Origin of the sequence: Ensifer sp. M14 (assembly GCF_003355565.1) — a bacterium.
In the GTDB taxonomy this organism is placed as follows: domain Bacteria; phylum Pseudomonadota; class Alphaproteobacteria; order Rhizobiales; family Rhizobiaceae; genus Ensifer.
In genome coordinates this window covers 335,100-565,785 of sequence record NZ_QJNR01000014.1, presented here as the reverse complement: position 1 = coordinate 565,785, position 230,686 = coordinate 335,100, and the positions used below count along the sequence as shown (strand labels likewise).

The 230,686-nt window shown below is 60.5% G+C and carries 185 protein-coding genes and 3 pseudogenes (1 of these 188 running past the window's edge); 78 read left to right on the top strand and 110 right to left on the bottom strand.

Translation table 11 applies throughout. The features are described 5' to 3' along the window. The 5 genes from BLJAPNOD_RS31090 to BLJAPNOD_RS31070 all read right to left on the bottom strand — a co-directional run. Positions 1 to 647, bottom strand: partial view of an ABC transporter ATP-binding protein gene (locus tag BLJAPNOD_RS31090; RefSeq protein ID WP_115422617.1) — the 5' portion only. It extends 70 nt beyond the left edge of the window; 647 of the gene's 717 nt are visible here — the first part of the coding sequence; the start codon lies at positions 645 to 647; the stop codon falls past the left edge of the window. Beyond that, positions 628 to 1,392: an ABC transporter ATP-binding protein gene (locus tag BLJAPNOD_RS31085; protein ID WP_077499205.1), complete on the bottom strand. Its 765-nt coding sequence runs from the start codon at positions 1,390 to 1,392 to the stop codon at positions 628 to 630. The genes BLJAPNOD_RS31090 and BLJAPNOD_RS31085 overlap by 20 nt, the downstream gene beginning before the upstream one ends. Continuing rightward, positions 1,392 to 2,390 (bottom strand): branched-chain amino acid ABC transporter permease, encoded by a 999-nt coding sequence (locus tag BLJAPNOD_RS31080; RefSeq protein WP_244611177.1) that lies wholly within the window; start codon positions 2,388 to 2,390, stop codon positions 1,392 to 1,394. The genes BLJAPNOD_RS31085 and BLJAPNOD_RS31080 overlap by 1 nt, the downstream gene beginning before the upstream one ends. A 2-nt stretch (positions 2,391 to 2,392) precedes the next feature. Continuing rightward, positions 2,393 to 3,259 (bottom strand): branched-chain amino acid ABC transporter permease, encoded by an 867-nt coding sequence (locus BLJAPNOD_RS31075; protein WP_077499208.1) that lies wholly within the window; start codon positions 3,257 to 3,259, stop codon positions 2,393 to 2,395. Positions 3,260 to 3,608: 349 nt separating this feature from the next. Then, positions 3,609 to 4,781 (bottom strand): ABC transporter substrate-binding protein, encoded by a 1,173-nt coding sequence (locus BLJAPNOD_RS31070; RefSeq protein WP_115422615.1) that lies wholly within the window; start codon positions 4,779 to 4,781, stop codon positions 3,609 to 3,611. Between the two features lie 660 nt (positions 4,782 to 5,441). Here BLJAPNOD_RS31070 and BLJAPNOD_RS31065 point away from each other — a divergent pair. Continuing rightward, positions 5,442 to 7,244 (top strand): P-loop NTPase fold protein, encoded by a 1,803-nt coding sequence (locus BLJAPNOD_RS31065; RefSeq protein ID WP_115422614.1) that lies wholly within the window; start codon positions 5,442 to 5,444, stop codon positions 7,242 to 7,244. 469 nt (positions 7,245 to 7,713) lie between these two features. Here BLJAPNOD_RS31065 and katG read toward each other — a convergent pair whose 3' ends face one another. Next, the gene (gene katG / locus BLJAPNOD_RS31060; RefSeq protein ID WP_115422613.1) at positions 7,714 to 9,888 is read right to left on the bottom strand and encodes a catalase/peroxidase HPI; all 2,175 of its coding nucleotides are present in this window, start codon (positions 9,886 to 9,888) and stop codon (positions 7,714 to 7,716) included. Between the two features lie 167 nt (positions 9,889 to 10,055). Between katG and BLJAPNOD_RS31055 the strand changes: the two genes are divergently transcribed. Further along, positions 10,056 to 10,973, top strand: coding sequence for a hydrogen peroxide-inducible genes activator (locus BLJAPNOD_RS31055; protein WP_115422612.1), 918 nt, complete (start codon positions 10,056 to 10,058; stop codon positions 10,971 to 10,973). Between the two features lie 179 nt (positions 10,974 to 11,152). Here BLJAPNOD_RS31055 and BLJAPNOD_RS36265 read toward each other — a convergent pair. Beyond that, positions 11,153 to 11,354: pseudogene (locus tag BLJAPNOD_RS36265) on the bottom strand (LysR family transcriptional regulator); the annotation flags it as partial. Positions 11,355 to 11,600: 246 nt separating this feature from the next. On the opposite strand from BLJAPNOD_RS36265, the gene BLJAPNOD_RS31045 reads away from it, so the two are divergent. Further along, positions 11,601 to 13,517, top strand: coding sequence for an adenylate/guanylate cyclase domain-containing protein (locus tag BLJAPNOD_RS31045; protein ID WP_115422611.1), 1,917 nt, complete (start codon positions 11,601 to 11,603; stop codon positions 13,515 to 13,517). A 186-nt stretch (positions 13,518 to 13,703) separates the two neighbouring features. Here the strand turns inward: BLJAPNOD_RS31045 and queE are convergent, their stop codons facing one another. From queE to queC, 3 genes are read right to left on the bottom strand one after another with little or no spacing between them, the layout of a single operon-like run. Further along, positions 13,704 to 14,432 (bottom strand): 7-carboxy-7-deazaguanine synthase QueE, encoded by a 729-nt coding sequence (queE, locus tag BLJAPNOD_RS31040; protein WP_115422610.1) that lies wholly within the window; start codon positions 14,430 to 14,432, stop codon positions 13,704 to 13,706. After that, positions 14,429 to 14,785 (bottom strand): 6-carboxytetrahydropterin synthase QueD, encoded by a 357-nt coding sequence (gene queD / locus BLJAPNOD_RS31035; protein ID WP_115422609.1) that lies wholly within the window; start codon positions 14,783 to 14,785, stop codon positions 14,429 to 14,431. Before queD ends, queE begins: the two co-directional genes overlap by 4 nt. Then, positions 14,785 to 15,495: a 7-cyano-7-deazaguanine synthase QueC gene (queC, locus tag BLJAPNOD_RS31030; RefSeq protein WP_115422608.1), complete on the bottom strand. Its 711-nt coding sequence runs from the start codon at positions 15,493 to 15,495 to the stop codon at positions 14,785 to 14,787. Before queC ends, queD begins: the two co-directional genes overlap by 1 nt. 319 nt (positions 15,496 to 15,814) lie before the next feature. Here queC and BLJAPNOD_RS31025 point away from each other — a divergent pair, with 319 nt between their 5' ends. Together BLJAPNOD_RS31025 and BLJAPNOD_RS31020 are read left to right on the top strand one after the other, a co-directional pair. Beyond that, the gene (locus BLJAPNOD_RS31025; protein WP_115422607.1) at positions 15,815 to 16,582 is read left to right on the top strand and encodes an SDR family NAD(P)-dependent oxidoreductase; all 768 of its coding nucleotides are present in this window, start codon (positions 15,815 to 15,817) and stop codon (positions 16,580 to 16,582) included. A gap of 453 nt (positions 16,583 to 17,035) precedes the next feature. Further along, positions 17,036 to 17,827 (top strand): DUF1194 domain-containing protein, encoded by a 792-nt coding sequence (locus BLJAPNOD_RS31020; protein WP_115422755.1) that lies wholly within the window; start codon positions 17,036 to 17,038, stop codon positions 17,825 to 17,827. 594 nt (positions 17,828 to 18,421) lie between these two features. On the opposite strand, the gene BLJAPNOD_RS31015 is transcribed toward BLJAPNOD_RS31020, so the two are convergent. Continuing rightward, on the bottom strand, positions 18,422 to 18,850 hold the full coding sequence (locus tag BLJAPNOD_RS31015) for a MarR family transcriptional regulator (protein ID WP_115422606.1): 429 nt from the start codon (positions 18,848 to 18,850) through the stop codon (positions 18,422 to 18,424). A 249-nt stretch (positions 18,851 to 19,099) separates the two neighbouring features. Here BLJAPNOD_RS31015 and BLJAPNOD_RS31010 point away from each other — a divergent pair, with 249 nt between their 5' ends. The 3 genes from BLJAPNOD_RS31010 to BLJAPNOD_RS31000 all read left to right on the top strand — a co-directional run bounded on the left by BLJAPNOD_RS31010 (position 19,100) and on the right by BLJAPNOD_RS31000 (position 23,326). Then, positions 19,100 to 19,381 carry a hypothetical protein gene (locus BLJAPNOD_RS31010; protein ID WP_115422605.1) on the top strand — a complete coding sequence of 94 codons (282 nt, stop codon included), beginning with the start codon at positions 19,100 to 19,102 and terminating at the stop codon, positions 19,379 to 19,381. 88 nt (positions 19,382 to 19,469) lie between these two features. After that, complete coding sequence (locus BLJAPNOD_RS31005) at positions 19,470 to 20,735, top strand: DUF2254 domain-containing protein (protein WP_115422604.1); 1,266 nt, start codon at positions 19,470 to 19,472, stop codon at positions 20,733 to 20,735. A 311-nt stretch (positions 20,736 to 21,046) separates the two neighbouring features. Further along, positions 21,047 to 23,326, top strand: coding sequence for a mechanosensitive ion channel domain-containing protein (locus BLJAPNOD_RS31000; protein WP_115422603.1), 2,280 nt, complete (start codon positions 21,047 to 21,049; stop codon positions 23,324 to 23,326). Between the two features lie 7 nt (positions 23,327 to 23,333). On the opposite strand, the gene BLJAPNOD_RS30995 is transcribed toward BLJAPNOD_RS31000, so the two are convergent. After that, a complete protein-coding gene (locus BLJAPNOD_RS30995; protein WP_115422602.1) occupies positions 23,334 to 24,776 on the bottom strand; it encodes a TrkH family potassium uptake protein in 1,443 nt (480 codons plus the stop codon). A 1,255-nt stretch (positions 24,777 to 26,031) separates the two neighbouring features. Between BLJAPNOD_RS30995 and BLJAPNOD_RS30990 the strand changes: the two genes are divergently transcribed. After that, entirely contained in the window at positions 26,032 to 26,538 is a 507-nt protein-coding gene (locus BLJAPNOD_RS30990; RefSeq protein ID WP_115422601.1) for a PTS sugar transporter subunit IIA, read from the top strand. A gap of 501 nt (positions 26,539 to 27,039) precedes the next feature. Here BLJAPNOD_RS30990 and BLJAPNOD_RS30985 read toward each other — a convergent pair. From BLJAPNOD_RS30985 to BLJAPNOD_RS30970, 4 genes are all read right to left on the bottom strand, one after another. Next, positions 27,040 to 27,366 (bottom strand): DUF1850 domain-containing protein, encoded by a 327-nt coding sequence (locus BLJAPNOD_RS30985; RefSeq protein WP_343215834.1) that lies wholly within the window; start codon positions 27,364 to 27,366, stop codon positions 27,040 to 27,042. Between the two features lie 29 nt (positions 27,367 to 27,395). Further along, a complete protein-coding gene (locus BLJAPNOD_RS30980) occupies positions 27,396 to 29,408 on the bottom strand; it encodes a TRAP transporter permease (RefSeq protein ID WP_199566076.1) in 2,013 nt (670 codons plus the stop codon). A gap of 166 nt (positions 29,409 to 29,574) precedes the next feature. Further along, the gene (locus BLJAPNOD_RS30975; RefSeq protein ID WP_244611176.1) at positions 29,575 to 30,519 is read right to left on the bottom strand and encodes a TAXI family TRAP transporter solute-binding subunit; all 945 of its coding nucleotides are present in this window, start codon (positions 30,517 to 30,519) and stop codon (positions 29,575 to 29,577) included. A 260-nt stretch (positions 30,520 to 30,779) separates the two neighbouring features. Then, entirely contained in the window at positions 30,780 to 32,150 is a 1,371-nt protein-coding gene (locus BLJAPNOD_RS30970; protein WP_115422598.1) for a chloride channel protein, read from the bottom strand. 925 nt (positions 32,151 to 33,075) lie between these two features. On the opposite strand from BLJAPNOD_RS30970, the gene BLJAPNOD_RS35495 reads away from it, so the two are divergent. The 4 genes from BLJAPNOD_RS35495 (at position 33,076) to BLJAPNOD_RS30935 (ending at position 43,584) form a co-directional block, all read left to right on the top strand. Continuing rightward, a complete protein-coding gene (locus BLJAPNOD_RS35495; protein ID WP_158556198.1) occupies positions 33,076 to 34,287 on the top strand; it encodes a hypothetical protein in 1,212 nt (403 codons plus the stop codon). Continuing rightward, entirely contained in the window at positions 34,277 to 35,617 is a 1,341-nt protein-coding gene (locus tag BLJAPNOD_RS36425) for a hypothetical protein (RefSeq protein ID WP_158556197.1), read from the top strand. Before BLJAPNOD_RS35495 ends, BLJAPNOD_RS36425 begins: the two co-directional genes overlap by 11 nt. 26 nt (positions 35,618 to 35,643) lie before the next feature. After that, positions 35,644 to 42,024, top strand: a complete 6,381-nt coding sequence (locus BLJAPNOD_RS30940; RefSeq protein WP_115422594.1) for an FG-GAP-like repeat-containing protein — start codon at positions 35,644 to 35,646, stop codon at positions 42,022 to 42,024. Positions 42,025 to 42,300: 276 nt separating this feature from the next. Continuing rightward, positions 42,301 to 43,584, top strand: a complete 1,284-nt coding sequence (locus tag BLJAPNOD_RS30935) for a glycosyltransferase (protein WP_115422593.1) — start codon at positions 42,301 to 42,303, stop codon at positions 43,582 to 43,584. A 588-nt stretch (positions 43,585 to 44,172) separates the two neighbouring features. Here the strand turns inward: BLJAPNOD_RS30935 and BLJAPNOD_RS30930 are convergent. Beyond that, positions 44,173 to 45,186 carry a transporter substrate-binding domain-containing protein gene (locus tag BLJAPNOD_RS30930; protein ID WP_244611159.1) on the bottom strand — a complete coding sequence of 338 codons (1,014 nt, stop codon included), beginning with the start codon at positions 45,184 to 45,186 and terminating at the stop codon, positions 44,173 to 44,175. After that, positions 45,143 to 46,072, bottom strand: a complete 930-nt coding sequence (locus BLJAPNOD_RS30925) for a LysR family transcriptional regulator (RefSeq protein WP_115422591.1) — start codon at positions 46,070 to 46,072, stop codon at positions 45,143 to 45,145. The genes BLJAPNOD_RS30930 and BLJAPNOD_RS30925 overlap by 44 nt, the downstream gene beginning before the upstream one ends. A 151-nt stretch (positions 46,073 to 46,223) precedes the next feature. On the opposite strand from BLJAPNOD_RS30925, the gene BLJAPNOD_RS30920 reads away from it, so the two are divergent. The 11 genes and pseudogenes from BLJAPNOD_RS30920 (at position 46,224) to BLJAPNOD_RS30870 (ending at position 56,828) form a co-directional block, all read left to right on the top strand. Next, a complete protein-coding gene (locus BLJAPNOD_RS30920; protein ID WP_115422590.1) occupies positions 46,224 to 47,399 on the top strand; it encodes an FAD-dependent oxidoreductase in 1,176 nt (391 codons plus the stop codon). After that, positions 47,396 to 47,668 carry a 2Fe-2S iron-sulfur cluster-binding protein gene (locus BLJAPNOD_RS30915; RefSeq protein ID WP_244611158.1) on the top strand — a complete coding sequence of 91 codons (273 nt, stop codon included), beginning with the start codon at positions 47,396 to 47,398 and terminating at the stop codon, positions 47,666 to 47,668. The genes BLJAPNOD_RS30920 and BLJAPNOD_RS30915 overlap by 4 nt, the downstream gene beginning before the upstream one ends. Next, the gene (locus tag BLJAPNOD_RS30910) at positions 47,661 to 49,016 is read left to right on the top strand and encodes an FAD-dependent oxidoreductase (RefSeq protein WP_244611157.1); all 1,356 of its coding nucleotides are present in this window, start codon (positions 47,661 to 47,663) and stop codon (positions 49,014 to 49,016) included. Before BLJAPNOD_RS30915 ends, BLJAPNOD_RS30910 begins: the two co-directional genes overlap by 8 nt. Beyond that, positions 49,013 to 50,410 carry an aldehyde dehydrogenase family protein gene (locus BLJAPNOD_RS30905; protein ID WP_115422588.1) on the top strand — a complete coding sequence of 466 codons (1,398 nt, stop codon included), beginning with the start codon at positions 49,013 to 49,015 and terminating at the stop codon, positions 50,408 to 50,410. Before BLJAPNOD_RS30910 ends, BLJAPNOD_RS30905 begins: the two co-directional genes overlap by 4 nt. 12 nt (positions 50,411 to 50,422) lie before the next feature. After that, positions 50,423 to 51,166, top strand: a complete 744-nt coding sequence (locus BLJAPNOD_RS30900; protein WP_115422587.1) for a dihydrodipicolinate reductase C-terminal domain-containing protein — start codon at positions 50,423 to 50,425, stop codon at positions 51,164 to 51,166. Positions 51,167 to 51,187: 21 nt separating this feature from the next. Then, positions 51,188 to 52,105 carry a 4-hydroxy-tetrahydrodipicolinate synthase gene (gene dapA, locus BLJAPNOD_RS30895; RefSeq protein ID WP_115422586.1) on the top strand — a complete coding sequence of 306 codons (918 nt, stop codon included), beginning with the start codon at positions 51,188 to 51,190 and terminating at the stop codon, positions 52,103 to 52,105. Between the two features lie 189 nt (positions 52,106 to 52,294). Further along, the gene (locus BLJAPNOD_RS30890) at positions 52,295 to 52,960 is read left to right on the top strand and encodes an amino acid ABC transporter permease (protein WP_115422585.1); all 666 of its coding nucleotides are present in this window, start codon (positions 52,295 to 52,297) and stop codon (positions 52,958 to 52,960) included. Positions 52,961 to 52,977: 17 nt separating this feature from the next. Further along, positions 52,978 to 53,751: an amino acid ABC transporter ATP-binding protein gene (locus BLJAPNOD_RS30885; protein WP_115422584.1), complete on the top strand. Its 774-nt coding sequence runs from the start codon at positions 52,978 to 52,980 to the stop codon at positions 53,749 to 53,751. Between the two features lie 15 nt (positions 53,752 to 53,766). Continuing rightward, positions 53,767 to 54,879 (top strand): saccharopine dehydrogenase NADP-binding domain-containing protein, encoded by a 1,113-nt coding sequence (locus BLJAPNOD_RS30880; RefSeq protein ID WP_244611156.1) that lies wholly within the window; start codon positions 53,767 to 53,769, stop codon positions 54,877 to 54,879. 638 nt (positions 54,880 to 55,517) lie between these two features. After that, positions 55,518 to 55,679, top strand: a pseudogene (locus BLJAPNOD_RS30875) (Na+/H+ antiporter NhaA); the annotation flags it as partial. Positions 55,680 to 55,796: 117 nt separating this feature from the next. Further along, positions 55,797 to 56,828 (top strand): IS110 family transposase, encoded by a 1,032-nt coding sequence (locus BLJAPNOD_RS30870; RefSeq protein ID WP_115422752.1) that lies wholly within the window; start codon positions 55,797 to 55,799, stop codon positions 56,826 to 56,828. 689 nt (positions 56,829 to 57,517) lie between these two features. Here the strand turns inward: BLJAPNOD_RS30870 and BLJAPNOD_RS30865 are convergent. The 8 genes from BLJAPNOD_RS30865 to BLJAPNOD_RS30825 all read right to left on the bottom strand — a co-directional run bounded on the left by BLJAPNOD_RS30865 (position 57,518) and on the right by BLJAPNOD_RS30825 (position 66,184). After that, the gene (locus BLJAPNOD_RS30865; protein WP_115422582.1) at positions 57,518 to 57,766 is read right to left on the bottom strand and encodes a BON domain-containing protein; all 249 of its coding nucleotides are present in this window, start codon (positions 57,764 to 57,766) and stop codon (positions 57,518 to 57,520) included. A gap of 213 nt (positions 57,767 to 57,979) precedes the next feature. After that, positions 57,980 to 58,321, bottom strand: coding sequence for a hypothetical protein (locus BLJAPNOD_RS30860; protein ID WP_115422581.1), 342 nt, complete (start codon positions 58,319 to 58,321; stop codon positions 57,980 to 57,982). Positions 58,322 to 59,017: 696 nt separating this feature from the next. Next, positions 59,018 to 60,451 carry an FGGY family carbohydrate kinase gene (locus BLJAPNOD_RS30850; RefSeq protein ID WP_115422579.1) on the bottom strand — a complete coding sequence of 478 codons (1,434 nt, stop codon included), beginning with the start codon at positions 60,449 to 60,451 and terminating at the stop codon, positions 59,018 to 59,020. 3 nt (positions 60,452 to 60,454) lie between these two features. Continuing rightward, on the bottom strand, positions 60,455 to 61,681 hold the full coding sequence (locus tag BLJAPNOD_RS30845; RefSeq protein WP_115422578.1) for an FAD-dependent oxidoreductase: 1,227 nt from the start codon (positions 61,679 to 61,681) through the stop codon (positions 60,455 to 60,457). Continuing rightward, entirely contained in the window at positions 61,678 to 63,087 is a 1,410-nt protein-coding gene (locus BLJAPNOD_RS30840; RefSeq protein ID WP_115422577.1) for an NAD(P)/FAD-dependent oxidoreductase, read from the bottom strand. Before BLJAPNOD_RS30840 ends, BLJAPNOD_RS30845 begins: the two co-directional genes overlap by 4 nt. 117 nt (positions 63,088 to 63,204) lie before the next feature. Beyond that, complete coding sequence (locus tag BLJAPNOD_RS30835; RefSeq protein WP_115422576.1) at positions 63,205 to 64,299, bottom strand: C4-dicarboxylate ABC transporter; 1,095 nt, start codon at positions 64,297 to 64,299, stop codon at positions 63,205 to 63,207. Between the two features lie 38 nt (positions 64,300 to 64,337). Beyond that, complete coding sequence (locus tag BLJAPNOD_RS30830) at positions 64,338 to 65,675, bottom strand: TRAP transporter large permease subunit (protein WP_115422575.1); 1,338 nt, start codon at positions 65,673 to 65,675, stop codon at positions 64,338 to 64,340. Next, complete coding sequence (locus tag BLJAPNOD_RS30825; protein WP_115422574.1) at positions 65,672 to 66,184, bottom strand: TRAP transporter small permease subunit; 513 nt, start codon at positions 66,182 to 66,184, stop codon at positions 65,672 to 65,674. The genes BLJAPNOD_RS30830 and BLJAPNOD_RS30825 overlap by 4 nt, the downstream gene beginning before the upstream one ends. Positions 66,185 to 66,495: 311 nt before the next feature. Here BLJAPNOD_RS30825 and BLJAPNOD_RS30820 point away from each other — a divergent pair, with 311 nt between their 5' ends. From BLJAPNOD_RS30820 to BLJAPNOD_RS35260, 3 genes are all read left to right on the top strand, one after another. Next, on the top strand, positions 66,496 to 67,503 hold the full coding sequence (locus BLJAPNOD_RS30820; RefSeq protein ID WP_244611155.1) for a DeoR/GlpR family DNA-binding transcription regulator: 1,008 nt from the start codon (positions 66,496 to 66,498) through the stop codon (positions 67,501 to 67,503). 298 nt (positions 67,504 to 67,801) lie between these two features. Further along, on the top strand, positions 67,802 to 68,242 hold the full coding sequence (locus tag BLJAPNOD_RS30815) for a hypothetical protein (protein WP_244611154.1): 441 nt from the start codon (positions 67,802 to 67,804) through the stop codon (positions 68,240 to 68,242). Positions 68,243 to 68,722: 480 nt separating this feature from the next. After that, entirely contained in the window at positions 68,723 to 68,980 is a 258-nt protein-coding gene (locus BLJAPNOD_RS35260; protein ID WP_147294614.1) for a hypothetical protein, read from the top strand. 572 nt (positions 68,981 to 69,552) lie between these two features. Here the strand turns inward: BLJAPNOD_RS35260 and BLJAPNOD_RS30805 are convergent. Further along, positions 69,553 to 71,631: a TRAP transporter permease gene (locus tag BLJAPNOD_RS30805; RefSeq protein WP_115422751.1), complete on the bottom strand. Its 2,079-nt coding sequence runs from the start codon at positions 71,629 to 71,631 to the stop codon at positions 69,553 to 69,555. Between the two features lie 103 nt (positions 71,632 to 71,734). Then, positions 71,735 to 72,736 carry a TAXI family TRAP transporter solute-binding subunit gene (locus BLJAPNOD_RS30800; RefSeq protein ID WP_115422571.1) on the bottom strand — a complete coding sequence of 334 codons (1,002 nt, stop codon included), beginning with the start codon at positions 72,734 to 72,736 and terminating at the stop codon, positions 71,735 to 71,737. A gap of 1,289 nt (positions 72,737 to 74,025) precedes the next feature. Between BLJAPNOD_RS30800 and BLJAPNOD_RS30795 the strand changes: the two genes are divergently transcribed. The 5 genes from BLJAPNOD_RS30795 to BLJAPNOD_RS30775 all read left to right on the top strand — a co-directional run bounded on the left by BLJAPNOD_RS30795 (position 74,026) and on the right by BLJAPNOD_RS30775 (position 80,599). Next, positions 74,026 to 74,286, top strand: a complete 261-nt coding sequence (locus BLJAPNOD_RS30795) for a DUF4212 domain-containing protein (RefSeq protein WP_115422570.1) — start codon at positions 74,026 to 74,028, stop codon at positions 74,284 to 74,286. 9 nt (positions 74,287 to 74,295) lie between these two features. Next, positions 74,296 to 76,062, top strand: a complete 1,767-nt coding sequence (locus tag BLJAPNOD_RS30790; RefSeq protein WP_115422569.1) for a sodium:solute symporter family protein — start codon at positions 74,296 to 74,298, stop codon at positions 76,060 to 76,062. A 93-nt stretch (positions 76,063 to 76,155) separates the two neighbouring features. Next, a complete protein-coding gene (locus tag BLJAPNOD_RS30785; RefSeq protein WP_115422568.1) occupies positions 76,156 to 77,982 on the top strand; it encodes a DUF294 nucleotidyltransferase-like domain-containing protein in 1,827 nt (608 codons plus the stop codon). Between the two features lie 11 nt (positions 77,983 to 77,993). Further along, positions 77,994 to 78,518 (top strand): hypothetical protein, encoded by a 525-nt coding sequence (locus BLJAPNOD_RS30780; RefSeq protein WP_115422567.1) that lies wholly within the window; start codon positions 77,994 to 77,996, stop codon positions 78,516 to 78,518. A 155-nt stretch (positions 78,519 to 78,673) separates the two neighbouring features. Continuing rightward, a complete protein-coding gene (locus BLJAPNOD_RS30775) occupies positions 78,674 to 80,599 on the top strand; it encodes a 3'-5' exonuclease (protein WP_158556196.1) in 1,926 nt (641 codons plus the stop codon). A 54-nt stretch (positions 80,600 to 80,653) separates the two neighbouring features. On the opposite strand, the gene ngg is transcribed toward BLJAPNOD_RS30775, so the two are convergent. From ngg to BLJAPNOD_RS30715, 12 genes are all read right to left on the bottom strand, one after another. Then, entirely contained in the window at positions 80,654 to 82,441 is a 1,788-nt protein-coding gene (gene ngg, locus BLJAPNOD_RS30770; protein ID WP_115422565.1) for an N-acetylglutaminylglutamine synthetase, read from the bottom strand. 1 nt (position 82,442) lies between these two features. Continuing rightward, positions 82,443 to 84,218 carry an N-acetylglutaminylglutamine amidotransferase gene (locus BLJAPNOD_RS30765; RefSeq protein WP_115422564.1) on the bottom strand — a complete coding sequence of 592 codons (1,776 nt, stop codon included), beginning with the start codon at positions 84,216 to 84,218 and terminating at the stop codon, positions 82,443 to 82,445. Positions 84,219 to 84,333: 115 nt separating this feature from the next. Beyond that, entirely contained in the window at positions 84,334 to 85,134 is an 801-nt protein-coding gene (locus BLJAPNOD_RS30760) for a FadR/GntR family transcriptional regulator (protein WP_115422563.1), read from the bottom strand. A 6-nt stretch (positions 85,135 to 85,140) separates the two neighbouring features. After that, positions 85,141 to 85,935 (bottom strand): ATP-binding cassette domain-containing protein, encoded by a 795-nt coding sequence (locus BLJAPNOD_RS30755; RefSeq protein ID WP_115422562.1) that lies wholly within the window; start codon positions 85,933 to 85,935, stop codon positions 85,141 to 85,143. Next, positions 85,932 to 87,731 carry a dipeptide/oligopeptide/nickel ABC transporter permease/ATP-binding protein gene (locus tag BLJAPNOD_RS30750; protein ID WP_115422561.1) on the bottom strand — a complete coding sequence of 600 codons (1,800 nt, stop codon included), beginning with the start codon at positions 87,729 to 87,731 and terminating at the stop codon, positions 85,932 to 85,934. The genes BLJAPNOD_RS30755 and BLJAPNOD_RS30750 overlap by 4 nt, the downstream gene beginning before the upstream one ends. Further along, positions 87,728 to 88,675, bottom strand: a complete 948-nt coding sequence (locus BLJAPNOD_RS30745; RefSeq protein ID WP_115422560.1) for an ABC transporter permease — start codon at positions 88,673 to 88,675, stop codon at positions 87,728 to 87,730. Before BLJAPNOD_RS30745 ends, BLJAPNOD_RS30750 begins: the two co-directional genes overlap by 4 nt. Positions 88,676 to 88,745: 70 nt before the next feature. Continuing rightward, positions 88,746 to 90,311, bottom strand: a complete 1,566-nt coding sequence (locus BLJAPNOD_RS30740; RefSeq protein WP_115422559.1) for an ABC transporter substrate-binding protein — start codon at positions 90,309 to 90,311, stop codon at positions 88,746 to 88,748. A gap of 175 nt (positions 90,312 to 90,486) precedes the next feature. Continuing rightward, a complete protein-coding gene (locus BLJAPNOD_RS30735; protein ID WP_115422558.1) occupies positions 90,487 to 91,644 on the bottom strand; it encodes an osmoprotectant NAGGN system M42 family peptidase in 1,158 nt (385 codons plus the stop codon). Positions 91,645 to 92,128: 484 nt separating this feature from the next. After that, positions 92,129 to 93,457: a TRAP transporter large permease subunit gene (locus BLJAPNOD_RS30730; RefSeq protein WP_199566067.1), complete on the bottom strand. Its 1,329-nt coding sequence runs from the start codon at positions 93,455 to 93,457 to the stop codon at positions 92,129 to 92,131. After that, positions 93,454 to 94,035: a TRAP transporter small permease gene (locus tag BLJAPNOD_RS30725; protein WP_115422557.1), complete on the bottom strand. Its 582-nt coding sequence runs from the start codon at positions 94,033 to 94,035 to the stop codon at positions 93,454 to 93,456. The genes BLJAPNOD_RS30730 and BLJAPNOD_RS30725 overlap by 4 nt, the downstream gene beginning before the upstream one ends. Positions 94,036 to 94,095: 60 nt before the next feature. Beyond that, complete coding sequence (locus BLJAPNOD_RS30720; RefSeq protein ID WP_115422556.1) at positions 94,096 to 95,115, bottom strand: TRAP transporter substrate-binding protein; 1,020 nt, start codon at positions 95,113 to 95,115, stop codon at positions 94,096 to 94,098. Between the two features lie 49 nt (positions 95,116 to 95,164). Continuing rightward, the gene (locus BLJAPNOD_RS30715; protein ID WP_244611175.1) at positions 95,165 to 95,953 is read right to left on the bottom strand and encodes a GntR family transcriptional regulator; all 789 of its coding nucleotides are present in this window, start codon (positions 95,951 to 95,953) and stop codon (positions 95,165 to 95,167) included. Between the two features lie 162 nt (positions 95,954 to 96,115). Between BLJAPNOD_RS30715 and BLJAPNOD_RS30710 the strand changes: the two genes are divergently transcribed. The 4 genes from BLJAPNOD_RS30710 to BLJAPNOD_RS30695 are packed head-to-tail and all read left to right on the top strand — an operon-like array spanning position 96,116 to position 100,123. Continuing rightward, entirely contained in the window at positions 96,116 to 97,315 is a 1,200-nt protein-coding gene (locus tag BLJAPNOD_RS30710) for a mandelate racemase/muconate lactonizing enzyme family protein (RefSeq protein WP_199566065.1), read from the top strand. Between the two features lie 10 nt (positions 97,316 to 97,325). Further along, positions 97,326 to 98,093, top strand: coding sequence for an SDR family oxidoreductase (locus tag BLJAPNOD_RS30705; protein ID WP_115422554.1), 768 nt, complete (start codon positions 97,326 to 97,328; stop codon positions 98,091 to 98,093). A gap of 11 nt (positions 98,094 to 98,104) precedes the next feature. Further along, positions 98,105 to 99,142 (top strand): L-idonate 5-dehydrogenase, encoded by a 1,038-nt coding sequence (locus BLJAPNOD_RS30700; protein ID WP_115422553.1) that lies wholly within the window; start codon positions 98,105 to 98,107, stop codon positions 99,140 to 99,142. Between the two features lie 60 nt (positions 99,143 to 99,202). Beyond that, entirely contained in the window at positions 99,203 to 100,123 is a 921-nt protein-coding gene (locus BLJAPNOD_RS30695) for a LysR family transcriptional regulator (RefSeq protein WP_115422552.1), read from the top strand. Between the two features lie 29 nt (positions 100,124 to 100,152). Here the strand turns inward: BLJAPNOD_RS30695 and BLJAPNOD_RS30690 are convergent, their stop codons facing one another. The 10 genes from BLJAPNOD_RS30690 to BLJAPNOD_RS30645 form a co-directional block, all read right to left on the bottom strand. Continuing rightward, positions 100,153 to 101,397, bottom strand: coding sequence for a Zn-dependent hydrolase (locus BLJAPNOD_RS30690; RefSeq protein ID WP_115422551.1), 1,245 nt, complete (start codon positions 101,395 to 101,397; stop codon positions 100,153 to 100,155). 32 nt (positions 101,398 to 101,429) lie between these two features. Further along, positions 101,430 to 102,710, bottom strand: a complete 1,281-nt coding sequence (locus BLJAPNOD_RS30685; protein WP_115422550.1) for a TRAP transporter large permease — start codon at positions 102,708 to 102,710, stop codon at positions 101,430 to 101,432. Then, complete coding sequence (locus BLJAPNOD_RS30680) at positions 102,707 to 103,183, bottom strand: TRAP transporter small permease (RefSeq protein WP_115422549.1); 477 nt, start codon at positions 103,181 to 103,183, stop codon at positions 102,707 to 102,709. Before BLJAPNOD_RS30680 ends, BLJAPNOD_RS30685 begins: the two co-directional genes overlap by 4 nt. An 88-nt stretch (positions 103,184 to 103,271) precedes the next feature. Continuing rightward, a complete protein-coding gene (locus BLJAPNOD_RS30675; protein ID WP_115422548.1) occupies positions 103,272 to 104,270 on the bottom strand; it encodes a DctP family TRAP transporter solute-binding subunit in 999 nt (332 codons plus the stop codon). 134 nt (positions 104,271 to 104,404) lie between these two features. Continuing rightward, positions 104,405 to 104,797, bottom strand: coding sequence for a Rid family hydrolase (locus tag BLJAPNOD_RS30670; RefSeq protein ID WP_115422547.1), 393 nt, complete (start codon positions 104,795 to 104,797; stop codon positions 104,405 to 104,407). 70 nt (positions 104,798 to 104,867) lie between these two features. After that, on the bottom strand, positions 104,868 to 105,158 hold the full coding sequence (locus BLJAPNOD_RS30665) for a hypothetical protein (protein ID WP_147294612.1): 291 nt from the start codon (positions 105,156 to 105,158) through the stop codon (positions 104,868 to 104,870). Between the two features lie 263 nt (positions 105,159 to 105,421). Further along, on the bottom strand, positions 105,422 to 106,501 hold the full coding sequence (locus BLJAPNOD_RS30660; RefSeq protein WP_077499233.1) for an alcohol dehydrogenase family protein: 1,080 nt from the start codon (positions 106,499 to 106,501) through the stop codon (positions 105,422 to 105,424). Continuing rightward, positions 106,498 to 107,874, bottom strand: coding sequence for an aspartate aminotransferase family protein (locus BLJAPNOD_RS30655; RefSeq protein ID WP_115422545.1), 1,377 nt, complete (start codon positions 107,872 to 107,874; stop codon positions 106,498 to 106,500). The genes BLJAPNOD_RS30660 and BLJAPNOD_RS30655 overlap by 4 nt, the downstream gene beginning before the upstream one ends. Positions 107,875 to 107,924: 50 nt before the next feature. After that, positions 107,925 to 109,421 carry an NAD-dependent succinate-semialdehyde dehydrogenase gene (locus tag BLJAPNOD_RS30650; RefSeq protein ID WP_115422544.1) on the bottom strand — a complete coding sequence of 499 codons (1,497 nt, stop codon included), beginning with the start codon at positions 109,419 to 109,421 and terminating at the stop codon, positions 107,925 to 107,927. Positions 109,422 to 109,540: 119 nt separating this feature from the next. Then, entirely contained in the window at positions 109,541 to 110,023 is a 483-nt protein-coding gene (locus tag BLJAPNOD_RS30645; RefSeq protein WP_077499239.1) for an Lrp/AsnC family transcriptional regulator, read from the bottom strand. Positions 110,024 to 110,127: 104 nt separating this feature from the next. Between BLJAPNOD_RS30645 and BLJAPNOD_RS30640 the strand changes: the two genes are divergently transcribed. The 10 genes from BLJAPNOD_RS30640 (at position 110,128) to doeB (ending at position 119,747) form a co-directional block, all read left to right on the top strand. Further along, a complete protein-coding gene (locus BLJAPNOD_RS30640; protein ID WP_077499241.1) occupies positions 110,128 to 111,513 on the top strand; it encodes a PLP-dependent aminotransferase family protein in 1,386 nt (461 codons plus the stop codon). Between the two features lie 124 nt (positions 111,514 to 111,637). After that, positions 111,638 to 112,423 carry an ectoine/hydroxyectoine ABC transporter ATP-binding protein EhuA gene (gene ehuA / locus BLJAPNOD_RS30635; RefSeq protein ID WP_115422543.1) on the top strand — a complete coding sequence of 262 codons (786 nt, stop codon included), beginning with the start codon at positions 111,638 to 111,640 and terminating at the stop codon, positions 112,421 to 112,423. Between the two features lie 62 nt (positions 112,424 to 112,485). Further along, a complete protein-coding gene (gene ehuB, locus BLJAPNOD_RS30630) occupies positions 112,486 to 113,337 on the top strand; it encodes an ectoine/hydroxyectoine ABC transporter substrate-binding protein EhuB (protein ID WP_077499245.1) in 852 nt (283 codons plus the stop codon). An 80-nt stretch (positions 113,338 to 113,417) separates the two neighbouring features. Next, positions 113,418 to 114,077 carry an ectoine/hydroxyectoine ABC transporter permease subunit EhuC gene (gene ehuC, locus BLJAPNOD_RS30625; protein ID WP_077499247.1) on the top strand — a complete coding sequence of 220 codons (660 nt, stop codon included), beginning with the start codon at positions 113,418 to 113,420 and terminating at the stop codon, positions 114,075 to 114,077. Positions 114,078 to 114,080: 3 nt separating this feature from the next. Continuing rightward, entirely contained in the window at positions 114,081 to 114,743 is a 663-nt protein-coding gene (gene ehuD / locus BLJAPNOD_RS30620) for an ectoine/hydroxyectoine ABC transporter permease subunit EhuD (protein WP_077499249.1), read from the top strand. Then, positions 114,743 to 115,522: an ectoine utilization protein EutA gene (eutA, locus tag BLJAPNOD_RS30615; RefSeq protein WP_077499251.1), complete on the top strand. Its 780-nt coding sequence runs from the start codon at positions 114,743 to 114,745 to the stop codon at positions 115,520 to 115,522. Before ehuD ends, eutA begins: the two co-directional genes overlap by 1 nt. 2 nt (positions 115,523 to 115,524) lie before the next feature. After that, entirely contained in the window at positions 115,525 to 116,532 is a 1,008-nt protein-coding gene (gene eutB / locus BLJAPNOD_RS30610; protein WP_115422542.1) for a hydroxyectoine utilization dehydratase EutB, read from the top strand. After that, complete coding sequence (gene eutC / locus BLJAPNOD_RS30605) at positions 116,529 to 117,521, top strand: ectoine utilization protein EutC (RefSeq protein ID WP_077499255.1); 993 nt, start codon at positions 116,529 to 116,531, stop codon at positions 117,519 to 117,521. Before eutB ends, eutC begins: the two co-directional genes overlap by 4 nt. 31 nt (positions 117,522 to 117,552) lie before the next feature. Continuing rightward, positions 117,553 to 118,734 (top strand): ectoine hydrolase DoeA, encoded by a 1,182-nt coding sequence (gene doeA, locus BLJAPNOD_RS30600; RefSeq protein WP_115422541.1) that lies wholly within the window; start codon positions 117,553 to 117,555, stop codon positions 118,732 to 118,734. Positions 118,735 to 118,736: 2 nt separating this feature from the next. After that, positions 118,737 to 119,747 carry a N(2)-acetyl-L-2,4-diaminobutanoate deacetylase DoeB gene (doeB, locus tag BLJAPNOD_RS30595; RefSeq protein WP_115422540.1) on the top strand — a complete coding sequence of 337 codons (1,011 nt, stop codon included), beginning with the start codon at positions 118,737 to 118,739 and terminating at the stop codon, positions 119,745 to 119,747. Between the two features lie 235 nt (positions 119,748 to 119,982). On the opposite strand, the gene gfa is transcribed toward doeB, so the two are convergent. Continuing rightward, entirely contained in the window at positions 119,983 to 120,552 is a 570-nt protein-coding gene (gene gfa / locus BLJAPNOD_RS30590) for an S-(hydroxymethyl)glutathione synthase (protein ID WP_115422539.1), read from the bottom strand. Between the two features lie 439 nt (positions 120,553 to 120,991). Here gfa and BLJAPNOD_RS30585 point away from each other — a divergent pair, with 439 nt between their 5' ends. The 3 genes from BLJAPNOD_RS30585 to BLJAPNOD_RS30575 are packed head-to-tail and all read left to right on the top strand — an operon-like array spanning position 120,992 to position 124,261. Beyond that, a complete protein-coding gene (locus tag BLJAPNOD_RS30585) occupies positions 120,992 to 121,450 on the top strand; it encodes a (2Fe-2S)-binding protein (RefSeq protein ID WP_077499309.1) in 459 nt (152 codons plus the stop codon). Between the two features lie 3 nt (positions 121,451 to 121,453). Beyond that, positions 121,454 to 123,607 (top strand): xanthine dehydrogenase family protein molybdopterin-binding subunit, encoded by a 2,154-nt coding sequence (locus BLJAPNOD_RS30580; protein ID WP_115422538.1) that lies wholly within the window; start codon positions 121,454 to 121,456, stop codon positions 123,605 to 123,607. Between the two features lie 12 nt (positions 123,608 to 123,619). Continuing rightward, on the top strand, positions 123,620 to 124,261 hold the full coding sequence (locus tag BLJAPNOD_RS30575; protein ID WP_077499265.1) for an Isoquinoline 1-oxidoreductase subunit: 642 nt from the start codon (positions 123,620 to 123,622) through the stop codon (positions 124,259 to 124,261). 492 nt (positions 124,262 to 124,753) lie between these two features. Here BLJAPNOD_RS30575 and BLJAPNOD_RS30570 read toward each other — a convergent pair whose 3' ends face one another. Next, positions 124,754 to 125,434 carry a metalloregulator ArsR/SmtB family transcription factor gene (locus BLJAPNOD_RS30570; protein ID WP_115422537.1) on the bottom strand — a complete coding sequence of 227 codons (681 nt, stop codon included), beginning with the start codon at positions 125,432 to 125,434 and terminating at the stop codon, positions 124,754 to 124,756. A gap of 105 nt (positions 125,435 to 125,539) precedes the next feature. Here BLJAPNOD_RS30570 and BLJAPNOD_RS30565 point away from each other — a divergent pair, with 105 nt between their 5' ends. From BLJAPNOD_RS30565 to BLJAPNOD_RS30555, 3 genes are all read left to right on the top strand, one after another. Then, positions 125,540 to 126,148, top strand: a complete 609-nt coding sequence (locus tag BLJAPNOD_RS30565; RefSeq protein ID WP_115422536.1) for a superoxide dismutase — start codon at positions 125,540 to 125,542, stop codon at positions 126,146 to 126,148. Between the two features lie 61 nt (positions 126,149 to 126,209). Further along, positions 126,210 to 126,800 (top strand): flavin reductase family protein, encoded by a 591-nt coding sequence (locus tag BLJAPNOD_RS30560; RefSeq protein ID WP_077499272.1) that lies wholly within the window; start codon positions 126,210 to 126,212, stop codon positions 126,798 to 126,800. Positions 126,801 to 126,833: 33 nt separating this feature from the next. Beyond that, positions 126,834 to 127,163, top strand: coding sequence for a tetratricopeptide repeat protein (locus BLJAPNOD_RS30555; protein ID WP_115422535.1), 330 nt, complete (start codon positions 126,834 to 126,836; stop codon positions 127,161 to 127,163). A gap of 2 nt (positions 127,164 to 127,165) precedes the next feature. On the opposite strand, the gene BLJAPNOD_RS30550 is transcribed toward BLJAPNOD_RS30555, so the two are convergent. The 5 genes from BLJAPNOD_RS30550 to pcaD form a co-directional block, all read right to left on the bottom strand. Beyond that, positions 127,166 to 128,221: a 3-carboxy-cis,cis-muconate cycloisomerase gene (locus BLJAPNOD_RS30550; protein ID WP_115422534.1), complete on the bottom strand. Its 1,056-nt coding sequence runs from the start codon at positions 128,219 to 128,221 to the stop codon at positions 127,166 to 127,168. Between the two features lie 117 nt (positions 128,222 to 128,338). Beyond that, complete coding sequence (gene pcaG, locus BLJAPNOD_RS30545) at positions 128,339 to 128,953, bottom strand: protocatechuate 3,4-dioxygenase subunit alpha (protein WP_115422533.1); 615 nt, start codon at positions 128,951 to 128,953, stop codon at positions 128,339 to 128,341. After that, complete coding sequence (gene pcaH, locus BLJAPNOD_RS30540) at positions 128,953 to 129,702, bottom strand: protocatechuate 3,4-dioxygenase subunit beta (protein WP_115422532.1); 750 nt, start codon at positions 129,700 to 129,702, stop codon at positions 128,953 to 128,955. Before pcaH ends, pcaG begins: the two co-directional genes overlap by 1 nt. A gap of 12 nt (positions 129,703 to 129,714) precedes the next feature. Beyond that, positions 129,715 to 130,119, bottom strand: coding sequence for a 4-carboxymuconolactone decarboxylase (gene pcaC / locus BLJAPNOD_RS30535; RefSeq protein ID WP_115422531.1), 405 nt, complete (start codon positions 130,117 to 130,119; stop codon positions 129,715 to 129,717). Then, the gene (pcaD, locus tag BLJAPNOD_RS30530) at positions 130,112 to 130,924 is read right to left on the bottom strand and encodes a 3-oxoadipate enol-lactonase (protein WP_077499284.1); all 813 of its coding nucleotides are present in this window, start codon (positions 130,922 to 130,924) and stop codon (positions 130,112 to 130,114) included. The genes pcaC and pcaD overlap by 8 nt, the downstream gene beginning before the upstream one ends. A gap of 93 nt (positions 130,925 to 131,017) precedes the next feature. On the opposite strand from pcaD, the gene pcaQ reads away from it, so the two are divergent. Beyond that, entirely contained in the window at positions 131,018 to 131,944 is a 927-nt protein-coding gene (pcaQ, locus tag BLJAPNOD_RS30525) for a pca operon transcription factor PcaQ (RefSeq protein WP_115422748.1), read from the top strand. A 29-nt stretch (positions 131,945 to 131,973) separates the two neighbouring features. On the opposite strand, the gene BLJAPNOD_RS30520 is transcribed toward pcaQ, so the two are convergent. Both BLJAPNOD_RS30520 and BLJAPNOD_RS30515 read right to left on the bottom strand, forming a co-directional pair. Continuing rightward, positions 131,974 to 133,011, bottom strand: a complete 1,038-nt coding sequence (locus tag BLJAPNOD_RS30520; RefSeq protein ID WP_077499286.1) for an OmpA family protein — start codon at positions 133,009 to 133,011, stop codon at positions 131,974 to 131,976. Between the two features lie 9 nt (positions 133,012 to 133,020). Then, positions 133,021 to 133,902 carry a hypothetical protein gene (locus tag BLJAPNOD_RS30515; RefSeq protein ID WP_115422530.1) on the bottom strand — a complete coding sequence of 294 codons (882 nt, stop codon included), beginning with the start codon at positions 133,900 to 133,902 and terminating at the stop codon, positions 133,021 to 133,023. A gap of 192 nt (positions 133,903 to 134,094) precedes the next feature. Between BLJAPNOD_RS30515 and BLJAPNOD_RS30510 the strand changes: the two genes are divergently transcribed. Next, complete coding sequence (locus BLJAPNOD_RS30510) at positions 134,095 to 134,640, top strand: GNAT family protein (RefSeq protein WP_199566064.1); 546 nt, start codon at positions 134,095 to 134,097, stop codon at positions 134,638 to 134,640. Here BLJAPNOD_RS30510 and pobA read toward each other — a convergent pair. Next, positions 134,619 to 135,791 (bottom strand): 4-hydroxybenzoate 3-monooxygenase, encoded by a 1,173-nt coding sequence (pobA, locus tag BLJAPNOD_RS30505; protein WP_115422529.1) that lies wholly within the window; start codon positions 135,789 to 135,791, stop codon positions 134,619 to 134,621. The two genes, BLJAPNOD_RS30510 and pobA, sit on opposite strands and share 22 nt — an antisense overlap. A gap of 113 nt (positions 135,792 to 135,904) precedes the next feature. Between pobA and BLJAPNOD_RS30500 the strand changes: the two genes are divergently transcribed. Beyond that, positions 135,905 to 136,792 (top strand): helix-turn-helix domain-containing protein, encoded by an 888-nt coding sequence (locus BLJAPNOD_RS30500; RefSeq protein ID WP_115422528.1) that lies wholly within the window; start codon positions 135,905 to 135,907, stop codon positions 136,790 to 136,792. A gap of 191 nt (positions 136,793 to 136,983) precedes the next feature. On the opposite strand, the gene BLJAPNOD_RS30495 is transcribed toward BLJAPNOD_RS30500, so the two are convergent. From BLJAPNOD_RS30495 to BLJAPNOD_RS30485, 3 genes are read right to left on the bottom strand one after another with little or no spacing between them, the layout of a single operon-like run. Next, complete coding sequence (locus BLJAPNOD_RS30495; RefSeq protein ID WP_077499294.1) at positions 136,984 to 138,525, bottom strand: SpoVR family protein; 1,542 nt, start codon at positions 138,523 to 138,525, stop codon at positions 136,984 to 136,986. 12 nt (positions 138,526 to 138,537) lie between these two features. Further along, entirely contained in the window at positions 138,538 to 139,857 is a 1,320-nt protein-coding gene (locus tag BLJAPNOD_RS30490; RefSeq protein ID WP_115422527.1) for a YeaH/YhbH family protein, read from the bottom strand. A gap of 25 nt (positions 139,858 to 139,882) precedes the next feature. Then, positions 139,883 to 141,832 (bottom strand): PrkA family serine protein kinase, encoded by a 1,950-nt coding sequence (locus tag BLJAPNOD_RS30485; RefSeq protein WP_115422526.1) that lies wholly within the window; start codon positions 141,830 to 141,832, stop codon positions 139,883 to 139,885. A gap of 544 nt (positions 141,833 to 142,376) precedes the next feature. Between BLJAPNOD_RS30485 and BLJAPNOD_RS30480 the strand changes: the two are divergent. After that, positions 142,377 to 142,706, top strand: a pseudogene (locus tag BLJAPNOD_RS30480) (acyl-CoA thioesterase); the annotation flags it as partial. 203 nt (positions 142,707 to 142,909) lie between these two features. On the opposite strand, the gene BLJAPNOD_RS30475 reads toward BLJAPNOD_RS30480, so the two are convergent. Together BLJAPNOD_RS30475 and BLJAPNOD_RS30470 are read right to left on the bottom strand one after the other, a co-directional pair. Beyond that, the gene (locus tag BLJAPNOD_RS30475) at positions 142,910 to 149,743 is read right to left on the bottom strand and encodes an autotransporter domain-containing protein (RefSeq protein ID WP_158556195.1); all 6,834 of its coding nucleotides are present in this window, start codon (positions 149,741 to 149,743) and stop codon (positions 142,910 to 142,912) included. 259 nt (positions 149,744 to 150,002) lie between these two features. Then, positions 150,003 to 150,986 carry a GAF domain-containing DNA-binding protein gene (locus BLJAPNOD_RS30470; protein WP_158556194.1) on the bottom strand — a complete coding sequence of 328 codons (984 nt, stop codon included), beginning with the start codon at positions 150,984 to 150,986 and terminating at the stop codon, positions 150,003 to 150,005. A 621-nt stretch (positions 150,987 to 151,607) separates the two neighbouring features. On the opposite strand from BLJAPNOD_RS30470, the gene BLJAPNOD_RS30465 reads away from it, so the two are divergent. Together BLJAPNOD_RS30465 and BLJAPNOD_RS30460 are read left to right on the top strand one after the other, a co-directional pair. After that, positions 151,608 to 152,069 carry an acyl-CoA thioesterase gene (locus BLJAPNOD_RS30465; RefSeq protein WP_077505343.1) on the top strand — a complete coding sequence of 154 codons (462 nt, stop codon included), beginning with the start codon at positions 151,608 to 151,610 and terminating at the stop codon, positions 152,067 to 152,069. A 383-nt stretch (positions 152,070 to 152,452) separates the two neighbouring features. Beyond that, complete coding sequence (locus tag BLJAPNOD_RS30460) at positions 152,453 to 152,656, top strand: hypothetical protein (RefSeq protein ID WP_077505250.1); 204 nt, start codon at positions 152,453 to 152,455, stop codon at positions 152,654 to 152,656. An 80-nt stretch (positions 152,657 to 152,736) separates the two neighbouring features. Here the strand turns inward: BLJAPNOD_RS30460 and BLJAPNOD_RS30455 are convergent, their stop codons facing one another. Both BLJAPNOD_RS30455 and BLJAPNOD_RS30450 read right to left on the bottom strand, forming a co-directional pair. After that, positions 152,737 to 153,399: a sulfite oxidase-like oxidoreductase gene (locus BLJAPNOD_RS30455; protein ID WP_115422522.1), complete on the bottom strand. Its 663-nt coding sequence runs from the start codon at positions 153,397 to 153,399 to the stop codon at positions 152,737 to 152,739. 74 nt (positions 153,400 to 153,473) lie between these two features. Then, the gene (locus tag BLJAPNOD_RS30450; RefSeq protein WP_115422521.1) at positions 153,474 to 154,229 is read right to left on the bottom strand and encodes an IclR family transcriptional regulator; all 756 of its coding nucleotides are present in this window, start codon (positions 154,227 to 154,229) and stop codon (positions 153,474 to 153,476) included. A 246-nt stretch (positions 154,230 to 154,475) separates the two neighbouring features. On the opposite strand from BLJAPNOD_RS30450, the gene BLJAPNOD_RS30445 reads away from it, so the two are divergent. Genes BLJAPNOD_RS30445 through pcaF form a run of 3 tightly spaced genes read left to right on the top strand, consistent with a single transcriptional unit; the run spans position 154,476 to position 157,334 of the window. After that, positions 154,476 to 155,336: a CoA transferase subunit A gene (locus BLJAPNOD_RS30445; RefSeq protein ID WP_077505256.1), complete on the top strand. Its 861-nt coding sequence runs from the start codon at positions 154,476 to 154,478 to the stop codon at positions 155,334 to 155,336. A 10-nt stretch (positions 155,337 to 155,346) separates the two neighbouring features. Further along, complete coding sequence (locus BLJAPNOD_RS30440) at positions 155,347 to 156,129, top strand: CoA-transferase subunit beta (protein WP_199566063.1); 783 nt, start codon at positions 155,347 to 155,349, stop codon at positions 156,127 to 156,129. After that, positions 156,129 to 157,334, top strand: a complete 1,206-nt coding sequence (gene pcaF, locus BLJAPNOD_RS30435; protein ID WP_077505258.1) for a 3-oxoadipyl-CoA thiolase — start codon at positions 156,129 to 156,131, stop codon at positions 157,332 to 157,334. The genes BLJAPNOD_RS30440 and pcaF overlap by 1 nt, the downstream gene beginning before the upstream one ends. A 100-nt stretch (positions 157,335 to 157,434) precedes the next feature. Here the strand turns inward: pcaF and BLJAPNOD_RS30430 are convergent, their stop codons facing one another. After that, positions 157,435 to 157,932, bottom strand: coding sequence for a DUF2165 domain-containing protein (locus BLJAPNOD_RS30430; RefSeq protein ID WP_077505260.1), 498 nt, complete (start codon positions 157,930 to 157,932; stop codon positions 157,435 to 157,437). 253 nt (positions 157,933 to 158,185) lie between these two features. Here BLJAPNOD_RS30430 and BLJAPNOD_RS30425 point away from each other — a divergent pair, with 253 nt between their 5' ends. Then, complete coding sequence (locus BLJAPNOD_RS30425; protein WP_077505347.1) at positions 158,186 to 158,560, top strand: metalloregulator ArsR/SmtB family transcription factor; 375 nt, start codon at positions 158,186 to 158,188, stop codon at positions 158,558 to 158,560. A gap of 1 nt (position 158,561) precedes the next feature. Then, a complete protein-coding gene (locus BLJAPNOD_RS30420; RefSeq protein WP_077505262.1) occupies positions 158,562 to 159,056 on the top strand; it encodes an SRPBCC family protein in 495 nt (164 codons plus the stop codon). Between the two features lie 45 nt (positions 159,057 to 159,101). On the opposite strand, the gene BLJAPNOD_RS30415 is transcribed toward BLJAPNOD_RS30420, so the two are convergent. From BLJAPNOD_RS30415 to BLJAPNOD_RS30315, 21 genes are all read right to left on the bottom strand, one after another. Beyond that, positions 159,102 to 161,114 (bottom strand): beta-galactosidase, encoded by a 2,013-nt coding sequence (locus BLJAPNOD_RS30415; protein ID WP_199566062.1) that lies wholly within the window; start codon positions 161,112 to 161,114, stop codon positions 159,102 to 159,104. A gap of 129 nt (positions 161,115 to 161,243) precedes the next feature. Beyond that, a complete protein-coding gene (locus tag BLJAPNOD_RS30410; RefSeq protein WP_115422519.1) occupies positions 161,244 to 162,278 on the bottom strand; it encodes a LacI family DNA-binding transcriptional regulator in 1,035 nt (344 codons plus the stop codon). A gap of 124 nt (positions 162,279 to 162,402) precedes the next feature. Then, positions 162,403 to 164,106 (bottom strand): glycoside hydrolase family 37, encoded by a 1,704-nt coding sequence (locus tag BLJAPNOD_RS30405; RefSeq protein ID WP_115422518.1) that lies wholly within the window; start codon positions 164,104 to 164,106, stop codon positions 162,403 to 162,405. 3 nt (positions 164,107 to 164,109) lie between these two features. Then, a complete protein-coding gene (locus BLJAPNOD_RS30400) occupies positions 164,110 to 164,922 on the bottom strand; it encodes a carbohydrate ABC transporter permease (protein ID WP_077505268.1) in 813 nt (270 codons plus the stop codon). After that, on the bottom strand, positions 164,915 to 165,871 hold the full coding sequence (locus tag BLJAPNOD_RS30395; protein WP_115422517.1) for a sugar ABC transporter permease: 957 nt from the start codon (positions 165,869 to 165,871) through the stop codon (positions 164,915 to 164,917). Before BLJAPNOD_RS30395 ends, BLJAPNOD_RS30400 begins: the two co-directional genes overlap by 8 nt. A gap of 18 nt (positions 165,872 to 165,889) precedes the next feature. Further along, on the bottom strand, positions 165,890 to 167,122 hold the full coding sequence (locus BLJAPNOD_RS30390; protein WP_115422516.1) for a sugar ABC transporter substrate-binding protein: 1,233 nt from the start codon (positions 167,120 to 167,122) through the stop codon (positions 165,890 to 165,892). A gap of 20 nt (positions 167,123 to 167,142) precedes the next feature. Continuing rightward, positions 167,143 to 168,291, bottom strand: coding sequence for a sn-glycerol-3-phosphate ABC transporter ATP-binding protein UgpC (ugpC, locus tag BLJAPNOD_RS30385; RefSeq protein ID WP_115422515.1), 1,149 nt, complete (start codon positions 168,289 to 168,291; stop codon positions 167,143 to 167,145). A gap of 202 nt (positions 168,292 to 168,493) precedes the next feature. Next, positions 168,494 to 171,526 (bottom strand): aminotransferase class III-fold pyridoxal phosphate-dependent enzyme, encoded by a 3,033-nt coding sequence (locus BLJAPNOD_RS30380; protein ID WP_115422514.1) that lies wholly within the window; start codon positions 171,524 to 171,526, stop codon positions 168,494 to 168,496. Positions 171,527 to 171,543: 17 nt separating this feature from the next. Beyond that, on the bottom strand, positions 171,544 to 172,206 hold the full coding sequence (locus BLJAPNOD_RS30375) for an SDR family oxidoreductase (protein ID WP_199566075.1): 663 nt from the start codon (positions 172,204 to 172,206) through the stop codon (positions 171,544 to 171,546). Between the two features lie 25 nt (positions 172,207 to 172,231). Further along, positions 172,232 to 173,887 (bottom strand): amino acid ABC transporter permease, encoded by a 1,656-nt coding sequence (locus BLJAPNOD_RS30370; protein ID WP_077505276.1) that lies wholly within the window; start codon positions 173,885 to 173,887, stop codon positions 172,232 to 172,234. Positions 173,888 to 173,966: 79 nt separating this feature from the next. Continuing rightward, positions 173,967 to 174,713: a transporter substrate-binding domain-containing protein gene (locus BLJAPNOD_RS30365; protein ID WP_115422512.1), complete on the bottom strand. Its 747-nt coding sequence runs from the start codon at positions 174,711 to 174,713 to the stop codon at positions 173,967 to 173,969. Positions 174,714 to 174,739: 26 nt separating this feature from the next. Next, positions 174,740 to 175,807 carry a LacI family transcriptional regulator gene (locus BLJAPNOD_RS30360; protein ID WP_244611153.1) on the bottom strand — a complete coding sequence of 356 codons (1,068 nt, stop codon included), beginning with the start codon at positions 175,805 to 175,807 and terminating at the stop codon, positions 174,740 to 174,742. A gap of 348 nt (positions 175,808 to 176,155) precedes the next feature. Beyond that, on the bottom strand, positions 176,156 to 179,056 hold the full coding sequence (locus BLJAPNOD_RS30355) for a DNA translocase FtsK (protein WP_115422511.1): 2,901 nt from the start codon (positions 179,054 to 179,056) through the stop codon (positions 176,156 to 176,158). Positions 179,057 to 179,405: 349 nt separating this feature from the next. Then, the gene (repB, locus tag BLJAPNOD_RS30350; RefSeq protein WP_115422510.1) at positions 179,406 to 180,464 is read right to left on the bottom strand and encodes a plasmid partitioning protein RepB; all 1,059 of its coding nucleotides are present in this window, start codon (positions 180,462 to 180,464) and stop codon (positions 179,406 to 179,408) included. A gap of 4 nt (positions 180,465 to 180,468) precedes the next feature. Further along, on the bottom strand, positions 180,469 to 181,722 hold the full coding sequence (repA, locus tag BLJAPNOD_RS30345; protein ID WP_115422745.1) for a plasmid partitioning protein RepA: 1,254 nt from the start codon (positions 181,720 to 181,722) through the stop codon (positions 180,469 to 180,471). Between the two features lie 277 nt (positions 181,723 to 181,999). Then, positions 182,000 to 183,439: a M20 family metallopeptidase gene (locus BLJAPNOD_RS30340; protein WP_115422509.1), complete on the bottom strand. Its 1,440-nt coding sequence runs from the start codon at positions 183,437 to 183,439 to the stop codon at positions 182,000 to 182,002. A gap of 114 nt (positions 183,440 to 183,553) precedes the next feature. Beyond that, on the bottom strand, positions 183,554 to 185,098 hold the full coding sequence (locus BLJAPNOD_RS30335; RefSeq protein ID WP_115422508.1) for an ABC transporter substrate-binding protein: 1,545 nt from the start codon (positions 185,096 to 185,098) through the stop codon (positions 183,554 to 183,556). A gap of 53 nt (positions 185,099 to 185,151) precedes the next feature. After that, on the bottom strand, positions 185,152 to 186,009 hold the full coding sequence (locus tag BLJAPNOD_RS30330; RefSeq protein ID WP_115422507.1) for a serine hydrolase: 858 nt from the start codon (positions 186,007 to 186,009) through the stop codon (positions 185,152 to 185,154). 1 nt (position 186,010) lies between these two features. Continuing rightward, positions 186,011 to 187,639: an ABC transporter ATP-binding protein gene (locus BLJAPNOD_RS30325; RefSeq protein WP_115422506.1), complete on the bottom strand. Its 1,629-nt coding sequence runs from the start codon at positions 187,637 to 187,639 to the stop codon at positions 186,011 to 186,013. Next, on the bottom strand, positions 187,636 to 188,454 hold the full coding sequence (locus tag BLJAPNOD_RS30320; RefSeq protein ID WP_115422505.1) for an ABC transporter permease: 819 nt from the start codon (positions 188,452 to 188,454) through the stop codon (positions 187,636 to 187,638). Before BLJAPNOD_RS30320 ends, BLJAPNOD_RS30325 begins: the two co-directional genes overlap by 4 nt. Beyond that, entirely contained in the window at positions 188,451 to 189,395 is a 945-nt protein-coding gene (locus tag BLJAPNOD_RS30315) for an ABC transporter permease (protein ID WP_115422504.1), read from the bottom strand. The genes BLJAPNOD_RS30320 and BLJAPNOD_RS30315 overlap by 4 nt, the downstream gene beginning before the upstream one ends. 415 nt (positions 189,396 to 189,810) lie before the next feature. Between BLJAPNOD_RS30315 and BLJAPNOD_RS35255 the strand changes: the two genes are divergently transcribed. Then, on the top strand, positions 189,811 to 190,227 hold the full coding sequence (locus BLJAPNOD_RS35255; RefSeq protein WP_147294611.1) for a hypothetical protein: 417 nt from the start codon (positions 189,811 to 189,813) through the stop codon (positions 190,225 to 190,227). On the opposite strand, the gene BLJAPNOD_RS30305 is transcribed toward BLJAPNOD_RS35255, so the two are convergent. The 4 genes from BLJAPNOD_RS30305 to BLJAPNOD_RS30290 form a co-directional block, all read right to left on the bottom strand. Further along, a complete protein-coding gene (locus BLJAPNOD_RS30305) occupies positions 190,228 to 191,358 on the bottom strand; it encodes an FAD-dependent oxidoreductase (RefSeq protein WP_115422502.1) in 1,131 nt (376 codons plus the stop codon). Positions 191,359 to 191,409: 51 nt separating this feature from the next. After that, positions 191,410 to 191,898, bottom strand: coding sequence for a GAF domain-containing protein (locus BLJAPNOD_RS30300; protein WP_115422501.1), 489 nt, complete (start codon positions 191,896 to 191,898; stop codon positions 191,410 to 191,412). Positions 191,899 to 191,992: 94 nt separating this feature from the next. Beyond that, positions 191,993 to 192,895, bottom strand: coding sequence for a LysR family transcriptional regulator (locus tag BLJAPNOD_RS30295; protein WP_077505303.1), 903 nt, complete (start codon positions 192,893 to 192,895; stop codon positions 191,993 to 191,995). A 207-nt stretch (positions 192,896 to 193,102) separates the two neighbouring features. Then, on the bottom strand, positions 193,103 to 193,489 hold the full coding sequence (locus tag BLJAPNOD_RS30290; RefSeq protein WP_077505305.1) for a hypothetical protein: 387 nt from the start codon (positions 193,487 to 193,489) through the stop codon (positions 193,103 to 193,105). A 391-nt stretch (positions 193,490 to 193,880) separates the two neighbouring features. On the opposite strand from BLJAPNOD_RS30290, the gene BLJAPNOD_RS30285 reads away from it, so the two are divergent. Continuing rightward, on the top strand, positions 193,881 to 195,098 hold the full coding sequence (locus tag BLJAPNOD_RS30285; protein ID WP_115422500.1) for an SfnB family sulfur acquisition oxidoreductase: 1,218 nt from the start codon (positions 193,881 to 193,883) through the stop codon (positions 195,096 to 195,098). A gap of 136 nt (positions 195,099 to 195,234) precedes the next feature. Here BLJAPNOD_RS30285 and BLJAPNOD_RS30280 read toward each other — a convergent pair whose 3' ends face one another. From BLJAPNOD_RS30280 to BLJAPNOD_RS30270, 3 genes are all read right to left on the bottom strand, one after another. Continuing rightward, positions 195,235 to 196,461, bottom strand: coding sequence for an acyl-CoA dehydrogenase family protein (locus tag BLJAPNOD_RS30280; RefSeq protein WP_115422499.1), 1,227 nt, complete (start codon positions 196,459 to 196,461; stop codon positions 195,235 to 195,237). A gap of 137 nt (positions 196,462 to 196,598) precedes the next feature. Then, a complete protein-coding gene (locus BLJAPNOD_RS30275; RefSeq protein ID WP_077505311.1) occupies positions 196,599 to 197,057 on the bottom strand; it encodes an Rrf2 family transcriptional regulator in 459 nt (152 codons plus the stop codon). 251 nt (positions 197,058 to 197,308) lie between these two features. Continuing rightward, positions 197,309 to 198,352 (bottom strand): substrate-binding domain-containing protein, encoded by a 1,044-nt coding sequence (locus BLJAPNOD_RS30270; protein ID WP_115422498.1) that lies wholly within the window; start codon positions 198,350 to 198,352, stop codon positions 197,309 to 197,311. 351 nt (positions 198,353 to 198,703) lie between these two features. Here BLJAPNOD_RS30270 and BLJAPNOD_RS30265 point away from each other — a divergent pair, with 351 nt between their 5' ends. The 4 genes from BLJAPNOD_RS30265 (at position 198,704) to BLJAPNOD_RS30250 (ending at position 203,604) form a co-directional block, all read left to right on the top strand. After that, entirely contained in the window at positions 198,704 to 200,179 is a 1,476-nt protein-coding gene (locus tag BLJAPNOD_RS30265; protein ID WP_115422497.1) for a sugar ABC transporter ATP-binding protein, read from the top strand. A 3-nt stretch (positions 200,180 to 200,182) separates the two neighbouring features. Continuing rightward, on the top strand, positions 200,183 to 201,205 hold the full coding sequence (locus tag BLJAPNOD_RS30260) for an ABC transporter permease (protein WP_115422496.1): 1,023 nt from the start codon (positions 200,183 to 200,185) through the stop codon (positions 201,203 to 201,205). 32 nt (positions 201,206 to 201,237) lie between these two features. After that, positions 201,238 to 202,281 (top strand): substrate-binding domain-containing protein, encoded by a 1,044-nt coding sequence (locus BLJAPNOD_RS30255; protein ID WP_115422495.1) that lies wholly within the window; start codon positions 201,238 to 201,240, stop codon positions 202,279 to 202,281. Positions 202,282 to 202,350: 69 nt separating this feature from the next. Beyond that, positions 202,351 to 203,604: a hypothetical protein gene (locus BLJAPNOD_RS30250; RefSeq protein WP_115422744.1), complete on the top strand. Its 1,254-nt coding sequence runs from the start codon at positions 202,351 to 202,353 to the stop codon at positions 203,602 to 203,604. A gap of 6 nt (positions 203,605 to 203,610) precedes the next feature. Here BLJAPNOD_RS30250 and urtE read toward each other — a convergent pair whose 3' ends face one another. From urtE to urtA, 5 genes are all read right to left on the bottom strand, one after another. After that, complete coding sequence (gene urtE / locus BLJAPNOD_RS30245) at positions 203,611 to 204,306, bottom strand: urea ABC transporter ATP-binding subunit UrtE (RefSeq protein WP_115422494.1); 696 nt, start codon at positions 204,304 to 204,306, stop codon at positions 203,611 to 203,613. 41 nt (positions 204,307 to 204,347) lie between these two features. Next, positions 204,348 to 205,112 carry an urea ABC transporter ATP-binding protein UrtD gene (gene urtD, locus BLJAPNOD_RS30240; RefSeq protein WP_199566061.1) on the bottom strand — a complete coding sequence of 255 codons (765 nt, stop codon included), beginning with the start codon at positions 205,110 to 205,112 and terminating at the stop codon, positions 204,348 to 204,350. Between the two features lie 5 nt (positions 205,113 to 205,117). Continuing rightward, positions 205,118 to 206,281 (bottom strand): urea ABC transporter permease subunit UrtC, encoded by a 1,164-nt coding sequence (urtC, locus tag BLJAPNOD_RS30235; protein WP_115422493.1) that lies wholly within the window; start codon positions 206,279 to 206,281, stop codon positions 205,118 to 205,120. Continuing rightward, positions 206,278 to 207,894, bottom strand: a complete 1,617-nt coding sequence (gene urtB, locus BLJAPNOD_RS30230) for an urea ABC transporter permease subunit UrtB (RefSeq protein WP_115422492.1) — start codon at positions 207,892 to 207,894, stop codon at positions 206,278 to 206,280. Before urtB ends, urtC begins: the two co-directional genes overlap by 4 nt. Before the next feature lie 186 nt (positions 207,895 to 208,080). Continuing rightward, a complete protein-coding gene (gene urtA, locus BLJAPNOD_RS30225) occupies positions 208,081 to 209,373 on the bottom strand; it encodes an urea ABC transporter substrate-binding protein (RefSeq protein ID WP_115422491.1) in 1,293 nt (430 codons plus the stop codon). 300 nt (positions 209,374 to 209,673) lie between these two features. On the opposite strand from urtA, the gene BLJAPNOD_RS30220 reads away from it, so the two are divergent. From BLJAPNOD_RS30220 to BLJAPNOD_RS30210, 3 genes are all read left to right on the top strand, one after another. Further along, positions 209,674 to 210,105 carry an OsmC family protein gene (locus BLJAPNOD_RS30220; protein WP_077505330.1) on the top strand — a complete coding sequence of 144 codons (432 nt, stop codon included), beginning with the start codon at positions 209,674 to 209,676 and terminating at the stop codon, positions 210,103 to 210,105. Positions 210,106 to 210,217: 112 nt separating this feature from the next. Beyond that, the gene (locus BLJAPNOD_RS30215; RefSeq protein WP_115422490.1) at positions 210,218 to 213,604 is read left to right on the top strand and encodes an ATP-binding protein; all 3,387 of its coding nucleotides are present in this window, start codon (positions 210,218 to 210,220) and stop codon (positions 213,602 to 213,604) included. Beyond that, a complete protein-coding gene (locus tag BLJAPNOD_RS30210) occupies positions 213,597 to 214,517 on the top strand; it encodes a response regulator (protein WP_115422489.1) in 921 nt (306 codons plus the stop codon). The genes BLJAPNOD_RS30215 and BLJAPNOD_RS30210 overlap by 8 nt, the downstream gene beginning before the upstream one ends. Before the next feature lie 75 nt (positions 214,518 to 214,592). On the opposite strand, the gene BLJAPNOD_RS30205 is transcribed toward BLJAPNOD_RS30210, so the two are convergent. Together BLJAPNOD_RS30205 and BLJAPNOD_RS35250 are read right to left on the bottom strand one after the other, a co-directional pair. Continuing rightward, positions 214,593 to 215,321, bottom strand: coding sequence for an invasion associated locus B family protein (locus BLJAPNOD_RS30205; protein ID WP_158556193.1), 729 nt, complete (start codon positions 215,319 to 215,321; stop codon positions 214,593 to 214,595). A 265-nt stretch (positions 215,322 to 215,586) separates the two neighbouring features. After that, positions 215,587 to 215,805 carry a hypothetical protein gene (locus BLJAPNOD_RS35250; RefSeq protein ID WP_147294610.1) on the bottom strand — a complete coding sequence of 73 codons (219 nt, stop codon included), beginning with the start codon at positions 215,803 to 215,805 and terminating at the stop codon, positions 215,587 to 215,589. A gap of 450 nt (positions 215,806 to 216,255) precedes the next feature. Between BLJAPNOD_RS35250 and BLJAPNOD_RS30195 the strand changes: the two genes are divergently transcribed. From BLJAPNOD_RS30195 to BLJAPNOD_RS30175, 5 genes are all read left to right on the top strand, one after another. Beyond that, complete coding sequence (locus tag BLJAPNOD_RS30195) at positions 216,256 to 217,032, top strand: CsgG/HfaB family protein (RefSeq protein WP_234902946.1); 777 nt, start codon at positions 216,256 to 216,258, stop codon at positions 217,030 to 217,032. A 297-nt stretch (positions 217,033 to 217,329) separates the two neighbouring features. Then, positions 217,330 to 220,857, top strand: coding sequence for a hypothetical protein (locus BLJAPNOD_RS30190; RefSeq protein ID WP_147294609.1), 3,528 nt, complete (start codon positions 217,330 to 217,332; stop codon positions 220,855 to 220,857). 148 nt (positions 220,858 to 221,005) lie between these two features. Then, positions 221,006 to 221,347, top strand: coding sequence for a curli-like amyloid fiber formation chaperone CsgH (gene csgH, locus BLJAPNOD_RS30185; protein ID WP_147294608.1), 342 nt, complete (start codon positions 221,006 to 221,008; stop codon positions 221,345 to 221,347). A 31-nt stretch (positions 221,348 to 221,378) separates the two neighbouring features. After that, positions 221,379 to 221,987, top strand: coding sequence for a hypothetical protein (locus tag BLJAPNOD_RS30180; protein ID WP_147294607.1), 609 nt, complete (start codon positions 221,379 to 221,381; stop codon positions 221,985 to 221,987). Between the two features lie 31 nt (positions 221,988 to 222,018). Then, positions 222,019 to 222,291: a curli assembly protein CsgF gene (locus BLJAPNOD_RS30175; RefSeq protein WP_115422482.1), complete on the top strand. Its 273-nt coding sequence runs from the start codon at positions 222,019 to 222,021 to the stop codon at positions 222,289 to 222,291. Between the two features lie 108 nt (positions 222,292 to 222,399). On the opposite strand, the gene BLJAPNOD_RS30170 is transcribed toward BLJAPNOD_RS30175, so the two are convergent. Together BLJAPNOD_RS30170 and BLJAPNOD_RS30165 are read right to left on the bottom strand one after the other, a co-directional pair. Next, the gene (locus BLJAPNOD_RS30170) at positions 222,400 to 222,804 is read right to left on the bottom strand and encodes a hypothetical protein (RefSeq protein WP_115422481.1); all 405 of its coding nucleotides are present in this window, start codon (positions 222,802 to 222,804) and stop codon (positions 222,400 to 222,402) included. 201 nt (positions 222,805 to 223,005) lie between these two features. Further along, positions 223,006 to 223,908, bottom strand: a complete 903-nt coding sequence (locus BLJAPNOD_RS30165) for a hypothetical protein (protein WP_115422480.1) — start codon at positions 223,906 to 223,908, stop codon at positions 223,006 to 223,008. Between the two features lie 485 nt (positions 223,909 to 224,393). Here BLJAPNOD_RS30165 and BLJAPNOD_RS30160 point away from each other — a divergent pair, with 485 nt between their 5' ends. Then, complete coding sequence (locus BLJAPNOD_RS30160) at positions 224,394 to 224,894, top strand: hypothetical protein (RefSeq protein WP_115422479.1); 501 nt, start codon at positions 224,394 to 224,396, stop codon at positions 224,892 to 224,894. Positions 224,895 to 224,911: 17 nt separating this feature from the next. Here the strand turns inward: BLJAPNOD_RS30160 and BLJAPNOD_RS30155 are convergent, their stop codons facing one another. From BLJAPNOD_RS30155 to dgoD, 5 genes are all read right to left on the bottom strand, one after another. Beyond that, on the bottom strand, positions 224,912 to 225,622 hold the full coding sequence (locus BLJAPNOD_RS30155; RefSeq protein ID WP_115422478.1) for a FadR/GntR family transcriptional regulator: 711 nt from the start codon (positions 225,620 to 225,622) through the stop codon (positions 224,912 to 224,914). Positions 225,623 to 225,738: 116 nt separating this feature from the next. After that, positions 225,739 to 226,647 (bottom strand): dihydrodipicolinate synthase family protein, encoded by a 909-nt coding sequence (locus tag BLJAPNOD_RS30150; protein ID WP_115422477.1) that lies wholly within the window; start codon positions 226,645 to 226,647, stop codon positions 225,739 to 225,741. A 12-nt stretch (positions 226,648 to 226,659) separates the two neighbouring features. Next, positions 226,660 to 228,381, bottom strand: a complete 1,722-nt coding sequence (locus BLJAPNOD_RS30145) for an IlvD/Edd family dehydratase (RefSeq protein ID WP_115422476.1) — start codon at positions 228,379 to 228,381, stop codon at positions 226,660 to 226,662. A 292-nt stretch (positions 228,382 to 228,673) separates the two neighbouring features. Beyond that, positions 228,674 to 229,450: an SDR family oxidoreductase gene (locus BLJAPNOD_RS30140; RefSeq protein WP_115422475.1), complete on the bottom strand. Its 777-nt coding sequence runs from the start codon at positions 229,448 to 229,450 to the stop codon at positions 228,674 to 228,676. A 38-nt stretch (positions 229,451 to 229,488) separates the two neighbouring features. After that, complete coding sequence (gene dgoD, locus BLJAPNOD_RS30135; protein ID WP_115422474.1) at positions 229,489 to 230,637, bottom strand: galactonate dehydratase; 1,149 nt, start codon at positions 230,635 to 230,637, stop codon at positions 229,489 to 229,491. Positions 230,638 to 230,686 lie beyond the last annotated feature (49 nt).

Here is a 230,686-nt window from a genome sequence, read left to right as displayed (position 1 = left end):
CCTGCCCAGGCAACACGTCCGCGTTCCAGCACGATGACCTGATCGGCAAAATCGAGCGCACTCTGGATGCGCTGCTCGACGAGTACGATCGTCATATCGCCGGTCTTGGCGAGCTCGGCAAAGGCCTTCATCAGTTCCTCGCAGATCACCGGTGCAAGCCCCTCGAGCGGCTCATCCAGCAGCAGGACGGAAGGACGACCGAGGATCGAGCGCGCCGTCGACAGCATCTGCTGTTCGCCGCCGGAAAGCTGGCTGCCGAGGTTGCGCCGCCTCTCGAACAGCCGGGGAAACATGTCATAGGCTTCCTGCAGCGCCGCCTTCGGCCGGTCCTTGAGACCGACGAACAGGTTCTCCTCGACCGTCAGCGTCGGAAAAACGCAGCGCGCCTGCGGCACGAACCCCAGGCCCTTGCGGGCGCGCGAGGCACTCGGCAGCGCCGTCACATCCGTATCGCCCATGCGAATGCGGCCGTCATAGCGTTTCGTCTGTCCAGCAAGTGTTGCAAGCAGCGTCGTCTTGCCCATGCCGTTGCGGCCGAGAACGGCAAGGCGCGCACCGGATGGAACCGAGAACGAGATGTCTTCGAGCACTCGCGTCGGCCCATACCCGGCCGACAGGTTTTCCACCTCAAGCGGCGTGGCTGGCATTGGCATAGCTCCCCAGATAGGCTTCTCGCACCCGTGGATCCTGGGTGACGTCAGACGGCGAGCCGTCGAAAATGATGGCGCCGGCGGCAAGCACGATCACGCGCTTGGCAAAGCGGAAGACCAGATCCATGTCATGCTCGATCATCAGGACCGCGAGATCGGCCGGCAGGTCGGCAAGCGCCTGCTCGATACGCCCAGTATCGCTCTGCGGCACGCCGGCGGCCGGCTCATCGAGCAGAAGGACCTTAGGCTTCAAGGCAAGCGCCACCGCGATTTCAAGCAGGCGCTGCTGGCCATAGGCGATCTCGCTGACCTTGCGATGCATCAGATCGCGAAGTCCGAGTTTTCCGAGCAGTTGCCCGACCTCGTCCATTACATCGGGCATGGCGAGGAAGTTCCCGAACAGGCGACCCGAGCGGCCGTCGCGTTGCAGCACGGCAAGCGCCACATGCTCGGCAGGCGTCATGTCGAGAAACAGGCGCGTAACCTGGAAGGAGCGCACGAGCCCCCTTCTCACCCGGCCGATGGCATCGATGCTGGTGACGGTCTCACCGTTAAGCCGAACCTCCCCGGAATCAGGCGCCAGATTGCCGGTGACCAGATTGACGAATGTCGTCTTGCCGGCACCGTTCGGGCCGATCAGCGCCACGCGGTCGCCCGGCGCCATGCTGAGGCTGACGTCGTTGGTGACGGCAAGCCCGCCAAAGGCGCGCTTAAGGTTGCGAACTTCGAAGATCGGCTGCATCACTTTGCCTCCCGGCGACGGGCGACGAAGGCGGCGGCCGTTCCATAAAGCCCCTTCGGCGCGAAGAGGACGACTGCAATCAAGAGCGCACCGACCATCGTCAACCAGTGGAACGGGTTGGCGGCGGAAACCACGTCCTCGAAGAACATGAAGACGATGGTGCCGGTGAGCGCGCCGAAGAGCGAGCCGGTTCCACCGAGCACGAGCATGACAAGGCTTTCGGCCGACATGGTGAAGGACAGACTGTCGAGGCCGACCACCTGCGTCGAAATCGCGTTGAGCGCCCCGCCGACACCGGCAACGGCACCGGAGATGACATACATCTTCATCAGCGCGGTCTTGGGCGATGCGCCCATCGAGCGAATGCGGATCGGATCCTCCTTGATCGCCCGGCACAGCATGCCGAACGGCGAGCGCACGATCAGCCGCAGGACGAAGAAAACGAGCACCAGAAGCACGACGCCGAAGACGTATGCCGTGCGGCCCCACAGGTCGAACTCGTAGAGACCGAAGAGCGCGCTCGGGGCGATACCGGACAGACCATCGCTGCCGCCGGTCCAGGACGAGGCCTTGTTGGCGAACTCATGAAACAGGTGGATGAGCGCGATCGACAACACCAGTTGCGGCAGGCCATGCGCTCGCAGGATCACTGCGCCGCAAATGAGGCCGGCAACGGCGCCGGCGGCGATACCGAAGGCGAGCATCGCGAAGGGATCGTTGATGCCGTAATGCGCCGAGACAATACCCGCAGCATAGGCGCCGGCGCCGAAAAGCGCCGCATGCCCCAACGTCGCGACCCCGCAATAGCCGGTGACGAGATCGAGGGAGAGCACCAGAAGTGCAATGGCAATGATGCGCGTCAGCAGCGCCAGATTGTTGGGAAACAGGAAGTAGCCGACAACGGCGAGCGCCAATATGACGCCAAGGCCGATCAGGTCGCTAGCGCCGAAGCGGCGCTTGCTCTGCGTTTCCGCGATAAGGTCGTTGGTGGTGGTCATGCTCATCCCTTGGCTCTCCCGGCAAGTCCGCGCGGAAAGACGCAGATGATCGCGATGACGGCCAGATAGAAGAAGAATTCGCCGAATTCGGGCATCAGGTAGCGGCCGGTCGTATCGATGCCGCCGAGCAGCAGGCAGGCAAGGAGCGCGCCGGGGATCGAGCCGGCACCGCCGACCGACACGACGACCAGGAACGTCACCATGTAGCGCAGCGCATAATAGGGCTCGACCGGCAGCAACTCGGCTCCGACCACCCCGCCGAAGGCGGCAAGGCCGACGGCGACCGCGAAACTCACGGCGTAGACGATCTCCGTGCGCACGCCGAGGGCTGCGGCCATCGCCGCATTGTCGACCGATGCGCGCAGCTTCACGCCGAAGGCGGTTCGCTCGATCGTGTACCAAAGCGCAACTGCCACGGCGAGGCCGCAAAGGATCGCAAACAGCCGATGTGTGGCAATCGCCCGGAAGCCGAGATCGACCGAGCCCTGCAGTTGTGCCGGCAGCGGCACGGTCTTCAGCGTCGGGCCGAAGACATAGTTGGCGATGCCGATGATGCAGAATGTGATGCCGATGGTCATCAGCACCTGGGTCAACTCCGGGGCGCCATAGATCCGGCGGTAAAGCAGGCGCTCGATTGGAATGGCGATCAGGATCGTGCCGAAGACGGCAAGCACGATGGCAAAACCATAGGCGAGCCCGAGATCACGCGCCGCATAGGAGGCTATGTAACCGCCAATCATGGCAAAGGCGCCATGGGCAAGGTTGACAACGCGCATCAGCCCCATGGTCACGGAAAGCCCGATGGAAATGACGAAGAGCACCATGCCGTAGGCAAGGGCATCGATCGCGATGCTGAGGACTGTTTGCATGGAACTACCCAATGCCTTTCGTTGTCACTGTCGGCAGACTGGCGGGACAAGAGGAGACGGCGCCAGCAAGCATCTGCCCGGTCCAGGTTCGCCTCCCCCCTTTAACGGAGGCACCGAAGCGCTCCCATTACTCTCCGGATGGCACCCGCGTCACGATGTGCCCGGATGACGGGTAACCGCTGCGCACTTCGTCTGGAAATGCACCTCAGTCTTAGCGCACTTTCTCGCCGAAAACCGCTCTGCACTTTTCCTGAAAATGCTCGGCGCGTGCGGTCCGCTCGGCTCGCCGGAGCCGTTGTTTTAGAGGCCCCGCGGACGAGTTGAGCTCTCGCCCGCGCAGCCAAAGCATCTACTTCAGCGCTGCGAGACCGGGGTCGCCCTGCTTCTCGAAGGTTTGAACCTCCTTGTTGTAGTAGGTGCCGTCATCGGCCTTGGCGACTTCGCGCAGGTAGATGTTCTGGGTGATGTGGCGCGATTCGGGATCGATGGTTACAGGCCCCCTCGGGCTGGTCCAGGAAAGTCCCTTGACCGCGTCGACCGCCTTCTGCGCGTCCTGCTCGCCGCCCGTCGCCTCGATCATCTTGTAGATGACATGCATGCCGTCATAGGCCCCGACCGACGGGAAAGAGAGTTCGGCAGGATTGCCGATAGCCTTCGACGCTGCCTCGACGAACGCCTTGTTCTCAGGACTGTCGTGCGACACCGCGTAGTGGAATGTCGTCTGGATGCCGAGAGCCGCTTCGCCGAGTGCCGGCAGATCGGACTCCTGCGTCAGATCGCCGGGCGCGAAGAACTTGATGCCGCCGCTCTTCAGGCCGTTTTCGTTGTAGGCCTTGACGAAACCGAGCGTGGTCGGGCCCGACGGCAGAAAGGCGAAGACGCCTTCAGCGCCTGAATCCTTGATCCGCTGCATGATCGGCGAGAAATCATTGGTCGCAAGCGGCATGCGGATCGCCTCGACGACCTGGCCCCCGGCCGCCTCGAAGCCGGCCTTGAAGGCATTTTCCGCGTCAACACCCGGGCCGTAATCGCTGACCACCGAGATGACCTTGGAGACGCCGGCGTCTTTCGCCACCTTGGCGATCGGGGTCGATGTCTGCCAGGTCGTAAACGAGGTCCGCACAACAAGCGGGCTCTTGGTCACGATCGCCGACGTCGCCGCATTCATGATCACCAGGGGAACGTTCGCCTGTTCCAAGAGGGGCGTGACGGCCATGGCGTCCGGCGTGAAATAGAAGCCGGCGAGATATTGTACGCCTTCCTTGACGACCAGTTCCTGTGCCAGCGCCTTCGATTGCGCCGGGTCGGCCTGCGGCACGTCGCGATAGATGATCTCGATATCATCGTCGCCGACCTTGCTGCCGTTCACCGCCATATAGGCATCGATGCCGGCCTTGAAGTTCTTGCCCTGCAGCGCGAAGGGACCGGAAAAAGGTCCGACGACACCGATCTTGATCGTGTCGGCATAGGCAGCACCACTCATCGCCAAAGTCGCAAGCGCAGCTAGTATCGTCCGTTTCATGTTTCCTCCCTGTGGCACCGTCCACTCCCGTTCCGGCACCGTCATCGCAAAGCTATCCGAATTTGATGCTTGTCAGTTTGCCATGCGAAACGGTGATGCAAAAATGAAATATGGGGCGTAAATCATAATTCAACAGTTATGTTTCCACTCTTTACCAGATGAAATCTGGAGCGCGCATTTGACTTTGGTACCACCATCGGTGCCCAGGGTCAGAAAGCGCGTCTAACAACGTCCAACGTCCCTCGTAAGAAGTTAGCAAAACCTGCGCTTGGCGACATAGCCAGGAAAGGGGTAGCGACACGCTATTGCAGAACTCTGGGGCTCCTTAATTCGATTAACGCAATCACCCAACGGCGTTTTGTTAGCGTGGCAGTCAATCCGTCCGGGATTGAAAATGAATTGCAGCCGGGCGCCGGCGCATAACCATTCCCTCTGAATTCCGATGGAGCAGCACTCAATGTGTTCTTCCAGAAAAATTCACTGGCAGATTCCCAAACGGGCGAAGACAGAGGCGAGTGCCGCTATTGCTGCGCTTAACACCGGCGGCGGCTCGTGCATTAGCTAGACATAAAACTGGTTGCAATCTAACTTTGCTGAAGCTTGGGTTGATATCAAACCCTCGAGTGAATCTCGTCGCCACGAACTCGGGAGTGAAGCATCATGATGTCTCCGCTGGCCAGTTATCTTTCTTACTATTCCACTCTCCAGAAGCCCTGCTACGCGGTGCTTGTGACCGGCCCGTGGGGGACAGGCAAGACCTACCAGGTCAACCGGGCTCTGGCGGATCATTATTATGTCAGCCTCTATGGCCTCAAATCGACAGACGAGATTATTTCAGCGGTCTACGCCGAGATGTTCCCCAATCGAGACAAGATCAAAAAAGCTGCGAGCGGAGCCAGCGAATTTGGCGGCGAGGCATTCGGCTTTAGTGTATCGCTTGGCGGAGTTTTCTCTGGGCTAGCTAATGCGATGCTCCGGAACAAGGTGGCGACCGACAAGGTCCTGGTATTCGATGACCTTGAACGTTGCCGCGTCGACATCGATGAGACACTCGGAACGATCAACATGTACGTCGAGCATCACGGCTGCCGAGTTGTCGTCATCGCTCACGAAGAAGAGCTACAGTCAGCGGATAAATTCAACAATTCCAAAGAGAAAATATTCGGGCAGACCATTAGGGTTGAGCCGCAAATCGAAGCGGCATTTCGCGCTTTTCTGGAGCCGGCGAGCGATCCGGCGAAAGGATTCATATCGCGACATGAGACAGAAATCCTACGGACATTCGTCTACTCTGAAGTCCTGTCGCTGCGGATTCTGCGGCACATCATTGAGGATTTGGCACGACTTTATGGGACGCTAGATTCCAAACACACCCTTCATCCTGAAGCGATGACAGCGCTCGTCCAGTTCTTCTGCGCGTACAACATTGAATGGCGTGCCGATCGCCTCGATCAGATCGATATTTCGAGTCCTCTCGCGGCCCACCTTGCTCACCAGACACGCAGAATGGAGGGCCAAAAGCAAGCTGAGAATCTGTCGGAGACGAAGAAGCGATATCCCTTCGTCGATCTTTCGAGCACCCTGATACCCGGGCCCATACTGGCACAGATTCTGATAGACGGGCATTTCGATCGAGGTGCGATAGGGGCGGCTTTGGATGCAAGCACCTACTTTATGGTCCCGGAACAGGACGCATCGTGGAAAATACTTCGGCGTTTCGAGGAGTTCCCGGATTCCATTGTCCAACCGGCGCTCGCCCAGTTCGAAGAAGATTTCAGAAGCCGAAAGAGCAGCGAGTCCGGCGCTATCCTCCATATCTTCGCACTCAGATTTAAGTTGAGCAAGATCGGCCTCATAGCGGCCGATTTCGATGAGATCGCATTGGAATGCAAGAAATACATCGAGGATCTGACAGAAACCAGACGACTTCCTGCTCGCGATGCCGGCGAGGAATGGTATGAACCCTTCAGAGGATCTTGGGACGGCTGGAACTACCTGGTCCACGAGGATTACGAAACCCACTTCCAGGACCTGTTCAATCAATTGATTCAAACGAGAGAGCTTATTTTCTTGAGAGAGTTCGCGGCGAAGTCGGGGGAATTTCTGTCGATAGTTGAGGCGGATGGGTCGGAGTTCTACGCGCTTTTGTGTGACGTAAGTTCTCATGCCGAAACACCGATCGCGACAAGTCCTGTCTTGCCCAGACTTCAGCCCGCGCAGTTCGTTGCCGCATGGATGCGCTCTTCACCGATGAACTGGCAAGCGATTGCCTTTGCACTGAACGTTCGCTGCAAGCGGGCCGTCGACAAGCGATGGGGACTGGAAGTGAAATGGTTGAAGGACGTAATCAGTTTGTTGGAGGAAAGGGCCGCTAGTGCCAGCGGTTTCGAGAAGGCTCGTATCGAGAGAGTGCTCGCCTTGCTTCCACATAGAAAGGGTCCGCAAGAAGGGTTGGATGGTTGACAGATGCGGACGAGTGCGCAGACGGCCGCATCTTGCCCTCGATGTGAAGCTCTCCTTCCATAAACGTTATCTTCGCGATTGGTGGCAATAGCTTCGCGCATCTTCATCAGAAACGCCCGGGCAGTAGTGTGTTGGTGACCTTGCCCCCGTCGAAATAAAGACGCCCTTGATTGACGCCGCTCATCAAGCCGGCTGGGGTTGGAGAGGCGTGGCTTTCGGAAAGCCGTGAGCCAGTGTGCCTAGGGCGTTCCCGGCTGAGTTGGAATCGCTGAAACGCTCTATCTCCTTGTTCTTACGCATTTCCTGACGGAAATCGGCTTCGCACTTCTCTTGGAAATGCTCTAAACGACACCATCCTGCCGTCCGCGCTTCCGGCGAGGTCAGCGACCCCGGCCTCGTCTTACAGCGAGGCGACAGAGAGCCTCCCCCCGGCTGACGGGGGAAGGCGTTGACTGGGAAGCCCCAGGGATCATGCAACCAGATCGAAACGATCGGCGTTCATGACCTTGGTCCAGGCCGCGACGAAGTCCCTGACGAACTTCTCTTTGTTGTCGTCCTGGGCATAGACCTCCGCATAGGCGCGAAGAACGGAGTTCGAGCCGAAAACGAGGTCGGCGCGGGTCGCCGTGTACTTGGTCGCGCCGGTCTTGCGGTCGCGGATTTCGTACATGTTGTTGCCGGTCGGAACCCAGGAATAACCCATGTCCGTCAGCGTAGCGAAGAAGTCCGTCGTCAACGCGCCGACATGGCTCGTGAAGACGCCGTGCGCCGTTCCGGCATGGTTCGTGCCGATAACGCGGAGGCCACCGACGAGTGCTGTCATCTCGGGCGCAGTCAGTCCCATGAGCTGGGCGCGGTCGAGCAGCAGCTCTTCCGAGCTCACCACATAGTCCTTCTTCTGCCAGTTGCGGAAGCCATCGGCGAGCGGCTCGAGCGGGGCGAAGCCGTCCGCATCCGTCTGCTCGGCGGTCGCATCGCCGCGCCCTGCGGCAAACGGCACCTCGATCTCGAAGCCTGCGGCCTTTGCCGCCTGCTCGACGCCGTAGTTGCCGGCAAGCACGATAACGTCGGCAAGGCTGGCGCCCGATGCCGTAGCGATCGGCTCCAGCACGGCAAGAACACGGGCCAGACGCGCCGGCTCATTGCCCTCCCAGTCCTTCTGCGGGGCAAGGCGGATACGGGCGCCGTTCGCGCCGCCGCGGTAATCCGAGCCGCGGAAGGTGCGGGCGCTATCCCATGCCGTGGCAACCAGATCCGAGACGGAAAGACCGGATGCCGCGATCTTCGCCTTGACGCCGCCGATGTCGTAGTCCTTGCGGCCGGCCGGGATCGGATCCTGCCAGACGAGATCTTCGGCGGGCACATCAGGGCCGAGGTAACGGGACTTCGGTCCCATGTCGCGGTGCGTCAGTTTGAACCAGGCGCGGGCGAAGGCATCGGAGAACGCCGCAAAGTCGTTGCTGAAGCGTAGCGAGATCTCGCGATAGATCGGGTCCACCTTCAACGCCATATCCGCATCGGTCATCATCGGAATGGTGCGGATCGAGGGATCCTCGACGTCGACAGGCTTGTCTTCCTCGGCGATGGTGATCGGTGCCCACTGAGAGGCGCCAGCCGGGCTGTGCGTCAGTGTCCACTCATGCTTGAACAGCATCTCGAAGAAGCCGTTGTCCCACTTGGTCGGCTCGGCGGTCCAGGCGCCCTCGATACCGGAGACGACGGTATTGCGGCCGATGCCGCGACCCTTGGTGTTCACCCAGCCGAGGCCTTGGAATTCGGGGCCTGCGGCTTCCGGATCGGCGCTGAGGTCAGCCGGGTTGCCATTGCCATGGGACTTGCCGATGGTGTGGCCGCCGGCGGTAAGGGCTACGGTTTCCTCATCGTCCATGCCCATGCGCGCGAAGGTCTCGCGCATCTGTGCCGCGGTCGCCAGCGGATCGGACCTGCCGTTCACGCCTTCCGGGTTGACGTAGATGAGACCCATCTGCACGGCGGCAAGCGGGTTTTCCAGCGTCTCGGGCTTGGCGACATCGCCGTAGCGGCCGTCGCTCGGGGCGAGCCACTGCTTCTCATTGCCCCAATAGACGTCCTTTTCCGGCGCCCAGATGTCCTCGCGGCCGAAGGCGAAGCCGAAGGTCTTCAGACCAGCGACGTCGTAGGCGATGGTGCCGGCAAGCGCGATCAGGTCGGCCCAGGAGATCTTGTTGCCGTATTTCTTCTTGATCGGCCAAAGCAGGCGGCGACCCTTGTCGGTGTTGACATTGTCCGGCCAGGAATTGAGCGGGGCGAAGCGCTGGTTGCCGGTGTTGGCACCGCCGCGGCCGTCAGCGGCGCGGTAGGAGCCGGCTGCGTGCCACGTGACGCGCGCCATCATGCCGACATAGCTGCCCCAGTCAGCCGGCCACCATTCCTGGCTGTCCGTCATCAGGGCGCGCAGGTCCGCCTTCAGCGCTTGCACATCAAGCTTCTTGAGTTCTTCGCGATAGTTGAACCCCTTGCCGAGCGGATTGGTCTTGCTGTCGTGCTGGTGCAGGATGTCGAGGTTGAGTGCGTTGGGCCACCATTCCATGACGGAGTTGCCGAGAGCCGTGGCACCGCCGTGCATGACCGGACACTTGCCGGTCGGGGTTGTCTTCGTATCCATTTTGGTCCTCCAACGGATTTTCTTCAATCTACGGCCACTGGAAGGACTTTGCGGGCGCACTTCTTTGGTCAGCGCCACCGGTCGGTGTCTTCCAAGTGGCCAATGAGTAACAAGCCTATTCGATAAACTCCAATTGTATATTCTAAAGGCTCCGATATGCTGAGGTTATGAACGGCCTAACCATGAAGCATCTCCGCTATTTCGAAGCCCTTGCCCGCATCGGCCATTTCGGCCGCGCTGCGGAAAGCTGCGCCATCTCGCAGCCTGCGCTCTCCGTGCAGATAAGGGAACTGGAGGAACTGCTCGGTGCGCCGCTCGTGGAGAGAGGTGGGCGCCGCATACGGCTGACAAGCCTCGGCGAGGAGTTCGTTGGCCGTGCCCGCGCTATCCTGCGCGCTGTCGACGAACTGGGAGACCTCGGAAGGGCGGCCCATGGGCCGCTTGCCGGCCGTCTTCGCCTCGGCATCATTCCAACGGTCGCGCCCTATCTGCTACCAAGCATCATCAAATCGCTCGCGCAGCTCTATCCGGGGCTCGATCCGCGGCCACGCGAGGCGATCACAGGCAGACTGATCGAGGACCTGGCGGAGGCGAAACTGGATATCGCCATCGTCGCGCTGCCGATTTCGGAACCTGCGCTGGAGGAAATCCCGCTGTTTGACGAGGAATTCGTGCTGGTGCGGCCGCTAGAGGATGCGGAAAAGCCGGTGCCGGCTTCGGAAAGGCTTCACGAGATGCGCCTGTTGCTGCTGGAAGAGGGGCATTGCTTCCGGGACCAGGCCCTGTCCGTCTGCAACATCACCGCGGCATCGACGCGCGACGTGATGGAAGGCAGCTCGCTTTCAACCCTCGTTCAGATGGTGGGTGCGGGCATCGGTGTGACGCTTATTCCGGAGATGGCCATCGAGACCGAAACGCGATCCTCTTCGGTTGGCGTGTCCCGGCTTGCCGGCCCCCGCCCCACCCGAACGATCGGGATGGTATGGCGAAAGACCAATCCATTGTCGGCGCAGTTCACTCGGATCGCCGACGTCGTGCGCGAAGCCGGGCTGCGCAGGCAGAGGCAAATGGATGGCGCCCTGTGAAAACAAGCCGTTGCGTCAATAGCAGACACCCAAAACGCGCGGCTAACCGGTTAAGTGGGGGTCTCCGCAGGAGGTTCTGAATAGCGCCGCCAAAAAGGCGGAACCGGGACGGCTTGCCCCAGGCAACCCGCTCCGCCTGATCGAGAGTTCGCACCCAAAAGCGAACAAGCCATCGACTGCCTCACAGGCGACCTCGCGAAATCGATGAAGTCGTCCCGGGCAGCCGTTGGACCGCCCCTGGACCAAGACGACCCCAAGCCCGATCCTGAAGTCGACATCCCTCACCTTCCCGAGTTCGAAATTGCGATTGGGTGGATCCAGCATCCATTTCGGCGCAAAGCCGATGCCAAGACCGACCGACACCCGTGACACCGGCGAAAACGGGGATCAGAGCAAACAGAGCACCCTCAATGCCGACCGGCGCCTGCATTGACGTCGGCGAAAGATCTGCAGGGTTGGCAGCCTCTCAGTCCCCAAACCGGGGCTCTACACCGCTGATCGGAAGGTTGGCACGCTCCTCCTATTGTGCTCCGCATGCTCCATCGTCCTATATCCACCTGCGAGAGTGGTCGCGGCGTTCCAGTAGCGGTACATTTCGCGTGCTCTTGGATCTCAGAGGGACATCACGTGCGCTGGTCGAAGCCTCTAAGATTGCATCTCAGCGTCCTGGTTGCGACGCTGCTGCTCTGTATCTCCATTCCGCTGATCTGGATGGCGTTCAGTCACGGACGCGAAGCGGCGATCGTTGCGGGCGAAAAGCAGATGCGGCAGATGAGCCTGCGTCTGGTCGAGGGGTACAAATATGCGTTGGCGGGAGGATACGAGGCCATCGCCGTCGCCTCCACCTTGCAACACATCGTCTCTCGTCCACCCCACGAGCTGGAAGAAAAGCAGGCATTCTTCCTCGAAGTTCTTCGAAACGTTCCAAATGCAACAAGCATGTTGGCCGGCTATCCCGACGGGGCCTACATACAGGCAATCAACGCGGCAAATCCGCATGTCCGAACGTCACTTTCAGCGCCTGACGGCACAGCGTTTGCGATCAGAATTGTGGCGCATGAAAATGCTGGAAACATCGAGATCATGAGGTTCCTCGATGCCGAAGGCAAACTCATCGGCGAACGCCGATCCGAGAGAACGACATTCGATCCGCGACAGCGGCCATGGTATCGCTCGGTTCTGGAGCATCAGAAACCTGTTTCGGTCGGCCCCTTCGTCAGCGGCACATTGAAGATGCCGACCCTCACGATCGCAGCACCGATGAAAGACAACGGACAGATCGCGGTCGGCGTGAATGTTCACCTCGAGACCGTCAGCCGACTGCTCGACGCGCGCGAGATATCGCCGCGTGCCCGCAGCTACATCCTCGATGAACAAGACGGGCTTGTGGCACATTCGGACCCGGCGATGATGAGCAGGATACTGGGTCTGTGGACGCAGCGCGGCGAGGCTGACGATGGAGCAGCCAAAGCCTTGGACAGAACTGTCGACACGGTGATCCGGCTCCGCCGGGACGTCAAGCTCACGAACGGGGATCTCGCTCGGTTCGATCTCGACGGTGAGCCCTATCTTGTCGAGATCGCTCCGGTCACCTTCTCGGACCTGTTCAAAGGCACCTCCGTCGCAGTCGTGGTGCCGTTCGACGATCTTGTGAGCCAGGCAAACAAAGAACTCGTGCGCAATGTGCTGATGGCCGCGATCTTTGTAGCCGCAGGCGTCGGTGGGTCGATTGTCCTCTCGCGCCTGATCAGTGCCTCTCTCTATCAGCTTGCGGACGAAGCGCGAAGAATTGGCGATCTGGACTTCGCCGGAAAGGGCACACCGCCTTCCTGGATCACTGAAATCAATACGCTCTCGGGAGCGCTAGCCGCCTCGCGGCGCGCCATCGCGCAATTTGCTCTTTACGTTCCCCGGGAGGTTGTCCGACGGATTGTCGACCCCTCTGATACGTCGACGAAGGCGGCACGGCAGGACGTGACAGTCCTGTTCACGGACATTCGCGACTTCACCACTATTTCCGAACAGCACCCGCCCGAAGACGTTGTCGAGATCTTGTCCGCCTACTTCGAACTGTTAAACCAGATTGCAGAGCGCCATCGCGGCACAGTCGTCCAATATCTCGGCGATTCCATTTTCGTCATGTGGAATGCCCCCATCACAGAGGCTGATCACGTCGCGTCCGGCTGTCGCTGCGCGCTCGCCATGAGCGTCGCCGTCGATGAATTGAATGAGGATAGCCGGAAAATCGGCCGGCCCGAATTGCGAACCCGGTTCGGTTTGCACACCGGGCAGGCTGTCGTCGGCAGTTTCGATGCAATCGCGCGTCAGCAATACACAGCCATGGGCGATACGATCAACGTCGCGTCGAGGTTGGAGGGTCTGAACAAGGAGTTCGGCACGACCATCCTTGCAAGCGCCGCAATCCAGCAGGTCGCTGCGGATCAATTCGCGTTCCGCTCGCTCGGGCTGATGAAAGTGAAGGGACGGATGGAAGCGGTGGAGGTTTACGAATTGGTAGAAGCCGCGACCCGCCAACCCGGATAGGCATCCGTTGATGCAACGACGGGAATGCGCCCGGCCGGTCTTGGCTTTGACACGGGCCGCGCCCCTTCGTCGACGCGCCGCGGATACCAATCTGTCCGATCGAGCAGAAAGCGTGAACAGTGCCTCCCCGCATGCTGTCGCAAGTGAGCAGAGGGCGCGGCGCGTAAACGACCACGCTCCCCATATTCAAACGCCGCGGCGATTACCCCACAACAGGACATGCAACTGCGGCAACACCCGCGCATCGAACCATTTGTCGCCGGTTACCTTGTCGACCAGCCAGAGCATTCGGTTCATGATGCCGTCGATGTCCACTGTCGCGCTGTCGTCTTCCGGCGGTGGTGGCGTGTGGTTTCCCGGCTGCAGGTAGACGGGCCACGCCGGGTACCTCCGGGCGATGTCCTTGGCATAGGCATAGTCCCGATCGTCGAAGACGACGATCTTCAGCACCGTCATCGGCCCGCCGGCGGCTATCGAAAGACAGTCGTCCAGTCTTGCGACGTCGGTTTCCATCCCGCTCGATGGCGGCTTCGGGCTGAGGACCAGCACATCGAGGCTGGCGAACCAGTCCCTGGCGACGCTGCCCTGCGTCTCCAATGCAAAACGATAGCCCTCGCTGTGGCCGCGATCGATCAGCGGACCGAGCGGCTGGATGGCAGGGTTTCCGCCGGAAAGCGAGACGGTGAGCGGCACGCCGCCGGAGAGCAGCTTGACCTCGCTCCAGATGTCGTCGACCGACATCGGCAGCCACTCTTCGCGGTATTCGCTGTCGACCGCGTGCAGTGTATCACACCAGGAACAGCGGTAGTCGCAGCCGCCGGTGCGCACGAACACCGTCGGCTGGCCGATCAGCACACCCTCTCCCTGTATCGTCGGCCCGAAGATCTCGCTGACGCGGATAGCGGCACCGGTCATGGCCGGTATTCCGCCCAGGTCTTCGGCGTCTCGCTGACGCGAACGGCCGACGTTTCCGGCAGCCGCTGCTTGCACCAGTCATAGAAATGCCGGGCAAGGCATTCGGACGTTACGCGGTCATGGCCAAGCACATCGTTCAAATGGCGATGGTCGAAACTGCCATCGATGTAGCGCTTGAGCGGTGCCAGATCATGATAGTCCCGCACGAAGCCATTTTCGTCGAGTTCGTTGGCAGCAAGCTCGACCTCGACGATGTAGTTGTGTCCGTGCAGCCGCGCGCATTGGTGATCGGCGGGCAGATGGCTCAGCTGGTGCGAGGCGGAGAAATGAAACTCCTTGGTGATGCGGTACATCAGCGGACCTCCTCTGCCGAGAAGCGGCTGATGGCGCCCTGCCAAAAGTCCGGATCGGCATATTCGGTCGGGTCGTCGACGCCAGCCAGATGAAAGGCCTCGCGTCGCTCGACACAGGTGCCGCAACGCCCGCAATGGTGATCACCGCCCTTGTAGCAGGACCAGGTCTCGCCGAAGGGCGTGCCGTGCCTGGCGCCATCCGTAACGATCGCTGCCTTGGGAACATCGACATAGGGGGCGTAAAGCCTGACGGCGCCATAGCCGTCGAGCGCTTCGTCCTGCATCTTCTGGAATGCATCGATGAAGCCCGGCCGACAATCGGGATAGATGAAGTGGTCGCCGCCATGGACGGCAACCGCAACGGCGTCGGCCTTCTGCGCAGAGGCAAGCCCGAAGGCGATCGCCAGCATGATGGCGTTGCGGTTCGGCACGACCGTCGCCTTCATCGTCTCCTCGGCATAGTGGCCGTCGGGCACGTCGATATCGTCGGTCAATGCCGATCCGGTCAGGTGCCGGCCGACACCGGTGATATCGATGATCTCATGTGGAACGCCAAGCCGGCGGGCGCAGGCAGCGGCGAAGTCAAGCTCCTTGCGATGGCGCTGGCCGTAGTCGAAGGAAAGCAGGCCGACGAGCTCCTGTTCTGCCGCTATTCTATGGGCGAGCGAAACGGAGTCCAATCCGCCGGAGCAGATGACGATAGTTCTCATGAATGTGGGTCCCTTGTTTTGACCGGGTGGGCTGCGACCGGATGCGCGGCTGCTTTAAGCCATTGCAGTGGTTTTGGCCAGTCCCCAACGCCGCACCCTACCCTGTGTGCGCGGCAACGCGGACTTCGCCTGACGACGGAAGACGGCCGGACCATTTTATCCGCAGCCGCAAGATCAAAAATCACTCCGGCCGATTTCCGCCGCGTTTCAAAGGCGCTAACGTCGCGCCGTCACGCCTGATGGGGCGTGAGTTCCGTACGTTGGTCTTTGGCGTCAAGTGCCAGCTTACGGTGGAGATCGATATGGGAGGAGTTCTGGAATGCTGATCGACGGAAAAGTCTTCATTGTGACCGGCGGCGGATCGGGCCTTGGCGCCGGTGTTGCCAGCCTCTTGCACGGCAAGGGCGCGCGCGTGGTGCTCGCCGATATCAACGAAGACGCCGGGCGAGCAATGGCCGATCGGCTCGGAAGCAACGCCCTTTTCGTCAGGACCGACGTCACCAGCGAGGCCGATGGCGCTGCCGCAGTTTCCGCGGCTGTCAATACGTTTGGACACCTTCACGGGCTGGTGAACTGCGCCGGCATCGCGCCGGGCGAAAAAGTACTCGGCCGCGAAGGCCCTCACCGCCTCGACAGTTTCGCGCGAGCGGTCGGCATCAATCTTATCGGCACATTCAACATGGTCCGTCTCGCGGCAGCAGCGATGGAAAAGGAAGCGCCTGGCGACGACGGCGAACGCGGCGTCATCATCAACACCGCCTCGGTCGCCGCCTTCGACGGACAGGTCGGCCAGGCCGCCTATTCCGCCTCAAAGGGCGGCGTGGTCGCCATGACGCTGCCGATTGCCCGCGAACTGGCGCGCCACGGCATCCGCGTCGTCGCGATCGCACCGGGCATTTTTGAAACGCCGATGATGGCCGGCATGCCGCAGGAGGTCCAGGATTCGCTCGGAAAAAGTGTCCCCTTCCCCCAGCGCCTCGGCAAACCGGAGGAGTTTGCAGCCCTTGTCCAACATATCTGCGAAAACCGGATGCTGAACGGCGAAGTCATCCGCCTCGACGGCGCGTTGCGCATGGGCGCGCGCTGAGAGCTGATACGGAAGCGGGCCGGATGCGGTTCGCATTCGGCCCGCTTCCGTATCATGCATTGGGTTAGACAGGCATCGGGCGCTGAGTATCAAGGTAGCCCGGGCATCGCATTTTGCGCCAGGCGCGGCGGTATCGCTTCCACGTTCAGCGGACTGCCGACGCCAGCCAACTCTTTGTTTTTACGGTTTGCTGACAGAAACCCGCTTCTGGCGTTTCCGGATATGCGCGATGCGCGGCGACAAACAAGGTGAGACTCGCCCGCGGAAAGTGCGGCGACAACCGCGCCATCTGAGCCGCGCTTAGCAACAATAACCGTGCAAAATTAATAGATCCTGGCTCCTGTCTCGGCCGCTATGCGGCGACGAGGGGAGCCGCTACAATAAATCTCGCTGCAGGGCGTAGTTCTCAAATCCCACCCAAGTATGAATCTCATCCAGATGCGAGGCCGAGCGATGTTCAAAGTCCTAGCAATAATCCTGGCGTTCAGTGGAATTTCGATGGGGACAGCTGGGGCCGAGGAGGTCGATGTCGAACTGCTTCTTGCAGTCGATATTTCGGGCTCGATGGACATAGAGGAGGCGCAAGTGCAGCGGACCGGCTATGTCGAGGCGCTGAAACATCCGGATTTTCTGAATGCGGTAGAAGGCGGGTATCTAGGGCGGATTGCCCTCGGTTATTTCGAATGGGCGGGGATGATAAACGAGGACTCCGTCATTGCCTGGCATGTGATCGATGATGCCGAAGACGCATTGGCTTTTGCTGCCAGGCTGCAGGCTCGGCCGATCGGAATACGGCGTGCGACCTCAATCTCCAATGCAATCATCTTCGGGACGACGCTTATCGAGTCGAACAAGTTCTCCGGTGCTCGTAGGATTATCGACATATCGGGTGATGGGCCGAACAACTTCGGTGGGCCGGTTACGACAGCCCGTGCCAATTCCGTGGCTCGCGGCATCGTCATCAATGGCCTTGCCATCATGATCCGGCCCTCTGTCGCATTAGGACCTCTGGACCAATACTACGGCGACTGTGTCATCGGCGGAGCAGGCTCGTTCGTGCTTGCCGTTCACGAACCGGAGGACTTCGGCTTCGCCATCCGCCAGAAGCTGATTCTGGAGGTGAGCGGGCGCACGCGCGCAGAGCATTTTCAGCTTGCAGCGGGTGAAGCCGTTTCGGATTGTCTGATAGGCGAAAAGCTTCGGCCCGGGTTCGTAGACCCATTCTATCCCGAATTGCGGCGCTAGGAGTGTTAGGTTCATCTAATGCGAGCCTGCACTGGAGCCACTGGGTTTTCTGACGCAAGAGGATGATTGTCTTAGCGATGATAGCGAACCATTTAATCGCCACAAGGTGCGCGCTTGTCGGCGCTCGCTTGCTTGCGGACGAACCCTTTTGCAGCTCTTCAGAATATGAAAACGTAGTCCATATTCGTGCTGAACTGCTTCCGCACGTCGTGACGGGTGCCGCCACAAAATTACAGGGCCGCATTCAAGCTTCAAGATCAATACGGTAAAAAGCACTCGGCCTGGGCGAAATCTTTCCGGGATGGAAAAATTCCGCGACGAGATTTTTTGAGTGGTCCGGTGTCGCCGAATATACCTACGGCAGCCACATGTATGTATGTGGCCTTGGCTGCCGAGAAGTGACCGATCGGGCGGACCGCCAAAGGAACCGTCTACCCGCATCTGGCTGACGGAATCGGTGGCGGCTCACACTGCGGCCGCCTGCCCGGACACGTCGACTGACTTGCATTGATTGACGCGAAGGCATTTGATCGGGAGCAGGTCAAATTGTAACGTTGACGACAAGAGCCGGCAATACCAGCGTTTCTCTAACACTTAGGCCAACTCGGCCAGTTTCCTAAGCTGTGTCAGGGAATCTATTAGCAACGGTTCGTTTTCAAGCATCGCGCCCAAGTGAGCCCTGGCCAACGTTTCAAGTAGAGTTTCTCCCTGGTCCGTCAAGGCAACGAGGACGCTACGTTTGTCGGTCGAAGACGGAATACGGATGGCGAGGTGTGCTGCCTCAAGGCGATCAATAAGCTGAACTGCGCCGTTGCGTTGTATCATCATTTGTTTCGACAGTTCCCGGACCATGATCTGGCTTTGCTCTGCGACCTTGATCACCAACATTGCCTGATACTGCTGGGACGTAATACCTGCTTGGGAAAGGGCAGCCTCGCTGAATGAAAGGAACCGGCGCATGGCCAACCTGACCCCCGCAAGTCCCTCGAATATACCTGGATCGAGCCGATCGCTTGCAGTCATTTAAGAGGCGCTCGCTGAAGTTCAAAGCCTGGCTCGAAAAGCATCCAAATATTGCCTTTATTTATATCATGTCATGATATACTCTTGTCGTCTCACCTGGGGAGGAGGCTCGCGAGCGCGACAACAATAAGCACTTACTGTCGCCAAGTGCAAACATGACAAAATCCGCGCTCGCGAATCCTGGGTCGGATGAGCGGCAATCCGCTGAAATATGTGTACTAGAGGGCGCGACAGCACGATTGAGGGGGCATGTTGACCAGCGAAAAAGACACTCCGAGCTCCCCACCTCTTAAGACGGCTTATGTCGCGGATCAGTTTGGGTTGTCGGTGGCTGACTTCCAGCGCTACTGCCAACTTGGTTTGATCATTGTATCGGTCGACAAAGGCGCGTGCGATTCACGCGACAGCCTCCACATCAAATGCTGCCTCGGCAACAGGGTGTGGCAGGCAACCATAGATCCGGAAGGTCGCATCACATTCGAAGCTATGACCTTCATCCGCGGAAAAATGGCGAAGACCCTAAGACGATAATTGCTGAGCAAGTCCTATCGTTTCCTTTCAGCCTTCGTTACCTTGGCTGTTGAAGAGGCCCTGTGAACAGGCGCGCTCGGGAGCGGCCATGGAATCGCGGTGGATCTGGAAATTATCGCGGATTGCGCGACGCATCTGGTTTCGTGCGGCGCTTTTTTCTGTCTTGGGCGTCTTCACCGCCTTGCTTGCAATCATCGCCAGTCCCTTCATTCCTGACGATTTATCCGCAACCATCGGTGCGGATGCAGTCGACAATATTCTGTCGATCATCGCGTCGAGCATGCTGGCTGTGACGACGTTTTCGCTCAGCACCATGGTGTCCGCCTATGCTGCGGCCACCAGCAATGTCACTCCGAGAGCCACAACCCTCGTTATGGAAGACAGTACGACGCAGAACGTGCTTTCAACTTTTATCGGCTCATTTATCTTCAGCTTGGTTGGGATTATCGCGCTTAGTACGGGCGCCTATGGCGATGAAGGGCGACTTGTCCTTTTCCTAGTGACCATCGGTGTCGTCGGCGTCATTGTCGTGACGCTCCTTCGCTGGATGGGTCACTTGTCCCGCCTCGGGAGGGTTACTGAAACCACCGAGCGTGTCGAAAGGGCCACACTAGCGGCAATGGAGGCCCGCAGGGAACGGCCCTACTTAGGTGGCCAGCCGCTGATTGATGTTACTGCCAATGTTCCTTCGACGGCGCGGCCGATACACTTTTCGTCGATTGGCTATACCCAACACCTCGACGTTTCCGCATTATCGAGCCTGGCACACGAGGGTGGAGGTAGGATCTACGTTCGCGCAGTACCTGGCAAGCTCGTCGATCCAACGACACCCATAGCATGGGCCGAGGGCCTAACCCAGGAAGACCAGGAGAGTGCCATTCGCGGATGTTTCACCATCGGTGAAACCAGGTCTTTTGATCAGGACCCCCGGTTCGGGGCTTCGGTTCTAGCGGAAATTGCATCCAGAGCGCTTTCTCCTGCCGTCAACGATCCGGGCACTGCAATAGACGTCCTCAGTCGCGCCATGCGCATACTCACTGTCTGGAGCACGCCCGCGGAGCAGTCCGATTCAGATGGAGTTGTTTATCCGAATGTCTACATTCCCCCAGTCGAACTAGCCGACTTGTTTGACGACCTCTTCACACCGATTGCCCGCGATGGTGCCGCAATTGTCGAAGTCGGTCTTCGGCTGCAAAAGACTTTGAAGTTGCTGTCGCAACTGCCTGACCGGCGCTACGTGACCAATGCCGAACGCCATTCATCCGAGGCGCTTGAGCGTGCAGAGATTGCGCTTTCACTGGAAGCAGACAGGTGTCGCCTGCGTCAGGTCGCGTTGGTTCAACGCAAGACCTGACAGACACGAATATGCTTGCCTACCGGAAAATCCGCCCGACGGTTGACCGGCAATGTGTTTGCTCTAGTTTAGCGCCCTCTTCCCGGGGAAGAACGGCGCGATAGCCGCGTCAAACATCGCTGGCCACAACCATTCTCGCTGCGGACACGAAACCAATCCTGTCCTCGCACGGCCAAAACTATGATCGCCCAACGCCTGTCTTGTGCCGGCACGGGCCGGTGAAACCGGTAGAGCCCGTCGGCTGTGCCGTCACCGACATCCAGCCGCCCCTGCCATGACATTGCAGGCGGTGTGGAGGGAGACCATCCACCGTGTTGACGACCATCCTCAAATCCGTGATCGGTGTTTTGATCGCATGGACCTTGCTCAGCGCGCCGACTGCGGCCCAGGTGCCAGGCATGACAGCCCCCGCTGCAGATGTGCAGGAGGCGCACAACCCGATAAAGCTTCAAGACCTGATCAATGTCCTGCGTGACGACAAATCCCGGGAAGCCCTGCTCTCGCAGCTCGAGGCCGCCGGAAAAGCAGGCTCCGGCACGGCAGTGCCGACAACGGCTGACGTCCCGCTCGGACAACGTATTGCCGAATTGACCCGCGATATCGCCGAGCAGGCGGTTTCTTCCCTCGTCGGCGTCTATGAGCAGCTGGCAAGGGTGCCGGCGCTATTCTCCAGCCTCACAGGGGCGGAAGCGGCGGTGCTGCTCGTCATGCTGCGCAACCTCGCGCTGGTGATCGTTGCAACGCACGGCACTTTCTATTTGCTTCGGCTCTTCAAAATGCCCGTCGACCGCAAGCTCGGACTGCGGGCGCACGCGGCACGGCCCGCGGCCAGGGTCGCGCTCGCGGTTGCGTCGCTGGTCATGGATGTCGCAACGGTTTTTGCAGCCTGGGCCGTCGGCTATCTAGCGGCGTTGACCGTCTTTGGTGAACTCGGCCGGATGGACCTAGAGCAGACCCTCTATCTCAATGCCTTTACGGTCGTTCAGGTTTTGAAGGTGATCTCGACCAAGATTCTGTCACCGTCCAATCCTGATTTCAGGCTTCTTCATATCAGCACGCCGGCGGCGCAGCGGATTTATGCGACGCTTGCCTGGATCATCGGTATTCTGGGCTATGGGCAACTCCTGTTCCAACCGGTTCTGGCGGAAAACGTATCGCCGATGTCCGGGCAGGCCGTATCCGTGCTTGCAGCTCTCATCGCACTTGGCATAGCGATTGCGACGACGCTGCGCAGCAGAAGCGCGGTTGCCGATTGGCTGCTGGGCCGATCGCAGACGGATCAGCGCGGGCGGTTGAGCACTCTTCTGGCTTCGCGGTGGCACTGGCCGGTTCTGGCCTATCTGGGCTTTCTGTTTTTCACGGTGCTGGTCGGAACCATTGAAAGGCTGTTCGGCGTGCTAGGCGCAAGCGTCCAGGCCTTCGCGGCAATTCTTGTCGGATGGATCGTCGCCGACCGGCTTGCGGCAGGCATATCGGGTGGCGTCCGCCTGCCGGAACGGCTCAATGAACGATTGCCTTTGTTGGAGAGGCGCGTAAACGGTGTCGCGCCGAAGTTCCTGACCATCGTCCGTGTCGCGATCCTGGCGCTTGTCGTCGCCATGGTGATGGCAGCGATCGGCCTGTTTCACCCCGCCCGCTTCCTGGCAACACCGCTTGGGCTGCGCCTGACGGGCACGGTCGTCTCGGTCTTTCTGGTGCTCCTTTGCGCTTATCTGGTTTGGCTCGTTCTGTCGTCCTGGGTGGACTACCGTCTCAATCCATCCTTCGGCACCGTCGCCACATCGCGCGAGACGACCCTGTTGAGCCTCTTTCGCAATGCCGCGACGATCGTCATTGTCGTCGTCACGCTGATGTTCACCCTTTCCGAGCTTGGCCTGGACATCGCGCCACTGTTGGCGTCTGCCGGCGTCCTCGGGCTTGCCATCGGCTTTGGTGCCCAGAAGCTGGTTCAGGATGTCATCAACGGCGTTTTCATCCAGCTTGAGAATGCCATCAACGTCGGTGACGTCATCACCGTCGGTGGCATAACGGGCACAGTTGAGCGCCTAACGATCCGTTCGGTCAGCCTCAGGGACGTCCACGGCTCCTACCACATCATATCGTTCTCATCGGTGGATATCGTCACCAACTTGATGCGCGATTTTTCCTTTCATGTGGCCGACATCGGGGTTGCCTATCGTGAGAATGTCGATGACGTGCGCGTCGCGCTGAAGGACGCCTTCAGCGCGCTGAGAAGCGATCCGGATCAAGCACCGGCCATCATCGGCGATCTCGAGTGGTTCGGCGTGCAGTCGCTCGCCGACAGTGCCGTCGTCGTCCGCGTGCGGATCAAGACGCTTCCGGGCAAGCAATGGGCGATCGGCCGGGCCTTCAATGCCGCGGTCAAGCAGGTCTTCGATGCCCGCGACATCGAGATGCCGTTTCCCCACCAGACAGTCTATTTCGGGGTGGGCAAGGATGGCGCAGCGCCCGCAGCAAACATAACGTTTCGCCGTGAGAAACCGGCTGTTCGCAGCCATGAAACGAAAGCAGATGCCTCTCAGGACAAGCGCTACCACTCAGTCAACACTGAAAGAACGGCTATCTCCTGAAGAGCTCCTAGGTTTTCCAGAAAACGGGCGCGAGAATGACGAGGACTGTTAGAATCTCAAGTCGGCCCATGATCATCACGATTGATAGCATTGCCAGCGCAGGATCGGAGATCGTGGAGAAGTTGCCGGCCGGGCCAACGACCGGCCCGGTGCCTGGCCCGACGTTCGAAAGGGCGGTGATGACGGCCGACATGGACGTTACAATGTCATAGCCAAGTGCCGCCATGAACAGACTGCCGAGGGCCCAGATCGCAAGGTAGGTGACAAAAAATATGAAGACAGCGCGCTGCGTGTCGGGTTCAACAATCACATTTCCGTACCGGACCGCCAGAACGCTTTTGGGATAGATGATGCGTGCAACGATTGGCAGGAACGAATTGATGATGATAACAAATCGATAGGCTTTCATGCCGCCGGCGGTCGAACCCGAACAGCCTCCCATAAATGTCGCGAAGAACGCGACGGCCATCGCAAAACTACCCCACGCCGTATAGTCACTACTTGCAAAGCCGGTGGTCGAAAGGATCGAGGCGACTGAAAAAAAGGCAAGCGACAACGCTTCGCTAAAAGGTGCTCCGCTCTCAATGCGGTGATAAACCGCAAGCGCCATCGCAAGCGTCGCAAGTGCGACGAGGAAGAACGCAACTTGCGGATCTCGCAAAGCCTCAGCACGCCGGCGAACGACAAATAGGATCAGAATAGAAAATGGCAGACTGCAAAGGGTCATGAAGAATGTCGCAGCCCATAGCAGGCCGACACGGTCGTAATATCCGAACGAAGCGTCATGGGTCGAAAATCCCCCTGTCGCCACGGTCGTGAATGCATGGTTGATTGCGTCGAATTGTGTCATCCCCAGCGTTCTGTAGGCAATGGCGCAGAACAGTGTCAGCGCGATGTAGATCATAACGAGAGCGCGCAGAAAGCTGACGATCCGGGCAAAAGGTTTCGCGTTGGTATCGGACGATTCCAGACGAAAGAATGATATTCCGCCGACACGCAGAAACGGCATGACGAAGAGGCCAAGCGCAACGATGCCGATGCCCCCAAACCACTGAAGCATCGAACGCCAGAGCAGCAATCCCGGCGCAACATGATCCAGACCGACAATGACAGTTGATCCCGTCGTGGTCACAGCGGAGACGGATTCGAAGATCGCCTGTGCCAAGCTCAAGTTCAACTGGGAAAGCCAGAGTGGCAAGGCCCCGATCAAACAGAATGTGATCCACAACAGATTGACAAGGAGGAAGCCCATTCTTTTGCTCAAAGGCGGCATGGGCTCGTGAGTTGCAATGGCGGTTGCCAGACATAAACCTCCACCGAAGAACCCCGCCCGCATAAAAACTTCCCAACTGGCGTAGCCGGCCTGGAAATCGATCACGGCCGGCACAATCATCGTCAGCGAAAGATAAAGCCCGCACACGGCGGCAATGTGGGCGGCTGATCGATACATTCGTCGGATACCGTCCTCGAAAGTTGTTTACCGGCGACCGGCGTGCTCTTTGGAATCGCAAGTTGCAACACGGTCCCGACAATTTCAACGAAAAGAAGCTCACCTGCCGCGCGACGCAATCGACGTGGCTATTGAACCTCTTCAGAGCATCGAAGAATGACGACCTTGCGCCTTGTACGCCCCGTTGTTGCGATGTATCGCTCACTGCCACTGAGGTCGTTGAATGGAACCCGTTCTGTGCGGTAAGGAACCTGTGATGGTCTTCATGTCCAAGAGAACCCTTGCAATCGGACTATTCTGTCTTTGCCTTCTTATTGGCGCCATTCAGGTTGTAACGGCGATCATCATTGTTCTACTAAGATAGCTTGGCACGAGATCCGGGGTGCAAATGCACGTAGATGGAGTTTTGTTGTTTTTTGTTTGTTAATGGCAACGGACGATGATTGCTTCATCGCAAAAAAGGCCGGACGGACATGAGCTACGATTGGGGCGGTGGAGAGCGACGCCGAAGGCGCACAGGTCAAGCGGCCATCGGGGGACTGCTAGCCCTTCTGGCTCTGATCGCCGTCCACTTGCTTTTCTGAAGGCCGCCATACGACATCGGGCCCCGAAAAAAAGCGGCCTGCATTGCGCAAGCCGCCTCGAATTCAAACTACAGTGCGTCCAAGCTAACCCGGAACATGTCCGAAATCAAACTGTTCGTGCCGGGTCCTGCAGTAATCTGGCGTCTCGATCGGGCTGATCTTCATCTTTATCGCAACTGCACCGCGAAAGGGCCCTCCCTAGGAGATGGGAGGGCCAATTTTCGTCTTTTTATCATCTCGATCGATAACACGGCAATCTCGCGCAGGCGCTGCAATACCGATCTGAGGAGACCGTCAAATAATGGTGACCTTCAGACTTTGCGTCTCGCCTGAGAGAGCTTGGCAGACGCCTCATGGAGTATCAATAAATTTTTAGGGGTAATCTAACAATTGACAAGAAGCCGCCATCAAAAAGCCGTGAGGTGAAATGCCTGCCTTTCGGGTGCGCCCCTCGAAAAGCCCCCTGTAACAACGAAGACGTGAGTGCAATTTGATCGGCACAGCGCGAAGTCGACCTTGAAACCAACGCCCCAATGCGCCAGTTCGATTTAGGGAGGCTTTGTAAGCAGAGCCTTTCCAAGGCAAACTTGGTCGAATGGGCGATTCGTTTGGAGCGCGAATGAGATGACCACCGGACTAGTGGGGGGTTAACAAGGCAGTAGGAGGGGAGAATGGACCAAGAAGTCTGTTTTGAGAAGGACCTGATTGTGGGCGTGCCGGCGCAGGACGCGCGAGCAGTCTTTCAGGCAATCGCATCTCATTTGGCACAGCGAACGGGGCTGGACCCGAGAATTATCTTCACTGAATTGATGAACCGCGAAGCCCTCGGGTCTACCGGCTTCGGATCGGGATTTGCCTTGCCGCATGCGCTGGTTCCGAGCCTTTTGGCACCAGCGAAGGTGCTTGTTACCTTGCGAGGCGCAATTGAATTCAACGCACCCGACGAAGAACGAGTGGACGTTTTCCTTGCAATCATTTGGCCGGAAGAGCAGCAGGAAGGTTTTCTGCCAGCCCTGGCCAAACATTGTCGCTTCTTCCGCTCAAAAAAGTTGCTGACGGCGTTGCGCCATGCGCAATCCGAAACTGAGGCCTTGATCGTACTTAAGGCCCTTGCGGGCAAGAGCGCGCCCCCGGTGGCAGTTGCTGCCAGAACGTGGGCCAGCCTGCTTCATTCGTAGGGCCACATGGAGTTCCACGTCACCACTTGATTGATCGCACGGTTGTCGCAGCCGATGAGATTGCGCGCGAGCTGACCCGGCGAGGCAGAGAGCAAATCAACGGCGGACAGAAACGCCGTCGATAACGACGCGTGGCTTCCAACGGCCGTTCTAGGTGAGCGCAGCCAGCAACTCTCTACAAGTAATTGTATATAAGCGGGCCGATTGCGAGTGCATATATACCAGCGGTTAGGGCCAGGCCAATGATGAAGCCTGCTCGTTCGATGGCACCGAAACTATCGTCCTTTTTCATGCCCTTCTCCCTACAGCGTCCTGCGGAGTTATGAATAATGAACAGTCGGTCTCGCTTGCAGGATGTTTGCGTAGCAAGCCCGCATTATGGTCGCTCGATTTGCGCTGCACGACAAGGCCGCCATGCGATGATGGTTTGGTGTTCGCTTGTAACGCCCACGTCCGCATAAGTGAGTTTCGCGTATGGGGAGCCGGCAACGCAGCACTCGGCTAGGGACATACGCTGATCGTGGAGGCAGGTCCCGATCTGCGCCCGAGCTCCAGACAATTGTTTTCAGCACAAAGCTTCCAACCGCTCGGCGTCGCTCCCGACGCCGCTAGGACCAGCTGCTGTTGGGGGGCAATGTTGGGTTTCCACGTCCACCAGCCGTTGTTGTAGACAGCGTCATCCCCCGGTTCCATGCCAGCGCCCGACCCTTTGACGCCCGCTTCAATCAGCCACAACCCTTCGGGCAAGACTTGCCAGGTCTCGCGCCATTCGATCTTCTCGACCGAATGCGTCCACTGCAGAGTGAAGCTGGATGTGGCGATCATCATCAGTTTTGCCCCTGTCAACACGCACAGGTTCATGAGAGTGTGGTCAGAGCAGCGGTCAGTCGGACTTTACGCCAAACCCAGATGACGAACACGGCAGAGAGCGCAAACCCCACTTCATCCGTCACGGGCAACGCAGCGACGAGGAAGAAGGCCGCAGCCACAGCCAGTAGGCGTTCCGCGATCGAGAGCTTCAGTATGCAGAACCCAATCACCGCAGCCCCCCACAGACCTATAGCAATCATTGCCTTGATGCAGATGTAGGCAACAGCTGGCCAATAGCCGATCGACGCTGCAAGAGGTCCGCCGTCCTGCAGCATGAGCGCCGGCGAATAGACAGCCATGAACGGAACAACAAAGCCCGCTGCAGCAACTTTGATTGCCTCGATTGAGATTTTCAGACCGCTTTCTCGAGCGATCGGGGCGGCAGCAAAGCAGGCAAGGGCAACCGGCGGGGTCAGATCCGCCAGAATCCCGAAATAGAAGACGAACATATGGCTGACGAGCAACGGAACTCCAAGCGATAGCAGAGCTGGCCCCGCTATGGATGACGTGATGATGTAGTTGGGAATGGTCGGGATACCCATGCCCAGGATCAGGCAGGTCACCATCGTCAGCAACAGTGAAAGAAACAGGCTCGTCTGGCCGACCGAAACGACAAACTGGCCGAAGGTCGTTGCAACACCGGTCAGCGTCATCGTACCGACAATAATGCCAACGATTGCACAGGCTATACCAACCGGCAACGCGGTTCTTGCACCTTCGCCAAGGCTTTCCACGCAGGCCCACAAGGTCTTGCGCCCGCCGGCATAAAATGAGTTCCAGACGATGAGGCCAGCGATTGCGGTGAATGCGACAGCAAAGCCGTAACGCACGAATGCTGCTCCGATGATCCCGAGCAGGATCCAGAAAATAACACGTAGCGCTCTGCCAGGTAGCCCCAGAACCGCGCTGGCGCCAAGGATGAGCATCGCAGTCAGCCCCAGGCCGACGGTGCCGGCAAAGAGTGGTGTGTAACCGGAAAACAGCAGCCAGATAAGTGCGGCAAGCGGCAGTGTCAGGTACCAACCCCGCCTAAGCGCAAGAGCAGCTGACGGCAATTCGGATCTAGGCAACCCGGCCAGACCACGCTTGCCTGCTTCGAGATGAACCATCCAGAACGCCGACATGAAATACAGAATTGCCGGTATCAGTGCCGCCTTGACGACCTCTGCGTAGTCGACGCCGAGTGTTTCGGCCATGATAAAAGCGACCGCCCCCATGACGGGAGGCATTATCTGGCCGCCCATCGATGCCGTCGCTTCGACACCTCCAGCAAACGCCGGACGATATCCGAACTTCTTCATCAGCGGTATCGTGAACTGGCCGGTGGTGACCACGTTGGCAACGCCAGAGCCTGATATTGTGCCCATGAGACCGGACGAGATGACCGCGACTTTCGCGGCTCCGCCCCGCTTATGTCCAACGAGCCCGAGTGCCGTATCGGTAAACAGCTTGATCATTCCCGCCTTCTCGAGAAACGAGCCGAACAGGATGAACAGGAAGATGTAGGAAGAAGAAACATAAATGGGTGTGCCATATATTCCTTCGGTGCCGTAGGCCATGTGGTCGACAATCTGGGAAAGGTCGTAGCCGCGATGGTCAAGAGGCGCCGGCAAATATTGGCCAAACAAGCAATAGGCCAGGAAGGCACCGCTGATGATCGGCAGGGCTGGGCCCATGGCGATCCAGCAAGCGGCAAACACCGTTACCAGGCAAACGATACCGACGACGATATCGCGCGGCAGCGGGTCGCCCGCGCGCACGATGAGGTCTGTATACTCAATCCATTGATAGCCGGCGACGAAGGCGCCGCAACCTGCCAGGAGCCACGCCAGCACACGAACCACAATGGGTCGCCTGGCTGACGCGGCGACCAGTGGAAAGGTCAAGACCAGCAGAAAGCCGACATGAACGGCGCGAACAACCTGGCTCGGCAGGTCGATGACGTGGGCTGCGGTAGCAATCTGAAAAACCGAAAACGCAACCGCGATCGCAAAGAGCAGCCTGCCCTCAATGGTTACGGGAAATCGCTCACCGAAACTGCTGGCGAAATCGTCTTGTTCACGCGATGACTTTTCGAACGCCGCATCTGAATGGAGCACGCCGTCTGCCTCCCCAAGAAAACGAGTACCGACCGCCGGCAGTCATGCCGGCGGCCGTGCGTGTGGGTTACAAAAGGCCCTTTTCCTTGTAATAGCGCTCCGCTCCCGGGTGCAGCGGAATAGGCATGCCTTTGACCGCGTCCTCGATCTTGATCGCAGTGGCGGCGTTGTGGGCAGCCGTCATCGCAGGAAGGTTCTCGAAAAGAAGCTTCGTCATCTGGTAGGCGGTTTCATCTGAAACGTCTGACCGCGTAACAAGGAAATTGACGACAGCGACCGTTTCGGTGTCGTCAGCCTGCCCATCATAGGTATTGGCAGGAATCGTTGCGGCGACGTAGGGCGCGCCAAGTTTTTCAGCGACAGCCTTTGGAACCGCCACCACATTGATCGCCACAGATGTGGCCAGATCCTTCAGCGACGCTACCCCGAGGCCTGCCGACTGCAGCGTCGCATCAAGCTGTCGATTCTTCATCAATTCCACGGATTCGGCAAACGGCAGATATTCGGTCTTTCCAAGATCCTCATAAGTCATGCCATCGGCCGCGAAAATCGCGCGTGCGTTAAGCTCTGTTCCAGACTTGGCAGCGCCCACCGAGAGACTTTTGCCCTTAAGATCGGCAAGGGTTTTTATGCCTGACTCTCTAGAGGCGACGATCTGAATGTAGTTGGGATAGATAGCGGCGATCCCTCTAAGCTTGTCGAGCGGTGCCTTAAAACCAGCTTCCGCATTACCTTCCGCAGCCATCTTGACGCTGTCACCGAGCGAGAAAGCGATTTCACCCTTTCCTTGCTGAAGCAAGTTGAGGTTTTCGACCGAAGCCTTCGTCGCCTGAACCTGGGTGCGTGCCCCCGGTATTCCGTCGCCATAAATCTTGGCGAGCGCGACACCAAGCGGATAGTAAACGCCCGAGGTACCTCCAGTCAGTACATTGATGAACTCATCCGCCCTGGCCGGCACCGCAGATAAGCCCGCCAGTGCAATTGCGCCCGCAGCGACGGTGCTTGCTATCAGTTTTCTCACGATTGTCCTCCCGATCAATCCCTTTACAACCGTCATCATGGGTGGATCGGTCGTACGCGTCAACGCCTTGAAGTGGAAAGCGAACTGTAAGTGCGGCACAGACGGCGCACGGCAAACGCGCACATTCGGCCCAGCTTCTCCTGCCGGCTTGATTTGCCCACGACCGAAACCTCTCCTGCAAAGGGGGGGAGCGAGACCGGATGGCTGTCGGCGCCGCGGACCCGGAAGCATCATTTGAACGGTCGGCGGGACTACTGACCGATCTGATCGCTGACGTGCGCGTTGGCTTGTTTGTCAACCGACCGCCGGGCTCGGATCGTTGCTGCGATGAAGACCCGCGAAAGTCCGTGGTAGAGTGGTTCGCGCGAAAGTAGACGCGATGTGACATAACCAATCATGGAGACTGCCATGATTGAGATGACGCCTTCGTGGTTGCCCGTCATTTCGAGGATAATGACAAAGGCCGTCATCGGCGCCTGAACCACGCCGGCAAAATAGCCGGCCATACCAAGGATCGCTGCCAGTGCGATACTGCTGCCCATGAAGTAGCCGATAGTACTGCCAAGGCCCGCTCCGATGGAGAGCGACGGTGCGAAGATCCCACCCGGAATGCCCGAGATCATCGATGCGAAGCTTGCGAGCAGCTTCTGAACAAAGAAGAGCAGAGGAAGTGCTTGTCCCTCGATCGCATTCCTGGCCTGATCATAACCTGTTCCAAACGTTGCACCGTTGGATGACACTCCAACCAGTGCGACAACAACACCGCATGCGCCTGCCAAAATCACCATCCGCTTTAACGGCGCGGTTTGGGCGAAGCGGCGAATGCGAACACCTGCGTAGAGCGCAAATCCGCTGAACGCTGCGCCAAGTGCACCGCCGCACACGCCGCAAGCGACCACCAGCGCCCAGTCGCCGAATTGCGAGGGACCGACCGACGCAGTTCCAAAATAGGTATAGCTTCCTGAGAGCCCGAGTGCTGCCAGCCCCGAAAGGATCACTGCGGTCAGCACGAGACCATTTGCTCGCGACTCGTACGTTCGGCTCATTTCCTCGATCGCGAATACAATCCCCGCGAGCGGCGTGTTGAAAGCAGCCGCAATCCCCGCCGCCGATCCGGCAAGAATGAGCCCGCGGGCATGGGCAACGCCGCCGAAGCGGGCAGCCGCAAGCATGAAGGAGGCGCCGACTTGAACTGTCGGCCCCTCGCGCCCGATGGACGCGCCCGAGAGCAGCCCAAGGACAGTCAAAGCGATCTTGCCAAATGCGATGCGTAGCGACAGCAGTCGTGCGCGATCACCTTCGTCGCGGAAGTGGCGCGCCGCTATTGCCTGCGGAATTCCACTGCCCTGCGTATTGGGGAAAAACCTTGCGGCGATGTACGCCGAAAGTGCGAACCCAACGGGCGTCACCAGGATCGGCAGAAGAAAACCCCACTCTCCCGAAGACCTGATGCCGTTGAAGACATGCTGCGCCAGATCCGCCAAGTACGCAAACAGCACGCTGACTACACCGATAGCAAGTGCCCCAGACCAAAATACCAGCCGTGGTTTCCAGACAGCAACGGAACCCCACAGAACGCGGGAGCGTCGCAGGAGCTTAGATTTTCGGTAAAGCGGTCGCATCGGCAGCCCAGGATGGAAACGGCAACGTGGGCCTCGGGTAGGCACAAAGCCGAGCCTTGGAGAAGCTTTGATCCACGCGTGTTTGCGCTCCTTTATCGTGGCTTCGCCTTGGCATTGCAAGCATCGATGGCCGAGAAGGCAGAATTCCGGCCATCCGAACTCGCACAAGGCCAAGCATTGGCAAGTCTTGAGGAACCATTCATCGGAATGACCGGGAAGCAACAGCCGGGGTGCAATGGCAAATGGCGCAGCGGCGTTCGTGACACCTCGACAACACGGACGTGTCGGTCCAAAAATCGGTCTGGCATCTCGATCGTAGCACTCCACCTGAGCCGATAAACGCAGAACCAAATTGCTATTGATTGGCGGATTGGTTGATGCTGCGAACGCGGCATAGCCAAGAACATGCATCTTATCCACATTCCTGTGCGGATGTTCAGTCTCACGCTGGCCGCCATCGAAGCAGCCAGTCCAGAACGACGTGTTCCGCCGGAGTGCTGAGACGGTATTAAAACGGGGCGGCCTTTCCGCCAAATACACCATATCCGCGAATAACCACGAGCACCCCTCGAAATTGAGGGTTCGCATCGGCACAACCCGGCGTATGGTCCAACCACAACGTGCATTCGGTTGGCGCCCGCAACACTACTTGCGGCGACGGCAGAACACCTCTTGTCTGCCCGAAGACGCCAATCAGCATTGACGAATTATACCGCTCGGCGTGCCGAGCCGAATGTCAAATCGCCTTCATCGCTGATCAATGAGCCCGCCGATATCGATTGCTGAACGCAAGAAAATTGCGTGCGCAAGTGCGTCTGCTCGCTAGAGGCGTTCGCTAGCATCGCCTGTGCCCGGCGTGGTCGTACTGACGCGTCACGGTAGAAATCATGAAATCCATCCAAGATCCAAAACAAGGGAGAACGGCATGCTTTCCTTCAATGAACGTGCGGCCAAATTTGGCCACAACCTTGATGCGCTTAAAGCCGGCGACGAGATTCAAACCGTTCGCACGGTTCATTCGATGGAGGAGCTTCGCGACCTGATGCACGACGGGGCGAGCGCCGAAGTTCGCCAGGCGCGGGCCCGTCAGTTCGAAAAGGATCACCCGAAACTGATGGATGAAGCAAACGGGAGCCTGGAGGCACTCTACCTGCGCGCAGAGGCGGCGGTACACGCCGATCGGCCGCTGTCGCACGACGACGCGCTGGCACTGAAGCACGTTTTTCCGACAACCGTTCGGCTTGTTTCAGCAAACGACAAGACGATCAGCTCCGAATGGACATTGGGCGACGAAAGCTCGCCCGTCTCGCTCAATATTGGCACCTTGACCATCAACCAGGGCGGCTACATCAACGCCTATGCGACCAGTGTAACCTTCGTCGCGCAGACCGTCGTCAACAATGCAAGTGGCGGCAGCAGTGGAGCCAACTACACAATCGGCATATTCGGTAAAGCCGGGGGAACAGGCACGCCGGGAACGAGTCAGCCGCAGGCGGCAAACGGTCAAAACGGCAGCAGTTCAGGGACCCCTTCGCCGGGCATCTGCACCGGCGCGAAGGATCCAACCGCCGGTACCGCAGGCGCCCCTGGCGCCGCCGGTAGCGACGGACAACGCGGTGCCGATGGGACGCCCAATCTGACCGCCAACTTCACATTCAACGCCCTCCAACAGAACCCGATCTACATCCAGACCCAATCGGGAGCGGGCGGCCAAGGGGGGGCAGGTGGTAGTGGCGGGGCTGGCGGCAACGGCGGAACCGGTGGCGATGGTTGCCAATCTGGCTGCGAAGGAACGCAGAGCGCCAATGGCGGCAATGGCGGCAATGGCGGTGGTGGCGGCAACGGTGGACCTGGCGGCAACGGCGTCGATGGGCACCAGATCAACGTCATGCTGGCAAGCGGCGTCAATCAAAATATGGTCCAGAACGGCGGGATCATAGCGCCGGCAGGAACCGGCGGCGCGGGCGGCAGCGGTGGCGGGGGTGGCCAGGGTGGCGCTGGCGGTTCGGGCAGCGGAAAGCATCGCTCCGCCGGCACCGCAGGTCTTGCCGGCTCGCCTGGAACAAACGGGACGGTGGGCACTCAGGGTACCTATACCGGCAATCCAGGAACGATATCCATAACGAATGCGGGCTGATCGCATGTGGACCGGCCGGCTGTCAGAGGCGCTTGCGGCTGCAAATCCCGCACCAGGGTTCGATGCGATCGCATCGGCCGCCGGCCACGATCCCGCAGCGCTTGCCGCGGGCCGGATCGAAATCTCGCGGCTGCGCGTGGAAAACATTGAAGGGCTCCGGTTCTGGTTGTCGTACGCGCCGGAGCAATCGCGGGAAGCGAGACGGACATGCTTCGATCATTTGCGTGGTCGTGAGCGTCTTTGGCAGGGCGTTCACGACCGCGGCGAAGCTTACATTTTCGCCGGCATGCCGATTGCATCGCGGGATCTGGCGAGAATGAGCGAACATTTTCCTGCCCGCCTGAAGGTAGTGTCGGCAGGTCATCTCGAACTTGCCCCCGGCACCATCTTCGACGTCAGCGCAACCGCGGATGAATGGGGCGTCGGTCAGCGCGAGGAGCTATATACCCTTTTGAATATCGGCAAGCTGACGCTGCACACGGGTGCCCGGATCGTGGTGCTGGGCAATGTGTTTTCTCTGCTCGTCCAGGAAATGAATGTCGTCGGTGGAAATCAACCGTGCAAGATCGACGTCAACAACCATCATATCGGCATTCTCCCAACGCCCCATCCTGTTGATACCGGCATTAGCGGGCCGCTGGATGGCCCAGAAGGTCTCGCCGGGTTCGATGGCCTGCCGGGTCTCGACGGACGCAGCGCGCAACAGCGTGCTTCGATCTTCGGAACGATTGTTGCCGAAAAGGTCGCCGGAGATGAGTGCAATGGTGGCAACGGTCAGAATGCAGCGCATGGTGGCAACGGACGCCGTGGCCGCACCGGCGGCATGTGCAAATCGGCTGAGATCACCATCCGAACCTTTTCGGCTGCAAGTGCACCCCTGAACCTTTTCTGCCAGGCGGGCCGGGGGGGAGACGGAGGTCGTGGCGGCAAGGGTGGCGACGGCGGGCGTGGCGGCAATGCCGGGCGCTCCGGACGCGTTGATGCAAACGGCCATGATGTTGCAACCGATACTGGTTCAGGCGGCAACGGAGGAAGTGGCGGTCGCGGTGGAAACGGTGGAAATGGCGGAATTGCCTCCAACATTTTCATTGATTGCCCACCCGACCGCTCCCACCTCGTGCAGGTTTGCGCTCTTTCGAGCGAAGGTGGACGAGGTGGCGACGGTGGCCCCGGAGGTCGCGAGGGTGCGGCTGGTTCGCCGCAGATGCGTTCTGGATCGCAAACGGTCATCGCGGAGGCAGGCCAGCCCGGTCGAATGGGACTGCCCGGCCTTGCCGGAAGGCGACGTCCGGGCGCGCGCATCCATGTCAATGGCGACATGAAATCCTAAAAACAACCAATGTTAAGGGGGACGGCATGACCCATTTCAAGAAACTCTGCAGCATGACCTTGGCGCTTGCCCTTGTGCTCACGGGGGCGCCCGGGGGCGGCCTGCGCGTCGCAGCAGCTGCGACCGGCGAGGAAGCTGGTTCCGACAAAGGGCGTTTCAGCGTGACCTCGTCGGGTAGCGCGACGTACAACATCAAAATAGAAATTCCGCCGGGCATCCAGGGTTACGAACCTTCTCTTTCATTCGGCTACAACAGCACGAGCCAGAACGGGCTGTTGGGCGTCGGTTGGAACCTCAACGGCTTCTCCAAAATTACCCGGGTTCGAAAGATCATCGCGATCGACGGTGTCGATGGCGACATCACCTATACGAGCGAGGATCGGTTCGCGCTCAATGGAAAGCGCCTTCTCGTCATGACCGGCGCTTATGGCGCGCCCGGCAGTGTCTACCGGACCGAGATCGACAACTGGGATCAGGTTGTGGCCTCCGATAGCGCGGGAAGCGGTCCCCAATCGTTTACGGTCCGCCAGCCCAACGGTGAGACCCTGGTCTTTGGAGGCACGCAAGACAGCCGCGTTCCGGTCTCGACCGGCAACGGAACGGTGCGCGAATGGCTTCTGTCGTCTCAAACGGACCGAAACGGCAATCTGGTCAGTTACTCCTACAGTCTGGATCCGATGAACAGCGGCCAGCCGGGCACGCAGGCCTATCCGGTCGAGATTAGCTATGGTGCCAACACGGCGACGTCGCCTGCGACAGCGGCTAACCGGTCCATCAGCATGGCCTACGAAGTCCGGCCGGATCCGATCCGCAACTTTGTCGGCGGCGGAAAGGCCGAGACGACTTTGCGCCTGGGCGCGGTGAGTGCGTTTCTCGCAAGTGACCTTGTCAGCAATTACCGCCTTGCTTACGAGAGCTCACCGTCGACTGGTCTATCGCGCCTGACATCGGTCCAGCGGTTTGCTTCAGACGATGTCAATGCCACCGGCCTGTCGCCGTCGCGCTTCACCTATCAAGACAGCAACAACGCCTTTGGTGGCAGTCAGTCGTGGCTACAGGGAACCTTCACTGCCGCAAACGGTTGGGACGCCACAGACAATCCCGTCTTGCTAGCGGACGTGAATGGCGACGGGCTCGTCGATATTGTCGGCTTCAAAAACGGCGTTCAAGTTTCACTCGCCAAACCGGGCGGCTACGCACCACCGACGACTTGGCTCCAAGACTTCAGCCCGGAGTACAATTGGTCGGGCGACGAGCCTCGCTACGTAACCGATATCAACGGTGACGGGCTTGCTGACATCGTCGGATTTTCCAACGATGGCGTCGAATTCGCATTGGCCGATGCTGCCACGTCCACTTTCGTGAAGTCGACGGGAACATTTTCCTTCTTCGCGCCAAATGCCGGCTGGACCGCGGGTGCTCCGCGCTATCTGGCCGACGTTAACGGAGACGGGGCTGCCGACATCGTCGGCTTCAACGATGGCATCGAGGTTGCCCTGGCTCTGGCTTCAGGCGGTTTCGAAACCCCGACGACCTGGTTCTCAGACTTCGGCGTCAAGCAGGGCTGGCAAGGCAGCAACGTGCTTCTTGCCGACGTCAACGGCGACGGCAAAAGCGACGCGATCGCAATGAACCAGCAAACGAGATCCGTCAATGTCGCTCTTTCCACCGGATCCGGCTTCAGCCAGACGGGCTGGGATCAGAATTATGCCTATTTCGCCGACAGCAGCGCCTGGGATGCCGATACACCGCGTATGATGTCCGACGTCAACGGCGACGGATTGTCGGACATCATCGGTTTCGGCACGCAGGTGACGGTCGGCCTGTCGAATGGCGCCGGCTTTGAGGCGCCAGAGACCTGGTCGACGGGTTTCAACGCGCCCGACTGGACAAAGGACACACCGCGCATGATGTCCGATGTCAACGGCGACGGGCGCGCCGACGTCATCGGGTTCAATGATGGTGGGGTCGCCATCGCGCTTTCCAACGGATCGGGCTTTATTGCGGGCAACTGGAATCAGGGTTCGCTCAATGGATTGGGGCTTGCCCAAGGTGGATCAGCGAGCCAGACCAACCGATTGGTCGCCGACATCAACGCCGACGGACTGCTCGACGTCCTCGCCGTTACTCCGAACGCGGTTCAGGTCGGCCTGTCGGACGGTGCCTTCCCCGACCTTTTGACCGGCATCGAGCGCTCCTCGATGGGCACAGTGGACATCACCTACAAGCCCATCTCGGATCCTGTCGTCTACTCGGAGACACTGGGTCAGGGGGCGCTTGCAAAGTTGCAGCGTTATCGGCCGATGACGCAAAACCCGGCCCTCCCACAATATCGGTCAAGCTCCAACCTGACGGGCCGTTTCTACGTGGTTTCGCAGGCCGTCAACTCCAACAATCCCGCCATTACCAGCGCGCCGTACAGCTATGCAGTCACCCACTTCTACAAAGACGGCCAGGTCAGCAACACCGGGCGAGGATGGCTCGGTTTTGCCAGCAGCAGCCATACCAACTCGTCGATTGGCCGCACCACCACCGTTGCCTACAATCAGGCATTCCCACTGATCGGCCGACCCTCAATGCGCAGCGTCGCCTGCTCGATATCTGTTGCGAACGTCTGCTCAGCCGGGGACGCGGTTTCAGTCGACCATCTCGACTACATCGCAGTTACAACGGAGGTCTCCGGCGTAGCCGGCTACCAAGCGACCATGGTGCGCCCGTCATCCGTGCGGACGGACAAATATCAGGCAGGCGGCTATCGTCACTCAATCGGCCAGACATACCAATACGACACCTACGGGAACCGCACCCAAAGCGCAAAGCTCAACTTGGTCACGCAGTCCGGTGCGGACATCAATCCCGCCGACAATGTCTACTCCAACACCGCATATCAAAACGACCACGCGAATTGGCGGTACGGGTTCCGACAATTTGTGAAGACCAGCGCCAACCCGTCGCTGACGAACCTGGGCGCATTTGCAGCCGGCCAGGATCTCGAACTGCATCAATGGACCTATGACGTGGCGATGAATGTCAAGTCGAGCGGCATTTGGGATGACACACTGCAGGCGTTCCTCACGACGCAATATGACTACGACGCGTTCGGTAACCAGGTCTCGCTCACCGCGCCCGGCGGCACGACAACCACGTCAACGATCGAGCAGGCATTCAACACCTATATTCAGACGCGATCGCAGCCACCGGGCAACGAGGTTACGCCACTCATCACGCAATTCGGCTACGATGCGCGTTTCGGCAAACAGTCCCTTCGGATCGATGCCAACGGAAACCAGTTCGCGACCTGCTATGACAGCTTCGGGCGACGCCAATCAATACAAGCACCCGCGCCCGATGGTACGGATCCCACGGCGCTTAGCGATACATGCCTTTCGCGTTACATAACGGCACCGCAAACGGCCCGACCGGCAAAACTTGCAACCGTCAGCCGGTTTTCCCACGCGTGGATAGGCGGCGTACCGGCGGTCACGCGAACGAACCTGACGCAATGGCCACAACAGGGCGAAGAGCCGTCGACGCAGTCGGTCGCTTTTCTGTATGATGGTCTCGAACGCCAGTTCCGTATGATGACTGAAGCCAGCCAAGGCGGACAGCTCAGCCGCGTGGCCAAGGATCTCACCTTCAACGCTGCGAACCAAACACTGACGAGCGCCCTGCCCTATGTCGAGGGTTCGGACAGCATATTGTACGAGACAACGACATATGATCCCCTGGATCGGGCAAACGCAACCACTACGCCATGGCTATCGGCAGGCAGCGTCGAAAACGTCTCGTCCCAGACCAGCTATTCCACCACACAGACCGGACAAAGCATCACCCGGGTCCTGGCAGCCGGGACCCCATACCAGGCCACGCGTTCACAGAGCCTTGCCTACTACGCAAACCGCAGGAAGGTCGAAACGCAGACCTTCCAGGACGAGCGCACCAGCGATGCCCCCTTTGTCGAAACGTCGTACGAACGCGACATTCTCGGACGGATCACGTCCGTCGCACCGCCGGCTGATGCCGGGTCGACAACCGTTATCTATGCCTACGATAGCGTTGGCAGAATTTCCAAGCAGACGCTGCCGGCACTCGGAGAAATGACATTCGACTATGGTGCCGACGGCCGGTTGGCGAAGAAGAATCAGGCCAACGGCGCGGTTTCCTTCACATATGACGGACTCGGTCGTCGCACTGCCGTCACCTATCCCGGCGGCCTCGCCCTTCAATTCGACTATGACAGCACTGCGACTGCAAATGGGCTCGGCCGATTGGGCTCTGCCAAAGTTGCTGGCCAGGAATTCGACGTCACCCGAACGTTTGCCTACGACCCCTACGGCTCGATCGTGAAAAACACGTTGGTGCTTGGCAGCCCTGTTCAGACGTTTTCGGAACGGTCGCAGTACGATCCATTGGCAAGACCGGTGCAGACAACACTTCCAGACGGCACGACGCTTGGTTTCACCTATGACCTGGAACGAGTGGCAAGTCACTCGGTCAATGGCGTAACGAAGGTCAGCTTCTCGGACTTCACAGCTATCGGCCAGCCGCAGACCATCAATTATGCAAACGGAGTGACGACCACACTCGAATACGCACCCGATTTCAACGTTTCGAAGCTGACCACGGCCGCAGGCAGCACCCTGCTTTTGAGTGAGACCTATCAGTTGGACCCGTATGGGTTTCCGCTGCAGGTCGCGGGCTCTTCGGCCAAATGGAGCAACTATACCAGGACTGCTACCTTCGACACGGCGCGTCTGGCAACGCTCAACGACACCAGGCTTAGCGGCCCGCAATCTTTTGAGTACGACAATGCCGGTAATTTAACGACTTCGCCGGATCTTGCCCTGGCGAGCAACGGCTACCTCTTGAGTCAGGCAAGTACGATCAACGGCCAAGCCCTCAACCCTTCCTATGACAAGATGGGCAACCTCCTGTCAGCGACGGCGCCCAATCTTACGTTCACCAGCACGTATGATGGTCGTAACAGACTAGCGAGCTTTGTGTCCGGAACCGGTGCCGCAACCGCAGAATTCGCCTATGACCACCGCGGTGTCAGGGTGTGGCGGCGCGATCTACAAGGGGCCGAGCACTTCTACCTCTCACCGCTCTTCCGCCAGACAGTAGATGCAGGCATATCGGTCGGAGAGACAGTGCTGCACGGTAGTCTCGGTCCGACTTACAGCCACTTTGCCAACGGCAAAACTGTGACGGAGACATATCTTCACCCCGACGCCCGCCAAAGCTTGACCTTTACATCCGACGGCAGCGGAACTGCGATGGACTGGTTCCTTTACAATGCCTACGGTACCCCCATTGAACGGGCGGCAAACGCACCGGATTACGGCTTCATGGGCCAGCCCTATGATGCCGACACCGGTCTTTATTATTTCAATCAGCGCTACTATCAACCATCGCTTGCCCGGTTCACTCGACCAGACACGCAGTATTCTGCAAGCATCTATCGCCATGACAGCGCAAATCGATACGCGTTCATGCTCAACAATCCTTCCTGGGGCTTTGATCCAAGCGGCCATGGCTTGCCTGCCTGCATCATCGGTCTTGGCGGTGGTTTTTTCGGCACCGTGGCAGGTGTTGCGCAGACGATCGACGGATCCTTGCAGAAGAACAAGCTCTCGGCGATCGGCGTGGGCGGCGCCACGACCATCGGCGGCCTGTTTGCAGCAGGTGCCGGCACATCCGCCTGCCTGAAGCTTTGGCGCGGCCGTGTGGCCAACCAGCAGGCTGGCAATGGCGACGGTGGGAACGACGGAGGTGGTAACGATGGCAATGATGGTTTCGACGACGTCGATGGAGGTAACGGCGACGGGATAGCGATGCAGCAGGTTCAACCGGTGCAACCAATACAGCCAATGCAAGGTGCCCAAGATGGGGGTGGAGACAATCAGGACAACGGTTTGGATGGCAGTGACGAGGAAACTCAAAGTTCAGATGCCAGCAGCTCTTCATCCGACGACAGCGGCAGCCAGGCTGATGACGGCGAGGGATCGAGCAGTGACGCCAGCGGCATCGACGGCGGCGGCTCTAGCCAAAGCCAGTCTGTTGCAACGAGCAGCGAGGGTAGCAGCAACGCCGTTGGGGATGCGGAATTCGGTGCGTCGCCCGGTAGCCGTCTCGAGTTGCCGAGCGTCGTAACCGGCTCTCAAAGCGGGTCATCGGATGGTGCCGTGTCCACCTCAACGTCCGTGGTTAACGGCACTGAGGGTGAATCCGGCGGATTGGAGGCCAGCCTATCGGCGTCGACAGGCTCGGAAGTCAGCGAGAGTGCCGCGACGACGACTGGTGTCGTAACTGAGGCGAGCACCGAGGCGGTCGTTACCGCCGGCAGTGAGACTGCAGTTCTCGGCGAGGTATTGCCCGACCTGTTGCTGCTCATCCTGGCGTTCTGATCGGCACCATGGACGATAGGAGGCCCGGCGATGGCAACATCGCCGGGCCTTATATCGGTATTGGCGCCAATTTCGAATGATGTCACCTCGTCAGTTTGCCAATTGGCTGGACAGAGTCTCTGAAAAGCAAGCGAAAGCTTCGAAGACCAGATAGGTGGCTTTTCTGCAGGCCTGCGGTATGCCATGGGAAATGTTGCGGAGGAGAGCATTCCAGATAAGGCGGCGCTGACTTCCATTACTGCGCTGGCCGATCCTCACAGTTCCAGGGATCATGCCATGCGTGTAGCAATCCACACTTTCGGTACAAGAGGCGATATTCAGCCTTACCTTGCGCTTGCAAAGGCACTTCACTCGTCAGGGCACACAGTTCAGCTTGCTGGTCCGCAGCAGTTTGAACGATTTGTACACGACCACGCCATTCCCTTCGCGCCACTGCCGGGGGATCTTTTGAGCCTTCTGGACGCGCCTAAGGCAAAGAATGCAATCGCCAGTGGCGCCGCAGCGCTGGCCGGTTTCAAACTATTGGGCGAAATCCGGCCGCACATTCGCAAACTGCTTGAAGCCGAATGGCTCGCCGCGCACGCATTCGCCCCGGATATCATGGTTTACCATCCTAAATCCCTGGCATCCCCGCATATCGCCGAGCGGCTACAATGTGCCTCGGTGCTTGCTTCGCCGCTCCCCATCTTGACGCCGACGTCGGAATTCCCGAGCCCGATGCTGCCGTTTCGCTCGCTTGGACCACTCAACCGGGCCAGCCACATTCTGACGGCGAAGCTCGCCGCGGGGCTATTTTCAAGGCAGATTGGCTCATGGCGAAAAAATTGGCTTGGGCTTTCTGTGCGTACCAAGCGAACGCCTTTGCCCGACCAGACGCTTTATGGCTACAGCCGGCATCTTGTCCCTGTTCCCGAGGACTGGGGGCCGGATGTGCACGTGACCGGTACCTGGGAACTTGATAGTTCAAACGGTGTGATCGGAACCGATCTGGACGAATTTCTTTCGGCAGGACCAGCGCCGGTCTATGTGGGCTTTGGCAGCATGCCGGCCATTGAGCCGGCGAAACTGACAGATGTGATCGTGAAGGCTTTGCGACGCAATGGCATGCGTGGGCTCCTTGCGACAGGCGGCGGCGCGATCGAAGCACCGCCGCCAAGCGATGATCTCTTTGTCGTAAAGGAGCTGCCGCACGATATCATCTTCGGCCGTGTGCACGCTGCGGTTCATCATGGTGGTGCGGGCACGACGGCTGCAGCGCTTCGCGCCGGCATACCCTGCACTATTTGCCCCTTCTTCGGCGATCAGATGTTCTGGGGGCACCGCGTCGCCTCACTCGGTGTTGGACCGACGCCGCTTGCGCGCGCAAAGCTCGACGTCGAGACGCTTGCCAGGGCGCTCAAGGCCATGAATGACCCCCTCATGCGTGCGAAGGCAGAGCAGATTGGATACAGGATGAGGGCCGAGGGCGGCGCGCACGAGGCCGTTCGTCTGCTGGACCTTCGCGTGTCAAGCTGCAAAACCCGAACACCGGACCTGATCGTCGCGGTAGCGTCGCACTGATTCTTGTCGGCCCTCGGCTTTCCTAAACAGATTTGTCGCGATGACCGGTTTCAGCTTTTTGCAACCTCGGTCGTCGTCAAGAATGCTACAAAACGCATAGTGTGCCACGGCCGCCACGATTTCGATTACCCGGCCGAACCAGATCCTCGGGACCATTAACTCGACATTCCGCGCAGGCCAACGGGAACCCATTCGGCGCCTTCCCTCGCGCGCGACGGTCTAACTAAAACCAAACGAATTATAGGCTCTGCATTCTTGGGCATCTCGTCTCCTCCGACGTCTTGAAAACGCGGATGGTTTGATCTCCGGCGCCCGGCGACTAAAGACGTCCTATCTAACATTCAGTGAAACTAGGATGCCGTGAAGATCGCCCCGCTATGCATGATCGGGATGCAAATGCACACAGCTGCGTGAATCCGCATGTGACGCAACCTAGCCTGACCTGACGGCCGGTCTGCCGGTCGCTTCTTGAAAAGGAGAGACGGAATACCGATCCGCCTCCAATCTGAAAAGCATGTTCACGACAAAGCCCTGCTAACTCAAGACCTGCTCAGGACGGCTGGTGTCAAACTGAACAGGTCACCGTCATCAGCCGCCGAAACCGAAACCGACCGGCATATCTTCAAGGGTGATGCCGAAAGGCTCGAGGCTTTTGACGATCCATGTCTGGTTGTTGCCGATGCGGCGATTGTACTCTGCCCAAGCCGACACGAAGGACTTGAAGGTCTCGTCGGAACCATAATTGAGCGCGATGACCGAAGGTGTGGCCAGTACAGGCGTTGGCACCTTGACGCTTCCAACTGCCGGTGCCTTCTTTGAAATCACCAGGCCATTGAGCATCGTGTTGACGAGGCCGTCCGCCTTACCCGTCGTCACCGCCACGATCGCCTCGTCACGTGTCTTGAAGCGCAGGATGTTTGCCTTCGGCAGATACTGCTGCGTGATCAAATCCTGAGCCGAACCGAGGTCAACGGCGAAGGTGTATTTCGGATCGTTCAGCTCGCTCCAGGTCTTGTTGTCGACCTCATCCTTGGACGACACGATCACAAAGCTGTTGTAGTAGGTCGGATCGGAGAACGACACGGACATCGCCCGGACAGGGGTTGCGGTAACCGCAAAAGCCACATCGACCTTGCCGCTTTGCACATCGAGGATCGCATTCGACCAGCTCGACTCGACCACCTCAAGCTTCACATCAAGCGTCTTGGCGATGTCATTGGCCATATCGATGACGAAACCCTGCCACTCCCCGGTGCGCGGGTCCTTGTTGAAATAGGGAACTTCGTTGAGGATCGCGGGGATGCGCAGCGCGCCACGCGCCCTTATGTCCTCAATCGTGCCGGCAGACACCGCGGTTCCCATCAATGACAAGGCGATGGCAGTGAAGCTGCAGATTTTCGCAATAAGATTCATTCTCGGTTCTCCATATTCCCCTGTTTGATTTTGCTGGTCACGCACCTTTGTAGTCGTTGTGACCGTCAACAGGGTATCCCCCGGTCGGCCGGGAACAATGCTAGAGAATTGAGCACGCTTATCTCGTTTTTTGTAGGTTGGCCGTTCACAACGCCGCAAGGGCAAGTTCGCCACTGCGAGGAGGATCAAGCACGGGACCGACAAGCTCCGACTGACATTCCTCAAAAAGTTGCTGTACCGCGGGATGCTTTTGCAGAAAGCCGGCCGTGCCGAAATACACCCGGACCTCCGGCAGATTTGCCAACTTCGTGCTGACGATGGTCTTGTCTTCCGGCAGGACGCACCAGGACGGGATGATCGAAAAGCCCAGCCCCTCCTCGACGCAACGCTTCACGCTGGAACTGCCCGATGTGGAAATCACCGGCTGAACGACGGCGCCGTCGCGGCCTAGGAAATCGACCGCAAAGTTGCGCAATGTCTGACCAGGTTCATAGGTGATGAATGGTCGATCCTTCGCCCAGAGCGGGATGTCCTTCTGCTCCGGCGGCGCACCCCAGTGGTGAGGATAGACAAGGCTGAGCTGATAGCTGCCTAACAGGCGCTGCGGCACTACCGGGTCGCCGAAGTATCGTTCCGAAATACACACATCCAGGCTACCGTTCTTGACAAGCTCGGCCAGGACTGTGTCGCGTTCATAGACAGCGAACTCCATGTCCGGAAAACTCTCCCGAAACTTCGAAAGCACCTTTGGAAAGAGGTAGAAGAAAATGGCTTGCGGCATTCCGACACGCAGCGACGACCTTTGGCTCTCGATCAGCTTGCTCAGCCGCTCCAGCATTATGTCCAGCTCGGGATGCAGCAGGTTGTAGAGCGCACGCCCTCTTGGGGTCAGAGCGATCCGCTTAGCCCCCTGCTCTGAATCGATCAGCTTTCCGTTGAGCAATTGCTCCAGCCGCCGAACATGGTTCGAAGCAGACTGATAGCTCAAGTTGAGTTCGCGAGCCGCACCCGAATACGACCCGTGTCTGGCCACCTGGTAGAACGTCTGGATAAGCGTGAGGCTGATTTTGGCCATAACTGTTCTCCCCTGCCCTGAGGATTAAGGGGCTTGTTGTTAGTAGCCGATACAAATTTCGTGAACAAGCAATGGCGTCTTCTTGTATCGACGCCAGCCGCCGGCAGCCCGCAACATAGGGCGAGACAGAAACAATGCCGGTTCAACAACGATGCCATTTGCGCAGCCATCTACCGTCGTCATAATCGGCTCCGGAATCGTCGGTGCCGCGACGGCCTATTTTCTTGCGTGCCGAGGCGTGAGCGTCGAACTCTTCGAGGCGGATGTTCCGGCATCGCAGGCGACGGGAGCTGCCGATGGCGCCGTTTCCGTCGCGAGCAAGCGTCCAGGGCCAATGATGGAGGCTGCGCTGTGCGGCATCGCGCTCTATCGTCAACTGGCGCGAGACGGTCTGTTTGCAGATTGCTTCAAAAGACGGTCAACCTTCATCGTCGCGAGTTCCAAGGCTGAGTGCGATGTCCTTGAAGCCCATTCCAATGCGCTTGCAACGGCTGGCGTGCCCACAGCCACACTTGCCCCGCGCGTCGCCCGCGACCGATTTCCGGCTCTGTCGCCAGACGCGTTGATGATCGTTGAAGTGTACGATGAAGGCCACGCGATCGGCTATCGGATCGTGCACCGCTTCCTGACCTCTGCCGGTGTCGTTGTTCATCGCGGCAATGCAGTCGAAAGCTTGCTTCTTGCCGCCGACGCCAGCCGTGTCAAAGGTGTCGTCACGGCAAAAGGGGCCGTCAGGGCAGACGCAGTCGTGGTTGCGGCCGGCTCCGGATCGGCCCAGCTGCTGGGAATTGAACACGCACTTATCCCACGCAAGGGGCAGCTTCTCATCACCGAACGTGCGCCGGCGTTGAACGCAGCCATGCCCGGCGCGATCATGTCAGGGCGGTATCTGCTCAGCAAAGGCAGCCAGAATACCCACCAGGCCAAACTCCCGAAGGGACTGGGCCTGGTCATCGACCCCCTGGAAACGGGGCAATTCCTGATTGGAGGAACGCGCGAGGATCATGGAGACCGCCGCGATAACGATATCGATGCCGTAACGCGGATCCTGCGAGATGCGGTGGCTCTTGTGCCTGGCCTTGCCAATGTGAGGTTGCTGCGCAGCTTTGCCGGGACACGCACGGCGGTCATCGATGGGATGCCGCTGGTCGGACGATTGCCGCACCTCGAAAATGCCTATGTCGCCACCGGCTTCGAGGGCGACGGCATTTGCCTCGGCCCGATCACCGGCAGGGCAATTTCGCAGATGGTCTGCGGCGAGACGCCGGAGATGTCGCTGGCGGCATTCGACCCTGCCCGGCTCGTGAAAAGTGGGGTCGTCGCATGAGCGCGAATTGCGTGAACCGTCCCGGAACATTGCGCTGGATGTCGCAGGACATCCCCTTTCGTCAGGGTGAAAGCGTCGCGGCAGCACTCGACGCAGCCGGCATCACGTGCTTTGGACGCGACACATTCGACCGCGAGACCCGATATTTTTGCGGCATCGGTGCCTGCCAGTGTTGTCTCGTCAGCATCAATGGCATCGCGATGGAAGCCTGCCTTACCCCGGCAAGGGATGGAATGGTGGTTGTCAGATTGGAGGCAGACCTTGACTGATCTGGATGTCATCGTCGTTGGAGGGGGTCCGGCCGGGCTTGCCGCCGCCCTGGCGATAATAGAAGCCGGCCTCTCCGTCGAGCTCATCGAGCAGCGGCTGACGGTAGGCGGCGCGATATTTCGCCAACCGATAGACAGCATCGAAGGTGTGCCCCAGCACCGCGCGGTCCGGGGTCGGTGGAAAGCACTTTTTGCCAGCTATTGCCAATCGGGTATTCGGCTGCGCCACTCCTGCGTCTTTCTCGGCGTCGACAGCGATGGGGTCGTCCTCATTGAGGATCGGCATCAAGGCGCGGTCGTCCGTCTCAGGGCGCGCGCGGTCGTGATTGCGACAGGGGCAATCGAAAAAATTCTGCCCCGCCCGGGCTGGGAACTATCGGGCATTTCCACCGCCGGTGGGTTGCAAGTCATGATGAAGGAAACAGGACGACCGCCGAACGGCAGGGTCCTTCTTGCCGGAAACGGCCCTCTTCTCATCGCGGTCGCGGCACAAATGGCCAAGCTGGGGAACCCACCCGTTGCCGTCGTTGAAGCGGGAGATCCCTTGCGCCACCCATTGGTCAGCTCTGGACTGTTCGCCTATCCCAGGCTTTTGAGCGAGGCATTTTCCTATCTGTACGGCATGACGACAAGCCGAACGACCTGGCTAAGAGGCTCTGTCCTCAAGCGCGTTCGGCGCTGCGACGGCGGCATGGAAGCAATACTGGCGGATCGCCACGGTCGAGTACAGACGATCATCGTCGACCGTGTCGGCCTCCATGACGGTGTAAAGCCAAATCACGTCGGCCTTCCCGATATCGCCGCGCAGACGGACGCACGACCAATCATCCTGAAAGCTGGGGACTGCCGGGAAGCTCTGGGTTCAATTGCAGCAGAAGCCGACGGCAGGCGGGTGGCCCGCCAGGTGGTGAACATTCTGTCCGGCAAGACGCAGGCATTAAAGGACGTGGAAACGACCATCGCGCAACAGCGCCGCGCACAGAGCTTGCTCTCGGCGCTGTTTGCGCCGGTCGATCCGGCTTCCCCGCTGGCGGCGCTTCCCGACGAGACGATCCTTTGCCGCTGCGAGGGCCGCACGGTTGGAGATCTGCGGCTGCTTGCGCAGCGGAGCGACGGCCTCTCGGGGCGTGAGGCGAAACACAATGGACGGTTTTCGATGGGGGTCTGCCAAGGGCGCTTCTGCGCCGCGAACGTCGCCGAAATGCTGAACCTCATCAGCACGTTGCAGACACCGGCAGTGGCCCACGATCTGACAGGCCAGCGCTGGCCCATACGCCCTGTATCCATCGGCGCTTTGACGTGCGCCACTTCCCAACACGATTCGAACGACGAACGAGGTTCCAAATGACGTCCCTGCAGAAAATCGTCCCTGCCCCAGCTCCCTCCATCATCGTGCGCAACCCCTTCAACGGGCAGATCGTCGGCGAGCTAGCGGAGCATTCCGGTGCTGATATCGCTGCTATCGTCCTGCGCGCCAAGACGGCACAGCGCGAATTCCGTTATTCCACGCCTGCGGTTCGGCGAGCGTTGTTGAACGCCCTGGCGACCGAGATCGCCAAGGACGCGGAGAACCTGGCCCAGATCATCTCAACGGAAATGGGCAAGACGATCCGCGAGGCACGCAACGAGGTGCGTCGCGCGCAAAACACGTTGAAACTCTCCGGAGACGCGGCAACGTTCCTGAACGGCGAAGCACTACATTGCGCGATCGTCGAAGGCGGTGCCGATCGTCTGGCAACAATCACATACGAACCGGTCGGCGTCATCGGCGCCATCACGCCTTTCAACTATCCGCTCAATCTCTTGTGCCACAAGCTGGGGCCGGCCATTGCGGCGGGCAACGCCGTCGTCGCCAAGCCCTCGCCCAAGGCACCGCTGGCCGCGGCCCGTCTCTTCGAACTCGCGCAAATGGCCAATTGGCCACGCGACCTCTTCCAGGTCATCCACGGTGGGGCGGACTGCGCGATGTCGCTTGCCCGCGCTCCAATCGATCTGCTTTCTTTCACGGGTGGGCCTCGCGCCGGTCTTGCGCTCAAGAATGCCAGTGGCCTCATTCGTTGCCTGATGGAACTCGGCGGCAACGACCCGCTCTTCGTGCTGCCCGACGCCGATTTGGACAAGGCCGTCGCAACTGCGGTCGGCCATCGCTTCGAAATCGCCGGCCAAAGTTGCGCTGCGGTAAAGAAGCTGTATCTCCATAAGGACATCGAGCAGGTGTTCACGCAACGCCTCCTCGCCGCCGTCGGGGCCGTCGAGTTCGGCGATCCCTCGAGCGACGATACGGACATGGGCACGGTCATCGATTTGGCGGCGGCGCAGGAGGTGGCACACCGCGTCCGGCAGAGTGTTGCAGGTGGCGCGAAGCTGCTGGCCGGCGGCAATCACGACAACACGCTCTTTTCTCCGACCGTCATCTGCGACATCGAGCCGAATTCCCCTGTTATCGCCGACGAGACATTCGGTCCAATTATCGCCATCCGCAGCTTCACAGACCCAAACGCAGCAATTGCTGAAGTCAATGCGGGGGTCTTCGGCCTGCAGGCCGGCGTTTTCACCAACGATCATGCGTTGATCAAGACGTTTTCCCGCGACCTCGTGGTGGGTGGCGTCATGGTCAATGAGGGCCCCGATTTCCGCGCGGAACATGTGCCCTTCGGCGGCGTCAAACGAAGCGGTCTCGGCCGTGAGGGCGTTCGTGTCGCCCTTCGGGAGATGTCCGAGCAAAAAGTGGTCATCGACTGAGGGGCAACCGCGATGCGCATCGGAATCGTTGGAGCCTCAGGACGGGTAGGAACGCGGCTTGTCGAGGCGGTTCTGGAAGGCCCCGGGCTGGAATTGGCCGCCGCCCTGGTGTCGCCGGGATCTCGCCTAGTCGGGTTCCCCGTCGCCGGCGGCAGCATCGAGTACCGCCCCGCCGAGGCAGCGATTAAAAGTCATTGCGACGTCATGATCGACTTCTCCACGCCTGCTGCGAGCGTGGCGCTACAGCGGGACATCGGAACCAAGCCAATTCCCATGGTTATCGGGACGACCGGCTTCTCAAGAGATGACGATGCCCTGCTGGACCGATGCTGCATGCACCGCCCGATGATGATCAGCGCCAACTTTGCGCGCGGCTTTGAAGCCTTCAAGCAATCCGCATTGGCGTTTGCCTCCCGGATGCCGGGCGCGGAGATCGCGGTCTCGGAAACCTATCATGCCCGCAAGAAGACCGATCCTTCGGGGACGTCCCGCCTCCTTTCGGCACAATTGCGTGCCGAGCGCAGCCGCGTCATGGGCTTCGATGCGCCCGAGCCGCCGATCGCGGTTCACCGTGAGGGAGACACCGTCGGCATCAACGAAATCCGCTTCGACATGGGCGCGGCCGAGGCGGTGTTCTCCTATCGCGTACATACGGTCGCCGCCTACGCAGAAGGCGCCATAGCGGCCGCCCAATGGCTGGTCTCAAGCGCCGCTTCGCGCGGTCGATACACCCTGGCAGACAGCTTGATCGACTAACAATTTGAGAGAGGATCCGAAATGACAGAACTTTCCACTCGCTTCAAAGGCGTATTCACCGCCCTGGTTACCCCCTTCCGCGACGGTGCCGTCGATTACGCGGCCTATGAGGCACTCGTTGAACGCCAGATTGCCGCGGGTGTGTCGGGCCTTGTTCCTGTCGGAACGACCGGAGAAGCAGCGACCCTTTCGGATGACGAGGCGGCCGAGATCATTGCGCGCACTGTTCGGATCGCGGCCGGCCGGGTCATGGTGATGGCCGGCGCCGGCGCCAACGACACGTCCAAGACTGTCGACAAGATCAAGCGCGCAGAAGCCGCAGGCGCAGATGCCGTGTTGATCGTGACGCCATACTACAACAAGCCGACCCAGGCTGGCCTGATCGCGCATTATGGTGCCGCCGCATCAGCAACCTCATTGCCGGTGATGCTCTATTCGGTGCCCGGCCGCTGCGGCGTGGAAATCGCGCCCGAAACCTGCGCAACGCTTGTCGAAGGGCATGAGAACATCATCGCCATCAAGGAGGCCGGCGGCACGGCGGCTCGGGTGACCCAGCTGCGCACAGCCTGCGGCGACCGGCTTGTCATTCATTCCGGCGACGACGGCATGACGTTGCCCTTCCTGTCGCTCGGCGCCGTGGGGGTAACAAGTGTCGTTGCCAACATCGCACCCCACGAGATGGTGGCGATGGTCGATGCCTGGCATGCGGGCGAAACAGTCAAGGCGCTGACGCATCATGAACTGATCGCGGAGCTGACGGATGGCATGTTCATCGAATCCAACCCCGGCCCTGTCAAAGCTGCTCTTGCGCTTGCCAATCTCGCGGGTCCGGAAATGCGACTGCCGATGGTCCCCATTTCGGATGCGAACCGGAGCAAGCTTTCCGGCATTCTCAATCGCTACGGGTCTGCGGCCACCGCCTTCCAAGAAATGCGATAAGCCTCACCAACTGCTTTGCATTGTCCCTACGAAATGGACAGACCAGAATTGCGTGTCGGTCCTGCCGATCTCGGGAACCGATGTCACAGACCAAGGGAACACTATGTTTGCGAGCCCAATTGATAGCCGCTGTCCTGACTTGGACCGCGGTGACGCACCGCAACTACGGCGGCCAGACGGGAGAACGAGATGAGCTACAACTGGGACTTTCATTCCGTCTGGCAGTATTACGATCTATTCCTCTGGGGCCTCTGGATCACCGTTGTCTACACCTTCAGTTCGATCTTCTTCGGCGTCATTATCGGCTTCATAACCTGCGCGGCACGGTTGTCTGGCTGGAAGATCCTGAACCTAACGGCACGCATCTACCAGGAGATTTTCCGGTGCACGCCGCTTTTGGTCCAGTTGCTTTGGTTCTACTATGCATTCCCGCTGTTGATTGGGGGCTCCGTGGACAACCGTGTCGCCGCCATGTTGACGCTCTCTCTCTATGTCGGTGCGTTCTATGCGGAAATTTTCCGCGGCGGCATCGTATCGATCGACAAGGGACAGCGAGAAGCGGCCGCAGCTATCGGCATGAGCCCTATGCAGTCGATGAGCCGGATCATCCTGCCACAGGCGCTGAAACGCGTTCTACCCTCTTTCATCAACCAGTCGGTCATTCAGTTCAAGAACACCTCTTTGGTCTCGGTCATCTCCGTTGCCGATCTCGCCTACATGGCCGCGGTCGTCAACGGCCAGACCTATCGTCCGCTCGAATCCTACACCGTGATGGCCGCACTCTACATCGCCATGCTCCTGCCTTTGACGCAGGCCGCGGACTGGATCGAAAAACGCCTCAGGGTCAGTGACTAATGGAAGGGAGACCGAACATGATAGCGAATTCGCAGACATCTGCCCCTATCCTCGAGGCCCTCAACCTCAGAAAGAACTACGGTGCCCTTGAGGTCCTCAAGGGGCTGGATCTCAGCCTCGCGCGTGGGGAAGTCGTCGCGTTGATCGGTCCTTCCGGGTCGGGAAAGTCAACTTTCATCCGATGCCTCAACATGATGGAGACGCCGACGGCCGGCGAGATCCGCTTTCGCCAGCAACAGGTCGGTGACCGCTTCAACGACCGGGGCGAAAAGATCGGAATCGGCAAGCTGCGCCGGCATGTCGGTATGGTTTTCCAGCACTTCAACCTGTTTCCCCACAAGACCGTCCTACAGAATGTCACCGAGGGGCCGATCGTCGTGTGCAAACGCGCACCGCGAGAGGCTCGAGAACTGGCGATGGATCTTCTCGCCCAGGTTGGTCTTGCCGACAAGCATGCCGCCTATCCGAACCATCTTTCGGGCGGACAGAAGCAGCGTGTCGCCATCGCCCGTGCGCTTGCCATGGAGCCGGAAGTGCTGCTGCTCGACGAAGTGACGAGCGCGCTCGACCCCGAACTCGTCGGCGAAGTTCTCGCGGTCATACGCAATCTTGCCGACAAGGGCATGACCATGGCGATCGTGACGCACGAAATGGCGTTCGCGGCGGATGTTTCCGACCGGGTTCTTTTTCTCGATCAGGGTGTTATCGCCGAGACCGGTACCTCTGATGACGTCATTCTCAATCCGCAGAATCCGCGCCTGCAGGCGTTTGTCTCGCGGTTCAAGGGATAGGATGCCATGGCGAGAATGAAAATGACCATCGTCGGCGCCGGCAATGTCGGCTCGGCCCTGGCGCTGGCCTTGGCTGGGCGTGAGGAGTTTTCGATACAGGTCGTCGACCGTTCCGAAGAGGCGCTGGACAGGTTGGAAGACCTGAACATCGCCGCGGAGCTGCGCACCTACAGGCATGAAGAGGAGTTGCAGAAAATCCTCTCGGACGGGGACCTGACTGTTGCGGCCGTACCGCAAGGCATTGTGCCTCAGATCGCAACGGCTGCGGCCCGTTCAAATACCCACTATCTCGATTTCGTTTGCGCGACGCCGGAGACACTGTCCATTCTGGCTCCTCTTGCCGAACAGCGTGCCGTTTTCACGGGATGCGGGGTTTCGCCGGGCATCATCGGAAATGTGGCCTATGGCCTTCTTGAGGCCTTTGCACCAGTCACCGATTTGACAATTCGCGTCGGAGCCATACCAAAGGTTTCCACAAACCGCATAGGCTACGGGCAAATATGGAACGTGGATGGCCTCATCGATGAATACACGCAACCAAGTGCGGCCGTTCGCGACGGCAAGGCGGTCATGCTATCGCCGCTCGAGAACTATGGGCATCTGAGCATTGATGGAGTGCGCTACGAAGAATTCGTGACATCAGGTGGTCTCGCCGATCTATCGATCTTCGGTGATCCGGGACCAAGGAACGTCACTTTCAAGACGATCCGATATCCGGGGCATCTCGACTACGTGCGCTTTCTCCTCGACGATCTGGGCCTGCGCAATCGTCGCGACGCGTTAAGATCACTCCTTTACAATGGTTTACCGGTCATCAGCGACGACGTGCTCTTGCTGGTAGTGACTGCCAGAGGGTATCAGCGGCAACGGCCGATCGAGCGCACTATTTGCCACCGGTTCTCACCAAATCCCGTTTCAGGCAGGTTGAACGCATTGACGTCGGTGGCCATCGGTTATGCTGCAACGTTGCTGGCAATGTTGAATAGACGAGACATCCCGCCCGTCGGCTTCGTCCCTCACCACGCGATCGATACCGAGACACTCCTGTCGAGTCCGTTTCTGAAGCCATTGACGTCGACTGCACGTCATGGATGCGATGGAAACGCTAGGCACACAATTTCGTCATAATGCACAGCCTGCGCGGCTGCCTTCATCCAGTTCTGCGACTTGCCCATACAAGTCCAAAGCGCGATACTTTTATTGCAATGTGTGAGAACGGAGGAGGCGACGATGAGACATCGTAGACGCGAAGAACTCCATACCGTTGCTGGCTTTCACGCCGATGCGCATCGCCGCCCATTGACACGGGACGAGCGCACTGCACCATGGGCAGAGCTCTTGGAGCAAGATCCTGATCGGGCTCTCGCAACGCTTCAGGAAACCGAATACGCGCCTGACATCATCCGCGATGAAATGCGAGGACACCGTGTTCCGTGGGAAGGCGTTGGCGGGTGACAGTTACGGCGATGCGAAACGGTTCTTTGAATTCACAGATTGCCAATTGCACTACATTGCCTGTAGCTGACATTCGGGTGCAACGCTGCGCGCAGATGCAGCCGATGGGCGCGTTCGAGACGTGGCGCAACCAGACCCAGGCCTGATTGCAATGCTATGGGATGCGCTTCTAATCATTCGCTGAAAACCCGTAACCGTCGCAAGGGGGCGCCTCGCGCAACCAGCATCACTATGTGGGTCGCCGCCCTCAGGGGCGCGGCGCACACGGCCTATACACGTGAGAAGTATTGCTCCGGTACCGACAAGAACTGATGCGCGGCTGGGCAATTCCCTCGGTAACGGACATAGCGCTTGCGCTGGGTGTGTTATCGCTATTGGGATCCAAAGTCCCCGCTTCGTTGAAAATCTTCCTGGCAGCGCTCGCCATCATCGACGATCTGGGACCGGAGATCGTGATCGCACTATTCTACACTAGATGCCGTAATGGGCCGGCACCCCTCGCATAGCCAAGGAGGTGGCTGTCCCTCAGAGTGATGATGTTGAAACGGGGTCCGATGATCTCGGCCCCAAGCATCAAGCGAGGGACAACCATGGACTATTATGCAGGAATTGATGTGTCGCTGGAACAGAGCAGCATCTGTGTCGTGGACGGGTCGGGCAAGATCGTGCGTGAGGCGAAAGTGGCGAGCGAGCCTGAAGCGCTGTTACAGCATTTTGCCGATCTGGAGCTGCCGATCGTCACGATCGGCCTGGAAGCAGGACCATTATCGCAGTGGCTGCGCGCTGCACTTGTCGAGGCGGGCCAGGATGTGGTGTTGCTAGAGACGCGGCATGTGAAGGCGGCGCTGTCAGCGATGACCGTGAAGACAGACCGCAAGGATGCTCGCGGGATTGCACAATTGCTGCGCATGGGCTGGTACCGCCCAGTGCATGCGAAGTCTGCGAATGCCCAAGACGTTCGGGCGCTTTTGGTCGGTCGCAAGCTTTTGCAGGCCAAACTGCTTGATGTCGAGCTCAGCATCCGTGGGATCCTGCGGGGTTACGGGCTCAAGGTTGGCGAGGTGAGCCGGGGCCGTTTTGAGGCGCGCATTCGCGAATTGATCGAAGGCCATGAGATGCTTGGGACGGTGATCGGGGCGATGTTGCAGGCACGGGGTGCATTGTGGAACGAGTTTACCCGGCTGCATCGCGCGATGCTGAAGATTACCCGCGCCGATCCTGTCTGCCAACGGCTGATGAGCACCCCTGGTGTTGGAGCCTTGGTAGCCATTACCTATCGCTCGGCAGTCGACGATCCGGGTCGGTTCGAAAAGTCCCGCACCGTCGGTGCGTATTTTGGGCTGACGCCCAAGAAATACCAGTCGGGAGAGACCGACATCGACGGCGGAGTAACCAAGGTCGGCGATGCCATGGTCCGCACTGCGCTTTATGAAGCGGCGCATATCATGCTGACGCGTGCCACGCGGTTCTCTGCCCTGAAGCGCTGGGCGATGGACGTGGCGAAGCGCCGCGGTATGAAGCGAGCCAAGGTGGCGCTCGCTCGCAAACTCGCGACCGTCCTTCACCGCATGTGGGTTGACGTCAGCGCGTTCCGTTGGGGAAAGGATACTGTCGCCCCGTAAAGGCGAGATGAGATTACCGAAGCAGGCCGCCGACGGCGCTGCTTCTCCGAGGTCCCGTCGCTGGGACGAGGGCTTGGCAAGGTCGGGAGTAGTGCTGTGAAGGCTTCGGCAAATCACGCGTCCTAGATTGACCTGCCAGCTTAAGGATCTGATGGCATGGTGTGGCAGTCTTGGTGCTGACCACGGACAGAAGCATGATCCTGGCGGCGTGATAATCACTCGAAGGGACTTGACGAGCAAAGGCCCATTACAGAAGTACTACAGTTGCATTTCATGTCTCATTTTGTAGTGGGCTCTCATTGCGGCGGCCTGATGTTTTCGTCTCCAGAGTGACCATGCGAGAACGAAAGTCGTCCTCATCGGCGGTCGCAGCAGGAGCCGTGTGATCAGTTAGCGGATCTCTGCGACGCTTGGCAGAAGCGCAAGTTTGTCGGTCAGGCGGCGACGCGCGGTCATAAACACCCTCCTATCAGCGTCAGCCCCAGAATGATGTCCGCACTGCAGAATCCGCTTCAGATCGCCAAAATACATTCTGCCAAAGTGTGCTAGGCATCGAGGCCAGCTTCGGCATGCCGAAAGGCGCGGTCGTCTGGCAATACGACCGCGTGGAGCCGATCGACAGAACGCAACGCTCCGATTTGATTGAACGGTCCCTTATCCATGGAGATCAGATTTACTCTTCTGTGATTTCAATCGCGCCAGAGCATACGGTCGAGGACGAGAGCGCCTCCCGCTACATTTCTGGCTATTTCCTTCGCTCTGATTGCCGCGAGAGACGGGACCGAGCCCTCGAGAATAATGCAGCCAGGCGTCGAACTGACTTCAATCATCTGACCTGCGCAAACGTCATCCATTGCAATGGCTGCCGAAATTGCTGCAATCAGGCTGGTGTCCGCACTGACGGATTTCAAGCCGAAACCCGTTCCAAAGAGGTCCATAGTTCACTTCCCAATGGCACCGTCGTGAAGTTGGATGAATACTCCAGTCGGTACGGTACCCCCGATGCGTCCGCGAGGCATCAGGCTACGTTTGCGCGTTGCCAATTTCGCTTGCTCCGATCCCGGGGAACGCTCCATCGACAGGTGCGGCAGCGCCTGTTGCGAAGAAACGCGTCATGCCAATAGCGGGCTCATCCCATTGTCGCGGCATCCCTATGAGAACGTGCGACTGCAATCCGCCGTTACCTGGCCGACGAGGTCGTCGGGCACCTGGATGTCGGCTAACGCGGCGGCGACGAGTTCATCGCGTTTTGCACGGTTATCAAAGCCCTTGATCGTTGCAAGGTCGGTATTGCTTGCCGTGGCGATGCGACCCGCCGTCGATGTACAGATGCCGGCCAGCGTTTGCACACGCGCAGCTTCCACTGCAAGCGCGCTTGCGCCCGTCGTGGTAATCCACCCCGCACTGAAAGCAATTACAGGCGCTGCTATGAGCCCGAGAGCAAAGCCCTGCGCAAACGGCTTTACCCATTGCCTTTCGTTTCCGTCTCCCATGATCGTCCTCCTCAAAGTCGTGAGTTGCCCCGTCCTCATCGGAGCCGCACGCGGGGCTCAGCATCGTCATCACGTCGGACATCAATGTAACGCGCCAAGCCTTGGGGGGTAAATTAATATTAGGCTCATCTGTATAAACTTTGCGTGTAACTGTCGCGATTGAGAACAAGCAAGAGATGCATGCAATCCGCCGCTTATTTGCTCAGACGGGCAACCGGCCAAGCAAAAGCTGCCAACTTGAAATCAAGGCAACTTTCTCTTCGCTGTTGGCCGGGTCGTCCAGACTCAGTCAGAGCGAACAATTCGATTTCGATCAGGACCAGCACTCCAATCCAGGCCTCGAATGCCTCTACGCCGCCTTATCCAAAGGCCACTGTGGGCCTTCGATAGCGGAGCTGACGTCAAGGCAATCGTCAGACGTGCGAGCGGAAACGGTTCGAATGGCACCACATCGCACCCGGCAAGCACGGTGCGGAATGTATCGTGGAAGGCTTCAACGACAGTTTCCGCAAAGCGTGCCTCAACAAGCCACTGTTCTCGTTACTGGCTCATGTACGGGCCGAGATCATCGCATGGAAGAAGGTTGCAACAGGCAACGGCCACTCTTATCACTGGATGATATCAGGCCCACCGAATATGCAATGAAACGGCGATGGATGCTCCGAAGCGTCGGAGGAGGCGTCCTTCAAAACGCCGCTAGCGCTCTGCCAAACCCTGATGAGCCGGTTTTCGGCCGGCACTTCTCCAGTTCCGCGCGCATTCGACAGCTCTGGCAAACCGCTCATGGTGCGAAGTCGTGACCGATCCGTCAGGAATGTAAGTCGAAGTGGCCGTGCGAGCGGCGGCTGTGTCGACGCCGCACAATTCTGCCAGACCGAGGGCAGTTAGTTCATGCATGGCTGGAACGATGATCCGTCGCTCGCTGGCGGATGCAAGGAACTGGGCAAAGTAGGTGCTTTGAGAAAGCCCCCCATCGATTGAAATGGCGCCTTCCGTATGGATGACGTCAGCCGCAGCGTTAATCAATCCGACAGTGAGCATGGCGATACCCTCAAGCACGGCACGCACCATGTCCCTGCGGTCTGTCGCGTGATCCATGCCAATGAAGACCGGTGCCGCGTGGCGATCCCAATGCGGTGCGGCCAGACCAGACAACGCTGGTACAAAGGCGATTCCCCGACCCAACGCCGAGCATCCGTCAAAAGCATGCAATTCTTCCACAGAAGAAAACAGGCCGATTGTGCGAGCCCATTCGACCGCGGCTCCAGCGTCGTAGACGCCACCCTCAAGAGCAAAGACGGGCCTTTCATCGTGTCGCTGCCAGGCAACGGTCGGAAGAAGATCCCCTGCCAGCGGACGTTCGCTACCAGCAACCGCCAAGAGGAAAGCACCGGTGCCGAACGTGATCTTGCAGTCGCCGGGCCGGCGGCACCCGTGCCCATAGAGGGCCGCCTGCTGATCGACGATGGAGACCTTCACCGGTGTTCCGTCGATGAAACCGAAACTCGCGTCGACGGGAGCGATCGGCGGCAGGCATTCGATGGGCACCCCGTGCAGGGCACACATTTCTGGGCTCCAAACCTGTCTGTCGAGGTCCAGTAGCCCCGTCCGGGAAGCGGTTGCGACATCGGTTGAAAAGCTACCGCACAAGCGATCGAGAAAGAACGCATCGGTTGTGCCAAGCCGAAGGCGGCCGGCAGACAATGCCGACTTCACCGCAGGTACGTTTCGCACCAGCCATGCGAGTTTGCTTGCCGAGAAGTAAGGATCAAGCGGAAGCCCTGATATTGCCTTCGAGCGCGCGCCTGCGCCAGCGTCGAGTTCGGCCAGTACGTCCGCCGTGCGGGCATCCTGCCAGACGATGACACGCGACAGCGCCTCGCCGGTCACAGCATCCCACGCAAGGCAGCTTTCGCCCTGGTTGGCGATGCCAATGGCGTCCACGGTACCGGCCTTCTTGAGCACGGCGCGGATGTTTGTCAGCAATTCCTCCGGATCGTGCTCGACCCATCCGGGGGCCGGATGGAATTGCGTGTGACGAATGGCAGCGACAGTCTGGGCGTCTCCGCCGTCCCCGACCACAAGGCATCGGGTCGATGTCGTGCCCTGGTCTATGGCCGCAACGCGCATTCGTTATTCCTCCCGAAAGCGAAAATGAACCGCCTGTGCTTGGCATGCCCCGTCCGGAATTGGTACGAGGACCCGTCGTTCCGGCATCCACTGCTGCGCCTTTCGCCACACCTCGCGCCCATCGAGTTCGAGCGATAGGACGCCGCGACAGCATCGATTGAAGCGCAGCTGGAATTGGCGGAAGGCGGACGCATTCAGCTCGATGCGACGCAGGATCTGCGGCACCACCAGTTTCACCGGCGGATCGAAGGTGAGAGCAACCGGTGGGCCGGCGTCCCCTCGCCTGTCCAGATCTGACGCAATCGCCGCACCCACGGCTGTACCTTCGCGGAACGCCCAGCCGCCGGTCTCAACGGCGCGCAGTACGTTGCCGCTGGCGAAGTAGAGGGGGTTTTCCGTACGACCGTCCTGATCAACAGCCGGCCCCGCACTGCCGGAAGCAATTCTGATCGAAGACTGCAAGAAAAGCGCGGCCTCCGGCGTGAAGCGCCCTGTGAACAGAATTCCGTCGCAGGAAATAGTTTGGGTGCCGCCGTTCTGCAGCCGGACTGTCGCAGCCTCAACACGCGACGTTCCGCGGATATCGACAACATCCGCACCGCAATGGAACGGGATGCCGACAAGAGTTGGAAACCAGTTGAAGGGGGAGCGTGCGATCGCATGCCGTTCAGGCTCAATCATGGCAACCGGTCGCGCCCGATGGGATAGACAGGTCAGGACGGCAGACAGTGACACCAATTCAGAGCCGACGATCAACGGGCGACTGAACGGCATGAGGCCATGGAGGGAGACATAGGACTGAAGTGTGCCGGTCGTGACGATACCCACTGGGCGATCTCCGGAAACCAGCCTCGCCGAGCGCGGCATCTCGCGCGCGCCGGTTGAAACCAGGATGCGGCGAGCCGAAAGTGTCGCGGTGCCCTTGTCGGATACAAAGGTTATGACACCATCATCCCCCAGCGAAACGACGGAATGCCCAGTGCGGACATCGACCTGCGCGATTCTAGCTTGCCTTTCGAGCCGCCTGCCGTAGGCGGCCCCGAAGTAAATCCGACCGAATTCCCTCATCCCGAAAGGCGAGTGGCTGCAATGACGGGTTGCCCCACCGAGGTACCCTTCCCGCTCAAGGATCACTACACGCTCAACGCCGCAGCGGCGCAGTTCGAGAGCTGCGGCAACGCCGGCAGGTCCGCCACCAACGATGATGACGTCCGCATTCAGGTCGTTCATGATTGTTCCAACTCAGCAACCGCAAGCGGTGTTTTGAACATGCCCTTCGTCATCTCGGCCAGACGCGCATTACAATAGAACCCCTGGCAACGTCCCATCCCCGCGCGCGTGCGGCGTCTGAGGCCGCCGAAGTCGCCCGGAGGTACAGAGCTTTCGAACGTAGCCTCGATCTCGCGCTTTGTGACAAGTTCGCAATGACAGACGATTTCCCCGTGATCCGGCTGCTGCCAGTCGCGATCCTGTGTTTCTCCCAGGCTTGGGACGCTGACCTGTGGCACCTTGGCTGGAGGAGACAAGACGACGCCGAATCTCTCGTGCAGCGCCAGTGCATGGCGCGCCAGGCCAAGCGCTGCGCTGAGCCCGGTTGAGCGGATGCCGCCGAGCGTTATCGCCCGCTGTTCCGGTCGGGAGTAGACGCGATACGCCTTCTTTTCGGTCGCCGGTCGCAACCCAGCATAGACCGCCGTTACGGGAATGTCGGCCAGTGCCGGCACGATCTGCGAGCCACGCTTCAACAGCGCCTGAAGCCCATCCTTCACAACTGTGGCGCGGACCCGATCATCCTGCTCTTCGGCGGTTGGTCCAACGAGAACGTTGCCGAATGCCGTCGGGCATACCACGATACCCTTGGTGACCTCAGTTGGAACCGGCAGCACGATGCGCGGCACGAACCGAAAGGCCGCTTTGTCGAGAACGACGAACTGTCCCTTGCGCGGCCTGATCTGAAACTCGGGCTCAAAACCGAGCCGTTGATCGACGACATCGCCGAACAGGCCCGCTGCATTAACGACGGAGCGGGCGACCACGGTGCCGGCGGTGGTCTCCAGCGTCCATTCGGCGTCGAACTTACCGCTCAGCAACTCGGCGTCGCGCAGGAGGACAGCCCCAAGCGCCAAGGCCTGCGCAAGGTAGGCAAGGGGCGCTGACCACGGATCGATGATGTGCTCGCCCTCCACCTCAAGTGCCGCGACCAGGCTCCCAGCGAGCGCCGGCATAGATTTGCGGGCCTCGGCGCGTGTCAGCAACCTCAATTCGAAGATGTTGTTTTCGCGCCCTTGCGCCTCGATCGCTTCCAGCTTTTCCGCCTCCAAGCGGGTCCAGGCACACACGAGCGCGCCAGTCCTGATAATCGGGAGATTGAGGCTTTCCCTGATCTCCAGGTATTCCTGCCTGCCTGCGCGAACGAGTTCGAGTTCGAGGCTTTCGGCCGGAGCATCAAAGCCAGTGTGCAGGATGGCACTGTTGGCCTTCGATGCGCCCGATAAAATGTCCGCTCCCTTCTCGATGACGACCACCCGGGCTCCGGCAAGTGCAAACCGGCGAGCAACGGCGCACCCGACCACGCCGGCGCCAATGACGGCAACGTCGAAAAGATCTTGGGTCGTGAACTTGGATCGTTGGAGCATCACGGGTCTCCTTCCACTCTGTAGACAGTCAGTCAGTATGGCTGTTGGAGCGCGATTGCGGGAGGCGGCGATGGTGATCCGCCCCATTGCAGGGCGGACCAGGTTTTTGACTGCGCCTCAACGGTAGGGGTAGCCGGCCTTCTGCATGGTCTCGGCATATTTCTTGAAGGCGCCGACGACCTTGCCTGCGCGAGGGCTCGAAGCGGCCACTTCGTCCCAGAAGCCCTCGGAATCCTTGATCACTTGCGCCCATTCTTCGGCCGGGAGAGCCGTCAACTCCATCTTTTCGCCCTCGACGCGAAGTTTCGCCTCCCCTCCCCAGTACCAAACGTCGCGATAGTAGTGCGACTGGTCGATCGTAATACGGAAGAGTTCCTGCAGGTGTGGTGGCACTTTTTGCCAGCTGGGTGTGTTTGCGAAATAGCTGCCGAACCAAGCGCCTGTAACAGAGTTCGTCAGCGCGTATTTGCAGACATCCGCCCAACCCACTTCATAGGCTTCGGTGAAGCCGCACCAGGCTACGCCGTCCAGTTCTCCCGTCTGCATCGCAACTTCAACGTTGTCCCAGGGAATGGTTACCGGGACCAGGCCGTAGCGCGACAGGAAGCGCCCTGCGGTCGGAACACCAAAAACGCGAAGGCCTTGCATATCCGCAAGGCTGCGGATCGGCTTGTTGACGGTGAAGATGTGCAGCGGATCCCAGGCGCCGGTAGAGAGCCAGGTGACGTTCTCGACTTCCCCGTAGGCTTCTTCCCAGATCTCCTTCAAGCCGTAGTACCTGAACAAGGCTGGGACATCGAGGCTGTAGCGCGTGGCGAAGGGGAAGTATCCGCCAAAAACCGCGATGTCGACCGGGGATGCCATTGTCGCCTCGTCGGATTGCACTGCATCGAGCGTGCCGCTTTGCAGGGCCCGGAACAGATCAGCTGTCGGTACGAGCTGATCTGCGTAGAAGAGTTCAATCTCCATCTGGCCATTGGCAGCGGCATTGAAGGCGTCGATCTGCGGTTTGATAACGTGCGCGCCGAGCGGGGCGCCGGAGTAGGTTTGCAGGCGCCACTTGATCGGGCCGCTCTGGGCGTTGACATAGGGGGCTGCCAGCGTCGAACCGGCAACCACTGCGCTGGCGCCCAGTCCAGTCTTTGTCAGGAAATGTCGACGAGTTGACAGGATCTGCTGCGATGCACTTGGTACCTTCGTGTCCTTTGTCATCCTATTCTCCTCTGGTTATCCGGGGCTTTTTCGTTCGGTCAGCCCTTCACATTCAAATGCTCAGGAAGCCACAGCGCCAGCTGCGGGAAGGTCATGACCAGCGCGATCGTCGCAGCCATGATAAGGGCGAACGGCCAGATCGACCGATAGATGTCGGCCAGCGTGATCTCCTTCGGCGCCAGCGAGCGCATCAGGAAAAGGTTGTAGCCAAATGGCGGAGTGATATAGGCGATCTGGCAGGTCATCGTATAAAGTACGCCGTACCATATAAGCTGGTTATCAATGCCGAGATCCAGGATTTTGACCAGCGGGATATAAAGCGGCGCCACAATCACCAGCATTGCCGTGTCATCCAGAAACATTCCCATCACGATGAAACTTATCTGCATCATTATGATGATGGACCAGGGTGAAAGATCCCACTGGCGGATGAAGAGATTTTCAATCGCTTTCACCGCGCCGAGGCCATCGAAGACGGCGCCAAAGGCCAAGGCGGCTAGGATCAGCCACAGGAACATGCACGAGACCGCGAGCGTCTTCATAGACGTTTCGCGCACCAGATTCCAAGTGAAGCGCCCTTTCAGCAACGCGGCCAGCGTCGCGCAAGTGGCGCCGACCGCCGAACTCTCAACGAGGCTCGTGTAGCCGAAGACAAAAAGGCCGGTCATGAAGAAAAAGATCGCGAAGGGGATGATCCCTGCCCTTGCCAGCGCCAGCTTCTCGCGCAGCGGCATGTCGAGTTCTTCGTCTGCGACGGTAGGAGCAAGCTTTGGATTGAGCCGCGAGCGGAACACGACATAAAGAACAAAAAGAGCGGCCATGATGAGGCCGGGAACAAGGCCGGCGAACCAGAGCTTTGAAACCGGCTGGCGGGCGATCATGCCGTAGAGCACCATGACGACAGAAGGTGGGATAAGGATACCAAGCGACGAACCACCCTGGACGACGCCAGAAATCAGGACTTTGTCGTAGCCGCGCCGCAGCATTTCCGGAAGCGCGATCGTCGCGCCGATGGCCATACCTGCGACCGAAAGGCCGTTCATGGCTGAGATGATGACCATCAGGAAGATCGTGCCTATGGCAAGCCCGCCGCGCACACGGCCGAACCAGACATGCAGCATCTTGTACAAGTCCTCGGCAATCCCTGACTCCGATAGGATGTAGCCCATGTAGATAAACATCGGCAGGGTCAGCATCGCATACCAGTTGAACAGCTTGAAAACCTGATTGAATGGCAACTCGATCGCACCTGGCCCATAAAGCAGGAGCGCTGCAGCGGATGCTACAAAGCCGATCGCCCCAAATACGCGCTGGCCGGTTACGAGCAGCAGCACCATCGATGCGAACATGAGGAGTGCGATCATATCGTAGCTCATCGCAGTTCCTCACCGCGTAGCGCAGCAACATGCTTGAACACCAGCGCGATTGCCTGCATCAGCATGAGGATGAGACAGGCCACCATCAGCGACTTGATCGGAATGACGGAAGGGTTCCAGATGGAAAACCGCCGCTCGTTCGTCTGGAGCGCGTAGATCAGGCTGGAGACCGAGCCGGCCAGCAGAACACCCAGATAAAAGATCAAGCAGCCGACGGTCGCAAGGTCCACCTTGGCGCGGCCGCGTATCGACAGCGTCGAGTACCAGAGGTCCATGCGGACATGATCGTTGTTCTTGAGCGTTATCGGCCCGCCCATAAAATAGTAGGCGGCCAGCGTGAACTGGGTGAGTTCCACTGCCCAGTGGACCGGCATCCGGACGAGATTTCGCGTCACGGCGTCGAAGAGAAGGGTAGCGCCCATGACGAATATTAGCGACGCCGCCAGATAACCTACATAGTCGGAGATTTTCTCGGTCGCCCTGACATAGGCAGCGATCAGACCACGCATGCACGCTCCCTCGCATTTCCATGTGTTGCCGTCGAGGTGACGTATTCGCTCCGTTGCCAATAGACAGTCTGGATTGAGATCAGCAACTCGATGGAGACGGAACCGCTCCGCACTCTTACGGACAAAATCCGACTTTTCAGTCAATCGGCAGCGTTCACTGAACGCATTCGCCGCTCAATCGAAGCCGGAGCTCAAATGGGGAAGATCGCTGCGACGCGGCGGCCACTGCGGCGGGCTGCGGCGAATATGCGATCTCCACCCTTGCTGACCCGCAATCGCGCGCCGGCAAGCGATGCACTTTGATCGTGAGGATGAATGCCTCATCAGCCACTGTAGCTTGTTTTTTGCCAAAGAAAAGACACATTCTGACGGTTTTCGCCCATACAGCAATTATTCGGTCAATCCCCTGCCCGTTCAGTGACGGATCACACACAGAGTTGACCGAACATACATACGATCCTACAATTCCCGATACTGAAGAAACGGAAGCGGGTGACCGCATCGCCGCAATTCGGCGCGGCACTCAGGCCCCCTGGAGAGGCATCTTGCAACCATCCAAGCGCTACGAGGAGATATCCCGCCTTCTCGATCATTCGGGCGAGATGACGGTTGAGGATTTTGCTGACCGGCTTGGCGTCTCGCGCGAGACAGTCCGGCGCGATCTGACCCGGCTCGATGCGATGGGGAAGCTGCGAAAGTTCCATGGCGGAGCGCGGACTGCATCCCGGGGCAACGCTGCTATCGAGGCAGAAGATCCCTTCACACAACGCATGGCGCAGAACACCGACGCGAAGAAGAGGATTGCCAGCGCTGCACGCCGCCTCGTTGCATCCGGAGACTCACTCTTTATCGACACGGGAAGTACGACCGTGGCGATGGCTGAGGCGCTCGTCGCACTTCATGGTCTTGTCGTCATTACGAACGCTCCACGGATCGCGGCAATCGTCGCCGGCAACCCGAGCCACAAGGTCTTCCTGATTGGCGGGGCTTACGGAGTGGACGCAGGAGAAAGCCTCGGGCCGCTCGCACTAGAACAGATCGCCAAGTTTCGTGCGCGCCACGTCATCCTGACAGTCGGCGCTATCGACGCCACCTCCATAATGGACTTCGATCTCCAGGAGGCGGAGGTCGCAAAGGCAATGATAGAGCGGTCTGACCGCATCACTGTCCTTGTCGATCACAGCAAATTCAATCGGCGCGGGGTCTTCGAGGTTGCTCCGCTGTCGGCAATCGATTCGCTCGTTACAGACAATCGACCCGATGCAGCACTTGTCGAAGCGCTCACTGCCGCAGGCATCGAACTGATCATTGCCGAATGACTGGCATGGGTAATCATCCGTCGTCGAATATCTCGAGGCGATTTACTTGGCGTCCCGTTCACGACCTTATCGTTGCACCCTCCTGCTGATGAAACAGCCCCCTGGACGTGGCTTGGGCCGGGATTGACTTGCGCTTCCCCATTCCCGGCCGATCCGTCCATCGAGCGTAACACGCGTGCGTGGCAGGCGCCGCGTCCCATCGCGGCAGACGACCACATTGATCCCGCTCGCTGACTTGCCCAAAAACGTCCAAAGCGCGATACTTTTCCCGCAATTTGTGGGAACGGAGGAATCGACGATGAGACATCACACACGCGAAGAACTCCATACTGTTGCTGGCATTCACTGCGATGCCGACCACCGCCCCCTGACACGTGACGAGCGTATTGCGCGATGGGCGGAACTCTTGGAGCAGGATCCGGATCGGGTCCTCGTAACGCTTCAGGAAACCGAATACGAGCCTGACATCATCCGGGATGAAATGCGAGAAGACGGCTCCCCGATCACCATCGCCTTTAAGGACCCGGTGTTGCGTGGTGAGGGGTTGACGAATGATAGCTACGGCGAAGCGAAACGGTTCTTTGAATTCACCGACTGCCAGTTGCACTATATTGTCTGCAGCTGTCATTCGGGAGTGACGGTGCGTGGGGACGCAGCCGCAGAGCGCGTTCGCGACGTGGCAAAACCACACCCAGGACTGATCGGAATGCTGTGGGATGCACTATTGATCTTTCGCTGAAGGGTCCGTTACCCAGGCAAGGGGCGCCGTTGCGCAACTAGGTATCAGGACGTGGGGCACTGACTGCGGGGGCGTGGCCTGCACGACGCACAGCTCGGCTACGCATCATCTGGCGTGTCCATGGCTGTTCCAACATAGCTCGAGGTGATCGGCGCCTTGGCGGTCTGATCGTTGGGAGGCCGTGAGAACCGAAGTGCGGCGGTTACGCCGGGTAGGTTTAGTCGTTGCTTTCGTCCGTTGGCGTCAGGTTGGCTCAAGCAGCGGCGCGACTTGGCTCTGCGTTCTCAGCGCGGTCACGTCGAGCAATGCAGCGCGTCTCAAGAAAAGTGAAATCAATGCAAAATCAGGCGACAAGCAGGAAAACACCTGCATACTAAATCCTTGACGAGCGGCAACCATTCCCAAGTATGGGTCGCTTCATGTTGCTACCATTTTGATGTTGGGCGACACTGTCCTCGAGGCATGACTGAGGAAGGAACAATGGATTTAGAACGGATCGGACGAGCGCATATGATGTTGCGGTTGCCGCGGCAGCGCATGGAACTCGCCCAATCCCAGTCTCCTGCATTCTGCGATCCTTTGGAACGTTATGGCGTTGCTGTCATCCGACGAGATGAACTGCGAGATTGCGAGAACACAGAGGCCGGCCTGTTGGCTGAATGTGAACACCATTGCCTGGCCATCGAAGAACAAGTGCTCGCTCTCATCGCAACGACCAGCCCTCGCCTGGTTCGTTGACGACAAAGCTATCGTTTGTATGGGGATAGTGCAGATTTGTCAGCTTCCGCCGAATAGAGGGCAAATTTTACCAACTACATTAGCAACTCTAAATTAATCCAGCAGTGGCAGGCTTGCTCCAGTTGCCACCGTCCCTGCAAAACGAGCGGCAACACGGAGCCGCAATCCAAGACCCCGGGTTGCGGCTTTTCCCGTTCGCCTTGAGGTCGCGGCACTTTTTGCGTCGGGAGACATACCGATGGGATGCTTTTGGAACGATATGCCCTCGCGCCCAAGAACCTCGTCCGCCTGGGAGCCGCCGGGGTAGGTCCGCTCGAATTCTTATTCTAGCACGCAGCTCGCGATCGAGACGCTCTCAAGCCTTTAGGGCGCGTGGCGCACCTTCCATCAATTGCCTATTGCCTGGAGAAGCGATCAGGAGCCCAACCGCGAGAATCTCCAGCATGATGAAAGGGACGGAGCCTTGAAGATGGCGCCGAGCGCGATGCCAGCCGGTGCGGCCCATTTCAGATAGAACGCTGCCTCGGGCGGGCGGGCACAAGATGCTGTGCCGGGGCGGGTCCAATCGATATTCAAGGCCCGGCTTGTCCTTTTGACATGAGCTGCCTTGCTGCGATCGGTAGGACGATGACAACGCCGACGATCGTAGCAATGAGGTCCGGTGCGACGAGCAGGATTGCCGACACGACGAGGGCGGCGCGTTCGATGCGGTAGAGCGGCGCAAACAGCCAGTTAGAAACGGCCGCGGACAGCGCGATGATGCCGAGGATCGTGCCGGTGAAGGCCAGAAAAAAATCGCTCCAGGTAAAGTTGTCGGTCACCAGCAGCAGGGCGGGTTGAAAGGCGAAGACGAAAGGTACCAGCGCTTTGCCCATGCTGAGCCGAAAGGCGGTATTTCCCGCCTTGAAGGCATTGGCGCCGGCTATGCCCGCCCCGGCGTAGGCAGCCATCGCTACCGGGGGGGTCACATCCGCCAGAACACCGTAGTAGAAGACGAAGAAGTGAGCAACCAGTGGCTGCACCCCGAGCAAGCCCAGGATTGGCGCAGCGACGGCGACCATGATGATGTAATTTGCCGTTGTCGGAATTCCGCACCCCATCAAAATGCAGACGATGGCGGTGAGCAGTAGGGTAAAGAGCAGGGTCAGCGTAGGGACGCCCATCATCTCGAAGGGGAGGAAAGCCAGAATGGAATGGACCGAGGTAGCCCAATCCTGCGCCACACTTGTAACCATGTACGCGACCTTGAAACCGACACCCGTCAGCGTAACCACGCCGATCACGACGCCGACAAGAGCGGCTGCGGCCGTTACCGACAAGGACTGTTTCGCACCTAAAATGAAACCCTCCCAGACGCCATGGGCAGTGCCGCGCAAGCCACGCATCAGGCCGTGAGCGTTCACCTGCTGAATGACCAGAACACCAACGCAGGCGGTGATGGACCAGAAGGCAGCAGCAAAGGGCGTGCGCCCCGACAACAGAACCGCGACCAGGATGATGAGCGGCGCGACCGTCAACCACCCCTCCTTCAACACTTTCCAGACGTTGGGAAGTTCTGCTGCCGAAAGGCCCCTCAAGCCCAGCCTGCGCGCCTCAAGATGAACCTGCACAAGAACGCCGAAGAAGTGCATGAAGGCCGGCACGAGAGCCGCAGTCAGGATGGTCGTCAATGGTAAGCCGAGATATTCGATCATCAAGAAAGCAACCGCCCCCATCACCGGCGGAGTGATTTGCCCGCCGGTGGACGCAGCCGCTTCGACTGCGGCGGCGAAGTGGCGTGGATAGCCGACGCGGATCATGGCAGGAATGGTCAGCGCGCCCGTGGTAACCGTGTTGGCAATCGACGACCCTGATATGGATCCAAGCAATGCAGAAGAAAGCACCGAAACCTTAGCCGGCCCACCGGCATAGCGCCCGGCAAGCGCTGACGCTATGTCAATGAAGAGTTGCCCTAGTCCGATGCGGGTGGCCATTACGCCAAACAGGACGAAGTGAAAGACATATGTTGCGATTACGCCCAACGCGGTGCCGTAAATGCCCTGCGACGTGAGGTACAAATGGTTGACAATATTCGACCAGCTTGCGCCCGGGTGGACCAGAATTCCTGGCATCGATTTGCCGAAATAGGCATAGCAAATAAACAGGATTGCAATGAAGGGTAGGGGCCACCCCATGGAACGGCGCACGGCTTCCAGCAGCACGACGATCAACACCGTTCCCATGACAATATCTATAGGCAGTGGATTGCCGACACGGAATGCCAACTCACTGTAGATCCAAGGCACATAGAGCGCCGTGATGAGGCCTGCGATCGCCAAGCCCCAGTCGGTAAGCGGTAGCCCGAAGGGGGCAAGCGCACCGGGTCGGATCTCCCTCTTTCCAAAGGCAGAAAAGCTGAGAAAAACGAGAAGTAGGGTTACTCCAAGATGCAGGCCGCGATGGACGGTTGCCTGCGGAATGCCGAAGCCTGCTGTATAGAAGTGATAGGAGGAAAGCAGGAACAGAATTGTACTGGCAATGAGCGTCATGGGCCATGCCAGGCTACGAAAGCGCAACTCCGGATCAAACGTTTCTTCAATGGTCTGTAGTTCGTCCGCCGTGAGATGCCGAGCCTTGGTGTCGGCTTGCGCCTTTTCTTCGCCTCGTTTCATCGATCCCCACCCGTCCATAGTGCTGAAGCATGATCGGGGCTGCACATATCCTGCGCAGCCCCGATCATTGTTTATCCAAGTCGCAGCAAAGGTGCTCGCTCGCTTATTTCAACAGCCCGGCTTCTTTGTAGAACCGTTCGGCTCCTGGATGAAGCGGGATGCCGACACCGTTGAGTGCGCTTTCCTTGGTAATCATTTTGCCCTTTGCGTGTCCGGCATCGAGCTGCTTGCGGGTGTTTTCGTTCCACAAGGCTTTCGTGATTCCATAGACCAGATCGTCCTTCTGATCGGCACTGGTGATCCACTGCGCACCTACAGAGAGAGTTTTAACCTCCTCTGGATTGCCTTCGTAGGTTCCACCCGGGACCGCATCGGCTGCGAAAAAGGTATACTTTTCGCAGATCGAAGGGGCCTCTTCACAAGAGATCGGCACCAGCTTCACCTTGTGCTGGCTGGCCAGTTCGGCAATTGCACCCGCCGGAAAACCGCCGACAAAGAAGAAGGCGTCCATTGCACCGTCGCGCATACGGTCCGCAGCCTGGTCCGGCTTAAGAAACTCCGCAGACACATCAGCTTCGGAGAGACCATAGCCTTCGAGAATGATGCGCGCATCAACGAGCGTTCCCGAACCCGGTTCGTCAAGCGAAACCTTCTTGCCCTTCAGGTCTGCAACGCTGTTGATGCCCGAACTGGCGCTAGCCACCAGGTGGATGCTTTCCGGATAAAGGTTTGCGATTGCCCTCAGCTTGTCGACTGCCGGCTTGCCCTCCCATATCCCGGTGCCGGTGTAGGCCCAGGTTGCGACGTCCGACTGCGCAAAACCCGATTCCAGCGAGCCGCCGGCGATCGCATTGATATTGGCGACAGAACCATTCGACGACACCGCCGATGCAACGAGCCCGGGCACACCGCAGGAACCGCCCTCCTCGCAGCTTCGCGAGCCCGGTGGACTTGAAATGGCGTTGGCCAGAAGCCCGCCTATCGGATAGTAAGTTCCCGCCGTGCCGCCTGTGCCGATGCGAAAGAAGGAAATATCCTGTGCGACCGCTGCGGTCCCCAAACACAATGCAAGCGCTGCACCTCCCAGAATCTTCATGTGCTTCATAATTCTTCTGATCTCCTCTTTTTGCCCGATTTTGCGACAGATTAGGCAGCTTCACGTGGCAGTGCAAGGCGCAAGGCGACCTGACATTGTAGTGCGGCTGAAGTTCAAAGGGTGTTGGATGCCTAGGTTACACCAATCTGGCTCATCGTTTACGAACGGTCCGGCTTGCTGTGCGAGTTCAATTCGCCCGCAAGGATGAACTCTGTCGCAGTACTTCCCGGCGGGGTTTTCTAGTCAGGTTAGCGGCTGTGTGCAGCCAATGGTGCCGTTCACGCGATTTGAGAGTAGCGTAGCTGTTCTTGGGTCACCACCATGGTCGACAAACGATGCTCTGCCCAGGCAGCTCATCCAAAGGCAACATCCTCGGAAGTCCGATCGGTATCTTGATCACGATGACAGCGGGGCCGGTTCCGAGCGGCCAGCAGCATATCGATGTCAGGCGCCGATGATCCAAAACGACTTATGAGACGTTGAGCATGCTGCTCACTAATTCCGTAGGCGTTTGCAAGTTCGCGCTTAGAATATCGCACATCAGTGCGAAAACCTTGCGGATTTGTATGTGCAGCATTGAACTTCGGTCGCATCGAGATTTTTCCTCTACTGAGAACAACTGTCGTGACGAGCAATAGTTCCGAATACATGTTGGATCCGCTCCGCTTTGGTCACGCTCGGCTCCTCAGACTTGTGGTCAACGCTCCTCGACAGATCATGCTCCTTGAATTTTTCAGCAAAGTAGCACTCGGCTTAGAATAGGTTCTGTCGCGAGAACGAGATGGTCTTGTCGCCCTTCAGATCCTCTATGCCGATCTCACCTCTAGCAAGCAACGCGCTGTCTTTCCAAGGCCGGCAGATAGCGTTCCTGCGTAATGAAGAACCGGAGCGAGCCGATGTTTTCACAACCATGCGGAGAAGGCGGATTTGATCTGACCGTTCTCCACGCCGTGGATGATGTCGCTGGTCGAACGTTTCCTATTCGCTGCACTCTGTGGGTGGGGCGGGGATGAAAGCCGGGCATTCGACGCACACCCATGTACAGGGATGGCTGAAAGACTGGATGGCAAGATCAGCATCAGCACCCTACGACGCAGTTCATTCAATATCACACAGTACGTGCTAGCTAATCTCAGCCGGGAGGCTTCTCCATACTCGACTAACGACGAATATACAGATGGTGCCGAAAACGATACTTATGAGCGATTGTCCATCTTGTTCTGGGGAAAAGGAGAGCAGGTTGGACAATAGGAAGGCGCGCTTGATGTACGCCTTGTGGAGGAAAGGGAGGAGTAATTATGGCGGAACAGTCTTCGTCAAACGCCTATTGGTCAGCAAATATTCGTGTCATTTGCATTTGTCTCGCGATTTGGGCACTCGTGTCGTACGGGTTTGGCATTCTGCTGCGGCCTGCTTTGTCCGCCATTCCTGTAGGCGGCACCGATCTTGGCTTCTGGTTTGCGCAACAGGGATCAATTGTGATCTTCATCGCGCTGATCTTTTACTACGCCATTTACATGAACCGCATCGACCGTGAACACGGCGTCGACGAAGAGTGAGATGGGGAAATGGATCAGTACACACTTAATCTCTTGATTGTCGGCGCGTCCTTTGCGCTCTACATTGGCATTGCGATTTGGAGCCGTGCAGGATCTACTGCCGAATTCTACACGGCTAACCGCGGCGTCAACCCGGTCATGAACGGAATGGCGACGGCCGCCGACTGGATGTCGGCTGCATCTTTTATCTCCATGGCGGGCATTATCGCCAGCGGCGGCTACATCAACTCCACTTATCTGATGGGTTGGACCGGCGGTTACGTGCTTCTCGCGCTGCTATTGGCGCCGTACTTGCGCAAGTTCGGCAAGTTCACCGTTCCACAGTTCATAGGCGACCGGTTTTACAGTCAATCGGCGCGCCTTGTGGCCGTTGTTTGCCTCATCGTTATCTCTGTCACCTATGTTATCGGTCAGATGACCGGTGCGGGCGTCGCGTTTTCGCGCTTTCTTGAGGTCGAAGCTTCGACCGGTCTTTGGATCGCTGCAGCGGTCGTCTTCATCTATGCTGTTCTCGGCGGCATGAAGGGCATCACCTATACCCAAGTTGCCCAGTATGTCGTTCTGATCATCGCCTACACCATTCCGGCGATCTTTATATCGCTTCAGCTCACCGGCAACCCGATCCCGTGGTTCGGCCTGTTCGGCACGCATATCGAATCGAGTTTGCCGTTGCTGCAAAAGCTCGATCAGGTCGTCACCGACCTCGGCTTTAGCGCCTATACCGGCCAGGGTTCAATGCTGAACATGACCCTGTTCACGCTCTCATTGATGATTGGTACAGCCGGCCTCCCGCACGTCATCATCCGCTTCTTCACAGTTCCGAAAGTGGCCGACGCCCGCTGGTCTGCGGGGTGGGCGCTTGTCTTCATCGCGCTTCTCTACCTAACAGCTCCAGCCGTGGGCGCGATGGCGCGGCTCAATATCATCAACACGATCTTCCCTGGGGGAACTGAGCAACAAGCAGTTCGCTACGATGAACGCCCAGACTGGATGAAGAACTGGGAAGTCACCGGCCTCTTGAAGTTCGAGGACAAGAACGGCGACGGCCGGATCCAGTACTATAACGACAAGTCCGAAGGCTTCGCCGCCAAGGCTGCCGAGCGGGGCTGGACCGGCAATGAGCTGACCATCAACAACGACATCCTCGTATTGGCCAACCCGGAAATAGCGCAACTACCGGCATGGGTCATCGGCCTTATCGCGGCCGGTGGTCTCGCCGCCGCCCTGTCTACGGCTGCGGGCCTTCTTCTTGCCATCTCTTCGGCGATCAGTCATGACCTGATCAAGGATTGGCTAAAGCCGGACATTTCTGAGAAGAGCGAACTGATGGCCGCCCGTATCGCCATGGCAGGCGCTATCCTCATCGCAACGTTGCTTGGCCTTCATCCTCCGGGATTTGCCGCCCAGACCGTGGCCCTCGCTTTCGGTCTAGCTGCAGCCACGATCTTCCCGGCACTGATGATGGGCATTTTCTCCAAGCGCATTAATTCCGCCGGCGCCACCATGGGCATGATCGTCGGCCTTGTCGTCACATGTATCTACCTGTTCACTTACCTCGGTTGGTTCTTCGTCGCAGGTACGAACATGCTGGAGAACGTTCCGGAGAATTATATATTCGGGATTCCTCCGACGGCCTTTGGTCCCATCGGCGCCCTTCTCAACTTCGCTGTGGCCTATGTCGTCTCCATGATGACGGCGGCTCCGCCGAAGCATGTTCAGGATCTTGTCGAATCCATTCGCGTGCCGCGCGGCGCGGGTGCTGCGACGGGTCACTGAAGGCCTTGAAACCGTGGAGGCGGGCGGCGCAGAAACCGCCCGCCTCCAACCGTATCTTCCACCAATTGCAATTGTGGTCTTGTCAGGACTGCCATGCCCCCCACTCAGGCGAACATCACGAAATTCCTCGAATCCGTGCATCCTTACGACAGTTTGCCAGCATCCGAGTTCAAGCGCGTCGTGGAGCATTTTGCCTGCCAATCCTTCCTTGAAGGCAACAGCATCTACAGACGCGGAGAGCTGCTCCAGGGCCTTTACTTGGTCATGGAAGGCTCTGTGGAAGTCACGGATCAATCCGGCACCGTCATCTCCCAGCTCTCACCACGCAATTCCTTCGGCGAGCGTGGTCTGATGGGCGATGGATACGCTGTCACCTCTGCTCGCGCAGTTGTCGATACAATCGTGCTCGTCCTGCCGCCGGACGAGTTCACCCGTCTGATGGCGCAACCGGGAGTCTTCCGGCGTTTTTTTGCGCGGGGGCATCATGCCGAACCGCGCCGTGTAGATATGGCGACGCAGAAGGTCGGTGATCTGATGTCCAGCCCGCCGCTTGCTTGTGCGCCACAGGACAGTGTGCGTGACGCCGCCCGGCTAATGCGCGATCGCAAGGTTTCCTCACTCGGTGTGGTCGAGGACGGTCGGCTGGTGGGCTTGTTGACCACGCGCGACCTGTCGACGAGGGTTCTCGCTGAGGGCCTTAGCGCCGTTGAAACGCTCGTCTCTGCCGTTATGACCCACAATCCGACCGGTCTGCCGGTCGGGGCTCTTGGCGCCGATGTGCTCAATATAATGCTGGAGCACCGTATCGGGCACTTGCCCGTGGTCGATGGCGACACGTTCATCGGCATAATCACACAGACCGACCTCACCCGCTTCCAGGCGATATCCTCGACACAGATGATCCGCGAGATTGTGGAGGCAGACGATATCCAGGGGTTGCGCGCTGCAACTGCCCGCATACCGAAACTGCTCGTCCAGTTTGTCGGCGGCAACATTGCGCACGAGGTCGTGACGCGGTTTATCACGGATATCGCCGATGCGGTCACGCGCCGGCTCGTGCTGCTTGCCGAAGAGACGTTTGGACCGCCGCCTGTGCCTTTTGTCTGGCTTGCCTGCGGAAGCCAGGGACGGCAGGAGCAGACCGGTGTAAGCGATCAGGACAATTGTATCTTTATCGACGACGGTTTCGTCGAAAGCCAGCGACCGTGGTTTGAAAACCTCGCGCGTTTCGTCAGCGATGGGCTTAACGCTTGCGGTTACGTCTACTGTCCCGGAAACATGATGGCGACCAACCCGCGTTGGTGCCAACCCGTTCACGTCTGGCGCAGCTATTTTCATGGATGGATCGCGACGCCCGACCCGATGGCGCAGATGCTCGCTAGCGTCATGTTCGACCTGCGCCCGATCGCTGGTAGCCATATGCTGTTTGCCGATTTGCAGGCCGAGACACTGGAACGTGCCAGCCGAAACTCGATCTTCGTTGCCCACATGATCAGCAACTCGCTCAAACACGCCCCGCCTCTTGGTCTGTTGCGCGGCTTTGCGACCGTACGAAGCGGCGAGCACCGCGACCATATCGACATGAAACACAACGGCGTAATCCCGGTCGTCGACCTTGGCCGGGTCTATGCGCTGATTGCGCGCCTCACGCCGGCCAATACGCGCGCACGCCTGGTTGCCGCCGAAGAGGCCGGCGTGATTTCCGGCGCCGGCGCCACCGACCTCGTGGCCGCATACGACCTCATCGCGGAACTTCGACTGCGCAATCAGGCGGCTCAGATCAGAGCCGGCCGAACACCCGACAACTATCTCGCACCCTACGAGTTCGGCGACTTCGAGCGCTCTCACCTGCGCGACGCCTTCGTCGTCGTCAGAACAATGCAATCAGCCCTATCCCATCGGGGAAGCGCAACTGTTTAAAGGGAGCCTAAATGCTATTCGAGTTGATTGCCGCCATCGTCGCCGGCATCGCCTTGGCGGGTATCGTCATGGCCCTGCGCCGAATAAGTCGGGGTCTCCTGCCGAAATGGCTCATTCCCGCGGCCGCAGGTATGGGCATTCTCGGCTACGGGGTTTGGAGCGAATACAGCTGGTTTTCCCGCTCGCTCGCCGCACAGCCCGAGGGCGTGATCGTTGCCTGGCACAATGCAGAAAGCGACGCTTGGCGACCATGGACCTATCTCGCGCCCGTCGTTACCCGCTTCACCGCGGTCGACAAGCGCACGGCCCAACGCAACCCGGAATTTGCAGACCAGGTCATTGTCGACCTCCTCTTCGCAGCTCGCTGGCAGTCGAGCGTGCTGATCAAGGTCATCTTCGACTGCGCCGGACACAAGCGCGCCGATCTTGCGGGCAAGAATGTTACGATAGCGCAGAATGGCCATGTCACCGGCGCGAATTGGATAGATCTAGCCGCCGACGATAGCGTTTTGAAGGCGGCGTGCAGCCGACGCTAGGAGGATATCAGGTGCAGATGGGTCTGCGGGGGCGAGTTCTAGTCTTCTTCGCAGCGACAGCCGCGGGATGCCTTTCTGTCCTCGCAGTCGGTCTCTGGATGGGCTATCACCGCAGCGTCGACCCGGCGGTCATCGATGCGCTGTTGCAGATGGGTGTGGCTGCCGGCTTCGGCCTCTTGTCGTTCATTGCGTTGATGTGGCTCATGTTCGACAGACATATCGTGCGACCGATCGAGGATGTCGCCTCAGCGCTACGGGCGCGCACCCACGCAGAGGTGATCGGGGACATAGACACACCGGGCGCCCATCATCTGGGCGACCTGCCCGCCGCCGCCTCGTCGGCCATCGCTTCCCTGACCCAGGCGCGCAGCAACCTCTTCGCAACAGTTACGCGTGAGACGTCGCGACTTCTTGCCGACAAGAGCAAGCTCGAGCAAATGTTGTCCGACGTTGCACCCGCGGTTCTTCTATGTACCGGCCGCCATCATCTCGCATTCTATAACAGCGTCGCTCAGCAATCGCTCTCTACTCCTAAGATACCTGTGTGCCTTGATCGCAGCCTGTTCGACTATCTTGACGACGGTGCGATCCGCCACGCGCACCAGCGTCTGCTCGAAGCCGACATGCCGGACACCATCGTTGAGTTTGTCTGCTCGAACCCATCGGGCAAGCGACGGTTGGCTGGACGCATGCGTCTTGCGGGCGACAATGACGGCGACGCCGGCGCCTATGTAATGACGCTCCGGGATGTAACTGAGGAGCTTGCTGCCTTTGGCAGACGCGATCTGCTGCTCAATGACGTGTTCGCTTGGGCTCGGCGCGCATTTGCTACACTGCAGACATTGTCCGACGCGACAGTGAGCGAGACGTCGAATGCGCCGGCAGGTTCCCGGCAAGAGCTCGATGCACTTGATGGTATGATGGCTGAGCTGGAGACACGGTTTGAGGCCTGCCGAGTCGACGGTTGGCCCATGTCCCTCGTCGACACGCGCGAACTCACTCGGCAGATGCAACGGGAGTTTGCAGCCGAGGGACTTGCACTTGACGTGGAGACCGATGCACTTGCGGCGCGCTGCAATGCCTTCGATATTGTTTCTCTGTTTACTCATCTTGGTCGCCGCGTTGCGGGCCTGCATGGCCCCCGCCAATTCAGGATCGGGATCGCCGAGCAGCACGAGGAAGCGGTTCTGACGCTCGGCTGGTATGGACAGGGCATTGAACGCCATGACCTTGAGGCCTGGCTTTCAGAAGTCTTGCATGACGATGGCCCAACTGCCGAGAAGATATTGCGCGCCCATCGAACCACCGTCTCGCTTGCTGACTCTGAAGGCGGGGCATCGCTCTCTACGCGGTTGCGACCGATCGAGCGGCTCCGGCCGATCGCGATCAACCTGCCGCGCACCGTCACCTATGACTTCGACCTATTGTCCCGCGTCAGCTACGACAGGATACACGATGCGCGGCTCGACGACCTGACATATGTTGTCTTCGACACGGAGACGACGGGCCTTTTGCCCGATCGCGGCGACGAACTGGTGCAGATAGCCGCGGTGCGGATCGTCAACGGCAGGCTGGTCGAGGGAGAATGCTTCGAAACGCTCGTCAACCCGGGGCGCCCGATTCCGCCAACTGCATCGGCAATTCACCGAGTAACAGATGCAATGGTCGTCGATGCGCCGGGTGTGCTGGATGTTGTCGAGCGATTCCACAAGTTCGCGGACAACGCCGTGCTGGTTGCGCACAACGCACCTTTCGACATGGCGTTTCTCTACCGCCGCGAAAAAGAACTCGGCATCCAGTTCGATCATCCAATTCTCGACACTGTGCATCTTTCCGCGATCGTTTTCGGCCAGCAGGAGACGCATACACTCGACGCACTTGCCGGCCGCCTTACGATTTCTTTGTCGCAAGCGGAACGTCACACCGCCATGGGCGACGCAGTCGCCACGGCGCACGCCTTCCTAAAGCTCAAGTCGATATTGATGGGGCGAGGCATTGAGCGGTTCGGTGACCTGCAGGAACAAACGCTGCGTCACCGCCGATTGGTTTCAAACCTCAATGACCGCGCTCTGAAGGAATGAGCCTGTCGGCATCCGCCTGGACCCCACAGAATACGTAGTGCGATACACATCCAATTACGCATTCGTTCGCGTTCCAGGAAACAACAGGTCGACAAAGCGAACGGCCGTGGGTTGCGGTTCGTGATTGGCCAAACCTGGACGCTCGTTGGCCTCGATGAACACATAGTCCGGCTTCGAGGGGTCGCGAACCATAAGATCAATGCCGACTACAGGAATGTCGATAGCGCGAGCAGCCCGGCAAGCAGCATCGATCAAAACGGGGTGCACAGTGTCTGTGACGTCGTGTATCGATCCTCCGGTGTGGAGATTGGCCGCTTTACGAACTGTGATCTCCATCCCTTCCCCCAATACGGTTTCGAGGGAAAGCCCTTGCTCGGCCAGACAGCGCCTTGTCTCTGCATCTATCGGGATCCGGCTCTCTCCCCCTGTGGCAGCCTCGCGACGCCGGGATTGCGTTTCGATCAGGGAGGCGACATCACTGCGCCCATCGCCAACAACGAATGGCGGCCGGCGTATCGCTGCAGCAACCAGCTCGTAATCAATAATCACCAGGCGAAGATCCTGCCCCTCGAAGCACGCTTCAAGCAACACACGGTCACAGACCTGCCGGGCAGTGGCAATTGCCTCATCTACTCCATTCATCGTGGTGACGCCGACCGCGATACCCCTCCCCTGTTCGCCCCTCGCTGGTTTGACCACGACCTTGCTGTGCCGTTGCAGAAAGGCTTCCAAGCGTTTCCTGTCTTCGCCCACCTCGATCTGATCGGGAACCGCCAAGCCCGCGGATGAGACGACACGACGTGCAATGACCTTGTCGTCGCTGATAGACATTGCAACGGCCGACGTAAGTTCCGAAAGACTCTCACGACAGTGTACCGACCGGCCACCATGCGATAGGCGAAAGAACCCACCCTGTGCGTCGGTGATATCGACGTGAATGCCACGCCGGGCCGCTTCGTCCACAATCAGGCGCGCGTATGGATTGAGCGCCTGATAGGACTGATGCGGCATCACGAAGAACTTCTCGTTGATGGCATTTTTCCGTTTGACGGCAAAGAGCTGCATACGCCGGAAGTTGAGCTTCTCGTAGAGCTTTATCGCAAGCGCGTTGTCGTGCATCACTGATAGATCGACATAGGAAAGACCGCGCGCCTGGAAATGTTCGGCCAACTTACAGACAAGTCTCTCGCCAATGCCCGGCTGCCGTGCATGGGGATGCACCGCAAGACACCACAGTGACGCCCCGCGATCCGGATCGTCGAATAATCTTTGATGGTCGATCCCCGTTACCGTGCCGACAATCTCGCCGGACACGTCGTCCTGGGCGACGAAGTAGGTCAAAGACCGGTTGTCCCGTTCGGAAGAAAAGAAGTCGGATCGGATCTGAACCATGCCGCAGGCCGCATAGACCCGATTGACGCCTTCAGCGTCCGCGTCCGTTGCCAGCCTGCGGATCGTGATTGCGCGCGTGCGGCGTGGGTTTGCCCGATAGGTGGTGAGATTCAGTCGGAACGTGTGCGAAGGATCAAGGAAGATTTCTTGCGGCGCTCTTGACAGGAGAACATGCGGATCGCCCACATAAAATGCGATGTCGCGGCTTGAAGGCGCCTCTTTGCGCAGTTCGCGAAGAAGGATCTCGTCATCTGAAAACGTCTGCGCAAAGATCAGCCGCCCCCAGCCGCAATCGAGCACCACGTCCTTTTTCGGCTCGCCCGACGCTCGCGGGCGCCCCACAGGTCGACCGGGGGTCGCATATGTGCTCAGCTGTTTCAGGCGATGCGTTACCGCATTGGTGCCCTTGTTTCGCGGACGATGTAAGACGACCTCCTCCGTTTTTTTCATCTCACACCCCCTGACCCTGAAGCCACATTTCCAGAAGGCCCACTTGCCAAAGCTCGGAGCCGCGCAGCGGCGTTATGTGGTCGGACGGATCATCAAGCAGGTTTTCAAGGTATTCGCCCTGGAAGAATCCACGTTCCCGGGCCTTCTGCGATCGCAGGGCGTCGCGGATCATTTCGAGATATGGCCCTGAGATATGTTTCAACTGCGGCACCGGGAAATAACCCTTCTCTCGATCGATCACCGCGCTTGGAACCACCTGGCGGGCTACGTCCTTCAAAATGCCCTTGCCGTCGTCACGCAGTTTGTGTTCGGGCGGGATGCATGCAGCGAGCTCTACAAGTTCGTGGTCGAGAAAGGGCACACGGGCTTCCAGTCCCCAGGCCATGGTCATGTTGTCGACGCGCTTGACGGGGTCATCGACAAGCATGACGTTGCTGTCGAGGCGAAGAGCTTGATCGACGGGTGTATCTGCACCTTCGCGCCTCAGATGAAGATCCAGAAGTGTACCGCTGGCGTCGTGGTCGGCAAGCCACGAGTTTGCAAGCTGTGTCCGTAGAACCTCATGTGAGCGATCACGAAACGCCTTTGCGTAGTCCGCGACCACATCGTTGGAGCTCGCCAGCGGCTGATACCAGTGATATCCACCGAAGACCTCGTCCGCACCTTGGCCGGACTGTACGACCTTGACGTGTTTCGACACTTCCTTGGCCAGAAGGTAAAAGCCGACATTATCGTAGGAGACCATTGGCTCGGACATGGCGGCAATGGTGCCTGGCAATGCGCTCATAAGGTCGGCAGAGGGCACAAAGATCTTGTGATGGTCCGTCTCGAAATGTCCGGCAATAATGTCCGAGTAGACGAATTCGTCACCCTTCTCGCCGTGGGCCTCTTCGAAACCAACTGAAAAGGTTTTGAGACCCTGCTGGCCGGCTTCGGCAAGCAAACCCACGATCAGGCTGGAATCGACGCCACCCGACAACAGAACGCCAACCGGTACGTCGGCGACCGTCCGGCGCTTTACGGCCAGCCGCAGTGCACCAAGGAGCTGTTCTTGCCATTCCTCGCGCGTCACAGCGGCATCACGCGGCCGACGCCGGTAGGGTGGATCCCAGTATCGTCGGTCTTTGAACGTGCCGTCACGCTCATATACCCGAATGGTTGCCGGCGCTAATTTGCGGACGCCGTTCAAGATGGTTCTTGGGGGTGGCACAACTGCGTGGAAGGTCATGTAATTATGCAGAGCCACAACGTCGATTGATGTATCGACGCCACCTGCTTTGACTATGGCCGGCAGGCTCGAGGCAAAGCGCAATGCGCCGGAAATTTCGGCGGTATAGAGGGGTTTGATCCCGAATCTATCGCGCGCCATAACGACGCGCCCAGTGTCGCGTTCATGGATGACGAAAGCAAACATGCCGTGAAACCGGGATACGCATTCCTCGCCCCAGGCATGCCACGCCTTCAAGATGACTTCCGTGTCGCCGTCTGAGAAAAAAGTGTACCCGCGTACCTCGAGTTCTGACTTGAGCTCACGAAAATTGTAGATGCATCCGTTGAAGACTAGCGATAGCCCGAGATCGGAATCGACCATGGGCTGTTGCGACTTGTCGGATAGGTCCAGAATCCGCAACCGCCGATGCCCGAGCCCGACATTTCCCCGCACCACGACACCTGTTGCATCCGGCCCGCGGGGAGCGAGGACATCTGCCATCGTTGAGACGGCTATGACCGACGGAACTGCGCCATCGAACCTGATTTCTCCGCAAATTCCACACATGAGCTTGGTTGGAACCTCCACTTCTGATTGAAAGACAAGCGTCAGACACTCCGGATTTTGTCGATGTCCTGAGGCGACTGAAACGCAACGCCTGTTGGCGCAAAGATGTTCCGCCTCATTCGATTGCCTCGGATCGCTCGATTACCTCTGCCCGCGCAAGCATGTAGGCCTCGGCGAAAGCCATGTGCTCTGCAGCAATCCGCCGCGAATCGTCAACTCTACCGTCCTTCAATGCGGCCATCAGCCGATATTGGAACGACAGCCCCTCCTCACGCGAGCTCGGTGCCGGGTCGGCATAAATTTGCCGCGCCAGCGGCAGCCCCCGCAACAGGTTGTGCATCAGCCCGCACAGGAAGCCGAGCAGCGGGTTGGGGCACATTTGCGCGAGCTGCGAATGGAAATCGAGTTCCGCCACCCGCTGCCGATACTGCTCTTCGGGATCTCCGGGCGGATGATCGTAGATCCGTATGGTTCCTTCCAGGAGGGCTAGTTGATCCGCGCTCACCCGACCGGCTAGCAGTGCTGCGACTTCCGGCTCGAGTGCTTTGCGGATGGCATAGATATCGGAAAGGCTGGGCTGATCGAAAAAGAAGTGGGTCGATAATAATTCCATGGCGTGCTGGGCGGACGGTGTGGCCACGAATGCTCCACCGCCCGGCCCACTGCGTGTGTAAACCAGACCTTGGGTTTCAAGGGCCTTCATCGCTTCGCGCACGGTTCCCTTCGCCGCCTTGAAGCGATCGATCAGGTCACGCTCTTGTGGCAGGCGGTCGCCGGGCCGAAGCTCTTCCGACCGGATGTAGTCCTTCATGAGTTCGGCGATCGCCTCGGGCCGACGTCTTGTCTTGCCAGCAGGCGTAAAGAGGCGTTTATCCACTTCACCATTGAGGCGCCGTTTTTCGCTGATGTCTGGCATGGTACGTCACTTTCTCCTGATGCGAGGCGCACTCGCGACAAGCCGCTGTGTATAGGCGTGTCCAGGTTCGGCAAACAGACGCGTCGGCGGCGCCGTCTCGACCACTTCGCCGAAGTGCATCACCGCAACGCGATCCGAGATCGCCTCGACCACGGCAAGATCGTGGCTGATAAACAGGTAGGATAGGCGGAACCGGGTCTTGAGGTCACGGAGAAGCAAAAGAACCTGTGCCTGTACGGAGACATCGAGCGCGCTTACCGGCTCGTCGAGCACGATGATTTCGGCTTCCGCGGCAAGTGCTCTGGCAATTGCGATCCGCTGCGCCTGGCCGCCGGAAAACTCGTGCGGAAACCGGGAGAGTGCATCCTTTGGCAATTGGACGGCATCGAGCAGTTCCTTCATCCGCTCGCGTCGCCTTGAAGGTTCATATCCGCACAAAAGCTTGAGTGGCACTTCGAGAATGTCGCGGGTCGACTTTCGCGGGTTGAGCGATGCTATCGGATCCTGAAAGACATACTGGATCACCTTGCCGAAGGCGCGCGGACCTTCCTGACGAAGGACGCGTGCATCCTTGCCGGCGATCAGCATGCTGCCCGAGGTCGGCGTTTCGAGGCCGACGAGCATACGGGCTAACGTACTCTTGCCCGAACCGCTTTCTCCAACGATGGCGAGCGTCTCGCCGCGCGCGACTTCAAGCGAAACGGATTTCACCGCCTTGACCTCGTGGTGCGATCGGCTGAACAGGCTCACTCCGCCTCCAAATGTTTTAGCAAGATCTCGAACCTGGATCGCATAAGTCATAGTGCCTCTTCCTTGTGACCGGGAAAGAGCTTTGCGACCCGATCCAGGAATTGCTTCCCCGTGCCGAGTTCGGGTACGCAGGCGATCAGTCGCTTCGTGTATGCGTGTTTGGGATTGGCGAGGACGTCGCTCGTTTTGCCGGACTCCAAGATTTCACCATCCTTCATCACGGCGACACGGTCGCAAATCTCCGAGACGACGCCGAAATCGTGGGTGATGAATAAGAGAGCCATGCCACGTTCGCGCTGTAACTTGCGCAGAAGCTCCAGGATGCGCGCTTGCACGGTAACGTCGAGGGCTGTTGTCGGTTCATCGGCAATTATGATGTCCGGATCGTTGGCGAGGGCCATTGCAATGCCGATGCGCTGTCGCTGGCCGCCAGACAGTTGGTGAGGATAATGTTTCGCCCGCTCGGACGCGTCCGGAATGCCGACCTTTTCCATAAGGGCGATCGCCATCGCCCGGCGCTTTGAGGGACGAACCGTATGGTGAGCGGCGATCGCTTCCTCCACTTGCCGTCCGACCGCATACATCGGATGCAACGTCGTTAGCGGATCCTGGAAGATATAGGCGACGCGGCTGCCGCGACTTGCGATCACGCGCGTCTCGGGCATGGCGAGCACGTCCTCCTTGTCGAGGTAGATTGCACCATTTCGGATGACGCCGGGCGGAGACGCGACCAGTCCCATGATCGACAGCGCCGTAACGCTCTTGCCTGAACCGCTTTCACCGACGAGGCCGAGACATTCACCGGGCCGTAGACTCAACGAGACACCGCGCACTGCAGGAACGATCTTCCTGCCACGCTGGAAGCCGGTTTCGAGCTCCTCTATCGCCAGGACGGCATCTTCTTGCGACTTGGACGGTGCCACCCGATCGCTGGCAACATCCGTCACGGGACCTGGGCGTGCGAGCGCGCCAGATCTGAGACGCGGATCGAGCACATCACGGATACCGTCGCCAAGCACATTCAGGCTGATGACGATGAGAAAAATCATGACGCCCGGCACAATGGAGACGTGCGGCGCCGTGAAAAGCTGCGCGCGCCCCTCCCCCAGCATGGATCCAAGGTCAGCCTGCGGAGGCTGTGCGCCAAGACCCAGAAAGCTCAGACCTGCAGTTTCAAGGATCATCCAGCCGGCCGTGGTTGACATGGTGATGACGATAACGGGAAGAATGTTCGGCAACACTTCCGTCAAGATCACGGAGAGATGCCCTTTGCCAGAAAGGCGCGCCGCATCGATAAATTCGCGATGGACTTGGCCTCGTGTCACGCCACGCACATTGCGCGCAAAGAATGGAATATTGACGACGGCGATGGCGTAGAGGGCATTCATCAGACCCGGCCCGAGAGCGGCGACGATCGCAAGCGCAAGCAATATATAGGGAAATGCCATCAGCATATCGATGCCGCGCATCATGGTATTGTCCGTGCGCCCTCCGGCATAGCCCGCCACGATGCCGATCGTTGAGCCGACGAACGCAGCGATCAGGGTGGCCGTCATACCGACCACCATTGAAACACGCGTGCCCCACAGCAAACGGCTAAGAATGTCGCGCCCGAGCTGATCGGTGCCAAGGAGATGGCCTGCGGTCAAGATGGGCTTCAATCGCTGAGCAGGCGCGGTTGCGTCGGGATCTGGGAGGGGCAGGACAGGCACTAGAAGGACCAGGACAACAGTGAGCACGAGCAGCGCAAGCCCCATTGTGGCGAGCCGATTGTTCGCGAGCAAATGCCACGAAGTCAGCCGCTGAGATGAGGGCTGCTGGAGCGGCCTTTGTGCAAGTGCGCTCATGTACCAATCCTTGGATCGAGCATCGATTGAAGTACGTCGGCAACCAGATTGAACAAGACATAACTGGCCGCGACGACCAGAACACCGCCCTGAACGAGCAGGATGTCCCTTGTAGAGATCGCTTTGACCAGCATGGCGCCGATGCCGGGCCATTGGAAAACAGTCTCGATGTAAACGGCACCGCCAAGCACGAAGCCTGCTTGAATGCCGATGACGGGAATGATGCCCACGAGCGCCGCGCGAAAGGCGTGACGGTAAACCACGGAGCGTTCGGGCAAGCCCTTTGCCCGGGCGGTTCTAACATAGTCCTGCCGCAGCACCTCCAGCATGGCACCACGTGTCAGTCGGGCAATTACACCTGCGGCAACCACGGAAAGGGTCGTGGCCGGCAGAATCAGATGGAGAAGAAGATCCTCAAGATCTCCGCCGCCGTATACGGCATACATGCCTGACGCCGGGAGGAGACGCCAGTGAACGGCAAAGAGATAAATGAGCAGGAGACCGAGCCAGAATGACGGCATTGAGATTCCGGCCAGGACCAAGAAGGTGATCGTCCGGTCGGCCCATCCGAACTGTCGCACGGCCGAAACCACACCCGCTAACAGACCGATCAGGGAGCAGATAACAAGCGATACACCGGAAAGGATAAGCGTTGCCTGGAACCGTTCCAGCACTTCATCAAGGACCGGGCGGTTGAGGGTGAACGATCGGCCGAAGTCGCCTTGAAGCAAGTTTGCGATCCAGATCAGGTATTGCTGGACCAGCGGCTTGTCGAGCCCGAGATCGCGATTGATACGCTCGACGTTTTCTGGCGTGGCATAAGCGCCGAGAATGGCCGTCGCCGTATCGCCCGGGATCAGCGTCATTATAAAAAAGACGATTATCGATAGACCAAACAAAACAGGTACGACGGCAAGCAACCTTTTTAAGATATAGGCTGTCATCTACAACCTCCGGAACATCTTTGCTTGGCCGCCGGCGTTGGCACGCAGGCGGCGGCTTCGCAGATGAGGACTACTGCTTTGTCACACCATGGAGATTAAGCAGAAAGGAAGGCTGCAGCTTAAAGCTCTGCACTCGCGCGGCGGTAACGGCATTTTGTTTCCAGTTGGCGACGAAAAGCCAGGGCGCATCGTCATGCACGATCGATTGCACTTCGCCATAGAGTTTTGCGCGTTCGGCCTGATCGGTAGATGTGCGGGCCTTTTCCAGAAGTTCGTCCACCTTCGGATTGGAATAGTAGCCCGAGTTGAAGCCGCCCTTGTCCGGCATCGCGTCGGTGCGCAGCGTCAGATAAGGCACCGTGTCCGGATCGTTCGTCATCCAAGCCATCTCCGCCATATCAGCCTTGCCCGCAAGACCTGGATTGACGCGCCCAAGGAAGGTGTTCCACTCGTAGGTTTCGATCTTTACGGTGAAGCCGACAGCCTGAAGATCCGCCTGGATCGCAGCCCCCATGGTGATCGGGTCTAGCATACCGGATCCACCCTCGGTGACGTAGAAAGTGAGCTGCGGACTTTCGACACCCGCCTCGGCAAGCAGAGCCTTGGCCTTCTCGGGATCGTAGGCATAGGGCTTAACCTCGCTTGCTATCCAGTTGAAGGCGGGTGGGATTGGGCCCGCCGCGACAGTTGCGGTTCCCTGCAAGACGTCGTCGACGAGCGTTTCCTTGTTCACCGCGTAATTGGCTGCCTGGCGAACGCGCTTGTCGGCGAAAGCGCCATCCCTTGTATTCAGTATGGCGAACCAGACATGTGGGCCGGCCTGTTCCGCAACGGTGAAATTGGCGTCCTGCCGGAACGTGGCGAGGTTGTCCGGCGGGACTTCCATCATCACGTCGATACCACCGGCCATCATCTCTGCAACACGGGTATTGGCATCGGTGATCGGGCGGAAAACAACAGCTTCCAAATTGGCAGCGCCGCCCCAATAGTCGGGATTGCGTTCGACGATGACACGCTGGTTTGACACCCATTCTACAAACTTGAATGGCCCGGTACCGGACGGGCTGCGGCCATAGGCCTTTTCATGCTCCTCAACCGCTGAGGGCGAGACGATAAGGCCGGTCGGATAGGCCAGATTGGAAAGGAACGGTGCGAAGGCCTCGTTCAACTTGAACTCGACAGTATGCTCGTCGATCGCATTGACGGCTTTGAGCGAGGCAAAATTGAAGGACAGCGGAAACGGGCCGGTGCTGTAGAACGGATGGTCCTTCTTCAGCATACGGTCGAAGTTGAACTTCACTGCCTCCGCATCGAACTGAGATCCATCATGAAACTTTACGCCTTTGCGAAGCTTGAACGTATAGGTCTTTCCGTCCTCGGAGATTATCCAGCTTTCAGCGAGCGCCGGCTCGACTTCCAGCGTGCCATCTTTGAAGCGCACGAGGCCGTCGTAAATGTTGACGAGAATTCGGAAATCGTTGGTTGCCGTGACCGTGTGAGGATCCAGAGACTGGGGTTCGGCGATTTGGCCAACAACGAGAACATTGGGCGGCGTCTGTGCGGCGGCTGGCAACGCGGCAATCGCAACGCATGCAAGGACGGCGGCCATAAAGGCGCTCCGAAACAGCCTCTTCATGGGGAAGATCCTTTCGATTTGGCTTCGTTCTTGAATCCTATTTATACCTAAAGATATTATCTTCGCAATAATTTATCATGATTATATTTCGTCATCGCGCGCTTCCGCCTCAGCGCAAGCGCAAGCGAACCAATGATTCCCTTGGAATGTACGGTATTGCAACACAGGTGGGCGCTTACGACGCTTCTGGTTCGTCGGCGTTAATATGCTGTTCGGCGCGCTCTGCCTTCTGGCGCGTGAAACCGTTGAGGCCGGAAACTTCCTCTGCGTCGCGCTCGATCTGGACCTCGCTTGCCGCATAGTAGACCGCAAGTTTTGCCACAGACATCAGTGCATGCAGGTGTATGCGCTCGTAACCGTGCGATGCATCAACGCCAAAGGTCAAAAGCGCCGTTCGCACATCATGTCCTGCCTCCACGGCTGAGGCGGCATCGGAACGATAAAACCGGAAAACGTCCTTTTGAACGCGGATACCGTGTTCGCCGCAAAGTTCGAACAGTTTCTTCGAGAGATGATAGTCAAAGGGACCTGTCTGGTCTGCCATCGCGAGCGTAACACCAAACTCATCGGAGTTTTGTCCGGGCGCAGTGGTGCCGTTGTCTATGGCAACAAGGGAGGCAATTTCGGGAGCAAGAACCGCCGAAGCGCCAACGCCGACCTCCTCGCCGATCGTGAAAAGCCAATAGGTATCGACCGGAGTTACGACATTTGTCCGTTGCATTGCCTCGAGTGCGGCAAGCATGATCGCGACTCCCGCCTTGTCGTCGAGATGACGCGAGACGATAAAGCCGTTGTCGAGAAATTCCGGCTGCGGATCGACGGCCACGATGTCGCCAACATCTATACCGAGTTGAATGATATCCTTGCGGTCTCGTGCAAGCGCATCGATGCGCAATTCGACATGTGGCCAGCCAGTTGGCTGGGTATCGATCTCCTCATTAAATGTGTGGCCCGACGCTTTCAGCGGAAGGATGGACCCGCGATAGATCCCTCTTCCTGAAAAAATTGAGACGCGGGAACCTTCGGCAAAGCGCGACGACCAATGTCCAACCGGCACGAGTTCCAGTCGACCATTGTCCTTTAGCGCCTTCACTTGCGCGCCGAGTGTATCGAGGTGTGAGACGATGCCTCTCGACGGCCGTTCGGAAAACCCGGGCCGTCTTGCGCGGATTGCGCCGCGGCGGGTCAACTTCACTTCCAGCCCGAGGTGCTCAAGTTCGCGTGCAGTATATCGCACGGCTTCATCGGTAAACCCAGTGGGGCTCGCGATGGCGAGCAGCGCTTTTAGCCGGCTGGTCAGATAGCCCGGGTCAATATCGATCGGTGCCTGCATGCGAGCTTTGTGGCAGTTGAAGGAGCTCTCGTCAACATTGCAAGATCAGGCGGCAGGCGCCGCCCGTGAGCGAGACTTGATTGGTGGCGACGTGGTTCGGAAATGAAAGACGTGGTGCGGATGTAACGATAACGGAGCTAGTTCGGGGTCTTGTGCTGGACGCTCCTTGCGCTGCGTATCTAGTCTTCGGAGCCCAACACGAATACCGCAACGGCAGCCGATCAAAGCGCGCCCGGGTACACATGAACGCGCGTCAAAGCGGCAATGCTGCATTGCACGCATTTCGGCGCGAAATCCGTTTGGCGCAATCCAGCCCACGCCTACAATCAACCCGGCGATCGAACTGAACACCTGCGATCAGGTGGATCGATGCGCTGTAAAGTCATCCCGTGCGAAACGTCAAGAGTTTGAAAGCCCCCCGTCTCCTGCATCTCAGACAACAGGGCCATCGATGCGTGCACTAGTGCCGGTGGCGCACCTTCCTTCACCTGCCCGTTATGCCTGGAAAGGCGATCAGTAGTCCAACCGCGAGGATCTGTAGCATGATGAAAGGTACGAGCGCCTTGAAGATGACACCGAGCGTGATGCCAGGCGGTGCGACCGATTTCAGGTAGAATGCTGCCGGACCAAAGGGTGGTGAAAGGAAAGACACCTGCATATTCATGCAGAAGAGTACGCCGAACCACACCGGGTCCATTCCGAGCGTTTTGATGATCGGAACGAAAATCGGCATGGTCAAAAGCGCTATACCCACCCAATCGAGGAATGCCCCAAGCACGAACAAGATGAGCATCATGACCAGCACGATGACGGTCGGATTGTCGGAGATGCCGGTAATCATGCCGGAGACAAAGTTCACGCCGCCCATCAGATTGTAGACGCCGACGATCGCTGTTGCGCCAATGCCGATCCATACGATCATGCCGACGGTCGATAGCGTCTGCATGGCTGCACCGCGCAGCAAGGCATAGGAGAACTCGCCGCGAAGGATCGTCGAAAGAACGACGCCACCGACGCCGATGGCCGATGCTTCCGTTACCGAGGCGATACCGCCATAGATTGAACCCAGAACAACGAATACCACGAGCACAGGCAGGGCGAGGCCTTTGAGGAGGCGAAGCTTTTCCTCCGTCGGAATGGGCGTCGGATCGACCGCTGGCACGACTTGCGGCGTGAAATACGCACGCGCCAGGATATAGGCGACATAAAACATCGCCAGCATGAAGCCAGGCAGGAAAGCCGCGGTAAACAATTCCCCTATGGAGACATTGGCGGTCAAGCCATAAATGATCAGGACAATAGAAGGCGGTATCATCGTTCCGAGTGAACCGCCGGCGCAGACAACACCGATGGCAAGGTTTCGATCGTAGCCAAGGCGAAGCATCTGTGGCAGCGCAATCAGACCGAGAAGGACGATCTCGCCGCCGATAATACCACTCATTGCGGCAAGGATGACCGAAACGAAGACCGTCTGTACGGCGACTCCGCCACGAATGCGCCCCGCAAAAAGCTTCATCGCGTCAAACAGATCGCGGGCGATCCCGGACCGGTCCAGGATTGCCGCCATGAGCACGAACATCGGCACGGAGACGAACACAAAGTTCATAACGAACGAATAGACGCGGCTCGTGATTAGCGGGATCGACATGGGGCCAAACCATCCGAGCGCGAAGATGAGCGCAACGAGCAGCGTCACGAAGGCGAGTGGCATGCCGGAGAGTAGCAATGCAACCATCATGGCGAACATGAGGAGCGTGCCCCAGCCGATTCCGAGCGCCTGAAGATTGATGCTGAAGTCCAAAAAATCGGTCATCGATCAGACCCTGAGCCACGCCTGGCGTAATTGACGGCAAGGATCAAAAACTGCACGACCAGCAAGACCATGACCATCAGAATGAAAATCTTGATCAACGCCGGTGTCGGCGGGCTCCACGCACTTCCGGTGGTTTCCAGCCGGATATCCCCGGAAGGTGTCACCACCGCCCGCGTCACCATATGGTAGGCGGCATAGGCGAAGAACCCGCTTGCAAGCGCGCTGACGAGCGAGATCAGAATGTCGGCGATGCGCCGCAAGCGCGGCGGAAAATGATCGTAAAGCAGAACGACGCGGATGTGGCTGTTCCGACAGGTGCAATAAAGACCGCCGAAAATAAAGGCTGCACCGCAAAGAAAGACGGTCGTCTCGTGAGCCCAGATTGTTGGCCTGTTGAACACGTACCTCAGGAACACTTCCGTCAACAGTATCAAAGCGGCCATCACGATCCCGAAGGCAAAGACATAGCCCAGCCTGTCGACGATGCGACCGAGCACGCCTGCTTCGGGAACGGCCTTGGCGATGTCACCGCCGATGACGGTTTCAGCGGTCTCGGAAACTGAATCGTCTCTTGTCATGCCCCTCTCCCTTGGCACGAGAAAGCGGCGGCCGCGCGCGGGCCGCCGCGCAGGATATGACTAAAGGAGGCCCTTTTCCTTCAGATAACCGGTCAAGGTATCGAACACCTTCTGCGCCATCGGTGAGCGCTTGGCGATGTTCTCCCATTCCGCAACGCCAAGCTTGCGAAACTTGGCGCGCTCCTCTGCCGACCAGTCGTGAACCGTAATGGATCCTTCGGCCTTGGCCTCCGCTACAGCCTTCTGGTCGGCCGCCTTGAGACCATTGATCTGGGTTTGCTGAAATTCCTTCACGGTTGCCTCAAACACTGCCTTGAGATCGTCGGGAAGAGCATCCCACTTCGCCTTGTTCATCGACACTTCGACGAGCGGCAGCGAGTGAAACCCCGGGTAGACAGGATGTTTGGCCACACCGTTCAGGCCCTGTGCCTGGTTGACCGAAAATACCGAATAATCGGCGGCATCGACCACGCCCTTGTCGATCGAGGTGTAGACTTCCGATGACGGCAGGTTGACAGGTGCAGCACCAGCTGCCGCGAAAACGTTCGCGATCGGGCCTTCCGGCGCGCGCAGTTTGAGACCTTTCAGATCGTCAACGCCATCAAGTGGCACACGCGACACGAAAGCCTCGAGACCGGGCGTGGAGACGCCAATGAAGTGCAGACCATAGGAACCAAGCAACTCCTGCATAAGCTCCTTGCCACCGCCATTTTCGACAAAGTCGATCATCTGCGACGGGTCGGACCAAGCGCCAACAGGGTTGGATATCAGGCCGAAAGCCGGGTCCTTGCCGGCCCAGTAGGACGAATCGCAAATCTGGCCATCAAGAATGCCCCCTGCAACGGCATCGAGCGTCTCGTTATACTCGACGACCGAACCGACAGGTAGAAGTTCGATCTTCACCTTGCCGCCGGACCGTTCTGCGACAAGATCGGTCCAGCCCTTCTGATACTCGAAATTCGGATTGCCGGCGGGGTCAGACGATTGGAAGCGGAATGTAAACTCCTGTGCGAGGGCCGTTCCTGCAAGTCCAATGGCCGCAACAACGGCAAATGTCGTACCGATGAGAAAACGTTTCATGCTATTCCTCCCTTGGATAACCGAATTCACGTTCGAACCGACATCCCACCTAGGCGGGTTGTCCAGGTGCCCCCCCGCCAGCCTTACCCGGCTCTACAGAGAAGCGCACATCGAGAAGTGCAGGATCTATCTGCTCTTCAAGCTGCTGAAGCAGTCCGACGCTGTACGTCACCAGTTCGTCGGATGCGGCACAGGCTCTTTCTTCGTCACCTGCAAGTATGAAATCCATGATCGCAACATGACGTTCAGCGCTTCCTACAACGCCGTCATGACCACTGATCTGTGTAATATGCAGATAGCCAATGCGGCGGGCTATCGCATGGAGCGGGCTCAGAACGCGCTCCAGGAAGCGTTCGCCGGAGGCGCGGATGAGAAGCCGATCGAACGATTTATCGACTGCATTGAAAGCATCGACAGTCATCGTATCAATCTCGGTTATGAGTTTGCGCCGCAGGTAATGCAGTCCAGCACGGTCGTTGGATGTCATGTTGCGGATCGCGGTTGCGGTGACAAACCGGTTGAGATCACGTCTTAACTCGGAGAGCCGCTTCTCGCGCGACAGGTCGATCGGGGTAATCCTGAGTCCATTGCGTGGGCGAACTTCAAGAAGTGTCTCGGCGGCCAGACGGCGTACGGCCTGATGGACTGGTGTACGCCCGAGATTGACCATCGCTTGCAGGTCCTGGGTGCGGATCTCGGCCCCTGGCGCAAGCCGCATCGAAACGAAGTGCTCCTCGATGCGTTCATAGGCGATCGCGGTCAGGTCGCGGTTTTGTTCGAGGGGCCGGTCCCCCAATGCGACGACTGGCACTGTGCGCGCTGCTCCAACTTCCTTCACCAAGGTCGCCTCTTGCAAAAAATGCTCCCAGGCTCTATTGCAAATCTGTTGTGATATTTCACAGAATATCAGGATATGTCAATTGCGGCTTCCGGAATTTCTCAAAATCCGCGCAGGCCGGTTCGCTAGGCGACAAGCGGCGCGACATCGATGGAGGACGAGGTGAAGATCATTGGATTGGAAACGTTGCGTACCAAGGAGTTCGCAAACGTTCTGTGGGTTCGCGTTCTGACAGACGAGGGAACGATCGGTCTGGGTGAAACTTTCTACGGTGCCGGTGCGGTCGAGGCCCACATCCATGAAACGCTGGCGGGTCGCCTGCTTGGACAAGATCCGCTTCGCATCGAAGCGCTCAATCGGATCATGACAGATCTGCCCGTCGCGCAGTCCTCAACGGGTGCTGAATACCGCGCCGCTTCGGCCATCGACATCGCGCTTTGGGATCTGTTCGGCAAGGTTTGCGGCCAGCCAGTGCACCAGATGCTCGGCGGCCTGTGCACAGACAGGCTGCGCGTCTACAACACCTGTGCCGGCTACGGCTATGTCCGGAGCAACAATATCCGTCCGGTCGATACCTGGAATCTTGGCGCGGCCGAAGGGCCGTACGAAGATCTCGCCGGATTCATGAGCGATGCAGGCGCGTTGGCGGAAAATCTCCTGGAAAGCGGTATCACCGCCATGAAGATCTGGCCATTCGACCCGGCGGCGCAAGAAAATCGCGGTCTCTACATTTCGCCAGAGCAGCTGAAAAAGGCAATCGAGCCCTTTGAGAAGATCCGCAAGCGGGTAGGTGACCGCATGGACGTCATGGTCGAGTTCCATTCGCTGTGGAACCTGCCGACCGCCAAGAAGATCGCACGTGCCCTCGAGCCCTATGCCCCAATGTGGTACGAGGACCCAATCCGCATGAACTCGCCGCAGGCATTGGCCGAATATGCGGCTTCGACAGACGTCTGGGTCTGCGCCAGCGAAACACTCGGCTCGCGCTTCCCCTATAAAGACATGCTCGAGCGCGACGCAACACACATCGCCATGGTCGACCTGTGCTGGACCGGCGGTTTGACAGAAGGTCGCAAAATTGCAGCTCTCGCCGATACCTACCATCGCCCTTTTGCCCCGCACGATTGTACCGGACCTGTCGGGTTTGCAGCAGCAATCCATGCCTCCTTCAGCCAGCCCAATACGCTGATCCAGGAATCGGTCCGCGCGTTCTACACAGGCTGGTACAAGGAACTGGTAACCGAAGTCCCGACGATCAGAGACGGATATGTGCTGCCGATGGAAGGGCCGGGTCTTGGTGTCGACCTGCTGCCAGCGGTCTACGACCGCTCCGATCTCATCTATCGCAAGTCCGAACTTTGAGGAGCCAACCGTGACAAACTCCCTTTTTGATCTTTCCGGTCGCACGGCGCTCGTGACCGGCTCTACACGCGGCCTTGGTCAGGCGATCGCCAAGGGACTGGGCAACGCCGGCGCTCACCTTGTTCTCAACGGCCGTTCCGTGGCGGCGGTCGAAACAGCGGCAGCCGCATTGCGCAGCGATGGCTATACCGTGCATGAGGCAGCGTTCGACGTGACAAGCGAAACCGAGGTCATGGCTGCATTTGAACGCTTCGATGCGGCCGGCCTGGAAATCGACATCCTCGTCAACAACGCCGGCATCCAGCATCGCCAGCCGTTGGTCGAACTGGCGCTTTCCGATTGGCAACGCGTGATCGATACGAACCTCACCAGCGCTTTTCTGATCGGTCGAGAAGCTGCCCGACGGATGATCGTTCGCGGCCGTGGCAAAATCATCAATATCGGCTCGCTGACAAGCGAACTCGCGCGCGCCACCGTCATTCCCTATACCGTTGCCAAGGGCGGAGTGAAAATGCTCACGAAGGGCATGGCCGCCGAATGGGCCAGATCCGGTATACAGACCAATGGTATCGGTCCGGGTTATATGCTGACCGACATGAACGAAGCGCTCATCAAGGACCCCAAATTCGATGCTTGGGTCAAGGCTCGAACGCCAGCCGAGCGCTGGGGCAAGCCCGAGGAGCTTGTGGGGGCCGCCGTCTTCCTGTCATCGGCAGCGTCCGACTACGTCAACGGCCAGATGATTTATGTCGACGGCGGCATGCTGTCGGTCCTGTGAGAGGAAACATCATGCGTGCAGTGGTTGCATACGGTTCCCATGACCTGCGCCTCGAGACGCGGCCGGAAGATATCGAGCCCGGTGACGGCGAGGTAATGGTTCGCATCGCAGCGGGCGGCATCTGCGGCTCCGATCTGCACTACTATCACAACGGCGGGTTCGGTTCCGTTTCCCTCAAGGAGCCGATGATCCTGGGGCATGAGGCATCCGGCGTGGTTGCCGTCGTCGGCAAAGGGGTCGAAGGCCTTGTGACGGGACAGTTAGTGGCCATCAATCCGTCATTGCCCTGCGGAAAATGCGAGGAATGCCGGCGCGGTTTGCGCAACCATTGCAACGATATGGTGTTTCGGGGTAGCGCGATGCGCTTTCCCCATGCTCAAGGCCTTTTCCGCGACACCCTGATTGTGCGGTCCGATCTGCTTTATCCCGTCGGCTCCAACGTCGATGCCGGGCTTGCCGCCCTTGCAGAACCCTTTGCGGTCTGCCTTCACGCTATCAAACAGGCCGGATCGCTGCTCGGAAAGATTGTACTCGTCTCCGGATGCGGCCCTATAGGCTGCCTGACCATTGCTGCTGCGCGTCTTGCCGGCGCCAAGCATGTCATTGCGTGTGATGTCGTGGAGGCGCCGCTTGCGATCGCGCCGCGGCTGGGTGCTGATGAAGTCGTATTGAACGGCCCTGATGCGACGGGACTTTCGGCCTACAAGGCCGGCAAGGGCAAGATCGACGTCGCCTTCGATTGCACGGGGCATCCCGCGGCGGTCGCAAGCGCAATTGATTGCCTGAGACCGCGCGGAACACTGGTTGCCGTCGGGCTCGGCGGCTCGATGCCCTTCCCGTTGCCTTTTGTCGTCACCAAAGAACTCAACGTCACCGGAAGCTTCCGCTTTGACGCAGAGTTTGCCGAAGCCGTCGATCTTATCAGCAGCAGCCGGATCGACCTCTCGCCACTGATCAGCCACACCTATTGCGTCGATCACGTCGTCGATGCGTTCGACCTTGCCGCAGATCGCAGCCGAGCCATGAAGGTACAGATTGATTTCCGATGATTGAGATTGTCGTGTCACCATCGGATTGCTGGCGGTGATGCGAGCGGCTACATTCGAAGAATGTTGACAGATCTCAATCTTAATCTCCTGCGATCTTTTTTCATGATCGCGGAGGAGCGCAGCCTTACGCGCGCAGCAGGCAGGCTGAACATGAGCCAGCCGTCGGTGAGCCAGGCGTTGCAGCGACTGGAGGAACAACTGTCCTGCCAGCTCGTCCTGCGCGGCAGCCGGAAATTCGAGCTGACGGCCCGTGGGCAAAAAGTCTACGAGGAGTGTGGCGAGATTTTCCGCGCCGTCGAGCGCATTGGTCAGCTCACGCAGGAAAGGACGGTCGAAGAGTTCGGCGAGGTGCGCATCCAGATCATCTCGAACCTCGAATCTCCCTTAATCAATGAGGCGCTTCGGCTCTATCACCAGCGTTACCCGTCCGTCACCTGGATCATGGAAGTCCAGAACAGCCAGGACACCATCAAGCGCATTCAGTCCGAGAAGTGCGGCATCGGGCTTTGCCTTCTGTCACGCCCCGTCTTCAGCCTGGATTGCAGGTTGCTCTTCCGCGAGGAGTTCAGCGTCTATTGCGGCGCCGAGCACCCCTTCTTCGGACGCAAGGAGGTGGAAAAGCGGGAACTGCGTCAGGAATCCTTTGTTTCCTTCACTTGCGCCAGCGAGGGCATGGGCCTTGAGCCAATGTCTGTCCTCAGCCAAAGCCTTGGATTGGGCGAAAGGATCAGTGGGCAAAGCCCCAACCTCGAAGAGGTGAGGAGGATGATTGTCGCGGGCCTCGGAATAGGAATTCTACCCTTGACGGCCGTGCACGATGAAGTGGCAAACGGACTTCTTTGGCCGCTGGAGATCAAGGGATACCCTCTTGGGGCGGACGTCTTCCTCGTGATGCATCCCGAATGTGACTATTCCCGCGCCGAGCGCCACTTCATCGAATTGGTACAAGAACTGCGCGCGCTCTATCCCGATATGCATTGAGCGCGCCGAACCCTTTTGCCGTTGGTCGCTCAGCGGTCGGCGCGGGTCACGACAGCGTGCAACAGGACATTCAGCCCCGGTTCGAGGTCGCTACGGTCGCAATTCTCCTCATTGTTATGAGTGATGCCGCCCTTGCAGGGCGTGAAGATCATGGCAGTCGGGCAATGCCGGGCAAGGAAATAGGCGTCGTGCCCGGCCTGGGACTGAATGTCGCGCCAGTTAAAGCCCATCCGTCCGGCTTCCGCCCGAATACCGTCGACCATCGCTCGGTCGAAAATGTCGCCACCCCAGAACCATTCGTCTTCAATGGCCGCTTCGCAGCCTGCGCGTGCTGCACTTTCAAAGACGGCTCGGCGCATTTTTTCGCCCATGACACGCGCTGTGGCTGGATCGGGATGGCGGACATCACAGATCGCTTGGGCAGTGTCGGAAAGGATGCCCGGCTTGTTCGGCCAGGCCGCAAGCCGTGCTCCGGTCGCCTTGCCGTCGCCGACGGCGAAATCCCAACCGATATCATCCACTGCCGTCAACCAGCGCGCGCCGGCGATCAACGCGTTGCGACGCAAATCCATCGGCGTCGGACCGGTATGCGCCGTTTTGCCGGTAAAGCGGACCCGCATGCCATAGCTTGGATATCCCCCTGTGACCACGCCCACCTGGCGGCTTTCAGAATCCAGAACGGGCCCCTGCTCGATATGCAGTTCGTAGTAAGCGTCGATGTCACCGGCACGGCAGGGCTTGTTGCCGTTGTAACCGATACGTTCAAGCTCGGCACCAAAACGAGCGCCGTCGTCGGAGATCAGGTCTTTCACCCAATTCACATCATAGGCTCCGACAAAACAGCCAGACGCTACCATTGGCGGCGAAAACCGTGCCCCCTCCTCGTTTGTCCAATCGACGACAACGATCGCTCGGCGGGTGACATGACCGGCGTCGTTCAATGTGCGCACCACCTCAAGGCCCGAGAGAACCCCGGCAATACCGTCGAAGCGGCCGCCGTTGATTTGCGTATCGAGATGACTGCCGATCAGGACGGGAGGCAGGGCAGGCTCAGTTCCCTCACGGCGCCCAAAAATGTTGCCGAGTTCATCGATCTCGACGCTCAAGCCGGCATCCCGGCACCAACTGACGAAGAGATCGCGCATCCTGCGATCGTCGTCCGTCAAGGTCAAACGAGCAAGGCCCCCTGGGCGTCCCTTCCCGATTTCGGCAGAACTCTCGATTGTCGACCAGAAGCGGTCGAAATTGACGCGGGTATTCGGTGCGAACGACATGGTTCACCTTTCAATTGATTGCAGACAGCGGCTCACATCCCGAACGACATCAGCGCCATCAGCCCAGGGAAGAGGACGAGCAAGACCATGACAAGTGTCATGACGCCGATAAACGGCAGGAGGTAACGGAACGATGCGGACATCGGTATTCCGCCAGTGCGGCATGCGGCCATAAGGTCAATGCCGAGCGGCGGCGTATTAGCGCCAATCGCCAGATTGATGGTCAAAAGCACGCCGAAGTAAACCGGGTCGATCTCGTACACTCGCAGCACAGGAACAAAAACCGGCGCCAGGATGAGAATGATGGCGATGGATTCCATGAACGTACCCAGGATCAGGACGGCCAGCATCATCAACAAGAGGGCGATGGTGGCGCTTTCGGTCGCGCTGGTGATGGCGTTGACGACGAGTTGCGGTACCTGCTCGACCGTCAGGATCCAGCCGAACACGGAGGCTGCGGCAATGACGATGAGAATGGATCCACTCATTTCCGTCGTGTCCCGCAGGAGAGCGAAGATCTTGGAAAACGTCAGCTTGCGATAGACGAACACTCCAACAAGCAGGGCATATGCGACGCCGATCCCGGCTGCCTCCGTTGGAGTGAAGACGCCGAAACGGATGCCACCGACAATGATTACCGGAGCAAGCAGAGCAAGAAAGGATTCGCGCAATGCCAAGCGCAAGCGTGCCCAGCTGAACGGCTCGCCGCCTTTCCAGCCGTTCTTGCGGGAAATCCACCAGGCAACGAACATCAACCCGAGGCCGAGCAGGATGCCGGGGCCGATGGAATGGATGAAAAGCTGCCCGATCGAAGTCCCTGTCGCCGTACCGTAGACGATGAGTACGATGGAGGGTGGGATGACGGTACCAAGAGAGCCGGCGCAGCCCAGTCCAGCTGCAGAGAAGCCGGGGTCGTATCCCCGTTCCTTCATGGCCGGCAATAGCATCGAGCCTATCGCCACCACATCTGCGACACCCGATCCAGAGAGCGAGCCGAACATCATGCAGGCCGCAATCATCACGATCGCCAGGCCGCCTGTGCGCTGGCCGACGACGGCTGCACAGAGATTGACAATTCTTGGCGCCAGCCCCCCATGGACCATCAACAGGCCAGCCAGCAGGAACAGAGGAATTGCGAGCAACGTAAAGCTGTCGATGCCCGCGACCATGCGCTGTGCCACGACCATCACCGGCAAAGCGTCTCCGACGACCAGATAGGCGACCGAAGACAGTGTAAGCGCGATCACGATCGGCGTGTCGATGAGAAGCAAAAGAACGAAGACGGCAAATAGGACAAGAAGGGCAAGGCTCATTTGCGCAGTTCCACGGCAAGCAGGGCGACGAAAGTGATGGCGGCCGTAACGGGCAGTGCAAGATAGACCAAGCCGGCAGGCCAGCTCAGAACCGTCGTCTGATGCGACCATGTCAGGACCGTTATCTTCCATCCGGACCAGACGATGACGATCAGGAAGAGAAAGGTTGCAAGACGCGCGAGCAAAGCCAGGAACGTGCGCAACCGCCCAGGCGAAACGAGCAGATCCGTCAAGCCGGCGCACAGATGCGTCTGGCGGATGAAGGCCGAAATTGCGCCTATAAACGTGACCCATACAAGCAGCAGCCGTGGGATTTCCTCAGACCAACGCGGCGTGAAGGAGAAGGCATATCGACAGATGACGACATAGACGATGATGACAGTGAAGGTGGCGATGGCCAGGCTGCCCAGGGCACCAGCGACATTATCAATAGCATTGGAGATCCGCGAGCGCGGTATAGGCGCCTCTTGCATGGAAGCCTCGCTGTTGGTGGACGTCAGGTTAGGTCCCGCGAAGGGACGAAAACGTCCTGCCCGACACTGACGGACAGGACGGACCGCATCACTTGCGGTAGCTATCCATGACCTCAAGCAGTTCGGGGCCGAAGACGTCCTTTTCGCTTTCCCAGATCGGCTTCAGCGCCTCGACGAAAGCAGGCTTGTCCACTTCGTTGAACTGCATGCCCTTTGACTTGAGTGTCTCGATCAAAGCGACCTCGTTGTCGGCAACCATCTGGCGCTGCATGTTGCCCCACTTGACGGCCGCTTCCTTGACGACGGCTTGGTCTTCCGGTGAAATCTGGGCCCAGGTCATGCTCGATACCGTCAGGCACGCAGCACCCCAGATGTGGCCGGTCATCGAGACGAATTTCTGCACTTCGTAGAACGACGAAGCGTCGATAATGGAGAGAGGGTTCTCCTGCGCGTCGAACACGCCTTGCTGAAGGGCCGAGTAGAGCTCTCCAAAGGCCAGCGGTGCCGGCTGCGCGCCGAGAAGTTCGAACGTTGCGAGCCTCACCTTGTCGGGCGTTACGCGGATCTTGATGCCGTTGAGGTCGGCAGGCTTGACGATCGGATGCTTGTTGTTCGTGATATTGCGGAAGCCGTTTTCCCACCACGCGAGGACCTCGATCCCCTTCGGCCGCAAGAGATCAGCGAGTGTGGTTCCAAGCTTACCGTCGAGCGCGGCGAAAGCTTGCTCTCGGCTGGTCCAGGCGTAGGGCATCTCGATGATGCCGAATTTCGGCTCAACGAATTGAAAGGATCCACTGCCGATCAGTCCACCCTGGATGGTGCCGATCTGCATGCCTTCGATCACTTCCTTCTCCGTGCCTAGCTGACCGGAGGGGAAGATTTCGATCTTAACGCGACCTGCGGTTTTTTCCGCGACTTCCTTTGCAAGGTCCGTGGAAGCTTTATGCCAGCTGTGCGTATCGGCAAGAACGTGGCCAAGGCGGATGGTCGTTTCAGCCATGGCCGTTGCGTGAGAGGAAAGTCCGATGATGCCAGCCAGCATGGTCGCGGCCAGTCCGCGCGAAATTCTCGAAATGCCCAGTTTCATATCACCCTCGCTTGTTGCATTTATTCTGGGCATATATGGCAGCCAGTCTGGCCAACAATGCAAATAGCCGGATCCAATGGCATCCATTGCACCCACTTATGGGTAACCTTGTGCAGTCCGTGCGATAGACCATGCTACCCGACAGTCGCGATACACTCGATCTCTATATCGAAATGCGTCCACGGCTTGATCGTTACGCAGCTTCGAGTGGGAAAGGCGCCGTTGAAATAGTCCCGATAGACCGCATTCATGCCCGCAGCAAAGTCGTTATCCGTTATAAAGACAAGCGTTTTAAAGACGTTGTCGAATGACGAACCACCATGGCGCAACGTGAATGAGAGCGCCTCCATGCAGGCGCGCGTCTGTGTCGCGATATCGCCCTTTACAATCTCGCCGGTCTTAACATCGATCGGCGGCATGCCGCAGGTGTAGAGAAGTCCCCCAACCCGCGCCAGCGCCGAGGTCGGCGCGCCAAGTTTGCGAATTGCTTCCGAAATGATGGGAATTTCGATGATTTCGTGTTTCATGGTTTCATATCCTCGCGGCTGTCGGCACGGACAGCACCACAGAACGGCATGTTTGATATCGTGATTTCGTTCAAGTCATAATCGTCGTGTTCGTGTCGTTATACCTAACGCGCACGAGTACGGTTCTGACGGATTTCCCAGTGAATTTGGGAAGGCACCGATCGCCGATGACAATTAGCGATCCCGAGAAGGCGGGCTGCGGGCGGCCCGGGTGATCGTAAAGTTCCTGGCGCGGACCATACTCGACAATCTTGCCGAAGCCGAGTGGCAGCATGAGATCGGCGGCAAAAGGCAACACGACCAGGCTCGCGACGTGGGCATAAATCCAGGGAGCGGATTTTTCAGCCGATGCAGTCGTCATGTCTCTCAACATCTCCGAGCCGATGCCACTTTCAGCTCACGACTCGCGGTGCAGCATCGCCGCAGTTAGTGCCGGGTATTGCTTCTTCCAGTCAAAGCCTTGGAAAAATTATTGTGCTTTCAAGAAGCCATTTAGCGTTCCGTCTCTGCTGGCGCTTCTGCCGTGACAGGATCGATGTGGAACGGGTCGCGAGCAGTTTCGGATTGCGTGGCATAGACCGCAGAACTGCCAAATGGAGGTCTGGCGAACAGTCGGCTCGCGCCTCAATCCGGAACGACGACCAGATTGCCGACGAAACCCTTGGCCATGAAATCCCTCTGCGCGCGGTGGAAATCGGAAAGCGGATAGACGCCCGCAACCAGCGGCCGGATGCGTTTTTCCTCGATATAGCCGACGAGACGCCGGAAGTCCGCCCGGCTGCCCTGACTTGAACCATGCAGTTCGAGTTGTTTCAGATACAAGGTGCGCAGATCGAGCTGAACGACCGGGCCGCCAATCGCACCGGCCGTCGTGTAGCGGCCCTCGGGTCTGAGCACTTTCAGCAGATCATTGAAGAGCGGGCCGGCGACGAGATCGGCGACCACATCGATCGGCCTGCCTTTCGCGGCCTTGCGGACCGCGTCGACAAGATGACCGTCGCCACGCGTCACCACGGCCTGCGCACCGATGGCAAGAACGGATTGCTCCTTGCCCTGGGCTGTAATGGCGATCGGAAACGCACCTCGGACGCGCGCCAGTTGGATGATGGCGCTGCCGACCCCGCCCGATGCGCCGGTCACCAGCACGGTCTCGCCGGCTGCAAGGCGGGCCCTTTCGAGCATGCGTTCCGCCGTCAGATAGGCACAGCAGAATGTTGCGAGCTCGATATCGGTCAGGTCCGTATTGACCACATGGGCGTTCTGCGCCGGCACCGCCATGTATTGCGCGTAGCCGCCATCGCGGCCATGGCCGATATAGTCGATGTCTGCGAGACTGTCGTCGTCACGGTTATAGATCGAAAAGTCCACCATCACGCGTTCGCCGATCCTCGCGGGATCGATGCCCGCACCGACGGCGACGATGTGGCCGACCGTGTCGGTGCCCTGGATGCGCGGAAAGGTGAGCGTGTTTGCCTGGCGGCGCCAGGTGGAAACCGCTGCAGCATCATCCTCCGTGCCGTAGGCGCCTTGGCGCACCCACACGTCGGTATTGTTCATGCCGCAGGCCGCCACTTTTATCAGTACCTCGTCGCCAGCCGGCTCCGGCACAGGGACGGAGGTGTTGTAGAAGAGCTTGTCGATGCCCCCGTGACCAACGAGTTGCACCGCGCTCATCGTGCTTGGTATCGCGGGCATGACGGTCATCGTGCGAACACCCCTTCGATGGCGCCAGCGGCTGCCTTCACCACCACGTCAGCCTCTTCCTTCGTCAGGCACAGAGGCGGCGCGAAACCGAGAATGTCGCCCTGCGGCATCGCCCGGCCAATGACGCCGCGCTCAGCAAGTGCTGCTGCCACTTGTGGGCCGATTTTCTTGCCCACATCGAAGAACCGGCGGTCATCCCGGTCTTCGACGAACTCGACGGCCGCCATCATTCCGTCACCGCGAACCTCGCCCACATGCGCGTGGTCGCCGACCGCCTCGGCAAGCTGCTCACGGAAATAGGCGCCGGTCGCACCGGCATTCTCGACCAAGCCAAGTTCGTCGATCAGCTCGAGATTGGCGATACCAGCCGCGGCGCAGATCGGGTGGGAGGAATAGGTCCAGCCGTGGCCGATCGCGCCCAGTTCGTCCGATCCCTGAACCAGCACCTGCCAGACCTTGTCGGAGACGATCGTCCCGGAAAGCGGCGCATAGGCGGAGGTGAGTCCCTTGGCGATGGTGATAAGATCCGGCTTGATGCCGTAGTGGTCGGAGCCGAACATTGTGCCGAGGCGGCCGAAGCCGGTGACCACCTCGTCGGCAATAAGCAGGATGTCATGCTTGTCGAGCACGACCTGGATCTTCTGCCAGTACCCCTTCGGTGGCGGCACGATGCCGCCGGTGCCGAGGATCGGTTCGCCGATGAAGGCGGCGATCGTATCCGGCCCTTCGGCCAGGATCATCTCCTCGAGCTTGTCGGCGCAATATTGCGAAAACTGCTCCTCGTCCATCGAGCGGTCCGGCCGGCGGAAATAATAGGGTGCCTCCGTGTGCAGGATCGGCGCGCGCGGCAGGTCGAAGGCGTTGTGAAACAGCGCAAGGCCGGTCAGCGATCCGGTCATCACGCCGGAACCGTGATAGCCGCGCCAGCGCGAGATGATCTTCTTCTTTTCCGGCCGGCCGAGAATGTTGTTATAGTACCAGATCAGCTTGATGTTGGTTTCGTTGGCGTCGGAGCCGGAGAGACCGAAATAGACCCGCGACATGCCCTCAGGCGCGCGGTCGATGATCATCTTCGACAGGGTGATCGATGCTTCTGTGCCGTGCCCGACATAGGCGTGGTAATAGGCAAGGTTCTTCGCCTGCTCGGCGATGGCATCGGCGATCTTCTGGCGGCCGTAGCCAACATTGACGCAGTAGAGACCGGCAAAGGCGTCGAGGCTGGTCCGACCGTTCACATCCGTAATGTAGACGCCCTCGCCGCCGGCGATGACCCGCGTCGGTGTTTCGCCGCGCGCATGCATGCCCATATGGGTCGATGGGTGGAAAAAATGGTCACGATCCCAGGCGGTCAGTTCGTTGTTGCGGTCGAGCATTTTCTTTTGTCCTTATGCTGTCGTCTTGAATGGATCTCGCGCCTTCGGCATCAGGCGGCGGTGTCGATGCAGAGGTATTTGAGCTCGGTGAAAGCCTCGAGCCCGTGCCTGGAGCCCTCGCGGCCGAGACCCGATTGTTTCCAGCCGCCGAACGGAACGGGGCCGCCGGTGATCTTCACACGGTTGATCGCCACCATGCCGAATTGCAGGGCGCGACCCAGGCGCCATTGCCGCTTGCCATTTTCCGTCACCACATAGGCGACCAGACCGTATTCGGTGTCATTGGCCCGGGCGATCACCTCCGTCTCGCTGTCGAATGCAGTTACCGCCGCAACGGGCCCGAAGGTCTCTTCCTGCATGATCAGGGCATCATCCGGGACATCCGTCAGAAGAGTAGGCTCATAAAACAGCGCCCCCGCATCACGCCGCTTCCCGCCGGACACAAGCGTCGCCCCTCGCTTCAAGGCGTCGGCGACATGCTCCTCCACCTTGGCGACCGCGCGCTCATGCATCAGCGGACCGATGTCGACGCCGGCGCTGAGCCCTGAACCGACCTTCAGAGCGGCGATGCGCGCCGCAAATGCGGCGTTGAAGGCCCCGACGATCGGGCGCTCGACATAGATGCGATTGGCGGCCAGGCAGTCTTGGCCGGAGGTCGCAAACTTGGCGCTGACCGCGATATCGGCGGCCTTTTCGATGTCCGCGTCGGCGAAAACGATTAAGGGGGCATGACCGCCCAGCTCCATGACAAGCCGCTTCATCGTCGGGGCGCACTGCCCGGCGATCAGGCGACCGATCTCGGTCGAACCGGTAAAGCTCATGGCACGCACCCGTTTGTCGGCGCACATCTGTCCGACGATCGTCGATGCATTGCCGGTAACGACGTTGAAGACGCCGGCCGGAATGCCGGCCCGCTCCGCGAGCACGGCGAGAGCCAGCGCCGAGAGCGGCGTTTCCGAGGAAGGGTGGGCGACCACCGTGCAACCGGCCGCAAGGGCCGCGGCCGCCTTTCGCGTTACCATCGCCGAAGGGAAGTTCCAGGGAGTGACGATGCCGACGACGCCGAGCGCTTCCCGCCGAACGACCATCTCGGCGCCCGCAAGGTGGCTGGTGACGCTTTCGGCATTCATCCGCTTGCCTTCTTCGGCATACCACTCGAGGAAGGACGCAGCGTAGTCGATCTCGCCACGTGCTTCGGCAATCGGCTTTCCCTGCTCCAGCGCCATGATCAAGGCGAGATCATCCCTGGCGGCGATCATCTGCTCACCCCATCTGCACAACATCGCGGCACGGTGATGGGGAGGAAGATCACGCCAGCCGGCAAATGCCCGGTCTGCAGCATCGATGGCGGCTGTCGTTTCATCGCCGTCGAGCGAGGCCACCCAGGCGAGCGAACCTCCCGTAGCCGGATCGGTGATCGCAAAGCTCTTGCCGTGGCGCGAAGAGGTCCAGCGTCCGCCGACATAGGCAAGCTCACGCAGCAGATGGCGATCTTTCAATTGGTTCAGGGTGTCGTGAAACGGCGTGCGGGCGAAAACGGCGGTCATCGGCATCTCCTCGGCATGTGTTGCGGAGATGGTGACAGCAAGCGCGCGAGAGATTGTCTGTTCAGCACATTGCCGAGAGAGAATTTGTCTGATTTTGCGCGTGAACGCAGAGAGATGGTCTAGAGCGACGCGGGAAGCAATGCGGCAAGTGGCAGAACGGTTTCTTCCTTGATCGTCTTCGTCACGATGTAGGTGAAGTAGCGCTCGATGCCGAGCTCGCGATCGAGAAGGCCGTCCACCAGCCGCTGGTAGGCGTCGATGTCGGCAGCGACGATCTTCAAGATATAGTCAACGCCGCCGCCGACCGACCAGCAGGCGGTGATCTCGGGAATGGCTGCGACGGCGCGCTCGAAGCGTTCGAAATCGGTCTGCCGGTGATTGCCGAGCGTCACCTCCATCATAACGCTCGCCACCGGCGCCACGCGGCGCCCCGCAACGCGGGCATGATAGCCGGTGATGATGCCGGCCTTCTCCAGTTTGCGAAGCCGCATCCAGCAGGGGGTCGGGGAAAGCCCTGCCTTTTCCGCGAGCGCCAGCTTGGTGATGCGCCCGTCCTCCTGGACCGCCTCAAGGATGCGCAGGTCGATGGCGTCGAGTTTCATTTCGGCTGGCTTTCGCGTGTGCTGTTTCATGTCAAATCCGGAAAAAGAGATTGAGTGCTGATTTTAGCGTTGTCAATTGACCTGATTTTCAGCAGTGTAAAATCATGACAAATTGGCGCCCCGACCCTGCCCAGCTCCGCCGCCCGGCCTACCTCTCGTTGGCCGAGCAGTTCGCACGCGCCATCCAGGAAGGCAAGCTTTCGAACGGGCAGCGCCTCCCGACCCATCGTCATCTCGCCGACGAGCTCGCTCTTTCGGTTCAAACGGTCAGCCGTGCCTATGACGAGCTTATCCGTCGGGGGCTGGTGTCGGGCGAAATCGGGCGCGGCAGCTTCGTGCAAACCCAGGCGAAGGAGCCGGAGCCACCCTATCTGCCGGAGCGTCTTGGCGAACTGATCGACCTGTCGATCCTCAAGCCGGTCTGCGAACAACTGCATCTTCAGAAGATGCGCAGCGCATTCGGCTGGCTTGCGGAGAACCTGCCTTCCAGCTCGGCGCTTTCCTTCCGCCCCAACATGGTGTTCCCGCGCCACCGTAGCGTCGCGGCCGGATGGCTTGCGCGTTGTGGCCTCCAGATTTCACCGCTCAATATCAGTCTCACCAACGGTGCGACTTCCGCCATGACGGTGGCGCTGATGAGCGTCGCGCCTCCCGGCTCGACGATCGCGACCGAGGCGGTCAGCCACCACACGCTGGTGCCGCTGTCGACCTATCTCGGTATCCATCTCGAGGGCCTGCCCATCGATCAGGACGGCATGATCCCGGAAGCGCTGGACGAGGCGTGCCGCAAGGGTGTCATTCGTGCGATCTTCCTGCAGCCGTCGGTCATCAATCCGACGGCGACGCTGATGAGCGAGGCGCGGCGCGCAGCCCTTGCCGAGGTTGCCCGCCGGCACGACATCGCGATCATCGAAAACGACATTCTCGGTCCACTCGTCGATGCCGGGCTGAAGCCGGTGGCAGCGTTCGCGCCGGAGCGCACGCTCTACATCACCAGTTTCACCAAGATCACTGTGCCTGGCCTGCGCATCGGCTATCTCGCGTCACCCGATCGCTACGTGGCGGCGGTTGCCAACCGGCATCTGGTCTCCAACTGGATGGCGACCCCGGCAATCGCCGAGATCGCCACACATTGGGTCAGCGATGGAACCGCATTGGAACTGGTCGAGTGGCAGCGTCGGGCGCTGGCTGTGCGCCATGCAATCGCCGCCGACGCACTCGGCACTCTCGACTATCGCTCGCATCCCCAAAGCCTGCACATCTGGCTGCCTTTGCCGGATGGACACACCGAGGAAGACTTCGTCTCGCAGGCGCGGTTGCGGGGCGTCGCAATCGCACCGGGATCCTCTTTCCGCACATCCGATCTCGGCTGGCGGCCGGCCGTGCGCATCTCCCTCGGCTCGACGAGCGAACAGGAATTGCGCCAGGGGCTCGGGATCGTCGCCTCTCTGGCGCTTGGAAATCCCGAAGCTCTGCTGCTCGCGATTTGAGGCTGCCGCCTATTTCATGAGCGGAATCGGAATAATTGTCATGATATTATTATTCCAATTGACATGATTTGGATGGGCGATCATCGTTAGGGCATCACCGGTCCCCACCAAGGGAAAGACGTGAATGCCCGATCCCATCATCCGCATCGACAACATCATCAAGCGCTACGGTCCGTTGACCGTGCTCGACGGACTGTCGATGCAGGTCATGCCGGGCGAGAAGCTCGCGCTCATCGGGCCGTCGGGGTCAGGCAAGACGACGATCCTGCGCATTCTGATGACGCTGGAGACGATCAGCGGCGGCCATATCGAGGTTGATGGAGCACAGCTCTATCACATGCCGGGAAATGGCGGGCTTGTCGCCGCCGACGAGCGCTATCTCCAGCGGATGCGCGAAAAGATTGGCATGGTCTTCCAGCACTTCAACCTGTTTCCCCACAAATGCGTTCTCGACAATGTCACGCTCGCTCCGATGCTGACCAAGCGCATGGCAAGGGCTGCCGCGGAAAAGCGGGCGATGGAGCTTCTCGACATGGTCGGCATGGCCGACAAGGCGAAAAGCATGCCGGCGCAGCTGTCCGGCGGACAGAAGCAACGGGTGGCAATCGCCCGCGCACTCGCGCTGTCGCCGAAGATCATGCTGTTTGACGAAATCACCTCCGCCCTCGATCCCGAACTGGTCGAGGAAGTCCTGAACGTCATGCGCAAGCTCGCGTCGGAGACCGACATGACGATGCTTCTCGTGACGCATGAGATGGGTTTTGCCCATGATTTCGCCGACCGGATCCTCTTCTTCGACCGTGGCCGGATCGTCGAGGAAGGCAAGCCGGACGACATCTTCCGTCATCCCAAGCAGGAGCGCACGCAAGTGTTCCTGCGCAAGATAATCGCGGCAGGGCACCGCGTCTGAGCGTTCGCGCCGGGATGTGCCCCAACCAAAAAGATGAAGAACAGCCAGAGGAGCCGATACCGATGAAAATCACGCATTTCATGTCAATGGCCGCAAGCGTTTCGACGTTGATGGCTATCCTTTCTGCTGCACCGGCGATTGCCGATGACGACAAGCTGCAGCAACTGAAGGATCAGGGTTTTGCCCGCATCGCGATTGCCAACGAACCGCCGTTCACCGCCGTCGGCGCCGACGGCAAGGTGTCGGGAGCCGCCCCTGATGTCGCCCGCGAAATCTTCAAGCGTCTCGGCGTCGCCGATGTCGCCGCGTCGATCTCCGAATACGGTGCGATGATCCCGGGCCTTCAGGCCGGACGGCATGATGCCATCACTGCCGGCCTCTTCATGAAGCCGGAACGCTGTGCGGCGGTCGCCTATTCCGAGCCGGTGCTCTGCGACGCGGAAGCCTTCGCGCTGAAGAAAGGCAATCCGTTGAAGCTGATGAGCTACAAGGACATTGCCGACAACCCCGACGTCAAGATCGGTGCGCCGGGTGGCGGCACCGAAGAGAAACTGGCGCTCGAAGCGGGCGTTCCCCGCGATCGCGTTATCGTCGTGCCCGACGGCCAGAGCGGACTGAAAATGCTGCAGGACGGCCGCATCGATGTCTATTCCCTGCCTGTGCTCTCGATCAACGACCTGATGTCGAAGGCGAATGATCCGAACCTTGAGGTTGTCGCCCCGGTCGAAGGCGCGCCGGTCTATTGTGACGGCGCCGCCTTTAAGAAAGGCGACGAAGCGCTGCGGGACGCCTTCGACGTCGAGTTGGCCAAGCTGAAGGAATCCGGCGAGTTCGCCAAGATCATCGAGCCCTATGGCTTTTCCGCAAAGGCCGCCATGTCGACCACCCGCGAAAAGCTCTGCGCCGCCAAGTAACGCGCTCCGGCTCCCTCTTGCGCACTCGCGACGCGGGGAGCCGGTCCCAATGGCTGACGATGATTGGAATGTAGGCAACGATGATCGACTGGTCCGGCTACATAGGGCTGATATTGCAGGGCGCGCTGGTGACGCTGCAGCTGACGGTACTGGGCTCGGCATTGGCTGTCGTAATGGCCTTTACCGCGGGCCTTGCGCGCGTTAGCCGCTCGTTCGCGGTGCGAGCGCTGGCGACCACCTATATCGAGTTCTTTCGCGGCACCTCGATCTTCGTGCAACTCTTCTGGGTCTATTTCGTCCTGCCCTTTGCCGGCATCACGTTGACGCCACTGCAGGCTGGTGTCCTGGCGCTCGGCCTCAATGTCGGGGCCTATGGAGCCGAGGTGGTGCGCGGCGCGGTGAAGGCGATCGGCCGCGAGCAGCGCGAGGCCTGCATTGCGCTCAACCTGACGCGCTACCAGTCCATGCGCCACATCATCCTGCCCCAGGCCTTGCCGCTGATGTTGCCGACATTCTGCAACAACGCCATCGAGCTCCTGAAAGGCACGGCCGTCGTCTCATTGATCTCGCTGACCGACATGACATTTCAGGCCCAGGTCGTGCGTGCCCAGACTGGCAACACGCTAATCCCTTTCACAGTGATCCTCGTTCTCTACTTCCTGATGTCCTGGGTCATATCGCGCAGCATGCGGTGGCTCGAACGGCGCATGACGCGCGGCCTTGACGGCGTGAGGGGCTGAGCGATGGAATGGGACTGGAATTTCGTCTGGCAGATCATGCCCACCCTCCTCGAGGGACTGAAGATCACGCTTCTGGCCACGGTTCTCGGAGCCGTCGTCGCCGCGGTCGTCGGCCTTCTCTTTGCGATCCTGAGGCTTTCGGCACCAAAGCCGATCGCCCGCGTCGTCGGCTTCCTCGTCGAGTTCATTCGCGGTACGCCGCTGCTCGTGCAACTCTATTTCATCTTCTACGTGCTTCCCGATATCGGCATCAGCCTACCGGCCCTGGTCGCCGGCGTCATCGGGCTCGGCATTCACTACGGCACCTACACGGCCGAGGTCTATCGCGCCGGCATCGAGAACGTTCCGCGCGGCCAATGGGAAGCAGCCCGGGCCACCAACCTGACCCTGCGCCAGACCTGGCTGCACGTGATCCTGCCCCAGGCGATCCCGCCAATGATCCCCGCACTCGCGAACTACCTGATCGCCATGTTCAAGGAGACGCCGCTTCTGTCGGCCATCACCGTTCTCGAACTGATGAACCAGGCGAAAAGCATCGCCAACAGCAACTACCGCTATATCGAGCCGATGACCCTGGTCGGCGTGTTCTTCCTGATCATGAGCCTGATTTCCGTCGTGTTTTTGCGATGGCTGGAAGAACGCTACAGCCGCGTGGAGGAGCGCTGATGGAAAAGACGTTCTCGCTTTCGCTCGCCTCTCGTCGACCGAGGCTCGACGAGCGCCCGCTCGAAAAACGCGTCGGACTGATCATCCTTGCCACCGACCACACGACCGAGCCGGACTTCCGGCGCATGGTCGCAAGCGAGCGCATCGGCGTCTATGTCGCGCGCATTCCCTATGCCAATCCCGTCACGCCCGAGAACCTGCGCGCGATGCAGCCACAGCTGACGACTGCCGCTGGCCTGATCCTTCCTGATGAAGAGCTCGATGTCGTGATGTATTCGTGCACGTCCGCCTCCGTCGTCATCGGCGACGATCAGGTGACGGCGGCGATCCGTGCGGCAAAGCCGGATGTACCGGTCGTCACCCCGACGGCCGCAGCCGTCGAGGGGCTTCGCACCCTTGGCGCTGCCCGCATCTCGGTTCTGACACCCTACACGCTCGAGACCAGCCGCCCGATGGCGGACTATTTTGCTGAAAGCGGTTTTTCGATCGACCGGTTCGCCTGCCTTGGCCTGACCGACGACCGGGAGATGGCACGTGTCGGCCTTGACGAACTCATCGCGTTTGCGCGTGAGGCCGTGGCACCGGGTTCTGATGCGCTGTTCATATCCTGCACGGCGGTGCGCGCCGCCTCCGTCGCTGCACGGATCGAGGACGCGATCGGCAAGCCTGTCGTCACCAGCAATTTGGCAACCGCCTGGGCATGCCTGCGTCTTTGTGGCGACCACAACCATTATGCTCAATTCGGCCAGCTGATGACGCTGCCGTTGGCTGGAGCGTGAGCATGTCTGGATCTTCCTTGCCCGTGGTCTACGGCGACATCGAAGCTGCCGCGCAGCGAATTTCGGCCCATGTGCTGAAGACGCCGTTCGCCCTCTCTCCATCCCTCTCCGAACTCCTGGATGTGCCGATTGGCCTCAAGCTTGAACATCACCAGACAACCGGAAGCTTCAAGTTGCGCGGTGCCTGCAATGCGCTCCTGTCGCTGTCGCCGGCCGAGCGCAAGCGCGGTGTCGTTGCCGCCTCGACGGGCAACCACGGGCGGGCTCTGGCCTACGCTGCGAAAGCCGAAGGCACCGTCGCGACAATCTGCATGTCGCGCCTCGTCCCCGAAAACAAGCTTGCCGAAATTCGCCGACTTGGCGCCAGGGTGCATATCACGGGCGCCTCGCAGGATGACGCCCAGCGTGAAGTCGAAAGGCTCGTCGAGCAGGATGGGCTTGTGATGGTGCCGCCGTTCGACAATCCGGCCATCGTCGCCGGCCAGGGCACTCTCGGCCTCGAAATCGTCGATGACATGCCGGATGTCGGGATGGTGCTCGTTCCGCTATCGGGCGGCGGTCTCGCCTCTGGCGTGGCTCTGGCAGTGAAATCACGGCGGCCGGACATCAGGGTCATCGGCCTCACCATGGAGCGCGGTGCAGCGATGAAGGCGAGCCTCGATGTAGGCCGCCCCGTCGAGATTGCCGAAATGCCAAGTCTTGCTGACTCGCTCGGCGGCGGCATCGGCCTTGTCAACCGTGTGACTTTTGCCATGTGCAACGCGCTGCTCGACGATGTCGTCTTGCTTTCGGAAGCGGAGATCGCAGCGGGAATGCGGCACGCCTATGCGCAGGAGCGCGAGATCGTCGAGGGCGCCGGCGCCGTCGGCATCGCCGCCTTGCTTGCCGGCAAGATCGACCCGGCCGGTCGACCGGTTGCACTCATCCTTTCGGGCCGCAACGTCGACATGGAACTGCACCAGCGTGTCGTCAATTGCGAGACAGATCTGTTGCGGGAGGACGCGGCATGACGCGCATGACAATTCTGACCGAGGCAGATCTGCGGGCGGTCGTGCCGCTCGACCTTGCCGCCGTCGACTGCATCGAGAACGCCTTTTGTGCACTCGCCACCAAGGCCGTGGTGATGCCGCCGATCCTGCGCCTGGACATCCCGGAACATCGCGGCGAAGTCGATGTGAAGACCGCCTATGTGCCTGGGCTCGACGGTTTCGCGATCAAGATCAGCCCCGGCTTCTTCGACAACCCCAAGCTCGGCCTGCCGAGCACCAACGGCATGATGGTGCTTTTGTCGGCAACAACAGGCGTCGTCCAGGCGCTGTTGCTGGACAATGGCTATCTGACCGACGTGCGCACCGCGGCTGCGGGCGCAGTTGCCGCAAGGCATGTCTCGCGTGCGGATGCCTCTGTCGCCGCCATTTTCGGCGCGGGCATGCAGGCGGCACTTCAGCTTGAGGCGCTCTGCCTGGTGCGCCCGATCCGGGAAGCGCGGATCTGGGCGCGCGACGGTAAAAAGGCAAAGCTTGCCGCCCGCACGTTAACGGGGAGGCTCGGCATTCCCGTCAGGGCGGAAAGTGATCCGGAAAAGGCCTCAGCAGGTGCCGATATCATCGTCACGACCACACCGACAGAAAGCCCCATCCTCAAGGCCGCGTGGCTGAGGCCAGGCCAGCATGTGACTGCCATGGGCTCGGACGCCGAACACAAGAACGAGATCGAACCGGCAGCGATTGCGGAGGCCTCGCTCTATGTCGCCGATAGCCTGGCACAGACACGACGGCTCGGCGAACTGCACCACGCCATCAAGGCAAGCCGCATCGCAGCGGAAGCCGACTTTGCCGAACTCGGCCAGATCATCGCTGGCCAGCGCCCGGGGCGCACCGCTGCCGACCAGCGCACCATCGTCGACCTGACCGGTACAGGCATCCAAGACACCGCCATCGCCACGCTTGCCTTTGCCCGCGCGCAAGAGCGCGGCAAGGGCGCGACATTTGCAAGCTGAGACCGGCAAGACCGGAGAATGAGGGAGAGACATGACCAAACCCAACCTCAAATTTTCCCTTGGGGAGTACGAGGCGCGCCTCACAAAGACGCGCAAGGCCATGGAGGATAAGGGTGTCGACCTGCTCATCGTCAGCGATCCGACCAACATGGCCTGGCTCACCGGCTATGACGGCTGGTCGTTCTACGTGCATCAGGCCGTCGTGGTGCCGCCGACGGGCGAGCCGATCTGGTACGGACGCGGACAGGACGCAAACGGCGCGAAGTTCACGGCCTATCTCGCCCACGAGAACATCATCGGCTATCCCGATCACTACGTGCAATCAACCGAACGCCATCCGATGGACTACCTCGCAGCAAAGCTTGCCGAGCGCGGCCTCGACAAGCTTACCATCGGCGTCGAGATGGACAATTACTGGTTCTCGGCCGCCGCCTATGCCGCCTTGCAGAAACACCTGCCCAATGCTCGATTCGTCGACACGACGGCACTGGTCAACTGGCAGCGCGCAGTCAAGAGCCCGGCGGAAATCGCCTACATGCGCAACGCTGCGCGCATCGTCGAGGGCATGCATCAACGCATCTTCGACAAGATCGAGGTCGGGATGCGCAAATGCGATCTCGTCGCCGAAATCTACGATGCGGGCACGCGCGGCGTCGACGGCATCGGCGGCGACTACCCGGCCATCGTGCCTTTGCTCCCTTCCGGCGTCGAGGCATCGGCACCGCATCTGACCTGGGACGACCGTCCGATGAAATCGGGTGAAGGCACCTTCTTCGAGATCGCCGGCTGCTACAACCGCTACCATCTGCCGCTGTCACGCACGGTATTCCTCGGCAAGCCGACCCAGGCGTTTCTGGATGCGGAGAAGGCGACGCTCGAGGGCATGGAGGCGGGTCTTGCCCAGGCGAAACCGGGTAACACCTGCGAGGATATTGCTCAGGCGTTCTTTGCCGTGCTGAAGAAGTACGGCATCGTCAAGGACAACCGCACGGGTTACTCGATCGGTATGTCCTACCCACCGGATTGGGGCGAGCGCACCATGAGTCTGCGCCCCGGCGACCGCACCGAGCTTACACCCGGTATGACCTTCCACTTCATGACTGGCCTGTGGCTTGAGGACATGGGCTTCGAGACGACCGAGAGCATCCTGATCACCGAGACCGGGGTCGAATGCCTCGCCAACGTGCCGCGCAAGCTTTTCGTGAAGGACTGACCATGACGGTTTCAGCGCTTCGTCCGTCCGCGATTTCACCGACGGTGGACTTTTCAGTGGACGGCGTCCAGCATGGTTTCCTGCGGCTGCCCTACAGCCGCGACGATTCCGCCTGGGGTTCGGTGATGATCCCCGTTACCGTCGTCAAGAACGGCGAAGGGCCGACGGCCCTTCTGACCGGCGGCAACCACGGCGACGAATATGAGGGACCGATCGCCCTCTTCGATCTTGCTCGCACGCTGACGGCCGAGGACGTTGCAGGTCGGGTGATCATTGTACCCGCGATGAATTATCCGGCCTTCGTTTCGGCAACACGTACTTCACCGATCGACCGCGGTAACATGAACCGCAGTTTCCCTGGAAAGCCCGACGGCACGGTGACTGAAAAGATCGCCGACTACTTCCAGCGCGAACTCCTGCCGCTCGCAGATATCGTCATGGATTTCCATTCCGGTGGAAAAACGCTCGATTTCCTGCCATTCTGCGCGGCGCATATCCTGCCCGACAAGCGTCAGGAAGCCCGTTCGTTCGAACTCGTCGACGCGTTTTGCGCGCCCTACTCGATGAAGATGCTCGAGATCGATGCGGTCGGCATGTACGACACCGCGGCAGAGGATATGGGCAAGATCTTCATCACGACGGAACTCGGCGGCGGCGGCACGGCGACCGCCAAAAGCGCCGGGATTGCCAAGCAGGGCGTGTCCAACGTGCTGCGCAAGGCAGGCATCCTGAAAGGACCGAGCACAGCATCCCTAACCCGGACGCAATGGCTCGATATGCCCGACGGCAACTGCTTCTCCTTTGCCGAGGATGCCGGGTTGATCGAACCCCTGGTCGACATGGGCGAGAGCGTTGTTACCGGCCAGGCCGTGGCCCGCATCCACCCGATCGGCAAGACCGGTGCCGTGCCGAAAGATGTCTGCACGAAGAGGGACGGTATTCTGTGCGCCCGGCACTTCCCTGGCCTCGTCAAGCCAGGAGATTGCGTCGCGGTTGTTGCGGTGACGATATGATCAGGCCACTAGCCTTGGAAATCGCCAAGCTGAGCGAACTGCCTGGTTAGCTTAAAGCCGAAGGCAGAACGTTGGCGGTTCCACGGTCCGCAGGTGTCGTTGAGCGGGCAGCAGCACTACCTGGTCGCTTTGGTTTTAGGTTGCTTCACCTTCAGCGGAATACTGACAGGGCCATAGGTCACCATAGATACCCGCCGTCGCCTTTCGTGACGGCGGGCTACTCGACAGGCGTTCGTCATTGCGCGAGAACGCCGTTCTTCTTGGCGGTCCATGTGGCGAGGAAATCCATAAGCCCAGGCGACAGGCAATCATAGGGCTCGAGCCCCAGTTCCTTCAGACGAGCACGAACGGCGGACATCTCATCCGGATTGTAGCCATTTTCGATGATCGAGGAGACGAAAGCCGCAAACCCAGGCGCTGCCCAACCATCCTCCGCAAACCTCTCGGGGTGAAGGAATGATAGCCCCTTGAAGGCATGCTCCCGTTCGACCGGTCCGTACATATGTACGCCGCATTCCTTGCAAGCATGCCGTTGAATGAGGGCCGAAGGATCGATGACCGTAAGTTTCTCGCCGTTTTCCAACACTTCGATCTTGTCCGTCGGAGCAACAGCGACGACAGAGAATACGGCACCTTTCGGTTTCCAGCATTTCGTGCAGCCGCATGCATGATTATGGGCGATATCGCTATTTACCCTCACCCTGACCGGACTGCTGCAACTGCAGACAAGGGTCCCGCCTGAGAACGACGTGCCGCTTGCCTTGAAGCCGTTGTCGACGGCGGGATGTATCGCAATTCTGCTCATGATGTTCCTCCCACGTTTGACCTGCTGATGAAAATTCGGTCGGCGGCCGTTAGACCAAGTGCCAACGCGCTACCGATCGCAAGTGTACTTTGATGAGATCTTGGCGCCAGTAGGTTACTGTAACAGACCGTAGCGCGTGTAGCGTCGCACTCCAGGTGAAGCTATCGGTGCAAGCGCCCGGCCAGCTTTGGAGGATTCAGTTCCGGTCCGGTTTCAAAGTCGAGGAACAAACTGGCCTCGTTGGCGTTGGAGCAATGTTCCGGGGGAGCCGGGCACCTCCTTCAGTCCACATCACGCGCATTTGAATTGATCCGCCGACGACATGGCAGTTGTCTGCCTGCATCACCTTATTGGCCCGTCTCGGACGTTTGCGAGCCCGGCCACCATTTTCTGAACAAGAGCCGGCCTCCACTCGGCTCCGTTTGAAGGACGCATGGACATGGTGACTTTTACGCTCAACGGAAAAGAACGCACCTTCGATGGCGATCCCGATACGCCTCTGCTCTGGGTGATCCGCGATCTCGAAAAACTCACGGGCACGAAATACGGGTGCGGCGTAGCGCAATGCGGGGCTTGCACTGTCCATCTCGATGGCATGCCCCGGCGGTCCTGTATCACGCCAATTGCCATGATCGACGGCTCGGATGTGGTCACGATCGAAGGCATTTCCGGAAAGGAGGCCGAGGCGGTCCAGACGGCGTGGGCCGGGCTCGATGTCCCACAATGCGGTTACTGTCAATCCGGGCAGATCATGTCGGCCGTGGCGCTCCTGCAGATGCTGCCCAAACCCACCGACGACGAGATCGATGGTGCCATGACCGGCAATCTCTGTCGGTGCGCCACCTACCATCGCATCCGCGCGGCGATCCACAATGCCGCCAATTCGATGGAGGGTTGAGCAATGACCGTTCACGATATTACCACCACCCGCCGCACCTTCCTCGCTGGCGCCGGGCTCGTCATCGGCGTGGCTATCGCGCCTAAATTCCTTTCAGCTGCGCCGACAGGCGTTCCAGCCGGTGGCGCAGCCGACCTCAAGCCGATGAACGCTTTCGTCAAGATCGGCACGGACGACACCGTCACAGTACTGTCCAAACATATCGAGTTTGGCCAAGGTCCCTTCACGGGGCTTGCGACGCTCGTCGCCGAGGAGCTCGACGCCGACTGGAGCCAGATGCGTGCGGTCCATTCGCCGACCGACAACAAGATCTACGCCAACCTCGCCTTCGGCCTGCAGGGCACCGGCGGGTCCAGTTCAATTGCCAACGCCTACGAGCAGATGCGCAAGGCGGGTGCTACTGCGCGTGCCATGCTCGTCGCCGCAGCGGCGCAGGAATGGAGTGTCCCTGCCGCGGAAATCACCGTCGAGAAGGGGCGGATCAAACATACAGGCTCCGGCAAGGAAAGCGGTTTCGGCGCCTTCGCCGACAAGGCAGCGAGACAGACCGCGCCAGCGGAGCCGAAACTGAAGGATCCCAAGGATTTCGTGCTGATCGGAACAGATCTGCCGAAGCTCGATACCCGTGAAAAGATCAATGGCGCGGCAATCTTCACGCTGGACATCATGCCTGATGGCCTGCTCACCGCCGTGGTCGCCCACCCCAAGCATTTTGGCGCCGTCGTCAAGTCCTTCGACGACACGGACGCCCGAAAAGTGATGGGCGTGGTCGACATCAGGCAAATCCCGCAGGGCATTGCAGTCTATGGGGAAAATACTTTCGCGGCGCTGAAGGCACGCGATGCACTCAGGATCGAATGGGATCTCTCCAAAGCAGAGACCCGCTCGTCGGCGGAACTGGCGGCCGAGTACATCCGCCACTTCGAAAAGCCGGGCTTGGAGGCGACGAACAACGGTGATGTCGCGCAAGCCTTCCAACAGCCGGGCCTGCAGACCGTCGAAGCCCAGATCATCTTTCCCTTCCTCGCGCATGCGCCAATGGAACCGCTCGATGCGGTGTTCATCAAAGCCGCCGACGGCTCCGTCGATATCTACAATGGTGCGCAGTTTCCGGGCTTCGATCAGCAGGTAGCGGCAAAGATCCTGTCGCTCGACGAAACAAAGGTGCGGGTGAATACGCAGCTCGCAGGGGGCAGTTTCGGCCGCAAGGCGCAATTCGGCTCGCCCTATATGCAGGAAGCGGCTTCCGTCTATGCCGCCATTGGCGGCGATCGACCGCTTAAGCACATGTGGACACGAGAGGACGATATCCAAGGCGGCTTCTATCGTCCGATGTACGCCCATAAGATGCGAGGCGCGATCGACGCCAAGGGCCAGATCACCGCATGGGAGCAGATCATTGTCGGCCAATCGATCATGGCCAAGGCGGACCTGGATTCGACCTCGGTCGAAGGCGCGTCGAACCTGCCCTACCGGATCCCCAATCTCAAAGTGACCTCGCACAACGTCACGCTGCCAATCCCGCCGCTGTGGTGGCGGTCGGTCGGTCATACCCATACCGGCTTTGCCGTCGAGACCTTCGTCGACGAGCTGCTCGCCCGCGTCGGGCGGGATCCGGTGGAGGGCAGACTTGCACTGCTCGACGCGACCTCACGCCATGCCGGTGTCCTGCGCAAGGCCGCCGAGATGTCGGATTGGGGGGCGAGGCTCACTGAAGGACGCGCCCGCGGCGTGGCGGTGGTCGAGAGCTTCGGCTCGTTCGTCGCCCAGGTCGCTGAAGTCTCCGTCGGCCCCGATGGTGCGCCGCGTGTGCACAAGGTCTGGTGCGCCGTCGATTGCGGCGTTGCCGTCAATCCCAACATCATCAAGGCGCAGATGGAAGGCGGCATCGGTTATGGGCTGGGTGCTGTGCTTTTCGATGCCGTCACGCTTGGCAAGGGTGGCCAGATCATGCAGTCGAACTTCCACGACTATCGGTCGATCCGCATCAACGAGATGCCCGACGTCTCGGTGGAAATCATCAGGTCGGCGGAAAAACCGACGGGGGTGGGCGAACCCGGCGTACCACCCATCGGCCCGGCGGTTGCCAACGCGTGGCGAAAGCTGACCGACGCGCCAGTGCGCCAGCTTCCCATCGTCAGTATCATGTCGTCCTGAGAGGGCCACCAGATGAAGATCACGCTGCTGATAACCGGCATTGTCGCGAACTGTCTTATCGTCGGCGCGGGCATCCTGCTCGCGCCGGCGTCCGTAGCCCAGAACGCCGGCTCTCTGCGTCCGGCTGAGTCTTTTCAGTCGATACCCGACACGCGGGCGCGTTCCGTCGCCCTTTTTGAAGAGGCCGGCAAGGTGATTCAGCATCCACGGTGCGTCAACTGTCATCCAGCAACGGAGCGACCGCTGCAGGGCATGTCCATGCACCCGCACCAGCCACCAGTCTTCCGGGGCGATGCCGGCATGGGCCTGGTCGGCATGCAGTGCAACACCTGCCACAGCGAACAGAATACACCGGTGGTCGGGCAGGCAGATACACTGAAAAGCATCCCCGGCAATCCTGCCTGGCATCTCGCCCCGATCGAGATGGCCTGGGAGGGCAAGACCCTTGGGCAGATCTGCGAACAATTGAAGGACCCGAAACGCAACGGTGAGAAAACCATGGCGGAAATGGTCGAGCACATGGCGCATGACGAGCTGGTGGGATGGGGGTGGCAACCGGGCGAAGGCCGCGAGCCGGTTCCCGGCACACAGGACGAATTTGGCAAGCTTATCCAGGCGTGGGTGGATACCGGCGCCGCCTGCCCGTCACCCTAGGCGCAACAGCAGAGCCCAGACAGGTAGCACGTCAATTCGTCAATGGGTCGGGCTGGCGGCGAGCCAATGGATACACCTCTGAAGGCCAAGATGTCGGATATCGCATTGCGTTTTCGTCAAAGTCGTCGCTCATCGCTCAGACTCCTGTGGTCGCGGCTTGGTGTCTGCGTACGGTGCCATGTCCAACTCGAAAAAGACAAAACAGGATTGCTACACCGAGTGCTCTATCCGGGTGATCCCTCGGCAGCAGATGGGCGCTTGAACTGGGCAATAACGCGGCTGCTGGCCTTTTGCAGACGGCGCTCGACGAAGAGGAGGCCATCAATCTCGCTCTGACGGCGATCGCGACCTATTAATTAACCAGAAGGCGGAAGCGTAAGCGGCTTTCGCGACAAAGGAGGAGAAGCACATGCCGTCTCATCCTGATCGTCGCGCTATAATGCGCGAGGCTTGAGAACAGCAAACTGGGCGTCACCGCCGAGACCAACACCATCAGGCGGCACCTGCATTCGGCACCGGAGCAATGACATAGGCACACCGGCGCGCGCCGGCGAGAATATGTTCGGTGCGTTCGACCGCAACGTCCTCACCCAGAATATCACGGAAAACGTTGAGCTCCGCCCGGCAAAAGCCCTGGCAGCTGGCCGCGGCAGCGCAGATCGGACAATGGTTTTCGACAAAGAGAAAGGTGCCCTCGCCCGCCTCTTCGTAGCCCGCCATATAGCCTTCGGCCGTCCGCAGGCGCACGAGCTTCTCCACCCGCTCCTGCAGGCTTTCGGCCCCGTCGAGCGCCGCGCGATAACCGGTTCGCGTCTCTTCCTCGCGCGCCGCGATGATGCGATCGATGGCCGCATCCCCGAGCGTCTGGCGGATGGTGCGCAGCAACTGAACGGTCAGCTCCGCGTGGGTATCGGGAAACTCCGCGTGGCCCGAAGCGGTCAGTCCAAAGTATTGCGAAGGACGGCCCACGCCGCGCGCCTCCGACCAGGCATTGACGAAGCCCTCCTCCGCAAGGCGCACGAGTTGCTGGCGGGCCGCCTCACCGGAAATCGCCAGGCGCTTGCCAAGCGCTGCCGCCGTCTGCGGCCCATGCAGCTTCAGCGTCAGGAGGATGCGCTCGGCTGGCGACCGCCCCTGGCTCTGATCTGGATTTAACAAGTGATCGCTTGACATATTATCGACCGGAGATTTACAAAGAATTGTCTTGTTAAATACACGCCAGATGGTTTTCGCACAAGACAGCCGCTGCGTTTCATCCAGCTGAAGAGGATTTCAACCATGGCCTTCGAACTGCCCTCCCTTCCATTTTCCATCGATGCGCTCGCCGAAGGTGGCATGAGCGCCGAGACGCTGGAATTTCACCACGGCAAGCACCACCAGGCCTACGTGACCGCGCTCAACGGCTTCGTCGAAAAGGACCCGACGCTTGCCGGTCTTTCGCTCGAAGACATCATTCGTCGTGTGAACGACAAGCCTGAACTGACACCGGTCTTCAACAATGCCGGCCAGCACTGGAACCACATCCTGTTCTGGAACAACCTCTCCCCCAAGGGCGGCCGCATCCCGGACAGCCTTGAAAAGAAGATCGTCGAAGACTTCGGCAGCGTTGCCGCCTTCAAGGACGCCTTCAAGGCGGCGGCGACCAGCCAGTTCGGTTCCGGCTGGGCCTGGCTCGTGCTTGATGCCGGCGGCAAGCTTAAGGTGACGAAGACCGCCAACGGCTCGAACCCGATCGCTACCAACGAGGGCAAGGCGCTGCTCGGCCTCGATGTCTGGGAGCACAGCTACTACATCGACTTCCGCAATCGCCGTCCCGACTATGTCAGCAACTTCCTCGACCGCCTGGCGAACTACGAGTTCGCCGAGGCCGTACTGAAGTCCGCCTAACCATGCCCGCCGCGGCGCCGCTTCAGTGGCGCCGCGCCCCATCCCAGCCGGAATGCACCCCATGCCCCAAACCGTCACTGTCGATCTCGCAGCTCACACCGAGCGAGCCGTCACCAGATCCCAGTTCGCCGACACGATGGCGCGGCTGGCATCAACAGTCTGCGTCGTCAGTTCCGGCAGCGGTTGCGAATGCCTGGGTCGTACGGCAACCGCCGTCTTCTCCCTGTCAGCAAATCCGCCGTCGATCGTCGTCTCGATCAAGGCTGACAGCGCGCTCGCCGGGGCGATCACGAAACAGGATGGCTTCTCGCTGGCGATGCTCGCCCAAGGGCAGGAGCTTGTTGCCGATGCCTTTGCCGGCCGGGTCGCGGCGGCAAGCCGCTATCTCGTCGGCGTCTGGGCCGACTGGCCTTCCGGCCGACCGCGTCTGCTCGGAGCTGCGGCAGGACTGGACTGCGTGCTCAGTGCCTCCATCCTCGTTGGCGATCACCGCCTCTTTGTCGGAACTATCATCGCCACCGAAACCTCCGGCTATGCCGAGCCCCTTCTGTGGAGTGAGCGGCAATATCAGGTCCTCGACAGATCGACAGCCTTTGCCGCACCATCCGGTGGGCGCCCATTGCCATCCGGTGCCGCGTGCCCGACGATCTGAGCCGCGCGAACGAACATCCGTTAGGGAGCGACCATGCGACAGGTGCTTGAAAAACTTCTCGACGACGGTCGTGACGACGCGCTTCTGCGCTTCACGCTCGGCAGCATCTGTCTTCAGGAGGCGGATGCAGAGACCGCACTCGTCCACCTGCAGCGCGCGATCGAGCTCGACCCCACCTATTCGGCCGCCTGGAAGTTGCGCGGCGCCGCGATGCTGAAACTCAGCCGCATCGAAGAAGCGCAGCACATCTGGACCGAGGGACGCGCCGTCGCCGAAAAAAAGGGCGACCTGCAGGTCGCGCGCGAGATCACTGTTTTCCTCAAGCGACTGGACAAGCAGTGCGCTGCCGCCAACAAGGGCTAGCCTCAGGCAGAGCCAAGCCGCCTGATATTGCCGGCAAGTTCGGCTGCCAGACGTAAAGCCGCCGCGGTCGCGCCAGCCATCTGCGGCATGATCAGCCATTCGAGCGTCCAGGCGGCGCCGGAGCGCTCCTGCTCATGCACCAGCGCATGATGGACGCCGGAAAGCTGGGTCGCGTTGAAGCGGGCAAGCGCCACCAGAACTTCTGCTGCAACCGGATTCTGCTTGTGCGGCATCGCGGAGGATCCGCCACCGCCGGCCAGTTCGATTTCATCGCCCTGCTGCGCCATCAGGGCTACGTCCTGCCCGAACTTGCCGAGGCTACCGGTGACCAACGACAGCGCATTGGCGAAATCGGCAACTTCCGAACGCTGGCTGTGCCATTGCGGAAAGTCGGCAAGTGCCAATTCCTCGGCGAGCGTCGCGCGCACATCGTCCGCCTTGTCCTTCAGCTTGTCGAGCGTACCCGCCGCGCCGCCGAACTGGACGGCAAAGAGGTCGCGCTCCATCGCCTCCAGCCGATCCTTGTGATCGAGCAACGGTTCGATCCAGGTCCGCAACCGATCCGACACAGTGATCGGTATCGCCGCCTGCATCCGCGTGCGGCCCATCAGCTCTCGCTCGCCCCATTGATCGTCGCATTCCTCCAGCACCGACACGACGTCGCCGAGGCGGGTGGCGAAAAGCTCGGCAACGGCCTTCATACGCAACATCAGGCTGGTATCGATAACATCCTGGCTGGTCGCACCAAAGTGCACGTGCGCAGCCGCCTCGCCGCCGACCGCGGCCCGCAATTGTCGCACGAGCTCGGGAACAACAACGCCGTCGACCGCCATCGCCCTCCTGAGCGCGGCCACATCGGGAGAAAATCCGCGACAGGCCTCGGTGATCCGGTCGGCAGCACTTTCCGGGATCACGCCGTGGATCGCTTCGGCGCGCGCGAGCGCCGCTTCGAAGGACAACATGGCGTGAATGTCGGCGGAAGTTGAAAACTCGGCGGCGACTGCCTCGTCGCCGAGAAGGCCGGAGAGATAGGGATGATCGAAAGCGGAATAGGTCATGGTCCCCCCGATGATTGCCGCGATTGACGCTCGCGCTTGAACGGAATGCCTCATTCTCTCTTGGGCCATCCACGCACCAGGATGCAACGGATCGGCCCTAGGCATGACATTCCGGTTTCAGATGTCGAGGAAGACCGTTTCCTTCTCACCCTGCAGGTGAATGTCGAAGATATAATTAGGGGCGCTGCCGGTCGCGACAAGCGTGGCAATGCGATGGCGGTGTTCGACGCGCAAAAGCAGGGGATCGGCGGCGTTCGCCTCCGCTTCGTCGGGGAAATACATCCGCGTGTGCAGGCCGACATTGATGCCGCGCGCGACAATCCAGAAGGTGATGTGCGGCGCCATCGGCCGACCGTCCTTGAACGGGACGCGACCCGGCTTGATCGTCTCGAACAGAAAGGCGCCGTCTTCACCACCGGTCGGACATCGTCCCCAACCGGAAAATGCCGGATCGGCCGCACCGCGCAACTCCGACGGAGAGTTGTAGAGGCCGGCCGCATCCGCCTGCCAAATCTCCACCAGCGCATCCCTGAGTGGCGTTCCTGTACCGTCTAGCACCCGACCGCTAACGGTGACGCGGTCGCCAAGCGTGTTCTCGCTCACCATCGTCGTGCCGAGGTCGGTGTCGTAGACGCCGCCGATGCCGCAAAAATTCGGCGTGAGGCCGATATGCACGTAGGGGCCGGCCGTCTGCGACGCCGTTTCCTTGAGGTAATCGAGTGCCTGAACCATCAGTTGCCCTCTATGCGATTTTCAAACAGCGTCGAGCGGCGACCGCGCAGAATGATATCGAACTTGTAAGCCCGTGCATCCATCGGAATGGTGTTTGCCCAGTCGAGCGGCGCGATCAGTTGCTCGATCGCACGGCGATCGGCGATCGTGTTGACGATCGGACACTTCCAGATCATCGGATCGCCCTCGAAATACATCTGCGTAATCAACCGCTGCGCAAAGCCGTGCCCGAAAACCGAAAAGTGGATGTGGGCCGGGCGCCAGTCGTTGACGCCGTTCGGCCAGGGATAGGGGCCGGGCTTGATCGTGCGGAAGGAGTAAAAGCCTTCCTCGTCGGTGATCGTGCGACCGCAGCCGCCAAAGTTCGGATCGAGCGCTGCGAGATAGCTTTCCTTCTTGTGGCGGTAGCGCCCGCCGGCGTTAGCCTGCCAGAATTCCAGAAGCGCGCCGGAAACAGCCCGACCGCGTTCATCGAGCACCCGGCCGTGAACGATGATGCGTTCGCCGATCGCGCTTTCGCCTGGCTTGGCGAAGTTGTGAATGAGATCGTTGTCGAGCTCGCCCAGCATCGAATGGCCGAAGACCGGGCCGGTGATTTCGGAAATCGTGCCGTCGAGCGACAACAGCGCCTTCTGCGGCGAGCGCAGCACCGAGGTCTTGTAGCCCGGGGTCAGCGCCGGCGCATGCCAGTTCCTGTCGCGGGGAAAGAAGGCGCCGGTCTCGGGTTTCTGGTTTGCTCTGTCGGACATCTCTTGCTCCCGTCAGGCCGCCTTGCCGGCGCCCATTTCCGCAAAGACCTGCTTGACGATCTTGATCGCGTGGTTGGCTGCGGGAACGCCGGCATAGATCGCCACGTGCAGCAGCGCCTCACGGATATCTTCATGGGTGGCACCGGTATTGGCGGTGGCGCGCACATGCATGGCCACTTCCTCATCTTGGCCAAGGGCGGCCAGAAGCGCGATCGTCACGATCGACCGCTCCCGTTTCGTCCATGTCGGGCGCGACCAGACATGCCCCCAGGCGGCCTCGGTGATCAGCTCCTGGAACGGCCGGTCGAAATCGGTCGAGGCCAATTGCGCGCGGTCCACGTGATCGTCGCCAAGAACGGCCCGCCGGGTCGCCATGCCCTGGCTAAAGCGATCAGAGGGCGCAAGCGTATCACTCATGGCTTTTGTCTCCATGCATTAAAACTTCGAAAAAGGCGCGCAGGATAGCAGTCAGCGCCTCCGGTTTCTCGACGCAAGGGATATGCCCGGCATCGCGGATGACCTCATAGCGGGCGCCGGGAATAAGGCGTGCCGTGGCAAGGACCACATCCGGCGGCGTCGAACCATCCTGGTCGCCGACGACGCAGAGAACGGGCACGGCGATGCGGGCCGCCGCTTCCGTATAGTCGGCGTCACGGATCGCGCCGCAGGTGGCGGCATAGCCCGTCGCCGACTGGCGGATCAGCATGTTGCGGTAGCCGATCAACGCCGCATTCTCCGGGCGTCGGAACTCGGGCGTGAACCAGCGTTCGAGGATGCCGTCGGCGATCGCTTCAATGCCGTGGGCTTCGATGGCGGCGATGCGCGTCGCCCACAGTTCCGGCGTACCGATCTTGTGGGCGGTGTCGCAGAGAACAAGGGCACGCACCAGATCCGGGCGCTGCTGGTAGAGCGACTGGGCGATCAATCCGCCGACCGAAAGCCCGCAGACGATTGCCTGTTTGACCGAGAGCATGTCGAGCAGGCCGGCAAGATCATTGGCGTGGTCTTCGATCGCGTATGGCACCGGCCCGATGTCGGAGAGCCCATGACCGCGCTTGTCGTAAAGAACGATCGCGTATTCGCCGGCAAGACGCACGATGACATCACGCCAGATACGGAAATCCGTACCGAGCGAATTGGCAAAGACCAGCACCGGCCGTTCGGCCGTAGCGCCGATAACCTGGTAGTGGATGGTGATGTCGTTAATGCGGGCAAACTGCACGGCACTTCTCCTCTGCAATCAAATTGTCTGTTTAATCTGGTTAGGTAAAATGATATTTCACGGCATTCCATTAACTCAAGAGTTATGAATTCGATGATCGACGCCCGGGTCAAGTTTCGTCATCTGCAAACGTTTGTCGAGGTCGCAAGACAGAAGAGCGTCATGAAGGCGGCCGCACTCCTGCATGTCAGCCAGCCCGCCGTCACCAAGACCATCCGCGAGCTGGAAGAGGTTCTGGGCGTCGCCGTTTTCGAACGCGACGGACGCGGCATCAAGATCACTCGCTACGGCGAGGTCTTTCTTCGCCACGCAGGCGCGGCGCTGACGGCGCTTCGCCAGGGACTCGATTCGGTCTCTCAGGAACGCTCCGGCGACGGTGTACCAGTGCGCATCGGCGCCCTTCCGACAGTCTCGACGCGGATCATGCCGCGGGCGATGTCACTCTTCCTGAAGGAAGACACCGGTGCACGGATCAAGATCGTCACCGGTGAGAATGCCGTGCTTCTCGAACAGTTGCGCGTCGGCGATCTGGACCTCGTCGTCGGCCGCCTGGCGGCGCCGGAAAAGATGACCGGCTTTTCCTTCGAGCACCTCTATTCCGAACAGGTTGTCTTTGCCGTGCGCGCCGGTCATCCCTTGCTTTCCGGCACGCAATCAGCCTTCGCCCATCTCGGCGACTACCCGGTGCTGATGCCGACGCGCGCCTCGATCATTCGCCCCTTCGTCGAGCATTTTTTGATCGCCAACGGCATACCGTGCCTGCCCAACCAGATCGAAACCGTGTCCGATGCCTTCGGCCGCGCCTTCGTGCGCACGAGCGATGCGATCTGGATCATTTCAGCCGGTGTGGTCGCCAGCGACATCGAGGATGGCACGCTTGCTGTCTTGCCGATCGACACCAGCGAGACCAAGGGACCGGTTGGCCTGACAATGCGTGCCGATGCCGTGCCGTCGTTACCGCTCGCCATCCTCATGCAGACCATCCGCGAGGCCGCCGGAGAGGCATCGGCCAAGACTTGACCGACGCCACCATACGGTCGCCCGCTTCGTCATGGCTTTGAAAAGATGACTTCCACGCGCCGGTTTGCATGACGCGCCTCGGGTCGATCCTGGCCATTGTCATCGGTTTCTCGATGCTTCGGCTCTTTCTCGCCCGCACCGGAAACCTCGAAAGCGACGTTGGCTAGACCGCCCCTGCCCACCAACCAATTCCTCACCGCAAAAGCGCGTTGTTCCGAAAGGCGCTGATTGTACGCCTCCTCGCCGAAGCCATCGGTATGTCCAACAACGCGAACTTTTTGAACCTTCGCATCCGCGAGCATGCGCGCCACCGTATCGAGGTAGCCGTCGCTACTCTTGGCGATCGTCGCGGTATCAAAGTCGAACAGCAGCGTCGTCGGAATGGTGACGACCCGGTCGGTCGCGGTTTCGCTCACCTCGATCTGGTCTTCGTGCAGTTCCAGCGCCATGGCGCTAAGCCCGGTTGCAAGTGCCAGCATCGTCACGAAGTACAGGACGACCATCAGCCACCAAGCGGTATCGAGCGAACCCTTTGTCCAGATCCAGGAGGGGTCGTCCCTGTCAGATAGGCAGAAATAGGCTTGCGCAGTCTTCGGCGGCGACCCGACCTTGATCTGGCGTTCCTCGGGAAGGCCGGCGAAATCGCCGGCAAGGACCAATTTTGCGTCAGGCTGCAAGCGGAGCCCGCCGAGATATTGCTTCTCGTCGTCGACGCAACGGTAAGTCAGCAGCCGGCGAACCAGCAGATACCCTAGAAAGAGCACGATGCCGGCGCCGAGGCTGGCGACTGCCACAGGCACAAGGTCAATACTGTCTTCAGCACGACGATTGAGAAGATAGAGTGCCGCGAGCATGATGCCGAAGACGACGCCGAGGACACGCGCCAGACCTTTGCACTCCCTCTTTTCAAGCGGCGGCGGCAAAAGCAGGAAGCCGCAGAGGGAAATCACCGCCCAGCCGGCGGTGGCAATCATGCCGGCATATTCAACCGCATTCGACAGTGGCCCCATGCGACGCAAGAACGGCGTCACCCATTCCCACCACTGCTGGAGATCGCCACCTTCCATCGCCTGCCCCTAGAAGTTGACGGTGTGGCTCTTGGCAGTTTGGTACGAGACACTGTGTACTGCGGGATCGATCTCCGGCGGTGGCGTTCCCATGCTCAAGGTCTGGAAGCAATAGATGCCGGCTTTCAGCGGGCCAACGATAATCTTGGATTTCCCGAACTGAACGGGTGCATAGCGCGATTGGAAGAACCGGTCGACAATGAGCTTGTCGATGTGTGTCTCCAGCCGGAACTGGATTTGTGCCGCGCTCGCAGCGGCAGCGCCGCCGCCGCTGCCAAACGAGAATGCCAGCAAGCGCGTTTCCAACGAGGCAGCAAAAAGATCGAATGCACCGATGGCGGCAGCCTCGATGTCCGTGACGAAACGCACCATTCGGCTGCGCGAAAGCGCTTCGCGGACGAGCGCCCCGCTTTCCGCCCCTTCAGCCGCAAGCGCCTGCAGCGCTTTCAGATTGGTAAAATCGAACAGCGGCGCCGCGTTCTGTCCATCGGCTTCCTCCCTCGCCGGCCGCGCGAGCACCGGTATGCCATCAAGGCCGATCGCCTGAGACAGCGCGAGGAGGGCAACGATTGCCGTGAATTCGTCAAAGAGCGAGCCCGGCTCTGCAGCCGTACCATCCAGCCGCTCGTCCTCGATCAAACGCGGCAGTGCTTCCGGCCGGGTCTTGAGGGCTGTCGCGGCCTCCTCGGCCGCCCAGACAAATGCGGTGCGCAAATCATCGGCATCACGACCAAGCCCTCGGCCGAAAACGACGGAGCCGTCCGTACCCGCATCGACGATGGCTGTAGGCGCGGCCTTCACCGCACGCTCGACAAAACTGCCAAAGCTGCGACCGACCCGTTCCGCCAGGCCTCTTCCAAGGCTGCGGGTGACGGCAGAGATGACATTCATGGACGCACCGCCCGCCTGCTTCAACGAAGACGTGCAATCATAAGCCCGAGGTGGGTGCCGAACAAGATAGACAAAAAGGCGTACGCGGTCCGCAGCATGCGGAGACGCCAACCGCAAAACGCCACTTTACAAGGCTTCCTCAATCACAAGAATGCAACGACACAGAACTCCAGAGCAGAAACGCCATCCTCCGTGCAGATCTCCCTTCGCTCCTTCCTTCCTCAGGATGCCGCACAACTCAGCGCCTGGTTCCCGTCCGCCGAAGCGCTCACCCAGTGGGGCGGATCGGGGCTCAGCTTCCCGCTCGATGCGGCGCAAATCACAGAGATGCACGCTTCAACCTTGGGCGATGCGCCGGCGCGCTGGATGTTTGCAGGCGTTGTCGATGGCGATCTTGCCGGTCACGCCCAGGTGGCGCTCGACTGGGACAATGGCGTCGGTCGCCTCAGTCGCGTCGCGATCAATCCGCGGTTCCGTGGACACGGCCTCGCCCAACCGTTCCTCCAGCGCATCATCGAGCGGTTCTTCGCAGACGTTCACTTCGAGCGGCTGGAACTCAACGTCTACACCTTCAATACCGCTGCGATCCGCACCTACCTGAAGCTCGGCTTTATCGAAGAAGGCGTGCGACGGTCGTCCGCCAGGGTCGGCGACATCAGATGGGACACCGCCCTCTATGGCATGCTTCGCAGCGATCTCGCCGCAAAGAGGCCGTTTCAGAACGGCAGCCCGACGTAGTTTTCCGCAAGGGCCGTCGCGGCCGCGCGCGAGTGCGTGAGATAATCAAGTTCCGCTTCCTGGATCTTCTGGTCGAAGTCGCCGGTATCCGGAAAACGATGGAGCATGGTGGTCATCCACCAGGAGAAACGAACCGCCTTCCACACTCTCGCCAGCGCATGCGTGGAATAGGCGTCGATGCCGGCATTCGAGCGATCCTGGTAGTGTTCCAGCAGCGCTTCGAAGAGATAGTGCACGTCACTGGCAGCAAGGTTCAAACCCTTGGCGCCGGTGGGCGGCACAATGTGGGCTGCGTCTCCGACCAGAAACAGCCGTCCGAAACGCATCGGCTCGGCAACAAAGGAGCGAAGAGGCGCAATCGACTTTTCGAATGACGCCCCCGTCGTGAGCGCCTCGGCGTGATGGGCCGGCAATCGCCGCCTCAGTTCGTCCCAGAAGCGCTGGTCGGTCCATTCCTCGACCTTTTCGTCGAGCGCGCACTGAAGATAGTATCGGCTGCGGGTTTGCGAGCGCATCGAACAAAGCGCAAACCCGCGCGGGTGATTGGCGTAGATCAGTTCGTGGCTGACCGGCGGGACGTCGGCAAGGATGCCGAGCCAGCCGAACGGATAGATCTTCTCGAAGGTGCGGATCGCCTTTTCGGGAACCGACTTGCGGCTGATCCCGTGAAAGCCGTCGCAGCCGGCGATGAAATCACAATCGATGCGGTGACTTGCGCCGTCCAGTTCATAGGTGACATAGGGGGCATGGCCATCGAAATCATGCGGCACGACATTTGCGGCGGCGTAGATCGACACCGCGCCCATGCGTGCACGCTCTGCCATCAGGTCGCGCGTCAGTTCCGTCTGGCCATAGACCATCACCCGCTTGCCGCCGGTCAGCTCGTGAAGGTCGATACGGTGATCCCGGCCATCGAAAGCCAGCGAAAAGCCGTCATGCGGCAGGCCCTCGTCATGCATGCGCGCGCCGGCCTTGGCACGGTCCATCAGGCCGACAGTCCCTTCCTCCAGCACGCCGGCGCGCACCCTGCCAAGAATGTAATCCCGGCTGACGCGATCGAGAATGACATTGTCGATGCCGGCACCGGTCAGCAACTGCCCGAGGAGAAGACCGGAAGGGCCCGAACCGATGATGACGACCTGTGTGCGCATGCTTGCCTCCCGAAACTGACTTTTGACAAATCTTGCGCGGGAGCGCTGTTGGCCTCAATGGACATTCTGGCCAAGAAATTGCACTAATTGAACATCGGCCATGGATGAGAGCGATGAAGAGAACCGTTCCGACCTACGAGCTCTATGGGGAAGAGACGGGAGAACGACCCGCTTTCTGGCTGCATTGCGAAACAATTCCATCACGCAGCAGCCTGTATCATTGGGAGATCGAGCTGCATCGCCATCTGAGCTTCTTTCAGATCTTGTACATTGCCAGCGGATCTGGAGACACGGTATTTGGCGACACGGCGCACCCTATTCGCCCTCCAGTGATGATCACGGTGCCGCCGGCGCTCAGCCACGGCTTCCGCTTCTCCCAAGATATCGACGGCTTTGTGTTCACCGTTCTCGCATCGCATTTACGAGTATCGCCCGGCGAGCGCAGCCGTCTCGGCGCCTGGATGGCGACGCCACGTATGACGGGCCTCGACGGCAGCGACGACGGCCGCTATGTGGCGCTGACCCTCGCCCGACTGGGCGCGGAGTGGGAAGCCAACCGCAGCCACCGCACCGACCTTCTCGATGCCTATCTGACGTCGGCGTTAACGCTGGGTGCGCGCCTCGATGAAGCGCGCCCTGTCGCGGACGACGCCGCCGACACGGAAAACGAGCGGCGCGTCGAACATTTCCTCGGTCTCGTCCAGCAACACCACCGCGCCCACAAACCGGCGGCGTTCTATGCACGCGAACTCGGCCTCTCGCCGACACATCTCAATCGCATAACCCGCAGCATCACCGGCCAAAGCGCGCACGAAGTCATCACGCGCAAGCTGACGGACGAAGCACGGCGCGAGCTCGTCTTTACCCGCGGCAGCGTACAAGAGATTAGCTTCCGGCTGGGCTTTGCCGATCCCGCCTATTTTTCGCGCTTTTTCCTGCGCCAGACGGGCATGACGCCCAGGGCCTGGCGCCTTGCCGAGCGCGCGAAGCTCGGCGCGTAGCTCCCAAACCAGCATCCTGCGGACAACACAGGATCGCCGAACGCTCCTTGTCCTGCCCTCTGCGCGCTTTATCGTCGCATACGTGCGCCCGTTTCAGCCGGCGCCTTTGGAAGCGGAAAAAGGTTGCCGCCTACAATCTTGACAGTTGGCGTTGCCTCAGGAGATCTGGCAGCAGAACCGCTCGCTTGCGGTCACGCTTGTGTGGAGGAGCATTCATAGAGGACTTTGCCAGTCGACACATCGATACCTGCCAGGCTCACTTCATATCCCCAAAGCCGGCTTATATGCGCAAGAGTCGCTCCTCGATTATTTTCCTCCAACAGAATGCCGTTCTTGATCACGTGCTTCAACCTAAGCTGGCGATCCCCCAGCAGATCGACATCCACCACCTGTATGTCCGGCCTATTGGCCGCCAGGTCGTAATTCCCTGCGAGCGCGGCACGTACGGCAGCGTAGCCCTGCTCGTTATGGATGGAAGTGACTTCGCAAAATTTGTTGGTCGCGTGGTCAGAAAGCCGAAACAGACGGAATTTGCGGATCAGCGCAGGGCTCAGATATTGCAGAATGAAAGACTCGTCGCGGTGGTTCTCCCAAGCGTCGATCAGCGTGCCCATCCAGTTGCCGTTGCCGGATATCCCGGGAAACCAATCCCGATCCTCCTGCGTCGGCTCGGTGCAGATGCGTTTGATATCCTGCATCATCGCAAAGCCCAGCGCGTAGGGGTTGATGCCCGAAAAGCGGGTGTCGTCGAAGCTCGGTTGAAAAACAACGTTGGCGTGGCTTGATAGCAGCTCCAACATTGCGCCTTCGCTGATCTGCCCCTGGTCGAACAGTCTATTGATGATGGAATAGTGGACGAAGGTCGCACATCCCTCGTTCATCACTTTGGTCTGAATCTGCGGGTAGAAATATTGCGCGACAACGCGAACAATTCTCAAGATCTCGCGCTGCCACGGTTCAAGGATCAGACTATGCTTTTCGAGGAAGTAAAGCAGATTTTCCTCGGGAAGATTAAGCACTTTCGTCCGCTCCAAAGCCTCGCGCTCCGCCTCCTCGGTGCCCGAACTCCCGCCTGCCGTCGGCAGCGTCCGCCATAAATCGCTGTAAGTCTGCTCTTCGTATTCCAGTCGCTCGCGGGCCCGCTCCATCTCCTTTGCCGATGAGAGCCGAGGCGGACGGCGATAATGGAATACGCCGTGATCCTGTAGGGCATGCGCCGAATCGAGAATCTCCTCCACCGCATTCAGTCCATGCCGTTCCTCGCATTTGGCGATGTATTTCTTGGCGAAGTCCATGTAGCTGAGGATCCCGCTGGCATCCGTCCACTGGCGGAACAGATAGTTGTTCTTGAAGAAGTGATTGTGGCCGAAGGCGGCATGCGCGGTGACCAGCGCCTGCATCGGCATCGTGTTTTCTTCCATGAGATAGGTTATGCAGGGATTGGAATTGATCACGAGTTCATAGGCCAGCCCGCGATAGCCTTTTTGATAGAGTTGGCTTTCGAAAACGAAGCGTTTGCCAAACGACCAGTGCTGATACATCAACGGCATGCCGACGGATGAATAGGCGTCGAGCATCTGTTCAGAGGAGATGATCTCGATCTGGTTCGGATAGACGTTCAGTCCCATCTCATCGATCGCAATCGCCTCTATCGCATCATAGGCGCGCGAAAGCGTCGCAAAATTCCATTCGGAACCGTCGAACAGCAGGCTGGAGACTGGCCGTTTCGCCATCCGGTCGCCCCCTCACCTGCGCAATTGAACGGGTTGATGCCGGGCAAAGAGTTTACGGAAGACAGGGTAAATGTCGGCGGGCCTTGCAACGCGCGTCATCTGGAAATTCGGCACCACGCAGTCGACCGTGCGATAGGCCCGCCAAAGCGAGGTGCCGTTGTCCGTCGACCCGAAGATCTCGCTTTCGCGCTCATCGATGATCTCGACATAGGCGTAATACTGGCACAGACGCATGAGCTTCTCCCGCAGAAGCTCGGCGCACCGATCCGAGTCGCCGTTGGCATTGTCGCCATCGGAAGCTTGGGCCGCATATATGTTCCAGAGGTTCGAAGGATAGCGGTCCCCGATGATCCGCAGCATTTCCTCAAGCGCCGTGGAAACGACCGTGCCGCCGCTCTGCTTGCTGAAAAAGAACGTCTCCTCGTCAACTTCCCGCGCCTCATCCGTGTGGCGGATGAACACGATATCGATCCGCTCGTAACGGCGCTTGAGAAACAGGTGCAAGAGAACGAAGAAGCGCTTGGCAAGGTCCTTCTCGCGCTCCCCCATCGAGGCAGAGACGTCCATAAGGCAGAACATCACCGCGCTCGCGTTCGGCAAAGGCTGACGTTCGAAACGGTTGAACCGCACGTCGACGGGATCGACATAGGCGATACGCAGCCGCCGCCGTTCGACAACTGCCAGTTCGTCGCGCAGGTGCGAGAGCCTGCGGCGCTGCTGCAGGGATGGCTCCTCCTCCCGTTCCAGCGTCGCGATCTCTTCCGTAAGAGCCTGAAATTCCCTCTCGCTTGGGCGGCGCAGGGCCATGCGCCGCCCAAAGCTGTTGCGCATCGTTCGTCCGACATTGATATTGCAAGGCGTGCCCACCGTCGAGAAACCGACGCGATGGGACTTGTAGCTGACGGTTTCCCGCAGGTTCAGCTTCACCATATCCGGAAGCTCCAGATCTTCGAAGAAAAGATCGAGCACTTCCTCGCGCGACAGCACGAAAAGAAAGTCGTCCGTGTTTTCGCCTCGTCCGGGCCCGGCGGCCCCACCACCACCACCGCCTGTTTCCGGTTTCCTAAGTCGGTCTCCCGGAGAAAAGGTCTCGTTTCCGGGCAGGACATAGTTCCGCTCACCGCTGGCGCGCGAATGCTGAAAGCTGGGCTCGTCCGCACCACGCTTCGGGATCGGAACGCCGTGAGTGGCATCCACATCGGTGATCCTGTCCGACTTTATCTGATCGCTTATCGTCCGCTTCAATTCCTCACGGACCCGCTTAAAAAAGCGCTGCCTATTGCCGAGACTCCTGTCCTTGGGGTTAAGCCGGCGATCGATGAAGTTTGGCATCTGCCCATCCCCCGCTTGCACATCGTCAACCTGCCTTGTTGACCCGCATGTACCAGTCAACGAGCCGCCGGACTTGGCGCTCGGTGTAGCCCCGTTCGGTCATGCGTTCAACGAATTCAGCGTGTTGCTTCTCGGTCGCGCTATCCTTCTTCGAGCCGAAGCTGATGACCGGCAAAAGATCCTCGACTTGGCCGAACATGCGCTTCTCGATCACTTCCCGGAGCTTTTCGTAACTTGTCCAGGCGGGGTTGCGCCCGTTGTTCCTGGCGCGGGCACGCAGTGAGAACTTTACGACTTCGTTGCGGAAATCCTTAGGGTTTGCAATCCCTGCGGGCTTCTCGATCTGCGACAACTCGCCATCGAGAACGTTGCGATTTAGGATCTGACCCGTATCGGGATCCTTGAAGTCCTGATCTTCGAGCCAAGCATCCGCGTAGGAGATATAGCGGTCGAACAGGTTTTGACCATACTCACTATAGGATTCGAGATAGGCCTTCTGGATCTCGTGACCGATGAACTCGGCATATCGGGCGGCGAGTTCCGACCGGATAAAATCGAGATAATTCGCTTCCGTCTCCTTGGGAAACTGCTCCCGCCGGATAGCCTGTTCCAGGATGTACATCAGATGAACCGGATCGGCCGCGACTTCCTTGGTGTCGTAGTTGAAGGTCTCCGACAGCACCTTGAAGGCAAAGCGGGTGCTGACGCCGGTCATGCCCTCATCAACGCCCGCGGCATCGCGATATTCCTGCAGGGACTTCGCCTTGGGATCGGTATCTTTCAGGTTCTCGCCGTCATAGACCCGCATCTTCGTATAGGACGGCGAGTTCTCGTGTAGCGCGAGGCGTGTCGCCACCGTGAAGCGGCTAAGGTTCTCCAGAACCTCGGGCGCGCAGGGGTTTTCGGCCAACTCGCTCTCGCGAAGCAGCTTTTCATAGATCAGCCGTTCCTCCGTGACACGCAGGCAATAGGGAACCTTGACGACGAGTATCCGGTCGAGAAATGCCTCATTGTTCTTGTTGTGCTTGAATTGGAGCCATTCGGACTCGTTGGAATGGGCAAGTACGATACCATGGTAGGGAAAAGCGCCGAAGTTCTCCGTGCCATTGTAGCTTCCTTCCTGCGTGGCGGTGAGCAAAGGATGCAGAACCTTGATCGGCGCCTTGAACATCTCGACGAATTCGAGCAGCCCTTGCGTGGTCCTGTTAAGCCCACCGCTATAGGAGTAGGCGTCGGGATCGGCTTGGCTGAAATTCTCAAGCTGGCGGATATCGACCTTGCCGACGAGCGCGGATATGTCCTGGTTGTTCTCGTCGCCTGGCTCAGTCTTGGCGATGGCGATTTGGCGCAGCCGCGAGGGCATGAGCTTCACGACGCTGAACTTCGAAATATCGCCGCCGATTTCGTCCAGTCGTTTGGCCGCCCAAGGCGATACCAGGTCGGTGAGCCGTCTCTTCGCAATTCCGTACTTGTCTTCCAGCAACTCTCCCATGCGATCGCGGCTAAACAAGCCAAGGGGGGATTCAAAGACGGGGCTTATCTTACCGTCGATGGCCAACGTGTAGATCGGTTGCTGCTCCATCAGCTTCTTGAGACGCTCGGCAAGCGACGATTTGCCACCACCCACCGGCCCCAAGAGGTAAAGGATCTGCTTGCGTTCCTCGAGGCCCTGAGCGGCATATCGAAAATATCCGACGATCCGCTCAATCGTATCCTCCATTCCATAGAAGTCCGAGAAGGAAGGGTAGATCTTGATGGTGCGGTTAGCGAAGATCCGACCGAGGCGCTCATCCGCGCTCGTGTCTATCAATTGAGGTTCGCCGATGGCGGCCACCATGCGCTCTGGCGCAGTGGCGTACATGCTCTTGTCGTCGCGACAGGCGAGAAGATACTCCTGTAAACTTAAACTCTCTTGCACTCCACTTGCGTAAGTTTTCGAAAAAAGGTCGAAAACATCACCGTCACTGGCGCTCATGTAACCCTCCTGCGGCCGCCGGAAGTCATGCACTTGCGACGCGACCGCTACTCTATTTAACAACATACTCGGGACGGGGTTGTTCCCGAATTTGGCTGCCTTCACAGCGTCGAGTGAAAGCGGACGGTTTTATATTAGCACAACAGCCAGCCATCTCCGCACCTAATCGGAATAGCGAATTCGAGGTACAAATACGAAATCGGCGTGAAGCGGGCCGAACAGCCATCCGGCCTTTCAGGAACACCAACCAGCGCGGACCTCTATTGAAGGCCCCGATCGAAATGCCCTGCGAGAACGTTCCAAGATCGCGTATTTGAGCGGCTCTGCAAAAGACAGCCTCGCACTACTGCCAAATACCCATTCCTGACTGCCTTCGAGGTGAGGCATCCGAGAATGTGGCACGATCCCGGGCGATCCGATCATCGACGATGCAGACTTGTTCACTGATCGGCCGACGACAAGCTTGCTATCATCTGCCCACGAGGGCTGCAATCATTCCAGAGGAGTTGCTGTGGAAGCCGGACACGATACCAGCGAGCTTGAAATGGCCGTCTTGATGACGCCCGACATGGCCAATTTCAGCGGCAAAGTCGAGGGCGGCGCACTCTTGAACCTCCTGGATCGCGTCGCATTCTCCTGCGCCTCACGCTATTCGCAGGAATACGCAGTGACCCTGCCAGTTGACCAGGTCGTCTTTCGCCAGCCGATCCATGTCGCCGAACTCGTGACCTTTCTCGCCTCGATCAATCATGCCGGGCGGACGTCGATGGAAGTCGGGATCCGCGTCGAAGCAGAAAACATCCGCACCGGCGAGCGTCGGCACACGAATTCCTGCTATTTCACCATGGTCGCCGTGGACGCCGAGGGACGTCCGACCGCAGTGCCACCGTAAAGCCCCGTAACCGCCTGACTCGTCGACGCGTGCGCGGATGCGATGCAAACGGCCCCGCGCCCGGAAAGCGGTCAATCGCTTCGACCGGCGGTCATGCGCCTGGGCCACCCTTTCAGAAATGAAAAACCGCCTGCCAAAGTCAGACATGACCTCGACAGGCGGCTATTAGCGTCGGCTGCGATCTCTCAGAACTTGAGGCTCAGGTTTGCCTTGAACGTCTGATCGCTGACGCCGCTGGCGAACTGTCCAGCGTAGATCAGTCCGAGATTGGCCTCCGGCGTAAGCGCAAAGTCGAGGCCGGCTTCAAGCACCGCTGCATTCTCGGCGATCGGAACGCCGGCGATGACGAACGTGCTCGTTGACGAGAACCCGTTCGACGACAGCGGCAGCGTGTCACCGAAGGCGTGTTTCCAACCGACCGTACCACGCGCCGTCGCAAGCACGCCGCCGAGGTCGAAACTGGACGCGGCACGCAGGCCGAGGGTCGTGAACGTCGTATCCTGCGAGACATCCTTGCCAACGAGCGCTGCTGCCCCGCCATGTTCGGCGAAGCCGTCGCGGTTGAGGTGGACATAGGCGAGATTGGCGAACGGCTCCAAATCGACCGCTCCGGTTTTGACGGCATAGGCAAACTCGCCGAAGACCTGGCCAGTGCCGGCATCATAGCTGGCATCAAGACGATCGGAGAAACCAGGGAACGAAATGGAGCGGCTCGTCTCGATGTCGTGCCAGCTATAGGCAGCACCCGTGCGCAGCGAAGCGTCACCCCATTGTCCGCCGGCATAGAGCCCGAGATGATAGTTGTCGGACGTGGCAGAGGAGAACCGCGCGTCGACATCCATCGAGGAGCGCGAGTAGCCGGCAAGCGCACCGACGGTCCATTCGTCCACCTGCGTATCGGCACCGACGAAGAAGCCGCCGATGGATCGATCGGCCTTGGCCGCGTTGCCATCGCCATCCCAGCGCCCCCAGGAACCAAAGCCCTGGGACCAGATGGCGAGCTCACCCATATCGGCCTCGGTGCCGTTTCCGGAAGACTGTTTGGCTCCCACGGCCCCAAGCACCGAGCGCAGGCGATCGTTTGCAGCATCACGCAGGAACCGGCTGTCCTCGATCAGGATCGACTGGAAGGAGCTATGCACTTCGCCGGAAAGCAGGTCGAAGGCGGCCCGCGCTGCTTCAGGCGTTGCGGCAAACGCAATCGCGTTGAAGACGGGGTTGGCCACGCCCAAGCCATCTATACCGCCAGCAGTGGCGATCTGATTGCGTGTCCGACCGGTGCTGGCAAAGCTGATGTCGTTGCGGGTCAGCTTGAGCGACAGATCGTTGCCGTCGCCGCCGATGTAATCGACGGTGGGATCGAGGAACACCAGGTTGTCGACGATCGAAGCAAAGGTGCCGGTGATCGCCCCCGAACTCTGCTTGTCGATGAGGATGAACGGGCCATTGATCAGATTCCAGCTTGCCGCCGTATTGGGTGAAAGCAGGAGATCGAGCGTCGCGCCTGATATGTCGACGTTGCCCGTCACGATCAGCTTGTCCGTGATTAAGGGCGTGCCTTCGATCTGCAGGACGCCGTTGTTGGTGTAGTTGCCGGCAATCGTCTGTGTGCCGATCGAATTGCCCGGTGCATGGACGCCGCCACTCAGAATGGTCGTGTTTCCGATCGTGCCGGTACCGCCGAGGCGTGCGCCGCGATGGATGGTGGTCAGGCGCGAGTTCACCGAAGAACCATTGACGACGAGTGTCCCCGACTTGACGGCCGTATCGCCTGTGAAGGTGTTGACGCCCGTCAAGGTCAGTTTGCCCGTTCCCGTTTGGGTGAGCGCGCCGGTGCCGGTGAATGTACCGGCATAGCTGACGTCGTTGGAGCGGTTGTAGATCAGCGTGCCGTTGTTGGTGATCGAGCCGGCAAAGTTCCCGGTGCCGCCGATCCAGCCGGTCGTGCCGCCATTGCCGAGCTGCAGCGTGCTGCCCGTACCGATCGCGACCGGGCCGCGACTGCTGCTGGTTGCCGTCAGGGTCAGCGTGCCGCTGCCGATCTGAGAGAACGAGCCGGGGCCGCTGATCGAGCCCGCATAGGTCGTGTTGGCGGAGCTGTTGAAGACGAGCGCGCCGAAGTTCGTGACATTGGATGCAAGCGAACCGCCCGTGCCGCCATCGCCGACCTGTAGCGTCGCGCCCTGGGCGATACCGGCGCCGCCGGTAAAGCCGTTTGTGCCGGTCAGGACCTGCGTGCCGGCATTGACCGAGATGCCGCCGGTGCCGTTGATCGCGCCGGAGAAGGTGCCCGTAGCATTGTTGATCAGCAGCGTCTGGCTGCCGAGCACAACCTGGCCGCTGCCGGTGAGCGACTTGATCTGCGCCGATGCGGCCGCCGATACGTCGAAGGTGCCGTTGGCGGTCAAGCCGCTCGAGGCGTTGATTCGCCCCTGGCCCAAGAGCGCCAGCGTGCCGCCTGCGGCAATACTCGTTGCACCGGTATAGGTGTTCATGCCCGTCAGCGTCAGCTTGCCGCTGCCCACCTTGTTGAGGCCACTGCCGGTCCCACCATTCTGCAGCACCGTGCCGATCGTCGTCGTCACGCCGCTGCCGACATTGATCGTCGCCGCCGTGCCGCTCGCCGGGTTGAAGGCGAGCGCGCCGCCATTGATGACGTAGCCGGTGCCATCCGTCGTCGCGGAGAACTGCAGCGTGTCGAAGCTCTGCGTGCCGACGACGTTGACGGTACCGCCGGTGGCGCCGGCAAAGACGCCGACGGATCCGCCGAAGGTTCCGTTGACGCCGGCATTCAGCGGGTCGCCGGTCCAGTTGGTGCCGGCAGACGTCCAGGTGCCGGTGCCGCCGTTGACCGCACCATTGCCTGTCGTGTCCGCACCGTCCCAGAACTGCATCGTCTGGCCAGTGCCGAGCACCGACAGATTGACCTGCTTGGCGATGGCTGTCTGGACCTGATGACTTGCAACAGTGAAGCTAGGGGCCGTCGATGTGGCAGTCGTCGTTGCAAAGCTGCCCGACAGCGAACCATCATATTCGAACAGGCGGTAATAACCGGCCGAAGCCACTCGAGCGTCCAGCGCACCGCCGAGCGTCAGGTTGCCGCCGACCTTCACCAGATCGTTGTCGGTGCTGCCGACGAGGCCGGGCGTGTTCAGCTCGAACACCGACGTGGATCCAGCGCCGAGTGTAAGATCGCCAGCGATCGTCAACGTGCCCGGGCTGTTGCCGGCCGAAAGCGTGCCATCGACCGTAACGTCGCCACCGATTTCGCCCGATCCGCCGAGCGTACCGCCGGTACCCACATTGACGTTGCCACCAATCTTGCCGTTCACGTAGGTCGTGCCCGACGTCACGGACGTTGCGCCGTTGAACAGCGAATTGTCGCCCGTCAACGTCAGCTTGCCCGTGCCTGCCTGGGTCAACGTGCCGTTGCCCGAGACAGCGCCGGCGTAGATTACATCGTTCGAGCGATTGTAGACGAGCGCGCCGTTGTTGGCGATCGAGCCCGTGCCACCGACCCAGCCGGTCGTACCGCCATTGCCGAGCTGCAGCGTGCTGCCCGCACCGATCGTTACCGCACCGTCCGTGCTGCTGTCTGCCGTCAGCGTCAACGTGCCCGCGCCGATCTGCGAGAACGTTCCGTCGCCAGTGATCGAGCCGCCATAGGTCAAGTTGCCGGAACGATTGAAGACCACCGCGCCGTTGTTGAAGACGTCCGATACGATCGAGCCAGCCGCGCCGCCGTCGCCGATCTGCAGCGTCGCACCGGTATTTGTCACCGCACTGCCGGTAAATGTGTTGGCACCGGTCAGAACCTGGGTGCCGCCATTGACAGAAATGCCGCCGGTGCCGTTGATCGCACCGGAGAACGTACCGGTCGCGTTGCTGATGGCCAGCCACTTGCTGCCGAGCACAACCTGGCCGCTGCCGGCCAGCGACGTGACCCCCGGGGCGCCAGCCGCCGAGATGTTGAAGATACCGTTCGCCGTCAATCCGCTCGAGGTGTTGATCCGGCCCTGGCTCGAAAGCGCCAGCGTGCTACCCGCAGCGATCGTCGTCGCACCGGTATAGGTACTGGCGGCGGTCAGAACCTGCGTGCCGGCCGCGATGTTGACCCCGCCGGTGCCGGTGATCGCGCCCGCGAATGTGCCCGTGGCGTTGCTGATATCAAGCGTGTTGCTGCCGAGCACGACCCGGCCACTGCCGGTAAGCGACTTGACCTGCGCCGCGTTCGCTGCGGAAACGTCGAAGATGCCGTCGGCCTTCAGGCCGCTCGAGGTGCTAATGCTGCCCGGTCCGGACAAAGCCAGCGTGCCGCCCGCGTTGATGCTCGTCGCGCCGGTGTAGGTGTTCGCGCCCTTCAGCGTCAGCGTGCCGTCGCCGACCTTGTTGAGCCCGCGACCGGCCCCGCCATCCTGCAGCACCGAGCCAATCGTGGCTGAAACGCCGCTGGCGACATTGATCATTGCGGCCGTGCCGCTTGCCGGATTGAAGGTCAGCGCGTCGCCATTGAGGGTGTAGCCTGTACCACCGGTCGTGGCAGAAAACTGCAGCGTGTCGAAGCTCTGCGTGCCGATAACATCGACGACACCGCCGTTCGCACCGGCAAACACGCCGACCGATCCGCCGAAGCTGCCGTTGATACTGGAACGCGCTGGCGAGCCGGTCCAGTTGGTCCCTGTCGAAGACCAGGTGCCGGCGCCGCCGTTGACCGCGCCGTTCCCGGTCGTGTCCGCGCCGTCCCAGAAGTGCATCGTCTGGCCGGTGCCGAGCACAGAGAGATTGACCTGCTTGGCAATGCCTGTCTGGACCTCATGGCTGGCAACCGTGAAGCTCGGCGCCGTCGATGTCGCAGTCGTCGCAGCAAAACTGCCCGTGAGCGAACCGTCATATTCGAACAGCCGGTAATAACCGGCCGACGCCACCTGAGCATTCAGCACGCCGCCGAGCGTCAGGTTGCCGCCGACCTTCACCAGATCGTTGTTGCCGGCACTGCCGACGAGGCCGTGTGCGTTCAGCTCGAACACAGACGTGGAGCCGGCATTGAGCGTCAGGTCACCACCGATCGTCAGCGTGCCCGGGCTGTTGCCGGCGGAAAGTGTGCCATTGACGGTGACACCGCCGCCGATCCGGCCCGATCCGCCGAGCGTACCGCCGGAGCCGACATTGACGTTGCCGCCAAGCTGGCCGTTGATAAGTGCCGTGCCCGACGTCACCGACGTTGCGCCTGCAAACAGCGAATTGTTGCCTGTCAGCGTCAGCTTGCCCGTTCCGGCCTGCGAAATCGTGCCGGTGCCGCTGATCGTGCCGGCATGGCTGATATCGTTCGAGCGGTTGTAGACGAGCGTGCCGTTGTTGGTGATCGGACCGAGGAAATTGCCGCTGCCGCCGATCCAGCCGGTGGTGCCGCCACTGCCGAGCTGCAGCGTGCTGCCCGACCCGATTGTCACCGCGCCAGCAGTGCTGTTGTTGGCCGTCAGCGTCAGCGTGCCGTTACCGATCTGCGAGAACGTACCATTGCCGGTGATCGAGCCATCAAAAGTCGAGTTGCTGGAACTGTTGAAGACCACCGCGCCGCTGTTGAGAATGTTCGACACGAGCGACCCGCCCGCGCCGCCGTCGCCGATCTGCAGCGTCGCGCCGGTATTGATCCCTGCCTGACCGCTAAACGTGTTCGCACCGGTCAGGATCTGGGTGCCGCCACTGACCGAAATGCCGCCGGTACCGTTGATCACACCGGAGAACGTGCCGGTGGCGTTGCTGATGCTCAGCGACTTGGTGCCGAGCACCACCTGACCGTTGCCAGTCAGCGACTTGACCGCCGGCGCGATGGCCCCGGAGACGTCGAAGATACCGTCGGTCGTCAGGCCGCTCGAGGCGCTGATCCGGCCCTGGCCGGACAGCGCCAGCGTACCGCCAGCCGCAATGCTAGTCGCACCGGTATAGGTGTTCATCCCACCCAGTGTCAGCGTACCGCTGCCGGTCTTGATAAGGGAACCGTTCCCCGTAATCGCGGTGCTCAGAGTTCCGTTGCCGCTCTGCTCGATCGTCAGGCTGGCGGAATTGTTGATTGCGATGTTACCGAAGAGACCTGGCGATGCTGCCAGAAAGCGAAATGTGTTGGCGCCACCATCAAAGGTCATGGCATTGGCGCCAAACCCGTTGATCGAGCCGGAAGCGCCAAGGGTTACATCCACGTCGCGGCCAAAGAGGCCAGCGCCGTTCGCGCCGCCCGTACCACCACTCCCGGCGGTACCATTCGTCACGGTGGCGTTGACGATCACCGTGCCGCCGTTTAGCGCGCTGATGCCGTGACCACCGTCGCCATTGCGCTTTTCCAGGACGTGGCCGCCAGCGCCGCCGGCGCCGCCGTTACCGCCCGTGACGTTCGCGTTTACCGTCAATGTTCCACCATTGACCAGTGCCGCGCCATCGCCGCCGTCGCCACCGCTGCCGCCAAGTCCGATGCCGCCCGTCGCTGCACCACCATTGCCGCCGTTGCCACCCTGTCCGCCTGAAACGGCCGTGCCCGTTATGCTGTCCGTGCCGCCAGCGGCAACAATCCGACCGTAGCCGCCGGCGCCGCCGCCGCCGCCGTCGCCGTTCGACGAGGCGCCGCCATCGCCACCGCGACCGGCTGCGATGCCGCCGCTGCCGTGCGCTCCGCCACCACCACCGCCGCCGCCGCCGTAGGCGCCGCCGCTGCCGCTGCCGTTTCCGCCTGCGGCCCCGTTCGGGCTGCCGCCGGTCCCGCCAGCGCCACCACTACCGACAACCCCACCGTTGATCTGGCTTCCAGCGCCACCGGCCGCACCCGGCCCGCCGCCGCCGCCGCCATTTCCGGAATAAGTCGCATCGGCGCCAGGTGCGCCCTGCAGGTTACCGTCTACGCCACCAGCGACACCGCCCGGGCCGCCACCATCCCCACCCTTTCCTGCTGCCGCAGCCATGGGCGCGAGCGCGACCACACCGAGGGCAAGACCCGAGGCGGCGAACAGCCACAAAGCCGTGCTGCTCATTAGCAAGCGTTGGTTGCCGGATGTGGAGCGCCCCCGATGCGACGGTTGGCGACCCGTGCGTTCCTCGCCCTTAAACCCAGCAGCCAAGCCCTTAGTCGTACAATTGATCTTTTTCAAAGGCTTGCCCTCCGCCCACAACTCAAAATTTCCCAGGAAGCTGGCTTGCACGGCAACCCTGAAGCAGCAATGCCATATCGACGAAACAACCTACAGGTTCGACGAAGCAACAAAGCGAGGGGGGGTGCGGCTGTGGAAAATCTCAGATCCCGAGCCGGCTGCGCAATTCCTGCCTGTAGGGCCGCGATACCGCCCAGGGCTGATCGAATCTGCGCAGGCGCACTGTCCAGGCTTGCTTCGTCGGGCCTGCGTGACGATCCAACTCGGTCACATGCGATATGTTTATCACCGTGGTACGGTGGATGCGCAGGAAGCTCGATTTCGGCAGCAGGCCGATCCAGAACGAGAGCGGACGCAGATCGAGCACGGCTGCTTCGTCTCTCAACCAGATCTGCGTGTAGTCCTTCGCCGAACGCAGTCCGACGATGGCAGCGAGTGGCACGCCGCGCGTGCGCCCTGGCATATGCAGATGCACGAGGGGTTCAGCACCGTTGAGCGCGTTTCCGGCAACCACGTCCCGTCGGCCATCCACCGGCGCTCGCCCGTAGCGGGCGATACCGATCAACTTTGCACAGCGGGCGAGTTGGTGGATCTCGTCCACCGGCCACCGGCGTTTCGTCCTGGTCGCATCGAAGCCGATGCAGGCACGCAGAACGCAGTTGTGAAAGATCGGGACGCAAAGGACGCTCTTGTCGTTCTGCCTGAGCATTTCCGCCTGCAGGGCGCGCGCAGGGCGCGGAAGATTGGCGACATCGTTGATCATCACCGCCTTGCCCGTGACCAGCCATTGATGCAGCCAACCGATCATCGTCACCGGCGTCTGCTGCAGATCACCCACATGCGACGAGACATCCTTGCGCGCCCACTCCTCGGTATTTCGGAAGTGAAGAAAATCGTCGTCGTATTCGAACATCCACGCCCTGTCGGCACCGGCAAGCTTGCCGGTTTCCTCCAAAATGGCCGCAATCGCGATGTTGGCGGGCGAACCGATAAGGTGGGCGGCGGCCATATAGGCCCAGTCGTGCGACGGCTGCCCCATCGTGGGGTGAAGACAGTCGGCAATCGAGATCAGTTCGTATGGCGGGGCAGTGTCGGAAAGGTCGGACGGGTGAAATTGCTCATTCATGACGATCAATATTGAAAAAGGAATAAGGGATAGGGAGGCGCTGTCACAATATGCAGCTGCCCTCCCGGGAAAATACGGGTCGCTAAAAAACGGCATCAACGCCCTGTGAGCGCCGGGGGACGGCGCTGAGAGCGATCATGGAATGAACAATGGTCCAAGCGCGCGTTCGATGGCCCCCTCCATCGTCATGCAGCGGCGTTCCTCAACGCCAGCATCCACCCGCGTTGCCAGTAAAGGTTGCGAGCGCGAGAAATTCAAGACCTTTCACCGCAACCGCAGGCCCTTTTCTGGGTCGATCGGCCGCAGAACGATGCGGTATCGCCGCGCGATCCCTACCCCGAAGGACAAGACCGACCTACCTTCGCCAGCGTAGTATCCGATTGCGATTCCCATACTTGGCGGATGTCGCGACTGGGCACGATGGCGGGGTCGGCCGAGGCAGGTCGAAACATGACGGCGTAGCTAAAGTCGCTGGAGGAATGGACTTCAAGCCAAGGGTCGCAGTGCATATGATAGTGGGCAGGCCTCCGGGAGGACGGCCCAGACGTCGCCCAAGGGGGCTTTGTAATCCAATCCAGAGGAGTTGCCGTGGAAGCCGGACACGATACCAGCGAGCTTGAAATGGTCGTTTTGATGACGCCCGACATGGCCAACTTCAGCGGCAAGGTCCATGGCGGCGCCCTCCTGAATCTCCTGGATCGCGTCGCGTTCTCCTGCGCCTCACGCTATTCGCAGGAATACGCAGTGACCTTGTCAGTGGACCAGGTCGTCTTTCGCCAGCCGATCCATGTCGGCGAGCTCGTGACCTTTCGCGCCTCGATCAATCATGCCGGGCGGACGTCGATGGAAGTCGGGATCCGCGTCGAAGCAGAAAACATCCGCACCGGCGAGCGTCGGCACACGAATTCCTGCTATTTCACCATGGTCGCTGTTGATGCCGAGGGACGTCCGACTGCAGTGCCACCGTACAACCCCGCAACCGCCGTCCGAAAGCAGCGCCAGCGCGCAGCCGAAGTCAGGAGAAACTTGCGGCGCGAGTTCGAGGTCCGTTTTCAGGCCGCGGGCTCCGCCGGCGAAACCTGACCGTCGCAATCACGGGGCGCGCCCATTCACGTCACCTTGCATCGAAACCGTGGTCACTTTTTGCAACAGGGCGGCGCCGAGACCACTCCTGTGTTTGGCCGGGGGGATTGATGGTGTATGTTTCGCCGGCCGGTTTTGTCTGGCCAAGCGTAGAAGTCCGCCTCGTGCGCTGGCGCGGGACGGCGGTCGCCTGCGTCGTACGCCCGTGCCTATGTGCCCTGTACATGCCCCTGCGTTCTGAAAGCCACTTTGACGCGCTCAATGCCACCGCGCCGCGTTACCCAACTGACGTCAATTTCGTGAACAAGCGAAGCCACCTATCAACGCCTGCAGCTGCGGGAAACCAACACCGTCATTGCAGGCCCGGGATATCGGAGATTCAAATGTCCACATCCGAAACGGGAAAACAGTTTACAGAAGGCGTCGCGAGCGGCGAGGTCCGCTACGATCTGGAGGATTTCATTCGCGCCTCCGGCATTCCGCCCCATGAGGCCCACGAGATGTTTACGAAATACGGGCCATACAAGTCGGACCTCGACCCCTTGCTGAAGGCCCGGGCCGACCAGCATATGGATCTGATGAAATAGGGCGCTTCACCTCGCCCGCCTGCCGTGGCGGATAACCGAGCGTGGCGATCGCCTCGCTCACCCCAGCCCCCGTCCGGTCGTCAATCCGCGGAGTAACGCTCCTCTAGCCAGGGATCGCCGCGCATGTGATAGCCGTTGCACTCCCAGAAGCCGGCCTCGTCGCCGGCCCTAAAATCGATGCGCGTCAACCACTTCGCGCTCTTCCAGAAATAGAGATGCGGCACGACAAGCCGCATCGGCCCGCCATGGGTGCGACTGATCGGCTGTCCCTCCCAATCCGTGGCGAGGATCGCATGCTCCGAGGCAAAATCGGCAAGCGGAAGATTGGTCGTATAGCCGTCGTAACTCGTCAACATCACATGGGTTGCTTCCGGTTTCGGCATGACCAGATCGAGCAGGTCGTGCGTCAGCACGCCTTGCCAGCGGTTGTCATAGCGCGACCAGGTGGTGACGCAGTGAATGTCGGAGAGGCTGTCACTCTGCGGCAAGGCCTTGAACGCTGTCCAATTCAGCGACAGGCGCTGTTCGGCGAGGCCGGTGACATCAAGCCGCCAGCGCTCCACGCCGATCGCAGGCTGCTGCCCGAGATCCAGCACCGGCCAATCTCTAACGAGATGCTGGCCCGGCGGCAACCGTTCGTCCTCGGGCCGGGTTGCGCGCCCGGTGAGGAACTTCCCCGCAGCCGCCCAGCGCCGTTTCCTCGTGGTCAGCTTGATTTCCGCTGAGCGCTCGTCTTCGGTCATGGCGTCCTACTCCGGTCTGCGCGGATTAGAAGACCCGTCACGGTTTCCGTCAAGCATCGGCGCAGACATCGCTGCTAGCGCAGCACAATCCGCAGCGCTGCCTGCGTCTCTTTCAGAAGCGGCAAATAGCGCTCGACCATTTCGGCAGCCGGCACATGGGCGGCCGGCGCCCCGATATTGAGTGCGGCGACGATCTGGTTGCGATCGTTTAGAAGCGGAACGGCGATGGAGCAAAGGCCGATTTCAAGTTCCTGGTCGATGATCGCATAGCCTTGATTGCGCACACGGCCGATCTCGGCCATCAGCTCTTCCGTGTCGGTTCTCGTATGTGGCGTGTTGGCCTTGAGGTCGGAGCGGGCGAGCACGTCCCTTGCCTGCGCTTCCGGCAAGGCGGCGAGCCACACGCGCCCCATCGAGGCACAATAGGCAGGCAGGCGCGAGCCCGGTATCAGGCTGATCGACATCACCCGTTTCTGCGACGCGCGAGCGATATAGACGATCTCCGTTCCGTCGAGCACGGAGGCGGAGGCGCTCTGTCCGGCTCGCTCGGAAAGCTGGTCGAGGTAAGGCTGGACGATCGCCGGCAAGGGCGTCGCTGAGAGATAGGCATGCCCGAGCCGCAGCACCTTCGGCGTCAGCGAAAAGAACTTTCCGTCATAGTCGGCGTAGCCGAGCTCCGAGAGCGTCAGCAGCGAGCGGCGGACAGTCGCCCGGTCGAGGCCGGTGATCTTGGCAGCCTCTGTGATCGTCAGCTTCTGTTGCGTCTCGCCAAAGGCCTCAATGACCGTCAGGCCCCGGGCAAAACCACTGACGAAGTCGGTCTCTCTCATCGGTCGTTCCCAATATTAACCGTCACTATTTTGTGCGATATGAGAACAAATGTCAAATAACGCACAAATTATTTGACGCTGCTCGTTTTTGAGAGCCTATTTCGAGCCAAGACAGGCAGGGGGACGCTCCTATCTGCGAACGCCGCGCCAAAATTGCCGGCGCAGAGAGACACCAGCAGTTCACCACCCGCCTGCAACCATGCGTCCGCCGATAGGCGGCAACGCTCAGATCAGAAGAGAGGAAACATGGCGAAGATCGTTTCGCTCGCCGAGGCCGTCGGCGACAATGTCAGGGATGGCGACACCGTCGCCATGGAGGGCTTTACCCATCTGATCCCCTATGCTGCCGGGCATGAAGTGATCCGCCAGGGCCGCAAGGACCTGTTCCTCGTGCGCATGACGCCCGATATCCTTTACGATCAACTGATCGGTGTCGGCGCTGCCCGCGGCATGAAGTTTTCCTGGGGCGGCAATCCGGGCGTCGGCTCCCTGCACCGCTTCCGTGATGCGGTGGAGAATCAGTGGCCGCGGCCGCTCGAAATCGAAGAGCATTCCCACGCGGCCATGGCCAATGCCTATGAGGCGGGGGCCGCCAACCTGCCGTTTGCGATGCTGCGCGGCTATATCGGCGCCGATCTGCCGAAGGTGAACCCGAACATTAAGTCTGTCGCCTGTCCGTTCACGTCGGAGGTGCTCGCCGCAGTTCCGGCGATCCGGCCCGATGTCACGATCATCCATGCCCAGCGCGCCGACCGGAAGGGCAACGTGCTCATCGAAGGCATCGTCGGCGTGCAGAAGGAGGCGGTGCTTGCCGCCAGACGGTCGATCGTCACTGTCGAGGAAATCGTCGACGAGCTTGCGCCGCCGTCTCCCAACTCTGTCGTGCTTCCCACCTGGGCAATAACAGCGGTCAGCCATGTACCGGGCGGCGCCTTCCCTTCCTACGCCCACGGCTACTACCCACGCTCGAACGCCTTCTACATCGGCTGGGACGACATCGCCCGCGACCGCGAGAGTTTTACCGCCTGGATCAAGGAGAACGTGCTCGACGCGGGGCCTGAAGACTTTGCAAGACACGCCGGCAAAAACCCGGCGAAGGCCGCTTGAGGAGGCGATGATGACGGATTTCACCCCCACCGAAATGATGACCATCGCCGCATCGCGCGCGCTTTCCAACGACGACGTCTGCTTCGTCGGCATCGGCGCGCCCTCGGCCGCCTGCAACGTGGCGCGATTGACCCATGCCCCCGACATCACCCTGATCTACGAAAGCGGAACGGTCGGCACCAAGCCGGACGTGCTGCCGCTGTCGATCGGCGACGGCGAGCTTTGCGATACCGCGCTCTTCACCGTCTCCGTGCCGGAGATGTTTCGCTACTGGCTGCAGGGCGGCCGCATCACCACCGGGTTCCTCGGCGGCGCGCAGATCGACAAGTTCGCCAACCTCAACACCACGGTCGTCGGCCCCTACGACCATCCGAAGGTCCGCCTGCCCGGCGGCGGCGGCGCGCCTGAGATCGCGTCGAATTGCGGCCGCATCTTTATCACCATGGCACTCTCTAAACGTGGCTTCGTCGAAAAGCTGCCGTTCATCACCTCGATGGGCCATGGCGAAGGCGGCGATCATCGCGAACGGCTCGGCATGAAGACCAAGGGACCGACCCGCGTTATCACCGACCTCTGCATCCTGGAACCCGATCCGGTGAGCAAGGAACTGACGGTCGTGTCGATCCATGACGGCGTGACGCGCGAGCAAATCGTCGACAATTGCGGCTGGCCGATCAAGTTTGCAGACCAAGTCATCGAGACTCCAGTACCGACCGAGATCGAGCTGGCAACGCTTCGCGACATCAATGCGCGCACCAGGAAGGCCCACCAGGGCAACAGGGAGGCCGCATGATGGCTGAAGCCTATATCTGCGATTACATTCGCACGCCGATCGGTCGCTTCGGCGGCGCGCTGTCATCGGTGAGAGCAGACGACCTCGGCGCGATCCCGCTGAAGGCGCTGATGGAGCGCAACCCATCCCTCGACTGGGAAGCAATCGATGACGTCATCTTCGGTTGCGCCAACCAGGCCGGTGAAGACAACCGCAACGTCGCGCGCATGTCGCTGCTTCTGGCAGGGCTGCCGGCAAGCGTGACGGGCACCACCATCAACCGCCTCTGCGGCTCGGGCATGGATGCCGTCATCGCGGCGGCGCGTGCCATCAAAGCTGGCGAAGCCGAGTTGATGATATCAGGCGGCGTCGAGAGCATGTCGCGCGCGCCTTTCGTCATGCCGAAGGCGGAGAGCGCCTTCTCGCGCGCAGCCGAAATCTATGACACGACCATCGGCTGGCGCTTCGTCAATCCGCTGATGAAAAAGCAATATGGCGTCGATTCCATGCCGGAGACCGGCGAAAACGTCGCCGAAGACTTCCATGTGAGCCGGGAAGACCAGGACGCCTTTGCGCTGCGCAGCCAGGGGAAGGCAGCGGCCGCTCAGAGCAACGGGCGCCTGGCAAAGGAGATCGTCGCCGTCACCATTCCACAGCGCAAGGGCGAGCCGACTATCGTCGAAAGAGACGAACATCCCCGTGCCACGACGATGGAGGCTCTTGCCAAGCTCGGCACGCCCTTCAAAAAGGAAGGCGGCACGGTTACCGCGGGCAATGCCTCCGGCGTCAACGATGGCGCCGCGGCACTGATCATTGCCTCCGAGGCGGCCGTCAAACGATACGGTCTTACGCCGATTGCCCGTATCCTCGGCGGGGCCACCGCCGGTGTCGCGCCGCGTATCATGGGCTTCGGTCCGGCACCTGCCTCGAAGAAATTGATGGAGCGTCTCGGGCTTAAGCAGGCGCAGTTCGATGTCATCGAACTCAACGAAGCCTTTGCTTCGCAGGCGCTGGCGACGCTGCGCGATCTCGGCATTGCCGACGACGACCATCGCGTCAACCGCAACGGCGGCGCCATTGCCCTTGGTCACCCGCTCGGCATGTCCGGTGCCCGCATCACCGGGACGGCGGCGCTGGAGCTGGCAGAGACCGGTGGACGCTATAGCCTCTCGACGATGTGCATCGGTGTCGGCCAGGGCATCGCGGTGGCGCTCGAGCGCGTCTGAAGCCTGTCGCGCAAAAGTGCGCAGCAGTTTCTGCGATTACGATATGCGCAGAAGCAAGAGCACATAGGGAGCCGTCCACCGACGGCTCCCCCTTTTTGATTCACACGGTCTCTTCGTCGCGCTGCGCCACGAAGATCAGAACCAGCAAGATCGTGAGGAAGAAGCGGAAGGCATCGGGAACGCCGTTCCACTGCTTCGACATCCACATGCCGAACCATTCGCCGCCGACCGACATGAATCCAACCTGCCAGACGAGAAAGCCGAGCGTCAGGCCGGCGATCGCCACGGTCTTTGCCTGGTTAAACTCGCGCGCACCACCGTTGAGCTTCGTCGACAGCCTGTAGGCGCCGAGCCAGCAAAGCAGAGCCGTCAGCGTCTCGGCCGCAATGATCGCGACATAGAACAGGTTGTGCAGCGCCGGACTGGTGATCGCACGATACTTGATCGCCGCATCGGGAAAGATCGTATCCATCATCATCACATGCTGAACGAAGGCGAAATTCGTTGCGTAGTCGGTGATGTTGCCGAAGGCGACAAGCGTTGAGAACAAAGCGATGGCAGCAACGGCTGCGGTTTTGGCAATTCGAATGATTTTCATGTCTGGTACTCCTGTCCGCTGCCGGCACACCCGAAATCCGGGACGAATCCTACCGGCATCAGTCCAGCCATAGCCCGCGGCAGCGGAGAACGGGGCTTCGACACGCCTCTTCCACAACTTGCAGGATGATGCATATGCACTCCGGCGGCAACCAACGCCGAGCAGGCGGCGATCCTGCCGCTGGCCGGCGGACTTGACTTCTGTCATCAGCCGGAACATAACCAAACAGTTCTAAAACTATCTGGTTATGCAAATGAATTCATCTGACCGCCTCGACGCTACCTTTGCCGCTCTTGCCGACCCGACACGGCGGGCGATCCTTGCCCGTCTTGCTCTGGGCGAGGCATCCGTTCTCGAACTCGCAGAACCCTTTGCCATGAGCCAGCCAGCGGTGTCGAAACACCTGAAGGTGCTGGAGCGCGCAGGACTGGTTTCGCGTAGCCGCGACGCACAGCGCCGTCCCTGCCGCATCGAGATCCATCCACTCACCGAGGCAACCGACTGGCTGGAGGAATACCGCAAGCTCTGGGAAGCGAATTTCGCGCGGCTCGACACTCTGCTTGAAGAACTAAAGGCCGACGCCGCGTCTCACGGGAACCCCGCCGATTCCAACACCAAGGAGGACTGACATGAATGCTGCACCGAACAAACTTGTTGTGACTGCCCATGGCGATCGCGAGGTCCGCATCATCCGCACGTTCGACGCGCCGCGTCGGCTGGTTTTCGACGCCTTCACCAAGCCAGCGCTCGTCAAGCGCTGGCTGACCGGCCCGGACGGTTGGTCGCTGCCTGTCTGCGAGATCGATCTGCGACCCGGGGGAAAGTTTCGCTATGTCTGGAAAAACACCGAAGGCACCGAGATGGGCATGGGCGGCACCTACCGCGAAATCGATGCACCGGACCGGATCGTCCATGAGGAACTTTTCGACGAGGACTGGACCGGCGGCCAGACCGAGGTGACGACCCACTTTGTCGAGGATGGTGGGCGCACCACGGTGACGACCGCCGTCGTATACTCCTCCACGGAAACGCGCGATGCGGTCCTCAAATCGCCGATGGAGAGCGGTATTGCCATCGGCTACGACCGCCTCGAAGGCATTCTTGCCGCCGAACCAGTGAAATAGTCATGGAATGACCATGGGCGGAGTAATCCGCCCATGGTCCAATTCTCATTCCGTCCAGATCGCGACGTCAACGGGGCCGAGCTTGCGTGAGCCGACATGGAAGGTCGCGCCAGTGCCGGCCGGCACCTCGGCCGCCGCCTTGCCGTAGTTGAAGGCGAAGTTCAGCTTGCCGCGGCGGGTGATGCGCAGATCGCCGAGATCGGCGAGCGCTTCGACCGAAGCCCAGCCGAGTGCATCATTGATCACCTTCTTCAAGAGATCGCCCTGGGCAGCCGCCGCCATGTAACGCGCCTTGTCGTTGCCGACCAGCGCCGGGGCGCCATTGCGGTATTCGCCTTCGAAGGTTGCTAGCACCGTCTCGCTGGTGCGCACCGTCTCGCGCCAGATGCCTGACGGGTAGGTCTCGTTGCCGTAAAGCACCGCCTCATCATGGAATTCCGGCAGGGATTCAACGCGGGCGACGCTGACGTCGATGAGGGCTGCAAGCGGGCCCGGCGGCAAGCCTTCGGGAATGTGCATGTCCTCGGTCTTGCTGCCGCTACGCGGTCCGAACAACACCTTGGCCTGAGATTTCGCCAGCTTCTCGACAAAGGCCTGGTTGGCGATGACGAGGTCTGGCGCCAGCACCAGTTGGTAGCCGTCGAGATCGGAATGCTGACCGATGAAATCGACGTCGACGCCGAGGCGCGAGACGGTCGAGTACCAGTCGAGCGCGGTCGCGGCGGCCGAATAGGTCCGGCCCTGCGGCAGGGCGCGCGTCGCCCAACGGGAATTGTAGTCGAGCAGGATCGCGACCTTGGCCTTGCCGCGGGCCTCGCCCTTCGGCAGAAGCTTCATTTCTTCCACGACCTGCGCCACTTCGAGATAGCCCTGGTCGGGCTCGCTGTTGGGTAGCAGCAGGCCGGCATGGAACTGTTCCTGCGCAAACGGCACCTGCCGCCAGCGGAAATAGGAGACCATGTCGACGCCGTGCGCATAGGCAAGCCAGGTCCACAGCCGCACCATGCCATCGGCCGGCGACTGGTTGTGCGCTGCCCAGTTGACCGGCCCCGGCTGCTGTTCCATCACCCAGACGCGGCCGTGGCCGACGGTGCGGTAAAGATCGTGGTTGAAGGCGGGCTGGTCCGGATCGCCGACGCGCAGGTAGCGCCCCTTGTCCTCGGCCCTGAGCCGACCATTCAGCAGCCCGCCCATCGGGTAGACGTCCCAGGAGGCGATATCGATGTCTTCGCCGACCTTGTAGTGGTCGAAGTCGGTGTTGTGCGACATGAAATTATGCGTCACCGGGCGGCCGGGCGCATAGCTGCGGATAATGTCGACCTGCGCCTTGTTGAAGCTCTTCACCTGGTCCGACGAGAAGCGGATGAAGTCGACGATATGGGTCGGGCTCGGTTCTTCGACGAGATTGTTCGGCAGCTCCACCTCGTCGAAGCTGTTGTAGTTCATCGCCCAGAAGGCCGTGCCCCAGGCGCGGTTCAACTCGTCGGTCGTGCCGTAACGCTCGGCAAGCCACAGGCGAAACGCCCGCTCGGCCTCATTGGAATAGCTGTAGATCGTGTCGTGATCGCCATATTCGTTGTCCGTCTGCCAGGCATGGACGAAGGCGTGTCTGCCGTAGCGTTCGGCCATGGCGTCGGTGATGCGGGCTGCCTCGACGCGGTAGACGCGGCTGGAGAAGCAATAGTGGCGCCGCGCGCCGAACTTGCGCACCACGCCATTGACGTCGACCGGCAGGATATCCGGATGACGGTCGATGAGCCACTTCGGCGGTGCGGCGGTCGGCGTACCCAAAATGACCTTCAGTCCGGCACGGCCGAGCACGTCGATCGCGTCGTCGAGCCATTCCCAGTGGAACTCGCCCGACCGCGGCTCGATCTTCGCCCAGGCGAACTCGCCGATGCGCACCCAGGCAAGCCCGAGCTCGACCATGCGGCGGGCGTCCTCTTCCCACTTCTCGCGCGGCCATTGCTCCGGATAGTAGCAGACGCCGAGTTCGAGCATGTCGGTCTTCTGCTGGTCGGCGTTGAAACGGTTCGGTCTCGTCAGGGGCATATGCAAGATCGGGTCCTTCGTCATGCTTTCGGCCGGCTTTACCCGGCGCGTTGTCTTCGATGCGAGCGCTCTCAAGGATATAAACGTTTATATCATCTGGCGCAGTCGTGTGGTTGTCGTGGTTCGTCTACATCTTCAACGGTTCGGGGTCAGGCGGTCGTCGCAGCGCTCGATCAACTTCGGCATCAGAAGCGTCTGCAAAGCTTCCGGCGGCTCGCCCTCCATCCGGCGCAGAATGTAGGCGCCGAGCAGGCTGCTCGGCTCGCTGATCGGCAGGTAATAGGTGGTGATCGGCGGCGCGAAATACTGGCTGACGTTGAGATCGTCAGTGGCATTGATGACGGCATCGCGGCCGTGCACGAGGCCGCGCTCGTGGAAGCCGGAGAAGGCGCCAAGCGCAGACGCCTCATTGGCGCAGATATAGGCGGTAGGCGGATTGGAAAGCTCCGACATCGTCAGCACGTTTTCCCGCCCGAATGCCGGCGTCAGCCGCCCATGCGCCACCAGCGCCGGATCGAAGGGCAGGCCGGCGACCTCGAGCGCGCGTCTGTAGCTCTCATACCGGGTAATGCCGTAGCTCAGGTCCGACAATGGGTTGAGGAGCGCGATGCGGCGATGGCCGCGCTCGACCAGTCTCGCCATGGAAACGCGGATCATCTGCTCGTTGTCAGCGTCGACATAGGCATGCGGCGCGTTGTGCACGCTCGTGCCATAGGTAACGAAGGGAAAGTCCGCCGCCTGCATGGTGCGGATGCGCGGATCGTCGGCGCGCGTGCCCGAGATGATGATGCCGTCGGCCTTCTTCAGCGAGACGATCTGCTTGATGATCGCCTGGCTCTCCTCGAAATTCCGCACAGCGTAGAGCGAGACCCGATAGGGACTGTCTTCCAGCGCCCAGGAAATGCCACTCAGGAGCTGGGCGTATTCCACGCCTTCCCACTCGTTCTGCTTCGGGCCTGGCGCCGTCATGATCGCAGCAACCTGATAGGTCTTGCCAGTGCGCAACTGCACGCCGTGCATATTGAGTTCGTAGCCGACGCGTGTCGCCGCCTCGATGACGATCGCGCGCGTTTCCGGGCGAACCTGAGGCGAATGCTTCAGGGCCTTGGACACGGTGGCAATCGACAGCCCCGTTTCCTGCGCAATGGTCTTGATCGTTGGTCTTTGCATGGCGTCTCGGCTCGTCATGGGTTGCTAGATCACGATGGTTTTGGGTCGGCTCGACCCAAAACCATCGTGATCGATTCTCATAAGTTAGAGCGGGATGCGCGCGGAAAACCGCGCACACTTTTCCTCATCCCGCTCTAGTGCTGAGCGATGCCGCCAGCAGGAGATAGACTGCGGATGTCCAGGCGAATGCCCGATCGCGAAGGCCCCTCCCCGACCGCGCATCGAAGTTTTCGGCCATACCGTTTTTGCTGGCCAGTGAACAGAACTTTTCCGCGATTTCGCGCGTCAGCTCAATCTCCCCTTGCCGGCGAAGACCGTCCCAGAGAAGCAGCGTGGTCGGCGCCCAGATTGGTCCGCGCCAGTAACCGTCATCCTCGTAGAACGAACTTTCAGGGCTTTCCGTCGCCGGTCCCCAGGCGGTGATGAAACCGCCAGAAACCAGACGGGCGACGAGCTTTTCGCGCATCGGGCTTGGCAGGCGCGCGCCAAGCAACAGCGGCATGAACTGGATCAGGTTTTCGCCTGGCAGAATCCTATCCGGTGCACCCGCAAGCCGCGCGCCAAAGGTTTCGCCGGTCCATAGCCGCTCGAACAGCAGCGTCTGCAAAGCGTCCGCCTTGGCGTTCCATTCGGCGGCGCGCACTGGATCGCTCTCAAGCAGGGTCGCAAGCGTCTGGCAGGCGAGAATGAGGAACACCGGCAGATCCGGCGAGATCACGGGACCGCCTTCGGCAAAGAAGGTCGCATTGTCCCAGCCGCTGTCGTTGCCATGGAAATAGCTCGGCAGCGATTTGGCGTCCGCGCGGGCATAGGTCAGCCAATAGTCGACCTGTTTGCCGATCGCACCGCGCAGGTATTCCCGGCGCTCGGTGGTCAGGAAGTCCGGGTGCCTAGCCGCGATCAGCGACACAGCCCAACCGTGCACCGGCGGCTTGGTGAAGGCGAAAAGCACATCGCGATCGTTGATGTAATCGGGCAGCAGGCCGGACGCATCCTGGTGATCGAAGATCACTGCCAACTGGTCGAAGGCGAGCTCAGCATCGACGGCCGCTACACCCAGCGCCGAAAAGGCATTGTCCCAACTCCAGATGTTGATCATGTGGTTCTTGGACATGTAGATCGCCGGCCGCGTCAGCTGACCGCCTGATGGTACACCGTTGGCCCACAGAAGGTAGCTTGCCAGCCGATGCGCCTCGTCCTGGCCTTCAGCACCCGTCGGCACGCTGGCATGCCACTCTCCGAATTCGGCAGTCGCGCCGGAAAGCGCATCGGTGAAGCTCTGAAGCGGCGCAGTCGTCGGCACGGTGCGGAAGAAATCGACATTGCCCTCGAACGGGCCTTCGCCCGAAAAGGCGAAGGAAACGTCGGCCGAATGATCGCGCTGCCAGGCGCCGGACACGTCGAGCCTGCCCGACACGGCGCGCGGGATGAACTTGACGTTTTCGACGGCAGCGACAAGGCAATCGTCGCCGGTGGGCGTGCGATAGACATAGTCGTAGCGCGATCCTTCCAAATGGAGGCGCACGCCGGCGTTCTCGCCGCTGAGGTGCAACCGCTCTCCCTCACCGATGACAAAGGTTAGCGATCCCGCGCCGATGCGGGCCACCAGCCGCTCCGGCGACAACTCGAAGGTCGCCTGCGCCGGCTTGCCCATGGCATCGAGGAACTCGACGCGGCAGAGGCGCCCGAGCGAGGGCCGCTCGTCGCCGCCGGCAACGAAGCGCAGGTAGAGCGCGCGATCGCCATTGCCACCCGGTACTTTCATCATCGACAGCGTCAGGAACCGTCCCCTTCGGCTGAAGGGAATATGCTCGATATCGAACAGCATCACTTATCCCTTCACCGACGAGCCGACCGCGCCATCCATGATGTAGCGCTGGGCGACGAAGAAGAGGGCGAGCGGTGGCAGGCAGAGGATCACCGTGATCGCGGCGATCGAGGTGACATCGACCTCATGCAGGCCCTTGAACATCGAAAGCCCGAGCGTCAGCGTGTATTTCGACTGGTCGTTGAGGAAGATCAGCGGGCCGAGATAGTCGTTCCAGGCGTTCATGAAGTGGAAGGTGCCGACCAGCACCAGCGCCGGCATCATCAGCGGCAGGTGGATGCGCCAGTAGATGTCGAAGGCGTTGGCGCCGTCCATGCGCGCCGCCTCGTCGATCTCCATCGGCACGGTCATGATGTACTGGCGAAGCAGGAAGACGAAGAATGCGTCAGCGAAATAGGCGGGCACGATCAGCGGCTTCAGCGTGTTGATCCAACCCAGCATGTTGAATTCCATGTAGAGCGGAATCATCTTCACGTCCCACGGGATCATCATGGTGGCGAGCAGCACGATGAACAGCGGATCGCGGCCGGGGAAGCGGAAGCGGGCAAAGCCATAGGCAACGAGCGACGAGGAAATGAGCTGGCCGATCGTCGAAAACACGACGACGATGAGCGAATTGGTCAGATAGGTGCCGAAGGGCTGTTTGTTCCAGGCGGCGGCAAAGTTCTCCCAATGCCATTCCGACGGCCAGAAGACCGGTGGGAACTGGTAGAGATCGGCGGTACTTTTGATCGCCGTCATGAAGGTCCAGTAGAACGGCGCGATGAACAGAGCCGAAAGCAGGATCAGTGCGGAATAGAGCAGCGTCTTACGCATGGCCGTCTCCATCGTTCTGGCGGACTTCGCCTTCGTAGTAGACCCAGGCGGCCGACCAGCGCATGACGCCGAGGCTGAGCGCCAGGACGATGATGAACATCACCCAGGAGCCGGCGGCGGCATAACCCATGTCGAAATACTTGAAGGCGTTGTCGTAGATGTACATGGCGAAGAAATAGGTGGAGCCGAGCGGGCCGCCCTTGGTCAGAAGCAGGGCGATGGTCAGCTGCTGGAAGGCCGAAATGATCGAGGTGATGAAGGTGAAGAGCAGCATCGGTCCGAGCATCGGCAGGGTGATGAACAGCATCTGCGCCCAGCCCGGAACGCCGGACACGGTCGCCGCCTCGTAGAGTTCCTTCGGGATGGCTTTCAAGCCGGTCAGAAGGATCAGCATGGTGCCGCCGAGGCCCCAGAGGCTGGCGATGATGATCGCGACGATCGCGAGATTCGGATCGCCGAGCCAGTTCGGCCCGTTGATGCCGACGAGCGACAGTATGAAGTTCAAAAGGCCGTATTCCTTGCTGTAGATCCAACTCCAGATCGTCACCAGTGCGACGCCGGAAATGACGCTCGGCAGGTAGAAGGCGGTGCGGAAGAAGCCGCTGGCAAAGCGGATGTTGTGCAGCATCAGCGCCAGAAAGAACGACATGATGATGTTGAACGGCACATAGATCGCCGCAAACTTCACCGTGATCCAGAGGCTCTCCCAAAACTGCGGGTCGTCTGAAATCATCGTACGGTAATTGTCGAGCCCGACGAAGGTGCGTTCCCCGACGACAGGCCAATCGTAGAAGCTCATCGTCAGCGAGAAGACGAGCGGCCCGAGCGTGAAGAACAGGAAACCGAGGATCCACGGGGAAATGAACAGATAAGGCGCGGCATAACGCGCGATGGCGGAGCGCTTGCGCCTTGCCACCTTGGGCTCTGCCCCGGCATAGGTCATATCCATCTCCCCGTACTCCCTTTGTTACTTGATCAACCGCTTGGAACGGCTGACGGCATCGTCCAGATGCTGCTTGGCATTGCCCTGGTCGATCATCGTCGCTTCGATGGCGCGCGCGAGATTGTCCTGCACCTTGCCCCAGTTGGCATTCTTCAGGAACGCGTGGGTTTCGGTGTTCGAGGTCGCGAGAATGTCGAAGAACGGCTTGTAGATCGGATCCGCGGTCATGCCCTTTTCTTCCGCAACGCTGGTGCGGACCGGCAGGTCGTTGACGCGCATGGCAACGGCTTCAGGCGAGGAGAAGAACTTGACGAATTCCCAGGCGAGATCGGCATGGGCCGCATCCTTGGCGATCGAGATCGCCGAGACGCCGAGTGCGGAATGGGCGGTCTTGTCGCCGAACTTCGGCAACGGCGCGACACCGTACTTGATGCCTGAAGCGTCGATGCCGGACTTCGACCACATGGCGCTCTGGAACATGGCGATCTTGCCGCCCTTAAACAGCGTGCTGCCCGAGGTGTCGTCGCCAAGGTTGAGCGTGATCGCTTCCTGCTTCTTGGCCATGTCACCGAACATGTCGAGGACCTGAGCGGCCGCATCGCTGTTCATGTAGCCGTCGATCTGCTTGCCATCGTCGGAGATGTACTTTGTGCCGTTCGACCAGAGGAACTGCTCGAAGTCGTAAGGATCCGGCTTGGCGTCGACGGCAAAGCCGTAGACCTTGTTTTTCTCGTCGCGGAACTTGGCGGCCTTGGCGCGCAGGTCGTCCCAGGTCCAGCCGTCCTTCGGCTCCTCGACGCCGGCCTTGGCGAACATGTCCTTGTTGTAGAAGACGACCTGGGTCGTGAAGCCCGAAGGCATGCCGTAGGTCTTGCCGTCGACACGCGTCGTGTTCATCAGGCCCTTGGGGAAATCGTCCGGCTTCACCTCGGCGGCGTCGCGCGCGATCAGATCGTCGAGCGGCATCAGCGACGTGTAGTACTGCGGGAAATTCCACATGTACATGACGTCGGGCGGGCTGCCGGCACCGAAGGCGGCAATCAGCTTCTGGTCGTAACCATCGGCATAAGGCTCGACCTGAACCTTCACGCCCGGATGCTTTTCCTCGAACTTCTTGGCGATTGCCTGCTGGATCGCCAGGCTTTCATCCGTGTCCCAAGTGGCAAAGCGCAAGGTTTCTTCCGCGCGGGCCGTGGCAACTCCAGCCATGGCCAAGACCATGAGCGAGCCGATGAGTGACTTCGTCTTGTTCTGCATGCTTCTCCTCCTCATTCGGGTCACGCGACCCTTTTGCTTTTTTCCTGATTGATCAGCATCTGCGTCTCGGGATCGAGCGCCCTTGCAATCGCCTTGCCGTCAGCATCGAACAGATGGCAGTGCTCGGCCGGAATGCGCAGATGGATGCGCTCGCGATTGGCAACCGGGTGCGTGCCGCGCACCACCGCCGTCATGTCGGAGCCGCTCTCAAGGGCGATATGCACATGGCTCTCGGTGCCGAGACGCTCGACCAGACGGACGTCACCGACCAAGTGGGCTTCCTCGGGCGAAACCAGTTCGAGCTTGTCCGGACGGATGCCGATCGTCACCGGCTTGTCCTTGGCGACGACGGTCGACGACAGCGTTTCGAGCGAAAGATCCCGCACCAGACCGCCGCCCGACAGCGTCAATTCGGAGCGGTCCTGGCGAACGAGATTGGCGGTGACGAAATTCATCCGCGGCGAACCGATGAAGCCGGCCACGAAGAGGTTCGCCGGCTGATAGAACAGTTCGAGCGGTGTGCCGAACTGGCTGACCTTGCCCTTGTCGAGCACGACGACGCGATCGGAGAGCGTCATCGCCTCGACCTGATCGTGGGTGACGTAGATCATCGTGACGCCAAGCCGCTCGTGGAGTGCTGCAAGCTCGACGCGCATGGTCACGCGCAGGCCGGCATCGAGGTTCGACAGCGGCTCATCAAGCAGGAACAGTTTTGGCTCGCGCACGATCGCACGGCCGATCGCGACGCGCTGGCGCTGGCCGCCGGAGAGTTGCCGGGGCTTGCGGTGCAAAAGCTCGGAGATACGCAGGATATCGGCGGCGTTATCGACGCGGCGGTCGATCTCGTCGCGCTTCATGCCGTTCAGCGCCAGGCCGAACGACAGGTTCTTGCGCACGTTCATATGGGGATAGAGCGCGTAATTCTGGAAGACCATGGCGATATCGCGCTTGGCCGAGCGCAGATCGGTGATATCGCGATCCCCCAGGCGGATCGAACCGGAATCGAGCTCTTCGAGGCCGGCGATTGACCGCAGGAGCGTGCTCTTGCCGCAACCGGATGGCCCGAGAAAGCAGACGAATTCGCCATCGGCGATATCGAGATTGATGCCCTTCAAGACTTCGAGCGAACCAAAGCCTTTGCGCAGATTTTCAATACGGATAGCTGCCAACGGGCCCTCCCCTGATGGCGAACATTGCGGCAGTCGGCTCAATGGCTCTCCTGCCGAACGTTCGTGTTAAACGTTTATATGAACGATAAAAACGTTTAACTTCGTTGTAAAGGGAAAAATTGGCACTCAAGAAATTGCTGTGCACGACAAGGGCGGCCAAAAGCGATACGGCCGGTGCATGACCGGCCGTATCGCATTTTGATCAAGGGCTTAAGCGCCCGAGTGTCTCGTCGAGTGCCCCAAGGAAATAGTCGCAATCCTCGGGGCTGAACGGTGCCGGCGGTTTCACCTTCAGCACATTGTGGTGCGGACCCTCGCTGCTGAGCAGTATCCGGTGCTTGCGTTTCATTTCAGCAATGACGAAGTCGAGCTCGCTTGCCGCCGGTTCCAGCGTCTCGCGGTCGCGCACCAATTCGATACCGTTGAAGAGCCCATAGCCGCGCACGTCGCCGACGATGGCATGGCGCTTCGCCAGCGCGCGGGCGCCATCCATCAGCCGGTCGCCGACAACACGGCAATGGTGCATCAACCGCTCGTCGCGAATGACATCAAGCACCGCAAGACCGATTTCGGCCGACACAGGATTGCCGCCGAAGGTGTTGAAATACTCCATGCCGTTGGCAAAGGATGCGGCAATCGCCTCGGTGGTAACGACGGCCGCCATCGGGTGACCATTGCCGATCGGCTTACCCATGGTGACGATATCAGGGATCACCCCTTGCGTCTGGTGCGCCCACATGTGGCTGCCAACGCGGCCGAAGCCGACCTGGACTTCGTCCGCCAGGCACAAGCCGCCGGCGGCGCGCACATGGGCGTAGGCCTCGCGCAGATAGCCTTCCGGCAGCGTCAACTGCCCGCCGGTCCCCAGAATGCCCTCGCTGAAGAACAGCGCCGGACGGCGGCCGTTGGCGGCGAGCGCCAGAACCTGGTTGCGCACGTCGTCGGCATATTTGCGGCCGGCATCGGCGTCGCCGTAGCGATAACGGCCACGATAGAGATCCGGCATTTCCGCGACCTGGACATGGGCCGGACGCCCCTCGCCGCCCTTGCCGGCAAACTTGTAGGGGCTGACATCGATCATGCTCGACAGGTGGCCGTGATAGGCATGGTCGACGGTGATGACGTCGCGGTTTCCGGTATAGGCGCGCGCCAACCTGAGCGCCAGATCGTTGGCCTCGCTGCCGGAATTGACGAAGAAGCAGACATTGAGCGGGTCGGGGAACAGGGCTGCCAGCCGCCTGGAATACTCGACCAGAGAATCGTGCAGATAGCGCGAATTGGTGTTGAGCTTGCCCATCTGCATCTGCGCCGCCTTGACCACACGCGGATGGCAATGACCGACGTGGCAGACATTGTTGACCATGTCGAGCCAGCGGGTGCCATCCTCGTCGATCAGGTGGGCGCCTTCGCCGCCGACGATCTTCAGCGGTGTGGCGCTATAGGCAATGCTGAGCGAACGGCCGATGCGACGGTGTCGCTCGCGCACCAGAAAATCCTTGTCGCGCGGGACGATGACGGAGGCCGGCACGGAGAGCCCAAGCACGACACTCGGATCAGGGCTGACCTCACGCCAGACTTGCCATTGATCGCGCACGCCGACGCCGAACATGCGGCCCTCAAGCCCGAGATGGTCTGTCACCAGCTGGAAGTGCAGATGCGGCGCCCAGTTGCCGTTTTCTTCGGCGGTCCCAAAGGCCGCAAAGCTCTCGCCCGTGGCGATCAGCTGGCCGACCTTCAAGGTCGCGATTGTCTTGCGCGACAGATGACCGTAGAGCGTCCAGAACGCATCGCCGGTATCGGTAACATGCTCCAGTAGGACGGTCGGGCCGAATCCGTATGCGACTGCGTCGTCATGAACGAAGGCAACCTTGCCGGCAAACGGCGCATGCACCGGCTCGCCTGCCGGCGCGAAGATGTCGACGCCAAGATGGATCGATCGACGTTCGCTTGAAGTCGCCGTCTCATAGGCGTCGCCCTGGTAGACCGCACGATCCTCACCATAAAGGCCGATGCCAAAATCGGCATTCTGTTCCCGGATACGTGCCGCGATCCGCACCTCTGCCGCCTTTGCATCCAGTGCCGCCCATTGCGCCGCCTCGGGACTGGAGGCGGAGAAATCGAAGACGGCGACTTGCGGTTTCGTGGCAGTCGGCTTGACGATCGCCGAGAAATCGTGGGCATTCCGCTCCAGCCAGCGCATGACGGAAGCTGCATGCGCCACCGGCGCAAAGCCGCAGGCGTCGCGAATGCGAGCGATGGCGACAGCGCGGTTTTCGCGCTCCAGGCGTTGAAGTTCGCGCCAGACGTCCTCCTGGCTGACAAGCAGGTAGGTGTTTTCAGGATTTTCGCGGATCTGCTTGGCTGCCATGCACATGCTGACGGCATAGCGGGTGCGGACGAGATCGAAGATCAATCCCGCTTCGGCCTCGCTGATCGGGTTCGCCCGATGATAAGCGCCCGCGAGTGCTGCGATCGTGCCGACAGCATCCGCCGCGCCGATCAGCGCATAGGCGCAAGCCACGGCAATCTCGACCACACGCCAGGTCTCGACCATATCACCGAAATCGAGCAGGCCACTGACGCGTCCCGCGTTGTCCAAAAGCACGTTGTAGTCGTTGGCGTCGTTATGGATGACCTGGCGCGGGCAGGCATCGAGGCTCGGAAGCACCGAAGAAGCGAACTGTTCGAGGATCGTGCGCACCGCAGCCTGCTTTTCGTCGCCATCGATCAGGTCCACATGGTCCAAATGCATGTCGGCGCGGCCGATATCCCAGGCATAGACACGCTTCGTGCCGGCATGGGCAAAACCTTCAAGGCTTCGATCAAGCTGGCCGAGCAGGTGTCCGAGCGTTTCCGCGCTCACCCGACTGCGGGATGCAGACTTCGCCCAAATATCGCCGGAAAGCCAGGTGAGCAGCCGAGCGGTGCGCTCACCACGCACCGTGACTTTCACTGTCGAAGCGCCGGTGCGACCCAGCACTGGCCGCGAGACCGGCAGATCGGATGCCGTCTTCGCCAGGTGGTCGAGTACCGCGACCTGCATGCCGAGGTCGTCGACATCACCAGGCGCGTGAAGCTTCAGCAGATACTGCTCGCCGTCTTGCGCACGGACGCGGTAGTTGAGGTCGTGCTCGCCCGGGAGTGGAGAGACATCCCCTTCGATGCCGTAGGCTTCGATGAGCAATGCACGGATTGCCGCCAGTTCCTGCTCTGCCTTCAAGTCTTCCTGTGCCATGCCTGCTGCTCGTTCTGTCACCATGAAATCCGTCGTCCGTCGTAGCTGCGGAAACTGCCTGTATCGGCCATGCCCGCTTGATCGATCATTGCCTTCAGCCCGGCGGCGCTGGTTGCCGCCGGAACATTTGCTTCGCCGCCGCCCATATCGGTCTTCACCCAACCCGGATGCAGCGACAGGATGGCGATGCCGTCCTTGCGAAAGTCCTGCGCCAGCTTCACCGTCGCCATGTTCAAGGCCGCCTTCGAGCAGCGATAGGCGTAGTCGCCGTCATCGTCGTCGAGCGTGCCTTCGGCAAGCGAGCCAGCGCGGCTGGAGATGTTGGCGATAACACGGTTCTCTCCGGCAACGACGTTTGCCTGCAGAGCCCGCGCCAGAAGCAAAGGGGCAAGCGTGTTGATGCGCATCACCTCAAGGAATTCGTCGCCGTCGAGTGTCGTAAGCCCACCCGTGTCGCCACGGATGCCGGCATTGTTGATGAGCACGTCGATCGCCACACCCTCGAGCGCTCTGCCAAGCGCCGCGATCGAACCGGCGTCGGAGACATCAAGCGAGTGCGTTTCGATGTTGCCGTCGAAAGACGCCTGCCCACGGACGCAGCCGATGACCCGCCAGCCATCGGCCGCGTACAGCTGTGCGAGTTCGCGACCGAGGCCCCGCGACGCGCCGGTGATCAACACCGTGCGCGGCGCGCGCTCTCCCGTTTTATCGATGCTTGATGTCATATTTTCTCTCGACCATGTTCACGAGGCTTGCCGCGGCAAGCGTCAGGAAGATGTAGAAGATCGCGGCGGAGTTATAGGGCGCGAACGGCAGGAAGCTTGCCGACTGGAACTCGCGCATCCGCTGGGTGATGTCGCGGATCGACAGGATCGACAGAAGCGAGGTGTCTTTCAGGATCGCGATCAGCTCGTTGCCGAGCGGCGGAATGATGATCCGGAACGCCTGCGGCAGGATGACGAGCCGCGCCGTCTGCCAGCGGTTGAGGCCGATGCTGCGCGCCGCCTCGACCTGACCGACCGGAATGGCGTTGATGCCCGAGCGGAAAATTTCCGCGAGATAGGCCGAATAGGCAAGCGCCATGGCGACGATGCCGCGCACCAGATTGGGCGGGTCGAGCACGCCTTGCGTGGCATCCTTCAACGCGCCGCTCAGCGGCAGGCCGACATAGAGCACGATCACCAGCATCGGAATGCCGCGAATGGTATCGACGATGAACTCCGAGCCGATCGCCAGCGGGTGGCGCTGGTGCAAATAGCCGCCGAAGGTCAAGAGCCCGAGGATGATCGCAAGCACGGCAATGGTGATGCCGGTCGCACGATCGCGGTCGTTGAGCGCCTCGGTCTTCCAGAGCACTGGCATTTCGGCGGGCACGGAGGCGGCCGGCAACAAGGCGGCGCTGACGCCTTCGTTCTTGGCGATCGAGGCGAGCGCCTCTGTCGGGCCGATAAAGGTGCGCACCGGCGTCTCCGTCTGCGGCGCGCCATCATACTGGCCGAAGCGCACGGCGCTAATCAAGCCCGCCGGCGTGTTGGTGACGATGCCGACCTTGCCTTGAAGCGTGCCTGCAAGCACATAGGTATCGCGCGGCTGCAGCAGGAACCAGCCAGCCACGAGCGCAAGAACCAGCGTCGCAACCGCGAAATAGAGACTGGTGCGGACCGTCGAGTGCAATTGCAGCAGCCCGACCCAGACGAGGCCCAGCAGCGCGGCCAAGATGTAGGCGGCAATCGCGGCGCGGATGGTCGTCGCCACGCCTGCCGCAAATGCGATGTGGGCGAAGAAAAACACGAAGACCAACCCGGCGCCATTGACGACGCCAAGGATCCAGCGCCCGGCACGCCGCAGCGGACTATCCACGGGCTCGCCGGCGCGCGCGCCTGCAAAAAACAGCCCAAGGCCGAGAAGACTGAGAAACAGGTAGGTAGGAAAAAGCCACGCCTCGACGCCCCTCACCCACAGATCGGCCGCCTCCGTCAGTTGCCGCGGCGTCACGCCCTTCACGATCATCTCGGATTTGAACGCATCGACGCCGTTTGCCACCACGGAGGCGATGAAGGGATGAATGTTATGTCCGAGGAGCAGAACACCTGCGGCCGCAATGTTCAGCACGGCCGCAGCGGCAGCCCATTTCGGGCGGCTCGCCTTCGACCGCGAGAACAGGAGGACGCAGAGCCCGGCGGAAAAGGCAATCGCCAGTGCGAGAAAGCCGGGCACAAAGGCCGACGACCCGTTCTCGACGCCAAGAATGGCGCGAAGCGACCGCTGGTAGTCTCCGGAGGAAACAAAGAGATAGATGATGAAGGGCAGCGCGGTCAGGATGATGAGATTGCTCGGACGCACGCTTCTCAGGAACGACATTCATTCCTCCGGGGGTATCGAATGGAACAGGCTGTGATCCCGGAGCGCATATCGACGCTCCGGGGACATTGCGGGAGGTTTACTTCAGGCCCCAGTACTTGTTGACCAACTGGTCGAGCGTGCCGTCGTCCTTGATCATCTTCAGGCCCTCGTTGAAGGCGGCGACGTTCTCGTCGCCCTTGCGGAAGACCAGTCCGAGCGGGTCGGATTCCAGATCCTTGATCGCCACCACCAGTTCGCCGGCGAATTCGCGCTCGTAGGCGGCCGCATTGGCACCGTTGATGACGACGCCGTCGACATCCTTGTTCTTGAGCGCGATGATCGCGGCGCTGAAGGTGTCATAGGCGGCAACGTTCTCCTTGCCGACAACACTCTCGGCAACCTGCGCATCGGTGGTGTTCGCCTGGGCCGACAGCTTTCTGCCGGCGTCCTTGAAGCGTTCGAGCGTGATGTCCTGGTCTTCAACCCGCATCAGCACGGCCTGGCTGTTGACGATGTAGGGATCGGAGAAGTCCATCGCCTTCTTGCGTTCCTCGGTGATCGAGACGCCTGATGCGACGAGGTCGAAATTGCCCTGGTCGAGAGCGGCAAAGATGCCGTCCCAGCCGGTGGTGATGAACTCGGCCTGGCAATTGATCTTGGCACAGACCGCATTGACCACGTCGACGTCGAAGCCGACGATCTGGCCGCTCGCCGGATCGACGCTTTCCATCGGCGGCGAGGTGGTGTCGGACCCCACCTTGAGCAGTTTTCCGCCGAGATCGGCGGCGTGGGATGCGCTTGCGGAAAGTGCTGCAAAGGTCAGCGCGATGATCAGTTTTTTCATGGTTCTCCTCCTTGGATGATAAGAGCTCAGGCCAGCCTGCCGCCGAGATTGTCCGGCTGTCGTTCGATCAGGGTTGGTCTGAAGACCTGCCGGAGCGCTTTCGGGTCCTCACCCTCCATGCGCTTCAGCAGGAACTGCCCGAGGGTCCGTCCCAGGACCTCGATCGGTTGATAGAATGTGGTGATCGGCGGCGTGAAATAGGCGCTGACATTGATGTCGTCATAGGCGATCACGTCGACATCGACGCCCACATGCCGTCCGAGGCTGCCGAGCCCGGAAAGCACGCCGAGCGTCGTCGATTCGTTGATGCAGACGAAGGCAGTCGGCGGCTCGGCCACCTGCAGCAGGTCGATCACGCTCTGCCGGCCGAAATGGGTCGAAAGATCACCTTCGACGATCAGATCGGCAGAGGCGACAATCCCCGCCTCGCGGAAGGCGCGAGCAAAGCCATCCAGTCTGTCCATCGCATAGGAGAACCGGCGCTCCGGATTGACGAGCGCGATGCGACGATGCCCGCCGGCGAGCAAACGGGCGGTCGCAGCGTGGGCCGCCCATTCGTTGTCGATATCGACATGGGCGTAGTCCAGATCCTTGCGGCAACGTCCCATCGAGACAAATGGGAAATGATGATCGACCAGCAGATCGATGCGCGGGTCGTCGGCAAGAATGCCCGAAAAAATCAAGCCGTCGGCAAGCCCCTGATCGACGATGCGGCGCGCGGCTTCAGCGCCGTCGGCAGCGTCGCGGATGACGTGCACCGACATGCGGTAGTCGGTACCATCAAGCGCCTGACTGACGCCGCTTAAGATCTGCGTATATTCGACACCGTCCCACTCATAGTCCCGCGCGGCCGTGACCGGCATCAGCACGGCCGCCTGGAAGCTTTTTCCGGTGCGAAGCGCCATGCCGCGCGCATTGGCCTGATAACCGACTTCGCGCGCCGCCTTGAAGATGAGATCGCGGGTGACGGGCGCAACGACAGGCGATTGCCTGAGTGCTTTCGAGATGGTCGCGATGGAATAGCCGGTGATCTCGGCCAGTGTCTTGATCGTTGGCGCCGGTGCCCGCCGGGTTTTATGCATATGCGCTGCCATGCACCCTCCCAGGCCCTTGGCTCACTCTTCACATATGCGTAACAGCCAATAAAAACGTTTTCAAGGAAAATAAAAACGTTTTTATTTTGGCATGGGGAGAACTTCGCCGGTGCGAAGATGCTCAATCACAGGGACCGACCACAGAGCTGCGCACCAACGCGAGCGGGACTGTGATTGGTGGCGGGCGGTGGAGGCTGGCCGCTCGGCAACCACCGCCCCCCCCCGGGACCTCGCCTCAACCTGATCGCTACGCGGCACAAGAAAAACTCGGCGCGCATGAAAAAGGCCGCGCAGCATTCGCTTCGCGGCCTCTTATTGAACAATACCTTACGCCGAACGTGTGCGTTCTCAGTCTATGTCGTCGCCTTCAGGCGCAACCGCATGGTCGCGATTGCCATGGATGATCTCGCGCTTGCCGACATGGTTGGCAGCACCCACCAGGCCTTCCTTCTCCATGCGCTCGACGAGCGATGCGGCTCGGTTGTAGCCGATACCAAGACGACGCTGGATGTAGGAGGTCGAGCACTTCTTGTCGCGCAGCACCACCTTGACGGCCTGGTCGTAGAGTTCGTTGCCGTCTTCCGACGCCATGGCGGTCTTGTCGAAGACGGCACCCTGCTCTTCCGCAGGCTCCTCTTCCTCTTCATCCGCCGTGACGGTTTCGAGGTATTCGGGCCGGCCTTGCGTCTTCAGGTGGGCGACGACATGTTCCACTTCCTGGTCCGAAACGAACGGGCCGTGGACACGGGCGATCCGCCCGCCACCCTGCATGTGCAGCATGTCGCCCTGGCCGAGCAGCTGTTCAGCACCCTGTTCGCCGAGAATGGTGCGACTGTCGATCTTCGAGGTCACCTGGAAGGAGATGCGGGTCGGGAAGTTCGCCTTGATCGTGCCGGTGATGACATCGACCGAAGGACGTTGCGTCGCCATGATCAGGTGGATACCGGCAGCGCGCGCCATCTGCGCCAGCCGCTGGATTGCCCCTTCGATCTCCTTACCGGCGACCATCATCAGGTCGGCCATCTCGTCGACGATGACGACGATATAGGGCATCGGCGCCAGATCCATCTCCTGCTGCTCGAACAGCGCCTCGCCGGTGCCCTTTTCGAAGCCGGCCGGGACAGTGCACATCACCGGCTCGCCCTTTTCGCGGGCGGCGGCAGCACGCTGGTTGTAGCCGTCGATGTTGCGCACGCCGAGGCGCGACATCTTCCGATAGCGATCCTCCATCTCGCGCACCGCCCACTTCAGCGCCATGACGGCCTTCTTCGGATCGGTGACGACAGGCGTCAGCAGATGCGGGATACCGTCATAGACGGAGAGCTCGAGCATCTTCGGATCAACCATGATCAGGCGGCACTCTTCCGGCTTCAACCGATAGAGCAGCGACAGGATCATGGTGTTGATCGCCACCGACTTGCCAGACCCGGTGGTGCCGGCGACAAGCAGGTGCGGCATCTTGGCGAGCTCGGCGATGACGGGTTCGCCGCCGATCGTCTTACCGAGGCACAGCGCCAGCTTGCAGTTCGTCTTGCGGAAATCGACGGATTCGATCAGCTCGCGGAAATAGACGGTTTCGCGGGTCGCATTCGGCAGTTCGATGCCGATGACGTTACGGCCGGGCACGACGGCGACACGGGCCGACAGCGCCGACATCGAGCGGGCGATGTCGTCGGCCAGATTGATCACGCGCGAGGATTTGACACCGGGTGCGGGCTCGAATTCGTAAAGTGTGACGACCGGACCAGGGCGGACATGGATAATCTCGCCGCGCACGCCGAAATCTTCGAGCACGCTTTCGAGAAGCCCGGCATTCTGCTCGAGCTGCTCCTGCGACATGAAGAAGCCCCGCCCTTCCGGCGGCTCTTGCAACAGGTCTTCGGACGGGAACTCATAACCATCGGCCTGAGAGAAACGCTCGGTGACGCCGATCGGCGGCAACAGCGAGGGCGCGCGCGAGACCTGCGCAGGCATGGTGATCGCCGCCTTGGAGGCAGTAACCGTACGGATCGGCTCTTCTTCGGCCATCAGCGAAGTGATTTCGGACGGTTCGATCACAACAGGCGGAACGGATGCGATTTCAGACGGCACGACCATGGGTGCAGGCGCATCGCGGACGGGTTCGACCGACACCGGTTCTACCGGCGCCGTTTCCGCGGCGGCAGGCATCGCTGGCACGGCGGCTGCCGGCCGGCATTCGACGACGCGGAACAACGATGTGATCGCCGTTGGCGGCATGCGCCTGATTTCGACCGCCTTGGCGGGTGTCGGAGTTGATGCCGGCGTCGGCATCGTCACGAACGAAGCTGGCGTAAAGGAAACCGGCGCCGCAGTTTCAACGAACGGCTTCGGCTGCACGGCTACGGCCGCGGCCGGTTCGTCATCCCCACCGGACGGACCGAATTCGAAGAACGCGAAATCCGACAGGAACGACTGACGCGTGTCAGTCGGGAACTCTGGCGCGAGGGCCGTCGGCTCAGCAATCGGTAGTGGCTCGGCCGTTACAGCCGGCGGCGTGATGGCTGCAGGCGCTTCGTTGACAGGCGGTACCGGCTGGCTCTCGGCGATCGCGGCACCAGCGACGGAAACCGCGTTGGCAACATCTGCCTTGGATGCCGACGACCAATGCGGCAGCTGGCTCGTGAGCACGCGCAGAAGTTCGGACGGGCTGTAGGATGGCAGGGCTGGTTCGGGTGCTGGGACCGGCGCGGCGAAAACTACCGGCGCTTCGACGGATGCAGCAACCTCGATGGCCACCGGAGCGACCTCGACTGTCGCGATCTCGGCGACGACCGTTTCGACGGGCGCACTGGTTTCTTCAAGTGCGACCTCACTCTCGCTGTCCGAAGGCGCGCGGCGCTTGGTAAACTCCCGTTCCGGCGTGCGCGTGAAGCGCACATTCGGCGCCAGGAAAAAGTGGCTCTCCCAGGTCGAATCGCCGTAGTGGCCGGCAATCTCCGACAGGGTCGGCAGCGGCTCGTCGGTCGACGTCGTCACCTGGGCCGGCGCATAGGCCGTGCCCTGGCCATAGAGGCGCGCGGCGCGGCCGACATGTGCGGTTGCGTCCGTTTGCTGGTTGGCAGGTCTGCGAGGCGCGGCAGGCGCCTCGTACAGCTGGTAGGGATCGACGGGTTCCACGTCATGGGTGGGCATATCGCTCAACGCACCGTCCTGCGGATCGTCATAGTAATCCGCCTGGTTTGCATCATGCAAAGCTGCCTGAGAGAAATTTGTCCTGGGAATACGCATGGGTCCTGGAAGAGCTAGAGACATCGCCGAGGGGCCTGCTAAGCGATAGAAAATGAAGGTTAACAAGTCCCTTCCAAGGGCCACTCGAAAGACTTCGCGCGCGCCGCTCAACCCGGCAAAACAACCACTGAATCACCCGCAATCCCCATCCCGCTCAAGGGCATCGCGCCATTCTGTCGCTGACGGCATGGGGTTGAAAATATTTCTTCCGCATCGTCATTTTGGCACGCGGGAACACAGCAAGCCGACCTGGGCAGTCGGAGCAACGGACCATAACGAATCGGGCCGGCGTGACCTCGTCACGCCGGCCCGAAGATGATCGCCACAGGCTTGCGGAAATCTCGAAGATTTAGCTCCGGCGCGCAGCCGCGAAAGCGGCGTGATGCCTGGACAGAAGCTCGATCGCCTCGTCGACAAAAGCCGGGCTCACATCGGCCGAAAACTCGATCCTGGCGCTCTTGCCATCGCGCTTCAGCTTGGCGAAGGCCCTGCCGTTGTCGTCGACGAGAACCTCGGGCTTCGCCGTATCCTGCTTTTCCGTGCGCGACAGTCGCGCAAAGACGAACTGGAAGCGCTGATCGCTGTCGGCTTCAAGGAAACGCCTCAATCCAATCTCTTCCTGCGCCTTCTGCCGAGCCGGCTCGCCCTCGAGCATCGCACCGATCGCCATCCAGCGTTCGCGGCCGACCTTGGGCGCCGGACCGATCGCCCGCGCGATTGGCAGCGGAACGCTTTCGGCAACCTGGATCAGCCGCGACAATTCGCTCTTCTGGACGGCAAGCGCATCGCCGATAACCTTGCGATCGAAGCCGCGCTCGGCCAGCGCCGAGGCAAACAGCGCCCGCTCGATGAACGACAGGTTGCGGCGCTCGGCGTTTTCCTTGCCTTGCGCCAGCACAAGTTCGTCATCGGTCAAGGGCCGAATGATGGCCTTGACCTTGATGCCGAGGCTGCGGACGGCGTTCAGTCGACGGTGGCCATAGGCGGTCTGATAGCGGCCGTGTTTTTCGGGGTGCGGGCGCACCAGGATGGGCGACTGCTGGCCGTTCTCGCGAATGCTGTCGCCGAGAGCCAGGAAGTCCGGATCGTCGAGCTCGCCGTCGGTCAGTCGGTCGCCGACAAAGGAGGCGTCCACCAGATCGGGATCGAGTTCCACGACCCGTTCGCCCTGATGCAGCGCCTCGCGCAGCGACCGGGCTTCCTCGGCCTCACGCGTGATGCTGCCAAGCGAAAGCCCCATGGCCTTGATGGCGCCCGATGCCGCCCGAGGTGTTTCGGCAGGCTGAGGTACGGCTTTCGGGCCTGCCGCCTCGGCGGGAGTGGCCAAATTCTGCTCAGCTGCGGGCGCGGCCGGTGTTACGTTTCCGGAGAAGAGTGCACGCAGTTCGTTCTTGCGGTTGCCAGCCATGTCTTTAGCGCCCCCAGGCCGCATGAATGAGAGCTTCGATCTCGCCGTTGACGGCGTTCAAGGATTCGATCGCGCGGTCATAGGTGGCGCGCGTGAAATTTTCCCGGCCCACTTCGTAGAGCGTCTGCTTGGTGAGACCAGCATCGGAAACGGCGGTCGACTTGACCATCGCCGAGGTCAGGACGCGGTCGCCGAACAGCGAGCGCATGAAACCGACGATCTGCGCCTGCGGGCCATCGTTCGGCTCGAAGCGGGTGACGAGATAGCGCAGGAAGTCGAAGTTGAGTTCGCCGCCCGCCTCGCGCACGACGCTCAGCAAGTCCGAGGTCATGTAGAGGAACTGGTTCATCGACGCTACGTCGAGCATCTGCGGATGCACGGTGACCAGCACCGACGTCGAGGCGCAAAGCGCCGACAGCGTGAGATAGCCGAGCTGCGGCGGGCAGTCGATGACAACGACGTCGTAGTCGTCGGCAACGCTTGCCAGTGCCGCCTGGACCCGCGCGAAGAACAACGGGCCGGCCTCCGAGCCATTGTGGCGGGCGCTGAGCGCCTGCGGCGTCGTGTGCTCGAACTCCTGCAGTTCCAGATTGCCGGGCACCAGGTCGAGCCCGTCGAAATAGGTCGGCCGGATGATGTCCTTCAGCGGCCGCGCTTCGGCGTCGTAGCGGATGGCGCCATAGAGCGTGTCGTTGCCGGTGAGGTCCAGCTCCGGCTGGTAGCCGAACAGGGCCGAGAGCGATGCCTGCGGGTCGAGGTCGACGGCCAGAACCCGGTGTCCGGTCATGGCGAGATATTGCGCAATGTGCACAGACGAGGTGGTCTTGCCGGAGCCGCCCTTGAAGTTGGTGACCGAGATCACCTGCAGATGTTCGCCGCGCTCGCGGTCACGCCATTTCAGGTAGCTGCGCGCCTTGGCGGCATTACCCTTGGCAAGCGCCTGCTCGGCAAGGTGGCGGCGGAGCGCATTGATGTCGGAGAGCGAATAGGAGCGGCGGCCGCCGGTGCCGGTGTCAGGCTGCGGCCCCTCGCCCGCGAGCGAAAGCTGGCGGAGATAGCCGTCGGAGACACCGATCAGCTTTGCCGCTTCGCCTGAGGTGAAGCTGCGAAGGGTCTTCATCGCGGTCGGCGGAAACAGCCGCTCCCGCATTGCCTTCAGTTGTTCGGAAAGGGCGCGCGCATCGGCAGCAATCGCTTCATCGGCCGGCTGCCGGGCGTGGGAAAGATCCGTCTCGGGTCGTGTCTGTGTTACCGTCATATCCATTCCCGCCGTGCTCCTTGCGTGTCTTCCCGCATGGTTCACGTCGGGAAGCACTAACAGAGATTTAATTCAGATACGCCTAAATGGCTCATATTCACAAAATTCCGTAACAGTGATGCCGGAGACAATGATTCGCGTCAAGGCGTCGAGCCGAATTCGAACTTGCCGGCGAACACAATCCCCTGTTGTCGCGAGGCGAAGGAAACAAGAAAGCCGCCGACCCGAGGGCGGCGGCTTCGCTGGAAGATCACAAGATAGCAATGTCGCCAGATGATCAGAGCTTGGGGCCGATATGGTCCGGGATCGGGCATTGGTAGGGTTTGCCCTCGGTCTTTTCCCGCCACTCGGCCTTTGCGCGCGCCAACAGGTCCGGATCGAGGATGAGATCGAGGCCGGTCGTTGCCAGCGACTTGGCGGCATGGGCGAACGCCTTGTGTGCCGCCGGGCTCTTGCCCTGCGCCACCACCTGCCAGGTGTGCGGCGCAGTGCCGATCGCCCAGGCAGGCGCCCAGCATTGCGCCGTCGGCGTCACCCAGCTGACATCGCCGACATCGGTGGAACCGGCACGAAAATGCGACTGGCCCTCGAAATCACGAAGACCGAGGTGCAGGCCGCTCGTTCCGTCCATGCGGCTGTTGGAGAAGACATCGCCCTTGATCTGGTAAAGCCTGATGCTGCTGGAGATTGCTTCGGGCGTCATGGTCTTCTGGATCGCGCGCGCGAAATCAAGGTCGGCCTCATCGAACGGAACCGGTCCGAGCGCCACCATATTCTGATGGATCGCCGTTTCCAGCGTGATGTTTGGCAGGAGATTGGTGGCGGCGCGATCAAAGACGATCTCGACCTCCGTCTCGGTCATCATGGCCGCGCCCCTGGCGACCTTGTCGATGCGGGCAGCCAGTGTCAGCGCTTCCGGCATCTGCGGTGCACGTACGAGATAGAGAGCTTCGGCCCTCGCCTGAACGACGTTGGCCGCCTTGCCGCCGGCGTCCGTGATCGCATAGTGCACGCGGCAATCCTGCGGCATGTGCTCGCGCAGGAAGTTGACGCCGATGTTCATCAGTTCCAGTGCATCGAGGGCGCTTCGCCCAAGGTGAGCGCCATTCGAAGCATGTGCTGCGATCCCCTTGAAGCGATAGTAGATTTCGAGGACGGCAAGGTTGTTGGTCGAACGCACCCCATTGAACGGCGCCGGATGCCAGGTGAGTGCGGTATCGACATCGGCAAAGGCGCCCGCACGCGCCATGAACGTCTTGCCCGAGCCGCCTTCTTCGCCGGGGCAGCCATAGTAGCGGACCGTTCCCGGTAGATTGTTTTCGCGGAGATAACGGGCCAGCGCGACGGCCGCAAGCAGCGACCCGGTGCCGAGCAGATTGTGGCCACATCCATGTCCGGTGGCGCCGTCCTCAAGGGGCTTTGCCTCGGCCAAACCGGCGATCTGGCTCAAGCCCGCAAGCGCGTCGAACTCGCCGAGCAGAGCAATGACCGGACCGCCTTCGCCCGTTTCGCCGGTAAAGGCCGTTTCGATATCGGCCGTTCCCCGCGATATGCGAAACCCGTGCTTCTCCAGCATCGCTATCTGCGTTGCCGCCGACTTGTGCTCGCGGAAGCTCAGTTCGGCATAGTCCCAGATCGCATCGCTCATCGCTGCGAATTCGGGCTTCAACGCCTCCACGATGTCGGAAAGAGCGGCGACGACGGATGGCTGGGGCATAGATATTCCTCTTGCGGGCGACATGGCGCCGGCCGCATTGGCATTTCTGTCTTCAGGTGGAGAGTGGCGGCACGGATGCCGCCACTTAGGGTGCAATGGGGGACCGGCGTCGCCTTAGTCGTCGAGCGTGACTTCCCAGAGCCGGGTGTTCGACTGCCACACGGGCTCGCCGTGCAGCTTCTTCGTCGCGCCCCAGATGTCGACCATGTCGTACATGAAGATCCCCGGGACTTCCTCGAGCATCAGCTTGTGGAACTCGTCGAAGATAGCCTGGCGCTTTGCCTGGTCGGCCTCGACATAGGCCGCCTTCATCAGTTCGATCGCCTTCGGATTATCCCACATCAGCGAGGCGTTCTTGTCCTTGTTGCCGACGTAGAAGCTGTACATCAGCGCCGGATCGAGACGCGGAGCCACGGACTGCGAAATCACCTGGTAGTTGCCGGAGCGGCGACGGTCGACCTGGGTCGCATAGTCGAGCACCTCGATCTGCACGTTGAGACCAACCTGTTGCATCATCGCCTGGGCGACGACGGCCGCCGGGAAGCTCGGCACGTTGCCGCGCTTGTTGGCGATGATGGTGATCGGCTCGCCGTTGTAGCCGGCATCCGCCAGATCCTTCTTGGCCTTTTCCAGGTCCATCGGGATCTTCGTCTTCTGGGCATCCGAATAAAAGATCGAGTCTGCCGAAACCATCGAGCCATTGGCCTCGCCGGTTCCGTTCGAGACGGCGGCAACCAGCTGGTCGAGGTCGAGTGCTTCGGCCATGGCGCGGCGTACGGCGACGTTGCTCAGCACCTTGTCGCGCGTTTGGAAGTACAGGAGGTTCTTGCCGTTGTTGCGCTTGACGATGAGCTGCATCGTCTCGCTGTCCTTGAATTCCGAGATCAGGTCGGCGGAGACTTCGGCGGTGTCGAGCGCACCCGAAAGCAGGCCGGTCTTCACCGTCGATGCATCGGGAATGACCATGAACTTGAGGCCGTCGACCAAGGGCCGCTTGGAGCCGACCATGCCATCCGGCTTGCCGTCATTGGCCGGCGAAACATAGGCTTCGTTCTTTTCGAGACGGACATATTCGCCCTTCTTCCACTCGGCCCATTTGAACGGGCCGGTACCGACGGGCGCGACGAAGGCGCCGTCAGCGCCAACGGAGTCCTTGGCGATGATGCCGGTATAGCCGCATTCCGGACGCGCCATCAGGCCGAGGAAGACCGCCGAGGGCTTTTCAATCGTCATCGTCACCGTGGTCGGATCGACGGCCGTCACGGCCGAAACCTTGCTGGTCTTGCTGCCGTCGAAATCACCGGCGCAGGTCCACTTGGTGTCGGCGGCCATGTAGCGGTTCCAGTTCCAGACGACGTCGTCGGCCGTCACCGCATTGCCATTGTGGAACTTGACGTCATCGCGGAGCTTGAAGGTATAGGTCAGGCCGTCCGGCGACACCTCGAAGCTCTTGGCAACGAGTGGCTTGACCTCGCCGTTCTCGGCGTAGCCGACGAGGCCCTCGACGATATGGAAGATCACGGAATCGGTGTTGCCGTCGCGGTTGACGCCCGGAACGTTGCTGCGGATATCGGAGCTCTGCGCGACGACGAGGTCACGCGCTTCGGCAAAGCCGATCGCACTCATCAGCATGGTGCCGGCAAGGAAAATGTTCTTCATGGTTCCACTCTTCTCCAGTTGTTTCTTGTTGGTTTGTTGCGGTTGATTTCGGCTCAGAACGCGTCCCAGCAGGCCTTGGACAACAGTCCGATGGTTTCGAGCGCAATGGTGTAGCCGGGCGTACCGTCGGCCATCACATGCGGCACGGCGTCGGTGAAGACGGCAATGCCGTAGAGCGGCCTGTTGTCGCGATAGACGAGGCCCGTATCCATTCGCCCGCGCTTGCCGCGGCCGGACTTGCTGGCAACAACCGCCTCGAAAGGCAGGCGCGAACGGATGCCGTAGCGCAGCACCTGGTTCTTCAGGGTCTGCAGCGCGAAGCGGCAGAGCTCGACTGAGGTGCCGAGACGGGCAGCGGCGGCCTCATCGTCCTCAGCGGCGAGGATCAGTTCGAGCAGCAGGATCTGGTCACCAGGCGTCGTCGTCGTGACTTCGCCCAGCGAATGGTCGGGTTTGAGGCCAAGCGGCGGGATCAGCAAACGGTGGTGGGTGCCGGCCATGCCGATCGCCTTGCAGTAGCTGTCGACCTCTTCCAGCGTCAGCCGCTCCAGCACCATCTTGGTGCAGACGTTGTCGCTCAAGACCATCATGCCAACGATGGCGTCGCGCAACGAAATGACGATGCCCGGCGTCATGTAGCGGAACATGCCGCTCGCGACCTCGTGCTTCAGCCGCTCCTCGTAGGTGATGGCTGAATCGAGATCGAGCCGGCCCTCATGCGCCGCCTTCAGCGCCGCCATCATGATCGAGGTCTTGCGCGTGCTGGCCGACGGCGTCTCTTCGTTTTCACCCCGACCAATGGCCTCGCCGGTCTGGAGGTTGCGGACGAGAAAACGGGTGATGAACGGCTGGGCGTCGGCAATCGCGTGAAGCTGTTCGGAAATGGTGGCGGTTTTGGTCGCGACAGTCATATCAGGCCTCCAGGCGCCATTTGAGGGTAACGCCGCCCGTCTGGTTGAGGTCGAGCGCCGGGATCGCCGAAAGCAGCTTGCGCGTATAGGCCTCCTGCGGCTGGTCGAAAATCCGGTCGCGATCGCCCTGTTCGACGATGCGGCCGTCCTGCATGACGATCACCCGGTCGGCGACCTGCTCGACGACGCCGAGATCGTGGCTGATGAACAGGCAGGAAAAGCCGTAGCGTTTCTGCAGGTCGGAAAAGAGTTCGAGCACCTGCGCGCGCACCGTCACGTCGAGCGCCGAGACCGGTTCGTCGGCGATCAGGAATTTCGGCCGCCGGGCGATCGCCCGCGCAATGGCGACGCGCTGGCGCTGGCCCCCTGAAAGCTCGTGCGGATAGCGGCTGGAAAAATCGCCGCCAAGGCCAACTTCTTCGAGCGTTTCCAATGCCCGCTTGCGCTTGGCCGCGCCGTCGAGATCGGGAACCAGCCGCAGCGCCTCTTCGACCAGCGCCTGAATGCTCATGCGCGGGTCAAGTGAGGAATACGGGTCCTGGAAGACCATCTGACAATTCAGCCTGTAATCGCGCCAGTCGGCACTGCGCTCACGTCCCTGGAAGAGGATTTCGCCTTCGGTCTGCTGGACGAGACCGGCGATCGTGCGCCCGAGCGTCGTCTTGCCCGAACCGGAGCCGCCGACAAGGGCGACGACTTCGCCGACATGAATGTCGACGCTAACACCGTGCAGCGCGCGCTTCGGCGCCTGCTTGCGGAAAAGCCCTTTGCGGCCGGGATATTCGACCACGATATTGCGCGCCGAAACCATCGGCGTCCGGGACATATCGAGCTTGCGCGGTGCGGCACGAAACGGCAGCGAAGACAGGAGCTTGCGGGTATAGGGATGTTCCGGGGCGCTGAGGATATCCACGGTCGTGCCCTGTTCGACGATCACGCCCTTTTCCATGACGACGAAACGGTTGGTGTAGCGCGCCACCATCGGCAGATCGTGGCTGATCAGCAGAACCGCCGTGCCTTCCGCCTTGGTGAGTTCGACCATCAGCTCCATGACGTCGCGCTGCACCACGGCGTCGAGCGCCGTCGTCGGCTCGTCGGCAATCAGTAGAGCCGGCTTCAAGAGCATGACGGAGGCGAGCATGATGCGCTGGCGCATGCCGCCGGAAAACTCGTGCGGGTAGGCGGCGAGCGCCCGCTCCGGCTCGCGCAGGCCAACGCGCTTCAGCATGTCGAGAATGGCGGCCCGACGTTCGTCGGCGTTCTTCTTGGTATGCAGGATCAGACCTTCTTCCAGCTGCCGGCCGATGGTCATCGACGGGTTGAGCGAGGTCATCGGTTCCTGGAACACGACGCCGATCTCGCCGCCGCGCAACTGCCTGAGATCGCGGTCCTTCATCGACAGGACATCCCGCCCGCGGTAGCTGATCGTGCCACCGGCGTGGCGCACGGCCGGCGGGATCAGGCCGATGATGGCGCGGGTCGCGAGCGTCTTGCCGGAACCGGATTCGCCGACAATACCGACGATTTCGCCCGCACCGACGTCGAAGCTGACATTCTTCACCACCTGGTTGCCATTGTGGGCAACGGCCAGCGACAGGTCGCGAACACTGAGAAGGGAACTGCCGGTCATTTCAGGCCTCGCATGCGGGGGTCGAGCTTGTCGCGGAGCGCGTCGCCAAGAAGGTTGATGCCGAGCAATGTCAGCGCGATACAGAGACCCGGGAAGAAGCCGAGCCAGACGGCCTGCTCGATGAACGGACGACCGGCAGCCAGCATGTTGCCCCAGGTCGGCGCTGGTGGCGGTACGCCGAGGCCGAGGAACGACAGCGCACTTTCCGACAGGATGGCCCAGCCGAACATCGAGGTCGCAAGCACGGTGATCGGTGCCAGGCAGTTGGGCAGGATGTGGCGCAGCATGGTGTAGATCTCGCCATTGCCCATGACGCGAGAGGCCTCGATGAACTCGCGTTCGCGCAGCGACAGAACGGCGCCGCGCACGACGCGCGCCATCGATGGCGTGTAGGCGATACCGAGCGCGAAGATGATGCCGTACTGGTTGGCACCGAAGACCGCGAGTAGCCCGAGCGCCAGAAGGATGCCCGGAAAAGCGAGCAACGCGTTGTTGACGGCCATGATGACGCCATCGACCCAGCCGCGGGCATAGCCGCTGACAAGGCCGATCAGCGTGCCGCAGACGACGGCGAAGGCAACCGTCAGACAGCCGATCCAGACGCTGGCGCGGGCGCCGATCATCAGCCGGCTGGCAACGTCGCGGCCGAACTCGTCGGTGCCGAGCCAATTCTGCGGACCGGGCGCTGCCAGACGCGAGGTAAAGCCGAGTGCTGAGGGATCGTAGGGCGTCCAGAACACGCCGATCAGCGCGGTGATGACGAGCGCGGCAATGAGGCCGCCGCCGATGACGCCGTTGAAAGTGAGCTTTCTCATTCTGCCACCACCCGCGGATCGAAGAGAGGATAGAGAAGGTCGACCACGAGGTTGACGACGACATAGGAGAAGGCGACCAAAAGCAGGCAGCCCTGGATCACCGGGTAATCGCGCTGGAAGATGCTGTCGACCATCAGGCGGCCGAGCCCCGGGATGGTAAAGACCGTCTCGATCACGGCGATGCCGCCGAGCAGGTTTCCGAGGATCAGGCCGATCATCGTCCAGGTCGGGCCGAACGCATTTTTGAAGGCATGCTTCCAGAGAACGGCACTTTCCGACAGGCCTTTGGCGCGGGCGTGGGTGATGTAGTCGAGCCGGAGGACTTCCAGCGTCGAGGCGCGTGCCATGCGGATGATCACGCCCATTTCATGGATGACCAGCGTCATGACCGGCAGGACGAGGTAGAGAAGGCCCGCCGTCCAGTTTTCCGAAATCGGTACGTAACCAAGCACCGGCAGCCAGCCGAGTTTCAGGCCGAAGGCGAGCAGCAGCAGCAGGCCGAGCCAGAAGGTCGGGATCGACAGAAGCACGGTGGCCGTGCCGACCAGAGCCAGGTCCGTCAGGCTGTTCTGCCGCCATGCGGCGATGACGCCGGCCGGAACCGCGATCAGGCTTGCCAGGAACACGGCGATGACGACGATCTCGGCGCTCACCATGAAGCGGCTCAGCACCAGGTGAAGGACCGGCTCGTCGGTGATGATCGAACGGCCGAAGTCGCCCGACAGGATGTTGCCGGCCCAGATGACGAACTGCTCGGGAATGCTGCGGTCGAGACCGAGCACGCTGCGCATTTCGGCGATCTGCTGCGGCTCGGCCATATCGCCGAGCATCAGTGCGGCCGGATCGCCGGGAATGAGACGGATGAGCGTGAAGACGGCAATCGAGACGATGACGATCGTCGGTATCGCCATCACGAGACGATTGAGAATGAATTTGATCATGGGTTCCCCGTACTGAGAACAGCCTGGCGCGACATCGCGATTCGGCCCTCCTGCCGGCTTTTCTTGACATGACTATGATCGAATGGAAAAAACTGCGCAATATTATGAGGATTCGTCATAGCTCTATGACGAAGGGATGACATTGGTTCGGTCAACGGACCGATCCACTCGCAGCCTCATGCGAGACCAGACGCCGGTCGCGCCGCGGCACGGTCGATCACGCCATCACGCTCCACGGCAGCGAAGGGAAATTGAACGCCGGCAACCTGGAATCAGGGCTGTGGGGTCCGCAGCACCATGGTCGCTTACGGCTGCCGGCTTACGTCACCAGCGGATGTTGAGACCGATCTTAAGGTCGGGAAACCGGTGGCCGCCCCGCGGTGTCCGGGCGCTCACCGCAGATGCGATACCGGCCGTGAACAAGCCGATGACGATGACGGCAACCATAAACCGCGCTGTCATGGCGGCCGGTCGGCGCTTCTTCGGCGTTGCCTGCAACATCATCCGCAACCCTATCCTTCGCATCACCTTCGAGGGCGACCAGACGAAATCTCCGGTGCGCTGCCTGGTGAACGCGAAATGCCCTGAGCATCAAGCCGCGTCGACAGGAGTATTGTCCCACAATCTCGGCCGCCTTGGCTCGGCGCCCGGCTCTTCAAAGCGCCCTTGGGAATCACCTCTAAGCTATGACGCAACGTCCGGCTCAAGCGGTATTTTTGGGCGGATATCGGAGCCTATCGCCGCTGGTCAGCGCCGTGACGTGGCGGAATGGGCCGGGCAGTCCCCTTACAGCGTGACAACGCCGATACCCGAAGATTGCACCAGCGGGTGATCAGAGCAGATGAAGCTGTTCGGCGAGCTCGCGGGCGGCGGCACCGCCTGCCCGGTTTGCACCGATGGTGGACGCCGACGGGCCATAACCCACGAGATGAATTCTCGGATCCTTCGCCACCTGTGTCGCAAGACGGCCGGTCATCAGGATACCGCCGTCGGTATTTCGCAGCTGCAGCGGCGCCAGATGGTCGAGCGCGCTTCGAAAGCCGGTGCTCCAGAGAATGACGTCGACGGCGAGTTCGCGTCCGTCCTGCCAGCGAACACCACGCTCGGTGATCTCGGCAAACATCGGCTGGCGATCGAGCGCACCGCGGGCACGGGCCGCAAGAACCGCCGGCGTCACCGGAATGCCGGTCACCGAGACGACTGAGCCCGGCGGCAAGCCACGGCGGACGCGATCTTCGACCATAGCGACCGCCGCGCGCCCGACTTCGGGCGTAAACGGCTCTTCGCGGAACGCAGGCTCTTCGCGCGTGACCCAGGTGGTCGACGTCACCTGCGATATTTCGTCGAGCAGCTGGATCGCTGAGATGCCGCCACCGACCACCAGCACGCGCTGGCCTGCAAACGCATCCGCGGTCCGGTAGTCCTTGGTGTGTAACTGGCGACCCCTGAAAAGGTCGGCACCCGGATAGGGCGGGATATAGGGCGCTTCCCAGGTGCCGGTGGCGTTGATGATGCCGCGGGCGGCATAGACGCCGGCATCCGTCTCGACCCTGAACCGTTCGCCCCGCTCGCACACCACCTTGACGGCAACCGGCCGCCGGACCGGAAGGTCGAATGCCTTCTCGTAGGCGCCATAATACTGCGGAACCGCAACGGCGGCGTGGACTTCGCCCTTGCTCGTGTCGACGGCATCGGCGAATTTCATGCCGGGAAGATCGTGAATGCCGTTGACGGTGCTCAGCGTCAGCGACGGCCAGCGGAACTGCCAGGCGCCGCCCGGCTGTGGCGACCGGTCGATGACGACGTATTGCATCTGCGGCGACAGCCCAAGCCGGCTGAGATGGTAGGCCGAAGACAGGCCCGCTTGTCCGGCGCCAATGACGACGATGTCGATCTTGCGGGCGACGCGCGCATGCGTCTCGGACTCGGCGGTGGGCGCAACGGCATCTTGGATATCTGTCATTGCGTGATCAAGGCCAAGAGGCGGTCAGTCCCTGACACACGGCAAGCACCTTCAGCCGATCGCCGCGGCGAAGATCGCGGCCAGTTTTTCGATCCCGGCCTGATCGTCGCGGTCGAAGCGCGCGGGTTCGGGACTGTCGAGATCGATGACGCCGAACACCCTCCCATGACGCCAGACAGGAACCACGAGTTCGGAGCGTGACGCAGCATCGCAGGCGATGTGCCCAGGAAAGGCGTGCACATCCTCTACGAGGATCGACTGTCCTTCCTTCACGGCAGTGCCGCAGACGCCGCGACCGACCGGAATGCGCACGCAGGCTGGTTTGCCCTGGAACGGTCCGAGCACCAGTTCGTCATCGGTATCGAGGAGATAGAAGCCGGCCCAATTGAGACCGGGCATCGTCTGGAACATCAGCGCCGAGGTGTTGGCGGCGTTGGCAATCATATTGGGCTCACCCTGCAGCAGGGCTTCGAGTTGTTGCGCCAGCTCCCTGTAGAATTCGGTCTTGTCGCCGGTGTCGATTGCGGCTGCCTGGAACATGGTCTCGTCACTCTCTCATCGCATGAACAGGCAATGTAGTGTCGCGCCCGACATTTTGCCAATTGCAGCACATCTGTCCCGACGATTTGGATGCTCACGGCTGCTGTGAAGCGGCGACTTGTCTTTTGAGGCAATCGATCATCGCCTGCGCAGCAATCGACAGGGGCACGCCTGCAGCGGTTGCGACACCGAAGTCCTGCGTCAGATGCGGTGAAAAACTCCGGATCTCGATCGGCAGATGCCGATGCAAATTGGCGAAAAAGCTGCTGATGATCGCAACGCCCAGGTCGTGGGCCGCGTAGGCGCAGGCCGAGCTGTTGCTGTGCGTCTCGATCCTGACCTTCTGCGGCACGCCTGCCTTGCGAAAGATCTCGTCGAGCATGACCCGGGTCGGCCGGCGGCGGCCGATCAGGATCAGCGGTATGCCTCTAAGCTCTTTCGGGGTGACATGGTCGAGTGCCGTCAATGGATGGTTCTTCGCCATGACGCAGACGCTGACGCCGCCCGCCACCGGCTGCATCTCGAGGCTGGCGCTCAGTTGCCCCTCATAGCGCAGGAAGCCGAAATCGATGACGCGTTGTTCGACGAGGCGGGCGATCGCGACGGTCGTATCGAAAAAGGTTTCGACGCGCACGCCTGGGAAATCCTTGGCATAATCTGCCAGCATCGCCGGCGCAAAACTCTCCGACATGCTGTTCGGCAGACCGATGCGCACGACCTCGGGGCCGACGGCGCCGCTGCGGAGATCCTGGGCGAGATTGGTGAAGCGATCGATCCCGAGCAGAATATGCTCGGCATCCTCCGACAGCTTGAGCGCCTCCGGCGTCGGGATCAGTCGGCCCTTGTCGCGGGCAAACAGCGTCAGCGACAGATCCTCCTCCAGCTGCTGAAGAAGGCGGCTGACACCGGACTGGCTGAGCCCCATGGTCTTTGCCGCCGCAATCGTGGAGCCGGTGGCAAGCAGCGTGCGCAACACTTCCAATTGTCGAAAATTCATGCCGACCCACCATCCCCGTCGCCGTCGTCACTTTTGTGTTTACGAAAAGGCGGAGGAACTAGGAAGCGGTATTCGGTTTGCCTGCAGCCAGCGGCGGCGCGGCGAGATGCCGCCAACGGGTGCACGGTTCGGATGAAGAGGAAAGGATCCATGCGCGGGCCGAAGAGCACGCCTGCACTCTCCGGCCCGTTTGGATTGCTTCGCCGGTCAGACGTCGACGTGCAGAGATGGCTTGAAACGTTCGGCAAAGACCTCGATCGAACCTCGGCCGTAACGACGCAACTGCCGCTTGGTCAGAACGGACATGACGCGCGCCGCCGTCGAAAACGTCATCGCATCGAGTGGACCGTCGCCAATCCAGGGTTTGCTCAACCGATCGGTGACGATGCCGATCATGTTTGCAGGCATGATGTCGGTGCAAGGTTTCATCCAGTCGAACACGACCCTGATCGGCAGCAACTTGCCTTCAAACGAAACCACGGGTTCAGGCATCCCCTCGCCCCAATCATCATAGGCCTCAAGCGCATCTCGAAAGAGATTTTGCAGGATGATGGAGGCATGCCCTTCATGAAGAGCGGGCAGCAAATTCGTCATTTGTGTCTCCTTCAGTGGTTAAGGCCGGGAAACGCGAATGGCCAATACTGTCAGCATGTATTTGTCATCGTGCCGTGTGGCCGGTACTTTGACGACCACACAATCGGTAGACTGCAGGCCATGGCGAAATGCAAAAGTGCGGCAATGGTTCCGAGCGACCGCCAACTTTTTCGACTTTTCTTGCGGGTGCGACGTTCAAGTAGATGGATGCCATGCGCGATCGGCAGCCGTTTTGCGCCTCGTTTTTCGCTACCGGCTTGAAAATGCCGACCATTCATCAAAGTGTGAGGAACGAAAAACTAATATCCACATATTCCATAGAATATACGATCTTACCTGACGACGCTAGATAATTCACAGATATGCGCCACTATCGACATGGAGCAATCACATGGGGACGATCTCGCAGCTTTCCGAGAAGACAAAGCTCTCGGCACACCGGATCGCAAGCGAGGAAGAGGCGCTGCAAATCGCCCGAGACCTCGCGCGCGAATTTGCCAAACGCTCAAACGAGCGCGACACCGACCGGATCCTGCCCTTCGACGAACTCGACACCCTCTCCCAATCGGGGCTGCTCGCAATCACCGTGCCATCCGACTATGACGGCATTGACGTTTCCAACGCGGTACTGGCGGAGATTACCGCCATCCTGTCGGAGGCTGACAGTTCGATCGGCCAGATCCCGCAGAACCATTTCTATATCCTAGAGGCGCTGCGCACCGACGGCACGGAAGAGCAGAAGAAATTCTTCTTCGGGCGAGCGCTCGCCGGCGACCGCTTCGGCAATGCGCTTTCCGAGAAGGACACGAAAACCGTCGGCGACTATGCCACCCGCCTGACGCCTGACGGTCTCGGGCACCGCCTCAACGGCCGCAAGTTCTACTCGACCGGCGTGCTCTTTGCCGAATGGGTTGTGGTGTTCGCGCTCGATCCGGACGAGAAACTCACCATGTCCTTCGTGCCACGCAGCGCCGAGGGCCTGCAGATCATCGACGACTGGGACGGCTTTGGCCAGCGCACCACGGGCAGCGGCACCACGGTGCTGCAGAATGTCTACGTGACGGCCGACGCAGTCGTGCGCCACCACCGCGGCTTCGAACGGCCGACGACGATCGGTTCCGTCGGCCAGATCATCCATGCCGGCATCGATCTCGGCATCGCGCGCGCCGCCTTCGCCGAAACGCTGGATTTCGTGCGCAACCGTGCGCGCCCCTGGATGGACAGCGGCGTCGAACGGGCGGCGGACGATCCGCTGACGATCGCCCGCGTCGGACAGATTGCGATCCGTCTCGAGGCGGCGACCGCCATTGTCGAGCGCGCCGGCAAGAAGGTCGATATCGCCCAGATAAACGGCACCGAGGAAAGCGTCATCGAGGCAACTTTGGCCGTCGCCGCCGCCAAAGTTCTGACGACAGAAATCGCTCTCGAAGCCAGCAACACGCTGTTCGAACTCGCGGGCACTTCATCCACCCGCATAGGTCTCAATCTCGACCGGCACTGGCGCAATGCCCGCACCCACACGCTGCACGATCCCGTGCGCTGGAAGTATCACGTCGTCGGCAACTACCACCTGAACGGCGTCACGCCGCCGAAGAACGGCGCGCTCTGACACCGTGACTTAACAACACCGTTGCTTTGAGATCCGCCAAATCCTAGGCCAAACGAAAAGGACCGCCCGGAAAGTTCGGGCGGTCCTTTTCGTTTGGCAATGCGCGATATTTACGATCCGGCCGCGCTGCATTCGATCAGCTATACAGGCTGACCGCCGGGATACGGTCATTCAGCGCAAAGTCGCCAACCTCGCGCGCCTTGTAGAAGACCGGGTCGTGCAGGGTGTGGGTGCGGACGTTGCGCCAATATCTGTCGAAACCATAATGAGCGGCCGTGGCGCGCGCGCCCATCAGTTCGAAGACCTTGGCCGTCACATCGAGCGTCACATGGGTGGCGTTGACCTTGGCGGCATAGGCCTCGATCGCAGCTTCTCCACGCTCACGCTCGGTCACGGACCTGCCCTTTGACAGCGCGGCCTCGACCGCACTTGCCGCCACGTCAGCCAGTGCGACGGACGCTTTCAAAGCGGCCTGCAATTCGCCGACACGTTCGAGAATGTGGGCGTCCTCGCTGGCGCGTGAAACGCCGGACGTGATCCAGGGACGCGTCGTGGTTCTGACATAGTCGAGTGCCGCGGCCAGCGCGCCTTCCGCCGTGCCGAGATAGAAGTTGACGAAGACCAGCTGGATCAGCGGCGTGTTAAACGTCGCCTGCACCTGGGGCGGATCGAACGGTTCGGCAAGCGGCAGAATGAAATCACGGTCGTAGACCGGAAAATCGCGAAACTCGACGCTGCCGCTATCGGACAGGCGCTGGCCGATATTGTCCCAATCGTCATGGGCGACGTAACCCGGACGATCCGTCGGCACGACGAAATTGGCGATCTTGCCCTCGAGCGTCGCGTTGACGTTGATGCGATCGGAAACATGCGCGCCGGTCGAAAACGTCTTGCGACCGTTGAGGACATAATGGCCGCCGCGCCGCTCGAGCACCAGTCCGGGATCCCGCGGGTTGACGGCAGCACCCCAGTAGAGTTGTCGCTCGACGGTCTCGGCGCCAAGCACCCAGGCCTGCCTCGCATCGGCAGCCGCCCAGTAGACATACTGGCTGTTGACATAGTGATAACCGAGCAGCTGGCCGATAGAGCTTTCGCCACGCGAGATGATCCGGACGAGACGCAACCCATCAAGCCAGCTCAAGCCCGCTCCGCCGATTTCCGGGGCGTGCAGTGCCGTCAGCAGACCTGCTTGGCGCAGCGCTTCGATTTCGTCGCGTGGCGGCAAGCCCAGGCGATCAAGATCGGCGCCGCGTTGCGCAAACTGGCTCGAAAGCTCGGTCGCCTGCGCAAACAGATGCTGGCGCTTTTCTTCCTGTTCGGTATTGGCCGGTTCGGGTTCCCGGAGGAAATGCACGTTGCTCATTCGCCTCTCCATGTGATTGAGGCAGAATAGTGCATGTATTCTATAGACAATAACAGCAAATGATTTTCAACTCAGACCGGCGAACGGGAAAGTCCTACCCGTGATCGCCGGCAAGACGGCCCATAATCTTGGGAACGTCAGCCCACTTCGGCGTCTCTGAGCGCGACGATCTCGGTGCCGTTGTCGTTGGCTGCAAACTGTTCGAGCGTCATATTGTCGAGGATCGACGCCACCGCATCACGCACGTCGCTCATCGATTTGCGCACGTGACAGTTGACCGGGTCGGAACAGTCATCACAGGCTTCGAACGCGGTGCGGCTGGCGCAGCGGATCGGGGCCAGCGGCCCGTCCAGCGTGCGGATGACCTGACCGATGCGGATATCGGATGCTGGTCTCGAAAGCGAATAGCCGCCGCCCGGACCCTTCTTCGAGCGCAGGATGCCCGCGTTGCGAAGTTCGAGCAGGATCGCGTCGAGGAATTTCTTCGGAATATTGTTGCGGGTGGCGATTTCGGTGATGAATGCGGTTTCGCCGGGCTCCAGTTGAGCCAGGTCGACAAGAGCCTTCAGCCCGTATTTACCCTTCTTGGTCAACATTGCACTTCGCTTTCCTGAACACAAAGGCCGCCACAAGTCCGTTCCGCACCGACGTTGGTATCACCGGAGGCAACAGGTTTTGACGGCCGCACTGTTTCACTTAAGATGCCATACACCCAAACCGGGTCACTCTCAAGAAATTACGTAAGTTTCTGCATAGATTTTGTGAATTTTATTGTCGAATTCAAGGCAACGAAGCAAAGATTTGCTTGCAGACGGGTTGCTTCAACCCAAATGACGATGCGACACGATCAAAAAAGCTTCGCCGGGATCCAGTCGGCAGTGACCGCGTCACTGGCGCTGAAAGCCGGGACTTTCGCCGCCAGATCCTCGATCGTCTTCACGCCGGCCTGGCGCAGGGCCTCCTGGGTTAGTAGCGCCGGCTTGACGAGGATCTGTTTCGGCACATCCTGACCGGCGATCTTGAGTGCCACAGCACGCACCGAGACCGCGCCGACAACCGCCGGGTTGGTGGCAACGGTCGCCACCCAGGGACTACCCTCCTCGACGATCTCCTGGATATCGGCGGTCGAAACATCGGCGGAGTAGATCTTCAACTTGTCAGTGATGCCGAGATCCGCGGCTGCGAGCTTCACGCCACGGGCGAACTCGTCATAGGGGGCGAAGACCACCGATATATCCGGGTTGGCCGAGAACGCGGCCTTTGCCTGATCTGCCGTGCTCGTTGCCGTGGTGTCGCTGACATTGCCGAAGCGGGCCTTCTCGACCACCTCAGGATTGTCCGTCTTGAACTTGTCCCAGACCTCATTGCGACGGTCGAGCGGCGCGAAGCCGGCGACATAGACGTAACCGGCCTTGAAGCTCGTGCCGTTATCCTTGACGGCCTGCTCCAGCGCCAGCCGCGCCAGTTCATGGTCGCTCTGTTCCACCTGCGGCACGGCAGGATTGTTCAGATTGACGTCGAAGGCCACCACCTTCACACCCGCATCGACCGCCTGCTGCACGACATCGCCGAGCGATTCCGGCAGGCCGTGGTCGACGACGATGCCCTGGACGCCGAGATTGATCGCCTGCTGGACCTGCTCGCGCTGTTCCGCAGCATTTTGCTTACCGGGAAAGACGCGCAGATCGATGCCGAGCGCCTTGGCCTGCGCCTCGGCTCCGGCCTGATAGGCCTGGAAGAAATCACCCGATGAAATGTAGGAAATGAGCGCCACCTTCACTCCGCCCTTGTCGAAGGGCGCCGGCGCGCCGTCCAGCCCTGCAGCCGAAGCACCCCCCGCAAATCCCAAAGCCATGAGCGCTGTCGTCGCGCGTTTCAAACCGTACCGCATTGTCGATCTCCTGTTGATCTCAACCCTTGCAGCTGACCATCAGCCGTCGACATCATGGTATAATCTACAATTTTCATGTACAATAAAGACATTCCAATCCCTAAGCCTCCAGAGGAACGCCTTGCTCACAACGGCCGGTCTGGCGGCAGAAGTTGCGTAGCGGGCCGCCGAAGATGAAATGGCTGAGGAACGCCTTCGGATGAATATTCCGATTATTGCGCAAGCCAGGGATATTTTTGCGACATATTAGCGGATGTTTGGCACCCGCTTTCGTTTGTTGCGCTGTTCTTATCTACTGAAAATGCATATTTTTCGACCTTGATTGCCGCGCAGTGACGAATTGGTTTAGCAATGCCCCTCCTCCGCATCGACGGACTTGCCCATGCTTTCGGGCCAACGAAGGCGCTTGCCGGAGCCTCCCTTGAGATTAGCTCCGGCGAAATCGTCGCTCTCATGGGCGCAAACGGCGCCGGAAAATCGACCCTCGTCAATGCGCTTGCGGGAACGCTGACACCCGACCACGGAACGATAACGCTCGCGGGTCGCGCCTATGCTCCCCGCTCGCCTGCCGAGGCGACAGAAGCGGGCGTCGTGACCGTGCACCAGTCGACCGAGCGCGTCGGAGCGCCGGGGCTATCCGTCGCCGACGCACTGCTGCTGCATGCGTATGCCGACGGTTCGGCCCCCTTCTTCCTCAGCCGTTCCGCTGTTCGCCGCAAGGCCGCGGCCATGCTTGAGAACGCCGGGTTCGCACTGCCGCTGGACCGGGACTTTGCCGATTTGACGGCAGCCGATCGTCAGCTCGTCGCCATTGCCCGCGCCCTGTCGCGCCAAGCGTCTCTGCTGATCCTGGATGAGCCGACAGCGAGCATTTCGGGACGAGAGTCCGAGCGGCTCTACACGATCCTCAGGCGCCTCCGTGACGACGGCCTGGCGATCCTGTTCATCTCGCACCGCATTGCCGACCTCAATGCCCTTGCCGACCGCGCCGTCGTCATGCGCGGCGGCACGGTTGTTGGAGAATTCGCCCGACCCATCGACTTCGATCGCGCCGTCGAGACGATGATTGGCCGCCCCTTGCGCGCCGCCCGGCCGGATGCGCGTTCCTTTCAGGGCGCGCCGGTGCTGGAGTTGGCCGGTGTCCAGCTCGTGGCCGGCAGCACTCCGTTCGACCTCAAACTTCATCCCGGCGAAGTGGTCGCCGTCACAGGTGTGCTTGGCGCCGGCAAGAGCCGTTTGCTGCAGACAATCTTTGGTACGCGGCCCCTTGCAGCCGGCACGATGAGGCTCGACGGCAAGACCTACCGACCGGCCACGCCCACCAATGCGATCCAGTCAGGTATCTTCATGGCCGGCGAAGATCGCCACCGCTCGTCGCTGATGCCGTCCGATTGGCCGGGCAGCAATCTTGCGCCGACGATCAGCCTGCCGCATCTCGCGAAGTGGTATCCGCTCGGCTTCCTCCTCGGTTCACGCGAAAAACAAGAGGCGCAGCACGCCATCGATACACTCGGTATCAAGGCAAGCGGTCCCGAGGCGCCGATGACGTCACTTTCCGGCGGCAACCAGCAAAAGGTGATCCTCGGTCGATGGAATGCCGAGCCAAGCCGCGTGCTTTTGCTCGACGAGCCTTTTCAGGGCGTCGATGTCGGCGCCCGTCACGACATCATCACCGCGATCCGCGCCAACACCGAGCGCGCCACCCTGATCGCCACGTCGGACCCGGAAGAAGCGCTGGAAGTTGCCGACCGAATTCTGATCATCGACCACCACACTTTGACGCCGGCTCTCAGAGCCGGGCAGTCGGCGCAAGCAATCGAGGCCTGACGGATGACGACCATCAACAGCGAAAACCAAAGCCCGGTCAGTGAACGCGTCAGCGCCGCCATCCGCGCCAGCGCCGTCTTCATTCTGCTCATCGTCATGGTCGCAGGCTTCGCGATCGCCCAGCCCGCCTATATCAACGTCACCAACCTGATGAGCATTCTGCAGGCCGTTTCCGTCGTCGCGATCCTGGGCGCCGGCGTGACGCTCACCCTTGCCGTCGGCGGCTTCGACCTGTCGATCGGGGCCGTCGCCGCATCGAGTGTCATGGCCGCCAGCTATTCGATGATCGTCTGGGGCCTCGGCGTCTACGAAACGGTGCCGCTGGTGCTCCTGTTCGGCGCGCTGGTCGGCCTCGTCAACGCCTTCCTGATCGTGCGCCTGCGCGTACCCGACCTGCTGGCGACACTGGCGATGATGTTTCTCCTGACCGGCCTGCAACTGATCCCGACAGCCGGGCGCTCGATTTCGGCCGGGCTGATCCTTCCCGACGGCTCCACGGCAACGGGTGCCTACGATCCGGCATTCCTGCTGATCGGACGCTCTAGCTTCTTCGGCGTCGTGCCCGCCCCCGTCGTCATCATGGCGCTTGTCGCGATCGTCCTCTTCGTGCTGACCGAGCGCACCCGCCTCGGCCGCCTGTTGTTTGCGACCGGCGGCAACGAGCTTGCAACCCGGCTCGCCGGTGCCTCGGTGCCTCGGCTGAAGACGCTGGCCTATGTGCTTTCGGGCACGCTCGCCTCGCTCGGCGGCATCATTGTCGCTGCCCGGGTCGGTCGCGGCGACGTCTCGTCAGGTGCCTCTTTGCTGATGGATTCCGTCGCCGCCGCGCTGATCGGCTTTGCCGTTCTCGGCCTGCGCCGCCCGAATGTCTTCGGCACCATCGTCGGCGCCGTCTTCGTCGGCCTTCTTCTCAACGGCCTGACGATGCTGAACGCCCCCTATTACACCCAGGACTTCGTCAAGGGTGCCGTGCTCGTCGGCGCGCTCGCGCTTACCTACGGCCTCGGCCGCAGCCAGGCGCGCTGACCATCCCTTCAAACAGAGTGAGGATATTGACCATGAAACATCTGACGCGCACGCTTCTCGGTGGCCTCGTTGCCGCTTCGCTGGTGGCGAGCCCTGTCTTTTCCGCCGGCATCGATGGCGCCCCTAGCCCGTTCGACAAGGGCGACGTCGACATCGCCGTCGTCAGCTTCCTCGGCGGCGGCGACTGGCTGCAGGCCTTCGAGGCCGGCGTCAAGCGCCAGGCGGATGCCCTGCACGTCAACCTGACGGTGTCACAGGCGCGCAACGACAACGACACCCAGCGCAGCCTCATCGAGCAGGCGATCAACCTCGGCGTCGATGGCATCATCATCAACAACGGGCGCCCGGAAGTGCTGAAGGACGTGGCGCAGAAGGCGCTCGACGCCGGCATCAAGGTCGTCGCCTACGACGTCAACCTCGACAATCCGCAGATCCCCCAGATCGAGCAGAGCGACAAGGACATGGCCCGACTGGTGCTCGAGCAGGCTGTCAAGGACAAGGGCGACGGCTTCGTCGGCGGCGCCGTCTATGTCGCCGGCTTCGCACCGCTCGACCGCCGTTACGCCGTCTGGAAAGACTTCGTCGCCAAGCACAACCTGACGGAAAAGGCCACCTGGGGCGTCGTCAACGACACGGTTCCGGCTTCCGTCGCCGACCAGACAAAGGCCGTGCTGACCGCAAACCCGGATATTTCCGTCATTTTCACCCCCTGGGACGAGTTCGCCAAGGGCGTGAAACTCGCGATCGACGAACTGGGCGTTGCCAGCAGGGTGAAGATCTATGGCGTCGACATCTCGACCGCAGACATCCAGCTGATGAACGAGCCCGACAGCGCCTGGCAGGCAACGGCTGCCACCAACGCCGCCGTCGTCGGCGAAGTCTCGGTGCGTGCGGTTTCGCTCGCAATCGCCGATCAGTTCCCCGGCCAGTCGGTGCTGCTGCAGCCGACGCTCGTCACCCGTGACGATCTCGCCAAGGGCGAGATCAAGACGATCGAGGATCTGCAGGAGAAATTTCCGGCCTTCCGCAAGAGCGATGCGGCGACTGCCGAGTGGATCCCCACCGCCACCAATTAATTCCATTTGAAGGAAGAGCGCCGCGCTGATCGGCGCGGCGCTCTTTCAATGACCAAGACAGGAAAGACCATGAGCGGCATCGACCTTCCCACGCCCGATTTCACAAACAACATGAAACTGATCGGCCATTCGCCGATCGGCGGGCGCGGCGATGGTCTGCAACTGATGGTGCATCGCGGATTTGCCTATGTCGCCCATCCCTGGTCTCAAGGGTTTTCGATCGTCGACGTGCGCGATCCGAAAAAACCGGGCGCGGTCACCTACGTGCCGGCACCGCCCAACACCTGGAACATCCACCTGCAGACCCATGACGATCTGCTGCTGGTCATCAATGCGCTCGACCTGTTTGCCGATGTCGAAACCTTTGCCGACGAGAAAACCTACTACACCAAATCGGTCGGTGACACCGTTGCCGGCAGCGGCCACAAACGCGCCTGGAGCGCCGGCATGTCGGTGTTCGACATTTCCGTTCCCGACCGCCCGCGCAAGATCGGCGAACTGAACATCGACGGCGTCGGCTTCCACCGTCTCTGGTATGTCGGCGGCCGTTATGCCTTTGCCTCGGCGCTGTTCGACGGCTTTGCCGACTATATCTTCGTCACCATCGACATGGCCGATCCGACCCGGCCGGAAATTGTCGGTCGCTGGTGGCTGCCGGGCATGAACAAGGCGGCGGGAGAAACATCGAATGCACCTGATGGCAAGCGCTACGCGCTCCACCATGCGCTGGTGTCGGGCGACACCGCCTACGCCTGCTGGCGCGACGGTGGCCTGACCCTCCTCGACATCAAGGACCACGCCAACCCGAAGCTGATTGCCCACCGCAACTGGTCGCCGCCGTTTGGCGGCGGAACGCACTCGCCCTTGCCGCTCCCCGGTCGCGATCTGCTCGTGGTCGCCGACGAGGCTGTGCTCGACCACGAGGAAGACGGCCGCAAGCACACCTGGATCTTCGATATCCGCGAGCCCGCGAACCCGGTCAGCATCTCGACTTTCCCCATTCCCTCGGAAGCCGACTACGTCGCCAAGGGCGGGCATTTCGGGCCGCACAACCTGCACGAAAACCGGCCCGGTTCCTTCGTTTCGGAAACGCTGATCTTCGCCACCTGGCAGAATGCCGGCATTCGCGCCTTTGACATCACCGACCCCTTCCACCCGCGCGAAACCGGCGCGCTGGTTCCGGCCGGGCCGACCGAAATGACCGACCGGCGCGCAGGCCGCCCCCGCGTCATCCAGTCGGCCGACGTCTTCGTCGATGCCACCGGGATCATCTACGCCACCGACTACAATGCCGGGCTCGCCATCATCGAATATGGTGGCTGAGCACGGTTAGACCGTGAGATGGCGTCGGGCCTCGACCGTATCCAGCGTCTCCGGCGGCCCCTCATGCACGACGGCGCCGCGGTCCATGATGTAGACTTGGTCCGCCAGTTCGCGGCAGAAATCGAGATACTGCTCGACCAGCAGGATCGCCATGCCGGTGGAATCGCGGAGATAGCGGATCGCCCGGCCGATATCCTTGATGATCGACGGCTGGATCCCCTCGGTCGGCTCGTCGAGCACCAGGATGCGCGGGCGGGTGACGAGCGCCCGGCCGATCGCCAGTTGCTGCTGCTGACCGCCCGAGAGATCGCCGCCGCGCCGCCCCAGCATCGAGCGGAGCACGGGGAACAGGTTGAAGACGTCCTCCGGTATCGAACGGTCCGTGCGCTTCACCGGCGCATAACCGGTTTCCAGGTTTTCCTTGACGGTCAGCAGCGGAAAGATCTCGCGGCCCTGCGGCACGTAACCGATGCCCTCCTTGGCACGGCGATAGGGCGCCATACCGCCGAGCGCCACCCCATTGAAGGCGATCGCCCCGGCGCTGACCGGGTGTTGCCCGGTGATCGCCCGGAGCAGGCTCGACTTGCCGACGCCGTTGCGCCCAAGCACGCAGGTGATCTTGCCCATTGATGCTTCGATCGAGACATTGCGCAGCGCCTGTGCCGCGCCATAGTGGAGATTGACGTTTTCGACGCTCAGCATGGAGGCGTCCTTTCCCTTGGGCGGTTGGCGAGTGGCCACTATCAGCGGCCGAGATAGTTTTCGATCACCTTCGGATCGCTGCTGACGAAATCGATCGACCCTTCAGCCAGTACCGAGCCTTCGGCAAGGCACGTGACCTTGACCCCAAGCTCGCGGATGAACCCCATGTCGTGCTCGACGACGACGACCGAGCGGGTCTTCGCGATCTCCTTGAGCAGCACAGCCGTTTCGGCCGTCTCCGCGTCCGTCATGCCGGCCACCGGCTCATCAACCAGCAGCAGCTCCGGCTCCTGTGCCAGGAGCATGCCGATCTCCAGCCATTGCTTCTGTCCATGCGACAGGTTGGCGGCAAGATCGTCGCGCCTCGCGCTGAGCCGGACGGTCGACAGGATCTCCTCGATCCGCGTCTTGTCGTCCGCCGTCAGCCGGTAGAACAGCGTGGGGAAGACCCCGCGGCTACGGTTGAGCGCCAGTTCCAGATTGTCCCAGATGGTATGGCTCTCAAACACCGTCGGCTTCTGGAACTTGCGGCCGATACCGAGATTGGCGATTTCGGCTTCGTCGCATTGCGTGAGATCGATATCGCCCTTGAAGAAGACCTGCCCCTCGTCTGGCCGCGTCTTGCCGGTGATGATGTCCATCATCGTCGTCTTGCCTGCACCATTCGGGCCGATGATGGCGCGAAGCTCGCCGGGTTCGATCACGAAGGAGAGCGAATTGAGCGCCTTGAACCCGTCGAAGGAGACGGAGACACCATCGAGGTAGAGAAGGCTTTTCGGCTTGGTCTGGCTGATCGTCTGGTTCATGCCAATCACTCCGCTGCCATTGGTTCAGCGACAAGGGTGTCCCGGGCGCGCTCGGCATCCGCCGCCCGGCGGTGAGCCTTGCGGCGGGCAAGATAGGCGCTCGCGGTCCCGACCACGCCCTTCGGCAGGAACAAGGTGACGAGGACGAACAATCCGCCCAGAGCAAACAGCCAGAACTCCGGAAAGGCAGCGGTGAAGATGCTCTTGCCGCCATTGACCAGGATCGCACCGACGATCGGGCCGATCAGCGTCCCGCGTCCGCCGACCGCGGTCCAGATGACGACCTCGATGGAATTGCCGGGCTCGAACTCCCCGGGATTGATGATGCCGACCTGCGGCACGTAAAGCGCGCCGGCAATGCCCGCCATCATCGCTGAGACGGTGAAGGCGAAGAGCTTGATGTGTTCGACACGGTAGCCGAGAAACCGCGTGCGGCTCTCCGCATCCCGGACTGCGACCAGTACCTTGCCGTATTTGGAGCGGACGATCGCCGTCGTCAGCACCAAACAAATGGCAAGCGTCAGGGCGGATGCGGCAAAGAGGGCCGCCCGCGTGCCTGCGGCCTGGATGTTGAAGCCGAGAATATCCTTGAAATCGGTCAGGCCGTTGTTGCCGCCGAAACCCATGTCGTTGCGGAAGAAGGCAAGCAGCAAGGCATAGGTCATCGCCTGGGTGATGATCGAGAGATAGACGCCGTTGACGCGCGAGCGGAAGGCGAACCAGCCGAAGACAAAGGCAAGCAGCCCGGGCACCAGCACCACCATCAGTGCCGCAAACCAGAACATGTCGAAGCCCTGCCAGAACCACGGCAGTTCCTTCCAGTTGAGGAACACCATGAAATCCGGCAGCAGCGGGTTGCCGTAGGAGCCACGCGCGCCGATCTGGCGCATCAGATACATGCCCATGGCATAACCGCCGAGCGCAAAGAACGCGGCATGGCCGAGCGAGAGGATGCCGCAGAAGCCCCAGACGAGATCGAGCGCCAGCGCCAGAAGCGCGTAGGTCAGGTATTTGCCGAACAGCGAGACCAGATAGGTCGGCACGTGCAGCGGATGATCCGGCGCCGTCAGCAGGTTGAGCGCCGGAACGGCGATTGAAAGCCCGAGCAGTATGGCAACGACCGCGATGATGCTGCGATCGAGCGACTTGAGCAGAAACGAGGTGATCATGCTTCCACCGCCCTTCCCTTGAGTGCGAAGAGACCGCGCGGCTTCTTCTGGATGAAGAGGATGATGAGCACCAGAACGAGGATCTTGCCGAGAACGGCGCCCGCATAGGGCTCGAGGAACTTGTTGAGGATGCCGAGCGAGAAGGCGCCGACCAGCGTGCCCCAGAGATTGCCGACACCGCCGAAGACCACGACCATGAAGCTGTCGATGATGTAACCCTGGCCGAGATTGGGCGAGACATTGTCGATCTGCGACAGCGCCACGCCGGCCATGCCGGCGATGCCGGAGCCGAGCGCAAAGGTCAGAGCGTCGACCAAGGGGGTGCGGATGCCCATGGACGAAGCCATGCGCCGGTTCTGCGTCACAGCCCGCATCCTGAGGCCCATCGACGTTCGTTTCAGCAGGAACAGAAGGGCGGCAAAGACGGCGAGTGCAAAGACGATGATCCAGAGCCGGTTCCAGGTGATCGTCAGACCGCCGAGATCGAAGGCGCCAGCCATCCACGAGGGGTTTCCGACCTCGCGATTGGTCGGCCCGAAGATTGAGCGGACCGCTTGCTGCAGGATCAGCGAGATGCCCCAGGTGGCGAGCAGCGTTTCGAGGGGCCGACCATAGAGAAAGCGTATAACGCTGCGCTCGATGGCAAGGCCGATCACACCGGTGACGAGAAAGGCGAGCGGCAGGGCAATCGCCAGCGACCAGTCGAAGAGAGCGGGATAGGACGTGCGAATGACGTCCTGGACCAGGAATGTCGTGTAGGCGCCGAGCATCACCATCTCGCCATGCGCCATGTTGATGATGCCCATCACGCCGAAGGTGATGGCAAGACCGATCGCCGCCAAAAGCAGCACGGAACCGAGCGATAGGCCGTACCAGACGTTCTGTCCGGCGTTCCAGAAGACCTGCGCCTGCTCGATGCGCTGCAAGGCTGCTTCGATATCCGGCTTCAGGCTCGCATCCGCCGAAGAGAGGGCCGATGTCAACACGCCGAGTGCCTCGCGGCCACCGCTTTCGGCCAGCGTCTTGATAGCCGCGCGCTTATCGTCGTCGGGGCGGTCGGAAACCAGCAGGGTCACGGCCCGCGCCTCGTCGAGGGTCTTGCGCACCGTTGCGTCCTTTTCGGCGGCCAGCGCCGCCTCGATCGCCTCGAGCGCGTCGGCATTCGGCGTCTGCCGCATGGATTGCGCCGCCTTCAGCCGCGCGCCCGTATCGGCGCTGAAAAGCGTCAGGCCGCCAAGCGCGCTTCGAACGGCGCGACGGACGGCATTGTTGACCTTGATCTTCTGCAGCTCGCCTTTCGGCGCTTCGCCAATTTCCGAACCGGTTAGCGGATCGACGAGAACGAGACTTCCGCCTTTCTCCGTTGTCAGGAAGACACCGCCGTCGGTCTTTCGCGCGTAGAGATTGCCTTCGCCGAGCGCCTCAAGCACCGGAATGACGCGCGGATCGCCGCTCTTGGCCAGTGCTCCGATACGATCATCGAGCTCTGCCAGCTTGGCCGTTCCGAGCGCACTGACGAGCGCGCCGAGATCGTCCGCCGCGCGCAGGCCCGTGACATGGGCTGAAACCAGCAGGCACAGGGTGATCAACAGGGTTTGCAGAATGCGGTACATCGCCCTCTCGCTTCGGTCTCGTGCACATGCGACGCGTGCAAGGCAGGCGCCGCAATGGCGGCATGGGATTTCGAGATCCCTTCGCCCGACGGGAGCGTCGCGCGAAGGGTCTGCCCGCCTATGATTTCGTCATGCAAAGGTTGTCCGGGCGGCAGCGCCACCGGGCAATATCTCTAGGTGATGAAATCAGGAGCCCTTGCCGCCGCACTTGCCGGTGGCGACATTGAAGTTGCCGCAGGACATCGGCGCGCGCCAATCGGCGATCAGGTCTTTGGAGTCCGGCAGGTAGTCCGACCATTCGTCGCCGACCACGAGGCCGGGCGTTTCCCAGACCGTCTCGAACTGGCCATCGCTCTGGATTTCACCGATCAGCACCGGCTTGGTGATGTGGTGGTTCGGCATCATCGTCGAATAGCCGCCGGAGAGATTGGGCACGGACACGCCGATCATCGCGTCGAGCACCGCATCCGTGTCGGTCGTTCCGGCTTTTTCGACGGCCTTCAGCCACATGTTGAAGCCGATGTAGTGGGCTTCCATCGGGTCGTTGGTAACGCGCTTGTCGTTCTTGGTGTAGCCCTTCCAGGTCTTGATGAACTCGGCATTGGCGGGTGTGTCGACCGACTGGAAGTAGTTCCAGGCCGCGAGGTGGCCGACGAGCGGCGACGTATCGAGACCGGCAAGTTCCTCTTCGCCGACGGAGAAGGCGACGACCGGGATATCCTCGGCCTTGACGCCCTGGTTCGCCAGTTCCTTGTAGAACGGCACGTTCGCATCGCCGTTGATGGTCGAGACGACGGCGGTCTTCTTGCCGGCTGAACCGAATTTCTTGATGTCGGACACGATCGTCTGCCAGTCGGAATGACCGAACGGCGTGTAGTTGATCATGATGTCCTCGGGCTTCACGCCCTTGGAGATGAGATAGGCTTCGAGGATCTTGTTGGTCGTGCGCGGATAGACGTAGTCGGTGCCGGCCAGAACCCAGCGCTCGACGCTTTCGTTTTCCATCAGGTAGTCGACGGCCGGAACGGCCTGCTGGTTCGGCGCGGCACCGGTGTAGAAGACGTTGCGCTGGCTTTCCTCACCTTCGTACTGCACCGGGTAGAAGAGGATCGAATTCAGCTCTTCGAACACGGGCAGGACGGATTTGCGCGACACGGACGTCCAGCAGCCGAACACGGCCGAGACCTTGTCGACTGAAACGAGTTCGCGGGCCTTTTCGGCAAAGAGCGGCCAGTCGGAGGCCGGATCGACGACAACCGCTTCGAGCTTCTTGCCCAGCAGGCCGCCCTTCTTGTTCTGCTCGTCGATGAGCATGAGCATGGCGTCCTTGAGCGTCGTCTCGGAGATCGCCATGGTGCCCGACAGCGAATGCAGAATGCCGACCTTGATCGTGTCGTCGGCCGCAAAGGCGCCGTTGAATGCCGTCGTCGACAGGACCGTTGCCAGGAATGCGCCGGTGACGCGTGCCTTGATATTCATCTGATTGAACCCCTCTCGTTCTGATCGCCGCAACGAGGCTTCGTTCCTTTTGACCGTTGCTTGAGGGATCATCCGCCAGTCGTGCTGCACTGCACATACGTCATTCTACGTAGGTCGAGGGGGCAAAGAGGAAGCAGCCGCGATAGGACGATCCGGAGTTCACGGCGCGGTGCGGGAATTGTGCAAAGGCCACGGCGTCGAAATCAACGCGCCTGTCTGGCCGCCGGATGACTTTTCCGGCTATTGAAGACACCGAGGGCCGAACGGCCATCGATAGCATCTCAACACAGGTGAAAGATCATGAAAGCACGTATCAAGTGGGTTGAAGAGCGGACATTCGTCGGTGAATCCGGAAGCGGTCACAAGATCGTGCTGGGGACGGCATCCGGTCCGGAAGGGCGCACGCCGGGCCCAAGCCCGATGGAGCTGATGTTGATCGGAGCCGGTGGCTGCTCGGCCTACGATGTGGTTCATATTCTCGAAAAGGGTCGCGAGCCGGTCGAGGATTGCTCCGTGGAGCTCGACGCGGACCGCGCCGAAGAAGACCCGCGCGTCTTTACCCGCATCCATATGCACTTCGTGGTGAAGGGGCGTGGCCTCTCGGAGAAGAAGGTCGAGCGCGCGGTCGCCCTTTCTCTTGAAAAATACTGCTCGGCATCAGCCATGCTCGCGAAGTCCGCAACGATTACGCATGACTTTGTCGTCGTGGACACATCAGCTGTGAGCGGGTGATCCATTCACGCTTGCTTTCGCCCTCTCCGCATTGCATAAATTTCACGCACGGACCATACATGCCGTGAAATTAGGCAATACCTGCCGGCAATGCTGGAGATGACGAGGCAACATGGCGGCACGCCAGCGCATCATTCCCGTTCGACGAGAATACAATCGCTGGGTCGCCGACCAGACGCTCGAAGACTATGCGCTGCGCTTTACCGCCAAGAGTGCGCGGCGCTTCTCCTCCGAGCGCATCTCGCAGACCGCGATCGGCGCGATCTCGTTCCTGGCGCTGGAGGCGATCGGCGGCGCGATCACCATGTCCTATGGCACGACCAACGCCATCGTCGCCATCCTGATCGCCAGCCTGATGATCCTGACGGTCGGTCTGCCGATCAGCCGCTACGCCATCCGCCACGGGGTCGACATCGACCTTCTGACCCGGGGCGCAAGCTTCGGCTATATCGGCTCGACGCTGACCTCATTGATCTATGCCAGCTTCACCTTCATCCTCTTTGCGATCGAGGCCTCGATCATGTCGGGAGCGCTGGAGCTTGCGCTCGGCATCCCGCTTTGGGTCGGTTACATCGTCAGCGCCGTCGTCGTCATCCCACTCGTCACCCATGGCGTGCGACTCATCAGCAAATTCCAACTGATCACCCAGCCCTTCTGGATCGTGCTCAATATCCTGCCGTTCCTTTTCATCGCCTTTGCCGATTGGGAGAAGGTCGGCATCTGGCTTGCCTATGCCGGCATGCACCACGCATCCGGGCCGCCCGGCACGCTTGCGCCCTTCGACCTCATCGAGTTCGGCGCGGCCTCGGCAGTGATCTTCGCGCTGATGGCACAGATCGGCGAGCAGGTCGACTTCCTGCGCTTTCTGCCGCCGGACGGACAGCGCAAGCTGCATCACCGCGTCGCCATCTTCCTGGCAGGCTCTGGCTGGGTTTTGGTTGGCGCGCCGAAACTGCTGGCCGGGTCTTTTCTCGTCGTGCTGGCGCTTTCGTCCGGCGTTCCATCGACACGGGCCGCAGATCCGGCGCAGATGTACTACACCGCCTTCGGCTACATGATCCCATCGGAGACCGCCGCCCTCCTTTTGATGGTCGCCTTCGTCGTCGTCTCGCAGTTGAAGATCAACGTCATGAACGCCTATGCCGGGTCGCTCGCCTGGTCTAATTTCTTCTCGCGCCTCACCCACAGCCATCCCGGACGCGTCGTCTGGCTGGTGTTCAACGTGGCGATCGCGCTGCTTTTGATGGAACTCGGCATCTACAAACTGCTGGAGGAAACGCTCGGCGTCTTCTCGATCGTCGCCATGGCATGGCTCTGCACCATTTCGGCCGACCTCTTCATCAACAAACCACTTGGCCTGTCGCCGCCCGGCATCGAATTCAAGCGCGCCCACCTCTATGACATCAACCCGGTCGGCCTCGGCGCCATGGCGTTTTCGGCAACGATTGCGCTCATCGCGCACTTCGGCACCTTCGGTGCCATCGCCGCATCGCTTGCGCCCTACATTGCTCTCATCGTCGCCTTCGTCGCCTCACCGCTGATTGCTTGGGGAACGGGCGGCAAATACTACCTCGCCCGCAAGCCAAGAAAGAGCTGGGCGAGCAAAAGTGAGATCACCTGCTCGATCTGCGAACACCCCTTCGAGCCGGAGGACATGGCCTGGTGTCCGGCCTATGCCGCCCCCATCTGTTCGCTCTGCTGTTCACTCGACAGCCGCTGCCATGACATGTGCAAGCCGAAGGCCCGCTTCAACGCACAGGTGGCCACGGTCGCGCACGCCCTTCTGCCCGAAGCCATAACGGCGAAGCTGACGACCCGCCTCGGCCGCTACGCCATTTCGGCCGTGCTCTCGATCGCCGGCATCGGCCTGATCCTGGCGATGATCGCGCATCAGACCGGCAACGCCTCGCCGGAGACGGCTGTCGTCGTCGAACGAACCATTGCCGTCGTCTTCTTCGTCTTTGCCGTGCTTGCCGGCATTGTCTGCTGGTTCTATGTGCTCGCCCATGACAGCCGTGTCGTCGCCGAGGAAGAATCATCGCGACAGAACACGCTGCTCCTGAAAGAAATCGCCGCACACAAGAAGACCGACGCCGCCCTGCAGCAGGCAAAGGAGACCGCCGAAGCAGCCAATCGCGCCAAGAGCCGCTATGTCGTCGGCCTCAGCCATGAACTGCGCACGCCGCTCAACGCGGTGCTCGGTTACGCACAGGTGCTTGAGCGCGATGAAACGATCCCACCGGGGCGACAGGGCGCGATCAAGGTGATCAAACGCAGCGCCGACCATCTCTCCGGTCTCATCGACGGGCTTCTCGACATCTCCAAGATCGAGGCGGGCAAGCTGCAGGTCTATTCCAACGAAATCAACGTTTACGACTTCCTCGACCAGGTCGTCGAGATGTTCCGGCCGCAGGCGCAGGCGAAAGGCATCGCCTTCGAACATCGGCGCGCCTCCAGCCTGCCACGCTACGTCAAGACAGACGAAAAGCGGCTGCGCCAGATCCTCGTCAATCTGCTCTCGAACGCCATGAAGTTCACCGAGCGCGGCGAGATCCGCTTCGATATCGACTATCGCAGCCAGGTTGCGACATTTACGATCAGCGATAGCGGCCGAGGCATTGCTGAGAAGGATCTGCCTCGCATCTTCGACCCCTTTCAGCGCGGTGAGGCGGAGCATCTCGGCAGCATGCCAGGTCTCGGCCTGGGGCTGACCATCACCCGGTTGCTGACACAGACGCTCGGCGGCGAGATATCCGTCGTCAGCGAACCGAACAAGGGCACGACCTTCAAGGTCCGGCTGATGCTTTCCGCCGTCGACCGGCCGGCGCCGCTTGTGGCCGTGCGACGGATCACCTCCTATCTCGGCCCGCGGCGGACAATCATGGTGGTCGACGACAACGCCGATCACCGCGACCTCATGCGCGAAATTCTCACGCCGATGGATTTCACCGTGCTGACGGCTGACAGCGGCAAGCAATGCCTCGCCATGCTTGAAGCGCTCAGCCCGGATATCTTTCTCGTCGATATCTCCATGCCCGATATGAGCGGCTGGGACCTCGTTGATCGATTGCGACGCGACGGCCAGGTGGCGCCGATCATAATGCTGTCCGCCAATATCGGCGACGGATCGACGACCGGCGCCCTTGTCGGCCACAATGATACACTCACCAAGCCCTTTGGCGTCGGACAACTCGCGGACAAACTCGCCGTGCAACTCGGCCTCACCTGGATCCATGAGGGCGAAGCATCTGAAGAACCGGTTGCTGCATGCGCGGATGCGATGACGCTGCCCGGTCAGCACCATGTGGAAGAATTGATCCGGCTCGGCGAGATCGGCTATGTCAGAGGCATCGAGGCCAAGCTTGCCGAGATCGGCCTGCAACCGGAACATCAGCTCTTCGTCAAGGCAGCGCGAGCCTATGTGCAGGCCTTCGACCTCTCCGGTTATGATGCCTTCCTGAAGGAAAAAACGACGATTGGAGCCATCACCCGTGGTTGAGACTTATGATCGTCGCGACATCGTCCTGCTGGTGGACGATTCCCCCGAAGCGCTCGGTTTTTTGACCGAAGCTTTGGAGCAATCCGGCTTTTCCGTGCTGATCGCCACCTCCGGCAATGCCGCCCTGTCGATTGCCGACCGGATCACCCCCGACGTCATTCTCCTGGATGCGGTCATGCCCGGCATGGACGGGTTCGAAACCTGCCTCAGACTGAAGGCCAACGCCTCGGTTGGCCAGACGCCGGTGCTGTTCATGACAGGGCTCACCGAAACCGAGCATGTGGTCCATGCGCTCGAAGCCGGCGGTGTCGACTATCTGACGAAACCCATCAACATCGATGAACTGAGGGCGCGCATCCGCGTTCATCTCTCCAATGCCCGCTCAGCGCAAAGCGCCCGCGTCGCGCTCGATGCCGCCGGACGCCATCTGCTTGCCGTTCGCTCTGATGGCAGCGTTCGCTGGTCGACGCCGCAGGCAAACCGCCTCGTCAACGCGGCGACCGGCAGCGATGAAGGTCTGGCAACGATCGCGCGGCGCATTGCAGCCTGGATGGAAAAAACCGAGGCCGGCGGAAAGCGGGAGAACAGTTTTACGCTGGAAGAGCCCGGGCAATCCGGACTGCAGGTCTCGTTTCTCGGAGCGATCAGCGCCAACGAGTACCTGTTCAGGCTGACGGCCGAAAGCCGACGAAGCGACGACGAGATGCTGCGTCAGCATTTCGCCCTGACCCAACGCGAGTCCGAGGTGCTGCTCTGGATTGCCAAGGGGAAATCCAACCGCGACATCGGCGAGATCCTCGGCTTGAGCTCACGCACGGTGACCAAGCATCTTGAGCAGATCTATGTGAAGCTCGGCGTCGAAAACCGCGCCTCGGCCGCAGTCAAGGCGACACAGGTGCTGCACGGGATATAGCCCGCGGTAGCCCGGCATGTCCTTCGAAGGGAGCCGGCGGGCGACAAAGCCGGTTGTCGCCCGAGCGATCCCCACTCAGTTGCTGCTCGCCTTCTTTGCGTCCGCGTGGCGCCCGAGAAGGGCGGTGTAGGCGTCGGAAAAGCCGGAAAGCGATAGCGTGATCGGGATCGCCTTGCCTTCCGGCGTTGCCACCGTGACGGTTGCTGCCGCCTTCGCCTTCATCGCTTCGACCAGCGCCGGCTCGACGGCACCTTCGACAAGGCAACCCTGCGGCGTGCAACGGCTAAGCGCCATTGCCGCTTCGTAACCGCCAGCCACATTGATCTTGACCCCGTCCTTCAACGCGACGCCGAGCGGCACCGCCATTTGCATCGCAACCGTCTTTCCGTCCGGGCGAAACGCAAGGCTCATCACCAGGATCACCTGCTTGCCGTCGCCGGACAGTGTGCTGCCGGAGATCTGGCAGCGGGCAGGCTCCTTACCCAGTTCGACGCATTGCAGCGCCCATTGCTTGAACTGCTCGGCGGCAGCCCCGGTCATTGATGGCTGCGCTTGCGCAGGCTTCTGCGCCTTGTCAGAGGTCCCGGCAGGCCGCGTCTGCGTCTTGCCGCCGACGGAGTCGATGATCTGGCCGTTTCCGTCTGCGTTTGGGTCGATCAGGATCGGTGCACCTGTTGTCGAGCGGGATGCGGGGGTGGAGAACATCGGCCCCGGCGAGTCCTGCGCCGCCAGCGGCAACGGCGAAGCGAGCACCAAGGCCGTCGAAAAGCCGAACACAAGACGCATCGCGTTCCTGCACGTCATGGGGAGTCCTCCAATATATCTTCGTGCATTTTGTCTTCCACGGAACATTACCTGAGTCAAACAGGCGTTGCCGATTGTGGTTTTATGAAGAAATGCATAAGGATCATGTCTAATCAGGGTTTTTAGATTTGGTGAGGAATATGACTTCGAACCTGCTGTCGCCCATGCGAATTTCCGCCTTCCTCTGCCTGTCGCTGTTGACGAGCGGCACGGTCTGGGCACAGGCCTATGTCGACCAGGTCAACCGAAATGGCGGCAACAAAGCCTATGTCGACCAGATGCCATCCGGCGCAAAACCGAATGTTTCGACGACAAATTCACAAGCAAAAAGAAATACTTCAGCCTCATCTGCTCGACCAGGAAAAGCCGGCGGGCAAGCTGCCTCTTCCGCCAGCTCCAGCACCGTCCAGCGTGCAGCAAGCGATGTCGTGCCCACCGTCGGTGCCGGCTCGTCGGCAATCGTCCGGTTGATTTCGTCCGACACGGAATGGCCCACAGTCGGGCGTGGGACGGTCAGCCGTTAGGTCCTAATGCCGGAACGGTCATGGTTACCATCGCGTTAACCAGATTGTGCATTCCTGCCTCATTTTCGGCCAAAATCGCGGATTCACCCAAAAATGGGACTGCGAACCCATAAAACTTCAGTGGTAGGGAAGCGGTGCAATAAATTCGCCAGACCAGGGCTGGGCTAGTTCGGTCGGGTGGATCACTGAGGGTAGTCAATCAGTCTCGAAATGCTTTCGTTCCGAAAACTATAGTTTCCGGAAAAGTATATTTGCACGCCTATAGTTTCGGCCGGATCCGGCTCGAGAAGCGATGACGTATGGCTTGCTGCAACTTGCGGCAGCAACCTGACGGGGGAATTATGAAGTTCAAACTGGCAGCTCTTTGTGTCTTTGGTGGGCTCCTTGCGGGATGTCAAAGCGGTCAACAATTGGATACGCCGGCGGCGACGCTGACCGCACCGACGAAGACGACACCGAAGGTCAAGTCGATGCCATTGCCCGAGATCCCGGTCGATATCGCGGTTTATGATTTCCCTGACCTCACCGGCCAGGCAAAGCCCAACGAGGCTTTTGCGGAATACAGCCGCGCTGTCACACAGGGCGGTGCTGCGATCCTGGTCGACGTGCTCAAGAAGACCGGTAACGGCCAGTGGTTCCGGGTCGTCGAACGCTCGGGCCTCAAGAATCTCGTCCAGGAACGAACACTGATCGAGAACACGCAACGCGCCTATGGCCGTCAGAGTGGCCTGCCGCCCGTGCGGTTCGCCGGACTGCTGCTCGAGGGCGGCATCGTCGGATACGATTCCAACGAACTGACCGGCGGCGCCGGTGCACGCTATCTCGGGATCGGCGGGGACGTGCAGTATCGCTCCGATATCGTCACCGTCAATCTGCGCGCCGTCAGCGTGCAAACCGGCGAAGTCCTCGCCTCCACCACCACGACCAAGCAAATCTACTCGGTGCAGGTTCGTGGCGGGGCATACAAGTTTGCGACCGCCGGCGAACTGCTCGAGATCGAACTCGGCCAGTCGCGCAACGATCCAGGCTCGCTGGCTGTCAGAGAAGGCATCGAACTCGGCGTCTATTCGCTCGCCGTCGATGGTGTGCGCCAGGGCCTCTGGCATCTGAAGGACCGCACGCGCGAAGCAGAGTTCATTCGGGCCTATGAAGAGAAATATGGAAATATCTCGCTTCCGTCCTCATAACCGACCTGCGATACCCTCAAAGTATAAACAAGACTAAAAGTAAATCTATTTAATAACACGCTGCCGTGAATCTATATTGATTCGCCGCAGCGTGTTTTTTTGTTTCGACAACTACCGACATAATTACCCCAATTTTGGGTGTTTCTATTTTTGTGATTAACTACTACTTAATTATTCTGTAGGAGCGCCTTGTTCAGACACAGGACGCAGTGATATTAAACGAATTGTTAACGCTCTAATTGAGTGCGGCGCTTCAGGGCGACCAAGACGCCGGCGCCGAACAAAAGGGAGAAGTCCATGAAATTTTCAGCAAGAAGAACTTTGTTGCTGACCGGCGTTGCCGTCCTGGCGATGTCCGCAGCCGCTTCAGCGCAGGAAGCCAACACCGGTTACATCGGCCAGCGCGACGACAGCAACTTCGCCTACCTGTCCCAGGAAGGCGCCAACCGCGGCTTCATCTACCAGCACGGCCAGCAGAACGTCTTCCTGCCGCTGACAGCAGGTGGCGCAGCCGGTGACGCTCAACAAGGCAACAACGACCTCGGCGTCATGCAGCTCGGCAAGCAGAACGTCGTCGGCGGTGACTTCCTGCAGAAGGGCGAGAACGTCGGTGGCATTGCCCAGTTCGGCACCAACAACCTGGTCGACACGTTCCGCCAGACCGGCAACAACCGCGGCACGATCTTCCAGGGCGGCAACGCCAATATTGCGCGCAACACCCAGGAAAAGGGCGTGACGAGCAACGACACCGGCATCATCCAGCTGAATGACGACGCTACCAAGCCAGGCAACTATGCCGAAAGCAACCAGAAGGGCGCGCTTGGCGGCGGCAATTTCTCCGGCATCCTGCAGAGCGGATCCGGCAATGCTGCCATCAACAACCAGACGAACGAAACGTCGTCCAACGCCGTCACCGCCCAGAGCGGCACCGGCAACGCCGGGATCAACAACCAGACCGGCAGCAAGGACGGCAATGCAGGCATCCTGCAGGTAGGCAAGGGCAATGGCGCGATCAACACCCAGCAGGGTGGTTCGGTCGACGCAACGGCCATCATTGCCCAGAACGGCAAGGACAACAGCGCCGTCAACACCCAGACGAATGTCGACCCGACCTCCGCAACGGTTATCCAGGACGGAAACAGCAACGCCGCTGCCAACGTCCAGACCTCGGTGAACAACTCCGACGCCTTCATCCTGCAGGACGGCAACAACAACACGGCTTCGAACCTGCAGTCTCCGGGTTCCCAGGCGGGCCCGGCCGACAAGCTGAACGCTTCGATCGTCCAGAGCGGTAACAAGAACAACGCCGTCAACCTCCAGGCCGGCGGCGCAGGCGGCGGCAAGAACAATACGGCGCAGACTGTCCAGGACGGCAATCGCAACACCGCGCTCAACAGCCAGATCGGCGACTTCCACAACAACGGCTACAACAACGACAACAAGGCCGTCATTGGACAGGTCGGCAACGACAACCTTGCCGTCAACACCCAGAACGATGGCCGCAATTCGACGGCAACCATCCTGCAGGGCGGCAAGCGCAACGACGCTTACAACCTGTCGGAAGGCGGCACGAAGCACAGCTCGTCGATTGCCCAGTTTGGCGACGACAACCTTGCCGTCAACGCCCGCAATCGCGGCGGAAACCTGACCGATGGCAACGACGCGACGATCCTGCAGTTCGGCGACGACAACATCGCGGCCAACTCCCAGAACGACGCTGTCGGCAGCGAGCAGTTTACCCGCAACAGCGCCAATATCGGCCAGTTCGGTTCGGGCAACACCGGCACGAACTTCCAGGATACCGGCCGCGACAATGATGCCAACATCGCCCAGTTCGGCACCGGCAACGGCGCCAGCAACGCGCAGATCGACAGCGGCGTAAAGAACGCTGCCAACATTCTGCAGGTCGGCAGCGGCAACAGCGGTGTGAACGTACAAAGCGGCGGCCTCGAAGCAACTGCGAACATCATCCAGGGCGGCTCCAACAACGTCGCAGCCAACCTTCAGACCGACGTCGATCCGACCAACGCCTCGATCCTGCAGCTCGGCAGCCGCAACACGGCCGGCAACGTGCAGTCAGATCTGGTCAACTCTGATGCGCTGATCGTCCAGGACGGCGCGCGCAACGAAGCGACAAACCTGCAGACCGACGGCGCTGACATGGCAACCATCATCCTGCAGAAGGGCGACCGCAACAGTGCGGGCACGATCCAGACCGGCAGCAGCGATGTCGACGCATTCACCCTGCAGAACGGCGACCGCAACGAGGCGAGCAATGCCCAGTCGGGTGTCAACGGCGGCACCGCCGGCATCTTGCAGGACGGTAACCGCAACGTCGCCGGCAACGTCCAGCTCACCAGCACGGATGTCGAGGCCTCGATCATCCAGTCGGGCAACCGCAATGAGGCAGCCAACCTGCAGTCCGGCGTAACCGGCAGCAGCGCCGGCATCCTACAGGACGGCCGCGACAACACGGCTGCCAACCTGCAGCTCTCGAGCACCGGCGTCGATGCGACGATCATCCAGAGCGGTCGCTTCAATGAAGCGGTCAACAGCCAGACGGCGTCGTCACTCTCCAACGCCTTCATCATCCAGGGCGCTGGCGGCAACAACGAGGCTGCCAACGTCCAGAACGACGTCGTCGGCGCGACGGCCCTGATCGGCCAGTTCGGCTGGGGCAACACCGCCGGCAACCTGCAGCAGGCCGACAGCAGCAATGTCGTCGCCGGCATCCTGCAGGTCGGTTCGGGAAACACCGCCTACAACACGCAGGGCGTGACGCAGACGGTAACCTATGAAGTCCTTCCGGCCTTCAACCTGACTACAACCGCCTCCGTTCCCGGCCTGAGCAACTATCTCACGCCGAACATGCAGGGTCCGTTCACCTTCGGCATCGCCGGTGGCCCGACGACGCTGACCGGTTCGGGTTCGGCGCCGGCGGAAGATTCCATCGCGTTGGTCGCTCAGTTCGGCAACGACAACAGTGCCGCCAACGTCCAGATCGGCCAGTTGATCGCGCCAGCAAGCGGGATTGCCAGCATCACGACGACGACCTACGGCATCAACACAAGCGCACAGAATGGTCCGGCATCATGGCTGCTCGGTCCGAAGACGATCACCCACAACCAGACCCAATCGACCCAGACGACGTCGACCCCGTTCACCAACCCGCTCGGTGAAATCAATATCCCGACGGTCGCTTCAGCCGCCGGCATCGTCCAGGTCGGCAACGACAACGAGGCCTTCAACTTCCAGACCGTCGCTGCCGGCTCGCTTGCCGCCACGGTTCAGATCGGTGACGGCAACGGAGCCGCCAACATCCAGACGGCAACGCTGGGCGCTGCTGCCGCCATCGCTCAGTCTGGCAACGGCAACTCCGCAAGTAACCTGCAGAATGGTGCCATCCTGTCTGCAGCCGGCATCATCCAGGCCGGCCAGGACAACGTGGCGACCACCACGCAGATCGCAAGCCTCGGCAACGCCGCTCTGACGATCCAGAACGGCAAGAAGAACGTCGCCGGCACGAACCAGTCGAACACGGTGGGCAACACCTCGCTGATCGTCCAGTCGTCGAACAACTCGCTCGCCCTCGTCGACCAGACGGGCGCTGGCGGTCATTCGTCGGCCGTCGTCCAGGCCGGCGCCTACTCCAACGCCTGGATCAGCCAGACGGGCTCCGCCTCCAACTCGGTGGTGCTGCAGTACGGCAGCGGCTCGAGCGACGCCGATCGTAACTATGCGATCGTCAACCAGGGCAACAGCGGCCAGAACTCGGTGGTCATCCAGGCCGGCCGCGCAAACGTCGCCTTCGTCAGCCAGAATTGATCGACAGAGGTTGATCGACATGGTGGGGCGCTTTCGAGCGCCCCACCCCTTCAAGGAGGATCAGGTCATGCGGCTTTTGCAGGCAGTTCGGCTTCTCCAGGTTTTTACAGTCACAATCACTTTCGGTTTTCCAGCGAGTGCCACTTCGATGAACGGCCAGACCATCCTCGGCAATCCCAGCGACCCGCGCATTACGGCATGCGGCGTGCGGATCGATGGACAGGAGATGGCGACGCTCAGACCCTTCATCGAAGGTGCAACCGACCTCAACGGCAATTTCGCCTTTAGCATCGCCACACATTCCCAGGGGGGAGGCAGCACGACCAGCCAGAGGAACCGCTTTTCCGCGGGCTCTCTTGGCGACACGCAGGTCGTGATCAACCGCCCCGGCCGGGTCCGCATTACGCTTGTGGTTACGGACGACGCCGGCAAGACACTCTGCGATCTCGACCAGACGATCGAGCTCTCGCAACCGACGACACGCATCTGACCGAAGAAACAGAAAAACGGGTAGAAGACAGATGAAACGCTCAACACACCCATTCGGCAAAGTTCTTCGCAACGCAATCATGGCCGCAGGCCTCGTAGCGGCTGCCAGCACGGCTGCTGCCGAAGACCTGCTCGTCAGGGATTACAGCACCAACCCGGCCGAGGTGAACGCACTAATGGCGCCGATCCAGCCATTCCTCGGCGGTGAAAGCGGCTCGACGACATCGATCATCCAGCTTGGCCAGAGCAACAATGCCAATGCCGGCATCGAAGGAACGGGAAGCCTGGCGCTTATCCAGCAGGCGGGCACCAACAACCGCGCCGTCCAGGCGATCGAGGGTAACAGCTCGGCCCTGCTTCTCGTCCAGGGTGGCACCAACAACTCGGTGGTGCAGGCAAGCCGCGGCGACAACAATTTCCAGCTCGTCGGCGTCTCCGGCGAGAATAACCAGATCGCCTATATCCAGGACGGCAACAGCCTCGCCGGTGTGCTGGATGTGCGTGATTCCAAGAATTCGACGGTGCTGGCGATCCAGACGGCACAGAGCGGACGGTACATGATGCCGACCGGCCTGCGCGGACTGGAAAACAAGACCGTTGTCGTGGTCCCGGGCCGGATGTACGTTCTACCGAAACGTTGACCGCCCCCGATACTCAAGAAGGAGAATACCAATGAAGTTGCTTCAAACCGCACTTCTCGCGGCAACGGTAACCATCGCGGCAGGCGGAACGGGCTTTGCGTCCGAGCTTGTCTATCGCCCGATCAATCCCTCGCTCGGCGGCGATCCGCTAAACGGCAACTGGCTGCTTTCGCAGGCAAGCGCCCAGGGCGAAGGTGCAAGCGACAGTGGCCCAGGATTCACGATCGACTTCCCCGATTTCGGTGGCGTTCCGCAGCCCAATCCCAACCCGGTGCCGCTGCCAGAGGTGGATGACGGGCAGTAAACCCCGGCGCCAGCAGAAAGCGAAAAAGAGCCCGCGACCGCAGGCTCTACCGAATGTAGATAGACGGCGCGCCTGTCCCCGGGCGCGCCGTCGTGTCTGTTATTGTTCTTAGCGCTGGCTGATGATCGCAACGTTGTTGCGGCCCTGCTGCGAGATGAAGGCCTGGTGGCCGACGCCGGTCTGGCTGATCGAGGCCGAGTTCATGTAGCCGGCCTGCTGGATCAAACCGACGTTGCGTACGCCGCTCTGCTGGATCGAGGCGGTGTTGAAGTCACCGCTCTGGTAGACGAAGGACAGGTTGCCCGCGAGCGACGACGTGTCGACGGTCGGCGTTGCGACAATCAGGTCCATGACCGGTTTCATGATGGCGGCCGTATCGAGCGCCGAAAAGCCGGCGCCGCCGGTGGCCTGCTGCACGAAGGCCGGCGAAACGAATTCGGTGCCGGCCATGGCGACCGGAGCCGAAAGAAGCAATGCAAGCAATACTGCGGAAATTACTTTAGCGTTGTTCATTTCTTGTCTCCCCGTTCTTGATGAGACAAGTTGTAGCGACGCCGAATTAAGCAATAGCCATAGATACTTGGAAAAATTTCCACCAATTTGAACGCTAAAAAGCGGCGCTCGACGTTAACGCAAAAGCAACCTTGGAGGCCGGCAACGGCAGCACACAAACGGCCTGTTTGCGAATGCCGCATGGTGAACGGCTGCGGCATGCTATGCCGTTCGGGCAACAGCCCAATCGAATGCCTCTTCGAGAGCGGCAAACTTGACCGCCTGCCATCGTCGATAGTCATGCACAAGCGCTGAGGACACCCATAGATCGCCGCGGTTGCCCGGCCTTTGCCAACCCACGATGCCCAGGTCGCGCGCACGCGCAAACACCCGTTGGGCGTGACTTTTCGAAATGATGTAGCGGTTGGTGATCTCGCTGATCCGCAAGGGGCCGATCGTTATTTGCCCCTCAGCAAGCTCCCCCTTAGGCAGGCGCGCAATCAGATCATGGAGAATGTTGCTGCCGGACTCCGTCCAGACGAATGTGGCAACGCTTTCTGGCGGTGAACACCAGCCTGGCTCGCCGAACAGGCGCCGCGTCGCCCTTGGATGTGCGAAATGCATCAGGGATGGCTTGGCACTGGAAAGATCGCAGCGCCTCCCCTTGTCCAACCTGTCGAGCGATCTGAGGTGCCCGTCGAACCACTGACGGATAAGGTCCTCGGCCGTTTCCGACACGATCAGGGGCCGCAGACGCTTGTCGCCCGCCCATTCGGCATCAAGCAGCAGCCTGTAGCTTCGCATTTCGGCCAGATGAGCCACGGCCGTATTTCTGCTTGCCACATTGTTGGCGACGAAAAAATCCACGAGCTTTGCCGCTGTCAGGCCCGAGCGGGTGGGGTCCGTCTTGCGCTCGAAGTGCAAAGTCAGGATTGCCTGGGTGAGAAGCCACTTCTGCAGATTGGCGGTGTAGCGCACGATCCTGGGCGCGATGTCGTGCATCGCGACAAGCCGCAGCGCCACATCGCGCAAGGCTTCGGCAAACTGCTCTCGCTCGAGGATCGCGTCAATCCAGGGAGCAAGAGGGTGTTCGAAAGCACCGTGATGCGAAGGATGAACGTTCACGACCTCCCACCCCACGAGGCAGCCGGATCACCGAGCTCGTTCGTAGCCTTCACGATGGGCCGTCGGCCGGTGTACCGCTGTATAGACGAGCGTGATATGAGCAAAAAAATCGGTGCGATAAACACAATATCGATCCAAAGACGTATGCATGACAATAATTAAGTCGAAGTGACGTTCATGTTGAATACATATACTATGATAGTAACAGTTTCTTTACCAACTTTTAGCGCATACATCCACCGCCTTGGCGAGGCTTTCGCCAGATGAGGTTAATGGCGACACACCGTTGCTCATGGACGCCTGAATGCCGTCATGCGCATAGACGCCTAAGCCGAACCGTCCGGCCGTATGGCTAGAGGCAATACGCTCCGCCGGAAGCGTCAGTGCAAGACCGCGCGGAACATCCGCCGCGGTTGCGCGTTGCGGCTGGTGATCTGGGCCTTGGCTGGTGTACCATGCCGAGCCTCTGAACGGAGGATTGCGTTATGCTGCGTTGGCTCGTGTTTACCGCCATGACAACATCGCTTGCCGGCGCCGCCCAGGCGGACGAAGGTGCGTTCCTGAAGTCGCTGCAGGGCAGCTGGACGGGCGCCGGGACAGTCAGAATCCGCACGCATATGTCGCCCATCAACGTTTCCTGCAACTTCGATTCTCAATCGCAGGGCTTGGCGCTGTCGATGGAGGGCGTCTGCCGCGGGTTGATCCTGATCTCAAAATCGATCGATGCCCAACTGAAATTCAGCGGCACGAAATACAGCGGATCGTATCTCGGCCCGCGCGGCGGACGGGCGGGCCTGAGCGGCAGCCGTCGCGGTGATGCCATCAACCTGACCATTCGCTGGGCGAAGGAAGTCAACGGCGACCGGAGCGCAGATCTGACGCTGCAGAAAGTTGGCGCCAACGGCATGCGGCTGACGACGATCGATGTCGACCCGGAATCCGGCGACCGGGTCGTGACCAGCGAGATCAACCTGCACCGGAAGTGACCTTTGAATGGTTCTTGCTACGGCTGCGCGGATAAGAAATTGCGCTGGTAGGTGGCGTTCAACAGTGTTTCCGCCGCCGTTTCTGCCGTTGCCGCATTGCGCGCTTCAATCGCTTCGACGATCGCTTCGTGCATCTTGAGGGAGTGCTGCAATCCACCAAACGTCCTGAGCGTGCGGGGAATACTGATTGTCAGCGCCGTGCGAATGACCGCCGAGACGGGCAGAAGAAAGCGATTGTGCGCCGCCTGGATGATTTCCAGGTGGAATTCGATGTCGGATTCGATGGCAGCGGCAACCGTCGCGTGGTCTTCCGTCATGCGGGAATAGGCCGCGCGGATGCGCACAACCTCGTCCGCCGATCCGCGACGAGCCGCAAGGCCCGCTGCCATTGGCTCTATCGCCAGGCGGATTTCGAACAGTTCTTCAGCCAGTCGCTGCTGGTCTTGCGCGCCCTCGTGCCAGGAGAGCACCACCGGATCGAGCGTGTTCCAATGCTCCGGCGCGCGGACACGGGTGCCAAGACGCGGCTTGGCCTCGATGAAGCCCTTGGTCGACAGGATCTTCAGCGCCTCGCGCAAGGTCGTCCGGCTGACGCGCAGATTGCCCAGCATCTCGGATTCCTTGGGCAGGATCTCGCCGGGCTTGAGTTCGCCAAGCGCGATCCGGCGGCCAATCTCCGCCGCAATCTGCGCGGGCAAGCCCCGGTCACCGATGGTAAATGTCGTCATCAGCCGTCCGTTTCCGAAATCACGGCGCGCATTCTGGCGCGATTCGACCCCTTGCTACCATAGCCGTCGCCACGCCCCAACAAGGGTTGAGCCAGCTTGAAGACGAACAATGACGCCTACGCTTCGCCAAGACGGCCAAGCTCGCCAGCGAAACGCCGGACCATCGCCAATCCGGTCGCAGTCGGGCGCAGCGCAGGCGCGCGATCAAAGACGGGCATCCCGGCCCGTTCGCCGAAGAGACGTTTGCCGTAGCACATCAGGTTCTCGATCCCCTGCATGGTGAAAACCACCGCCGGCAACATGTCGCGATAGGCGGCTTCCGCCTCCTCGTCCCAGCCGTCACGGTAGAATTCATAGGCCCTCACCGCATGGTCGATGCAGTCGGGCGCAAGAATGAAGCCGCGGCATCCGGCCCGCAGATTGTCGATGAGTTCGAGACCGGCCCGGCCGTTGAAAACCGGCAATCTTCCTTCGGTAACCTCGATCAGCGCGGCGATATCGACCACCGGTCCCTCGCCCTTGATCAGCGTAATGTTCGGATGCTGGCGGACTAACTCTGCAATATCGGTTGCGGTCAGTCCCCTCCCCATGAAGGCTGGCGCATTCTGGATGGCGACGGGCACATCAATCGCATCGGCGACACGGCCGAAGAAGCGGATATATTCCTGGGCGGAGAACTGGCCGACGATCGGCGGCTGCAGGATCAGCCAGTCGGCGCCGGCGCCAACGGCATGGCGCGCCTGGCGCACCTGTTCCTCGACCGACGGGCCGAAGATGGTGAGCGCCACCGGCACACGGCCGGCGGTGTCCTCGACCAGCCATTCCATCACCGACATGCGTTCGGCCTCGCTGAGTTTCGAAGCCTCCGTCGCGAGCCCAAGTGCTGCCATGCCGTGCACACCGGCCAGGAGACAGACTTCAGTCTGGCGCCGCATGGCTCCGCGATCGAGCTTTTCGTCGCCGTCAAACAGCGCGTAGAGGATGGCGTGGATGCCGTGCAGGTCAGCGGGGTCGAACCGGGACATCGCCGCTCCTCCTCAGTGGCTTTCGCGCGGCACGGCGTGCCCGCGACAACCGACAAGAAAATCGAGATCCGCACCACGATCGGCCTGCATCACCCGCTCGACATAAAGGCCCTGGTAGCCGCCCGGCATGGCGATCTCAGGCGGCGTCCACTGCTGCCGGCGGCGAGCAAGCTCCGCCTCGTCGACATCGAGGTGCAGCCGGCGCCCGGCGACGTCGAGTTCGATCCAGTCGCCGTCCCTGACCAACGCCAAGGCACCACCGACGGCCGCCTCCGGCGCGACGTGCAACACGACGGTACCAAAGGCGGTGCCCGACATGCGGGCGTCGGAAATGCGCACCATGTCGCGCACGCCCTTCTTCAGAAGCTTCTGCGGCAGCGCCATGTTGCCGACCTCGGCCATGCCCGGATAGCCCTTGGGACCGCAGTTCTTCAGAACCATGATCGAGGTCTCGTCGATATCGAGGTCGGGATCGTCGATGCGCTGCTTGTAGTGATCGATCGTTTCGAAGACGACGGCGCGGCCGCGATGCTGCATCAGGGCCGGGGTCGCTGCGGAAGGCTTCAGGATCGCCCCCTGTGGCGCGAGATTGCCCTTCAAGACCGCGATGCCGCCTTGCTGCGTCAGCGCGACGGCACGCGGCAGGATGACATCGGGATTGTAATTCTCCGCATCCACGATGTTTGCGCCGACGCTGTGGCCGGTCACCGTCGGGTTGTCCAGATCAAGCAGATCGGCGATTTCCTTCATGACGGCGGGAAGGCCGCCGGCATAACAGAAGTCTTCCATCAGGAACGTGCCCGACGGCATGAGATTGAGGATCGTCGGGATATCCCGACCGAACCGGTCCCAATCCTCAAGCGTCAGCTCGGTGCCCACCCGCCCGGCGATCGCCAGCAGATGGACGACGGCATTGGTCGAGCCGCCGATGGCGCCGTTGACGCGGATGGCATTGGCGAAAGCTTCCCGCGTCAGGATATGCGACGGGCGCAGGTCTTCGGCGACCATCGCAACGATCCGTCTACCGGAAAGCCGCGCCAGACGGGCGCGATGGGCATCAACCGCCGGGTAGGCGGCGTTTCCGGGCAGAGCCAGCCCCAAGGCTTCCGCCATCGACGCCATGGTCGAGGCCGTGCCCATGGTCATGCAATGGCCGGGTGAACGCGACATGGCGCTTTCCGCGGCCATGAATTCGGCAGGGGTCATGACGCCGGCGCGCACATCCTCGGAGAACTTCCAGACATCGGTGCCCGAGCCGATGGTCCTGCCTTTCAGGCGGCCGTTCAGCATCGGTCCACCTGACACGACGATCGCCGGAAGATCGCAGGAGGCAGCCCCCATGACGAGGGATGGCGTGGTCTTGTCGCAGCCGGCCATTAGCACCACACCATCGATCGGGTTGCCGCGGATCGCCTCCTCCACATCCATGGAGGCGAGATTGCGAAACAGCATGGCGGTCGGACGAAGATTGGACTCGCCGCAGGAAAAGACCGGAAACTCCAGCGGCAGGCCGCCCGCCTCCAGCACGCCCGCCTTGATATGTTCGATCAGGCCACGAAAATGGGCGTTGCACGGCGTGAGTTCGGAAAAGGTGTTGCAGATGCCGATGACGGGACGCCCGTCGAAGGCGTCATCCGGCAGGCCGTTGTTCTTCATCCAGCTGCGGTGAATGAAGGCATCCTTGTCGAGCCCCCCGAACCAATGCTGCGATCTCAGTTTTCTCGACACGTCCATTCCTCCGCAGTGCGCCCGCCATGAAGCAGTATTTCGCAACTTTTATTTCTCATATAATCGGAGTTATTCGCGGTCAAGCGTCAAACCCGCGCAAACTGACCGGCTCACTCGTCGATGCGGAAGCCGTGAGAGCAGAACGGAAGTCGAGCGAGTACGTCGGATGAGAAAGTGAAAAGTCGCAGCAAGGGCACAGGGCGCCACCGCGCGCGCCGTATCAATCGGCAAGCGCGGCAACAGCGGGCACGGCGGTGCATGGCGCACCACAATTATGACCAAGCCACACGGCTCGGTTTTAGGGATGGTGCAGCACGCTCAGCCCACCATCGACGGTCAGGCAGGTGGCGTTGATGAAGGTGCACTCGTCCGACACCAGGAACAGCGCGGCACGGGCGATTTCATCGGCGGTCGCGATACGGCCGCCTGGGTGCAGTTTCATCGTTTCGGCTTCGGCAGCGACCGGGTCCGGGAAGCTGTTCCAGTATTCGACGGCCTTCTGTGTCAGCACGTATCCAGGCGCAAGGGCGTTTACCCTTATGCCCTTGGAGGCGTATTCAATGCCGAGCGACTTGGTCATGCCGAGAAGCGCATGTTTTGCCACGGGATAGGGAAACGTGTGCGGAATGATGGTGAAGGCATGCGTGGACGCGATGTTGAGGATGACGCCGCCGCCATCCTCGATCATGCCGGGAAGCACGGCCCGGCTGCAGTTCCATGCGCCCTTGAGATTGACGTCGAAGCAGCGCTGCCAATCGGCATCGCTCAATGCCAGCGGTTCGGAAAAGACGTTGATACCGGCATTGTTGACCAGCGCGTTCGGCCGGCCGATGGTCTTTTCTGCCTGGCCGATGGCTTCGGCGATTGCACCGGCGTCGGTAATGTCAGCCGTCGTCGCGGCGACGGTGCCGCCGTCGGCGGCAAGGCGTGCCGTCTCCTTTTCGAGCAGCGGCCCGTCCCGATCGATCAGAAAGAGACTGGCGCCCTCTTTCAGGAAGGCTTCCGCCATCGCCAGACCAATACCCTGGGCAGCGCCTGTGATGACGATGCGCTTTTCGGAAAGCCGCTTGCTCATGTCTTCTCCCTCCCTCACCTGGCGAACCGGCGCAGCCGTCACCACTCGGCGACGCTGCCGTCCTCATGGCGCCAGATCGGGTTGCGCCAGCGGTGGCCTTCCTTGGCGCGCTCGATGACATAGGCTTCGTCGACCTCCACTCCGAGGCCCGGCCCCTGCGGGATCGAGACGAAGCCGTCCTCGTAGTGGAAGACGTCCTTGTTGGAGACGTAGTCGAGAATGTCGTTGGCCTCGTTGTAGTGAATGCCGAGGCTCTGTTCCTGGATGAAGGCATTGTAGCTGACGGCGTCGATCTGCAGGCAGGCGGCAAGCGCGATTGGCCCGAGCGGGCAATGCGGCGCCAGCGCGACGTCATAGGCCTCCGCCATGGCGGCGATCTTGCGGCATTCGGTGATACCGCCGGCATGGGAAAGATCAGGCTGGATGATGTCGACATAACCGTCCGCCAGCACCGACTTGAAGTCCCAGCGCGAGTAGAGCCGCTCGCCGAGCGCGATCGGGGTCGAGCAATGGTTGGCGATTTCCTTCAGCGCCTCGCGGTTTTCCGACAGCACCGGCTCCTCGATGAACATCAACTTGAACTGCTCGAGTTCCTTGGCCAGCACCTTGGCCATCGGCCGGTGCACCCGGCCGTGGAAATCGACGCCGATACCGATGTTCGGGCCGATCGCATCGCGGATGATGCCGATGGTCTCGACCGCCTTGTCGATCTTCTCGTTGGAGTCGACGATCTGCAGCTCCTCGCAGCCATTGAGCTTGATCGCCTTGAAGCCGCGGGCCACCACGTCCTTGGCATTGCGGGCGACATCGCTCGGGCGGTCGCCGCCGATCCAGGAATAGACCTTGATCTTGTCGCGGCATTGGCCGCCGAGCAGCGAATGCACCGGCTGGCCCAGCGCCTTGCCCTTGATGTCCCAGAGCGCCTGGTCGATGCCGGCAAGTGCGCTCATGTGAATGGCGCCACCGCGGTAAAAGCCGCCGCGATACATCACATTCCAATGGTCCTCGATCAGGAAAGGATCCTTGCCGACGAGATAATCGGCAAGCTCGTGCACGGCCGCCTCGACGGTCAGCGCCCGGCCTTCGACCACCGGCTCGCCCCAACCGACGATGCCCTCGTCGGTCTCCACCTTGAGAAACAGCCAGCGCGGCGGGACGATATAGGTCGTGAGCTTGGTGATCTTCATGGAATGATGTCCGGTTCGGTGGGGATAACGTGTCGTGACGGGCCGTGCG

Bases quoted from the DNA above. Each gene is read 5' to 3' on its own strand.
- BLJAPNOD_RS31055 (WP_115422612.1), top strand. From the start codon at position 10,056: ATGAACGGCCTAACCATGAAGCATCTCCGCTATTTCGAAGCCCTTGCC.
- BLJAPNOD_RS30850 (WP_115422579.1), bottom strand. From the start codon at position 60,451: ATGCGCGTTGCGGCCATAGACCAGGGCACGACATCGACCCGATGCCTT.
- gfa (WP_115422539.1), bottom strand. From the start codon at position 120,552: ATGAGCAGAATTGCGATACATCCCGCCGTCGACAACGGCTTCAAGGCA.
- BLJAPNOD_RS31075 (WP_077499208.1), bottom strand. From the start codon at position 3,259: ATGCAAACAGTCCTCAGCATCGCGATCGATGCCCTTGCCTACGGCATG.
- BLJAPNOD_RS31020 (WP_115422755.1), top strand. From the start codon at position 17,036: ATGTTCAAAGTCCTAGCAATAATCCTGGCGTTCAGTGGAATTTCGATG.
- BLJAPNOD_RS30570 (WP_115422537.1), bottom strand. From the start codon at position 125,434: ATGTCAAGCGATCACTTGTTAAATCCAGATCAGAGCCAGGGGCGGTCG.
- BLJAPNOD_RS30450 (WP_115422521.1), bottom strand. From the start codon at position 154,229: ATGAGAGAGACCGACTTCGTCAGTGGTTTTGCCCGGGGCCTGACGGTC.
- BLJAPNOD_RS30455 (WP_115422522.1), bottom strand. From the start codon at position 153,399: ATGACCGAAGACGAGCGCTCAGCGGAAATCAAGCTGACCACGAGGAAA.
- BLJAPNOD_RS30320 (WP_115422505.1), bottom strand. From the start codon at position 188,454: ATGAGAAAGCTCACTTTCAACGGCGTCATCGGCGGCGGCCTCATTGCC.
- BLJAPNOD_RS30670 (WP_115422547.1), bottom strand. From the start codon at position 104,797: ATGAAACACGAAATCATCGAAATTCCCATCATTTCGGAAGCAATTCGC.
- BLJAPNOD_RS30680 (WP_115422549.1), bottom strand. From the start codon at position 103,183: ATGCAAGAGGCGCCTATACCGCGCTCGCGGATCTCCAATGCTATTGAT.
- BLJAPNOD_RS30970 (WP_115422598.1), bottom strand. From the start codon at position 32,150: ATGCGACCGCTTTACCGAAAATCTAAGCTCCTGCGACGCTCCCGCGTT.
- BLJAPNOD_RS31010 (WP_115422605.1), top strand. From the start codon at position 19,100: ATGTTGACCAGCGAAAAAGACACTCCGAGCTCCCCACCTCTTAAGACG.
- BLJAPNOD_RS30675 (WP_115422548.1), bottom strand. From the start codon at position 104,270: ATGAAACTGGGCATTTCGAGAATTTCGCGCGGACTGGCCGCGACCATG.
- BLJAPNOD_RS30390 (WP_115422516.1), bottom strand. From the start codon at position 167,122: ATGCAGAACAAGACGAAGTCACTCATCGGCTCGCTCATGGTCTTGGCC.
- ehuC (WP_077499247.1), top strand. From the start codon at position 113,418: ATGATCGACTGGTCCGGCTACATAGGGCTGATATTGCAGGGCGCGCTG.
- BLJAPNOD_RS30180 (WP_147294607.1), top strand. From the start codon at position 221,379: ATGAAACGCTCAACACACCCATTCGGCAAAGTTCTTCGCAACGCAATC.
- BLJAPNOD_RS30865 (WP_115422582.1), bottom strand. From the start codon at position 57,766: ATGGACCTCTTTGGAACGGGTTTCGGCTTGAAATCCGTCAGTGCGGAC.
- BLJAPNOD_RS30735 (WP_115422558.1), bottom strand. From the start codon at position 91,644: ATGCAGGCACCGATCGATATTGACCCGGGCTATCTGACCAGCCGGCTA.
- pcaQ (WP_115422748.1), top strand. From the start codon at position 131,018: ATGATCGACGCCCGGGTCAAGTTTCGTCATCTGCAAACGTTTGTCGAG.
- BLJAPNOD_RS30515 (WP_115422530.1), bottom strand. From the start codon at position 133,902: ATGAATGTCATCTCTGCCGTCACCCGCAGCCTTGGAAGAGGCCTGGCG.
- BLJAPNOD_RS30840 (WP_115422577.1), bottom strand. From the start codon at position 63,087: ATGCTCCAACGATCCAAGTTCACGACCCAAGATCTTTTCGACGTTGCC.
- urtE (WP_115422494.1), bottom strand. From the start codon at position 204,306: ATGCTGAGCGTCGAAAACGTCAATCTCCACTATGGCGCGGCACAGGCG.
- BLJAPNOD_RS30145 (WP_115422476.1), bottom strand. From the start codon at position 228,381: ATGGACGTGTCGAGAAAACTGAGATCGCAGCATTGGTTCGGGGGGCTC.
- BLJAPNOD_RS30695 (WP_115422552.1), top strand. From the start codon at position 99,203: ATGTTGACAGATCTCAATCTTAATCTCCTGCGATCTTTTTTCATGATC.
- BLJAPNOD_RS30410 (WP_115422519.1), bottom strand. From the start codon at position 162,278: ATGCAAAGACCAACGATCAAGACCATTGCGCAGGAAACGGGGCTGTCG.
- BLJAPNOD_RS30575 (WP_077499265.1), top strand. From the start codon at position 123,620: ATGAAGATCACGCTGCTGATAACCGGCATTGTCGCGAACTGTCTTATC.
- BLJAPNOD_RS31065 (WP_115422614.1), top strand. From the start codon at position 5,442: ATGATGTCTCCGCTGGCCAGTTATCTTTCTTACTATTCCACTCTCCAG.
- BLJAPNOD_RS30420 (WP_077505262.1), top strand. From the start codon at position 158,562: ATGAATGCTGCACCGAACAAACTTGTTGTGACTGCCCATGGCGATCGC.
- BLJAPNOD_RS30800 (WP_115422571.1), bottom strand. From the start codon at position 72,736: ATGAAGCACATGAAGATTCTGGGAGGTGCAGCGCTTGCATTGTGTTTG.
- BLJAPNOD_RS30285 (WP_115422500.1), top strand. From the start codon at position 193,881: ATGGGGACGATCTCGCAGCTTTCCGAGAAGACAAAGCTCTCGGCACAC.
- BLJAPNOD_RS30465 (WP_077505343.1), top strand. From the start codon at position 151,608: ATGGTCGTTTTGATGACGCCCGACATGGCCAACTTCAGCGGCAAGGTC.
- BLJAPNOD_RS30475 (WP_158556195.1), bottom strand. From the start codon at position 149,743: ATGAGCAGCACGGCTTTGTGGCTGTTCGCCGCCTCGGGTCTTGCCCTC.
- BLJAPNOD_RS30445 (WP_077505256.1), top strand. From the start codon at position 154,476: ATGGCGAAGATCGTTTCGCTCGCCGAGGCCGTCGGCGACAATGTCAGG.
- BLJAPNOD_RS30920 (WP_115422590.1), top strand. From the start codon at position 46,224: ATGCCATTTGCGCAGCCATCTACCGTCGTCATAATCGGCTCCGGAATC.
- BLJAPNOD_RS30175 (WP_115422482.1), top strand. From the start codon at position 222,019: ATGAAGTTGCTTCAAACCGCACTTCTCGCGGCAACGGTAACCATCGCG.
- urtA (WP_115422491.1), bottom strand. From the start codon at position 209,373: ATGAATATCAAGGCACGCGTCACCGGCGCATTCCTGGCAACGGTCCTG.
- BLJAPNOD_RS30870 (WP_115422752.1), top strand. From the start codon at position 55,797: ATGGACTATTATGCAGGAATTGATGTGTCGCTGGAACAGAGCAGCATC.
- BLJAPNOD_RS30725 (WP_115422557.1), bottom strand. From the start codon at position 94,035: ATGACAAGAGACGATTCAGTTTCCGAGACCGCTGAAACCGTCATCGGC.
- urtD (WP_199566061.1), bottom strand. From the start codon at position 205,112: ATGAACCAGACGATCAGCCAGACCAAGCCGAAAAGCCTTCTCTACCTC.
- BLJAPNOD_RS30880 (WP_244611156.1), top strand. From the start codon at position 53,767: ATGAAAATGACCATCGTCGGCGCCGGCAATGTCGGCTCGGCCCTGGCG.
- dgoD (WP_115422474.1), bottom strand. From the start codon at position 230,637: ATGAAGATCACCAAGCTCACGACCTATATCGTCCCGCCGCGCTGGCTG.
- BLJAPNOD_RS30785 (WP_115422568.1), top strand. From the start codon at position 76,156: ATGCCCCCCACTCAGGCGAACATCACGAAATTCCTCGAATCCGTGCAT.
- BLJAPNOD_RS30305 (WP_115422502.1), bottom strand. From the start codon at position 191,358: ATGACAGATATCCAAGATGCCGTTGCGCCCACCGCCGAGTCCGAGACG.
- BLJAPNOD_RS30340 (WP_115422509.1), bottom strand. From the start codon at position 183,439: ATGCCCCAGCCATCCGTCGTCGCCGCTCTTTCCGACATCGTGGAGGCG.
- BLJAPNOD_RS30685 (WP_115422550.1), bottom strand. From the start codon at position 102,710: ATGAGCCTTGCCCTTCTTGTCCTATTTGCCGTCTTCGTTCTTTTGCTT.
- BLJAPNOD_RS30665 (WP_147294612.1), bottom strand. From the start codon at position 105,158: ATGACGACTGCATCGGCTGAAAAATCCGCTCCCTGGATTTATGCCCAC.
- BLJAPNOD_RS30315 (WP_115422504.1), bottom strand. From the start codon at position 189,395: ATGATCAAATTCATTCTCAATCGTCTCGTGATGGCGATACCGACGATC.
- BLJAPNOD_RS31080 (WP_244611177.1), bottom strand. From the start codon at position 2,390: ATGACCACCACCAACGACCTTATCGCGGAAACGCAGAGCAAGCGCCGC.
- BLJAPNOD_RS30580 (WP_115422538.1), top strand. From the start codon at position 121,454: ATGACCGTTCACGATATTACCACCACCCGCCGCACCTTCCTCGCTGGC.
- BLJAPNOD_RS31015 (WP_115422606.1), bottom strand. From the start codon at position 18,850: ATGACTGCAAGCGATCGGCTCGATCCAGGTATATTCGAGGGACTTGCG.
- BLJAPNOD_RS30550 (WP_115422534.1), bottom strand. From the start codon at position 128,221: ATGACCTATTCCGCTTTCGATCATCCCTATCTCTCCGGCCTTCTCGGC.
- queC (WP_115422608.1), bottom strand. From the start codon at position 15,495: ATGAGAACTATCGTCATCTGCTCCGGCGGATTGGACTCCGTTTCGCTC.
- pcaF (WP_077505258.1), top strand. From the start codon at position 156,129: ATGGCTGAAGCCTATATCTGCGATTACATTCGCACGCCGATCGGTCGC.
- BLJAPNOD_RS30265 (WP_115422497.1), top strand. From the start codon at position 198,704: ATGCCCCTCCTCCGCATCGACGGACTTGCCCATGCTTTCGGGCCAACG.
- BLJAPNOD_RS30655 (WP_115422545.1), bottom strand. From the start codon at position 107,874: ATGCTCGACCGCAACAACGAACTGACCGCCTGGGATCGTGACCATTTT.
- BLJAPNOD_RS30560 (WP_077499272.1), top strand. From the start codon at position 126,210: ATGCCCCAAACCGTCACTGTCGATCTCGCAGCTCACACCGAGCGAGCC.
- BLJAPNOD_RS30190 (WP_147294609.1), top strand. From the start codon at position 217,330: ATGAAATTTTCAGCAAGAAGAACTTTGTTGCTGACCGGCGTTGCCGTC.
- queE (WP_115422610.1), bottom strand. From the start codon at position 14,432: ATGACCGGTGCCGCTATCCGCGTCAGCGAGATCTTCGGGCCGACGATA.
- urtB (WP_115422492.1), bottom strand. From the start codon at position 207,894: ATGTACCGCATTCTGCAAACCCTGTTGATCACCCTGTGCCTGCTGGTT.
- BLJAPNOD_RS30820 (WP_244611155.1), top strand. From the start codon at position 66,496: ATGAATGCCTCATCAGCCACTGTAGCTTGTTTTTTGCCAAAGAAAAGA.
- BLJAPNOD_RS30370 (WP_077505276.1), bottom strand. From the start codon at position 173,887: ATGTCGTTCCTGAGAAGCGTGCGTCCGAGCAATCTCATCATCCTGACC.
- BLJAPNOD_RS30335 (WP_115422508.1), bottom strand. From the start codon at position 185,098: ATGAAGAACATTTTCCTTGCCGGCACCATGCTGATGAGTGCGATCGGC.
- BLJAPNOD_RS30845 (WP_115422578.1), bottom strand. From the start codon at position 61,681: ATGAACGACCTGAATGCGGACGTCATCATCGTTGGTGGCGGACCTGCC.
- doeB (WP_115422540.1), top strand. From the start codon at position 118,737: ATGACGGTTTCAGCGCTTCGTCCGTCCGCGATTTCACCGACGGTGGAC.
- BLJAPNOD_RS30405 (WP_115422518.1), bottom strand. From the start codon at position 164,106: ATGCTGTTCGATATCGAGCATATTCCCTTCAGCCGAAGGGGACGGTTC.
- BLJAPNOD_RS30760 (WP_115422563.1), bottom strand. From the start codon at position 85,134: ATGCCAGACATCAGCGAAAAACGGCGCCTCAATGGTGAAGTGGATAAA.
- BLJAPNOD_RS30460 (WP_077505250.1), top strand. From the start codon at position 152,453: ATGTCCACATCCGAAACGGGAAAACAGTTTACAGAAGGCGTCGCGAGC.
- BLJAPNOD_RS30325 (WP_115422506.1), bottom strand. From the start codon at position 187,639: ATGACCGGCAGTTCCCTTCTCAGTGTTCGCGACCTGTCGCTGGCCGTT.
- BLJAPNOD_RS30805 (WP_115422751.1), bottom strand. From the start codon at position 71,631: ATGAAACGAGGCGAAGAAAAGGCGCAAGCCGACACCAAGGCTCGGCAT.
- BLJAPNOD_RS30740 (WP_115422559.1), bottom strand. From the start codon at position 90,311: ATGAAGAGGCTGTTTCGGAGCGCCTTTATGGCCGCCGTCCTTGCATGC.
- BLJAPNOD_RS30640 (WP_077499241.1), top strand. From the start codon at position 110,128: ATGACAAATTGGCGCCCCGACCCTGCCCAGCTCCGCCGCCCGGCCTAC.
- BLJAPNOD_RS30470 (WP_158556194.1), bottom strand. From the start codon at position 150,986: ATGAATGAGCAATTTCACCCGTCCGACCTTTCCGACACTGCCCCGCCA.
- BLJAPNOD_RS30500 (WP_115422528.1), top strand. From the start codon at position 135,905: ATGAAGAGAACCGTTCCGACCTACGAGCTCTATGGGGAAGAGACGGGA.
- BLJAPNOD_RS30155 (WP_115422478.1), bottom strand. From the start codon at position 225,622: ATGACGACATTTACCATCGGTGACCGGGGCTTGCCCGCGCAGATTGCG.
- doeA (WP_115422541.1), top strand. From the start codon at position 117,553: ATGACCAAACCCAACCTCAAATTTTCCCTTGGGGAGTACGAGGCGCGC.
- BLJAPNOD_RS30565 (WP_115422536.1), top strand. From the start codon at position 125,540: ATGGCCTTCGAACTGCCCTCCCTTCCATTTTCCATCGATGCGCTCGCC.
- BLJAPNOD_RS30495 (WP_077499294.1), bottom strand. From the start codon at position 138,525: ATGGCGAAACGGCCAGTCTCCAGCCTGCTGTTCGACGGTTCCGAATGG.
- BLJAPNOD_RS30985 (WP_343215834.1), bottom strand. From the start codon at position 27,366: ATGATGATCGCCACATCCAGCTTCACTCTGCAGTGGACGCATTCGGTC.
- BLJAPNOD_RS30835 (WP_115422576.1), bottom strand. From the start codon at position 64,299: ATGACAAAGGACACGAAGGTACCAAGTGCATCGCAGCAGATCCTGTCA.
- BLJAPNOD_RS30915 (WP_244611158.1), top strand. From the start codon at position 47,396: ATGAGCGCGAATTGCGTGAACCGTCCCGGAACATTGCGCTGGATGTCG.
- BLJAPNOD_RS30860 (WP_115422581.1), bottom strand. From the start codon at position 58,321: ATGGGAGACGGAAACGAAAGGCAATGGGTAAAGCCGTTTGCGCAGGGC.
- BLJAPNOD_RS30830 (WP_115422575.1), bottom strand. From the start codon at position 65,675: ATGAGCTACGATATGATCGCACTCCTCATGTTCGCATCGATGGTGCTG.
- BLJAPNOD_RS35495 (WP_158556198.1), top strand. From the start codon at position 33,076: ATGCTTTCCTTCAATGAACGTGCGGCCAAATTTGGCCACAACCTTGAT.
- BLJAPNOD_RS30890 (WP_115422585.1), top strand. From the start codon at position 52,295: ATGAGCTACAACTGGGACTTTCATTCCGTCTGGCAGTATTACGATCTA.
- BLJAPNOD_RS31070 (WP_115422615.1), bottom strand. From the start codon at position 4,781: ATGAAACGGACGATACTAGCTGCGCTTGCGACTTTGGCGATGAGTGGT.
- BLJAPNOD_RS30300 (WP_115422501.1), bottom strand. From the start codon at position 191,898: ATGTTCCAGGCAGCCGCAATCGACACCGGCGACAAGACCGAATTCTAC.
- BLJAPNOD_RS30280 (WP_115422499.1), bottom strand. From the start codon at position 196,461: ATGAGCAACGTGCATTTCCTCCGGGAACCCGAACCGGCCAATACCGAA.
- eutA (WP_077499251.1), top strand. From the start codon at position 114,743: ATGGAAAAGACGTTCTCGCTTTCGCTCGCCTCTCGTCGACCGAGGCTC.
- BLJAPNOD_RS30730 (WP_199566067.1), bottom strand. From the start codon at position 93,457: ATGACCGATTTTTTGGACTTCAGCATCAATCTTCAGGCGCTCGGAATC.
- BLJAPNOD_RS35260 (WP_147294614.1), top strand. From the start codon at position 68,723: ATGGATTTAGAACGGATCGGACGAGCGCATATGATGTTGCGGTTGCCG.
- pcaH (WP_115422532.1), bottom strand. From the start codon at position 129,702: ATGTCCGACAGAGCAAACCAGAAACCCGAGACCGGCGCCTTCTTTCCC.
- BLJAPNOD_RS30720 (WP_115422556.1), bottom strand. From the start codon at position 95,115: ATGAAACGTTTTCTCATCGGTACGACATTTGCCGTTGTTGCGGCCATT.
- BLJAPNOD_RS30270 (WP_115422498.1), bottom strand. From the start codon at position 198,352: ATGCGGTACGGTTTGAAACGCGCGACGACAGCGCTCATGGCTTTGGGA.
- BLJAPNOD_RS30220 (WP_077505330.1), top strand. From the start codon at position 209,674: ATGAAAGCACGTATCAAGTGGGTTGAAGAGCGGACATTCGTCGGTGAA.
- BLJAPNOD_RS30700 (WP_115422553.1), top strand. From the start codon at position 98,105: ATGCGTGCAGTGGTTGCATACGGTTCCCATGACCTGCGCCTCGAGACG.
- urtC (WP_115422493.1), bottom strand. From the start codon at position 206,281: ATGATCACCTCGTTTCTGCTCAAGTCGCTCGATCGCAGCATCATCGCG.
- eutB (WP_115422542.1), top strand. From the start codon at position 115,525: ATGTCTGGATCTTCCTTGCCCGTGGTCTACGGCGACATCGAAGCTGCC.
- BLJAPNOD_RS30275 (WP_077505311.1), bottom strand. From the start codon at position 197,057: ATGTTGACCAAGAAGGGTAAATACGGGCTGAAGGCTCTTGTCGACCTG.
- ngg (WP_115422565.1), bottom strand. From the start codon at position 82,441: ATGAAAAAAACGGAGGAGGTCGTCTTACATCGTCCGCGAAACAAGGGC.
- BLJAPNOD_RS30825 (WP_115422574.1), bottom strand. From the start codon at position 66,184: ATGCGTGGTCTGATCGCTGCCTATGTCAGGGCGACCGAGAAAATCTCC.
- BLJAPNOD_RS30690 (WP_115422551.1), bottom strand. From the start codon at position 101,397: ATGTCGTTCGCACCGAATACCCGCGTCAATTTCGACCGCTTCTGGTCG.
- dapA (WP_115422586.1), top strand. From the start codon at position 51,188: ATGACAGAACTTTCCACTCGCTTCAAAGGCGTATTCACCGCCCTGGTT.
- pobA (WP_115422529.1), bottom strand. From the start codon at position 135,791: ATGCGCACACAGGTCGTCATCATCGGTTCGGGCCCTTCCGGTCTTCTC.
- BLJAPNOD_RS30585 (WP_077499309.1), top strand. From the start codon at position 120,992: ATGGTGACTTTTACGCTCAACGGAAAAGAACGCACCTTCGATGGCGAT.
- BLJAPNOD_RS30745 (WP_115422560.1), bottom strand. From the start codon at position 88,675: ATGACAGCCTATATCTTAAAAAGGTTGCTTGCCGTCGTACCTGTTTTG.
- repB (WP_115422510.1), bottom strand. From the start codon at position 180,464: ATGGCTGGCAACCGCAAGAACGAACTGCGTGCACTCTTCTCCGGAAAC.
- csgH (WP_147294608.1), top strand. From the start codon at position 221,006: ATGAACGGCCAGACCATCCTCGGCAATCCCAGCGACCCGCGCATTACG.
- BLJAPNOD_RS30935 (WP_115422593.1), top strand. From the start codon at position 42,301: ATGCGTGTAGCAATCCACACTTTCGGTACAAGAGGCGATATTCAGCCT.
- BLJAPNOD_RS30380 (WP_115422514.1), bottom strand. From the start codon at position 171,526: ATGGCACAGGAAGACTTGAAGGCAGAGCAGGAACTGGCGGCAATCCGT.
- BLJAPNOD_RS30790 (WP_115422569.1), top strand. From the start codon at position 74,296: ATGGATCAGTACACACTTAATCTCTTGATTGTCGGCGCGTCCTTTGCG.
- katG (WP_115422613.1), bottom strand. From the start codon at position 9,888: ATGGATACGAAGACAACCCCGACCGGCAAGTGTCCGGTCATGCACGGC.
- repA (WP_115422745.1), bottom strand. From the start codon at position 181,722: ATGACGGTAACACAGACACGACCCGAGACGGATCTTTCCCACGCCCGG.
- ehuA (WP_115422543.1), top strand. From the start codon at position 111,638: ATGCCCGATCCCATCATCCGCATCGACAACATCATCAAGCGCTACGGT.
- eutC (WP_077499255.1), top strand. From the start codon at position 116,529: ATGACGCGCATGACAATTCTGACCGAGGCAGATCTGCGGGCGGTCGTG.
- BLJAPNOD_RS30925 (WP_115422591.1), bottom strand. From the start codon at position 46,072: ATGGCCAAAATCAGCCTCACGCTTATCCAGACGTTCTACCAGGTGGCC.
- BLJAPNOD_RS30395 (WP_115422517.1), bottom strand. From the start codon at position 165,871: ATGGATATGACCTATGCCGGGGCAGAGCCCAAGGTGGCAAGGCGCAAG.
- BLJAPNOD_RS30425 (WP_077505347.1), top strand. From the start codon at position 158,186: ATGAATTCATCTGACCGCCTCGACGCTACCTTTGCCGCTCTTGCCGAC.
- BLJAPNOD_RS30150 (WP_115422477.1), bottom strand. From the start codon at position 226,647: ATGTCCCGGTTCGACCCCGCTGACCTGCACGGCATCCACGCCATCCTC.
- BLJAPNOD_RS30995 (WP_115422602.1), bottom strand. From the start codon at position 24,776: ATGTATCGATCAGCCGCCCACATTGCCGCCGTGTGCGGGCTTTATCTT.
- queD (WP_115422609.1), bottom strand. From the start codon at position 14,785: ATGTACCGCATCACCAAGGAGTTTCATTTCTCCGCCTCGCACCAGCTG.
- BLJAPNOD_RS30255 (WP_115422495.1), top strand. From the start codon at position 201,238: ATGAAACATCTGACGCGCACGCTTCTCGGTGGCCTCGTTGCCGCTTCG.
- BLJAPNOD_RS30555 (WP_115422535.1), top strand. From the start codon at position 126,834: ATGCGACAGGTGCTTGAAAAACTTCTCGACGACGGTCGTGACGACGCG.
- BLJAPNOD_RS30660 (WP_077499233.1), bottom strand. From the start codon at position 106,501: ATGACCGTCATGCCCGCGATACCAAGCACGATGAGCGCGGTGCAACTC.
- BLJAPNOD_RS30490 (WP_115422527.1), bottom strand. From the start codon at position 139,857: ATGCCAAACTTCATCGATCGCCGGCTTAACCCCAAGGACAGGAGTCTC.
- BLJAPNOD_RS30750 (WP_115422561.1), bottom strand. From the start codon at position 87,731: ATGAGCGCACTTGCACAAAGGCCGCTCCAGCAGCCCTCATCTCAGCGG.
- BLJAPNOD_RS31005 (WP_115422604.1), top strand. From the start codon at position 19,470: ATGGAATCGCGGTGGATCTGGAAATTATCGCGGATTGCGCGACGCATC.
- BLJAPNOD_RS30755 (WP_115422562.1), bottom strand. From the start codon at position 85,935: ATGACTTATGCGATCCAGGTTCGAGATCTTGCTAAAACATTTGGAGGC.
- BLJAPNOD_RS31025 (WP_115422607.1), top strand. From the start codon at position 15,815: ATGCTGATCGACGGAAAAGTCTTCATTGTGACCGGCGGCGGATCGGGC.
- BLJAPNOD_RS30290 (WP_077505305.1), bottom strand. From the start codon at position 193,489: ATGACGAATTTGCTGCCCGCTCTTCATGAAGGGCATGCCTCCATCATC.
- BLJAPNOD_RS30205 (WP_158556193.1), bottom strand. From the start codon at position 215,321: ATGACGTGCAGGAACGCGATGCGTCTTGTGTTCGGCTTTTCGACGGCC.
- BLJAPNOD_RS30940 (WP_115422594.1), top strand. From the start codon at position 35,644: ATGACCCATTTCAAGAAACTCTGCAGCATGACCTTGGCGCTTGCCCTT.
- BLJAPNOD_RS30645 (WP_077499239.1), bottom strand. From the start codon at position 110,023: ATGAAACTCGACGCCATCGACCTGCGCATCCTTGAGGCGGTCCAGGAG.
- BLJAPNOD_RS30215 (WP_115422490.1), top strand. From the start codon at position 210,218: ATGGCGGCACGCCAGCGCATCATTCCCGTTCGACGAGAATACAATCGC.
- BLJAPNOD_RS30160 (WP_115422479.1), top strand. From the start codon at position 224,394: ATGCTGCGTTGGCTCGTGTTTACCGCCATGACAACATCGCTTGCCGGC.
- BLJAPNOD_RS30795 (WP_115422570.1), top strand. From the start codon at position 74,026: ATGGCGGAACAGTCTTCGTCAAACGCCTATTGGTCAGCAAATATTCGT.
- BLJAPNOD_RS30140 (WP_115422475.1), bottom strand. From the start codon at position 229,450: ATGAGCAAGCGGCTTTCCGAAAAGCGCATCGTCATCACAGGCGCTGCC.
- BLJAPNOD_RS30900 (WP_115422587.1), top strand. From the start codon at position 50,423: ATGCGCATCGGAATCGTTGGAGCCTCAGGACGGGTAGGAACGCGGCTT.
- BLJAPNOD_RS31085 (WP_077499205.1), bottom strand. From the start codon at position 1,392: ATGCAGCCGATCTTCGAAGTTCGCAACCTTAAGCGCGCCTTTGGCGGG.
- BLJAPNOD_RS30440 (WP_199566063.1), top strand. From the start codon at position 155,347: ATGACGGATTTCACCCCCACCGAAATGATGACCATCGCCGCATCGCGC.
- BLJAPNOD_RS30330 (WP_115422507.1), bottom strand. From the start codon at position 186,009: ATGACTGTCGCGACCAAAACCGCCACCATTTCCGAACAGCTTCACGCG.
- BLJAPNOD_RS30295 (WP_077505303.1), bottom strand. From the start codon at position 192,895: ATGAATTTTCGACAATTGGAAGTGTTGCGCACGCTGCTTGCCACCGGC.
- BLJAPNOD_RS30400 (WP_077505268.1), bottom strand. From the start codon at position 164,922: ATGCGTAAGACGCTGCTCTATTCCGCACTGATCCTGCTTTCGGCTCTG.
- pcaC (WP_115422531.1), bottom strand. From the start codon at position 130,119: ATGAGTGATACGCTTGCGCCCTCTGATCGCTTTAGCCAGGGCATGGCG.
- BLJAPNOD_RS30990 (WP_115422601.1), top strand. From the start codon at position 26,032: ATGGACCAAGAAGTCTGTTTTGAGAAGGACCTGATTGTGGGCGTGCCG.
- BLJAPNOD_RS30365 (WP_115422512.1), bottom strand. From the start codon at position 174,713: ATGAAAAAACTGATCATCGCGCTGACCTTTGCAGCACTTTCCGCAAGC.
- ehuB (WP_077499245.1), top strand. From the start codon at position 112,486: ATGAAAATCACGCATTTCATGTCAATGGCCGCAAGCGTTTCGACGTTG.
- BLJAPNOD_RS30485 (WP_115422526.1), bottom strand. From the start codon at position 141,832: ATGAGCGCCAGTGACGGTGATGTTTTCGACCTTTTTTCGAAAACTTAC.
- BLJAPNOD_RS36425 (WP_158556197.1), top strand. From the start codon at position 34,277: ATGCGGGCTGATCGCATGTGGACCGGCCGGCTGTCAGAGGCGCTTGCG.
- BLJAPNOD_RS30355 (WP_115422511.1), bottom strand. From the start codon at position 179,056: ATGCGTATTCCCAGGACAAATTTCTCTCAGGCAGCTTTGCATGATGCA.
- BLJAPNOD_RS30905 (WP_115422588.1), top strand. From the start codon at position 49,013: ATGACGTCCCTGCAGAAAATCGTCCCTGCCCCAGCTCCCTCCATCATC.
- BLJAPNOD_RS30765 (WP_115422564.1), bottom strand. From the start codon at position 84,218: ATGTGTGGAATTTGCGGAGAAATCAGGTTCGATGGCGCAGTTCCGTCG.
- BLJAPNOD_RS30170 (WP_115422481.1), bottom strand. From the start codon at position 222,804: ATGAACAACGCTAAAGTAATTTCCGCAGTATTGCTTGCATTGCTTCTT.
- pcaG (WP_115422533.1), bottom strand. From the start codon at position 128,953: ATGGTTCAGGCACTCGATTACCTCAAGGAAACGGCGTCGCAGACGGCC.
- BLJAPNOD_RS30650 (WP_115422544.1), bottom strand. From the start codon at position 109,421: ATGACCGCCGTTTTCGCCCGCACGCCGTTTCACGACACCCTGAACCAA.
- BLJAPNOD_RS30885 (WP_115422584.1), top strand. From the start codon at position 52,978: ATGATAGCGAATTCGCAGACATCTGCCCCTATCCTCGAGGCCCTCAAC.
- BLJAPNOD_RS30815 (WP_244611154.1), top strand. From the start codon at position 67,802: ATGAGACATCACACACGCGAAGAACTCCATACTGTTGCTGGCATTCAC.
- ehuD (WP_077499249.1), top strand. From the start codon at position 114,081: ATGGAATGGGACTGGAATTTCGTCTGGCAGATCATGCCCACCCTCCTC.
- BLJAPNOD_RS30360 (WP_244611153.1), bottom strand. From the start codon at position 175,807: ATGGCAGCGCATATGCATAAAACCCGGCGGGCACCGGCGCCAACGATC.
- BLJAPNOD_RS30250 (WP_115422744.1), top strand. From the start codon at position 202,351: ATGAGCGGCATCGACCTTCCCACGCCCGATTTCACAAACAACATGAAA.
- BLJAPNOD_RS30520 (WP_077499286.1), bottom strand. From the start codon at position 133,011: ATGGAAGGTGGCGATCTCCAGCAGTGGTGGGAATGGGTGACGCCGTTC.
- BLJAPNOD_RS30260 (WP_115422496.1), top strand. From the start codon at position 200,183: ATGACGACCATCAACAGCGAAAACCAAAGCCCGGTCAGTGAACGCGTC.
- BLJAPNOD_RS30780 (WP_115422567.1), top strand. From the start codon at position 77,994: ATGCTATTCGAGTTGATTGCCGCCATCGTCGCCGGCATCGCCTTGGCG.
- BLJAPNOD_RS30430 (WP_077505260.1), bottom strand. From the start codon at position 157,932: ATGAAAATCATTCGAATTGCCAAAACCGCAGCCGTTGCTGCCATCGCT.